The sequence below is a fragment of the Flavobacterium sp. RNTU_13 genome (assembly GCF_046614455.1).
Classification (GTDB): Bacteria; Bacteroidota; Bacteroidia; order Flavobacteriales; family Flavobacteriaceae; genus Flavobacterium.
This window is the reverse complement of sequence record NZ_JBKJHB010000007.1, coordinates 57,672-241,581: the sequence shown is the minus strand read 5'-3', so window position 1 is coordinate 241,581 and position 183,910 is coordinate 57,672. Positions and strand designations below refer to the sequence as shown.

General features: G+C 42.6%; 161 protein-coding genes, 2 tRNA genes and 1 pseudogene (1 of these 164 running past the window's edge). 74 read left to right on the top strand and 90 right to left on the bottom strand.

Features of this window, described 5'->3' with window-relative positions; translation table 11 throughout:
• Window positions 1–429 precede the first annotated feature (429 nt).
• On the top strand, window positions 430–2,421 hold the full coding sequence (locus ACLI08_RS15445; protein WP_411429404.1) for a trehalase family glycosidase: 1,992 nt from the start codon (window positions 430–432) through the stop codon (window positions 2,419–2,421).
• 35 nt (window positions 2,422–2,456) lie between these two features.
• Here the strand turns inward: ACLI08_RS15445 and ACLI08_RS15440 are convergent, their stop codons facing one another.
• The gene (locus ACLI08_RS15440) at window positions 2,457–2,690 is read right to left on the bottom strand and encodes a hypothetical protein (RefSeq protein ID WP_411429403.1); all 234 of its coding nucleotides are present in this window, start codon (window positions 2,688–2,690) and stop codon (window positions 2,457–2,459) included.
• Window position 2,691: 1 nt separating this feature from the next.
• Window positions 2,692–4,098 (bottom strand): MATE family efflux transporter, encoded by a 1,407-nt coding sequence (locus ACLI08_RS15435; protein WP_411429402.1) that lies wholly within the window; start codon window positions 4,096–4,098, stop codon window positions 2,692–2,694.
• A 207-nt stretch (window positions 4,099–4,305) separates the two neighbouring features.
• Here ACLI08_RS15435 and ACLI08_RS15430 point away from each other — a divergent pair, with 207 nt between their 5' ends.
• Window positions 4,306–4,833 (top strand): hypothetical protein, encoded by a 528-nt coding sequence (locus tag ACLI08_RS15430; protein ID WP_411429401.1) that lies wholly within the window; start codon window positions 4,306–4,308, stop codon window positions 4,831–4,833.
• Between the two features lie 98 nt (window positions 4,834–4,931).
• Window positions 4,932–5,264, top strand: coding sequence for a hypothetical protein (locus ACLI08_RS15425; protein WP_411429400.1), 333 nt, complete (start codon window positions 4,932–4,934; stop codon window positions 5,262–5,264).
• Between the two features lie 146 nt (window positions 5,265–5,410).
• Here ACLI08_RS15425 and ACLI08_RS15420 read toward each other — a convergent pair whose 3' ends face one another.
• The gene (locus tag ACLI08_RS15420; protein WP_411429399.1) at window positions 5,411–6,292 is read right to left on the bottom strand and encodes a PPK2 family polyphosphate kinase; all 882 of its coding nucleotides are present in this window, start codon (window positions 6,290–6,292) and stop codon (window positions 5,411–5,413) included.
• Window positions 6,293–6,357: 65 nt separating this feature from the next.
• On the opposite strand from ACLI08_RS15420, the gene ACLI08_RS15415 reads away from it, so the two are divergent.
• Complete coding sequence (locus tag ACLI08_RS15415) at window positions 6,358–7,203, top strand: DUF6929 family protein (RefSeq protein ID WP_411429398.1); 846 nt, start codon at window positions 6,358–6,360, stop codon at window positions 7,201–7,203.
• Window positions 7,204–7,239: 36 nt separating this feature from the next.
• On the opposite strand, the gene ACLI08_RS15410 is transcribed toward ACLI08_RS15415, so the two are convergent.
• Complete coding sequence (locus ACLI08_RS15410) at window positions 7,240–7,920, bottom strand: CPBP family intramembrane glutamic endopeptidase (protein ID WP_411429397.1); 681 nt, start codon at window positions 7,918–7,920, stop codon at window positions 7,240–7,242.
• Window positions 7,921–8,001: 81 nt separating this feature from the next.
• A complete protein-coding gene (locus tag ACLI08_RS15405) occupies window positions 8,002–8,583 on the bottom strand; it encodes a Crp/Fnr family transcriptional regulator (protein ID WP_411429396.1) in 582 nt (193 codons plus the stop codon).
• 298 nt (window positions 8,584–8,881) lie between these two features.
• Here ACLI08_RS15405 and ACLI08_RS15400 point away from each other — a divergent pair, with 298 nt between their 5' ends.
• From ACLI08_RS15400 to ACLI08_RS15385, 4 genes are all read left to right on the top strand, one after another.
• Window positions 8,882–9,400, top strand: a complete 519-nt coding sequence (locus tag ACLI08_RS15400; RefSeq protein ID WP_411429409.1) for an RNA polymerase sigma factor — start codon at window positions 8,882–8,884, stop codon at window positions 9,398–9,400.
• A gap of 1,192 nt (window positions 9,401–10,592) precedes the next feature.
• On the top strand, window positions 10,593–12,443 hold the full coding sequence (locus ACLI08_RS15395) for a YfbK domain-containing protein (RefSeq protein WP_411429408.1): 1,851 nt from the start codon (window positions 10,593–10,595) through the stop codon (window positions 12,441–12,443).
• 115 nt (window positions 12,444–12,558) lie between these two features.
• Window positions 12,559–13,542, top strand: a complete 984-nt coding sequence (locus tag ACLI08_RS15390; protein WP_411429395.1) for a hypothetical protein — start codon at window positions 12,559–12,561, stop codon at window positions 13,540–13,542.
• 131 nt (window positions 13,543–13,673) lie between these two features.
• Window positions 13,674–14,456 (top strand): SRPBCC family protein, encoded by a 783-nt coding sequence (locus ACLI08_RS15385; RefSeq protein WP_411429394.1) that lies wholly within the window; start codon window positions 13,674–13,676, stop codon window positions 14,454–14,456.
• 58 nt (window positions 14,457–14,514) lie between these two features.
• Here ACLI08_RS15385 and ACLI08_RS15380 read toward each other — a convergent pair whose 3' ends face one another.
• A complete protein-coding gene (locus ACLI08_RS15380; RefSeq protein ID WP_411429393.1) occupies window positions 14,515–15,165 on the bottom strand; it encodes a hypothetical protein in 651 nt (216 codons plus the stop codon).
• A 125-nt stretch (window positions 15,166–15,290) separates the two neighbouring features.
• On the opposite strand from ACLI08_RS15380, the gene ACLI08_RS15375 reads away from it, so the two are divergent.
• Window positions 15,291–16,178, top strand: coding sequence for an SIR2 family protein (locus tag ACLI08_RS15375; RefSeq protein WP_411429392.1), 888 nt, complete (start codon window positions 15,291–15,293; stop codon window positions 16,176–16,178).
• A 68-nt stretch (window positions 16,179–16,246) separates the two neighbouring features.
• Here ACLI08_RS15375 and ACLI08_RS15370 read toward each other — a convergent pair whose 3' ends face one another.
• Window positions 16,247–16,504, bottom strand: a complete 258-nt coding sequence (locus ACLI08_RS15370; RefSeq protein ID WP_411429391.1) for a hypothetical protein — start codon at window positions 16,502–16,504, stop codon at window positions 16,247–16,249.
• Between the two features lie 152 nt (window positions 16,505–16,656).
• Here ACLI08_RS15370 and ACLI08_RS15365 point away from each other — a divergent pair, with 152 nt between their 5' ends.
• On the top strand, window positions 16,657–16,869 hold the full coding sequence (locus ACLI08_RS15365; RefSeq protein WP_411429390.1) for a hypothetical protein: 213 nt from the start codon (window positions 16,657–16,659) through the stop codon (window positions 16,867–16,869).
• Window positions 16,870–16,935: 66 nt separating this feature from the next.
• Here the strand turns inward: ACLI08_RS15365 and ACLI08_RS15360 are convergent, their stop codons facing one another.
• Window positions 16,936–17,361, bottom strand: a complete 426-nt coding sequence (locus ACLI08_RS15360; RefSeq protein WP_411429389.1) for an Hsp20/alpha crystallin family protein — start codon at window positions 17,359–17,361, stop codon at window positions 16,936–16,938.
• A gap of 269 nt (window positions 17,362–17,630) precedes the next feature.
• On the opposite strand from ACLI08_RS15360, the gene ACLI08_RS15355 reads away from it, so the two are divergent.
• On the top strand, window positions 17,631–18,815 hold the full coding sequence (locus tag ACLI08_RS15355; RefSeq protein ID WP_411429388.1) for a DUF1624 domain-containing protein: 1,185 nt from the start codon (window positions 17,631–17,633) through the stop codon (window positions 18,813–18,815).
• A gap of 402 nt (window positions 18,816–19,217) precedes the next feature.
• Here the strand turns inward: ACLI08_RS15355 and ACLI08_RS15350 are convergent, their stop codons facing one another.
• Window positions 19,218–20,345: an AI-2E family transporter gene (locus tag ACLI08_RS15350; RefSeq protein ID WP_411429387.1), complete on the bottom strand. Its 1,128-nt coding sequence runs from the start codon at window positions 20,343–20,345 to the stop codon at window positions 19,218–19,220.
• A 285-nt stretch (window positions 20,346–20,630) separates the two neighbouring features.
• On the opposite strand from ACLI08_RS15350, the gene ACLI08_RS15345 reads away from it, so the two are divergent.
• A complete protein-coding gene (locus ACLI08_RS15345) occupies window positions 20,631–22,502 on the top strand; it encodes an ABC-F family ATP-binding cassette domain-containing protein (protein ID WP_411429386.1) in 1,872 nt (623 codons plus the stop codon).
• Between the two features lie 125 nt (window positions 22,503–22,627).
• Window positions 22,628–23,248 (top strand): hypothetical protein, encoded by a 621-nt coding sequence (locus ACLI08_RS15340; RefSeq protein ID WP_411429385.1) that lies wholly within the window; start codon window positions 22,628–22,630, stop codon window positions 23,246–23,248.
• 33 nt (window positions 23,249–23,281) lie between these two features.
• Here ACLI08_RS15340 and ACLI08_RS15335 read toward each other — a convergent pair whose 3' ends face one another.
• From ACLI08_RS15335 to ACLI08_RS15320, 4 genes are all read right to left on the bottom strand, one after another.
• Entirely contained in the window at window positions 23,282–23,536 is a 255-nt protein-coding gene (locus ACLI08_RS15335) for a Rho termination factor (RefSeq protein WP_411429384.1), read from the bottom strand.
• A 188-nt stretch (window positions 23,537–23,724) separates the two neighbouring features.
• A complete protein-coding gene (locus ACLI08_RS15330) occupies window positions 23,725–24,417 on the bottom strand; it encodes a hypothetical protein (RefSeq protein ID WP_411429383.1) in 693 nt (230 codons plus the stop codon).
• 197 nt (window positions 24,418–24,614) lie between these two features.
• A complete protein-coding gene (locus tag ACLI08_RS15325) occupies window positions 24,615–25,367 on the bottom strand; it encodes a LytR/AlgR family response regulator transcription factor (RefSeq protein ID WP_411429382.1) in 753 nt (250 codons plus the stop codon).
• A 100-nt stretch (window positions 25,368–25,467) separates the two neighbouring features.
• Window positions 25,468–28,374, bottom strand: a complete 2,907-nt coding sequence (locus ACLI08_RS15320) for a histidine kinase (protein WP_411429381.1) — start codon at window positions 28,372–28,374, stop codon at window positions 25,468–25,470.
• A 651-nt stretch (window positions 28,375–29,025) separates the two neighbouring features.
• On the opposite strand from ACLI08_RS15320, the gene ACLI08_RS15315 reads away from it, so the two are divergent.
• The 6 genes from ACLI08_RS15315 to ACLI08_RS15290 all read left to right on the top strand — a co-directional run bounded on the left by ACLI08_RS15315 (window position 29,026) and on the right by ACLI08_RS15290 (window position 36,428).
• Complete coding sequence (locus ACLI08_RS15315) at window positions 29,026–30,108, top strand: DUF4476 domain-containing protein (RefSeq protein WP_411429380.1); 1,083 nt, start codon at window positions 29,026–29,028, stop codon at window positions 30,106–30,108.
• Window positions 30,109–30,266: 158 nt separating this feature from the next.
• Window positions 30,267–30,968 carry an ABC transporter ATP-binding protein gene (locus ACLI08_RS15310; RefSeq protein ID WP_411429379.1) on the top strand — a complete coding sequence of 234 codons (702 nt, stop codon included), beginning with the start codon at window positions 30,267–30,269 and terminating at the stop codon, window positions 30,966–30,968.
• A 118-nt stretch (window positions 30,969–31,086) separates the two neighbouring features.
• The gene (locus ACLI08_RS15305) at window positions 31,087–31,659 is read left to right on the top strand and encodes a cob(I)yrinic acid a,c-diamide adenosyltransferase (protein WP_411429378.1); all 573 of its coding nucleotides are present in this window, start codon (window positions 31,087–31,089) and stop codon (window positions 31,657–31,659) included.
• A gap of 177 nt (window positions 31,660–31,836) precedes the next feature.
• A complete protein-coding gene (locus tag ACLI08_RS15300) occupies window positions 31,837–32,058 on the top strand; it encodes a DUF2795 domain-containing protein (RefSeq protein WP_002986941.1) in 222 nt (73 codons plus the stop codon).
• 102 nt (window positions 32,059–32,160) lie between these two features.
• A complete protein-coding gene (gene secA / locus ACLI08_RS15295; protein ID WP_411429377.1) occupies window positions 32,161–35,532 on the top strand; it encodes a preprotein translocase subunit SecA in 3,372 nt (1,123 codons plus the stop codon).
• A 131-nt stretch (window positions 35,533–35,663) separates the two neighbouring features.
• Entirely contained in the window at window positions 35,664–36,428 is a 765-nt protein-coding gene (locus ACLI08_RS15290) for a hypothetical protein (RefSeq protein ID WP_411429376.1), read from the top strand.
• A gap of 94 nt (window positions 36,429–36,522) precedes the next feature.
• Here the strand turns inward: ACLI08_RS15290 and ACLI08_RS15285 are convergent, their stop codons facing one another.
• Window positions 36,523–37,365, bottom strand: coding sequence for an isoaspartyl peptidase/L-asparaginase (locus ACLI08_RS15285; RefSeq protein ID WP_411429375.1), 843 nt, complete (start codon window positions 37,363–37,365; stop codon window positions 36,523–36,525).
• Between the two features lie 125 nt (window positions 37,366–37,490).
• On the bottom strand, window positions 37,491–38,432 hold the full coding sequence (locus ACLI08_RS15280) for a cyanophycinase (protein WP_411429374.1): 942 nt from the start codon (window positions 38,430–38,432) through the stop codon (window positions 37,491–37,493).
• 244 nt (window positions 38,433–38,676) lie between these two features.
• Here ACLI08_RS15280 and cphA point away from each other — a divergent pair, with 244 nt between their 5' ends.
• Window positions 38,677–41,295 (top strand): cyanophycin synthetase, encoded by a 2,619-nt coding sequence (cphA, locus tag ACLI08_RS15275; protein ID WP_411429373.1) that lies wholly within the window; start codon window positions 38,677–38,679, stop codon window positions 41,293–41,295.
• A gap of 70 nt (window positions 41,296–41,365) precedes the next feature.
• Here the strand turns inward: cphA and ACLI08_RS15270 are convergent, their stop codons facing one another.
• The 3 genes from ACLI08_RS15270 to ACLI08_RS15260 are packed head-to-tail and all read right to left on the bottom strand — an operon-like array spanning window position 41,366 to window position 44,242.
• Window positions 41,366–41,785 (bottom strand): response regulator, encoded by a 420-nt coding sequence (locus ACLI08_RS15270; RefSeq protein WP_411429372.1) that lies wholly within the window; start codon window positions 41,783–41,785, stop codon window positions 41,366–41,368.
• Window positions 41,772–43,289, bottom strand: coding sequence for a sensor histidine kinase (locus tag ACLI08_RS15265; protein ID WP_411429371.1), 1,518 nt, complete (start codon window positions 43,287–43,289; stop codon window positions 41,772–41,774). Before ACLI08_RS15265 ends, ACLI08_RS15270 begins: the two co-directional genes overlap by 14 nt.
• 53 nt (window positions 43,290–43,342) lie before the next feature.
• Window positions 43,343–44,242 (bottom strand): site-specific tyrosine recombinase, encoded by a 900-nt coding sequence (locus ACLI08_RS15260; RefSeq protein ID WP_411429370.1) that lies wholly within the window; start codon window positions 44,240–44,242, stop codon window positions 43,343–43,345.
• A 90-nt stretch (window positions 44,243–44,332) separates the two neighbouring features.
• Between ACLI08_RS15260 and ACLI08_RS15255 the strand changes: the two genes are divergently transcribed.
• The gene (locus ACLI08_RS15255) at window positions 44,333–44,965 is read left to right on the top strand and encodes a porin family protein (protein WP_411429369.1); all 633 of its coding nucleotides are present in this window, start codon (window positions 44,333–44,335) and stop codon (window positions 44,963–44,965) included.
• Window positions 44,966–45,063: 98 nt separating this feature from the next.
• Here ACLI08_RS15255 and ACLI08_RS15250 read toward each other — a convergent pair whose 3' ends face one another.
• Together ACLI08_RS15250 and ACLI08_RS15245 are read right to left on the bottom strand one after the other, a co-directional pair.
• Window positions 45,064–45,360, bottom strand: coding sequence for a DUF721 domain-containing protein (locus tag ACLI08_RS15250; protein WP_411429368.1), 297 nt, complete (start codon window positions 45,358–45,360; stop codon window positions 45,064–45,066).
• Between the two features lie 4 nt (window positions 45,361–45,364).
• Window positions 45,365–45,784 carry a hypothetical protein gene (locus tag ACLI08_RS15245; RefSeq protein WP_411429367.1) on the bottom strand — a complete coding sequence of 140 codons (420 nt, stop codon included), beginning with the start codon at window positions 45,782–45,784 and terminating at the stop codon, window positions 45,365–45,367.
• 95 nt (window positions 45,785–45,879) lie between these two features.
• Here ACLI08_RS15245 and ACLI08_RS15240 point away from each other — a divergent pair, with 95 nt between their 5' ends.
• Complete coding sequence (locus tag ACLI08_RS15240; RefSeq protein ID WP_411429366.1) at window positions 45,880–46,962, top strand: serine hydrolase domain-containing protein; 1,083 nt, start codon at window positions 45,880–45,882, stop codon at window positions 46,960–46,962.
• A 37-nt stretch (window positions 46,963–46,999) separates the two neighbouring features.
• Here ACLI08_RS15240 and ACLI08_RS15235 read toward each other — a convergent pair whose 3' ends face one another.
• From ACLI08_RS15235 to ACLI08_RS15170, 14 genes are all read right to left on the bottom strand, one after another.
• Window positions 47,000–48,229 carry a hypothetical protein gene (locus ACLI08_RS15235; protein ID WP_411429365.1) on the bottom strand — a complete coding sequence of 410 codons (1,230 nt, stop codon included), beginning with the start codon at window positions 48,227–48,229 and terminating at the stop codon, window positions 47,000–47,002.
• 65 nt (window positions 48,230–48,294) lie between these two features.
• Window positions 48,295–49,515: a hypothetical protein gene (locus ACLI08_RS15230; RefSeq protein ID WP_411429364.1), complete on the bottom strand. Its 1,221-nt coding sequence runs from the start codon at window positions 49,513–49,515 to the stop codon at window positions 48,295–48,297.
• Window positions 49,516–49,551: 36 nt separating this feature from the next.
• Window positions 49,552–50,505 carry a signal recognition particle-docking protein FtsY gene (gene ftsY / locus ACLI08_RS15225; protein ID WP_411429363.1) on the bottom strand — a complete coding sequence of 318 codons (954 nt, stop codon included), beginning with the start codon at window positions 50,503–50,505 and terminating at the stop codon, window positions 49,552–49,554.
• A 98-nt stretch (window positions 50,506–50,603) separates the two neighbouring features.
• On the bottom strand, window positions 50,604–50,756 hold the full coding sequence (locus ACLI08_RS15220; protein WP_411429362.1) for a DUF4295 domain-containing protein: 153 nt from the start codon (window positions 50,754–50,756) through the stop codon (window positions 50,604–50,606).
• Window positions 50,757–50,768: 12 nt separating this feature from the next.
• On the bottom strand, window positions 50,769–50,951 hold the full coding sequence (rpmG, locus tag ACLI08_RS15215) for a 50S ribosomal protein L33 (protein ID WP_035640032.1): 183 nt from the start codon (window positions 50,949–50,951) through the stop codon (window positions 50,769–50,771).
• Between the two features lie 34 nt (window positions 50,952–50,985).
• Window positions 50,986–51,222, bottom strand: a complete 237-nt coding sequence (rpmB, locus tag ACLI08_RS15210; protein ID WP_322624261.1) for a 50S ribosomal protein L28 — start codon at window positions 51,220–51,222, stop codon at window positions 50,986–50,988.
• A 79-nt stretch (window positions 51,223–51,301) separates the two neighbouring features.
• The gene (locus ACLI08_RS15205; RefSeq protein ID WP_411429361.1) at window positions 51,302–52,549 is read right to left on the bottom strand and encodes a CinA family nicotinamide mononucleotide deamidase-related protein; all 1,248 of its coding nucleotides are present in this window, start codon (window positions 52,547–52,549) and stop codon (window positions 51,302–51,304) included.
• Between the two features lie 3 nt (window positions 52,550–52,552).
• A complete protein-coding gene (locus ACLI08_RS15200; protein WP_411429360.1) occupies window positions 52,553–52,897 on the bottom strand; it encodes an Hpt domain-containing protein in 345 nt (114 codons plus the stop codon).
• A 10-nt stretch (window positions 52,898–52,907) separates the two neighbouring features.
• Window positions 52,908–53,519, bottom strand: a complete 612-nt coding sequence (locus tag ACLI08_RS15195) for a fumarylacetoacetate hydrolase family protein (protein WP_411429359.1) — start codon at window positions 53,517–53,519, stop codon at window positions 52,908–52,910.
• Window positions 53,520–53,540: 21 nt separating this feature from the next.
• Window positions 53,541–54,317, bottom strand: a complete 777-nt coding sequence (locus ACLI08_RS15190; RefSeq protein WP_411429358.1) for an exonuclease domain-containing protein — start codon at window positions 54,315–54,317, stop codon at window positions 53,541–53,543.
• An 89-nt stretch (window positions 54,318–54,406) separates the two neighbouring features.
• Window positions 54,407–55,027, bottom strand: coding sequence for a M15 family metallopeptidase (locus ACLI08_RS15185; RefSeq protein WP_411429357.1), 621 nt, complete (start codon window positions 55,025–55,027; stop codon window positions 54,407–54,409).
• An 84-nt stretch (window positions 55,028–55,111) separates the two neighbouring features.
• On the bottom strand, window positions 55,112–57,556 hold the full coding sequence (locus tag ACLI08_RS15180) for a T9SS sorting signal type C domain-containing protein (protein ID WP_411429356.1): 2,445 nt from the start codon (window positions 57,554–57,556) through the stop codon (window positions 55,112–55,114).
• A gap of 83 nt (window positions 57,557–57,639) precedes the next feature.
• Window positions 57,640–58,968, bottom strand: a complete 1,329-nt coding sequence (locus ACLI08_RS15175; RefSeq protein ID WP_411429355.1) for a dihydrolipoamide acetyltransferase family protein — start codon at window positions 58,966–58,968, stop codon at window positions 57,640–57,642.
• A 92-nt stretch (window positions 58,969–59,060) separates the two neighbouring features.
• Window positions 59,061–60,197, bottom strand: a complete 1,137-nt coding sequence (locus ACLI08_RS15170) for a glycosyltransferase family 2 protein (RefSeq protein WP_411429354.1) — start codon at window positions 60,195–60,197, stop codon at window positions 59,061–59,063.
• 157 nt (window positions 60,198–60,354) lie between these two features.
• On the opposite strand from ACLI08_RS15170, the gene ACLI08_RS15165 reads away from it, so the two are divergent.
• Complete coding sequence (locus tag ACLI08_RS15165; RefSeq protein ID WP_411429353.1) at window positions 60,355–62,292, top strand: patatin-like phospholipase family protein; 1,938 nt, start codon at window positions 60,355–60,357, stop codon at window positions 62,290–62,292.
• 56 nt (window positions 62,293–62,348) lie between these two features.
• Window positions 62,349–63,965: a M1 family metallopeptidase gene (locus ACLI08_RS15160; protein ID WP_411429352.1), complete on the top strand. Its 1,617-nt coding sequence runs from the start codon at window positions 62,349–62,351 to the stop codon at window positions 63,963–63,965.
• Here the strand turns inward: ACLI08_RS15160 and ACLI08_RS15155 are convergent.
• Together ACLI08_RS15155 and ACLI08_RS15150 are read right to left on the bottom strand one after the other, a co-directional pair.
• Window positions 63,946–64,998, bottom strand: a complete 1,053-nt coding sequence (locus tag ACLI08_RS15155; protein ID WP_411429351.1) for an AMP-binding protein — start codon at window positions 64,996–64,998, stop codon at window positions 63,946–63,948. The genes ACLI08_RS15160 and ACLI08_RS15155 overlap by 20 nt on opposite strands.
• A gap of 11 nt (window positions 64,999–65,009) precedes the next feature.
• On the bottom strand, window positions 65,010–65,927 hold the full coding sequence (locus ACLI08_RS15150; RefSeq protein WP_411429350.1) for a lysostaphin resistance A-like protein: 918 nt from the start codon (window positions 65,925–65,927) through the stop codon (window positions 65,010–65,012).
• A 92-nt stretch (window positions 65,928–66,019) separates the two neighbouring features.
• On the opposite strand from ACLI08_RS15150, the gene arsC reads away from it, so the two are divergent.
• On the top strand, window positions 66,020–66,361 hold the full coding sequence (arsC, locus tag ACLI08_RS15145; RefSeq protein WP_411429349.1) for an arsenate reductase (glutaredoxin): 342 nt from the start codon (window positions 66,020–66,022) through the stop codon (window positions 66,359–66,361).
• Between the two features lie 98 nt (window positions 66,362–66,459).
• Window positions 66,460–68,994 carry a TonB-dependent receptor domain-containing protein gene (locus ACLI08_RS15140; protein ID WP_411429348.1) on the top strand — a complete coding sequence of 845 codons (2,535 nt, stop codon included), beginning with the start codon at window positions 66,460–66,462 and terminating at the stop codon, window positions 68,992–68,994.
• Window positions 68,995–69,166: 172 nt separating this feature from the next.
• On the opposite strand, the gene ACLI08_RS15135 is transcribed toward ACLI08_RS15140, so the two are convergent.
• The 3 genes from ACLI08_RS15135 to ACLI08_RS15125 form a co-directional block, all read right to left on the bottom strand.
• Window positions 69,167–69,250 (bottom strand) — tRNA-Tyr (locus ACLI08_RS15135).
• Window positions 69,251–69,457: 207 nt separating this feature from the next.
• Window positions 69,458–70,621 carry a redoxin domain-containing protein gene (locus ACLI08_RS15130; protein ID WP_411429347.1) on the bottom strand — a complete coding sequence of 388 codons (1,164 nt, stop codon included), beginning with the start codon at window positions 70,619–70,621 and terminating at the stop codon, window positions 69,458–69,460.
• Between the two features lie 46 nt (window positions 70,622–70,667).
• The gene (locus ACLI08_RS15125) at window positions 70,668–72,071 is read right to left on the bottom strand and encodes an MBL fold metallo-hydrolase (RefSeq protein ID WP_411429346.1); all 1,404 of its coding nucleotides are present in this window, start codon (window positions 72,069–72,071) and stop codon (window positions 70,668–70,670) included.
• Window positions 72,072–72,421: 350 nt separating this feature from the next.
• On the opposite strand from ACLI08_RS15125, the gene ACLI08_RS15120 reads away from it, so the two are divergent.
• Together ACLI08_RS15120 and ACLI08_RS15115 are read left to right on the top strand one after the other, a co-directional pair.
• Window positions 72,422–73,693, top strand: coding sequence for a Glu/Leu/Phe/Val family dehydrogenase (locus ACLI08_RS15120; RefSeq protein WP_411429345.1), 1,272 nt, complete (start codon window positions 72,422–72,424; stop codon window positions 73,691–73,693).
• A 100-nt stretch (window positions 73,694–73,793) separates the two neighbouring features.
• A complete protein-coding gene (locus ACLI08_RS15115) occupies window positions 73,794–74,174 on the top strand; it encodes a hypothetical protein (protein ID WP_411429344.1) in 381 nt (126 codons plus the stop codon).
• A gap of 57 nt (window positions 74,175–74,231) precedes the next feature.
• On the opposite strand, the gene ACLI08_RS15110 is transcribed toward ACLI08_RS15115, so the two are convergent.
• Window positions 74,232–76,421, bottom strand: coding sequence for an alpha-galactosidase (locus ACLI08_RS15110; protein WP_411429343.1), 2,190 nt, complete (start codon window positions 76,419–76,421; stop codon window positions 74,232–74,234).
• 6 nt (window positions 76,422–76,427) lie between these two features.
• A complete protein-coding gene (locus ACLI08_RS15105; RefSeq protein ID WP_411429342.1) occupies window positions 76,428–78,392 on the bottom strand; it encodes a sialate O-acetylesterase in 1,965 nt (654 codons plus the stop codon).
• A gap of 188 nt (window positions 78,393–78,580) precedes the next feature.
• Between ACLI08_RS15105 and trhA the strand changes: the two genes are divergently transcribed.
• The gene (gene trhA, locus ACLI08_RS15100; RefSeq protein ID WP_411429341.1) at window positions 78,581–79,216 is read left to right on the top strand and encodes a PAQR family membrane homeostasis protein TrhA; all 636 of its coding nucleotides are present in this window, start codon (window positions 78,581–78,583) and stop codon (window positions 79,214–79,216) included.
• A 78-nt stretch (window positions 79,217–79,294) separates the two neighbouring features.
• Window positions 79,295–80,041, top strand: a complete 747-nt coding sequence (locus tag ACLI08_RS15095) for an alpha/beta hydrolase (protein ID WP_411429340.1) — start codon at window positions 79,295–79,297, stop codon at window positions 80,039–80,041.
• Here ACLI08_RS15095 and ACLI08_RS15090 read toward each other — a convergent pair.
• Both ACLI08_RS15090 and ACLI08_RS15085 read right to left on the bottom strand, forming a co-directional pair.
• Window positions 80,038–80,451 (bottom strand): DUF6691 family protein, encoded by a 414-nt coding sequence (locus tag ACLI08_RS15090; protein ID WP_411429339.1) that lies wholly within the window; start codon window positions 80,449–80,451, stop codon window positions 80,038–80,040. The genes ACLI08_RS15095 and ACLI08_RS15090 overlap by 4 nt on opposite strands.
• Window positions 80,452–80,455: 4 nt before the next feature.
• A complete protein-coding gene (locus tag ACLI08_RS15085; RefSeq protein ID WP_411429338.1) occupies window positions 80,456–81,016 on the bottom strand; it encodes a YeeE/YedE family protein in 561 nt (186 codons plus the stop codon).
• 115 nt (window positions 81,017–81,131) lie between these two features.
• On the opposite strand from ACLI08_RS15085, the gene ACLI08_RS15080 reads away from it, so the two are divergent.
• The 3 genes from ACLI08_RS15080 to ACLI08_RS15070 all read left to right on the top strand — a co-directional run bounded on the left by ACLI08_RS15080 (window position 81,132) and on the right by ACLI08_RS15070 (window position 83,399).
• Window positions 81,132–81,581, top strand: a complete 450-nt coding sequence (locus ACLI08_RS15080) for a 2-dehydro-3-deoxyphosphooctonate aldolase (RefSeq protein WP_411429337.1) — start codon at window positions 81,132–81,134, stop codon at window positions 81,579–81,581.
• A 90-nt stretch (window positions 81,582–81,671) separates the two neighbouring features.
• Window positions 81,672–82,490: a 3-deoxy-8-phosphooctulonate synthase gene (kdsA, locus tag ACLI08_RS15075; protein WP_411429336.1), complete on the top strand. Its 819-nt coding sequence runs from the start codon at window positions 81,672–81,674 to the stop codon at window positions 82,488–82,490.
• Between the two features lie 48 nt (window positions 82,491–82,538).
• Window positions 82,539–83,399 carry a hypothetical protein gene (locus tag ACLI08_RS15070; RefSeq protein WP_411429335.1) on the top strand — a complete coding sequence of 287 codons (861 nt, stop codon included), beginning with the start codon at window positions 82,539–82,541 and terminating at the stop codon, window positions 83,397–83,399.
• Window positions 83,400–83,447: 48 nt separating this feature from the next.
• On the opposite strand, the gene ACLI08_RS15065 is transcribed toward ACLI08_RS15070, so the two are convergent.
• Entirely contained in the window at window positions 83,448–84,422 is a 975-nt protein-coding gene (locus ACLI08_RS15065; RefSeq protein ID WP_411429334.1) for an endo alpha-1,4 polygalactosaminidase, read from the bottom strand.
• A gap of 112 nt (window positions 84,423–84,534) precedes the next feature.
• Here ACLI08_RS15065 and ligA point away from each other — a divergent pair, with 112 nt between their 5' ends.
• The 4 genes from ligA to ACLI08_RS15045 are packed head-to-tail and all read left to right on the top strand — an operon-like array spanning window position 84,535 to window position 88,194.
• A complete protein-coding gene (gene ligA / locus ACLI08_RS15060; protein WP_411429333.1) occupies window positions 84,535–86,535 on the top strand; it encodes an NAD-dependent DNA ligase LigA in 2,001 nt (666 codons plus the stop codon).
• A gap of 29 nt (window positions 86,536–86,564) precedes the next feature.
• Entirely contained in the window at window positions 86,565–87,290 is a 726-nt protein-coding gene (locus ACLI08_RS15055) for a DKNYY domain-containing protein (protein ID WP_411429332.1), read from the top strand.
• Between the two features lie 36 nt (window positions 87,291–87,326).
• A complete protein-coding gene (rlmH, locus tag ACLI08_RS15050; protein WP_411429331.1) occupies window positions 87,327–87,800 on the top strand; it encodes a 23S rRNA (pseudouridine(1915)-N(3))-methyltransferase RlmH in 474 nt (157 codons plus the stop codon).
• A gap of 46 nt (window positions 87,801–87,846) precedes the next feature.
• Window positions 87,847–88,194, top strand: coding sequence for an iron chaperone (locus ACLI08_RS15045; protein WP_411429330.1), 348 nt, complete (start codon window positions 87,847–87,849; stop codon window positions 88,192–88,194).
• A gap of 27 nt (window positions 88,195–88,221) precedes the next feature.
• On the opposite strand, the gene ACLI08_RS15040 is transcribed toward ACLI08_RS15045, so the two are convergent.
• The 10 genes from ACLI08_RS15040 to ACLI08_RS14995 form a co-directional block, all read right to left on the bottom strand.
• Window positions 88,222–89,127: an energy transducer TonB gene (locus ACLI08_RS15040; RefSeq protein WP_411429329.1), complete on the bottom strand. Its 906-nt coding sequence runs from the start codon at window positions 89,125–89,127 to the stop codon at window positions 88,222–88,224.
• A 12-nt stretch (window positions 89,128–89,139) separates the two neighbouring features.
• Window positions 89,140–89,532 (bottom strand): ExbD/TolR family protein, encoded by a 393-nt coding sequence (locus ACLI08_RS15035; RefSeq protein WP_411429328.1) that lies wholly within the window; start codon window positions 89,530–89,532, stop codon window positions 89,140–89,142.
• Window positions 89,529–90,233, bottom strand: a complete 705-nt coding sequence (locus ACLI08_RS15030; protein WP_411429327.1) for a MotA/TolQ/ExbB proton channel family protein — start codon at window positions 90,231–90,233, stop codon at window positions 89,529–89,531. Before ACLI08_RS15030 ends, ACLI08_RS15035 begins: the two co-directional genes overlap by 4 nt.
• Window positions 90,234–90,379: 146 nt before the next feature.
• Window positions 90,380–93,343 (bottom strand): protein translocase subunit SecDF, encoded by a 2,964-nt coding sequence (secDF, locus tag ACLI08_RS15025; protein WP_411429326.1) that lies wholly within the window; start codon window positions 93,341–93,343, stop codon window positions 90,380–90,382.
• Window positions 93,344–93,535: 192 nt separating this feature from the next.
• On the bottom strand, window positions 93,536–94,561 hold the full coding sequence (locus ACLI08_RS15020) for a DUF6588 family protein (RefSeq protein ID WP_411429325.1): 1,026 nt from the start codon (window positions 94,559–94,561) through the stop codon (window positions 93,536–93,538).
• The gene (gyrB, locus tag ACLI08_RS15015; protein WP_411429324.1) at window positions 94,554–96,494 is read right to left on the bottom strand and encodes a DNA topoisomerase (ATP-hydrolyzing) subunit B; all 1,941 of its coding nucleotides are present in this window, start codon (window positions 96,492–96,494) and stop codon (window positions 94,554–94,556) included. The genes ACLI08_RS15020 and gyrB overlap by 8 nt, the downstream gene beginning before the upstream one ends.
• A 226-nt stretch (window positions 96,495–96,720) precedes the next feature.
• Window positions 96,721–98,337, bottom strand: a complete 1,617-nt coding sequence (gene asnB, locus ACLI08_RS15010) for an asparagine synthase B (RefSeq protein ID WP_411429323.1) — start codon at window positions 98,335–98,337, stop codon at window positions 96,721–96,723.
• Window positions 98,338–98,557: 220 nt separating this feature from the next.
• Complete coding sequence (locus ACLI08_RS15005) at window positions 98,558–99,010, bottom strand: GreA/GreB family elongation factor (protein ID WP_411429322.1); 453 nt, start codon at window positions 99,008–99,010, stop codon at window positions 98,558–98,560.
• A gap of 138 nt (window positions 99,011–99,148) precedes the next feature.
• Window positions 99,149–100,894: a TonB-dependent receptor gene (locus ACLI08_RS15000; RefSeq protein WP_411429321.1), complete on the bottom strand. Its 1,746-nt coding sequence runs from the start codon at window positions 100,892–100,894 to the stop codon at window positions 99,149–99,151.
• Window positions 100,895–100,910: 16 nt separating this feature from the next.
• On the bottom strand, window positions 100,911–103,931 hold the full coding sequence (locus ACLI08_RS14995; RefSeq protein WP_411429320.1) for a tetratricopeptide repeat protein: 3,021 nt from the start codon (window positions 103,929–103,931) through the stop codon (window positions 100,911–100,913).
• Between the two features lie 278 nt (window positions 103,932–104,209).
• Here ACLI08_RS14995 and ACLI08_RS14990 point away from each other — a divergent pair, with 278 nt between their 5' ends.
• From ACLI08_RS14990 to ACLI08_RS14980, 3 genes are read left to right on the top strand one after another with little or no spacing between them, the layout of a single operon-like run.
• Window positions 104,210–104,893, top strand: a complete 684-nt coding sequence (locus ACLI08_RS14990; protein ID WP_411429319.1) for a cell division ATP-binding protein FtsE — start codon at window positions 104,210–104,212, stop codon at window positions 104,891–104,893.
• 23 nt (window positions 104,894–104,916) lie between these two features.
• On the top strand, window positions 104,917–105,804 hold the full coding sequence (locus ACLI08_RS14985) for a glycosyltransferase family 2 protein (RefSeq protein WP_411429318.1): 888 nt from the start codon (window positions 104,917–104,919) through the stop codon (window positions 105,802–105,804).
• A 10-nt stretch (window positions 105,805–105,814) separates the two neighbouring features.
• Window positions 105,815–106,750, top strand: coding sequence for a glycosyltransferase family 2 protein (locus ACLI08_RS14980; protein WP_411429317.1), 936 nt, complete (start codon window positions 105,815–105,817; stop codon window positions 106,748–106,750).
• Here the strand turns inward: ACLI08_RS14980 and ACLI08_RS14975 are convergent.
• Together ACLI08_RS14975 and ACLI08_RS14970 are read right to left on the bottom strand one after the other, a co-directional pair.
• Complete coding sequence (locus ACLI08_RS14975) at window positions 106,747–107,157, bottom strand: sugar 3,4-ketoisomerase (RefSeq protein ID WP_411429316.1); 411 nt, start codon at window positions 107,155–107,157, stop codon at window positions 106,747–106,749. The genes ACLI08_RS14980 and ACLI08_RS14975 overlap by 4 nt on opposite strands.
• Window positions 107,141–107,974: a glycosyltransferase gene (locus tag ACLI08_RS14970; protein ID WP_411429315.1), complete on the bottom strand. Its 834-nt coding sequence runs from the start codon at window positions 107,972–107,974 to the stop codon at window positions 107,141–107,143. The genes ACLI08_RS14975 and ACLI08_RS14970 overlap by 17 nt, the downstream gene beginning before the upstream one ends.
• Window positions 107,975–108,020: 46 nt before the next feature.
• Here ACLI08_RS14970 and ACLI08_RS14965 point away from each other — a divergent pair, with 46 nt between their 5' ends.
• On the top strand, window positions 108,021–109,157 hold the full coding sequence (locus tag ACLI08_RS14965) for a glycosyltransferase (protein WP_411429314.1): 1,137 nt from the start codon (window positions 108,021–108,023) through the stop codon (window positions 109,155–109,157).
• Here the strand turns inward: ACLI08_RS14965 and ACLI08_RS14960 are convergent.
• Together ACLI08_RS14960 and ACLI08_RS14955 are read right to left on the bottom strand one after the other, a co-directional pair.
• Window positions 109,149–110,420 (bottom strand): O-antigen translocase, encoded by a 1,272-nt coding sequence (locus ACLI08_RS14960; RefSeq protein WP_411429313.1) that lies wholly within the window; start codon window positions 110,418–110,420, stop codon window positions 109,149–109,151. The two genes, ACLI08_RS14965 and ACLI08_RS14960, sit on opposite strands and share 9 nt — an antisense overlap.
• Before the next feature lie 14 nt (window positions 110,421–110,434).
• Entirely contained in the window at window positions 110,435–111,394 is a 960-nt protein-coding gene (locus ACLI08_RS14955) for a FemAB family protein (RefSeq protein WP_411429312.1), read from the bottom strand.
• Between the two features lie 136 nt (window positions 111,395–111,530).
• On the opposite strand from ACLI08_RS14955, the gene ACLI08_RS14950 reads away from it, so the two are divergent.
• Window positions 111,531–115,214 (top strand): CARDB domain-containing protein, encoded by a 3,684-nt coding sequence (locus ACLI08_RS14950; RefSeq protein WP_411429311.1) that lies wholly within the window; start codon window positions 111,531–111,533, stop codon window positions 115,212–115,214.
• Between the two features lie 54 nt (window positions 115,215–115,268).
• Here the strand turns inward: ACLI08_RS14950 and trxB are convergent, their stop codons facing one another.
• Window positions 115,269–116,219, bottom strand: a complete 951-nt coding sequence (gene trxB / locus ACLI08_RS14945) for a thioredoxin-disulfide reductase (protein ID WP_411429310.1) — start codon at window positions 116,217–116,219, stop codon at window positions 115,269–115,271.
• A gap of 182 nt (window positions 116,220–116,401) precedes the next feature.
• Here trxB and ACLI08_RS14940 point away from each other — a divergent pair.
• From ACLI08_RS14940 to ACLI08_RS14925, 4 genes and pseudogenes are all read left to right on the top strand, one after another.
• Window positions 116,402–116,476 (top strand) — tRNA-Pro (locus ACLI08_RS14940).
• A 293-nt stretch (window positions 116,477–116,769) separates the two neighbouring features.
• Complete coding sequence (locus tag ACLI08_RS14935) at window positions 116,770–118,002, top strand: site-specific integrase (protein ID WP_411429309.1); 1,233 nt, start codon at window positions 116,770–116,772, stop codon at window positions 118,000–118,002.
• Between the two features lie 321 nt (window positions 118,003–118,323).
• A pseudogene (locus ACLI08_RS14930) lies at window positions 118,324–118,617 on the top strand (PDDEXK nuclease domain-containing protein).
• Window positions 118,618–119,038: 421 nt separating this feature from the next.
• The gene (locus tag ACLI08_RS14925) at window positions 119,039–120,529 is read left to right on the top strand and encodes an acyl-CoA dehydrogenase family protein (RefSeq protein ID WP_411429308.1); all 1,491 of its coding nucleotides are present in this window, start codon (window positions 119,039–119,041) and stop codon (window positions 120,527–120,529) included.
• A 210-nt stretch (window positions 120,530–120,739) separates the two neighbouring features.
• Here the strand turns inward: ACLI08_RS14925 and ACLI08_RS14920 are convergent, their stop codons facing one another.
• From ACLI08_RS14920 to ACLI08_RS14910, 3 genes are read right to left on the bottom strand one after another with little or no spacing between them, the layout of a single operon-like run.
• Window positions 120,740–121,897 carry a glycoside hydrolase 100 family protein gene (locus tag ACLI08_RS14920; protein ID WP_411429307.1) on the bottom strand — a complete coding sequence of 386 codons (1,158 nt, stop codon included), beginning with the start codon at window positions 121,895–121,897 and terminating at the stop codon, window positions 120,740–120,742.
• 12 nt (window positions 121,898–121,909) lie between these two features.
• Complete coding sequence (locus ACLI08_RS14915) at window positions 121,910–123,052, bottom strand: glycosyltransferase family 4 protein (protein WP_411429306.1); 1,143 nt, start codon at window positions 123,050–123,052, stop codon at window positions 121,910–121,912.
• A complete protein-coding gene (locus ACLI08_RS14910; protein WP_411429305.1) occupies window positions 123,049–123,675 on the bottom strand; it encodes a PIG-L deacetylase family protein in 627 nt (208 codons plus the stop codon). The genes ACLI08_RS14915 and ACLI08_RS14910 overlap by 4 nt, the downstream gene beginning before the upstream one ends.
• Before the next feature lie 652 nt (window positions 123,676–124,327).
• Between ACLI08_RS14910 and ACLI08_RS14905 the strand changes: the two genes are divergently transcribed.
• The 8 genes from ACLI08_RS14905 (at window position 124,328) to ACLI08_RS14870 (ending at window position 131,433) form a co-directional block, all read left to right on the top strand.
• On the top strand, window positions 124,328–124,906 hold the full coding sequence (locus ACLI08_RS14905; RefSeq protein WP_411429304.1) for a hypothetical protein: 579 nt from the start codon (window positions 124,328–124,330) through the stop codon (window positions 124,904–124,906).
• Window positions 124,907–125,202: 296 nt separating this feature from the next.
• On the top strand, window positions 125,203–125,580 hold the full coding sequence (locus ACLI08_RS14900) for a hypothetical protein (protein ID WP_411429303.1): 378 nt from the start codon (window positions 125,203–125,205) through the stop codon (window positions 125,578–125,580).
• A 213-nt stretch (window positions 125,581–125,793) separates the two neighbouring features.
• Window positions 125,794–128,571, top strand: coding sequence for an aconitate hydratase AcnA (gene acnA, locus ACLI08_RS14895; RefSeq protein ID WP_411429302.1), 2,778 nt, complete (start codon window positions 125,794–125,796; stop codon window positions 128,569–128,571).
• Between the two features lie 341 nt (window positions 128,572–128,912).
• Window positions 128,913–129,533 (top strand): porin family protein, encoded by a 621-nt coding sequence (locus ACLI08_RS14890; RefSeq protein ID WP_411429301.1) that lies wholly within the window; start codon window positions 128,913–128,915, stop codon window positions 129,531–129,533.
• Window positions 129,534–129,599: 66 nt separating this feature from the next.
• A complete protein-coding gene (locus tag ACLI08_RS14885) occupies window positions 129,600–129,791 on the top strand; it encodes a cold-shock protein (protein WP_411429300.1) in 192 nt (63 codons plus the stop codon).
• Between the two features lie 181 nt (window positions 129,792–129,972).
• Window positions 129,973–130,704, top strand: a complete 732-nt coding sequence (locus ACLI08_RS14880; protein WP_411429299.1) for a DNA-formamidopyrimidine glycosylase family protein — start codon at window positions 129,973–129,975, stop codon at window positions 130,702–130,704.
• On the top strand, window positions 130,701–130,889 hold the full coding sequence (locus tag ACLI08_RS14875) for a DUF72 domain-containing protein (protein ID WP_411429298.1): 189 nt from the start codon (window positions 130,701–130,703) through the stop codon (window positions 130,887–130,889). Before ACLI08_RS14880 ends, ACLI08_RS14875 begins: the two co-directional genes overlap by 4 nt.
• Window positions 130,873–131,433, top strand: a complete 561-nt coding sequence (locus ACLI08_RS14870; RefSeq protein ID WP_411429407.1) for a DUF72 domain-containing protein — start codon at window positions 130,873–130,875, stop codon at window positions 131,431–131,433. Before ACLI08_RS14875 ends, ACLI08_RS14870 begins: the two co-directional genes overlap by 17 nt.
• A 93-nt stretch (window positions 131,434–131,526) precedes the next feature.
• On the opposite strand, the gene ACLI08_RS14865 is transcribed toward ACLI08_RS14870, so the two are convergent.
• Entirely contained in the window at window positions 131,527–131,706 is a 180-nt protein-coding gene (locus ACLI08_RS14865) for a hypothetical protein (RefSeq protein ID WP_054406565.1), read from the bottom strand.
• A gap of 332 nt (window positions 131,707–132,038) precedes the next feature.
• On the opposite strand from ACLI08_RS14865, the gene ACLI08_RS14860 reads away from it, so the two are divergent.
• Both ACLI08_RS14860 and ACLI08_RS14855 read left to right on the top strand, forming a co-directional pair.
• Complete coding sequence (locus ACLI08_RS14860; protein ID WP_411429297.1) at window positions 132,039–133,142, top strand: fatty acid desaturase family protein; 1,104 nt, start codon at window positions 132,039–132,041, stop codon at window positions 133,140–133,142.
• Between the two features lie 15 nt (window positions 133,143–133,157).
• A complete protein-coding gene (locus ACLI08_RS14855) occupies window positions 133,158–134,390 on the top strand; it encodes a cation:proton antiporter (RefSeq protein WP_411429296.1) in 1,233 nt (410 codons plus the stop codon).
• A gap of 21 nt (window positions 134,391–134,411) precedes the next feature.
• Here the strand turns inward: ACLI08_RS14855 and ACLI08_RS14850 are convergent, their stop codons facing one another.
• From ACLI08_RS14850 to ACLI08_RS14830, 5 genes are all read right to left on the bottom strand, one after another.
• Window positions 134,412–134,663 carry a hypothetical protein gene (locus ACLI08_RS14850; RefSeq protein ID WP_411429295.1) on the bottom strand — a complete coding sequence of 84 codons (252 nt, stop codon included), beginning with the start codon at window positions 134,661–134,663 and terminating at the stop codon, window positions 134,412–134,414.
• A 367-nt stretch (window positions 134,664–135,030) separates the two neighbouring features.
• Window positions 135,031–136,173, bottom strand: coding sequence for a hypothetical protein (locus tag ACLI08_RS14845; RefSeq protein WP_411429294.1), 1,143 nt, complete (start codon window positions 136,171–136,173; stop codon window positions 135,031–135,033).
• On the bottom strand, window positions 136,170–137,309 hold the full coding sequence (gene glf, locus ACLI08_RS14840) for a UDP-galactopyranose mutase (protein WP_411429293.1): 1,140 nt from the start codon (window positions 137,307–137,309) through the stop codon (window positions 136,170–136,172). Before glf ends, ACLI08_RS14845 begins: the two co-directional genes overlap by 4 nt.
• Window positions 137,306–138,430: a glycosyltransferase gene (locus ACLI08_RS14835; protein WP_411429292.1), complete on the bottom strand. Its 1,125-nt coding sequence runs from the start codon at window positions 138,428–138,430 to the stop codon at window positions 137,306–137,308. Before ACLI08_RS14835 ends, glf begins: the two co-directional genes overlap by 4 nt.
• Window positions 138,431–138,563: 133 nt before the next feature.
• Window positions 138,564–139,175: a ferritin-like domain-containing protein gene (locus tag ACLI08_RS14830; RefSeq protein WP_411429291.1), complete on the bottom strand. Its 612-nt coding sequence runs from the start codon at window positions 139,173–139,175 to the stop codon at window positions 138,564–138,566.
• Window positions 139,176–139,331: 156 nt separating this feature from the next.
• Here ACLI08_RS14830 and ACLI08_RS14825 point away from each other — a divergent pair, with 156 nt between their 5' ends.
• The gene (locus ACLI08_RS14825; RefSeq protein ID WP_411429290.1) at window positions 139,332–141,536 is read left to right on the top strand and encodes a hypothetical protein; all 2,205 of its coding nucleotides are present in this window, start codon (window positions 139,332–139,334) and stop codon (window positions 141,534–141,536) included.
• Window positions 141,537–141,659: 123 nt separating this feature from the next.
• Here the strand turns inward: ACLI08_RS14825 and ACLI08_RS14820 are convergent, their stop codons facing one another.
• Entirely contained in the window at window positions 141,660–141,962 is a 303-nt protein-coding gene (locus ACLI08_RS14820; RefSeq protein ID WP_411429289.1) for a hypothetical protein, read from the bottom strand.
• Between the two features lie 259 nt (window positions 141,963–142,221).
• Between ACLI08_RS14820 and ACLI08_RS14815 the strand changes: the two genes are divergently transcribed.
• Genes ACLI08_RS14815 through ACLI08_RS14805 form a run of 3 tightly spaced genes read left to right on the top strand, consistent with a single transcriptional unit; the run spans window position 142,222 to window position 145,445 of the window.
• On the top strand, window positions 142,222–144,390 hold the full coding sequence (locus tag ACLI08_RS14815) for a catalase (RefSeq protein WP_411429288.1): 2,169 nt from the start codon (window positions 142,222–142,224) through the stop codon (window positions 144,388–144,390).
• A 49-nt stretch (window positions 144,391–144,439) separates the two neighbouring features.
• On the top strand, window positions 144,440–144,913 hold the full coding sequence (locus tag ACLI08_RS14810) for a hypothetical protein (RefSeq protein WP_411429287.1): 474 nt from the start codon (window positions 144,440–144,442) through the stop codon (window positions 144,911–144,913).
• Between the two features lie 46 nt (window positions 144,914–144,959).
• Entirely contained in the window at window positions 144,960–145,445 is a 486-nt protein-coding gene (locus ACLI08_RS14805) for an ankyrin repeat domain-containing protein (RefSeq protein ID WP_411429286.1), read from the top strand.
• An 11-nt stretch (window positions 145,446–145,456) separates the two neighbouring features.
• On the opposite strand, the gene ACLI08_RS14800 is transcribed toward ACLI08_RS14805, so the two are convergent.
• Genes ACLI08_RS14800 through ACLI08_RS14780 form a run of 5 tightly spaced genes read right to left on the bottom strand, consistent with a single transcriptional unit; the run spans window position 145,457 to window position 149,715 of the window.
• Window positions 145,457–147,070 carry a sensor histidine kinase gene (locus tag ACLI08_RS14800; protein ID WP_411429285.1) on the bottom strand — a complete coding sequence of 538 codons (1,614 nt, stop codon included), beginning with the start codon at window positions 147,068–147,070 and terminating at the stop codon, window positions 145,457–145,459.
• A gap of 2 nt (window positions 147,071–147,072) precedes the next feature.
• Window positions 147,073–148,089 (bottom strand): SpoIIE family protein phosphatase, encoded by a 1,017-nt coding sequence (locus ACLI08_RS14795; protein ID WP_411429284.1) that lies wholly within the window; start codon window positions 148,087–148,089, stop codon window positions 147,073–147,075.
• On the bottom strand, window positions 148,082–148,495 hold the full coding sequence (locus ACLI08_RS14790; protein ID WP_411429283.1) for an anti-sigma regulatory factor: 414 nt from the start codon (window positions 148,493–148,495) through the stop codon (window positions 148,082–148,084). The genes ACLI08_RS14795 and ACLI08_RS14790 overlap by 8 nt, the downstream gene beginning before the upstream one ends.
• Window positions 148,476–148,874 (bottom strand): STAS domain-containing protein, encoded by a 399-nt coding sequence (locus tag ACLI08_RS14785; RefSeq protein ID WP_054406579.1) that lies wholly within the window; start codon window positions 148,872–148,874, stop codon window positions 148,476–148,478. The genes ACLI08_RS14790 and ACLI08_RS14785 overlap by 20 nt, the downstream gene beginning before the upstream one ends.
• A gap of 4 nt (window positions 148,875–148,878) precedes the next feature.
• Entirely contained in the window at window positions 148,879–149,715 is an 837-nt protein-coding gene (locus ACLI08_RS14780; RefSeq protein ID WP_411429282.1) for an STAS domain-containing protein, read from the bottom strand.
• Window positions 149,716–150,523: 808 nt separating this feature from the next.
• Between ACLI08_RS14780 and ACLI08_RS14775 the strand changes: the two genes are divergently transcribed.
• Genes ACLI08_RS14775 through ACLI08_RS14740 form a run of 8 tightly spaced genes read left to right on the top strand, consistent with a single transcriptional unit; the run spans window position 150,524 to window position 155,823 of the window.
• The gene (locus ACLI08_RS14775) at window positions 150,524–151,042 is read left to right on the top strand and encodes a single-stranded DNA-binding protein (RefSeq protein ID WP_411429281.1); all 519 of its coding nucleotides are present in this window, start codon (window positions 150,524–150,526) and stop codon (window positions 151,040–151,042) included.
• A 24-nt stretch (window positions 151,043–151,066) separates the two neighbouring features.
• On the top strand, window positions 151,067–152,110 hold the full coding sequence (locus ACLI08_RS14770; protein WP_411429280.1) for a DUF932 domain-containing protein: 1,044 nt from the start codon (window positions 151,067–151,069) through the stop codon (window positions 152,108–152,110).
• 48 nt (window positions 152,111–152,158) lie between these two features.
• Entirely contained in the window at window positions 152,159–152,347 is a 189-nt protein-coding gene (locus ACLI08_RS14765) for a hypothetical protein (RefSeq protein WP_411429279.1), read from the top strand.
• 5 nt (window positions 152,348–152,352) lie between these two features.
• Window positions 152,353–153,000, top strand: a complete 648-nt coding sequence (locus ACLI08_RS14760; protein ID WP_411429278.1) for a prtrc system protein e — start codon at window positions 152,353–152,355, stop codon at window positions 152,998–153,000.
• Window positions 152,945–153,163 (top strand): PRTRC system protein C, encoded by a 219-nt coding sequence (locus tag ACLI08_RS14755; RefSeq protein WP_411429277.1) that lies wholly within the window; start codon window positions 152,945–152,947, stop codon window positions 153,161–153,163. Before ACLI08_RS14760 ends, ACLI08_RS14755 begins: the two co-directional genes overlap by 56 nt.
• 17 nt (window positions 153,164–153,180) lie before the next feature.
• Window positions 153,181–154,368, top strand: a complete 1,188-nt coding sequence (locus ACLI08_RS14750; protein ID WP_411429276.1) for a hypothetical protein — start codon at window positions 153,181–153,183, stop codon at window positions 154,366–154,368.
• Window positions 154,337–155,038 carry a PRTRC system protein B gene (locus ACLI08_RS14745; RefSeq protein ID WP_411429275.1) on the top strand — a complete coding sequence of 234 codons (702 nt, stop codon included), beginning with the start codon at window positions 154,337–154,339 and terminating at the stop codon, window positions 155,036–155,038. Before ACLI08_RS14750 ends, ACLI08_RS14745 begins: the two co-directional genes overlap by 32 nt.
• Window positions 155,038–155,823 (top strand): PRTRC system ThiF family protein, encoded by a 786-nt coding sequence (locus ACLI08_RS14740; protein WP_411429274.1) that lies wholly within the window; start codon window positions 155,038–155,040, stop codon window positions 155,821–155,823. The genes ACLI08_RS14745 and ACLI08_RS14740 overlap by 1 nt, the downstream gene beginning before the upstream one ends.
• A gap of 295 nt (window positions 155,824–156,118) precedes the next feature.
• Here ACLI08_RS14740 and ACLI08_RS14735 read toward each other — a convergent pair whose 3' ends face one another.
• The 11 genes from ACLI08_RS14735 to ACLI08_RS14685 form a co-directional block, all read right to left on the bottom strand.
• Window positions 156,119–157,099, bottom strand: coding sequence for a PorP/SprF family type IX secretion system membrane protein (locus tag ACLI08_RS14735; protein WP_411429273.1), 981 nt, complete (start codon window positions 157,097–157,099; stop codon window positions 156,119–156,121).
• Between the two features lie 16 nt (window positions 157,100–157,115).
• Window positions 157,116–165,455: a PKD-like domain-containing protein gene (locus ACLI08_RS14730; protein ID WP_411429272.1), complete on the bottom strand. Its 8,340-nt coding sequence runs from the start codon at window positions 165,453–165,455 to the stop codon at window positions 157,116–157,118.
• Window positions 165,456–166,136: 681 nt separating this feature from the next.
• Window positions 166,137–167,027 carry a conjugative transposon protein TraN gene (traN, locus tag ACLI08_RS14725; RefSeq protein WP_411429271.1) on the bottom strand — a complete coding sequence of 297 codons (891 nt, stop codon included), beginning with the start codon at window positions 167,025–167,027 and terminating at the stop codon, window positions 166,137–166,139.
• Window positions 167,028–167,044: 17 nt separating this feature from the next.
• Window positions 167,045–168,316, bottom strand: a complete 1,272-nt coding sequence (gene traM / locus ACLI08_RS14720; protein WP_411429270.1) for a conjugative transposon protein TraM — start codon at window positions 168,314–168,316, stop codon at window positions 167,045–167,047.
• 22 nt (window positions 168,317–168,338) lie between these two features.
• The gene (locus ACLI08_RS14715) at window positions 168,339–168,608 is read right to left on the bottom strand and encodes a hypothetical protein (protein WP_411429269.1); all 270 of its coding nucleotides are present in this window, start codon (window positions 168,606–168,608) and stop codon (window positions 168,339–168,341) included.
• Between the two features lie 10 nt (window positions 168,609–168,618).
• Window positions 168,619–169,242 (bottom strand): conjugative transposon protein TraK, encoded by a 624-nt coding sequence (gene traK, locus ACLI08_RS14710; protein ID WP_411429268.1) that lies wholly within the window; start codon window positions 169,240–169,242, stop codon window positions 168,619–168,621.
• Window positions 169,243–169,259: 17 nt separating this feature from the next.
• A complete protein-coding gene (gene traJ, locus ACLI08_RS14705; protein WP_411429406.1) occupies window positions 169,260–170,258 on the bottom strand; it encodes a conjugative transposon protein TraJ in 999 nt (332 codons plus the stop codon).
• Window positions 170,259–170,273: 15 nt separating this feature from the next.
• The gene (locus ACLI08_RS14700) at window positions 170,274–170,903 is read right to left on the bottom strand and encodes a DUF4141 domain-containing protein (protein ID WP_411429267.1); all 630 of its coding nucleotides are present in this window, start codon (window positions 170,901–170,903) and stop codon (window positions 170,274–170,276) included.
• A 20-nt stretch (window positions 170,904–170,923) separates the two neighbouring features.
• Entirely contained in the window at window positions 170,924–173,422 is a 2,499-nt protein-coding gene (locus tag ACLI08_RS14695) for a TraG family conjugative transposon ATPase (protein WP_411429266.1), read from the bottom strand.
• Window positions 173,419–173,751 (bottom strand): DUF4133 domain-containing protein, encoded by a 333-nt coding sequence (locus tag ACLI08_RS14690; RefSeq protein ID WP_411429265.1) that lies wholly within the window; start codon window positions 173,749–173,751, stop codon window positions 173,419–173,421. Before ACLI08_RS14690 ends, ACLI08_RS14695 begins: the two co-directional genes overlap by 4 nt.
• Before the next feature lie 11 nt (window positions 173,752–173,762).
• Window positions 173,763–174,068 (bottom strand): DUF4134 domain-containing protein, encoded by a 306-nt coding sequence (locus ACLI08_RS14685; protein ID WP_411429264.1) that lies wholly within the window; start codon window positions 174,066–174,068, stop codon window positions 173,763–173,765.
• A 233-nt stretch (window positions 174,069–174,301) separates the two neighbouring features.
• Here ACLI08_RS14685 and ACLI08_RS14680 point away from each other — a divergent pair, with 233 nt between their 5' ends.
• Window positions 174,302–174,928 carry a hypothetical protein gene (locus tag ACLI08_RS14680; RefSeq protein ID WP_411429263.1) on the top strand — a complete coding sequence of 209 codons (627 nt, stop codon included), beginning with the start codon at window positions 174,302–174,304 and terminating at the stop codon, window positions 174,926–174,928.
• On the top strand, window positions 174,915–175,760 hold the full coding sequence (locus ACLI08_RS14675) for a YecA family protein (protein ID WP_411429262.1): 846 nt from the start codon (window positions 174,915–174,917) through the stop codon (window positions 175,758–175,760). The genes ACLI08_RS14680 and ACLI08_RS14675 overlap by 14 nt, the downstream gene beginning before the upstream one ends.
• A gap of 1 nt (window position 175,761) precedes the next feature.
• On the opposite strand, the gene ACLI08_RS14670 is transcribed toward ACLI08_RS14675, so the two are convergent.
• The 3 genes from ACLI08_RS14670 to ACLI08_RS14660 form a co-directional block, all read right to left on the bottom strand.
• A complete protein-coding gene (locus tag ACLI08_RS14670) occupies window positions 175,762–176,151 on the bottom strand; it encodes a hypothetical protein (RefSeq protein ID WP_411429261.1) in 390 nt (129 codons plus the stop codon).
• Window positions 176,152–176,396: 245 nt separating this feature from the next.
• Complete coding sequence (locus ACLI08_RS14665) at window positions 176,397–176,798, bottom strand: DUF3408 domain-containing protein (RefSeq protein ID WP_411429260.1); 402 nt, start codon at window positions 176,796–176,798, stop codon at window positions 176,397–176,399.
• Window positions 176,785–177,570, bottom strand: a complete 786-nt coding sequence (locus ACLI08_RS14660; protein WP_411429259.1) for a ParA family protein — start codon at window positions 177,568–177,570, stop codon at window positions 176,785–176,787. Before ACLI08_RS14660 ends, ACLI08_RS14665 begins: the two co-directional genes overlap by 14 nt.
• Before the next feature lie 586 nt (window positions 177,571–178,156).
• On the opposite strand from ACLI08_RS14660, the gene mobA reads away from it, so the two are divergent.
• Window positions 178,157–178,600, top strand: a complete 444-nt coding sequence (gene mobA, locus ACLI08_RS14655) for a conjugal transfer protein MobA (RefSeq protein ID WP_411429405.1) — start codon at window positions 178,157–178,159, stop codon at window positions 178,598–178,600.
• The gene (gene mobB, locus ACLI08_RS14650) at window positions 178,597–179,862 is read left to right on the top strand and encodes a conjugal transfer protein MobB (RefSeq protein WP_411429258.1); all 1,266 of its coding nucleotides are present in this window, start codon (window positions 178,597–178,599) and stop codon (window positions 179,860–179,862) included. Before mobA ends, mobB begins: the two co-directional genes overlap by 4 nt.
• 35 nt (window positions 179,863–179,897) lie before the next feature.
• Here the strand turns inward: mobB and ACLI08_RS14645 are convergent, their stop codons facing one another.
• Together ACLI08_RS14645 and ACLI08_RS14640 are read right to left on the bottom strand one after the other, a co-directional pair.
• Window positions 179,898–180,812, bottom strand: a complete 915-nt coding sequence (locus tag ACLI08_RS14645) for a helix-turn-helix domain-containing protein (protein ID WP_411429257.1) — start codon at window positions 180,810–180,812, stop codon at window positions 179,898–179,900.
• Between the two features lie 19 nt (window positions 180,813–180,831).
• Window positions 180,832–181,572: an SDR family oxidoreductase gene (locus tag ACLI08_RS14640; RefSeq protein ID WP_411429256.1), complete on the bottom strand. Its 741-nt coding sequence runs from the start codon at window positions 181,570–181,572 to the stop codon at window positions 180,832–180,834.
• Window positions 181,573–181,753: 181 nt separating this feature from the next.
• Between ACLI08_RS14640 and mobC the strand changes: the two genes are divergently transcribed.
• Window positions 181,754–183,760: a conjugal transfer protein MobC gene (gene mobC / locus ACLI08_RS14635; RefSeq protein WP_411429255.1), complete on the top strand. Its 2,007-nt coding sequence runs from the start codon at window positions 181,754–181,756 to the stop codon at window positions 183,758–183,760.
• 126 nt (window positions 183,761–183,886) lie between these two features.
• Window positions 183,887–183,910: the start of a type IV toxin-antitoxin system AbiEi family antitoxin domain-containing protein gene (locus tag ACLI08_RS14630; protein ID WP_411429254.1), read on the top strand. It continues 615 nt past the right edge of the window; only the first 24 of its 639 coding nucleotides appear in the window; it begins with the start codon at window positions 183,887–183,889; its stop codon lies off the right edge, out of view.

Below are 183,910 nucleotides of genomic sequence, written 5' to 3'. Positions count from 1 at the left end.
TTTTTCAACGTTTGTTTATCTTATTAAATAAGAAAAAACCTCTTTTTAAATCTCATCAAGTTTTCTATGAACGTCGCTAACTTCTCTGTTGCGGGTGCAAAGATACCACTCTTTTACACTTAAACAACTCTTTTCTTACCCTTTTGTTTAACTTTTTTTAACAATAAACACTAACACGCTTAAACAACAAGAGTTACGGGAAGAAAAAAAAGGGAAAAAATTTTAGTATACGCGCCATATATTGGTTTAAAGCCTCAAATAGCACAGAAATTACGCTAACTCATCCTAAAAAACGCCATCACACCTACTATATAATGTAGGTTAATAGGCTAAACATCGTACTAAATATATGTTAACCCGCCTACTTTTTTTGCTCACCCCTACCCTAATCGCTAATTTTATAAGGTGCCACCTACCCTATAATAGAGTATGAACATTAATTATTTTGTAAAAAATCGCATTGTGCTGTTTGCCCTTACGGCCTTTGCGTCTGTTATTTTTATGAATTGCACCAATAAGTTTACCGAAAGCGAGATATTTTTTGACCTGCCTGTAGAAAAAACCATGCAGGAACTCCTGATTGGCTACGATACCGATGGTGATAAGCGTATAACTAAAGACGACGCGCCGGTTAACAAAGACTTTTTTTTGTACAGTACTAAAGGAGATACAGTAATATTGCGCAACACCTATTATATAAGTAACCTTTTACAGGAACTTGCCATAGCTAATGATGCACGGCAAAATAATTTACTTATAAACCTCAGCCGTATACAGGAGCCACCTGCCGAACGCATAAGCAGGCGTATACGCACACAGTTTTGGGATGACCTTACGCGCACCATTGATGCCGGCGGGCTGGACCGCATAGCGGGCGACGAAAAAATGCCCGACTCCATGCAACGTATATATGTACCTTATAATGATACTGTAGGGATAGCATATTTTAAAAACCTGGAAAAATCACGCCCAAGGCTGGAGGTAGTTATACTTCCGGAAGAAATTACGCCCGAATATGTACTGTCTATAAATGATAAGCCCGGTATACTGTCGTTAAAAATAGAGAACAATAAAGGTGTACCCTTTGTGGTGCCTGGTGGCAGGTTTAATGAAATGTATGGATGGGACAGTTACTTTGAAGGCATAGGGCTTTTGCTGGACAAACGCTACGACCTGGCAAAAGCAATGGTAGACAATTTTTGCTATCAGGTTAAATACTACGGAAAAATACTTAATGCTAACCGATCGTACTACCTAACCCGCACCCAGCCGCCCTTTTTATCATCTTTTATACGGGAAGTGTATGAAGCAAATCCCGAAAAGGATAAAAAATGGCTTGCCGAAAGCCTGGCCATGTGCATACACGAATACAATACTGTGTGGATGCAAGGCAAACGCTTTACTGCCGAGACCGGACTTAACCGCTATTATGCCGATGGTATAGGAATTCCGCCTGAAACAGAGGCAGGGCATTTTAAGGAAGTAATAGCCGCACGCGCAAAGCAGGCAGGCATGAGCGAAACCGAATTTGAGTCACGTTATAAAAAAGGTGAAATTACCGATGCTGTTTTAGACCGGTACTTTGTACACGACCGCACCGTGCGAGAAAGTGGCCATGATACAAGCTGGCGACTGGATAATGTGGCGGCCGACCTTAATTGTGTAGATGTAAATGCGCTCTTATATAAATATGAGTTGGATTTTAAATATCTTACTGAAAAATATTTTAAAAACGGATTTGTAGGAACCGATGGCAAACGCTACACAGCGGAGTTTTGGGATAACCAGGCCAAACATCGTAAGGCGCAAATGCAAAAATACCTTTGGGATGAAACGCGCGGATGTTATTTTGACTATAATATAAAGACACAGAAACGTAGCGATTTTATGTCGGCTACCAATTTCTTTCCGCTTTGGGCAGGCATTTGTAATGATGAGCAGGCGGCACGAATGGTGAAACTACTAATGCACGACCTTAAGGCGGAAGGCGGATTTTTAGGCAGCGACAAGGCGAGCCTGGATAAATATGCTACCAATAACATACAACGCCAGTGGGATTATCCTAATGGATGGGCGCCGCACCAAATGCTGTTATGGAAAGGACTACTTAATTATGGCTATGAAGCAGAGTCGCGCGAAATGGTGTACCGCTGGTTGTACATGATTACGCGTAATGCTGTAGATTACAACGGTACAATACCGGAAAAATATGATGTGGTGAGCGGCAGTCATAAGGTATACGCTGAGTATGGCAATGTGGGAACTGATTTTGCATACATAACCCGGTCTGGTTTTGGGTGGATGAATGCCTCGTACCAGTACGGCATGAGCCTGCTTCCCGAAGATTACATAAAACATTTAGACGCGCTGGAACTCCCCGACACTCTGTTTAAGGTGCCAATACAGGAAAACCATAAATAAAAAAGTCCGCAGTATGTTTACTGTGGACTTTTTTATTATTCTTGCTCGTAGCGTTCCATTTCTCTATCGTAGAACGCGTTAGCCTGGTTAATCAGGCTTTCCATTTCGGCGCTAAACTCGTTTTCGTCTATGTCTTCTTCCGGCTCCTCTAAAAATTCTACCTCATCATCTTTAAGGTTAATTATAAAACGAGGGTAATCCAGGTGAATGATAAAAATATCGTCAGGGAAATCAGTATTATCGGCCAGTACGAATTTTGGTAATTCCATATTAATTTGTTTCAAGTTTAATGTTTAAAGTTTCAGACTCCTCCCGTATATATCGGTTGGTAAGATAATTAAAACGAAGATACAAAAATATTGCTGCCACGGTAAGGCTTACGCAAAGGCCTATCCATATGCCGGTGGCACCCAATGAAGTTTTTAGCCCAAGATAAAAAGACAACGGGAAACCAATTACCCAATAGGCTATAAATGTAATAATGGTAGGCATTTTTACATCCTGCAAACCGCGCAGCGCGCCCAGTACTACAACCTGTACACCATCGGACAGCTGAAAAACCGCTGCCACAATAAGCAGGTTAGCCGCTATGGCTATTACCTCGGCTATGTCCTGTACTTGGGCAACGTGCTCTGTATTTACAAAAATATGAGGCAATACATTGTTTAAGCCCATAAACACCAAGGCAAATACGGTTTCTATCAGTATAGCCATCAGGAAAATAGAACGTGCCACCACCCTTAGTTTAATATAGTCTTTCTGGCCTTTTTGGTTACCCACACGTACCATAGCCGCTACACTAAGCCCCATGGCAAACATAAAGGTAAAGCTCGCCAGGCTAAGAGCGATTTGGTTAGCCGCCTGATTGGTTTTACCTAAAAATCCCGACAGCCAAACCGCAGAGGTAAACAGCGCCACCTCGAAAAACATTTGCATGGCAGAGGGTAATCCCAGCGACGTGATTTTTTTTATCATGGTACTTTTGATTTCAGAAAAGCTGAAACCACGGGTATATTCCTGCAGTACTTTGTCTTTAGATACGGCTATGTGCATAAATGCCAGTAACGCAAGCCTTGATATTACCGTACCTACCGCCGCTCCCAGCATGCCCATTTTTGGCAAACCGAAAACACCATATATAAGCACATAGTTAATAGGTATATGTATAACGTTGCTAAACAATACCGCAAACATGGCGTATTTGGTTTTGCTCATACCATCGGCAAACTGCTTGTATGCCTGAAAAATTATAGCGGGTATAAGCGAAAACGCCACCAGGTCTATAAAAGGTGATGCCAGTGCTATTACTTCGGGTTGCTGCCCCATGAGGTTCATAACGGGTTTACCAAAGTACACCACGCCAAACAGCAAAAGGCCCATAAGCACACACAACACCAACCCATGATGAAACGCTGCGCGTACCTGCGCGTGGTCTTTAGCGCCATCGCCTTGGGCTACAATAGGGGTTATGGCAGTAGAAAAGCCTATCCCCACACTCATGGCTATAAACACAAAACTGTTGCCCAGCGACACCGCTGCAAGTTCTGCACTGCCCAGATGCCCTACCATAATATTATCTATAAGTGCTATAAGGTTGTGCCCTATCATTCCTAAGATTACCGGATAGGCAAGCTGAAAGTTGGCACGAAACTCCTTAATGTATATACCCAACGACATTTTCTTAACATTTTTTTCAGGTTGCAAAGGTATCAGGTTTCTGCCGATTGATTACTATTGGCCGCGTAAATATTTATAAATCATCAGTTAACAATACGTTAAGAGGAATTTTATTATTTCTTTGATAGTTTTTTAACTAGTTCTTACAAATTTCCTCAAAACCCCTACACTACCTTTGCTTAACTAACGTAACAAAAAATGAAGACCATGAAAACGATGATGAATTTAAAGACGATGATGGCAGGCGCCATGATGTTGTTCGGGATGACAACATTTGCGCAAAAGATAACGGGAAGCGGCGATGCAGCAATAGACAACTATCCGCAACGTTTCCGTTTAGGTGTAGGTATAGATGGCGGTATTGCTAACAGCGATTACTTTAACTGGTCGCTTGGTGGCGACGTAAGGCTGCAATACGACCTTACCAAAAAAACATCGCTTACACTAACCACCGGTTTTACAAACCTTTTTGGTAAAGACGAAATTAAAGACCTAGGGTACATCCCTGCAAAACTTGGTTTTAAAGCCTTTGTATGGGGCGACCAGTTTTATGTAGTGGGCGAAGCAGGTGCCGGTTTTGCAGTAACTAACGGTTATGACAAAACTACGTTTTTATGGGCTCCGGGTATAGGTTATGCCCTTGACCCTATAGACATAAGCCTACGCTATGAGGGTGCTAACGATTTTAAAGCAGATCAGGTAGCACTACGTATAGCTTACGCGTTTAAGTTATAATACAATATACCTATATAACCTAAAATGAAGATGGAAGAGCCTGCACTTATGTGCAGGTTTTTTTCTTATTTTTACACCCCTAAATTTGCTAACAGATTATGAAACTGTTTGTTATAGACTGGTGCCCGGATGCTGCCTCATCTTCTTTGCTTACACTTTGTAAGCAAACGGGGCATACTGTATGCGGTTATGAACTGAAAGACGGAAACGAAGCCTACCGCAAAACCGGTATTGCTAAGCCCGAAGCCATACTTATAAACTATGCCGCAAAACCGCTGCACGGGCGTACTACTGCCGATGCCATACGCAAACGCAAAGCCACTGCCGAAGTGCCGGTATATTTTATAGATGGCGAAGAAGACGATAACGAACGCGTGGCACACATGGGCATTTGCCTCAGTAGCGAAGAACTAAATGATTTACTGGGGTAGTGTGTTGTTTGTTTATGGTTTATAGTTTATGGTTTATGGTTTGTGGTTTGTGGTTTATGGTTGCACACTCATACCTGTAAATTGGAAACCAGGAAAGAAAACTGAGACTGAAAACTGTGACTGAGACTGAAAACTGACACTGAAAACTAACCCTTCTCGTTTTGTAGTTTTTTCTTGTATTTATTAATGTTTTCCAGCACTTCCTCATTTACTTCCGGTTCATGGAAGTTATATTTTTCCAACTCCTTTAATATGGCTTTTGCCACGAGCACCCTTGCGGTACGCTTGTCATCGGCGGGTATTACGTACCAGGGCGCTTCATCTGTAGCTGTAGCATTTATAGTTTCTTCATAATATTCCTGATATTGATCCCACATTTGGCGCTCGTCAAGGTCGGCCGGGCTAAACTTCCAGTTGTGGCTGGGTAACTCCAGCCTTCGCAGTAACCGCTGGCGTTGTTCTTCCTTACTAATGTGCAGGAAAAACTTTAGCACTATGGTACCATTTTGGGTAATGTGCTTCTCAAAATGGTTAATCTGCTTGTAGCGTTGCTGCCAAATGTCTTTCGGTATATCTTTTTCAGATTCTATTCCCGGCAGGTTTTCGTTAAGCAAAATCTCGGGGTGTACGCGGCTTACCAGTACATTTTCGTAATGCGAACGGTTAAACACCGCAAACTTCCCTTTTTCGGGCAATACTATATAGTGGCGCCACAGGTAATCGTGCTCCAGCTCGGCCGATGTAGGCTGCTTAAAGCTGTACACCACTACCCCACGCGCATTAAAGTTTTTAAATACCTGTTTTACAAGGCTATCCTTACCGCTGGTATCCATACCCTGTAGCACAATTAAAACAGAGTAGCGGTTATTGGCATACATTTTATCCTGTAAATCACCCAGCTCTTTACTTATCTCACGCAGGGCTTCTTTCTTTTCATCTTCGGTGGCTTTATTCTGTATATCGGTAGGAATATCTTTTAATCGAAACGGAACCGTAATTTTAAAATCTTTCGGATGGATATGTTTCATGTATATTTGGCGTTATCTTTACTAAATATACAAAAAAAACGCCACACAACACGGCGGATATTACCATGAAAAAACTCGCATTAAAACTTTTATTCCGCATTACAGGCATAGGAGCCGCATCCGGACTCATATACAACAACGGTTACCTGCTGCTTGTTTCAGACAACAGCCATATTGTTTACGAATACAACATTGAAAAACAACACCTTGAAAAAACCGAACTGGTTAATAAAAACTATCTGGGCCCACGCGAAAACGTAGCCAAGGAAGACAAGCCTGATTATGAAGCCATAGCCATAAAGGGCGATAGCATGTACCTTGTTGGCTCGGGTTCCGCGGCTAACCGCAACCTCATAGGGCATATTAACGCAAAAGATAAAACGCTGTACCCGCATATAGATGCTGCCGACCTGTACCTTGCCATGCAAAGCTTTGCCGAAATAGCCCCCGAAGACTTTAACATAGAAGCTGTGGTAAACGATGGCGATACCTGGTATTTTCTTAACCGTGGTAATGGCCCCGGAAGAAAAAACGGAATTTTTACACTAACGGGCAGCATGAACGACACATCATTCCAAATACTATATAACCCGGTAAAACTTCCTAAAATTAAGGGGGTGCCCGCCTCCTTTACCGATGCCTGCCTTGCCGATGGCAAGCTTTATTTTACTGCCGCCGCCGAAGATACTACCTCTACCTACCAAGACGGTAAGGTAGCCGGTACACTACTGGGAAGAATGAATCTTGACAAAATGAAAGTTGAAAAAACGTTGGTCATCAGCGAAGCGAACAAGTTTGAAGGTATTACACTATTTAAAGAAAACGAAAAGGAGATTGAGTTTTTACTATGCGAAGACACTGACAGCAACGCTACCGATAGTGCTATTTATAAGCTAAGCATTAAGAAATAAGGGAACACAACAAAAGGTTGTTCCTGTTTATTAGAACTAAGCTGTAATAACCTTTTGTTGCCTTTTTTTAATCACTAACGAAACTATCCAGATTATAAGTAGTGTGGCAAGTATCAATAATTTTGTAGTATCCATGGCCGGAAAAAAATTATTCAGTGAGTGAAAAGCCGATACAGCAAGCAACGATTGTGATGCATCTGAAACTTTGCCAATACCCCAACTCCCCAATACTAAAATTGCATAAAAAAATAAGTTAGAACTTGTAAACTCAAAGTTTAAATGCCATGCAAACCATAACGTAGCTACTAAAAGTACATTTAAAAACAAAGGCAATGTTTTAAGCTGTTGCTGTAAAAAACCACGCCAGCCTATTTCTTCCATTAATCCGTAAACTAGTATAACGGCAACGGTAGCAAATGAAGCAGTTCCTTTTACAGCATATTGTACACCCGAAATTAGGACAACAGGCAATACCCAGTACAGCATAAAAGGAATTGCTACATTCTTATAGTTACCTTTTAACGAAAGTACAGGCCTAATCTTAAAAACAGTAAAGGCTACAAAAGCCCCCACAGCCGGACCAATGCCAGATAGCACTGCTTTTAAAAAACTATTGGGAACCACCTCGAGCAGTGTAGTTTTATTAGAAAGGTATCTAAGTAATACTGCAATAACGTAAAATGTAAGGATAGCTAGATAGTTGATTTTATTTTTCATGTTCTTATCGGTTTTAATTATACCCCAAAACTATGGCGTCCGTTTTTCTTAAAAATTGACGATGGGTAAGAAATGAAAACTTCAGGATATTTTTTTCCTTATACGGCTCAGGCTTTCGGCAGTAATGCCCAGATAAGAACAAATGATTTTTAAAGACGTTCTCTGGAAAATTTCAGGTCGTTCTTTGATAAGCTTCAGGTACCTATCTGTAGGTGAAAGCGTAAGCAGGTTTATCTGTTCTGATTGTTTCCTTATAAACATGGCGTCTGCAATAGCTTTTCCTATAAAAAGTCCTTTGGCTGATTTGGCATACAACTCGTTTAAATCATTATAACTCACCGACCAGACAACACAGTTTTCTAAAGCCTGCGTTTTTATGACCGTAGATGATTGTGTAAGAAACGCCAGATAATCAGAAAAGAACTGATTTTCATAAAACAGGTTTATGCATACCTCCTTATCATCCGTAAGTATAAAATGCGCCGCTGAACCCGATACGAGAATGTTTATAAACCTTTCTGCTTTATGATATTCCTTGATTATTTCGTTCTTTTCAAAAGTACGAACCTGTAAGTACTTTGTAAACTCAGTCCACAGGCTTATATCGGCCTTGTAAAATGTATCAAATATTTGTTTAACAGCTTCGGGAGTTGGTTGTTCCATGACTTTTTTATTAAATCCTGTGCAAACAGTGCACTTTGCCTGGTTGCGTTGGTAATATTAAAGTCCCAAATGTACCGAATAAACAGATTTACTTACTAGCAAATGCAAGCTTTATGCATACTCAATGGGCATTAAAACTCAGATTAAAAGTAAACCGGTTATGATTTGTTTATTTTTGTTAGCAAATATTTTTCAAAAAAAAATCACCCTCGTCCCAACCTTTTGTCCCATTTGGTGCTCTATATATAAAAACCACAACATTGTGATAGCAGAAACACTCATAGCATCTTGCAGGAAAATGCAGCGCGACGCGCAGCGGCAGGTGTACGGGCTACTGGCGCCAAAACTGTACCACACTTGCAAACGGTACCTGAAAAGCGAGGAAGCAATAGAAGAGGCAATGGCCGATGCCTTCTTTACCATTTTTACCAAGTTGGACCAACTAAAGGAAGACAAGGCGTTTGAGGCCTGGGCGCGCAAAATAGCCGTAAACCAATGCCTGCTTACGCTAAAACGTAAGGTAAATTTTAATATTTACATAGAAGACATGGGACGCAGCGAACAACCGGCCGACAGCCAACCGGCCGGGCTCGAGGAGGAAGACCTGCTGCACCTGCTTACGTACCTGCCCGAGGGCTGCCGTACCGTTTTTAACCTGTTTGCCATAGAGGGCTATTCGCATAAGGAAATAGCTGCCATGCTGCACATTAGCGAAGGCACCTCTAAGTCGCAACTAAATGCTTCGCGCAGCAAGCTAAAGGAGTTAGTAAACAATGTTTATTACCAAAACGAGAACAGCCATGGAACATCAAGATAAATTATACGAACAATTTAAAGACGCGGCCCACAAAGAGGAGCAAAAAGATTTTGCCCGCATGGAAGCCGTATGGAACCGCGTAGAGGAAAAACTAGACCGTAAGGAAGAACGCCGTGCTGCCGCCTGGTGGAAATATACCGGCATAGCCGCTGCCCTGCTCCTTTTTATGAGCCTGGGTTATATACTGATGCAAAACGAGAAACATCCGTTGCCAAATGTAAGCCCATTAAACCAGCAGGTAACTACGACTACAGCAATAGACACACAGAAAGTACAGGAAACGGTGAAGCCGCTGAAACAAGCAGTCACTTCTGCCGAGATAGACACCCAAGCGATAAAAGAGACTTTAAAACCACAAAAAGCAAGCAGTACTGTTGCTTACGAACATAGCTATTTAAAGAAAATTTCAGAAATAGAAGCAGATTCTATACACTATGACCCTAAAACAAAAAAGGGTCGCGTATGGAACTCAAGAACAGATCACGGAGAATTTAGGGTTAAAGCTGAAATTACTAAAAAAGAAGAAGCCACTCCCCTTATAAACGCTGCGCCTGCCCTAAATAACAACAGGCTTAATACCGCTGTGGGCGACCCATCGGCGCTATACAGCAACAGCCTTAACAAACCGGGAGATAAGGCGTATCCTGTCGGTAAAAAAATATATACCGGTATTGTTAAAGATAAATCAGGGCCAATGCCATTAGCTTCTGTTATTTTAAAAAGTAATAGAAAGCGTATAGAAACTGACTGGGAAGGAAAGTTTACTGTTGAAGCAGAAACAGGAGATGAACTTGAAGTTTTATACACAGGTTACAAATGGGAAAAAATTAAGCTGGGTAATAATCCTTCGTTAGAGATTACAATGACGGAAGATAATAATCAATATGTAGTTGTTGATTCTTACAGGAGCAATTTTAAAGAAAAAACTACTACCGAAACCACCACAGTAACCTCTAAAGCCATAGAAGGCAGGCCTAATGCCAGTTTTATACAGAGTTTGCAAGGACAGGTACCGGGACTTAATATAACAACTGGTAGCGGTGCGCCGGGTAACAATAACGGTGTAGCATCTAATGATTACAACAGGCAGCAGTCTCGTGCTAAAAGTGGCAACCAAAGCGCTAGTTTTAAAACGAATGCAAAGGATAAAGCAGTTGTTGATAATACCGCTAGAAACTCCCGAGATGGAGATATTAAAACCGAAGTTTCAAACTCACTACAAGGTCGTGTGGCGGGTGTAACCGTAAATACGGCAGCCGGACAGCCGGGTGGTAATACAACTGTAGTACTCAGAGGAGTAGGCTCTATAAATGGTAATCAGGAGCCTTTGTATATTATAGATGGCGTTCCGGCAAATGCCGATACTATGAAAAGCATTGACCCTGAAGACATCAACTCTGTATATGTGCTGAAAGACACCGCTGCAACCGCTATATATGGTAACCGTGGAGCAAACGGCGTTATTGTTGTTACTACTAAGGAAAGTAAAAAGATGTCTAAAAGGCAATTCCGCAAGTTGCAGAAAAAAAGATATGAGCAGTGGCAAAAAGAGAATACACCATCAGTAATAATACGTGATGCGGCAGCGCCAACGTCTGACCCAAAAGCTCAAACGGAAAAACATGAAGAAAAAATCCCTGTAGACACAGAGGAATACGAAGCGTTTGAGGAAAACAAGTTTGAAAGTCCGGCAAGCAATCCGCTGTCTACGTTTTCTATAGATGTAGATAATGCAAGCTATACTAACATTCGCAGGTTTATAAACAATGCACAGGTAGTGCCTAAAGACGCGGTACGTGTAGAGGAAATGATTAACTTCTTTAAATACAGCTATCCGCAACCGTCGTCGGTAAATCCGTTCTCTATCAATACCGAGTACAGCTACTGCCCGTGGAACCCTAAACACAAGCTATTAAAGATTGGCCTGCAGGGCAAAGAAATCCCAGCAAAGGAACTTCCGGCAAGCAACTTTGTGTTCCTTATCGATGTAAGCGGTTCGATGGATGCGCAAAACAAACTTCCATTGCTTAAGGAAAGCATGAAGATTTTGGTTAAAAACATGCGCAGGGAAGACCGCATAGCAATAGTGGTATATGCAGGTGCTGCCGGGCTTGTACTGCCTGCAACCCGTGGCGATGAAAAAGAAACCATAATCAGCGCACTGAACAAACTTAACGCAGGTGGCAGCACCGCAGGCGGCGAAGGCATTGAGTTGGCCTACAAAATAGCGCAGGAAAACTTTGTAAAAGGCGGTAACAACCGTGTTATTCTGGCTACCGATGGCGACTTTAACGTGGGGCGTACTTCAAATACTGATATGCAAACCCTGATTGAGGAAAAACGCAAAAGTGGCGTGTTCCTTACCTGCATGGGGTACGGTATGGGTAACTACAAAGAGAGCAAGCTGGAAACGCTATCGGACAAAGGCAACGGCAACTACGCCTACATAGACAACATGCAGGAAGCCGACCGTTTCCTTGACAAGGAATTTAAAGGCTCTATGTACGCGATTGCCAAGGATGTAAAAATCCAGATAGAGTTTAACCCGAGACATGTACAGGCGTACCGACTTATAGGTTATGAAAATCGCAAGCTGCGCAACGAAGATTTTGCCAACGATGCCATAGATGCAGGCGAACTGGGTAGCGGGCATACCGTTACGGCGTTGTATGAGATAATTCCGCCGGGTGTTGAGAATGATTTTGTAAAAACCCCAGAACTGAAATACAGCCAGGTACAGCAAAACGGGAACAAATACAGCAGCGAGCTTGCTACTATAAAATTCCGATACAAAAAGCCTGATGGCGACAAGAGCACCGAGATTGTACAAACCATAGCTGATACGGCGGTGCCGCTGGCGGTGGCTTCGGGCGACTTTAAGTTTGCCGCTGCGGTGGCGTGGTTTGGGCTGAAACTGAGGGACAGCAAACTGGTACCTAATAAAGATGTGGAGGCCATTAAAAAACTGGCTACCGAAGGCATCCTTACCAATCCGGAAGGGTACCGGGCAGAGTTTATACGCCTTGTAAACCGTATAGAATAGCATTTTAAACTAACTCAAATATTTTTTACGTGGAGTTGCCGGGTGCCATAAAAGGCCTCCCGGCAATTTGTTTTTTAGATATTTTAGTATATTCGCCACAAATTGACCAAGTAACATGCAAAACAGAATTATCTATCCGGGTATAGCCCTTTGTTCGGCGCTATTTTTTATTTTCAGTATTAATGTTTTTGTCTTCCACCAGTTTTTAGGGATTTTCACGTTTGCGGGCGCAGCCTGTACAACGGCATTTTTGGCTATGGCGCTTAACGCCTGGATTATAAAGGACAGGGAAATCACAACTGCCCAAATCAGGCAACGCCAGGTGTTAATGGGGGTTATTTGCGCGGTATTTGCCATAGGGTACGGGATTTTTATCAATAAGCATAACAAAGCCGAAGTGGCAAAGGAATTAGATAAGCATGGCTTATTTGCAATAGGTACCGTGGTAGACGGTAAATCAGAACTGCTTAGCGTATCTGAAGCGCGTATTTTTGTTAAGTTTTACGATGAAAACGACAAAAGTTATGAGGCGGTGGCATACATACCGAAGAGTAATTTCGATAATTTTTCTAAAGACCAGGTGGTAGGCCTGCGCTTTATGCCGAAACACCCTGAAATCATACGCCTATTACTTACCGATGATGAAATGACCAAGTATAGTGGCTTTAAAAACAGGCCAATACAACTGCACGACCTTATGGAAGTAATGAAATTGCCACGCGGAAAACGCATACAGGATTACCTAAACTCGGTAAACCTGCAGTGGTACATGAAGCCCGACGAATACGGCATAAGCTACCAGTATATCAATAAAATGAAAATACAGAGCATTGTTGTACACCAGCGTGGGGCCCAGTTTATAAATAATACTGTAGACCAAAACCTGTTTAAACGAGACATTGCAAAATACCGTTTTACCTTAATTTCTGATTCGGGGGCAAAAGAATACCAAAACGATAACTTTACGCTAACCATACAAGATATTGATATGCCCTTTTCAAGGGAAAATTCCGGGTACGGTAATTCGGTAGAAAAAGTTGAATATAAACCTGTTACAGTGTACACACTAACCCAGCGTTTTTCAGATGATGCTGAATAACGTTTACTGTGCTGATCTTGGTTTACTGAAAAAATCAATTATAATACCCTTAAGAATACTTTACCACAACATTACCACAGGTGCCCGTAAATAGGTTGTAATTTTAGGTAAAACCTTAAAAAACAACAATTATGGGAATTACAAGAGACAACAGCAAACGAAATTACAGCAGGTACGATCAATCGGGCACAGACCCTAACCGTTATGCTTCGGTAAGCAATGCAGACGAAGCTGATAACTACCTGCACAAACACAAAAAAGGCGTAATACCAGGGCTGCGTACTAACGTAAGTACTACCGAACGCATCCTTATGGTAATGGCTGGCGGCTACCTGCTGTACCGTGCACTTAAAAAAGACGACAAGGCAAAAGTAGCCGAAGGTGTTACAGGCGGTACCATGCTGTTCCGCGGCATTACGGGCTACTGCCCCGCGTACGCAGCGTTAAAAAACAGCAAAACGCTTGCAGGTAAAAATGTAAACATACGTACCCGCATTACCGTAAACAAACCTGTAGACCGTGTGTATGAAACGTGGAGAAACCTGGATAACCTTCCGCAGTTTATGACGCATTTAGAAAAAGTAGTGCCTATAGACAACTACACCTCTGAATGGACAGCAAAACTATCGGGCATACCCGGAGCCAGCGCTACATGGCGTGCCGAAATACTAATGGATGAAACCAACAAACTGCTAAGCTGGCATTCGCTTCCGGGAGCCGATGTGCACAATGCAGGTAAAGTAAGGTTTACGGAAGTAGACGAGCACACCACCGAAGTGGATGTAACCATATCGTACCACGCGCCGCTGGGCAAAGCAGGCGAAACGGTAGCCAAACTACTAAATCCGGTATTTGAAAAAATGATCCTTAAAGACATTGAAGGATTTAAAGAATACATGGAAGGAAAAAACTAAGCAGTACTACTGTTTATAAAGTTATTCCCGATAAGCAAACGTTTACCGGGAATATTTTTTATTCTTCAACCGAGTAATTAATATTTTCATCCCTAAAATACTGCTCTGCAGCTTTGCCAAAACGCGACATGGTAACGTAGTTAAACGTACCGCCCACAGCAGCACCCACCCCAAACGGAATAAGCGTACCAAGCGCTACCCCGCCGCGTTTAGAGCCGTATTTGGTTACCAGTTTCCTCCCTATTTTTTGGTTCATGCGGTTACGTATACGGTCTGTAATATGTTGGTCAAAATGCTTTACGGTAATGCGTTCGCCCGCGTTAACCAACGCTTTTTCGGGTACCACAACCCCACTCCATAAACCCAACACTACGGTAAACCGGTCGTCAAAATCCTCTTCGGTATCCTGACCGTAAATCAGCCCGGTACCATAGCACAGCGCAGCCATCCAGCGTAGCATAAGCAATACGTCTGCCGATATGGCTCCCGCCTCTATAATCACCTGGGTTACCGTGCCTAAACCCGGTATTACGCCCGGTAATGCGCTAACTACCCCTACCGATGTGTATTTGCGACGGATTTGCGCGCGGTATATCTTTGCAAGGTTATGTCCGTACACACCCGGGTTTGCTTGTTTAAGCCGTTCTATATCAGCACGTACATCTGCAAAGGCAGGCATTACTTTCTGAATAAGGGCATTAAAATCCATGGTACTATTCTTTAAATTACTACAAATAAAGGTAAAGCTTTGGCTACTAATAACGAAGCGCTTTAAGAAGCTGTTGTGAAAGTTGGGCAGAATAAATACCTTTAGCCACTATAACCAATCGAATAATGAACAAAGCACTACTGGTAGGCAACGATATAAACAATACTACGGGGAATTACTCCTGGGCCAACCTTATTAAAGGCCTTATGGAATATGCCGATGCCCACCCTCCAATAAATACAGAGAACAAGCCGTTCCCAATGCTGTATGAGGAAATTTACCTTAATGCTGTAAAGAAACAGAGTGCTCCCGAAATGCGCATTAAAACGCTCATAGCGTCGCAAACGCGCAATATGGTTCCTAACGAACTGCACAACAGTATACTGGATTTAGGCATACCGAATATACTGACCACAAACTACGATCTTTGTTTTGAAAAAACGCTGGGTTTTGAAGAAAAGAGCTGTAAAAACCAGGGCGTAGTGCAGGAAAACATTTACAGTATGTTTAGGCACCACAACATGGAAAGCCATAAAATATGGCACATTCACGGCAGCCAAACACTACCGGGCTCTATAACACTGGGTTACGAACACTACGGCGGCTATCTGCAAACCATGCGCAACTACGTGGCCACGGGAACCCAAAAAACCTATAAGTACAAAAACTTTTCGCGACTGGACTTGAGGCTGAAAAAAGGAAGCGTAGCACACTATAGCTGGGTCGATTTCTTTTTCACCCATGATTTGCACATTATGGGGCTAAACCTGGACTTTGTAGAAATGCATCTGTGGTGGCTTATAAGCTACAGGGCGCGTTTAATAGCGCGGGGTAAAATCCCGGTAACCAACAAGATATACTATTACTACCCGGCGGCGTACGAAGAACGGTCGCGCCACAAGCTGGAAATGATGCGCATAAGCGAAATAGAAACGGTAAAAATAGACGGATTTAAAGATAAGACCGACTATTATAAACGTGTTATTAACTCCCTTAAAAACAGTGGTTCGTAAACTCTCCTTACTGAAAAACAATACAATACACTTAAAACAGCGAACATATTAGCAAAAGACAACTGCTACTAAGCACTAAAATCCAGCAGGCGGTCTACCGGATATTTATCAAGGTATTTTTCCAGTAACTTACCCTGTTTAAAACTCAGCCTCCATAATACTTTGTTAGTAAGCACGTGGCACCAAAGCTCTACATAAAAGCCATCTATGGCATATAAAAGCTTGCGCACGTGCCCTTCCAGGCAGGCATCAATAAGTTCTCCGTGTGCCCACAACACACGGTACTGTTCCTCGTCATTTAACTTCTTATACTCACACAGTTTCATAATCCCTAAAATACAAAATATTTTTACCCTTGCCGTAAGGCATACATTACAAAAACATAAACGGGCTTTTAACTGTTTATTATGAAGGGGTTGGCAAAAATTAGCATTAAAAAACCGGAACTTGCACTCAGTAATTTAAAAATCAAAACATTATGAGGCTGCTTGTATTAATCCCCGTTCTGCTTATTGGCGCCATTGCAGGGTACAACCTGTACGCCGAGATAACCGCAACCCAACCCATATTTATGATTATGGCACTACACGCTGTTGTAACCGGAGTATGCCTGACAATATCTGCAATGGTTGTAAAATCAGCATTTTACATTAAATATACTGAAACAAATAGCGAGCCTTTAGTGGCTTAAACATACAAAAAGCGCCCCCGAAAAGTACCGGGAGCGCTTTTATCAAACCAAATCAACCAATCATCATTATGAAATCTGTATCAACCTTTTAGCTTTAGGTTGTGCTTCTTCTTTTTTAGGCAATGTAAGGGTAAGTATACCATCGGCATAGTTGGCGTCTATACCATCTTCATTGACGGTTTCAGGCAATGTAAATGCCCTCTTAAACGAGTTGTGGGTGTACTCCCTGCGGGTATATTTGCCTTCTTCCTGCATTTTTTCTGCTTTCGTTTCACTGGAAATGGTAAGCAACCCGTTTTCTACCTCTATGTTAAAATCTTCTTTTTTAAGTCCCGGTGCAACGAGCTCTACCGCAAAATAACCATCTGCTTCTTTGATGTTTACAGGTGGAACCGCCCTGTTTACAAGCTGGCTCCCGCCCATCCAGTCTTTAAAAAATTCGTCCATTACGTTAGGAAAAGTGTTGCTGTGGTTTCTTTTAATCAGGTTCATATGTTTTAAACTTTTATGTTGTTAGAAATCTTGTTTTACGCTTATGTAATAGACAATATGTATACCACTGCATTTTTAAATGTCAAAATGTCATTATTACAGACAAAAAGTCACAAAAACAATACAACACACTGATTAACAAGACAAAATTGCAGATTTTTAAGGATGTAATTTATAATATAAACACTGAACACACTACCCCGACTTGTAGCCGATATATAAAAACACAATTCTTTTTGCTACTTTTAGCGTTTGATAACCAATTTGTTATGACCACCGAAAACAAACGCATACAAAGCATTGATATAATGCGCGGTATTATAATGGTTTTAATGGCACTGGACCATACCCGCGATTACTTCCATATACCCGCTGCTGTGCAGGATCCTACAAACCTTGCCACCACTACCCCTATCTTGTTCTTTACCAGATTTATAACCCATTACTGCGCACCTACTTTTGTGTTCCTTTCGGGACTCAGCATTTATTTACAGGGGTTACGAAAATCAGGCCGGGAACTTTCTATATTCTTATTTACCAGAGGATTGTGGCTGGTAATCATGGAAATTACCATTGTAAATTTCGGGTGGAGTTTTAACCCCTATTTCAACTTTATGTTTTTACAGGTAATTTGGGCTATTGGTTGTAGTATGATGCTGCTTTCGGTGATAACGCGGTTTCCGTATTGGGCTGCTGTTAGTGTGGGGATTGGCATAACGTTGTTACACAACATTACCGACATTTATACACCTGAAAACGAAACACTTAAAACAGCTTCCGGTTTTCTTATAATGACTGATTTCAGCCTGCACAAAATTGCCGGGGTAAAGATTATGTGTGCCTATGCCGTGCTACCGTGGACCGGTATAATGCTCCTGGGGTATGGTGCCGGACGCTGGTACAACCAATCAGAATACAGCGCAGAAAAAAGAAGTAAACTTTTAATTTACAGCGGTATAAGCCTGATAGCGGTATTCATTATACTTCGGTTTTTTAACGGCTATGGCGACCCTAAAATGTGGCAGAGCCAATCGTCTTTTATGTATACCGTGCTGTCTTATATAAATGTTACCAAGTACCCGCCTTCGTTGCTGTACGCCTGCATTACCTTGGGCCCTGCGCTAGTAATACTGGCGTTACTTGAAAAACAACGGGTTACAAAATTTTCAGCAGTAATGAATACCTTCGGCAGGGTGCCGTTTTTCTATTACCTGCTGCATATCTATGTAATTCATTTACTGTGTGTTGCGTTGTATTTTGCGCAAGGGTTTACGTGGAACCAGCTCAATACTTTACCGCAAATGTTTGCCTTCCGTCCAGAGCAGGATTTTGGGTTTAACCTGGCGGGTGCGTACGGGGTTTGGGTGCTGGTAATTTTCATTTGCTACTTCCCGTGCCGATGGTACGACCGCTATAAATCCACTCACAAAAAATGGTGGCTGAGCTACCTGTAAAATTTAACATTTATAGCACCGAAATAGCTATAGCAATGTTGCAAAAACCTATTCTTCCGCAATTGGTATAAAAATTTTTCAGTTTTTAGTGGAAATTAAACGGTATAATACCACACCTGTTTTCGTCAAAATACTTAAAAACAACAAAATACGAAATCACAACCCTAAAAAGATATTCCGCAGGGCATGTATAGTGGTTTACAATATTACTGAAGGAGCGCGTTCAGTACACTAACTAACCCGGTGCATTAACTTTGCGGCATGGATTTCCGGAATAAGATTTAGTTCCAAAACCTGAGACACAAATTTCACCAATTTCCACTAATTCAAAAACCGGTGCACATTCATGGAATTGATGCCTTAGAAAAGTTGGAACCGAGAAAAAGTCGAAAGTAATAATTGTTAGTCCAGCGGAGGTAACTCCTCATCGGCGGGTACTTCGGGTTGGGCATTTGCCACCTCGTCTTCGCCCAGTACCATACCCCAGGGTTTAAGGCCTTCTACGCGGTCAAAAATTACCTTGGCTATGGCTATAACCGGTATGGCGAGTACCATACCCGTAATACCCCAAAGCATTTCGCCCACCACAAGGGCTAACACCGCTGTAAGGGTATTAAGTTTTACCTTACTGCCCACAATTTTTGGCATAATATAATTTCCGTCTACCAGGTGTATAACCACTATGGCCGCCAGTACAAACAATACGTGAGCCGTATCTCCGGTGGCAAAAGTTACCACCACAGACAATACCAGCGATATAAATATGCCCACATAAGGCACTACATTAAGTATACCCGTAAGCAGCCCCAGTAAAAAGGCATACTTTATACCCAGCAGCACAAAGGCCGTGCAGGTAAGTGTGGCCACAATAGCCATTTGCAGCAATAGCCCCACTATATATTTACGTATAATGTATTGCACACGTTCTACAACTTCATATACTATAGGGCTATGGCTGTCATGAAACAACGCCACTATAAAACGCAGCAGTAACCCCCTGTGCAACAGCAGGAAAAACGTGTATAAAAATATAAATACCATAAACAATAACGACGACGACAACGATACCAGTGTAGTACCTATGAGTTCTGTACCGTGCCCCAGGGCAGTTTCGGCAGTTTGGTTGATGTAGGCTGCCTGCTGGCGGTTGTTGATGTTAAAGGAGCGCGAAATCCAGTGTTGAAGCTCGTCTAAAGACAGCATAAGCTGTTTTTCAAACGCAGGGAGTTCCCGTGCGAAATCAGATAACTGGCTACCCAGCAACACCATAAGCCCTGCCACGCCGCTTACCAGCACCAGCAGTACCATAAAGGCCGCCATAGCACGGGGAAACCTCAGCTTTCGTTCAAGAAACGATGCAAAGGGCATTAACAGCAAAGCAAACAATAAGGCTATAATAAGCGGTGCCAGTATACTTTTGCCTATTACCGCTATGTAGCTATAGCCAGTATGCTTATGCTTATGTGTGCCAGCTTGGTGTAAAACGGGGTAGATTTCATAAAAATGGTTTGCGGTAAAAATACAAAACATTCTTTCTAAATGCGTGCAATTCGTGGCAAACAAAAATCCCGCAGGGATGCTATACCAATAGAAATCATGTAACTCACGGCCGAGAGCTCCGTAGGAGCGACATATATAATCAACCTCTTGGTTTTGGTTCATATATATCGCTCCTGTGAAGCTTTGAAAATCCATGCAATTTGTGCAATTCGTGTCAAACAAAATTCGGCAGCATTGTACAAAACATTCGAGCCCATTCGTGTAATTCGTGGCGAATACAATTAAAACCCTATTTTTGCACAAAACTTTGTAACTGTGAATTACCTTTCAGTAGAAAATATAGCCAAGTCTTTTGGCGAGCGTACCCTTTTCGAAAACCTTTCGTTTGGTATTAACAAAGACCAGAAGATAGCTTTTGTAGCCAAAAACGGTACCGGAAAAACCTCTATCCTTAAAATTATTACCGGCGAAGACCAGCCCGATAGCGGGCAGGTGGTTATGCGAAAAGACATTAAAATGGCGTTCCTGAGCCAGGAGCCTAAACTGCAGCCGGAACTTACCATAGAGGAAAGCATTTTTGCCAGCGACAGCGATATCCTTAAGGTTATAGAACAGTACGAAAAAGCACTGGGAAACCCCGAAAATGAGGAGGCATACCAAAAGGCGTTTGAAAAAATGGAACTGTACAACGCCTGGGACTTCGAAACCCAGTACAAGCAAATCCTGTTTAAGCTAAAGCTGGACGACCTTAAATTGAAGGTAAAAAGCCTTTCGGGCGGGCAAAAGAAACGCCTGGCACTGGCTATTATCCTGATAAACAAGCCTGATTTGCTTATCCTGGATGAGCCTACCAACCACCTTGACCTGGAAATGATTGAGTGGCTGGAGAATTATTTTGCCAAAGAAAACATGACGCTGTTTATGGTTACCCACGACCGCTTTTTCCTGGAGCGTGTGTGCAACGAAATCATAGAGCTTGAAAACGGTAAACTGTACCAGTATAAGGGTAACTACAGCTACTACCTGCAAAAGAAGGAAGAACGCATAGCCGCCGAAAACGCCAGTATAGACAAGGCGAAAAACCTGTTTGTAAAGGAGCTGGAATGGATGCGACGCCAGCCAAAGGCACGTACTACCAAAAGCAAAAGCCGCCAGGACGATTTTTATGTAATTAAGGAAAAAGCCCACAGCCGCCGTAAGGAGCAGCAAATAGAGCTGGAAATAAACATGGAGCGTATGGGCAGCAAGGTTATAGAGCTGCACAACCTTACCAAAGCATTTGGCGATAAAAAAATTGTAGATGGCTTTACCTACGGCTTTAAACGTGGCGAGCGTATAGGTATTATTGGCAAAAACGGTACGGGAAAGAGTACCTTCCTAAACCTGCTTACACAAACCATGGAGCCAGACAGCGGCAAGGTTACCATAGGCGAAACCATAAAGGTGGGCTACTATACCCAAAGTGGCATTAACCCGAAACCGGAGCAAAAGGTAATTGATATTATAAAGGAGTTTGGCGAATATATTCCGCTGGCTAAAGGCAGGATGCTATCGGCGGCGCAGTTGTTAGAGAAGTTTTTATTTGACCGTAAAAAGCAATACGACTTTGTAGAAAAACTGAGCGGTGGCGAGCTAAAACGCTTGTACCTGTGTACCGTACTGATACAAAACCCTAACTTCCTGATTTTGGATGAGCCTACAAACGACCTTGATATTGTAACGCTAAATGTGCTGGAGCAATTCCTGATAGACTACCCGGGTTGTTTGCTTGTGGTAAGCCACGACCGTTATTTTATGGATAAAATTGTAGACCACATGTTTGTGTTTAAAGGTAACGGAGAAATTGAAGATTTTCCCGGCAATTACAGTGACTGGCGTAGTTATGAGGAGAGCGCCGAACCCGCCGATAAAGAGGATAAAAAAGCAGATGCCGCCGACAAAAAGAACTGGAAACAGAACCGCGTTAAAGCCGGGCTTACCTACAATGAGCAAAAGGAATTTGACAAAATAGAAAAAGACATTAAGGAACTGGAACGCAAAAAAGCCGATATAGAAGCGCAGTTTAGTAACGGCAGCATAGCCGATAAGGATATTTCTGCCAAAGCCGAAGAACTGCAAGTTGTGCTAAATGATATTGATACAAAAACTGAGCGTTGGTTTGAACTGAGCGCGAAAATGGAGGAGTAACTTTTAGTAGGCAGTATTCAGTCGCAGTTAGCAGTGTTCCATTTGGAATAAAGCAGCGTGCCTAAAAACTAATCGCTGATAGCTCCCGAATAACCAAATAAACGAATAACCGAATAAACACAAAAATGAGTTACGTATCTTTTCTCTGGAAATCATCTAACGATCATGGCATACATTCGCCGTTTGTTTTTTCGTTTATAAGTACTACGTTTTACAACGGCAGCCCACTGCGCGAATTGAGGTCGGCCAAAATATCAGGGCCACTGCACCCGCGTACGCTGCGTGTTTTGTACAAAATTATTGTAAACCGTAAGGCCTTTAAAATTTTGGTTTTGGGCGCGCAGTCACGCGAAGTAACCGAACAGCTGCGTGCTGCTGCCGAAATAACCAAGAGCCAGTTGTGGTTTTTCTCACCGTTGGCTACTGTGCCCGGCGGTGTAGACCTGGGTATTATTACCGGAACATCAACAGCCGAAATACTTGAGCAGTGGGAGCGCATAAAAACTGAAACCAACCCAAACAGCATTATTGTGCTACCCGAAATTAACCGTAATCCCGCGGCGACACTTGCCTGGCAAACCCTGCAACAATTACCTGAAGCTACCGTAACCATAGACACCCACTTTGCAGGTATAATCGCTATGCGCAAAGGACAGGCTAAGCAGCACTTTATCATCCGCCCCGAAAAAGTATGGCTGCGCGATGTGGCACTGGGCGCACGTAAACTGTGGGGGCTTTTAGGATAACAGGCTAACAGCCAACAGGCCTAGTTATTTCCCTTAATTATTTCTAAGGGCGTGTATAAGTTGAGCTTTTGTCATAGTGCTACGTCCTGCAATACCTACTTTCTTTACCTGTTCATACAAATCCTGTTTGGTTCGGTCTTCATACTTTTCGGCATTACCACCTCGTTTTTCGGCACCCTTACTGTTTGCTATCCTTGCCGATTTTTCTTTACTATAGCCCTTGCGGCGAAGTGCCTCATATTGTTCAGGATCTTTTACCTGTGGCCCCGGAGTTTTATCATTTGGCATAACGTATTGTATTTAAAGGTTTGTCATAAACGTATTGTTCATTAAAGTTAGTGCCTGTAGTAAAATTAGAGCGTTAACCCACAGTTAATTAATACCCTATAAAATGCCAAAAGGCGCACCTTATATAAGGTACACCTCTTGGCTCAATCACATAAATCAACCTTTATAATCCGTCTGCTTTTTTGCTGTTAGTTCGCAGATTTTTTAGCTTCTTCGTTTTCTTCACCTTTAGCTGTTAAACGGTCCCATTTAAACATTGGGGCAAATTTTAGTTTAATTTCCGCTATTTTCATGTTGTCTTTAGAAGACAAACCTTCTTTCTCTACTGTGTTTTTACGTGCATCAAGTGCCTCGTACCATGCTTTTATCATATCAAGTTCTTCACGAGAGTATGAATCGCGGTTTGTTTTAAAGTTTTCGTAGAAATCCTGGTATACTTTCAGGATATTATCTTTGTTTACCCAAGCAAAGCTTTTATCATCGCCTTTTACGTTATTTGCACCGAAAAGAGCATCGGCTACCTTGTTAGCACCTGTAGCTACAGCAGCCTGAGCCTTATCTGCCTGGGCTTTAACTGTTTCTTCGGCTTGTGTTTTTATACCTTCGTATTTGGCTTTAGCCTCCTGGATTTTTTCGCTCGTTTTAGCATCGTTTTCTAAAACGGCAAGTGATGAATCTGCCTTAGCAGTCATTACTTCATATTCGTGCTGAATAGCTGCCCAGTTTGCTGCACGCTCTTCTGCTGCTACGTTATTTACAGAGTCTACAAAAGATACATACTGATCTACCTTTTGCTCTGCTTTCATTTTACTTTCGTCTTTACAAGAAGTAAGTGCAAGGGCACTAAGAGCCACAACCGCTGCAAGATTTAATTTTTTCATGGTCAAGATATTTTTTTGTTACTATGTTTAAGCCAAAATTATGCGGATTTTACACACAAATCAAAATACACCTTAATAAATTATAAATACTTTAATATTTTTAACTTTATATTTAGAATTTTATCAAAATTTTAAATTAAAAATACATCCCACTAGCAATCTTATACCGCAAAAAAAAGAGCCTCACGGCTCTCTTTTTATCGTATGCGTTTCAGCAGCTCCTCTACCCTTTCGGCAGAGATACCGGCAATGCCTCCTCCCTGCATTTTAAGGAATCCACCGTCTGACTTTACGTACTCTGCCACACAGCGCGTATTTATAAGGTACGACTTATGGCAACGCATAAAAAACGGCACATGAGCCAGTGCTTCTTCAAAATGTTTAAGGTTTCGGCTGGCCAAAAATGTAGAGCCATCGGTAAGGTAAAACTCACTGTATGCTGCTTCGCCCTTCAGCATTATAATTTCGCAGGGTTTTATAAACTTTAACGATTGTGCTATGGGTACCACTATACGTTTATTTTCCCAGTCGGCTGCGCCATTAAGGTTTTGCTGCAGCGTACGCAGCTGCCCTGCAGCTTTAACCGCCTGTTGTTTTTCAAACCTTGCCACGGCATCTGATAGTTGCTGGTGCTGTATGGGCTTCAGCAAGTAGTCTATAGCCGAAAACTTAAACGCCTGCAAGGCATACTCGTTATATGCTGTAGTAAAAATTACGCTAAAATTTATCTCATCGTCATTAAAAAAGTCCAGCAGCTCCAGGCCACTGTGCCCCGGCAGTTCTATATCCAGGAATACCAGTTGAGGCTGGTGCTTGCGTATGGCCTTAATGCCCGACGGCAGGTCTTCGCAAGAGGCCTCTACAGATAACTGCGGGCAATACTGCGCTATTATTGCCGCCAGCAGGTTACGTGCGCGGGGTTCATCGTCTATTATAATACAAGAAATCATATCGTTTTTTTAATGGTGCAAAAACAGCCGGAAATGTACCACGTACCGTGTACACATTAGCCGCTTAATTTACTAAAGGTTGTTACCGTTTTACCACACGTCACTTTTCGGGGTAAAGGTACGGAATGTGCAGCCTCACTACAGTGCCGCAGGCATTGCCGTTTTCATCATGTTTATCAGTTATGTGCAGCCATATTTTTTTTGGCAATCCGCGGTTCAGTATCTCAAGCCGTTTGTGGTTAGCATACGTAGCAAACGACTGATGGTTTTTACTACGGCGGGCATTTAACTCCCCACTGCGCCTACGGCCTATGCCGTTGTCTTCCACACAGGCTACAATGCCCGTTTGCTCTGCGCTAATGTGCAGTGCCAGCACGCGGTTATTTTTTTTGTGCAGCAGCCCGTGTTTCATGGCATTTTCTACATAGGGCTGTATGAGCATGGGTGGCACATAAATGGTTTCAGGGCTAAGGCCCGGGCTTGTAGATATGGTGTAGGTAAACGAATCTTCAAACCTTAGCTTTTCTAACTCTATGTATAGCGTAAGGGCACGCAATTCTTCGGAAAGAGGCACCAGCTCTTTACCCGAAAGGTCTAATATAAGGCGGGTAAGTTCGCTAAACTTACCCAGGTATAACGATGCCTGCTCGCGCTCATTAGTATAAATGTAAGACTGTATGGTATTTAAGGCATTAAATAAAAAGTGAGGATTCATTTGAGACCGTACCGTACTGAGTATACTTTGCTGTAGCTCGTGCTCCAGTTTTAGCTTTTGGGTTATCAGTTCGTTTTTCTGGCGTATGGCTTTTATGCGGTTACGGTAATAAAGCACCGCTGCAGTACTTGCTGCTACGGCACAAAGCATTATAAACCACCAGCGCTTGTACACGGGTGCCTGTATAGAAAACGTAAACAGTACAGGCTTTACAGATGCCACACCATCTTCGTTTATAGCGCGCAGTGCTACATTGTAGCTACCGTCAGACAAGTAAGCCAGGTTGAGCACACCGGAACGTTCGGCAAGGCTGCTCCAGCGCCCGTTATTTACCTTGTATTGTACGGTAACAGCATCTTCTCCCTTGTATGCCAGCGTGGCATAATCTATATCTACAGTATGGCTGCGGTACGAAAGTACCATGCCCGCCCTGTAATGCACCGGCCTTCCGTTTACCATAACCCGATTTATATGAATAACCGGTGCCACACTGTTAAAGGTACTAAGCTGTGTATTAAATTCCAGCAAACCTTCAGACGTGGCAGCGTACAGTGTGTTACCGCTTGGCAGTATATCGCGCAGATCGGCTCTCGAAAGGCAGTCGCTGGTAAGATAGGCGGTAAACTTATGGTTTTGTGTATCATAGCACTGTATACCATTATCCATAAGCATCCAAAGCCTGTTGCCCTGCACACGTAGGCGATATACGGCATTGCCTAAAAGTCCGTCTTTTACCGTAAGGTGCCCCTGTACTTTAGTACCGGTAACCTTGTAGACACCACTGTTAGAAGTACCCACATACAAACTACCCTGTACCACACGCGCCTGTATACCCATAATAGGCACGCCACTGTCTGTAATAAAACCCTTGCCTTTTGGCGAAAAATAGTACAAACCCTCTACGGTAGTTATATAAAGGGTTTCTGTCCGGGGTATGTATGCCACACCCTTACAGCGTAGTGGCTTATTAAACAGCATATACGTATTAGGTACCGCCATATTTCCTGCTACGGGTAACCATGCGGGTAGCTTTGGCGGTACGCCTTGTATACCAGTAATTGCCGTACCGCTTGAGTAAGCTATGGCTAATGTGGTGGGGTTTATAGCTACAGCCGACTTACCCGCAGCCTGAAAAACACTCGTATTGCCAGCAAGGCCATGAATATAGGCTTTATCGCTAAAAAAATAGATTTGGCCCGGCAATGGTTCCTGTATGTTTATAATTTCGTGCCGGGAGGTACCTCCTGTTATACTGTCAAACCTACCTTTTATCGCATTAAAACGCAGCAACTGGTTAGCATCGGTACCGGCATACAGGCTACCATCCGGAGTTTGATGTAGTGCGGTTATGTTCCGGTTTTCATAAGGGTACACCCGCGCCTGCAGGGTCATGGCCATAATTAGCCCTTTGTTAAGAGTGGCAAACCAGTAGTTACCCTCTCTATCAGTAATAACATTAGAAACGCTGGCCTCTTTAAAAAAGCAATGCCCGTTAAAGGCGGGCGTCATATCCTTGTTAAAACAATATGCGCCGGCACTGGTAGAAACCCAAATGTAACCACCTTCTATCTGTACGTTTTGTATAAAGGTATGTGCGGGCAAATCAGCTAACGGATGTAACATGCTGCCGCTTAACTCGTATACGTGGGGCGCCGTGTTCTTTGTAAAAACAAACCGCCTTCCACCACTGTTTAGTAAAAAAAACAAGTGGTTAGTAGAAGCGGTGTTTATTGGCGTTATAGTGGCTTGTCCTCCCGGGGTACACTGTAGCAGTCCGTTGTTTGTTATTGCCTCCAGGCGGTTAGAGGTATAAAAAACAGCGGAAGAAAAATACCCTTTTACAGGCGTGGCCGTATAGGCGCCGGTAGCGAGGTTAAGTGTACGCAGGGTATCTGTTACGGGCACGGTAAGCAGGTTTCCGTTTAAAATTCCTGCGGGCGCATATCCCTTTGCCTGCAGGGCTTTTATTTTTACAAGATTCTGGCCCGGCGTGGTGCGATAAAAATTTCCGCTGAAATCCTGACAATAAACCGTACCGTAATACTCCAGCAGGTTAGACAATGCTTTTCCCTGTTGTTCTTTACCCGAATAATGCACAAAACGCTTGCCATCGTAGCGGCTTAATCCCCTGTCGTGTGCTATCCAGATAAAGCCTGTTTTATCCTGCTTAAGGTAGTATACCGTATTACACGGCAGCCCGTTTAAATTGTTAATTACGCGGTGCACAGGGTCCTGGCCCCATAGCGTAAGGCTACATAAACACACTACCCACAGTATGTATAACTGCTTCATAAGTAAGGTACGGTGGCTGGCGCCTGGTTTTACAATTGCGAAAGGATTTCTTTTAACAAAACTACCTAATAATAAACATGAAATTTAATTTACTCCCAAAAAAAGATGGGAAACGCCTTACCGGAGCCATTTATCTTGTTCGGGAGAAAAAACTCCCTGTTGCTGTCAATTAAAAAAATCCACTCCCTTTCGCTGTAATGCATTACGCTACAGTTACGGCTATTTATTGTGGGGTACCATACGGGAGTGGAACAACTACTACTTAATCTTAAAAAACGCTATTACTTAAAAGGATGCCTGTTTTTATAATCCTGTAATGCAGCCTTTGCTGCACCACAGGACGTTTTATTTTCTTTTTGACAAGAAGATAGCGCAAAGTTAGGTGTACCGAAGGCAAAATTTGTTACCGGTTTTATGAAAGCAGGTTCTGGTTTTATAAAAACAATGGCTGCCTTTACAGTGGGTCACTGGTGTGAAATTACGTTTAAAACCGGAGGTTTTTAACCGTTTTATTCCTGTACCGTTATGATTTTTTACAAAAATTTCACACTATTTAATAATTTTGGCACGCCAGTTGTTTTATTGTTGTAAAGAATTAATAATTTTAGTCGCGATAAAATGAATGACCAATAACTGAAACACTTTATTACTATGAAAAAAATTACCTTATTGCTTATTATGCTGGTTGCCGGCATTTTTACAGCCCATGCCCAGCCTACTCCTTTTCCTACAGGAAACCTTACCATTTTTAGCGAAGACGGTTCGCCTTTCTTCCTTATACTAAATGGCCAACGCTATAATGACAAGGCACAAACTAATGTACGTATAGAAATGCTGCCTAACCCGTACTATGATTGTAAGATTGTTTTTGCTAACGGCCGTATACCTACCATAAGCAAAAACATACAAATTGCCGATATGGACGATACTATGCAGGATGTAACCTACCGCATTAAAAAAGACAAAAAAGGACGCCGTTTCCTTAGATTCTACTCTCAGGTGCCGGCTGCACAAAATATAGTGCGCCCAAATAACTGCGCGGTATACCACTACGGTGAGCCAAACGATATGTATGTAGGCCCGGACGGTACCATTTACCACGAAGAAACTGTAACTACTACTTATGGCGACGGCTTTGGCATGAATGTAAATGTAGGTGGTGTAGGCATGAGCGTTAACGTACCCGGCGGTATGGGATCTACCACTACAACTACTACAACTACCACTACTACAGGTGGTACCTACAGCAATGGTGGCGGTTATAATAATGGTGGTAACTATAACAATGGCGGTGGTTACAACAATAGTGGTAACTACAACAACGGTGGTGGATATAACAACGGTGGTGGTTACAACAACGGCGGTGGCTACAACAACGGCGGTGGCTACAACAATGGTGGTGGCTATAACAACGGAGGCGGATACGACAACAGCTGCCGCATGGCTATGAGCAATGCTGATTTTCAGGATGCACTTACCACTATTAAAGGCAGCAGCTTTGACGATACCCGCGAAAGCACCGCGAAGCAAATCCTTTCGTCTCACTGTATGAGTACAGATCAAATCATTACCATGATAAAACTCCTAAGCTTTGAAGACAACAAGGTAAGCCTTGCAAAATATGCCTACAACTACTGTGTAGACAGAAAAAGCTACTTTAAAGTAGCCAACAGTTTTACGTTTGACGCTTCTAAGCAGGAAATGAACGAATTTTTACAGTCGCAGCGCAACTAACGTTTGCACTACAGGTAAATACTAAATAAGCTCCCCTGCGGGAGCTTATTTATTTTATACAACAGCGTAACAAAACCCGGCACATTGCTACTAATTTTGTAAATCAATAGCAATCGTTTTTAGCAAAACGGTTAATTTTAAGCTTGCAAAACAACGCTATGGCAAAACCCATTATAGAAATAAAAGGAATTACCCGCGACTTTCCGCTGGGTAACGAAATTGTAAAGGTGCTTAAAGGGGTAAACCTTACCATAAACAAAGGCGAATACGTAGCCCTTATGGGTCCTTCGGGTTCGGGGAAAAGTACCCTTATGAACCTGCTGGGCTGCCTGGATACACCCAGTGGCGGCACTTATATATTAAACAACAAAAACGTAAGCCACATGACCGACGATGAGTTGGCCGAAATACGTAACAAGGAAATAGGCTTTGTGTTCCAAACCTTTAACCTGCTTCCGCGTACCACCGCGTTAGACAATGTGGCACTACCCATGGTGTATGCCGGCTACAAAAAACCCCAGCGTAATGCGCGCGCCACCGAAGTTTTAAAACAGGTAGGCCTGGGCGACCGTATGGACCACAAACCAAACCAGCTTTCGGGTGGGCAAAGGCAACGTGTGGCGGTAGCCAGGGCACTGGTAAATAACCCATCTATAATACTTGCCGATGAGCCTACAGGTAACCTGGACAGCAAAACATCGGTAGAAATCATGAAACTGTTTGGCGATATCCACGCTAACGGCAACACCGTAATACTGGTAACCCACGAAGAAGACATAGCTGCCTACGCACACCGCGTTATACGCCTGCGCGACGGCGTTATAGAAAGTGATAATGTAAATCCTAATCCGCATAAATAGGAATTTCAGATTTCTGATTTTAGATTTCTGATTGCCACTCAAGCTATTAAAATGCATGAGTATAAACGGCAGCGTGAAGCTCAATCTAAAATCTGAAATCAAAAATCCGAAATCAAAAATGAAAGTATACACTAAAACAGGAGATAAAGGTACCACTGCCCTTTTTGGGGGTTCACGTGTGCCGAAACACCATATACGTATAGAAAGCTACGGCACGGTAGACGAACTAAATTCGCACCTTGGGCTTATAAGGGATCAGGAGATGAACCCGCATTACAAGCAAATCCTTGAAAAAATACAGGACAGGCTCTTTACCGTAGGTGCCATATTGGCAACAGCCCCGGATAAGGCCATACTTAAAAACGGAAAGGAGCGCCTTAACATACCTAAAATTTCGGCAGCAGACATACAACTGCTTGAAGACGAAATAGACCAAATGGAAAGCCAGCTGGAGCCTATGACCCATTTTGTGCTTCCGGGCGGGCATACTACAGTGTCATATTGTCATATAGCACGCTGCGTTTGCCGCCGTGCAGAGCGCCTTTCGGTACATTTATACGAAATGGAACCCTTTGAAGACAATGTTTTGGCATACATAAACCGCCTTTCTGACTACCTTTTTGTATTGGCACGGAAGTTGTCGAAAGATTTGGGCGCCAATGAAGTGAAGTGGATACCTGAAAAGTTATAGTGCCTGATGCCGGGATAACCGGTGTGTGCAGGGTAAACGGTAACGTTTTCTATAAAGCTTTCTTACTAATACCCTCCGGCACAAAACGTTCTTTATTTTTTTAATAAATTAAGTAAAATTTTACTTGACTTTTTCAGTAATAAATTTATTTTTGCATAAACTTAAATCGTTTAGAAGATGTATTGGACACTAGAACTGGCATCTTATCTAAGTGATGCACCGTGGCCGGCTACCAAGGACGAGCTAATCGACTATGCCATAAGGACCGGAGCGCCACTTGAGGTTGTCGAAAACTTACAATCCATTGAGGATGAAGGAGAAATCTATGAATCAATGGAAGAAATATGGCCTGATTATCCTACCGACGAAGACTATCTTTGGAACGAGGATGAATATTAAAAGCACAAAATAGATTTGAAAAGAAAAAGTCTCTAATTCAGAGGCTTTTTTTATTTAAATTTGTGCGCGAAAACGCAAATACACAGTAATTTAATTTATATAATGAGTTTAGTTAACAGCATTTTAAAAGCCTTTGTAGGCGACAAGTCTCAAAAAGACGTAAAGGCGCTGCAACCCATTGTTACGAAAATAAAATCGTACGAGGGCGCCATTGCACAGCTGTCGCACGACGAGCTTAGGGCAAAAACCGTATACTTTCAGGAAAAGATACGCGAAGCCCGTGCCGACAAAGACGCTAAAATAGCCGACTACCTTAACGAGGTAGAAAAAGTACAGGATATAGATGCACGCGAAGACATATATGCATCTATAGACGCACTTGAAAAAGAGGCTTATGAAATATCGGAAAAAACCCTTATGGAACTGCTTCCTGAGGCATTTGCCGTGGTTAAGGAAACTGCACGCCGCTTTAAGGAAAACACCAGCATTACCGTTACCGCTACAGAGCGCGACAGGCAACTGGCACAAACCAGGCCGTACATAACCATAGATGGCGATAAAGCCACATGGGCCAATACATGGAACGCCGCAGGCCGCGATGTTACCTGGGATATGGTACACTATGATGTACAGCTTATGGGTGGTACCGTGCTGCACCAAGGTAAAATTGCAGAAATGCAAACCGGTGAAGGTAAAACCCTTGTGGCTACACTACCGGTATACCTTAACGCGCTTCCGGGCCTTGGGGTACACGTAGTTACCGTAAACGACTACCTTGCAAAACGAGATAGCGCATGGAAAGCTCCACTATTTGAGTTCCACGGGCTTACAGTAGACTGTATAGATAACCACCAGCCAAACAGCGAAGGCCGCCGCCGCGCTTATGCTGCAGATATTACGTATGGTACTAACAACGAGTTTGGCTTTGACTACCTTAGGGATAACATGGCACACTCGCCGGAAGACCTGGTACAGCGTAAGCATAACTTTGCTATTGTAGACGAGGTAGACTCGGTATTAGTAGACGACGCCCGTACGCCGCTTATTATTTCGGGCCCGGTACCTAATGGAGACCGCCACGAGTTTAACGAGCTTAAGCCAAAAGTAGATAACCTTGTAAACCTTCAGCGTACCCTGCTAAACGGTGTGCTGGCAGAATCTAAAAAACTGCTTAAAGAAGGTAAAACAAAAGAGGCCGGTTTCCTTTTATTAAGGGTACACCGCGGTTTGCCAAAAAACAAAGCGCTTATTAAATTCCTTAGTGAAGAAGGTGTTAAGCAACTGCTTCAAAAAACAGAAAGCCAGTACATGGCCGATAACAACCGCGATATGCACAAGGTTGACGAAGCACTGTACTTTGTTATAGAAGAAAAAAACAACCAGGTAGAGCTTACAGATAACGGTATTAAATTCCTGTCTCAGGATACAGATAACGACTTCTTTGTACTACCGGACATTGGTACGGAAATAGCCAATATTGAAAAACAAAAACTAAACAAAGAAGAAGAAACAGAGCGCAAGCAACAACTGTTTGCTGATTTCTCTGTTAAGAGCGAACGTATACACACCCTTACCCAGCTTCTTAAAGCGTACACGTTGTTTGAAAAAGACACTGAGTATGTGGTAATGGACAATAAGGTAATGATTGTAGACGAGCAAACCGGCCGTATTATGGACGGTCGCCGTTATTCAGACGGTCTTCACCAGGCAATTGAAGCTAAGGAGAATGTAAAAATTGAGGCCGCTACGCAAACCTTTGCTACCATTACGCTTCAAAATTACTTCAGGATGTATAACAAGCTTGCCGGTATGACGGGTACTGCCGTTACCGAAGCAGGTGAATTCTGGGAAATATATAAACTGGATGTGGTAGAAATACCTACAAACAGGCCTATTTCGCGTAAGGACCACCACGACCTGATTTACAAAACCATGCGTGAGAAGTTTAACGCGGTTATTGAAGATACGGTAGAACTTTCTAAAGCGGGCAGGCCGGTACTTATTGGTACCACATCAGTAGAAATCTCTGAACTTTTAAGCCGTATGCTTAAAATGAGGGGTATTAACCACAATGTACTAAACGCCAAGCTTCACAAAAAAGAGGCAGACATTGTAGCCGAAGCCGGTAAACCGGGCATAGTAACCATAGCTACCAACATGGCGGGCCGTGGTACAGATATTAAACTTACACCGGAAGTTAAAGCCGCAGGCGGACTTGCCATTATAGGTACAGAGCGCCATGATTCGCGCCGTGTAGACCGCCAGCTTCGTGGTCGTGCAGGACGCCAGGGAGACCCGGGTAGCTCTCAGTTCTACGTGTCGCTTGAAGATAACCTTATGCGTTTATTTGGCTCTGAAAGGGTAGCCAAAGTTATGGACCGCATGGGCCTTAAAGAAGGTGAGGTTATACAGCACTCTATGATGACAAAATCTATAGAGCGCGCACAGAAAAAAGTGGAAGAAAACAACTTTGGCCAGCGTAAACGCCTGCTTGAATACGACGACGTAATGAACAAGCAGCGCGAAAACGTATACAAAAAGAGGAAACACGCACTGTTTGGCGACAGGCTTAAAGTGGATATTGCCGACATGATGTACGACCTTGCTGAAACTATTGTAAGCAACAACAAGCCGGTACGCGACTTTAAAAACTTTGATTTCGACCTTATCCGTACGTTCTCTGTAAGTTCGCCGGTAAGCGAGTTTGAGTTCATTAAGCTAAACGAACAGCAGGTAACTGCCAAAGTATACAAGGCAGTAGCCGAAGCCTACAACAATAAGTGTACACAAAACGCTACCGAGGCCTTCCCGGTTATTAAAAATGTGTACGAAAACAATAACGCACAGTATGAGCGCATTGTAGTACCGTTTACTGATGGGCTTAAAATTATGAGCGTGGTTACAAACCTGGAAAAGGCATACCAAACCCAGGGTGTATCGCTTATAGATGAGTTTGAAAAGAGTATTACACTTGCCGTTGTAGATGAAGCGTGGAAAAAACACCTTCGTAAAATGGATGAGCTGAAACAATCAGTACAGCTTGCCGTTCACGAACAGAAAGACCCACTGCTTATTTATAAGGAAGAAGCATTTAAGCTGTTTAACAAAACGCTTAACGAAATTAACCGCGAGGTAATATCGTTCCTTCTTAAGGCTGAACTGCCACAGCAAAACCCGGCTAACCTGGCGCAAACCAGGATTCCTGAACCGCCAAAAGAGCAGTATATAGAATCTAAGGAAGAAGTACTTAATACTGAAGAGCAGATTGAAAGAGCAGCACACGAAGCCGCTGCAAAACAGGCACCTGAGCATACGGTTACAGAAACCATAGTAAGGGATGCCCCTAAAATTAACCGCAATGATAATGTTACCATTAAGCACATTATGAGCGGAAAAACTGAAACCATGAAATATAAGAAAGCCGAAACCCTGCTTAATACAGGAGAATGGATTCTTGTAGCTTCTGAAGAGTAATTACTTTTACTTCATAAAACAAAAGCCCGGAACATTTGTTCCGGGCTTTTGTTGTTAATATTATTTAACCACTGCAGTATAAAAATAAATGCCGCATTTTATACATTTGCAAAAATTAAAATCAACCAACAATGAAAAAATTACTAAGCCTTTTGTTTTTGCTACTTTTATCCAACGCGGTTACCGCTCAGTATTTTCCGGGAAAACATTACCGGTCTTTTTTGGGTAAAAAAGTAAAGATTGTTACCAAAGGATTATATTACTACGATGTGCATAAAAAACCTAACTCACGAAGCAAGCACTATGCAGAAGTAGACGGACATACTCCGAAGGAAGCTTTAGAAAACAAGGTATTTATGGTTATAGGCTTTGAGGGAGAAACAACCTTTGGTTTATTCTTCGTACTAAGCAACGCCGAAATAGGGAAAGTATACTATGAATACTCACTATATAGCGAGATATTATTTGACCTTGTACCGGTAGAAGATTTTGATTTTAAAGACGACGTCTGCTCTGAAGTTAATAGCTGGATAGATAAATTTACAGGCGAAATTCGTAAAACAATGAGTACTAACTACAATGTTTACTTTAGCCGTAACGGAAACGATATTTACACCATTCTAAAAACGAAATCAAAAACGCTAGTAGTAGGTAAAAAAGGGGCAACTATGTTGCTTGAGGATGGCAGTAAAATAAAGGACACTGAAACAGAAATCGACGTAAAAACAGTTGATGATGGGTATTACGAATACAGTGTAGTTATCAGGCTTACACCTGAGGACATTGAAAAGCTTAAAAAATCGTATGTAACAGACTACCGCTTATATATATTTGATGAGAGCGTAAACTCAGGTAAAATATGTAAAAAATTATTTGAATGCATACTAAGTAATTAATAAAATACCCATAATATAAAAAGTGCCGGAACACAACAGTTTCGGCACTTTTTTATTTAGTAATAAGCTTGTATCACAAGGACAAGTTATAATTCTAGCCAAATACCTCAACGTCCAGGCCGTCAAAACTGGCAAATACCATACTCGGGTGCGAATCTTTATGGCATATATTACCCTGGGCATCTATACCTATAGCTCCGGCAAAACCATCGTAAGGCTTAAGTTCCTCAAATGTTTTGGCAAAAGCATCGCATATAGGCATACCATCGGTCACCCGGGTTACTATTTTAGCGGCGGTAGCATTGCTTACAATATCTTCCCCTACCCCGGTGCAGCTAATGCCACAAAAAGCATTGGCATAATTACCGGCCACTGTAGCCGAATCAGATATACGCCCCACCATTTCAAAGCCTTTACCACCCGTAGACGTAGCTACAGCCAACTTACCATCAGCATCGAGCGCTACGCAACCTACGGTACCTGTGCCTGTTGAGGCCCGTTTCTTTTCAAACTCGGCTCTGCGCTCAGGGGTTTCTGTACTAAAAACCTCAAAACCATTCCCGTGGGCAAACGCTGTCGCGCCCGCGCCGCCAAGTACCCTATCGTCATACGGCATTAGCTTTTCAGCTACTTTAATAGGGTTTTGTACGTTTTGTATGTTAATTACACCACTCATCTTTTGGGTAGTACCATCCATAAGCGCGGCGCTCATACGTATTTGCCCATCGCTTTGTATCTGGGAGCCTATACCGGCATTAAACAGCGGATTATCCTCAAGCAGGCTCACCGCATACACTACAGTTTCGGTAGCGGTATGCGTTTTAAGGTAGTCATACGATTGTTTTACAATAGCCGTAAGCGCTTCCTGCTTGGCAGTCTTGGTTTTCAGGTCGGTAGACGATTCGCTAAAAAAACCTCCGTGAATGATTATCTTCATTTTACTGTTTTATGGTATTTCACAAAGCTACATAAAGAAGGCGTAAAGTTTCGCAAAGATTTACCCCCTTTGCAGCACTTTACGCCCCATTCATAATTTATAATTCAACATTTAAAATAATAACCTTACTCCCTGTCGTCTGCGCTAACCCTTGTGTCGGCGTGGTCGCTGTTTATTTCCGCAGTAACCGGAATAGAATATTGCGAATTACGGATTTCCATTTGGTGCGTGTTCAGGTCATACGTATCGTACATACTCATTACGTGCACCACCAGGTTGTTTATGCTTATGGGCTTACCCAGTTCTACCTGTGTAAGGTTGGTGTCTTTAATCTGACGACCGTCTACCAGTATTACAAGGCCAGACCCTATAGCTTCCATACGCCCGTTAGCCGTAATAAGCAACCCCGTATCTTCTCCCAGGCCTATGCCCAGGGTACGCGGGTTACCCACCACCGTTTGAAACAGACGCCCTATGCGGCCGCGCTGTACAAAGTGGGTATCTATAATTACGTCTTGTATCAGGCTAAGGCCACTGGTAATTTTTACCTCACCTTTAAGCAACGCCTCGCTGCTACTGCCTTGGTAAATCATATTGTTACTGGCAGCGGCGGCACCTGCACTGGTACCTGCGTATATAAAATCTTCGTTTTTAAACTTATCCAGCAGTATATCATGAAACTCGGTTCCGCCCAGTATAGAGGTAAGGCGCAGTTGGTCGCCCCCGGTAAACATAACCACATCGGCTTCGCGAAGGCGTTGCAGCACTTCCGGGTCATGGGCTTGTTCGCGTTTTTCTATATACAGCACACCTACGTTTTTAGCGTTCAGGTATTCAAAAGCCTTTATATACTCAGGCCCTACCTCGCGGGGTATTACAGATGCTGTAGTTATAATTTCAATCCGGCTTTGGGCACCATTTTTCGATTCACGAATGATGCGCTTCATTATGCCGGTTTCAAAAAAATTGAGGTTGTTGGCAACGTTCTGGTCAAAAGACACTTCGGTAAAACTGCCCTTATCTACGGCGCCACCTATTATAATTAATTTTCCCTTTACATTGTTCATAAATACAAAAGTACGTTAAAAAGCTAAAAACGCATATTGTGCGTTAATTATTTCTTTCCTAATTGTTACCGAATAAAATTGTGCTGAAAAAAATTAACCACACACCGCAAATAAGTGATTTTTTTTAACTAATTTTCTACACTACAAACACAATAAATTGTTTTTGTGTTAAATTTTCGCAAAAAATAAACCGTAAGCTATTTAATACCAAAAAATAAACACTTAATTCCCCTTACTGCCAATTATGAAAATTGAGAAGATCCAGGCCCTGAAAGGGCCAAACATTTGGAGCGTTAAACGTAAAAAACTCATCCAGATGCGCCTTAACCTTGAGGAAATGGAGGAGTTTCCTACTAACAAGATTCCCGGATTCAGGGAGCGCATAGAAGCACTTATACCTACCATGTACGGGCACCGCTGCAGCGAGGGCGCACCCGGTGGCTTTTTTGCACGTGTAGAGCGCGGCACATGGATGGGCCACGTAATAGAACACATAGCCCTTGAAATACAAACCCTTGCTGGCATGGAAACCGGTTTTGGCCGTACACGCGAAACCAAAACCCCGGGTACTTATAACGTGGTATTTAGTTACGTAGAAGAAAATGTAGGAATTTATGCCGCTGAAGCATCGGTTCGTATTGCCGAAGCACTAATAGCCGGCACCGAATATGACCTTGATGCCGATATACAGGAAATGCGCCGCATACGCGAACGCGACCGCCTGGGTCCAAGCACTGGAAGTATTGTGGAGGAAGCCGTATCACGGGACATTCCGTGGATACGCCTGGGAACCAACTCGCTGGTACAGTTAGGCTACGGTATTAACCAAATGCGCTTTCAGGCTACTATCACAAACAAAACCAGTCATATAGCGGTAGATATAGCGTGTAACAAAGAACAAACAAAGCGCATGCTGGAAGCGGCCTCTATACCCGTAGCCAGTGGTGGCATTTGCTCTACCGAAGAAGGGCTTAAGGAAATCATAGACAAAATAGGCTACCCCATAGTGCTAAAGCCGCTGGATGGTAACCACGGCAAAGGGGCTTCTATAAATGTAAAAACATTTGAAGACGCGCTTGCGGGGCTGGAGTTTGCTCAAAAATACAGCAGCCGTGTTATTGTAGAAAAGTTTATTACCGGGTTTGATTTCCGCGTGCTGGTTATAGACAATAAAGTAGTGGCTGCCGCCCAAAGGGTACCGGCGCACGTTAAAGGTAATGGTACGCACAGCATTCAGGCTTTAATAGACATAGAAAACCTGGATCCGCGCCGCGGCTACGGCCACGAAAATGTACTGACCGAAATTACCATAGACCGTGATACTACAGACCTGCTGGAAAAGAAAGGATATACTCCCGATACGGTTCCTGCAGCGGGAGAAATAGTATACCTAAAATCTACTGCTAACCTTAGTACAGGAGGTACATCTGTAGATGTTACTGACCTGATGCATCCTGAAAATATTTTCCTTGCCGAACGCATAAGCCGCGTTATAGGGCTTGATGTGTGTGGAATAGATATAATGGCCGAAAACCTTACGCAGCCGCTTAAAGAAAACGGAGGGGTAATACTAGAGGTTAACGCCGCACCGGGATTCCGTATGCACCTGGCACCAAGCGAAGGACTGCCGCGCAACGTAGCCGCGCCGGTTATAGATATGCTGTATCCGCCGGGTAAACCAAGCCGCATACCTATATTTGCCGTTACGGGTACTAACGGTAAAACTACCACTACCCGACTGTTGGCACATATTGTAAAAAACAACGGCTACAGGGTAGGCTTTACCACATCTGACGGTATATACATACAAAACCATATGCTGGAAAAAGGCGATACTACAGGCCCTTTCAGCGCAGAATACATACTGAAAGACCCTACTGTAGAGTTTGCCGTACTGGAAACCGCACGCGGTGGCATACTGCGTTCGGGACTTGGTTTTAGCCGCTGCGATATTGGTATCATTACCAATATACAGGAAGACCACCTGGGCTTAAACGACATCCATAATCTTGATGACCTGGCGCGGGTAAAACGTGTTATTCCGCGTAGTGTGAAAAAAGACGGATGGGCCGTACTAAATGGTGACGACCCTGAGTGTATTAAAATAGGCCGGGAGTTGGAGTGTAATGTGGCCTACTTTAGTATGGATGAAGATAATCCGTTTATTAAAGAGGAAGCAAAAGCCGGCCGCGTTACTGCCGTTTATGAAAATGGTTTTATTACAGTTAAAAAAGGCGAATGGAAAATACGTATAGACAAGGCATCGCACATTCCGCTTACACTAGGTGGAAAGGCTAAGTTTATGATTGCTAATGTGCTGGCGGCTACACTGGCGTCATACCTGTGGGGCTTTAAAACAGACGACATAAGCCTTTCACTTCAAACCTTTATTCCGGGTGCAGCACAAACGCCGGGCCGCATGAATATTTTTGAGTTTAAAAACTTTAAGGTACTAATCGACTTTGCCCATAACCCCGCCGGGTACATGGCGGTAGAGGATTACCTGCAAAGTGTGGAGGCTACCAAAAAAATCGGTATCATATCGGGCGTGGGCGACAGGCGCGACCAGGATATACGCGATTGCGCTACCATAGCCGCCCGTATGTTTGACCACGTTATTATACGAAACGAAAAGCACCTGCGTGGCCGTACCGAAGAAAATATAAACGCTCTTATACTGGAAGGCTTTGAAGCAAGCGGCAGGCAAATAACCTACGAGATTATACCTAAGGAAACCGAAGCCCTGAAACATACGTTGCAAAATGCAGAAGAGGGCAGCTTTATTGTAGCCCTTAGCGATGTGGTTACTAATGCCATAGAAATGGTACAGGGGTATCTTGATTTAGAAAACGAACAGGCATAATCCTTTGTTCCAAAGCATACAAAAAGCCCCGCAGTTAGACTGCGGGGCTTTTCTCTTATAAAATATTTTTTTAAATCATGCCTTCGCCTACACCTACTGCCAGGAATATTTTTTCCAGGTCTTCTTTACAAATAGGCTTTAGCAAATAGTCTCTAACCACATTGCTGTATTGCCTGGCCTTACTTAGATCGTGCTCGTCGTTAGAGGAACTGATCATAAATATGGTAGACGTTTTGCCCATATCACGCGACAGCTTTACATATTCCTCAAGGAACTGCCAGCCGTCCATAATAGGCATATTTACATCAAGCAAAATAAGTTCCGGAAAAGGATCTGTTACAGGAATCTTTTTTAAAGACTCTATAGCATCAAGGCCGTTCCCGTAAAACTTAGGATCTGCCTCAATATTATTCTGCTTAAATAAATTTTTTAATAAAAAATGATAAATCTTATCGTCGTCTATAACATACATACCCTTAACCTTCTTCATTAAAATACAATTTAAATATCGTACCCTTATTCACTTCGCTGGTTACTTCTATCCTACCTCCCATAGCCTCCACCTGGTTTTTAGTAATAAACAGCCCTATTCCGCGCGAATTATGGTGCTTATGGAACGTTTTATACATTCCAAATATGGCGTTCTTATGCCTTTTAAGATCAATACCTATACCATTGTCGCTAATATACAAAACTTTTTGTCCGCCCTCTATAGCAAAATCATAAGAAATTACAGGTTTTCTATCCGAACTAGAATATTTTATAGCATTTGTAGTAAAATTTAACAAAACGCTTTCTAAATACGCAGGATTATAATAAACCGTTACATCCAGTGGAATGTTTACTTCTACCGTTACAGCGTGCTTAGTAATTTCATTATGTAGTATGGTAAGGATATTTTTAAGGTAGTATCTTAAATTAAGGCGTTCCTTTACATTCTTTACTTCGGTTTGTATTTCTACAAGCTCTTTAAGATGGCTTATGGTTATGGTTAACCCATCTGAAATTGCCTCCAGATGCCCTAACATTTCCTCGCGTTCACCGTCTTCGGCACTCTTAAATAAATCCAGCAGCATTTTAAGGTTACTGGCGTGCGACCTAAGGTTGTGCGATACAATGTGGGCAAAGTTGCTCAGGCGGTTGTTTTGCTCTCCTACCAGCGTTATAGTTTTACCCAGCGCTATTTCTTTTTCTTTAAGTTCTGTAATATCCTTAAGTGTGCCTACGGCCCTGTAGGGCTTATTGTCCCTAAACTCTACAATTTGTCCCCGGCTCATAACCCACCTGTAACCTTCGGTAGTATGCCTTACGCGGTATATGTGTTCAAAACGTGGGGTACGCCCGGCTATGTAGTCATTTACAGCGCGTATATGGCCTTTTACATCTTCTTTTACTATGAGTGCACGCCATTGATCCTGGGTCCATACGGTTTCCTTTTCTTCCATACCGATAATTTTCATGCTCTGCGCAGAAAAATACACTTCATTAGAAGCCATATTAAAGTCCCATATACCTTCGGAAGCTGCCTCAAGGGCAAAACGAATACGTGCTTCAGACCCCCGAAGCATTATTTCCTGTTCTTTTTGCGTTGTTATATCACTCATCCTTCCGTAAAATATAACACTACCGTCTGGCTGCGCCTCTGGGTTTGCATATACTTTAAGCCAGCGGTATCCTTTTACAGGAAGCGCTACCTGGTATTCAAACTCCCAAGGCTTGTTGTGCTTGCGTGCCCTGTGCAGCGAAACATAAAAGCTCCGCAAATACATAGGAAGCAAACGGCTGTTTAACGCTTCTACAAAATCTGCTGTAAATATTTCGGGAGTTATTTCATAGATATGACCTACAGAATCGCTGCAATATTCCAGCGAATAATCATTCTTTGGTTTCCATAATAATTTAAAAATAACATCCGGTACCTGATTAAGCAATTTCTTATAAAACGCATTAAGGGGCTCAGCTTCATCGAGATCGGGGGCGTCGTAAAACTTCATTCAATAAATTTAAAACAATTTATGAATAATAATTTAAATATTCGATATAATGCTCAATTTCTCGGATGAAAGTTACGTACCACCTGCGAAAGGAAGCTTCGGTCTATATGCATGTACACCTCTGTGGTAGTAATAGACTCGTGCCCCAGCATAAGCTGTATAGAACGCAGGTCGGCTCCGTTTTCAAGCAGGTGTGTGGCAAAAGAGTGCCTAAACGTGTGCGGGCTTATAGATTTTTGCAGGTCGATTTTTTCGGCAAGGCGCTTTATAATGGTAAACACCATAGCACGCGTAAGCCCGGTACCCCTGCGGCTAAGGAACACTGTATCTTCATGTCCTTTTTTAACGGTAACATGCGTACGAAGCTCGTTTATATATATAGTAAGGTATTTTTGTGTTACAGGGCTAAGGGGTACATAACGCTGTTTACTGCCCTTACCGGTTACGCGGATAAAACCTTCATCAAAAAAAAGGTCCGACAGTTTTAGCGCAGTAAGTTCAGATACCCGAAGTCCACATCCGTACAGGGTTTCCAGCATGGCGCGGTTGCGTTCGCCATCTTCACGACTAAGGTCTATTGCAGCAATAAGGCTGTCAATTTCTTCGGTAGACAGTGTATCGGGTAGTTTTCGCCCGGTTTTAGGTACTTCAATAAGCTCTAATGGCATATCTTTCCGGTAATCTTCAAACACCAGATAGTTAAAAAAACTCTTAAGACCCGAAATAAGCCTGGCGCGCGAACGTGCACTTAATTCATTAGCCGTTTGATAAATAAACTGCTGTATTAGCTCCTCCCCTATGGTTACCGGGCTAACACTTAATTCATTTTCTTCCAAATACTTAACAAGCCGGTTTACATCAAAAAGATAATTGGTAAGGGAGTTTACAGACAAGCCCCGCTCTATTTTTAAGTAGGTTTTATAGCCGTTTATGTAAGAGGTCCATGACTGCATTGGCGGTTAAAATTCTGTGAATTAAGAAATCGTTGGTAAAACAACCAATTTTAAGTATATAATTTTGAAAAACAAAACTAAAACTAATTAATGATGAAACTATTTAAAATTTTAACAGTTGGAACCCTAATGATGGGTGCTGTTGCAACGACTCAGGCACAAGACAATAATGGCGCTACAGGCGGTAGCTCTTCACCAAGCTTTGGTATTAAAGGTGGTGTTAACTTTGCTACTATAAATGGTGGCGATTTTGACAGCCCGGATTCTCGCACAAGCTTCCACGCCGGTGTATTTGGAGAGTTCCCGGTAGCTCCTGATTTGTTCTCTGTACAGGTAGAGGCACTTTACTCTGGCCAGGGCTTTAAAACCAACATTGATGGTGGCCTGTTTGGCGGAAATGGTAAGGTAGAATACCAATTAGATTACATCAACGTACCGGTATTAGCTAAATTTTACCTTGTAAAAGGCCTAAGCATTGAAGCAGGACCACAGTTTAGCTTTAAAGTAAATGAGGAAATAGACGCAGATGCTAACAACGATGGCGGCGATCTTGACCTTAATGAGGCTAAAGACTTTGAATTTGGCGTATCTGGTGGTTTAACCTTTGAAACTCCACTTGGAATCTTCGCTACTGCGCGCTACAACCAGGGTATTACTGACATCATTGAGAATGAAAGTGCTAAAAACTCAGTATTCCAACTTGGAGTAGGATTTAAATTCTAAAAAAAAACAGCTAAGCAAAAAATTGCTGGCAGAAGAAGAAAAAAGTTTGGTTGGTTACACACGAAAAAGGGGTTGCATACGTGCGCCCCTTTTTCTATTTATCGTAAAACTACTTCGGTAATTACCTGCCTGCCTATATCGTCGTTAAGCATTTTGGCTATTTTTTGTCGGCCATAACTCAGCTCCTCACGCAGCACTGCCGATGTAAGCTCTACATACAGCACGCTACCACGCAGGCTTATACTACGGGTGTAGTTGTTTACCCCGTTACCCATAAGCTTTATCCATGCATCGCGAACGTCTATGCTGTCCATGCCCCGCTGTAGCTTGTTTTCGCCTATAAAGGCCTTTAGCACATCGGCTACAGAATTAGCATCATTAAATCTTTTTGCCATATAATTATTTCAGCGTAAACGGTTCAGGCTTTTTGTAATGATATTCTATATTATGCTGGTTGCGCACCACAAGTTCTTTATCAGTAAGTTCCAGTAGTTGCTCATCCCACTTGGCATACTGCGTATTATAGTGTAACACGGTTTTATCTTGCTCTTTACCAATAGTAAAGTTTTCAGAAAAGTCATTGGCTCGATAAGTACCATCCAGCTGTGGCATGGCTTTTTTACGGAAACCTGCTGTACCCTTTACTTCAAGATAATCAATAGTAGGGTTAATGCCGTACTCTTTCTTAGAACCGTCGGGCATTATTACTTTTTCTATTTCCCAATATCCATTAAGTTTACCGTAATCTGTACCTTCAAAATGTTTATTACACCCTGCAGCGAGTACTGCTACCGTAAAAAGTAAAAAGATTTTTTTCATTATGTAACCGTTTTTGCAGCACAAAGTTACTGCAATAAACCCATTAAAGCATATTTATAAAAGCCAATTTATTACATTTGGCAAAAGCCCTGAACATGAAACCTTTATTACTTGGAAGCCTTGCGCTGTCGCTTGCACTATCCTTTGCGCCACTTATTTTAAACGAAACACCACAGCACCAGGAGCCCCTGTACTTTCCGGCAGATGGTTATACCAAATGGCAAACTGCTACCCCGGCTTCGCTGGGATGGAATACACAGAACATACCGGGCTTAGTAAGCTACCTTAAAGAAAAGCACACCCGTGCGTTTATAGTACTCGTAAACGGTAAAATAGTAATAGAAGAATACATGAACGGCCACAAGCAGTGGAAACCGTGGTACTGGGCCAGCGCCGGCAAAACCCTTACCGCCACTACCTTTGGCATAGCACAAGACGCCGGACTGGTAAATGAAAATGACGCTTTGAGTACATACCTGGGCAAGGGCTGGACGAGTGCCCCCGCCGAAAAAGAACAGAAAATTACCTGCCGTAACCTGCTTACCATGACCAGTGGCATAGACGACAGCTACGGAAATGATGTAAGACCGGAAAATCTTAAATATAAAGCCGACGCCGGTACGCGCTGGGCGTACCACAACATTTATGTAAAACTGCAGGATGTAGTGGCAAAAGCCAGCAACCAAACCTGGGAGGCCTACTTTGATACTGCCCTGAAAGATAAAATAGGCATGAACGGCCGATGGACAAACGGTGGCCCGGGTACAATGGAACCTTTTAGCATTTACTGGAGTAATGCCCGCAGTATGGCGCGCTTTGGGCTACTGGCACTAAATAAGGGTAACTGGAACGGCACGCAGGTGGTAAGCAAAAAGTATTTTGAAAGTATGGTTACACCGTCTCAAAACATTAATAAATCCTACGGGTACCTGTGGTGGTTAAACGGAAAGGAAAGTTACCACATGCCGGCGTTACAAACGGAATTTAAAGGTAATCTAATACCCGATGCTCCGGCAGATATGTACATGGCACTGGGCAAAAATGACCAAAAGATTTATGTAATTCCTTCTAAAAACATGGTGGTAATTCGCATGGGCGATTCTGCGAATAATAAAAACTTTGCCTTATCAGGGTTTGATAACGAATTGTGGCAAAAAATAAACGGGGTTATTAAGTAACCCCGTTTATTTTTACTGTATGTGATATGCACTTCGCTTAAAATAACTTATAACGAAGGTTTACCGCCACTGTATTTAGTTTTATGGTAGATAAATCAGCTCCCTTTAATTTTGTGGAAGCATCGTAGTTAACCTCTATACCGTATTTACCGCCAAACATATAGCCCACACCCAGCGAATACAAGTACTGTTCCTTTAATGATACTTTATCTGAATACGATACTGTTCCAAGATCATTGGTTGTTATGTGTTTGTGGCTTGAAGTCCCGAAAGGCAAAAACAAACGAAAGGCAGCGTTGGCGTACACAGTATGCTGCTTACCAATATGAAAGTTATACCTTGGCCCCAAATACGCATTAACCAGCGAAGCATTTATGGTATAAATCTCTGTAGAAGCCCTGGAGGTAGACGCGTAGTTTACGGTAGATGTAGAAGACATATCCTGGTAAAGTAGTTTAAAGAAAAACGAAATCTTTTCAGACGGTAATGTAAAAGATGATTCTAAACCTCCTGTAAAAACAACTTTATTGTCCTTTGCACCGGGATACCTGGGGTTTGTAGTAGTAGTGTTTTCATTTACTACACCTGCCAATACAGTAAAGGCAAATTTAGCCCTTTGGCTCGCCGATACTTTTAGCTCGGTTGTACCTTCCTTTCCTCCCTTGCAGGTATTATAGCGGGTAAAAATCTTTTCCAGATCAGATTGATTGTACTTAAGGTTGGCAAACTTAGACACGCCGCTACCATCACAATTCACATCATTAAAAAGCTGCTGCCTAAACTGGTTATTCTCCCCTATATTACTTTGGTTAACCATATATTGTTTATAAACCAGCTGATTAACACCTGTATTTTTATCGGCTACTTCATAGAAGAATTTAGTCCCTTTATCTGACAGATATGAATAAAGTGAGGCTTCGCCTGAAACAACCACGTTTAAAAATACGGTTCGGCTAACCCACACAGGCATTTTTTTGTTGCCCACATCGGTACCCATAAGCTTAGAATCATCCAGGTTTACGGTATACTTTTTAAAAACCCCATCGTTTCCGGCACCGTACTCGGTTATTAAGGCGGGGTCTATTTTCTTATACTCTGTACCAGTATCAGACGTGCTAAAATAAAGATTGTTTTCATTAAAGAAATTTGCCGGTTTGTAGTAGCCCTCTGTACGTGTACCGTTTACGGCAACATAGTAGCCTTTTACATTTTGCCCAAAGCACACAGACACCACCAGCATAATAATAGCTGTAAAGTAAAATTTCATATAAATAAGGTTGATTGATTTAAAAAAGGCAGCATGAAAAATCCGGGCTGCCGTTGTTTTGTATGTTATTTAAGAATATATTTTAGCCCACCCACAACAGTGGTACTTCTAAAATCATTAGCCACAAAAAGCGAACGCCTTGGGGTATAGTATACGCCTAAAGCAATTTTTTTGTTTATCCACGCACCGGCACCTAAATTTAGCCAGATGTTTGATTTTGGTTTTAGTACATACGTAGATGATCCATTAAGCGTTGAACCTGTATATTGCGTGAAGGTCGCCGTCATTGTGTTAGACACCGGTGTAGCGAACTGCATACTTGCCTCAAGAAAAAACCGTTCCTTTTCGGCTACAGGAAAAGTACAACGTGCACCAAGGTTAACGTTTACCTCAGTTATATCTACACTGAGGCTGTTTTTTTCGGTATTTGGCACCAAATATCGCTGATTATTACCCTTACCGTCAAATTTTTGAAGCAATAGTTTCCCAAACAATGAAAACCTTGAGTATCGTACTTTTACAATGGCTTCTCCACCTGCAAAATACGCCATACCATTTGCCACAACACTAAAACCACCGGGTACCTCTCCGTATGTAGAAGCTATACCCACTCCGGCAATTACCCCATAACTTATGGTAGTAGGGTTATCAGATTCGGGTTCTGCAACTTTAACGTCAAAACCGTTACATTGATTAAACTCTGCAAAAGCTTTTTCCAGCGCTGACTGAGAGTAGCTTATATTTTCAAATTTAGAAGCACTGGCATTAGGGCAAAGCACATCTATAGAAAGCTGCTGCCTAAACATATTATTTGCGCCAACAGTAGTGCCGCTTACATAATATTGTTTATATACAAGTTGCTTAATAGGTTTAGCGTTGCTTTTTACTTTATAAAAAAACCGCTTATTAGACCCTTCAAGATTTACGTATAATGAAGCATAGCTATCTATAAGTACTTCAAGAAAAACCACCTTTTTCTCAAACACCGGGTCTTTTGAATTGGCCGGAAAACCTACGTTAGTACCACCGCTTTTATCTATTTGTACGGTTTCTTTAATGAATTTCCGCCCGTCTGCGCCGTATTCTGAAACGTCGTCAAAGTTAAGGTGTGCAAACTCCTTACTATCATGCGATTTAAACTTAAGTTCGTCAAACCACGCATAATTGGTTTCTTTAAAATATCCTTCTACCCGTTTTCCGTTGGTGCTAACGTAGTAGCCACTGGTTTCCTGGCATAGCGCAATACTTACACAAAAAAGCGAAAGTAACAGATAAAGATGTTTCATTTGGAGTTTTTTTGGTTGGTTGAAAAATACTACAATTTATTTAAAGAAAGAATCTACAAATTCAAATTTATTAAACACCTGAAGGTCTTCAATACCCTCTCCTACACCTATATACTTCACCGGTATTTTAAACTGGTCAGAAATACCTATTACCACACCGCCTTTGGCAGTACCGTCCAGCTTAGTTACGGCAAGGCACGTTACCTCCGTAGCAGCGGTAAATTGCTTGGCTTGTTCAAAAGCGTTTTGCCCTGTAGAGCCGTCCAGCACAAGCAGTACGTCGTGCGGGGCGTCGTCTATAACTTTTTGCATAACGCGTTTTACCTTAGTAAGCTCATTCATAAGGCCTACTTTATTATGCAGCCTGCCCGCAGTATCTATAATAACCACATCAGCACCCTGCTTTACGGCACTCTGTACCGTATCAAACGCTACCGAAGCCGGGTCGCTACCCATTTGCTGGCGTACAATAGGCACACCCACACGGTCTGCCCAAATCTGAAGCTGGTCTATAGCTGCTGCCCTAAAGGTATCTGCAGCGCCCAGCACCACATTGTGGCCTGCTTTTTTAAACTGGTACGCAAGCTTGCCTATTGTAGTAGTTTTACCCACGCCGTTTACCCCTACTACCATAAGTACGTAAGGTTTTTTATTGGCTGGTACTTCAAACTCTGCCGAATCGCCAGAATTGGTTTCGCTAAGCAAACTGGCGATTTCATCGCGCAGTATGCCGTTTAGCTCATCTGTACCCAGGTATTTATCGCGCGATACGCGCTCTTCTATACGCTCTATGATTTTAAGGGTTGTTTCTACCCCCACATCAGAGCTTACAAGTACTTCTTCAAGATTATCAAGTACCTCGTCGTCTACCTTGCTTTTTCCGGCAACAGCCTTAGAAAGCTTGCTAAAAAACGATGTTTTGGTTTTTTCGAGGCCTTTATCAAGTGTTTCCTTCTTTTCCGAAGAAAATATTTTTTTAAAGAAATTCATATTGGTTACTTCGTCTTCTAAAATTTGGGTAAAGATAGAAAATAAAAAAGCTACTTTCTTAAATTGAAAGTAGCTTTTCTATATATTGTAAGGGATAATTATTTCTTCTTAAGAAACGCATCCACTTCTTCAGGAGACATTACTGCTTCAACAAAAGTATAAGCACCAGATTTTGGTGATTTTACCATTTTGATAGCTTTAGTTAACCTCTTTGAAGCTGTCTGTAACGTTGCAACGGTTTTCTTTGCCATGATTCAATCAGATTATTTTATTTCTTTATGAACAGTTACTCTCTTCAAAATAGGATTAAACTTTTTAATCTCTAACCTGTCAGGAGTATTTTTTTTGTTTTTTGTTGTTATGTACCTTGAAGTTCCGGCCACACCAGAAGCTTTGTGCTCAGTACACTCTAGAATTACCTGGATTCTGTTACCTTTCTTTGCCATCGTATAATATATTTAGGAGGTATAGCCGGTTTTATTATTTAATAAACCCGTTAGCTTTGGCCTCTTTAAGAACCGCGGCTAGACCATTTTTGTTAATAGTTTTGATAGTAGAAGCAGCTACCCTAAGAGTGATCCACCTGTCTTCTTCAGGAAGATAAAAACGCTTCTTAACTAGGTTAACACTAAACTTACGCTTAGTTTTATTCATCGCGTGGGAAACGTTATTTCCAACCATCGCTTTTTTACCGGTAAGGGCACAAACTCGTGACATTATTTCTTGCTTTTATATCGTTATTCAAAATCAGGGTGCAAAGTAACAAAAAATAAAAGTATTAAGCAAACCCAATTTATTAGTTTTTTAAAATTTCTTTATACAAAAGTTCGAGCGCTTTCTCTGACGCCCTTGCAATTACCTTTTCACGCGGTTGCCCAAAGTCAAACTTTTCGCTAAAAACACCATTTGGTGTAGCCACTGCTATAAACACCGTTCCTACATCGGCATCGGCGTCGCCTTTTGCCGGTCCGGCATTACCGGTAGTAGCTACGGCATAGCTGGAACAAAACATTTTTTTAGCGCGCAACGCCATAGATTCTGCCACCTTTGCGCTAACGGCACTATAAATATCTATAAGCTGCTGCTCTACCCCAAGCACTTTTATTTTACTTTCTGTGGCATACGTTACGGCGCTTCCTTTAAAGTATGCAGATGAACCTGCCACGCTGGTAAGCATTTGCCCTATGCGTCCACCGGTACAGCTCTCTGCCGCCGAAACGGTTTTACCCAACTGTTTCAGTTTCCTGCCCAGTATTACTTCAATGGTTTCATCTTCGTCCATACCTACTATAATATCGCCTATTATAGCCTGTAGCTTTACAGCTTCTGCTTCTACCGCACTTTTTAGCGCAGCCTCATCAGTACCACGTGCCGTAAGCCTTAAACGCACTTTGCCGGGACTTGGCAGGTAGGCAAGCTTTATAAACGAAGGCAGGTTATTTTCCCAGTCTTCTATGCGCTCTGCCACTACACTTTCTCCCTGTCCGTAGGTCATTATGGTTTTATGTACTATATAAGGACGTTCAAATTCAGCCACCAGTTTTGGCAAAACTTCGTTATCCAGTATATGCTTCATTTCATAAGGCACACCGGGTAACGATATGTATACCGTATCTGCCTTTTTCATCCACATACCCGGGGCAGTACCCACCTCGTTGTGTAATACTACAGCCTTACTGGGCACAAGAGCCTGGTCGCGGTTCATTTGGCTTGCGGGGCGTTTTAATACTTTTTCTATAAGCGCTACCACGTGGGCTTCTACCTCGTCATTTCGCACCAGGTGATCGTCAAAGTATTCGCAAAACGTAGTCTTTGTAATGTCGTCTTTAGTAGGGCCAAGGCCTCCGGTAACAATAACCACATCTACCCTGTTTTGAAGATACGCCAGTGTGTTTAAAATATGGTGGCGGTCATCGCTTATAGATAACATTTCGAATACACCTATACCTATCCTGTCCAGCGCTTTAGCTATGTAAGCCGAATTAGTATCTACAATCTGGCCTATAAGTATTTCATCTCCTACGGTTACTACTGCAGCTTTCATATTTTACAGGTTGTATGTTTTTTTAACTTCCTTAAGGGTATTGTCTACATGCCCCCTGAGGCTTTTTACCACATCTTTAATTTCTTTACGCTTGCCTTCGGCCTTGCTCCATTTTTCTATGGTAAGCACATCTTCATATGCCAGCTCCATACCCAGCAAATCAAGGGTAGGCTTTATTTTATGTGCCGCCTGGTACACACGCTTATGGTCTTTTTCTTCAAGCCCATCGCGTATGTTTTTTATTTCCATCGGAACCTCCTCTGTAAAAAGGGTAACGATTTGCTTTGCAAAATCTTCATCGTTATCTGATATTGCAAACACTTTAGATAAATTGTAATGAAGCGCCATATCGTTTAAATTACTTTACCTGAACCTTAAACAACTTTTTATCTTCCAGGTAGCCTTCCAGCACATCGCCTTCAGCTACCGGACCTACACCTTCGGGAGTACCTGTAAACAGTACATCGCCGGTACGCAGGGTAACATATTTACTTACTTCGGCTATCAGCTCATTTATTTTCCAAATCATGTGCGATGTGTTGCTTTTTTGCACCACCACACCGTTTTTATGCAGCTCAAAGTTTACACTGTCTACCGACTCAAAGCCGGACACAGGAACAAATTCGCCTATAACCGCAGAACCGTCAAACGCTTTGGCTTTTTCCCATGGCAGGCCTTTATCTTTTAACCTGTCCTGAACATCGCGGGCGGTAAAATCTATACCCACCCCTATTTCATCATAATATTTATGGGCAAACTTAGCGTCTATGTACTTACCTACCTTGTTTATCTTTACAATAACCTCTATTTCATAATGTACATCATTAGAAAATTCAGGAATAATAAAAGGGTAACTTTTTTGCAGTACAGCCGTATCGGGCTTCATAAACACTACGGGCTCTGCCGGCCTTTCGTTTTGTAATTCGGCTATATGGTTTACATAGTTACGCCCGATGCAAATAATTTTCATAAACTGAAATAATTAGTGGGGTTACGCTAATTTATTATTTAATTTCCTGAGCTTTATGGCCGTTAGCACTTTTTTAGTATACAACGGAAAATCAGCACTCTGAAACCAGCCATAGTAGCCCGGCTCCTGCTCCAGCACCTGCTCTACCCTTACGTTTTTAAACTTCCCAAAGGTAAACACCTCGTGCCCGTTATCGTCAAGGGCTATAAAGCCTGCAAAATCTACCGCCTTTTTACGGGTTGTAAATTCAGAGAGGGTACGCATATCATTCTCCAGGTCGGTATACCTGTCCAGCTGCGCCTTTAGTATCTCATAGGTAGCATTGGTATCAGCAGCGGCACTATGGGCATTTTCAAGGGTTAAACCGCAGTAAAACTTATAGGCTGCACTTAGGGTGCGTTCTTCTTTTTTGTGGAAAATAGTTTGCACATCTACCGAAACGCGGTTTTTCATATCAAAATCAACTCCTGCGCGAAGCAATTCCTCGGCAAGCAGCGGAATATCAAAACGGTCTGAATTATATCCGGCCAAATCTGCATCTTTTATCATGGCATAAACCTGAGCCGAAAGCTGTTTAAACGTAGGCTCATTAGCCACCTTATCATCGGTAATGCCATGAAACGCAGTGGTAGCCGGCGGAATAGGCCGCTCAGGATTTACCAGCCACGTACGACTTTCTTTATTTCCGTTAGGGTATACCTTAAGTATTGAGATTTCTACAATACGATCCCGGGTTATGTCGGTACCTGTAGTTTCAAGGTCGAAAAAACAGATGGGGCGGTGCAGTTTAAGTTCCATATAACTTTAATGTTATTACAAATATAGGGCAGCAAAATTATAAAAAGAATATTCTGCACAGTTTTCTATGCGGTAAAAATGCGGAAGAATTAATAACAATCCCACACGTAGTCGGATGTATCGTAAGTACGCTGCTTATAATCAAAATGCCACCACTCGCTTTCCATAGGCGTAAAACCCGCTTCGGTCATTATGTTACGCAATCGGCGGCGGTTACGGCGGGCTTTGCGCGATATATCACTGTATGCATAATGCGAAACTTCCGAAAATTCATCAAACGCGCTACCCATATCCAGTAACGTACCGTTTTCATCGGCGAGGGAAATATCTACTGCCTGCCCCCGGTTGTGGTTACTCCCCTTACCGGGCTTAGCGACGTAAAGCGGGTTGTTGACTATTTCGTACATTTTGTATTGTATGGGGTACGGGCGATAACAATCGTACAGCACCAACCTGTAGCCTTTATCCTGCGCCAACTGGTATGCCTTGTCTAACGCCTCAGCCACCTCGGGGCGCAGCAGGCAGCGCGCGCACGGATATACCTTTTGGTGCATAAAGTTGGCCGTATCGGCATACGCCATTTTATTCAGCGGCCCCAGCGAATCAAACTGCACCTCAGCCCAGTCGTTGTTTAACTTGCGGGTTATAGTTTCGGGTTGGGCAAATGCGGAAAGGGCGATGAAAAACAATATGCAGGTTAGTAGTTTCATGTAACGGGTTTGGGTAAATATAAAGGAAAGTTCCCATAAAAAGAAATCCCGCCAAGGCAGGATTTCTTTTTATGGGAATATGTTTTACATTATCTTTTTAATCACTGTACTACCGTTTTCAAGTGTTATATTTACTATTAACACATTATTCTCGGAAACAGTACATGGTAAACTAGCCTGCAACGCCTTTATATTTTTAGCAGAGGCTACCATCTTGCCTGCTAAGTCATATACTTTTACAGCATCTATATTATCAGTAGCAGCAACAGAAACTTTATTGTCCTTTCTTAGAGCAATGATCTCCACATCTTTTTTAGTTACTTCCGGCGTTCCTAGTACGGTATTATTTACTCGCGCAACGTGGTTACGAATAATACTATTAAACGAGGTAAATTTCCCTACTAACACAAGTTTGTCCTGTGCATACAAACAATCTGTAACATAGCGCCCACTAACCATTAAAATTGGCTGAAATGAAACATCTTCAGTACCGTCATAGTTATATCGCATTAGTTTTAAATACTGAACCCCATTTTCATACATTGACGAAGTCGCCAGAAATTTCAAATCATCCTGCACAGAGACAATAGAACCATTAGTAAGGAAAGCTGGAATGAAATCAAAATCATCAAAAATGCCATTGGCATCGATACGCCTATACTTTATACCGGTTAGGCCGTATAAGTTCGTATACAGTTGCGCAACATAGAATTTTCCATTTTTATCAGATTTTATATATTCAACTCCTTCTGTTAAATAATAATTAGACACACTTAAAACAGGAAAAGAAGTATCTAAAATACCATTACTACTAAATTTTTCAACAACCATAGCGCCTCTTGTTAGCACCTGACACATAAAACTTCCGTCCGCTGCAATATCCATATCCCAAATCGGGTTGTCTGTAGGTATCAAGGTAAAATCCTGATCTAAACTACCATCTTGATTCAGCCTCAGAATTGAAACTTTTAAAATTTGATTATTAGATCGTATTTCTAAGATTCCGGCAATAACCAGCTTGCCATCTTCTTGCAATACAACTTTAGAGATATAATTATATCCGGATATATTAAAGTTTTGAGTAGCATTAAAAGAATTATCCAAAGTTCCATTAGCATTAATCCTCGTTATCCTATATCTGTCTACGTTGTTATATTTGTCAAAAGAGCCGATAAGTATAAATTTACCGTCATCCTGTTTTAAAATATCTTCCACCAAACCGTTTGGCCCGCTACCTGGATTAAAACCCGAAACTAAGGCTCCGGTTTGATCTATTAAGGCTAGCCTTGGTGCTGATGTGTTGTTGTAATTATTAAATACACCTCCTAAAAGCATATTTCCGTTTCCGGCGTCAGAAATCGCGTAAACAGGTAAATCTGCACCATTTACAATTTCTGATTCAGGAGATACCGTTCCATCATTGTTTAAATAAATCACATTATTACAACTAACACCTGCATAATCAGTTAAATCGCCTGCCGCAATGATTTTATTTACTCTAATACCCAGGCACTTCACACCTAAAGTCTCCAAAAAAAATGAACTAGAAGTAAAAAATGAATTATCGACCGAACCGTCTGCGTTTAAGCGCAGAATATCTTTAAATTCAGAACTACGGAATCCGCCGGCAATAAGTATCTTGTTGTCGGGCAACAATTTACTATCATTTACAGTTCCATAAATAGTTAGTCCAAAATTTTGATCCAACATCCCCGAAGGTAACACCTTAACAACACACCCAGTATTTGTACCGTTAACTCTTGAAAAATCTCCTGTAGTCAATAAACTTCCATCCTGCATAACTACTATATTATAGATGTAGTCATTAAAAGTAATGGAATTATATAAATTTATCGCGCTTCCGGAAGAGCTAAACTTTCTCAGTACAATTGAAGGTGGATTCATTACATATCCTCCTGCAATAATATCTCCATTTTCAAGAACAGTTAGGGCGGTGACCATAGAAAATTGTTCACCCAACAAAAAAGACTGATCTACAGACCCATCTCCATTAAGGCGTAATAAGCCGCCTGCAAAGCTACCTCCTAATAAAATTTTTCCATCTTGCTGTAACTTAATTTCTGCTACCGAGCCTGGCCGAAGACCACTGACAGCCTGAAATGTAGTATCCAATGAACCATCTTGATTAAGCCTTGCAAACCCATTAACATCAGTGTCTCCATACTGTGTAAAATACCCGGCTACCAGTATCTTTCCGTCAGGCTGAACCGCTACATTATTTAAAAATCCGTTGAAATGTGTTTGCGTATCAAAAGTATAATCAATTGTATTATCTGGATTTACTCTTACAATGTATGGCTTCTGAGCGTTTTGGTAATGGATAAAATTTCCAACATAAACTATTTTATTATCAGGAAGAACTTCCATATCTAAAACAATTTGGTCGAAACCATTTTTTAGAGAGTTATCTACACTGTTAAAGGTTAAATCAACAGAACCGTCTTGTGCATACATTACACAAGAAAATACAAAACACACAAATGCTTTTAAAAATTGATTGGTTTTCATATAATATAGTTACTTTAGTAAGCCACAAAAATAAAAAAAGCCTCGCTTCCGCGAGGCTTCCATATAATAAAAATATCTAAATCTTAAAAATCCCTGTTTACGTCAAACGCTTCAAGGTAGTCAGCAACACGTTTTACAAAAGAGCCGCCCAGTGCACCATCTACCACGCGGTGGTCGTAGCTGTGCGAAAGGAACATCTTTTGGCGGATGCCTATAAAATCACCCTCAGGGGTTTCTATAACCGCAGGCACTTTGCGTATAGCACCCAGTGCAAGGATACCCACCTGCGGCTGGTTGATGATTGGCGTACCAAACACACTACCAAACGTACCTACGTTAGTCACTGTATAAGTACCACCTTGTGTATCATCCGGTTTAAGTTTACCCGCCTTAGCACGGTTGCCCAGGTCGTTAACGGCTTTTGCCATGCCAACAAGGTTTAGCTGATCGGCATTTTTAATAACCGGCACTATAAGGTTACCGTTAGGCAGGGCTGCAGCCATACCCAGGTTTATGTTTTTCTTTTTAATGATGTACTCGCCATCTACGCTTATGTTCATCATCGGGAAGTCTTTAAGCGCTTTGGCTACCGCTTCCATAAAAATCGGAGTAAAGGTTAGCTTCTCGCCTTCGCGTTTTTCAAAGGCCGTTTTTACCTTATCGCGCCATTTTACAATATTGGTAACATCTACCTCTATAAACGATTGCACGTGCGCCGATGTTTGTACGCTCTGTACCATATAGCCTGATATAAGCTTACGCATACGGTCCATTTCCACAATTTCGTCAGCACCGTTAACCGATACAGGAGCGGCTTTTGCGGTTTGTGGTTGATTGTTTGTAGTTTGTGGTTTTGGAGCGCTGATAGCTGTTGGCTGAACGCTGACAGCTGACATTTGTCCGCTCTTCCTTTTTGCTACATACTCCAGTATATCGCTTTTAGTAACGCGTCCGTCTTTACCGGTTCCGGCTATGCTTTCCAGTTCGGCAACGGTAACGCCCTCCTCTTTTGCAATATTTTTAACCAGCGGAGAGAAAAACTTCTCTGAAGCCGAAAAATCTGTCGGGGCAGCTACGCTTTCTACTGCTGTTGCCACGGTTTTTTCAAGCGCTTCCACGTGGGCTGCTGCCGGGGCGGTTTCGGTTACTGCTGCTGCGGTAACGGTACCACCTTCGGTTTCTATATAGGCTATGGTTTGGCCTACCTGCACCACGTCATTTACATTAAATAATATTTCGGTCAGTACCCCCGAAACTTCCGAAGGCACCTCTGAGTCAACCTTATCTGTAGCAATCTCAAGTACGGCTTCGTCTGCGGCAATGGTATCGCCCACGTTTTTCAGCCAGTTAGTTATGGTTGCTTCTGCAACACTCTCTCCCATTTTGGGCAACTTAAGTTCAAACTTTGCCATATTGTTAATTAAAAGGTGAAATTCAAATTTTTGTTTGCGAATTTAATAAAAAAACATTCCAAAAACTATTCTGTTAATATTTTTTCTCAACCTTAAAAGTTAATTACAGTGCCACGGTCGTCGCTACTGTTGCTTCCTATAATAAATCGGGCACCCGAAGGGCGTATTTTATACGTTAGCCTGTTTGCATATTTTTCCATGAAGGTAATCATATCCCCATAGGATATAATATCGGCGTCAAAAATTACCTCGGTACCCCTTTGGTGTAAAAACAGGTCATCTGTACCGGCAGTTACACGATGCAGCGGCTTTTCTAAAACAAGTGCAAGCTGCTGTTCTACAGTAGCATTATTTGATATAAGCACATAACGCTGCGGTATAACCACACTACCCTTACGGTTCTTTTTTACCATCATAAACGCAAAGGCACCACAACGCATAAACAAGTCAAATACCGGGTATGCCTTAAAATGTTTTTTATAGAAAAACTGCATGGCTTCCCTGAAACGACGCATATAGGTACCATCTTTTACGGTGCTTTCGCCTTTAAAATGAATGGCTGTAGCCTGCCCGTAATAAAAATTACGATATCCTTTTTTGGTAACTATATAAGAAAGGTCCAGGTCATCGCTGTACATAAAACAGTCTTCATCAAACCCGCCCACTTCTAAGTACAAACTGCGCTTTAGGAACATAAAAGCCCCTACAAGCACATCGGTATTCCCTATGGCATCTTGCGGAAGCTCTACATTATAGTACTTATTAAACGATTTTACCCCAGGGAAAAACCTGTATAGCCCGGCAATTTTTGTAAATGCCACCCAAGGCGTAGGCACCCCACGTTTGCTTTCGGGTAAAAAACTGCCCCTGCCGTCTACCAGCTTTATACCGGTAACACCCGCATCGGGCATACTGTCGGCAAACAGTAGCAGTTTTTCAAATGTACCATCGGCCAGTACCGTGTCAGGGTTAAGTATACATACATACTCCCCTTTAGCGGCAGCCACACCTATGTTGTTCCCTTTGGGGAAACCTGTATTTTCTTTGTTCTCTATAAGGGTTACGTCAGGAAAGTATTGGCGTACCCTGGCGCAGCTGTCATCGTGCGAATTATTATCCACCACAATGATCTCAGCATCAATGTGGCGTAGTGCATGCTGTACACTCTGGAGGCACAGATGCAAAAAATTACGTACGTTGTAGTTAAGTATAACAACCGATAAGCGCATAAGGCAAAGATAACTAACTTAGCTGTGGATTAGCAAATTAGCCCGCAACAAACCTTAAAATAAACCACAAATAATTAAAAAACAAGCTCTTACAATAAGCTAAAATGTTTTTTTTAGGTATTTTTATGCCATCTACAACTCTAATACACCAACCTTAATGAACAGTAAAGATACATTTTATGCAGGCATCTGCATGGCAGGGGCCGTTTCTGCAGGAGCATATACCGCGGGAGTTATGGATTACCTCCTGGAAGCTCTGGAACACTGGGAAAAAGCTAAAAAACTACAGGATGAAGGTAAACTTACCGGGGTACCGAAACATAATTTCCTGATAGAAGTACTGGGCGGGGCATCGGCCGGGGGTATGACAGCAGCTATAACCGCAGCCGGTATACAGGAAGATTTTAAACCTGTTACCGCTAAAAATTACACCGACGAAAACATCAGTAAAAATAATCCGCTATATAACTCCTGGGTAAATCTTAAAGAGGGAACTGATTCTAAAGGGAAACATCGGGATATGATGGACCTGCTGCTGGATACCGCAGATATAGAAGCCGATGCATTTAACCCATCTAAAGAGGTTCGCGCGGGATTCAACTCTAATTTTATAAAAGACATAGCCGACTCCATGCTGGATAAGCGGGTAAGCAGCATTTATAAACGCCCTTACATAGCGCCGGGCCTGGAGGTGTTTACCACACTTACTAACCTGCGTGGATTTGCCTATAAAGTACAGTTTAAAACATCTACAGGGCTACGCGAACACCGTATGCGCATGCACCGCGACTATGCGTTTTTTAAAATTGATGAATCGGCAGATGACAGCTACCTGAGTGCAGACGGGCGTATACCGGTACATTTTAATGCGCCTGACGGGCTTAACACCGGCATACTGAAACAGGCCGCCATGAGTACGGGTGCTTTCCCTGTAGGGCTGGAAAGCCGGGAGCTTACAAGGGCACGCCATTACATAGAAAAAAGTAAATACATTAACCTGTTAGAAGCCGAAAAGGTAGAGTACCACTTTTTGCCCGAAGGCGATTTTGTGTCTTTAAATGTAGATGGCGGGGTTATTAATAACGAACCGTACGAAATTACAGAACAGCTGCTGGAAGACCGCAGGGAGGCGCGGTTGCTTAACGAATACCAACGCCTGCTCGACGCAAACGACGACGACATAAACACGCCTCCGTTTAACGTACCCGAAATAGCCCGCGATGCCACTAACTTTGAGAGTATTGTGCTTATGATAGACCCTTTCCCAAGCGATGATATAAACGAAGATGCGTTCAGGGCGCAAAAGGCATGGCGAAACGTGCTGCCCACTATACTATCGGCCATGCGAAGCCAGTTAATGATGAAGGATGAACAGATAAAACGTGCCTATTTAGACGAGGACTATACGCGTTTCCTGATTATGCCGCAGCGTACCGATGAAAATCACGAGGATCAAAAATACACTATAGCCTGTGGCTCGCTGGGTGGATTTGGTGGTTTTTTCAGCAAAGAGTTCCGCAAGCACGATTACTTTTTAGGCAGGCGTAATTGCCAGCGTTTCCTGCAACGCCATTTTACTGTAGCGGCAAATGCACACAACCCTATCTTAGATTACGGTTATGGCAACGGCGCCACTTGGGGTAAAGTAAAATTAAAAGTAAAAAGTGCGTCGGGTACCGAACGCCTGGATGATTTTTACTGTATACTGCCAGACCTAAGGGTAATGGGCAACGAAGCAGATGGCTATACCATAGTGGCGCCCGATGAGGAAATCAAAGTGCCCTACCCCTCTATTAAGCTCAGTTACATATTAGGCCTTAGGGATAAAATAATAAAACGCATTAAATGCGTTATGGATAATGTTCAGAATGCAGAACCTACCCCACCCGCACCGGAAAACCCAGTGGTGGCACGCATACGGCGTAAGGGATGGTTTGGCAGGCAAATCGACGCGCTGTTTAAACGCCCGGCTGTAAAGGCCTACATAAGCATTGCTAAAAATGCCGGTAAAGGCCAGGTGGCCGACTTTTTTATAGACAGCATTATACGCGATATGGACACCCGCGGCCTGCTTGATGATGATGTAAAGAAATAAACGATTATAGTAACAATTGGCACGGTATTGATACCAATACATTAAAAGCATTATTTATGAAAAAACTGTTCGTAGTATCGGCGCTGGTAACGGCAGCATTGGCATCGGCACAAAACTTTACAAGGAAAGACAGCCTGCAGGGCGGCCTGCGCCCCGAGCGTACCAGCTATGATGTGCAACGCTACGACCTGAACATTACCATAGACCCTGAAAAAAAATATATTAAAGGGTATAATGATATTACTTTTAAGGCTACTGCTGCTACCAACCGCATTCAGGTAGACCTTTTTTCGAATATGAATATTGATGCCATTACGCTTAATACATTTAAAACCATCTACAAGCGCGATAATGATGCAGTGTTTATATCGTTTGACAAGCCATTGGAAAAAGATAAAGAGTACACGCTTAGGTTTGCATATTCCGGTACGCCGATTATCGCAAAAAACGCTCCTTGGGATGGTGGCTTTGTATTTACAAAAGATGACAGCGGTAAACCCTGGGTAGGTGTTGCGGTACAGGGCACGGGTGCCAGCCTTTGGTATCCTGTAAAAGACCACCAGAGCGACGAGCCAGACCGTGGCGCCAGCATTAAAGTAGCGGTGCCAAACGGACTAATAGATGTAAGCAATGGGAAATTCATGGGCAGCACTGATCTTAAAAACGGCTACACCCGCTGGGACTGGGAGGTAAAAAACCCTATTAACAACTACGACATTACGGTAAACATAGCCGATTACGCGCATTTTCATGATGAGTACAAGGGCATGCCACTGGACTACTATGTGCTTAAAAACAATGTGGAAAAAGCAAAAAAACAGTTTGAGGAAGTAAAGCCGATGCTGCAATGCTTTGAAGAAAAATTTGGACAATACCCGTTTGTTGAAGACGGCTATAAGCTTGTGGAAACCCCTTACCTGGGTATGGAGCACCAAAGTGCCGTGGCCTACGGCAATAAATACCTTAAAGGCTATATGGGCAGCGATATTTCGGGTACGGGTGTAGGCATGGGATGGGACTATATTATAGTACACGAAAGCGGGCACGAATGGTTTGGCAACAGCATAACCAGTAAAGATATTGCCGATATGTGGATACATGAGGGCTTTACCACCTACAGCGAAACGGTATATGTGGAGTGCCGCGAAGGTTACGACCGCGCCATGAAATACATTAACGGGCAGCGCTACAGCGTACAAAACCGTAAGCCTGCCATAGGTATATTTGGTGTAAATAAGGAAGGTAGCGGCGATATGTACTTTAAGGGAGCACTTATGCTAAACACCATACGACACATTATTAACAATGATGCAAAATGGTGGAAACTTATTTATAACTATTCTACTGCCTTTAAAAAGCAGATCATAGATACTGAAACGGTAATAAACTTTTTTAATAAGGAAAGCGGTCTAAACCTTACCCCTGTTTTTAACCAATACCTGCGTTATGCCGCCATACCTATACTTCAGCTAAAGCTGGATGGCAGCAACCTGGAATACCGCTGGGTTACAGATGAGCCAAATTTTGCCATGCCGGTAGACGTAGCTATTAACGGAAAAACTGTACGCCTGCAAGCTACAAACAACTGGCAGCGCACTGCTACACAAGCCACATCATTAAACGACGTGCAACCCGCAGACAAAAAATTTTATATTAAGGTTGCAAAGCTTTAAGAGTTTCGGCGCGCTGAATTTTACCGGTACCGGTTTCGGCAAAAGCCGGCACAAACAACACCTCTTTAGGCTTTTCATATTTGTCTAACGCCAGGTAACAGTCCTCTTTAATATCAAAGGGTTCACCTTCTACAACCAGCACCATGCGTTCGCCCAGTGTATCATCGGGCAGGCCGTAAACAAAAAAGCGGCGTTTTATAAACAGCGACAGTTTTTCTTCTATCTGTTCAGGATATAGCTTAACGCCCCCGCTGTTTATTACGTTATCAAAGCGGCCCAGCCATACAAAATGATGTGCATCGTGCAGGCTGGCAAGATCGTTTGTTACCACTGCGGTATCTGAAACTTCGGGTGCATTAATTACCAGGCAACCGCGAGCATCGGTAGTAACACTTACCCCCGGCAGCGTGGTAAAGGCTACCTCGCCTAACGGCTTTGCGGCTATATGGGTTACAGTTTCGGTCATGGCATAGGTTTCCCATATTTCTACAGGGAGCGTTTGCAACCGTACGGAGAGCGCCGGGCTTACCTTACCACCGCCTAAAATCACCTTTTTTATACGGCGTAATTCCTCAAAAGAACGCTCTGCCTGAAGCGGCACCATGGCCGCAAAATGATAGTTTTTTGGGGTTTTGGTAAGTGGTTCGGCTACCGGAGGAACAATATCCAGCTCCCATCCCAGTATCATGGCTCTTACAAGCATCATTTTACCGGCTACATACTGCGTCGGCAGGCAATGCAACGCGCGTGTATGCGACCCTACATCAAAAAAATCACCCGTAGCCACCGCAGAGTTTACCATGTGGCGCTTTTTTAAACGGATAATTTTTGGCGTTCCGGTAGTACCACTGGTGCGCATTTCCACGTAATCTTTATCATCAAACCAGTCGAGCAGAAAGTTCCCTATAGGGCGCTCGTAGTCTTCTCCTTCTTTAATGAAATCATAAGCTACCTTCCGCAGGTTTTCCGGCGAAAGATAGAACCCGTTCAGTCTAAAATCAGGGTGAACAAACCCCGGTTCATAATAATACATAGTGTTATGGTTTAGTGGGTTATTGATGAAGCATTGGGTAGCTGGATTTTTCCGGAAAGGCGTTGTTTCCAGTCGGTCCACCTGTATATTTTGGAAAATAATAAAATAAGCAGCGGGTAAAATATAAATACCGGCGCTATAATATCTATGCCTGCAGCCGGCTCAGATATGTCTTTTAATATAGACGGCGATTGCAGGGCGGTCCAGTCTGACGTAACCAGCATGCATGCCACAAGATTATTAGCCGCATGAAAGCCCAGTGCCAGTTCCATACCGTCGTCCATAAGGGTAATAACTCCTAAAAATAATCCCGTACCTATATAGTATACAAAGGCAAGCGGGCCTATGGTAGCCACCTCAGGGTTAGCAGCATGCATTAACCCAAATGTTATAGAAGTGAATAAAAGCGCAAACAAAGTACTGCGTGTAGCAATGCCCAGCCCCTGCATAAGATACCCCCTGAACAGGTATTCTTCAAAACTGGTTTGCATAGGGATAAGTATGATTACTATAGCAAGCATTTTAAAAAAGGGCCCCGCCTTAAAGTTCAGCACAAAATCCTCCGGAGACATATAATAAGCCAGCAGGGTCGTTGCAGCACTAATACCGCCCCATAAAAAAAATGAAGTAAAAATACGGCTCCAGCTTATGCGGCTGCGGGCGGTAGTAAGGCTGGTAATGGTTTGCCGGTGTACAAACTTTACCCACACAAGTAACAGCACCAGGAAAAACGCCAGTGGAGCAAGGCTTTGTATAAGAATACTCATTTCACCCTGTTCTTTAATTGCAGCCTTAATAAGGTCGGTACTTTTATCTCCCATGACCATGGTTACGGCAAAATTCAGCAGGATGATAAGCAGGAATACTACCGGTATGGGTAGGTACAATAAAAAGTTGAATCGTTTGTTGTATGCCTGGCTTATGTACATTATTAAAGAATTGTTAGTTATGGGTTCTGTATATTAAATATACAACAACTTATGGGGATATTGGCATACCTTTGCAAAAAAATAAATAATCAATGCTTACCATTTATCATAACCCGCGCTGCAGTAAATCACGCGAGGGGCTTCAACTGCTTGAATCACTAAACATTCCGTTTGCAACCATAAAATACCTAAACGAGCCTGTTTCTGAAGCCGAGCTTACGTCAATAATAAAAAAACTGGGCGTAACACCTATTGAATTGGTACGGCAGAAAGAAATAATCTGGAAAGAAACCTACAAGGATAAAAACCTTACCGACGACCAAATCATTACCGCCATGGCCACCCACCCTACCCTAATAGAGCGCCCCATAGTGGTAAATGGGGATAAAGCCGTAATAGCCCGCCCTGCCGAAAAAGCAATGGAAATTATTTAATGCTTCATTTTAACAAACCTTTGTGATTTACACATTAAACCGTAAACTGTTTTTTGTGTCAAATTTGCACGTGTAAACTTTACTATATATCAATTTCAATGAAACAACTAAAAACATCCTTTTTATTATCCATGTTGCTGATGGCTTTTATGGCTGTAGCCCAAAGCCCGGCAGGACGCCCTGGGGGTGCTACCATAAAAGTTACCGGCAAAGTAATTGAGCAGGAATCAAAACAACCGCTGGAATTTGCCAACGTAATTATTCAAACCGCAGATAACGTTACTGTAAGTGGTGGGCTTACCGATGCCCAGGGGCAATATAGCCTGGACGTTAAACCGGGCACCTACAACATAAAATTTGATTTTATATCGTTTAAACCGGTGATAATTACCGGAAAACAGCTTACCGAAAATACTGATCTTGGCACAACGCCAATGGCTGCCGAAGCTACAGTACTGAAAGGTGTGGAAATTACTGCCGAACGCAGCACCGTAGAAATAAAACTTGACAAACGCGTATACAGCGTGGGCAGCGACATGATGGTTAAAGGCGGCACTGTAAGCGATGTGCTGGATAACGTTCCTTCGCTATCTGTAGATGCAGAGGGTAACGTGGCACTGCGCGGTAACCAAAGTGTAACCATACTTATAGATGGACGCCCAAGTAACCTTGCCGGCAGTAACGTAGCCGAAACACTGCGTCTGCTACCTGCCGATTCTGTAGATAAGGTAGAGGTTATTACAAACCCATCTGCACGTTATGATGCAGAAGGCGGTGGAGGTATTGTAAACATTATCCTTAAAAAAGGTAAGGCAGGAGGCTTTAACGGCACTGTAACCGCCAATACCGGAGACCCTGCTAACCACGGCATAAGCAGCAGCCTTAACTACAGGAGTACTAATTACAACCTGTTTAGTAACCTTGGCTACAACTACCGTAACAGCCCGGGAAGGTCGTTTACAAACAGCCGCTATTTAAGCGAAGATACTAACGAAACTACAAGCTTCACCAATGAAAGGCGCCGTAACGACAGGCTTCGTAAAGGGTACAACGCCAGCGTGGGTATGGAGTGGTTCCTGGACAAAACCATTACCTGGACAAACAGTCTTAGCTTTAGAAGAAACACAGGCGACACCCCTACTTGGACTAACTACGATAACTATTTTGCAGACGGAAGCTTTAACAATGCATCGCTGCGCTACAGCTACGAAGACGACAGCGAAAGCAACGTAAACTACGCTACAAACCTGGTTAAGAAATTTAACGACAAAGGTCATGAACTTAAGATAGACGCTTCGGTTTCTAAAAACATGGAAGACCAGCACACAGCAATATCTAACTCTATTACGGCAGGCAGCAGCAGTACACCTAACAGTAATGAAAGAACTGTTAACGACCAGAACGAAGACCGCGCGGTTATACAGGCCGACTATGTATTGCCTATAGGGGATAACAGCCGCTTTGAGGCCGGTTACCGTGGTAGCTTCTCTACCCTGGAAACCGATGCGCGTGCCGAAACACTTGACGATAGTGGCGTATGGCAAAACAACGCTAACTACACTAACTTCCTTCAGTACAAAGAAAAGATTAATGCACTGTATACACAGTATGGTTCTAAAAAAGGAAACTTTTCTTACCTTTTTGGTCTTCGCTGGGAAGACTCTAATATAGATGTTAACCTTTTAAATATAGCGGACTACCACAATAAACGTTACAACAACTTTTTCCCGAGCGCAGTACTGGGTTACGAATTTTCTAAAAGCAGTAACGTTACACTTAGCTACAGCCGCCGTATAAACCGCCCAAGAGGCAGGTTCCTTAATCCGTTTAGCGGGCTACAGAGTAACATAAACATCTTTAGGGGTAACCCGGATATCAACCCAAGTAAAACACATGCGATAGACCTGGGCTACTTAAAAAAATGGAATACCCTTACCTTAAACTCATCGGTATATGTAAACATTACAGATGACAGTTTTCAGTTTGTAAGGCAGTTTAGCGGTGATTACGTTACCGAAGTAGTAAACGGGCAAACCATAAACACTCCGGTAATACTTACTACCCCTATTAACCTGTCTAAAGAATACAGGGCTGGTTTTGAATTTAACCTTAACTACACTCCGTACAAGTGGTGGAGGCTAAACGGAAACCTTAACCTATTCCGTAACCAAACTAAGGGCGACTACACGTTTACGTACAACGACGGTGCTACGGGCGACCCGGTAACTACCTACCAAAACTTTAATTTTACAGCCTACACCTGGACGAGCCGCCTGAACTCTAAAATTACCCTTCCGGGCAAAATAGACTGGCAGCTAAACGGAAGCTATGAGGCTCCGCAGAAAAACGCACAGGGTAAACGCCTTGCTCAGGCGGGCCTTAATACAGCCTTAAGCAAAGATGTACTTAAAGATAAAGGTACCGTATCGTTAAACGTGCAGGATATATTTAACTCGCGTAAAATGAGGAACGAAACCTATATACCTAACCAGGTACAATCATACAGTTCTATGCAGTGGCGTGTAAGGCAGGTAACACTGTCATTTACGTACAGGTTTAACCGCAATAAAAACGACAAGCAGAAAGAAATTAAGCCGGATAACGGCGGAGGCGACGAATACATGGGCGGATAATAACTCCCACGTACTTTTCTATTACTATTTTAGGTTAAAAAAATGCCGGAGTTTATCCCCTCCGGCATTTTTGTACATAATCAGCAAGGGTGCTCCCCTGGCGTGTTACTACTATAAGATATGAATAAGGTATTATAAACAAAAAACCCGACCATTCCTGATCGGGTTTTATTGGTGGGGAGAGCAGGATTCGAACCTGCGAAGGTTTCCCAACGGATTTACAGTCCGTCCTCGTTGGCCGCTTGAGTATCTCCCCTCCGGCTCTTACAACACGTTTAGTACCGTATTGCGGTTGCAAATATAATGCTGTTTTTTTAGTACGCAAACAATTTTTATGGATATTTAGCAAGTATTTTTTAAACTCCTGATGTATAAACATCTACCAAAGCAACTTTTTTGGTACCGTATATTCCATAAAACAAAAACCTCCCGAAAAGGAGGTTTTATAGCGTATTTAAAGGCATTACTTTAAAAGTTTTTCCACCGTTTTTTCAAGCTCTTCGCCATAAATATCACGGGCTACTACTTTCCCTTGTGCATCCAGTACAAAAGGTGCCGGTATTTGCTCTACCCCGTATAGTTTAGCTATCGGTTCGTCCCAATACATAAGATTTGAAACCTGTGGCCATAACAAGCCGTCTTTTTGTATGGCCTGTTTCCAGCTTTCGGCCGTTTTGTCTAATGATACACCTATTATATTAAGCCCTTTATCATGATACTTTTTATAAAGCGCCACCATGTTAGGATTTTCTTTTCTGCAAGGCCCGCACCACGATGCCCAGAAGTCAATTATAGTTACCTTACTGCCTAAGCTTTGCTGTAGCGAAACCTCTTTACCCTCCGGATTTTTAGCCGCAAAAGAAGGTGCCTTATCGCCTACTTTTACACCAGCCTGTGGCGCTACCTGAGGCACGGCCTTCTGTTCATTTTGAATAGTTACAAAAAAGCGCTCCAGTTGTTTACCATCAGAACTCGCTTTTAATTTAGGATCCAGACCATCAAACAACTTTTTAAGTTCTGCCGGCTCCTTCATCTTCAGCTGGTTTAACTGCGAAAGTGCCAACAGGTTTACATACGCTTTCGGGTTCCCCTTTATAAACGCATCTATTTTGTTTTCCCAATTTTCGCGCAATTTTCTGTGGTCTTCACGCAGCCTATTTTCTGCCTGTATGTCTTTACTTCGTATAGCGGCATCCAGCTTTTGCTGGTTGTTAAGTTCAAAACGCTGCACGGCTTTTAAGCCTTTGCCAAATATCTCAGAAAACTCAGCATACTTGTCATTATTATAGGTACCTTCTGCAACAGTTTTTACAATGGTATCTTTTCGTACCAATACGTCTATTTCTCCCGGCTCTACTACTACCGTAATAGGCTCGTGCGGATGCTCCTGTATTTTTATATAGTAGATAGCAGGCTCTGAAACCGTGTCCTGAAATGTAAAGGCTGCATTTTTTACTTTAGCAGTATCTACCACTTTAGAGCCAAACATTCCTTGTTTTTCAAGAGTTATTACACGGCCTTCCCAGGCTGGGTCTACGGTTCCGTTAATTTTATATTCGTTATCCTTTAGTTTGCTGCATGCTGCGGTTACTGCGGCAAGCGATAACATTATTGCGATTTTTTTCATTTTTCAAAATACGTTTTTAGCGTTACAAATATATAAATTGCCCCGTTTACGCAACAGGCGTGTTTAACGTGGTTTTTACCGCAGTATTTTTTATGCCGCCAAAACCTTTTTCTACGTTAATCATATTATGGTAACCGCGTGCTTTTAATATAGAGGCCATAATCACAGAACGGTAGCCACCGGCACAATGCAGGTAAAAATCTCCTGTTTGTGGAACCGACTCAAACTGTTCGTTTACAAAATCAAGCGGAATATTTATGGCACCAATTACGTGTCCACCTTCAAATTCGCCCGGCTTACGAGAGTCTACTACCACGCACGCCTTCTCTGTGGCACGTTCAAACTCCTCCGGGCTTACCGAACGTATACTATCTGTTTGTAAACCTGCAGCTTTCCACACGGCAATACCGCCTTTTAGGTAACCAAGTGTGTTATCAAAGCCTACACGTGCTAAACGGGTTACAGCTTCTTCCTCCTTACCTTCGGGCGTTATTAGTACAATCGGTTGTTCTACGTTCATAAGCAAGGCACCTACCCACGGAGCAAAACCACCGTGCAGACCAATAAATATACTGCCCGGTATGTGCTCTTTAATAAAATCATCTTCATGCCTTACATCCAGCATTACCGCACCGGTTTCTGCAACCACTTCTTTAAACGCCTCAGGAGTCAGCGGCTGTACACCACGCTTTAAAACCTCATCAAGGCTGCTATAGCCTTTAATGTTCATTAAAACATTTTGCGGAAAATAAGCCGGCGGGCGGCCCAGCCCATTAAGCAGTTCTGATATAAACTCCTCTTTGGTCATATCTGCCCTAAGGGCGTAGTTGGTCGCTTTTTGATTACCTAAGGTATCGGTAGTTTCCTTACTCATGTTTTTACCACATGCACTACCCGCACCATGGCTTGGGTACACAATAAGGTCATCTGGCAAGACCATAATTTTATTACGAAGCGAGTCGTACAAGTGCGATGCCAAAACCTCCTGAGTAAGTTCTGACGTAAGTGCCTGCGCTAAATCAGGCCTGCCCACATCGCCTATAAAAAGTGTATCACCTGTAATTATGGCGTGTGGCTTTTTATTTTCATCAAACAAAAGGTAGCACGTACTTTCCAGGGTATGTCCCGGCGTGTGTATGGCTTTAATGGTATAGTCACCTACTGTAAATTCCTGCCCGTCTGCCGCTATAAGCGCGGCAAATTCGGGCTGCGCCGTAGGGCCATATACGATTTCAGCACCCGTTTTTTGAGCCAGGTCCTGGTGGCCCGAAACAAAGTCGGCATGAAAATGCGTTTCAAAAATATATTTGATTACAGCATTGTCTTTTGCCGCTTTTTGTATGTAAGGCTGCACCTCCCGAAGTGGGTCAAAAATCGCAGCCTCGCCATTACTTTCCAGATAATAAGCAGCTTGTGCAATACATCCGGTATATAGTTGTTCTATTTTCATTTAAGTAAGCTTTAACAAACAAAATTTTGTTAATAATGCAATGATGTGTTTTATTTGGGGTATTTTTGCAAATATACCAAAATTATCATTGGCACACCCCACCAAAAGGGGGATACACTTGTTAAAGCAAGGTTAACAACAATATACACCCTCCCTTGTAACTGACACCTTTTAGCGAAACCGAAATTATTATATCCTTATTAAATTGTTGTTAAAAATATATTTGATTAAAAATATCATAATTTAAAGGAATAATATTTGTTGTTTTCATAATTACTACTACATTTGTTATAAAATAACTTTGTTTTTTTAGAGTATAAACCTATATACATTAAGTCACAACATAAGGTATGGCAACAACCGCAAAGCCCAAAAGAATGGGCATGTACGAAAACGTTAAGAACCAGTTTGACAAAGCTGCCGAGGTTATGAACCTTGATTCTAGCGTAAAAAAAATCCTTTCTATTACTAATAATGAAATAGTTGTGCATTTCCCGGTGAAAATGGACAATGGCGATGTAGAGGTGTTTACAGGCTACAGGGTACAGCACAATAACGCACTGGGGCCTTACAAAGGTGGTCTTCGTTACCACGAAACCGTAGACCTTGATGCTGCACGTGCTCTTGCTACATGGATGACATGGAAAACATCGCTTGCCGGGCTTCCGTATGGCGGTGGTAAAGGCGGTATTCAGCTTGATCCTAAAAAATACAGCCAGGCAGAACTTGAGCGTATAACACGCAGGTTTACATTTGCCCTGGGCGACAACATAGGTCCTGAACACGATATTCCTGCACCAGACGTTAATACTAACGCCCAAATGATGGCATGGATAGCAGATACGTACATGAGTACTAAAAGCCCTGCTGAGCGTTCTAAAAACCAACACGTTGTTACAGGTAAGCCTGTAGGGTCTGGCGGACTTGAAGGCCGTGACCGCGCTACCGGTTTTGGCGTTGTAGTTACTATAGAAGCTTGGGCTAAACTAAGAGGCGTATCGCTTGAAGGTAAAAAATATATAGTACAGGGATTTGGTAACGTAGGTTACTGGTCTGCACATTTTATGAATAAAAACGGTGCTATACTTGTAGGTGTACAAGATGCTACCGGTACTATTTACAACGCTGAAGGTATAGATCCTGAAGCGCTACTGGAATACCAAAGCAAAAATGCTACCATTAAAGGATTTGCTGCTGACTATGACGGCGACAAGTTTTTTGGCATTGACTGTGACATCATTATTCCTGCAGCACTGGGCAACCAGCTTACCGAAGAAAATGCAGGCAGCGTAAAAGCACGCCTTATTGCTGAAGGTGCTAATGGCCCTACAGATACTGAAGGTGAAGCTATCCTTTTAGCTAACGGTGTAGAGATTATCCCTGACATTTTATGTAACTCTGGCGGTGTAATAGGCAGCTACTACGAGTGGTTACAAAACCGTAACGGAGAAATATGGACTATGGATGATGTTATTACTAAACTACGCAGGAAACTGGAAGAAGCTTTCGGCAAAGTAGTAGATAACGCTGATAAGTACAAAACTGACTGGAGAACTGCAGCTTACATAGTAGCACTTACCAGGATAGAAATGGCATACAAACAAAGGGGTATATTTCCATAAGAAACAACTTTTCCTTTATACATTATTGTTAAAGAAGGCATCCTGTTATAGGATGCCTTTATTTTTTTACTAACTTTATCAAAACCAAAGCCATTAGTTTATGAAAAAGTTAGCCAGCATACTTCTTGTCTTCTGTGCCGCCTCACTCAGTGCACAGCAATATACTCCTAGCTATAAAGTACAAAACAATTTAAAACCAAACCTACCTGATTTTACCTACTACAGTAAAAACTACAAATCGGTATTCGGTACGCATCAGTATACTTTCGACAGAGATAAGTTAAATAAATTCAGCATTTACGTAGCACCAGATGGCAACTATTACTCGCTTGGCGACGGGCGCTTTGTTCCTTCTTCGCCTATTGCAGGTAACTCAGCAGTGTTTGCCAGTTACACAGACAGTGATATTTTTTCGGGGGTTATATCAGCGTTAACCGGTAAGGATTTTTCTCTTAGTTACACCCTTTGGAAAAGGAAATAAAAAATCCGTTCGCAATATTTTTTCAGATTGCAAACGGATACTATTTTAAACGCGTAACTATACTTTTGCAAGCTTAAGCACCACACTAGTATTTGTAGTATTTACATTAGGGTTTACACCTACTTTCATTAAAAAATCTCCTGAGAAAACAGCCGTTTCAACCACGGGCTTTTTACCGGGATAAATATTTATTTCTTCTACTTTATAGCTTGCATTGGCATCAAGCCCTTTAAGTTTTATAGGTGTTTTAGTCCCTGATTCATGGCGGTTACTTACCTGATAGGCAAATACTACAGCTTCGGTAGCACCCTGGTTTACATAACTTACCGAAGCTGCATCGTTACCCCACGGGCTTTGCAGGCGGTACTGCTCTCCTTGTAGTATAAGCGGCTTAAGGCCGTTGTAAGTAGCAATAGCCTTTTGGCAAAACGCCAAATCGTTTGCAGAAAGCTGGCTCACCACAATATCAAAACCCAAGCGCCCCATCATGGCAACATCTACACGGTATTTTATAGGTTGCTTACCCCAATCGGTTACGTGTGCCGAAAGCGTATTGGCAGGATAAAAATACGAGTACTCCCATTGCAGGAATATACGCTCCAGCGGATCAGTGTTATCGCTTGGCCAAAACTCAGTAAAATACTCCAGTGTACCGTAATCTACGCGGCCTCCCCCACCCGAGCACAACATTATAGGCGTGGTAGGATATTTGGCACGTATACGCTTTAGCACCTTATATAACCCGTTTACATAATCTACATAAAAGTTTTGCTGGTTGTCTTTTAAATAAGACGAGTACGCATTAAATATAACCGCGTTGCAATCCCATTTTATATAAGCCAAATCTTTGTTTTGGGTAAATAAATCATCTACCACCCCGTACACAAAATCCTGTACCTTAGGATTAGCGAGGTCTAAAACCAACTGGTTCCTGAAATAATGTTCAGGACGCCCCGGTTGCTTTACCACCCAGTCCGGATGTTTTTTATACAGGTCGCTCGCCGGGTTTACCATTTCCGGCTCTATCCAAATGCCAAATTTTACATGGTTGTCTTTTGCAGCCTGTACCAGCGTAGCTATACCATTTGGCAATTTCTTTTTATTGGGCTGCCAGTCGCCAAGGCCTGCATTATCGCCATTACGGGGGTGGTTGTTACCAAACCAGCCGTCATCGAGCAAAAAAAGGTCTACACCCAGCTTTTTACTATCGGCAATAAGCGCTTTAAGCTTTGCTTCATCAAAATCAAAAAACGTAGCTTCCCAGTTGTTTAGCAGCGTCATACGGTCGCCTTCTCCTGTTAGCACTTTGTGCTTACGCGCCCATTGATGTATATTCCTGCTGGCAAAACCTTTCCCTTTTCCCGAAAGGGTGTACCAAAATTTCGGTGTAGTAAACACTTCGCTTTTTTTTAGCCTATATGCCGATGCCGCATTGTTTATTCCTGATATAATTTTCAGGTTATTAAACGGATCAATCTCAAAATCAGTACGGAAGTTACCGGCCCATTCCAGTCCGCCCATAAGCACGTTGCCTTCATCTTCGGTAGCCGGCTTTTGTAACGAAACCATAAACACAGGCGCCTGTAATAAATCAGCGCGGGTGCCAAGTTTAGAATCCAGGGTTTTAACTCCATGGGTAAGGCGCACTTCTTCCGGGCGCATTTCACGGGCCCATTCGCCGTAGTAATTGGTAAGCCAAAAATCATTGTTCCCTTTTATATACAGGTTTGCCGAAGCAAACTTACCCAGCACCACGTTGCCTTTTTCATTGTGCAAAATGGTAGTCCATTGTTCTATAACATCGGTATCAAAAAAAGACTTTATAAACAAATGCACCTCAAAGGCGTATACCGGGTCTTTAAGCACTATTTCCGTTTGGGTCACCCCTGCTGTAACGGCTGTAGTTGTATGCGACACATAATGTAAATCCAGCGATGTATTACCATCGGCGTGGGTTACGGCAATAGCAGGCTCCAACAGGTTTTTGCTGCCAGACGGGGTGTATGCCGCATTATAAATACCTGTATACTCGTTACCCTGATGGTATTCTTTAGCCACGCGAGCATAATCCGTATCATTTAAAAGCTTTTCGCCAAAATATACCGTATTAAGCTCCTTTTGCGCGTTTACTTGATATACCAAAGCATTTGACTTGGTAGCTATTGTAATAAACTGCTGCGCTGTAGCCGCGGGCAATACCCCCAGCAACAACAGCGCAGTATATAATCGGTATACTATCTTAGTCATATCCATTTATTTTTTGCCATCGGTTAGGCCAGGCCACGAATCGGTACGGAATGAAGAAGCGGGCAAATCCGAATCATTAGTAAGGTTACCCTGTGGGTTATCGGCCCAGTTGTAACGTACCGCTTCAGGCTTAGTAACATTTGGCGAAGACACTATTACTTTACCGTTTACCACTTTTGCCGTTGCCCAGTGGAATACCTTATCGGTACCGGCTATGGCAAAGCCTTTTAGTTCGCCTTGCTTGGCTTTGATACCCTGATTGTGTAGAAACGTAAGCTCTATAGCATTGCCGTTAACCGTAAAGTTTTTGTACAGCGGGCCGGTATATTTTTGCTTTACGCCATACAGGTTATTAAGGGCTATTAGTGCCAGCCTGTTACCTACTTCCTGCTTGTTTTTAGGGTGAATATCATCGGCAGCACCAATGTCTGTAGTTACTGCCATGCCGGTATTAGGTACAGAGAGCGTTTTAAACTGTGCCTCCCTTAGCTCCGCCCAGTCTGATTCGGCCGGTTGCGGCTTTATCTGTCTCCAGTTGGCAAGCTGTACAAAATAGAACGGCAGGTTAGGGATATTAAAATCCTTACGCCAGTTATTTATCATTAGCGGGAACAGTTTTTTGTATTGCTGCGCACGTTCGGCATTTGTTTCTCCCTGGTACCAAATTACCCCGGCAAGCCTGTATTTAAGCAATGGGTAAATCATGGCATTATATAATACGGTAGGCCTGTTTTGGTTTTGTGGTAACACCGGCATAGGCGGAAGGTTCTTGCTGTTTACCCCCACCTGATACTTCCACATACCATTTAGCGGAATAGTTTTGCCGCCTATTTTTATGGCAATATTATCCGGTGCGTAAATACCACCTCCGGCAGCCCCGTCAAAACTGCGTACGGTAAGTACATTTTTCCCTTTCCTGAACAATGATGCCGGTATAGTGTATTTACGTACCGTATTGTATCCACGGGTTTCACCGATTTTCACACCGTTAAAAAACGTGATTTCATCATCATCAACATAAAACTCTATAACACCATCCTGTGTAGCTCCTTCCGGTAAATCAAAACTTTTGCGGTACCATACCAGCCCGTCAAAATCAGGCAACACATTGTTTTCATAAAACGAAGGTACCGGCATATTACCCCAGGCAGCATCATTATAATCTACCTCGGCCCACAGCGCCTTACCGTTACTAAAGCTGCCGTCTTTTTCGGCAAGTTTATTGTTCCAAACCGCCATATCGCTTTTATACTTTTCTTCCTGCGCAGCGCGGGCTTTTGGTTCGTTAAGCGCATCTATGGCATTATTAAAATCGCCCAGTGTACGCAGCTCTTTTGCACTTGTCCATGCCTCGGCAGGAGTACCACCCCAGCTGCTGTGTATAAGACCTATGGGTACATGCTTTTCCTGCCATACTTTACGGGCAAAAAAGTACGCCGTACTACTAAAGTCGGACACCGTTTCGGGGCTGCAAACCTGCCAGCCACCGTGCTGTACCACCAGGTTTTCCTGCGGCTTTTCTGCGTTAACATGCTCTGCCTGCAGTAAACGTATCTCAGGATATTTAGCATCTTTTATTTCCTGCTGATAGTTGTTTACCTTACCCCATCCTTCTATGGGCATTTCCATGTTACTTTGACCGGAGCATAGCCATACTTCGCCTATAAGAATATTTTTAAGCTTTAAGGTATCGCCATCGGCAAGGGTTATGGTATACGGCCCGCCGTATGCAGGTGTTTGTAAAACCGCCTCCCATTTACCGTTTACCACTTTTACGGTATATGTTTTCTTATCCCACGAGGTGGTTACTTTTACTTCCTTAGCTGTACTTTTTCCAAAAAAGGGCACTTGCGTTTTTTGTTGCAGTACCATATTGTCTGTAAAAAAAGATGGCAGGGTTACCTTCGCTTCTGCCTGAGGTATGGCAAGCGTAAGGCCTGCTGCCAGCAACAGGTTTTTAAATAATTTCATTTCAAATTGAGTTTTGGTTACAGTTAAAAAATTGTGTGTGCACTAATGTATGAAGTAATTATGGCATGGGCAAAAAAATGAATCCCAGGCACAAAACCGCAGAAAAATGTAATGTAATAATGCAGATTTAAGCGTGGCAAAAACGGAAGCAAAAGTTTGTTACGTACCTTTGTAAAAACATACGCATCATGGCAAAAAAGAACCGTAAAAGCGAAGAACTGTGGAATACCGTTACCCACGGCACAGGGGCGGTATTATCTGTAGCGGCATTGGTTTGCATGCTTGTAATCAGCATTTTAAAGGGCACCCCCATGCACATAGCAGCGTCAATCGTGTTTGGGCTCAGCATGATATTGTTATACACTTCGTCAACCATATACCACGCGGTATCTACCCTGAAATGGAAACGCATTTTAAAGCAGGTAGACCACTTGTGTATTTACGTGCTCATTGCCGGCACCTACACGCCTGTAGCTTTACTAGGGCTTAAAGGAGCCTGGGGCTGGTGGATATTCGGGCTGATATGGGCGTTTGCCATAGCCGGTTTTATTTTTAAGTTTTCGCCACTTCGTTACAACCAAAAACTCTCCCTAACACTTTACGCGTTAATGGGTTGGCTTATTATTGTAGCGATAAAACCCATGATAGCCAACCTCTCTATCGGAATGCTGTTGTTTATATTAGGCGGGGGGCTTTGCTACACTATAGGGATTTACTTTTATGCCAAAGAAAAAATACCTTACAACCACGCTATATGGCACGTTTTGGTAATGGGTGGCACGGCATTGCATTTTACAGGCATTTTTATGTACCTGATTCCTTAACACACATTTAGACATTAAACTAATAGTGTTAGGCTTAGTTTAAGTTTTAAAAGTGTAGCTTTACTATAAAAGTTTTCAATGGACACAGCCGTTAGCACTAAAGGAAGTATACAGGAATTTACCATACCCGTACCACAGTTTAATACACATAAGCACATTTGGGCGTACCTGCCCGCAGGCTATGCCGAAAGTACCCGTCGATTCCCTGTGATTTATATGCACGACGGGCAAAATGTTTTTGACCAGGTAGAAAACCCAAAACGGGAATGGCATGTGGAAGAAAAACTGAATGACCTGCATAGCGAAGCCATTATCATAGGCATAGAACACGGAGTGCATCGTATAGACGAAATGACACCGTATGCCAATGACACCCACGGTGGCGGCCATGCCGATGATTATCTTGATTTTATAATAAATACCCTGAAGCCATATACAGATGAAAATTTCCGTACGCTGCCTGAGCCCGAAAACACCACCATATTTGGGAGTTCTGTAGGAGGGCTTATATCATTTTACGCCGCGTTAAAATATCCGGGGATATTTGGAAACGCCGGTGTTTTTTCGCCTTCATTTTGGTTCAGTGAAGAAATTTACGGATTTGCCGAGCAAACAGAAATTATAACCTCACGATTGTACTTTATGGCGGGAGATCGCGAAAGCAACGCTATGCTTCCGGATATGGAGCGCATGGAATGTGTGCTGCGAAAAAAAGTTAAAAACGCTTCCCAGATACAAAAAAAAATTGTGCACAACGGGCAGCACAATGAAAAACTGTGGCGTAAAGAATTTGCCGAAGCATACCGCTGGCTTATGAACGTTTAATGCGGCAATTTACTTTTAAGCAAACCGTAAAGCCATGTACCTAAAAGAGCACCAATAAGCACAATGCCCACACCCATAAAACCAGATCCTATAAGTATAAAAATTGGCCCAGGGCAGGTACCTACAAGCCCCCAGCCAAGCCCGAAGATAAGTCCGCCTGTAAAATAGTTGGTAAATCCTTTTGTTTTCTTCTGGATTTCTATAGGTTGCCCATTAGCATCCTTTATTTTAAAACGGGTAAATATCTGCATTCCCAGCAGGCCGGTACACACGGCAACGCCAATAATACCAAACATGTGGAACGACTGGAAATGAAACATTTCGTATATACGGTACCATGATACCGCCTCTGATTTGGTAAGTACTATACCAAAAAATACACCTACCAGTAAAAACCTAAGTAACTTCATTTCTCTATCCGAATATTAAAGGCAACAAAAACCACGACATTAAAAGTCCTCCTATAAAAAAACCGATTACGGCAATAAGGCTGGGCAACTGTAGGTTACTTAAGCCGGTAATGGCATGCCCGGAAGTACATCCGCCACCGTAACGCGTACCGAAACCTACTAATACCCCACCTAAAAGCAGTATGGCAATTATCTTCGGGTTACTAAATGCATCGACGCCTGCAAGGGTATCGGGCAGTAGTTTACCATTAGGTTCATCTATGTGAAGTTGTTGTAGCTCGGTTATTGTTTTCGGGTTCAGCTGCACGCCGCTACCATCGCTCATATAATGAGTGGCTATAAACCCACCCAGCATGGCCCCCACCACTACAGCGAGGTTCCAGCGTTGCGCACGCCAGTCAAATTTAAAGAAGTCGGCTGTTTTACCTGCACCAAGCATAGTGCACATGGTGCGCAGGTTACTACTCATACCAAAGGTTTTACCGAAGTAAACCAACAGGAGCATAACCACCCCTATACTAAAGCCCGAAATATACCAGGGCCAGGTACCAAAAAAGCTGTACATAAGCTGATTTTAATTGTATTGGCAAAAGTAGGATTTATTTAGTAAATATTCTACCGGCAGTTTTTATTGATGGTTTCTGAAAAAAATTATACTTTTGATGAAATTACCTGTTCATATGAAAAAACTTTTACTGCTTACAACCCTTACCGCTATGGTAGCGTGCACCAGTACAAAGAATTCCATACAAAATATAGACGACAAAGCTATAATGCCGGCACTCGCCAAGGATAAAACGTTTATTATTACAGAAATAAGCGACGACAAAAATTATGGTTATGATCAAAATTACCCTGTAAACCTGGGCTTTTTACCCTTTCAGAGTGCAGAAATTAATGTAAAACGCTTTTTTGGTGGTATTACCGGGCCCGACGGCCAAAAGGCTTCATACACAAAGGTAGATGCGTGCTGCCCTTTCCCTACCAAAAAGTACGATATGGGTGCCGGACTACTTGATGTATATGAGGTAACCTGGGAAGGCCTTGCCGAACCAAAAATACTGTACATAAACCTTTACGAAAAAGGAAAGGTTATGGCCCCTAAAGGTTTTGGATTAAAAAATAAATAATTTGCCTTAAAGGCACTATAATACAGGTAAGCCTTCCGCAATAGGAAGGCTTTTTCTTTGTATCTTTGCACCGCATTTTAAAATAAAAAAATGGACTTAAATAACATCCCAAAGATAAAAAATACCGATAGCGGAAACTTCTTCCTGCTTTCGGGTCCTTGTGCCATAGAAGGCGAAGAAATGGCACTGCGTATAGCAGAGCACATTGTTACTGTAACCGACAGGCTTAAAATACCTTACGTATTTAAAGGCTCGTTTAAAAAAGCGAACCGTAGCCGTGTAGACAGCTTTACCGGCATAGGCGATGAAAAAGCACTGAAAATACTTAGAAAAGTATCTGAAACTTTTGACATACCTACCGTTACAGACATCCACACTAACGAAGATGCTGCAATGGCAGCACAGTATGTAGATGTGCTGCAAATACCGGCATTCCTGGTAAGGCAAACTGACCTTGTGGTAGCCGCTGCCGAAACCGGCCGCACGGTAAACCTGAAAAAGGGCCAGTTTATGAGTCCGGAAAGTATGAAACACGCGGTACAAAAGGTGCTGGACAGTAATAACGAAAAAGTTATGGTTACAGACCGTGGCACCATGTTTGGCTACCAGGACATGATTGTAGATTTCCGTGGCATACCTACCATGAAACAATTTGCAACCACCGTGCTCGATGTAACCCACTCATTACAGCAACCTAACCAGGTAGCGGGTGTTACAGGAGGAAGGCCGGATATGATAGAAACCATAGCCCGCGCAGGTATTGCTACCGGTGTAGACGGTATTTTTATAGAAACACATTTTGACCCGGCTAACGCTAAAAGCGATGGCGCCAATATGCTTCACCTTGATTATTTTGAAGGGCTTATGGAAAAACTTAGCGCTATAAGGGCTACCATAAATGCTTTTTAACGAGGCATAACCAATATTGCAAACACATTTTTTTACACACATCACATAATGAAACAACCTTTATTAAAGGTTGTACTAGCTTTTTGTATTTTTTCACAGTACACCTTTGCGCAGCAAGCGCCAGCAAGTCCTGAAAAATACACCGCCCACAACAAAGGCAAATTTTATTTTTACTGGGGAGGTAACCGCGAAAGTTACTCACGCTCAGACATTAACTTTACCGGAAACGGGTATAACTTTACCCTGTATGATGTAGCAGCGCACGATAAGCCACTGGGCTGGAACCACCGCTACATTCAGCCTGCAAAAATGACCATTCCGCAAACTAATTCGCGTATTGGTTATTATATTAACGACCACTATAACGTAAGCATTGGCATAGACCACATGAAGTACGTAATGACGCAGGATCAGTATGCCAATACAAACGGTTATATAGACTTACCTGCATCAGATCCGGGTTCTGCATTTAACGGTACATACAATAACGTGCCGGTAAAAATGACCGAAGACTTCCTAACGTTTGAGCATACAGACGGGCTTAATTACGTAAATGTAGGCTTTGCACGTGTAGACGACCTTTCTAAATACATAGGCATTACTAATACTGACATCATACAAATTAACCTTACCGAAGGTGTAGACGCCGGTATGCTGTACCCTAAGACCAATGCTAAAGTTTTAGGTAAAGAAAGGCACGACGACTACCACATTTCAGGATATGGCGTGGGTGCTAAGGCAGGGCTAAACGTAACCTTCTTTAAGTATTTCTTCTGTCAGGTAGAACTTAAACAGGGTTACATAAATATGAGCGACATACGCACCACCTATCAGGGTGCCGATCGTGCTTCGCAACACTTTACTTTTACTCAACGTATTATAGCATTTGGTGGTATCTTCAGGTTATAATGATAACACCTTATAATTATAATGGCTGCCTTTTCGGGCAGCCATTTTTTATTGTTCAAAATACTCAAAGGCATCTATTATATCCAGATACACGCCATCAAATCCGGCATTTAAGATTTTATCTAAATAGGAATCATTGTTACGATAAATAATCCCCTGCCAGTCGGCATCCCAGTACTTTACCTTGTAATTACCGGGCCAGTCTGGGTTTTCCTGGGTTAACCAGGACGGGTTACCAGTATTCCAGCTGCTTTGCCAATAATACCTATAATTTTCAGCCTCACCTATAGACATATAGCAGATAACCATACGCGTACCCCCGTTAGCTTTTTGTTTCAGGCGCGCTACCTCGGTGGCGGTAAAAGATTCGTTTTCCCTGTACAAATCCATTATCAGTACATCATAATTAGTAGCCGTAACCGCAGTAATAAATTGCTCTTTCGATGTGTAATTTTCAGGGTTAATCAGATACAGGAAGTTCTTTGCCTGCGAAAGAGACGTTATATTATTACTGTTTACATTATTCGGCGCTCCGTTAGGTATCACATTCAGCGCACGTTCGGTTGCCGCAAACGACACATAACCTGCCCTTTGGCTCTTTGTGTATGAATCCTGTATTTTTGCAGGTGTACGGCAATAATCAGTAACCAGTATTGTTTTACCTGCATTTTTAGAAATATCTAAAAAATAGCGCAGGTACTGTGTTGCTGAAGCATCGGTAGCCTGATCGTCGTTATCATAGCCGTAAAACAAATCTTCCTGCCCGTTAGCATCAATCGCGTTAAGATACGCTAAATCGGCAGTTCCATCCTCATCCCCTGTTGTGCTTACCAGCTCTATACCATTTTGCGGAATTACTGCAAACCCCTGTCGGATTGTTTTTGCCTTTGCACTAATACCCATTACAAAATCACGCATTTGTTGTTTGTAATCAATACCGGAATTGTCAGTAGCCGTGCCATCATCGGCATGATTGCACCCCGATAAAAGCAGGGCTGCATATAGGTATAGTAGTTGCTTCATACGCTTACAGGTTTATTGTTTAACTTAAAATGAATACAGTTTAGTGTGGATATGCAAAAATAGTTTCCCGTTTTTTAAACTTTGGCTAAATTAGCCCTATAAACAAAACAGCATGGAAATCCTGCAGCAAATCACAGCTCTGAGAGACGAGCTGAACCAACATAATTACAACTACTACGTGCTCGATGCACCTACTATATCTGACTTTGAGTTCGACATGAAACTTAAAGAGCTTCAGGCACTTGAAGCTAAGCACCCGGAATACTTTGATGCCAGCTCGCCCACACAGCGTGTAGGTGGCGCGGTTACCAAAAACTTTAATACTGTGGTGCATGAATACCGTATGTATTCATTGGATAACGCTTACAGTATAGACGAACTACGCGAATGGGAAAAACGCGTACACAAAAACCTCGGTACTGATGACGTGCAGTATACCTGTGAACTCAAATACGATGGGGCCTCTATAAGTATTTCTTACGAAAATGGTGTGCTTACAAAAGCGGTAACCCGCGGCGATGGCTTTCAGGGCGATGAAGTTACTACCAACATAAAAACAATCCGCTCCGTGCCCTTAAAGCTAAAGGGAGATTACCCGGCTAAATTTGACATACGTGGAGAAATAGTACTGCCATTGGAAGGCTTTGCAAAGATGAATGCCGAACTGGTTGAAATTGGCGAAACCCCATACAGCAACCCTCGTAACACCGCCTCGGGCAGCCTTAAATTACAGGACAGTGCCGAGGTAGCCAAGCGCCCTTTAGATTGTTTGCTGTATTCGCTTATAGGCCCTAACCTGCCCATAGACACCCAGTTTCACGGGCTTGAAAAAGCACGCGAGTGGGGCTTTAAGGTTCCTAAAGAATCACGCCTGGCGGCAAGTATAGACGAGGTTATTGCGTTTATAGAACACTGGGACCACCACCGCCACGACCTGCCTTTTGAAACCGATGGTGTGGTTATAAAAGTAAACGACTTACATCAGCAGGAAGAATTGGGTTATACTGCTAAGAGTCCGCGCTGGGCTGTAGCCTATAAATTTAAAGCCGAACGCGTAAGCACCAGGCTAAACAGCATTAGCTACCAGGTAGGCCGCACAGGCGCCATTACCCCTGTTGCTAACCTGGAGCCGGTGCAACTTGCCGGAACCATTGTAAAACGTGCCTCACTGCATAATGCGGACCAGATAGAAAAACTTGATATTCGAGTGGGCGATGAAGTATTTGTAGAAAAGGGTGGCGAAATTATCCCGAAAATTATTCAGGTAGATTTTGAAAAACGCCCGGCAGATAGTGACCCTACGGTATATATAACGCATTGTCCCGAATGTGGCACCGAACTGGAACGCAAGGAGGGCGAAGCGCAGCATTACTGTCCTAACTTTTATGGGTGCCCACCGCAAATCATAGGGCGTGTACAGCACTACATTTCACGAAAGGCTATGGATATTGAAGGCCTTGGCGGCGAAACCGTAGCATTATTATACAATTCCGGCCTGATTGAAAACTATGCCGACCTGTATGAACTGAAAAAGGAACAGGTAACACCGCTGGAACGCATGGCAGATAAGTCGGCGCAGAACCTTGTGGATGGTATTGAGAAGTCTAAAGAAGTACCTTTTGAACGTGTGCTGTACGCACTGGGCATTCGTTACGTAGGGGAAACTGTAGCAAAGAAACTTGCCAAACACTACAAATCCATAGAAAACCTGGCACAAGCTTCGTTAATGGATTTAATACTGGTTGATGAGATTGGCGAACGCATTGCACAAAGTGTGGTCGGATTTTTTGAAAATGAAGAGAACCGTAAAATCATAGAGCGACTGCAGGGCTACGGAGTGCAACTGGAATCCAATACTGTAGAAGTTGCTCCTGCCAGTGATTTACTTGCAGGTAAAACTTTAGTAGTATCGGGTGTGTTTACAAAGTTCAGCCGAGACGAACTAAAAAATGCCATTGAAGCAAACGGTGGCAAGGTAGGCAGCTCCATCTCTAAAAAGACAGATTATGTAGTGGCCGGAGATAATATGGGCCCCTCTAAACTGGAAAAAGCTACACAGCTGGGTGTGAAGATTATTAGCGAAGATGAGTTTTTAGAGTTGCTGGGCAAATAAGCCAAATTACAACCTAAAACCAACCAACTATGAAGAATGTATTGTATATAATATCGATGACCTTTTTCTTTTTAAGCTGTAATGGACAAACAAAGAACGAAAAAAACGCAGAAGCGCCTGCACTAAGAAAGGCAGTGACTAATAAGGTGTACGATTCTATAGCTAAGGCAAGGTATACAGCGGCGAAGAAATACAATGATAGCCTGGCAATAGTAATGCAATGGCAACCTGTAAATACAGACAGTTTACTTTGGCGCAGTAAAAATGGTGATATAGGTTTTCCCACGTCATCATTTCGTATGCCGGATTATTATTTAGCATTTTATATGACGCATTTTAACGATGAAAAACACACCGAATTTAAAGACGTAATAGATGCAACTACTTACAAACTCATATCGGGCGATGGTTACGGTTACGGGGCATACTTTAAAGACAAAAAGCATATTTACAATTTTTGGGGAAATTCGGATGGGGGCGGCTTTGAAATTGTTGATGCTGATTATAAAACTTTTGAAAACCTTAGTGATTGCTATGCAAGAGACAAAAATTACATTTACGATTTGCGCTTTGGCAAGATAGAAGAAATCGATGCTAAGACCTTTGTGCTTATCGACGCAGAAAAATGTATTGGCAGGGACAAAAATGGATACTATAATGGGAATGATCTATTAACAAAAGAACGCCTTAAAGATGATCCTGAAACAAGAGCCATTATCAACAAAGACAAAAAACGTAACCACAAAAAAAGCTAAGAAACTAAGCCGCTCAGTAACTCAGAAGCTCTAAAAATGAATATAAAACTACTTGCCATAGGCAAAACCGATAATAAAGCCCTTCAAACGCTGATTGAGGATTACACTAAGCGGCTGGGCTTTTATGTAAAGTTTGATTTGGAAATCATTCCGGATATTAAGAACGTAAAAAACCTGAGTGAGGCGCAGCAAAAGGAAAAGGAAGGCGAACTGATATTGAGTAAACTCTCCCCTACCGACCAACTTATTTTATTGGACGAGAATGGCAAAACTTTTAGCAGTGTAGGCTTTAGCGAAGAAATGCAGAAGAAGATGAACAGCGGGGTTAAAACATTGGTATATGTTATAGGCGGCCCTTATGGCTTTAGTTCCGAAGTATATGCCAAGGCACAGGGCAAGGTGTCTTTATCGTCTATGACGTTTAGCCACCAAATGGTGCGTTTGTTTTTTATAGAGCAGGTGTATAGGGCCTTTACTATTTTACGTAACGAACCGTATCATCATCAATAATCATAAGACACTAATTGCCCTAATTTTTACTAAAAAGTAGGTAATAATGAAAAATGTAGACAATTATATAGCGCAATTCCCACAGGAAACACAACAGGTACTCAACCAGGTTAGGGCGGTTATTATTACTACCTGCCCCGAAGCTGTTGAAAACATTAGCTACGGTATGCCGGCGTACAAACTAAACGGGAAAGCACTGGTGTATTTTGCAGGATATAAAAATCATATTGGGTTCTACGCCACCCCTACCGGCCATGACGCATTTAAAGAAGCATTAGCCCACTATAAGCAAGGAAAAGGCTCGGTGCAGTTTCCACTGACAGCGCCTATGCCACTGGAACTGATACAGCAGATTGTTTTATTCAGAATCAAAAATATTAAAAACCCCAAATGAGCATTGTGCTCATTTGGGGTTTTATATTTACTCGGTTAACTTAAACCGATATATAATTGTACCTACCTGTTTATCGGGTGCCGAATTGCTCGCATCAAATTTGGTATTCATAGCAGCAATCTTTGCCTGATCCAGTAAACAACGGGCCGCGTTTGTTGTGCCTTTTGCACCAGGGCTTGCAGAAATTACCCTTCCGTTTTGGTCTACCGAAATGCTAACCACCACAGTACCTTCTTCATTACAGGTATAATTGGGTTGTGGTTTATTCAACACCTTACGCCCATCGAGCCTGTAGTTACCGTTGCCGGTACCGCGTCCACCGCCGTTACCGCCACCAGAGCCGCTTCCAGTTCCCGGTCCGGTTCCTGTACCTTCTCCGCTACCGTTGCCACCACCTTTACCGCCGCCGCTACCGCCGTCGCCGTAGTAGCCACTGCTGTTTTTATCGCCCCCCAGCTGCCCTTTATTACCCGACCGGTCATCATCACCATCGCCGCCCTTGTTATTACCGTTAAGCAGGCTAGATAATGCGTCGCTGGTAGATTTAGATGGCTTAGGCGTATTAACCGGTTTCGGCTTTACTTCAGGTTTTACATTCTCCTTTTTAGGCTCTTTTTTTTGAGGCTTTGTATTGGCTACAGCCGGAGCATCATCCAGGTCGCTCGCCACTACTTCGTCCTCATCGGGCGTTGCTGCCGGTGTACGTTGCGATTTTTGGCTTACATCAAGCACTTCGCTTCTAAAGTCGGCTCCTGAGCCAAACTCACTATCACCAAAATTAACGGTAACACCGCCACCTCCGCCACCGCCTTCCAGGTCTACCAAATCATCGGCAGCACTGGTTTGCTTAAATACAAACAACGCAAGTAGCAACAACATAAAAATTGCTGAAGTAATACCAAGCGATGTTTGTTCGTCCCTGTTAAAACTCATGGGGTAGCTGATTTATTTAGTAGTAGCTATTACAAATTTAAGTTTTAGCCTTACGCCAATTTCCAGGATATTTACCATATCCTGAACTTCCAAGTCGCGTGGCAACCTTACAATCACCGTCTTATCGCCGGTTTCCGCAACCTTTGCCGCAAGAGCCGGCTCAAGTTCTTCAAAACTCAGCTGCTGTTTATCTAAAAAATACTGCTTTTCGGGCGTTACAGAAATACTTGCGTGTGCCTTGTCGGTAGTATTGTTACTTTCCGCTTTTGGCAGCATCAGGTCTATAACGTTAGGGTTTGCAAGTGTAGATATAATCAGGAAGAACAACAGCAAAAAGAACATAATATCGCTAAGCGCACTCGCCGCGATCTCTGCATGGAAGCGTTTGTTTCTCCTTACTCTCATTTACCTACGGTTATAATGTTTACAAACTGAATCACGGCACGCTGTACCCTTAGGGCAAAGCCATCTATTATCATGTTAAAATAGTGGTAGCCAGAGTAGGCCACAACACCAACAATAAGCCCTAAGCCAGAGCTGATCATTTTTTCATAAAGACCACCGGAAATAGACCCTATACTTATATTCTCTGTAATGGAAATGGTATAGAAAATTTTGATAACCCCGGAGATGGTACCGATGAAACCAAGAATAGGCGCTATACCGGCTACAAGCCCCAGCCATCCCAGTTTCTTTTCCATAAGGCTAATCTCTACGTTGGTTTGTTTTTCCATCATACCTTCAATCTCACTAAGCGGACGCCCGATTAATGAAATACCACTCTCAAGTATATTACCTGTAGCGGTATTAGCTTTACTGGCTGCAAGCTGAGCTGCTTCTAGCTTACCTGAACCCAAGTGCATACGAACCTCGTTTATCAACGCGTCATTTTCTTTACCGGCACGGCTTATATACAGTGCGCGCTCTATAATTACATAAATGGTAAAGAAAAGCAGTAACAAGATTGGGATAACCATTACCCCACCCTTCATTAATAAAGAAAAATAATTTACTGATTGCGCAGCAACTGCCGGAGCAGCAGTAGCTGTAGAATCGGCTGCAGCGGCAGGTATGGTGTCCTGCAATAAGAAAATAAGGTTCATCATGTTTTTAGTTTTCGTTTTTAGTTGCACCTCTAAAACTGTGCCCTTTTTATACAATAACGGCAAGTTGAGGTATAGCGTATGCAAATAAATAAAAAACCTGCCTATTTGCATAGGCAGGTTTAAAATATTTTAACACGTTACCGTGATTAAGCTACTTCTTCAGGAGCCTCGTTGTGCCTTTTTACAATAGCATTCTTTTCGGCTTCAGATGTAGTATCTACCAGTACAGGAGTTGCAATGAACAGCGATGAGTATGTACCTACTACAATACCTACAAGCATTGCAAATACAAATCCACGCAGAGAGTCACCACCAAATATAAACATAATACCAAGTACAAGAATCATGTTTAATGAAGTGTTTAACGTACGCGACATTGTGGTGTTGATAGACGAGTTAACGATGTCTTTAAACGAACCTTTTGTAGTACCTGCAAGGAACTCACGAACCCTGTCGAATACAATTACGGTATCGTTCATAGAGTAACCGATAACGGTAAGGATAGCAGCGATAAAGTGCTGATCCATTTCCATGTGGAACGGCATAAATTTATATAGTGCCGAGTAAAGACCCAGTACAAAAATAACGTCGTGAGCCACGGCTGCAATAGCACCAAGGCTGTACTGCCACTTACGGAAACTTACCATAAGATAAATAAACACAATAGCCATAGAGCCAAGAACCGCCCAGTACGAGTTTGTCTTAATATCGTCTGCCACAGTAGCACCTACTTTAGAAGCCTGAAGGATACCTAAAGTCTTGCCCTGGCTTGTATTTACAAAGCTTTCGTAAGAAATGTTGTTGCTGTAGTACTTTTTAAGTGCAGCATATAGCTTCTCGTTTACTTCTCGATCAGAAGCTTCAGAGTTATCGTCTACTTTATATTTGGTAGTAATACGAAGCTGAGAATCGTTACCAAAAATCTTAACGTCTACGTTATCGTCAAATACCGCATCAGAACTTAGTTCTTCTTTAATCTTATCTGCAGGAACTGCTTTCTCAAATTTAACCTGGAACGTACGCCCACCCGCAAAGTCGATACCTTGGTCAAGGCCGTTCACGTAGAACGATACGCAGCTACCTATAACTACTATAGTAGAGAATATATAAGTAAACTTCTTGATTTTAAGGAAATCAAAGTGGAAGTTAGTAAACCAGTTTTTAGACAGGCTTGTAGTAAAGGTTAGTTCTTTACCTTTCTTCACATAATAGTCAAGGAACATCCTTGTAATGAAGATAGATGTAAACAATGAAGTAAAGATACCAATAAGAAGCGTAGTGGCGAAACCACGAACCGGACCTGTACCAAATATAAACAGCACTAAACCTGTAAGTACGTGGGTAACGTTAGCATCGGTAATAGATGACATAGCACCCCTCCAGCTGAACGATGTTTTTACAGCTTCCTCAAGCGACTTTCCGTGACGGAGTTCTTCCTTGGCACGCTCGTATATAATAATGTTAGCATCTACCGCAGTACCTATAGTAAGTACAATACCTGCAATACCAGGTAGCGTAAGTACAGCACCAAAGCTGGCAAGACATCCAAAAAGGAAAAGGATGTTTACAACAAGGGCAACGTTTGCAAATGTTCCTGACTTACCGTAGTAAATCCACATCCATAAACATACTACAAGAAGACCCGCTATAGACGAGTTAATACCGTTATCAATAGCTTCCTGACCTAGTGATGGACCTACGATTTCAGACTGAACGATTTCTGCACCTGCTGGTAGCTGACCTGCACGCAGTATGTTAGCTAAGTCTTTTGTCTCAGTTACATCAAAAGCACCAGAGATTTGTGAATTACCACCAGAGATAGGGCCTGTAGTTACACCCGGAGCCGAGTATACTACGTTGTCCATAGTAATAGCTATGTAACCTTGCTCACGGTACGCCTTACCGGTCATTTCTTCCCACTTCTGGGCACCTTTAGCGTTCATGGTCATAGATACAGCCGGTTTACCCATTTGGTCAAATGTATCACTTGCGCCTGTAATTACGTTACCACCAAGCGGAGCAACGTTTTCTTTGTTACCCTTAAGGGCATATAGCTGAAGAACGCCTTTAGCCTTCTTAACATCTTCTTTACCGTATGCGAAACGTGCAAAACGCGCTTCTGCAGGAAGCAGGCTGCGAATGTCCGGGCGGTTTAGGTACTCTAGTACTTTCTCAGCATCTTTAGTAGACACGATACCAAGTACCGGACCTGCAGACTGCATAGGAGTAAGTTTTTCAAACAGCGGGTTTTCACCTTTTTTGGCTGCTGTAGAATCTTTAGAACCTAAAAGTTTAGAGATAGAGTCGTTTTTAACTTCGGCAGTTTCTTTACCGGCTACTTTTTCAGTTTTTTGAAGTGCAGCGTTAGCACTTACAAGGAAGCCTTGAAGGTCTGTAGCCTTAAAGGTTTCCCAAAACTCAAGCTGAGCAGTACTTTGAAGTAGTTTTTTTACACGGTCTATATCTTTAGCACCAGGTAGTTCTACCATGATACGGCCGGTTTCACCTAGCCTTTGTATGTTTGGCTGCACTACACCAAATTTATCAATACGCTCGGCAAGTACACCAAAAGCACTATCAATAGACTTGCTTACTTTTTTAGCAATAATTTTTTGTACCTGATCGTCAGTCATGGTAGTGTTGATTTCCTCACCATTAACTTTGTTTGTAAATACTTCAGGCGACGCAAGTTTCAGGGAACCTTTAGATTCTTCTTGAAAAGCGATAAAGAAAGCATCCAGGTATGATTGGTTACCTTTCCTCTCTTTGGTAGCTCTCTCCAGTGCTTTATTAAACACTATGTTTTGAGAGTTGTTAGAAAGGCTCTTTAGGATGTCTTTCACAGAGATCTCAAGCATTACGTTGATACCTCCTTCAAGGTCAAGACCTTTATTAATTTGTTTGTCTCTTACTTCATCATATGTGTAACCAAGATACACTACTGAATCCTTCATGGAATTCAAATAGGCCACTTCCTTGTCTGCATCGCCTTTAGCAATAGCCTGGGCATCAGCCTGGATATTGTGAGACACAAACGTAAAGGAAAGCTGGTAAATACACACTAATCCTAAGAGGATAGCGAAAAATTGTACAAGTCCCTTATTCTGCATTATTACTTAAATTAATTATTCCTTTTTTAAAAAACGAGCAAATATATAATTTCAGAAAAGATTAACCAATTTATTTACAAATTATAATCATAAAAATGCAAGCTATACGCAACAGCCCGCATATTTACTACTGAAATCGATATCGCAACAAATAAAAAAATACACCACTAAACCTATATATATAAGGTACACCTACTTAATAAAATAGTGTAATGATACGTTAGCATTTACAAACTTACCAAAGGCCACAATACCCTGAAGGCCAAAGTTTCCGAAAGTATAGTTTGTACCTACTTCTCCGATGTAATTGGTTCTGGTTTTGTAGATATCATGAAGCTTTTGGTTCAAAATCTGCTGCAGAGGCACTATATCTTCTACACTGCCGCGGGAGCCACTAACTTTATAAGAAACATTACTAACGTTAGTTATAAAGCCCACAAAAAACTCCACTTTACCAAACTCTTGCGACGCAGAAAGCTGATACTGATAGGTATCTACGCTACCCGTGATGTTATTTATACCCAATGACCCAAAGGACGTTTGAATATTTAAAAAGTCAAACGTAACATCTTCCCGGCCATAACCGGCAAGCACTGCTAAGTTTATTTTTTGTTCCCTGAGCGCTTTAAAATACTGGCTAAAGTTGTACTTAAGCCCCACCCCAAAAACCTGATACTCACTTTTTTTCAGCTTTACTTTTGTAGAGTACTTTACAACAAGCTCTGTACCGAAGGGAAGCCCAACCGAAGCCTGTAGATACGGATAAGAAACCACCTGCATATCCATACCCTGAGGTGTTTTTATGTTTATCGGTTCACCCTGAAGCTCACCCGTTAACAACACCTGTGATTTATTACCTAAAGCAGTAGGAATTTGCGCAGAAGATGCGTTTTGTATCTTAAAAAATTTCAGATCGCTGTTGCTTAGCAAAAAACTAAGATCTTTATGAGGTGTCATAAACACATTAGCATGCAGGCCAAACTGCACATCCCAAAGTGCTACTTTTTTAGGGGATGTTATCCAACCCGATGAGGCCTGGTATACCGCCGCATCTGTAGCCGGGGTTACATAGCGGTCTGAAAAAAACATAGCATCGCCTAACAACAGGTTTAACTGCTTTGTAAGCGCCACCACATCAGTTTGTGCAGCAAGCGGGCCTGAACAAAAGAACAGGCCCGCCACTAACACTTTAAAATTATTTTTTAACAGCTTATGCATCAATTTTTGCATAAGCAGCATTCTTCTCAATAAACTCTCGCCTTGGTGGCACCTCATCGCCCATAAGCATCGAGAAAATCCTGTCGGCTTCCGCAAGGCTATCAATACTTACCTGACGCAGGGTACGATACTCAGGATTCATGGTAGTTTCCCATAGCTGCTCTGCGTTCATTTCACCAAGACCTTTATAACGCTGTATAGTAGCACCTCCACCCATACGTTCGTTAGCATCGTCGCGTTGGGTTTCTGTCCATGCATACTCTTTTTTATTGCCTTTTTTAACCAGGTATAACGGCGGAGTAGCTATATATACGTGTCCGTTCTCTATAAGCTCTTTCATAAACCGGAAGAAGAACGTAAGGATAAGCGTGCTAATGTGGCTACCGTCTACGTCGGCATCACACATAATCACCACTTTGTGGTAGCGTAGTTTATCCAGGTTAAGCGCTTTACTGTCTTCTGCTGTACCAATAGTTACACCCAGTGCAGTAAATATATTTCGTATCTCTTCGTTTTCAAAAACCTTGTGGTGCATGGCTTTCTCCACGTTAAGGATTTTACCCCTTAGTGGCATAATAGCCTGGAACGCCCTATCTCTACCCTGTTTTGCAGTACCACCTGCCGAGTCACCCTCTACAAGGAAGATTTCGCATTTTGCAGGATCCTGCTCAGAACAGTCGCTTAGTTTACCCGGAAGTCCACCGCCACCCATCACGGTTTTACGCTGCACCATTTCACGCGCTTTCTTAGCAGCGTGGCGGGCCTGCGCGGCCAGGATTACCTTTTGTACTATGGTACGGGCATCGTTAGGGTTTTCTTCAAGGTAGTTTTCCAGCATTTCGCTTACCACCTGGCTCACAGGAGCCACCACCTCTCGGTTACCCAGCTTGGTTTTGGTTTGGCCTTCAAACTGAGGTTCGGCAACTTTAACCGATATAATAGCCGTAAGCCCTTCACGGAAGTCGTCACCTGATATTTCAAACTTAAGTTTCTCAAGAAGCCCCGAATTATCGGCGTATTTTTTAAGCGTATTGGTAAGCCCCCTACGGAAACCCGAAAGGTGGGTACCACCTTCATGCGTATTAATATTGTTAACGTAAGAGAAGATATTTTCGCTGTAGCTGGTATTGTATATAAGCGCCACTTCTACAGGTATTTCACCCTTGTCACTCTCCATGCTTATTACATGACCAATGATAGGCTCACGGTTGCCATCCAGGAACTTAACAAACTCCTTAAGACCTTCCTGAGAATAGAATGTTTCGCCAAGGTAGGTACCGTCCTCTTTTTGCTCACGCTTGTCAGTAAGGGTTATGGTAATACCTTTATTAAGGAATGAAAGCTCGCGCATACGGGCGGCAAGCGTATCATAAGAATACTCAAGCGTTTGGGTAAAAATAGTACCATCTGGCTTAAACCATACTGTAGTACCGCGCTTTTCGGTTTCTCCTATCTGTTTTACAGGATAAATGGCTTTACCCCTTTCATATTCCTGCTCGTATATTTTACCATCGCGGAATACGGTAGCTTTTAAATGATCTGAAAGTGCGTTTACACACGACACCCCCACACCGTGAAGACCACCGGATACCTTATAAGAGTCCTTATCAAATTTACCACCGGCACCTATCTTGGTCATTACTACCTCAAGCGCCGATACGCCTTCTTTTTTATGTATATCTACAGGAATACCACGGCCGTTATCTTCTACGGTTATAGAGTTATCCTCGTTTATGCTTACAAAAATGGTATCGCAATACCCGGCAAGTGCCTCGTCTATAGAGTTATCTACAACTTCGTATACAAGGTGGTGAAGACCGCGCGGCCCTACATCACCAATATACATGGACGGACGCATCCTTACGTGTTCCATACCCTCAAGGGCCTGGATACTATCAGCCGAATAACTGCTTTTCTTTGCTTCTTCGCTCATAAATGTATGTCCTTAACTATAATTTCAGTTTAACGAACAAATATAGGTAAGTACAGGCGATTATGCTAATATACCAACCCTTTTAGCACTTGAGTTATTAACAATTTATTAAAACCACACCAGCTTTTGAGAAAAATTCAATCTTTTTCCACAAAACAAAAAGAGCGCCCCGCTATGCAGCAGGGCGCCTCCACAAACAAACAAACTAAATTCCAAAAACCTGAAATTAAACTACTATTTTTTGCTGCGCTATGGCAGTATCGGCCTTTACGTGAGCGGCATTAGCCCTGCCACTCGGGTCTGTATTTGCCTGCCATTTTGGTATCCATTTCCTTACGGTTTGTGCGGCACTTACTTGCGGGAAATGCTTATGGAATACACTCCTGTAAAAATACGCCTCTTTAGTTGCCGGTGTATTATACGGGAATCTTTCGGCGGCACTTGCCATTTGCTCATCGGTTACCTGGGCAGAACAATACTCTATAAGCGTATCAATCCAGTTATACCCTACACCATCGCTAAATTGCTCTTTTTGCCTCCAAAGTACACTATCTGGCAAGTATGGCTGCTCAGGGGTATCAAACGCCTTTCGCAAAATATATTTTTCAATACCGTTATACGTTAACGGCTGTTTTTCTTCCGGTTTAATTTGTATGGCAAGTTCCAGGAATTTCTTATCCAGGAACGGTACCCTGGCCTCTAGTCCGTGCGCCATAGTACTCTTATCTGCCCTAAGCAAATCTGCTGTAAAAAGCTTTTGCACCCTATCCATAGTTTCACGCTGGAAATCCTCTGCCGATGGCGCGTTACGGAAATAAAGGTAACCACCAAAAATTTCATCAGCCCCTTCACCGCTAAGCACTACTTTAATGCCCATATCTGTAATGGCCTTACTTAAAAAGTACATAGGCGTACTGGCACGGATTGATGTAACATCATACGTTTCTAAGTGCCAAATAAGTTTATCCAGTATTTCTATACCCTGCTCTATGGTAAAATGCACTTCATGGTGCTGGGTCCCTAAAAACTCCGCTACCGCACGTGCCGCTACAGCATCGGGGGCACTGTCATCTAGCCCTATTGAAAATGAATGCAGGGTTTTTCCCATTTTTTTCATAGCTCTTGCAGCAATGGATGACGTAAGTGACGAATCAAGCCCACCTGACAGCAGCACACCAATAGGCACATCGCTCATCAGCCTTTTTTCTACTGCCTGGGTTAGTGTTTCCCTTATGGCCTCGTAATCTACCGGTTGTACCGCTTTGGTTATATCCTCCCATTCCGGCCTGTAGTACTTCACAAAGCCTGTTTTAGGCGTGTAGTAATGCCCCGGAGGGAATGTAGAAAACGTTTGGCACTGATCTGCAATCGACTTCATTTCGCTGGAAAAGTACATCCTGCCACGGTCGTCTATACCGTAGTATAGCGGTTTAACACCCAGTGGATCCCTCCCGGCTATAAAGTCATCGCCGTCTATAACCACGAAACCAAAAATACCATCGAGCATGTGGCAAAAATCATAGCCAAACTCCTCGTACAGATGTACAATAACTTCTGAATCAGAGGTAGTGCGGAATGTATGCGAAGCAAGAACGGTAGCGCGAAGTTCCTTGTGATTGTATATTTCGCCATTGTGTACCATCCATGCATCTTTTGTACCCTGTATAGGCTGTTTACCTGTATTAAGGTCGATAATAGAAAGGCGTTCGTGGCTCAGGATGTGGCCTTTTTCTGTTACATGTAAATCGCTTTCATCCGGCCCGCGGTGCGACATCCTTTTAGACAACTGTTTTACAAGTGCTTCGTCTTTTCCTTTTCCTATGATTGCTAATATTCCGCACATACTCTTATTCTGTTTTATTTTGTATGTTAAAAACCTTTATTTGGTTTATTTCAACAAGACAAAATTGCACTTTAGGTTTAATTTTAAAAACACAAAAATCAATTCTGCTTAAAAATTAAAACCAAACACAGGATTATAAGAATAATCTATAAGTAAAGTAGGCTTTTACGGCAAGCTAAAATTACAGTTGAAAAAAAAGCCCTCCAGAAGGATGGCTTTTTTAATCTATTGAAGTGATACTATATTTTGTACCATTTACCTCAAACGAGTCGCCTACCTCCTTCCCCAACATGGCAGCACCTAAGGGCGACTGCGCAGACAAAGCGAGTATGGTAACGCCATCTACCGTGATTTTTGGCAATGCAGTGCTTACAAACAAATGATGTCCATTTGCTGTCACCAAGCTCCCCAGTACCACCCTGGTATTTACGGTATCGGGATTGATTTTATCTAATACAGCCTGTTGTTCTAAAAACTCAGCTACTTTATGATTTAGTTTTTCCTGCTCTAAATGCATCATGCTAAGTGCCGTTTCGTGCTTATCGCCGGCAGATCCTTTGGCATCGTTCTGAGCGCCTTCGGTCAGGGCAGTTATCATGTCATGAAAAGCATCAAGCTTATCTTCCACCTGCTGTTTATAGTAAGCAAGTACTTTATGTTTTAAAGAATCCATTTGAAGATTGAAGGATTTAAAAATTAAAATATTTTTGGACGGGAGTAAAAATAAAAAGATTCTTCACTCTAACCTATGGCCGAAATGAAGAATCTTATATGTGAGGACTGAATGTTTAAAACATTCAACCGTGAAATTTTACAAATTAAACTTGTACGTAGCCCCTAGCAGGAACTGGAATCCCTGTACCGGATAGTTTACCCATTTCTGGTAGCTTTGATTGGCTATGTTATTAAGCTTTATAAAGCCGGTTAAACGGTCGTTGTATTTGTAATTAACGTGAGCATTTACGTCAAAGTAACTTTTAAGGGTTACAATGTTTCGGTCAAAGCCATCTGCACCATTTTCGGTTAGTATAACATCTTTACGGTCGCCTACAAAAAACACGTTTGTACCTGCATGCCACTTTTCGGTGATATCTATATCAAGGTTTGCCCCTACTTTCATAGAAGGCATGTTCCATGGTTCCTGCTGGTCTGTTGTATAACCGTAATAGGTACCGTTTATCCCCGCTTTTACGGTGTTAGAAAAATCAGCCTTCAACTCCCCAAAGAAACTCATGGTTTTAAGGTTATCATACACTAAACCAAATGAGTTGCCATACACGTAAGCATTACTATTACCATCAGGTACAAAGCCTATTCCATTTGAATTATGTAAAAAGAACGCATGGTCGTCTTCAGACAGGTAACCTGCCCTTAAATTATAACTCACCGGGTTAGCCAACTTACCTTTTAAGCCTACATACAAATCAAATTGCTGGTTAGTAGGCGTTATGGGTGTAAGTGTAGGCGATACAAACGGGTTTACACCCACAAAATCAGCGTACGAATTTTGCTTCAGTCCGCCCTCTGCACCGGCGTATACCACCATAAGGTCGCCCACCAGTTTATGCGACGCTTTTATTTGAGGGTAGATAAAGAACTTATTATCACTTACACCGTTTTGGCTGCTTATGTTGTAAAATACACCTGCCCCAAACTGTACCGAAGTGTCTTTGCGCTGGAAAAGTATGCTGGGCTGCACTCCTATATTAAAGTTGCTGTAGCTAATGCCATTATTTACAAAAAAACTGCGGTTAAAATCACCACCTACATAATCTGCTACCACACCAAACTTAACCTTTTCCTTTCCAATTTTTACATCAAAATCAGGGGTTATAAAAAATCGGTTTTCTGATGAGGAAAATCCATCCGAAAAATGCTTGTACTGCGCCTGCGCCTCATGAAAGAAACTATTACGCGCTGAAATTTTACCACCTATGTAAAAGGTATTGTAGGTTTGCTTACTGTCAAACGCATTAAAGTCCATGTCGTTATAGGCCGTATAGTCTAAGCCATACCAGTTATATACCTGACGCTGGTACCCAAGGTCTGTACTCCAGGTATACTCTTTTTGTCGGTTACCGTAGGTAAGGTCTATAGCGTTTGTACTAAAGTTATCGTCTGCTTTTACGTTCTTGATTCCGCCCTGCGACGACTGATGCCTTAATAACGCCCCTACGTACTGGGTATCGTCTATGTTGTGCGATACAAAAGCCTCGCCGTTTACGGTACCGTAATTACCTAAACCAAGGGTAAGGTAATTGCTGTAATATTTTTCGCGTGCTTCCTGGTCTACGGTCGCAGCCTTGCCCTTTGCCGGCGAAAACGTAGAGGCTACCGGGTAAGAAAATATGTTATACTTTATTTCCTCCTTTTTGGTATTGGTTTCATCTTCAATTACCGGAGTTTCCTTTACTTTAAATGCATCTGAAACCGTGGGTGTATATGGCTTTACTACGTTTACCACCTCTGTACCCAGGTTCTCATCCCGTTTTTGTGCGTGTGCCTGTTGTAAACCAGCCACCGCTGCAATAATCGCTATTTTATATGTTATCTTCATGGCGTTTACGTGTCTGTTAGTTTTGAACTGATGAGTTCCTTTGGGCTTCTTTACCTTTTATGGTACTTAACTCTGTCTTGGCTTCCTCCACAACATCCGGATAGGCGGTAAAGTTTTTAATTACGCTTTCCAGTATGTATGTAGCCTGGTAACTGTCTTTTAGCCCGTAAAAATTCTTAGCCATAACCACAAGCCCCTTTGACCCGAAATATTTATAACCCGAATAGTCTTTGCTTAGTTTCTGTACTATTTTGTTACTATCCTCATACTTTCCGTCTTTATTTTTAAAGTAAGCATCGTAGTATAGCGCCTCTGCTGCCAGTTCGCCTTTAGCAATGGTAAGGAGTTTTGCATACGCCGCACGCGCTTTAGGCTCGTCGTTATTTTTAATGGCAGAACGCGCTACAATAATCTGGGCATCGCTTTTTACGCGGTCTTCCGTTTTTGCATTAGCCAAAACCTTATCAGCATATACCACTGCATTTGCATAATCCTTGCTATCGTAGTAACACTTCATAAGGTTGCTTTGCGCAAAGGTTACGTTTTGCGGATAATCTGCCTCAGCCTCCAGCCTTTTTAATACCGGGATGGCCTTTTCGCAGTTAGATGACTTTAGGTGTACCTGAGATAAACGTGCCAACGCCTGTTCTGTAAACTCATTTCGTGGAGCCGCAATAACATATTCATAATGCGGTACGGAGTTGCTTTCCAGCCCATCATTAAAATACGATTGTGCCAGGTAGAAGTTAGCCTTTAACGCAGAAATACCATTAGGAAACTTGCTTACATAGCTGCTCAGCGCAGTAATGGCTCCTTTGGTATTATTCTGCATATACTGCTTTTCGGCAGCTTCCCATGCGGTATTATCAAGATCGGCATCAGTAACATCTACAAAAGAAAGGGTTTTAACCCATGCGGCATACTCATCGGTACGGCCGTTATCTACATAAATGTTACGCGATGTTTGCACTGCCTCTACCGCTTCGGGCGTGTTTGGGAATTTAGCTACCACCTCTTTAAACTTGGTGAGTGCTTTCTCGTCCTGTTCAGAGTTATAGTAAACCAAAGCCTCGCGCATCATGGCCTTGCTTATGTAGCTGCTGGTTTTATATTCGGCAATAAGCCTTTCGTATGCGGCAATAGCTTCTTCGCCCTGCTTTTGTGCCACATAGGTGTTTCCTAGTTCATAAAGGGCATCATCGGCGTATTTCGACTTAGGGAAACGCTTTATAAAACTGGTAAGATCTTCTATCTTCTTTTCATTCCGCTGCACAAAACCATAACTTATAGCTTTTTGAAACAAAGCATAATCGGCATCTATACCGTTCATTTCTATGGCTTTGTTGTACGCTTCCATAGCAGGCCAGTACTTAGCACTAACAAACTGGCTGTCGCCCAGGCGAAGGTAAGCATCATTAAGGCGTTGCTTGTCTTCTTTAGCGAAACCTGTAGCTACATAATCGCCAAAGGCCTTAGCAGCCTTCTCATATTCTTTTTGCTTAAAGTAAGCGTAACCTATATTGTAATTCAGGTTTTTAAACTCTGGCGTGGTAGCCGCATCGCTATAACCCTGAAACTGCCTGTAGCTTATAAGTGCGTCTGCAAACTGATCCAGCACATACTGGCTCTCTCCCTGCCAGTAAGTAGCACGGGCGGTAATACGGGCATCTCGCGCTTCGGCAACTGATTTTTTAAACAAGCCTAACGCCTGCTGGTATTTACCATCAGTATAAAGTTCAAGCCCGCGATAAAACGTAACCTTTTGATACGCTGCACGATTTTCAGGCGACTTATTTTTTTCAAGCAACGCCAGGGCTTCGGTATAATTTTTAGAAGTTATGTACGAGTCTATTTGCAGCTCCTGCACCTCCTTTTTAAATGGCGATGCCGGATACTTCTCCAGGAAACCACCCAGCACTTCGGGCACACTTTGATACGGGTTACCTATATCATAACTCAACTTTGCATAGTTAAGCGCCGCATCTTCCTGTATTTTTGGCTCAAAGGTCATTTCGCTGGCGTTCTTAAACGCGTTTAGCGCCTGCTGCTTTTTACCTGTTTTAAGGTAACTCTCCCCTAAGTGATAGTAGGCGTTTTGTGCCACAGCATCGTTACCGCCTATAATTTTATTAAATTCGGTAATTGCCTTTTCATAATCTCCCTGTTTATAATAAGCGTAACCTAACTGATAAAAATCAGTGTTTGTCCACTTCCCTTTTTTACCGTGATAGTCTTTCAGGTAAGGTATAGCCTTATCGTATTGGGCAAGGTTGAAATAACTCTCTCCAATAATTTTATTCAGTTCGCTTTTTTCCAGCGCATCACTCTTAGGAAGTTGCGGAACCCCAAGCTCTATTGCCTTTTTGAAGTTACCCTCCTTAAAGGCCATATCAGCTTGGAAGTAGCTCATCTTTTCGCTGTACTTCTGCTTGTCTTCTACCTGTTCAAAATAAGCGTTTGCCTTTTTGTAATCGTCTCCCTCATACGCCAGGAAGCCCAGGTAATATTTGGCCTGCGAGCCATACTTTTTAGACTCCTTTACTTTTTGTAGGTATTTTTCAGCATCTTTTTTGTTGCCCTGTGTAAAATAACTGTACCCTTTCTGGAAATTGTAACGTTCCCTATCTGCCTGCGCCAGGTTACTTTCGTCTACTTTTTCGTAGTAGCCTAATGCCTGCTGGTAGCTGCCTTGGCTAAACTGGTAGTTTGCCATGTCTACATTTGCCTGGTTTTGGCGCGGGCTTACCGGATATGCCTCCATGTAATCCTGCATAAGCACATCGGCATTCCTTTGGTTAAGCTTAATCGCACATTCGGCAAGGTAGTAGGCACAATCCGCCTGTACATCGGTGTCGTTATTTTCGATTTTAGTTTTTTCGAATAATATCTGTGCCGCCTGGTACTGTTTATCGTCGTACAGGGTTACGGCTTTGTCAAAATCCTTTAACGGATGCGTGTATACGGCAGACTGCTGTGCCGAAAGGCTCATAGCCGAAAATGGCACGGAAAGCAGTAAAAACCTGTTGATTTTGCGCATGTGTGTTCAGTTTTATGTAATGTTCCAAATATACCAATTCTTATATTAACAAACGGAGGCCTTACGACTTTTAGTATAGCTGCTGACCTGCCACTAATTTGTTAAAAAAATATTTAAGTGCAGCGTTTACAATGCGTAAGCACTGCTCCTTATAACAAAAAGCGTGCAAATTTTAACCCAAAATTAACCACCCTGCCCCGTACGGTATCTTAAAATAAATTTTGTTTACGGTAGTTTATTATTACTTTTACATTTCTAAAAAACGGATTTCGCAGCTTATGTCGCAATTAATATTATCACTCAGGAATGCTACCATATACCAGGAAAACAACGCTATACTAAAGGATATAGACCTGGACGTAAACCGCGGTGACTTTATTTACATTATAGGCAAAAGCGGCACTGGTAAAAGTTCGCTTATAAAAACGCTTTATGGCGACCTTAAACTGCAACGTGGTGAGGGAGAGTTTGTAGGATATAACCTGGGCAACCTTAAAGAACGCGATATACCCTACCTTCGTAGGAAAATAGGTATTGTTTTTCAAGACTTTAAACTACTCCCGGACAGAAACGTACACGAAAACCTGATCTTTGTACTTAAAGCCACCGGCTGGAAAGACAAAGAAGAAATGCTTGTTAAGGTAAATGAGGTGCTGGACAAAGTAGGCATGAAACATACGGCCCTTAAAATGCCGCATCAGCTTTCGGGTGGTGAGCAACAGCGTATAGCTGTGGCACGCGCCCTGCTTAACGACGCAGAGGTTATCCTGGCCGACGAACCTACGGGTAACCTGGACCCACAGACCAGTGTGGAAACCATGCAGCTACTACGCGAAATAAACCAACAGGGTAAAACCATTATCATGGCCACACACGACTATGCTCTTATAATGAAGTTCCCTGCCAAAACACTTAAATGCGACGAGGGTACATTATTTGAGGTAGTGCAACGTACCGTATAACCTCTGTACCAATACTTTACCAAATGTTATCGGTACTTATACCTACATACAACTACAATATAGTACCGCTGGTTACTGCCGTGCAGCAACAATGCAGCGATGCGGGCATACCCTACGAAATTATAACGCTTGACGATGCATCGGCAAATACGGCAATACATACTGATAACAAAGCAATAAATCAGTTACCAAATTGCAGTTATAATATACTGCCCGTTAATATAGGCCGTAGTGCGATAAGAAACTTACTGGCAAAAAAGGCGCAAAACAGTTGGATGCTTTTCCTGGATGCTGATACCCTGCCTACAGACAATAATCTGGTAAAAAATTATCTTCCCTATCTTAAAGAAGAACCTAAAGTTATCTACGGTGGTATACTATATCAACCTGAAAAACCGGCAGCAACCGAAATACTACGATGGGTATATGGCAAGGAGCGCGAAGCATTACCTGCTGATAAGCGCACCGAAAATCCGTACATAAGCCTGCTAACCCTTAACTTTTGCATTCATAAAGACGTGTTCAATACTGTTCATTTTAATGAAAGCATACCCAACCTAAGGCATGAGGATACCTTGTTTTCTTACGACCTCAGCAGGGCAAAAATCCCTGTTACCCATATAAATAACCCGGTGTATCATCTGGGGCTTGAAAGTAGTGAGGTGTTCCTTAAAAAATCAGAAGATGCCGTTGTAGGACTTAAGTATCTTACAGACCACAACCTTCTGCCGGCTGATTATGTACGTATTGCAAAAGCGTATAATTCACTGAAAAAAAACCATCTGCTTGGCGCGGCACGCTTGTGGCATAAGGTAACGGCGGGAATATTTAAAAAAAACATAGTAGGAAAACATCCTAATCTCCTTATTTTTGACCTATACCGATTAGGATACTTTTGCAGCTTAAAATAATTAAAAGCCTATGCCTGTATTTTCTGTAGTTATTCCGCTATACAACAAGGAACAATACATTAAGGAAACGCTGCAAAGTGCCCTTAACCAAACGTTTACCGATTTCGAAATAATCATCGTAAACGACGGATCTACAGACAACAGTGCAGGGGTAGTAAAATTGTTTACCGATACACGTATTCATTACATAGAAATAAAAAACAGTGGCGTATCTGCCGCAAGAAATAACGCGATAAAGGCAGCAAAAGGGAGTATCATTGCTTTTCTGGATGCCGATGATTTATGGCAGCCAAACCACCTGGAGGCGTTACATGAGCTTTATCTTGAAAATCCGACAGCCGGTATGCTGTGTTCCCGTTACATTACACGCATAGGAAACGGCGTATTGCAAAAACCTGTTTTTTTAGGTATTGATGAAAATTTTTCGGGCATTATAGCCGATGCTTTTTATTCCAGTACTGTAAACCGCGTGGCACTCACTGCAGCATTAGCAGTACCAAAAAACGTATTTGATGTAACCGGTATGTTTAATGAAAACACCACACACCCTGAAGATACAGAACTGTGGATAAAGATAATGATAAAGTTTCCGGTAGCAATTACAAATCAATATACTGTAATATATAATTTTGACCAACCCCAAAGCTGGTCACGCGCCTCTATGAAATCCCGTAAAATAATGGATTTCAACCAGTTTAAACAACACGAAAAAACAAACAAAAGCCTTAAAGCGTTTGTAGATATTTACAGAATTGAGTACGCCCTGAAGTACAGGATTGAAGGCGATGTTATTAATTCCCGCAGGCTATTAGCTGATGCCGACACTACAAATTTGTCCTTTAAAACAAAATTGCTGTTTCTTACACCACCATTTATATTGCAGCTCCTTTTAGCGGTAAAACACTGGCTTCACCGTAAGGGTGTAAGCTTTTCGGTATATAACTAACCTTTTTTATAGCTCAAAAACTCTTGGTAATCCCTTATATAATCCGCTTCGTTATACACATCTTCGGCAATAACCAGGCATATCGCCCCAGATGAAAAGTTAGTAAGTTCCCTCCAAATACCATCTACTATATGCAAGCCCGTAGCTGGCCTGTTAAGCGTGTACTTCTTTTTAGATTCGCCATCGTCCAGCACTACATCAAAGCTGCCACTAAGTGCAATAAGGATTTCGTTTTGCTCTATATGAGCATGTCCTCCACGTTCTGCCCCACTGGGTACATCAAACAGGTAATAAATCCTTTTAAAATTGTACGGAATAGCTCCTTCCTGTATAAAAGCCAGGTTACCCCGATAGTCTTTAACTACCGGAAAATCTATGTATTGTATGTTATTAAGCGTTGTTTTCATAAATCTTTAATAGTTGTTTTTTTCCTGCGTAGGCCCATTGTATACATTTTATAATCTGCCAGGGCTTTACCACACCTGATTTTAGGTTATACAACAACTGTAGCCCCAGCCAAAACGGAAATTTCTTCCTGAAAATCTGGTACAGGTATGCCCCCCTTATACGGTAATTTTCCGGCAAGGATATATTATCGCTGTCTTTAAAGCTTTTGTGCGACACTATCGTTTCAGGATAATGGCACACATCATAGCCGGCATTGTACAGCGCGTGCAGCAGTACAGGTTCTTCGCCGAGCGGAAACGCACTACCTAATCCAAAGTGTACATTAAACGGAATATTTGCCTCTTTATACTTTTTAATATTAAAAGCGATTTCTATAGACGAGCTATTTAACCGTTGTAAATCGGTCAGTTCCTTTACAGGAACGTTTGGGTACTTGCGAAAAGGAACTCCCTCAAAATTAACCGTTATAAACTTAATTGCTGCAGCTTTAGGGAAATGATTAAATCCTTTCGCTATTTTTTCATCAAATCCTTTCAGGAAGACCAAATCATCGTCTGCAATAAGTCCTATTGCTTGTTGCGCATGGCTTATAGCTAGGTTTCTGCTCCGCGAAAGCCCCTTTTCGTAGGCATTTATAACCCGTACATTAGCGTAAGGCGATTGCAAATCTTTTCCGGGAACGGTTTGGTTTACAATAAGGATATTAAAATCGGTAAAATGGGCAAACGGAAACATTGGCTCCAAAAAATCAAGGCTGTCCCGGTTCATGGTAGACAGCAAAATTTCGACATCTGATTTTTTAAAAGCTCCTGCCAATTATCCTATATTTACAATCACAAATATAAAAATTTAAGGCTGCCAAATGAAAATACTTTTGCTGGGCGAATACAGCAGGCTGCATAACTCACTGCGCGAAGGGCTTACACAACTGGGTCACCAAGTAGTTATTGTAAGTACCGGCGATGGCTTTAAGGGGTATGATGCTGATTATAAAGTAACTCCGAAAGTATTTAGTAGCCCACTACTACGAAAACTGCGCAGCCTGGTGTTCCGAATTACTAAAGTGGACCTAGAACGCACAGAACTTGGACTACTTTTTTGGAGGCTGATACCTGAACTTAAAGGATTTGACCATGTACAGCTTATAAATAGCGATGCGCTGGAAACACATGGTTGGCTAGCACGCAGGATAGTAGATAAAATTTGTAAGCAAAACGGTTCACTATCATTACTGATTTGTGGCGATGAGCCGCCTGTAGTAAGTTACTCATTAACTAACAGTTTAAAATACAGCATACTCACCCCCTATTTAAATAACAAAAGCTTAAAAAATCTATTTTACTATACGCTAAAATATAACTGTGCTACACACTGGGATTTGTTTCGTTTTATAATTCAGAGAGCGCGGTGTATCATTACATCTGACCTTGATTATGAAATTCCCATGAAGGCGCAGGGGTACTCAACTACTTTTATACCCAATCCCATTAATACAGATGCCATACATTATATCACTAACCCGTTGATCGATAAGGTAATAGTTTTTTTAGGTATTAACCGTAATTCTTATTATAAAAAAGGTATCAATTATTTTGAGGATGCTCTTGAAATTGTAAAGAAAACACATGCCCATAAGGTAGAAATTCTGGTTACCGAAAACATACCCTACAAGGAATACATTACCCTATACGACAAAGCGCATATACTGCTTGATCAGGTATATGCCTATGACCAGGGATACAATGCCTTGGAAGCTATGACAAAGGGGAAAGTGGTTTTTACTGGAGCCGAAACGGAATTTACTGAACACTACAACATAACAGAACCGGTAAACATTAATGCTTTGCCTGATGCCGAGGCTATAGCGCGGGAACTTATTTTTTTAATAGATAATCCTGAGGAGATTGACGCAATGGGCAAAAGGGCCAGGGCATTTATTGAGCAGCATCATCACTACGTTAAAGTGGCGGAACAGTATCTTGACTCTTGGCTAAAATAACTTTTTACGAAAGTACCAAACCATACCTGCAAAATACAAAACATAGGTTACAAGATGAGCCATTGTAGCTCCTTCTGCGCCGAATTTGTTTATTAACAGTGTACCAGCGGTATATAGCACAGCGAAAGAAGCTATTTCTGATATTATAAATGCGGCAACCATTTTCCGGGCAAAAAATTCCTGTGCCAATATTTGCGAACTAACCTTAAAGAGATCACCTAAAAGTTGCCATACAAATAAGGCTTCCATAGGTAAAAAAGCGTCAGATAATGTTATAACTATTACCTGCCTTCGTAGTAAGTAAATAAGGACAAGCCCAATGAAAAATACCGGCACTACCACTTTATAATAAGAATGCCATGTCTTTTTGACTTCATAATTTGTACGGGCTTTAGCCAGCATTGGCAAAAAATACACACTTTGCAGCGTGGTGGCAAACATCATGTAAAAAGATGATATGCGATTAATTCCCTCCCAGTAGCCCAGCGCATTGATACCGGCCACTTGTATAATATGATTGCGAAGGATGATAAATATTGCCGGCCCGAGCAGTGCCGTGAATAAAGACATAAGGCTGTAAGAGCAAAGGTTTTTAAACATTGGCTCACTGAAATACGCTAGATTAAAGAAAAAAAAATCTCCTAAAGCCTTATAAAGCGGATATACAGAAAGGAAAAACACCAAAACAGGCGTAATAATAAGTCCCGCTAGCGCCCCTTCGGTTTTAAAGGAAAAGATTAAAACAGCCGAGACTATTACCCCAAGTATATTGCCTATAATGTTTATATAAATAACCCGGTTGTATTTACCAAGGCCGTTAAGTAAGCCTACCAATACCATACCTCCGGCATAAAAAGGCAATACACATCCCAGCACAATAAAAACCCAGGCATACGCTGTGCTGCCGTTAAACACAACAGAACTCCAAAATTGAGCAGGGAGCCCTAATACCAACCCAAGGATAACGACACCTGTAATTATAGCAGTGAATACCGTAGAGACTACCGCTTTTAGTTGCTCTTTGTCATCAGTGTACTGGGCCGTATATTTTATTATACCGTTTTGCATGCCTAGGGTAGCAAAAGTATCTACAAAAACAAGTGCGTTCCTTAGATTTCCTACAATAGCCATACCGGCAGGCCCTAAAAAAGCAATCATTTTACCCGAGATAAAGCCGCCCATTATGCGCGTAATTACGCTTACCCCGTTTAGGGAAGTAAGCCTTACTACAGGATTTTTAGATATTTTTTTAAGGATGCCCAAGGCTCGTAAATAAATCAGGGGTTAATAATACATTTTTCCGAAAGCTGTAACTCTATAATATCCTGTGTGTACGTACTACAAGCCAGTTCCTCTTTTTGGGTTACCAGCCCGTAGTTAATACTCCCGTCGCGTTCCATAACTGTACCCATGTCAAAATAGCGCATATTTGGCCTGTATTTTTCCAAAACAGAAATGAATAGATAATCAAGCGCTCTTAACTCCTCGCCGGCTTCGGTAGTAGCTCCATACTGTGATTTTACTACATTATCAGATATAAAAAGGGTAAGCCCTGCCAGCAATACATTTTCCTTATAAATATTGTACTGTATTATATTATCAGGAAATCGTTTGGCGAGCATAGTTATTTCATCAACATTATGTACCGGCACTGCATTGTGCTTATTTTTTAGTCTTGGCACAAGTACTTGTTGCCAAAACGCCTCAAAACTTTGTTCCTTCTTTATTTCAAAACCTATATCAGCCCTACGCCTGTAGTGTTTCAGCTTACTTTTAGATATCCATTTTTCTGCGCTGTAGTCTACGGCAAGGTTTAAGTCTTTCCTTTTAATAGATCCCCCTGCTTTGTACAACAAAAAGTCCACCTCAAATGATGGCATTTTATGGTACATCTGCGGAATTTGTTTTATAATCAGCGTTAAAACACCTTCACTAAGCATAAACCTTACCAAGCTGTTAAAAACTAAACGGGCTTTGTCAAAACTTACCTGCTTAGCAAATAGTATTCCGCCGTAAGTAAGCCCCTGATGCGAATGCACAACACTACCCACAATATTTGCCGGCAACAGTGCCACAAGTTTATTGCCATCATAAACCATTAAAGAGTAATCAGTAAACCTGTCGGCATGATATTCCATAAAATCACGATGAAACAAAAATGTACCGTTTTTAGAGGCTGCAACAAAGGCATTCCATTCCTCAAAATAATGCGATGTGTAAGGTTGTATGCGGTACATATAAGGCAGTGCTGTAGTGTAAAATGTATTTTGGTAAAAGTATTAAATATTCCTTACATAATGCACTACACAGAATTTAGCTAATCATTAGGTACTTAGCATATTTTTTATAATTTTAGGAAAAAATATCCCGCTTGTGAAGAAACTACTACCCATACTTTTATTACTACTTATCATATGCCCTGTGTATGGGCAGGATGTAAGTTTGTTTGAACAGTTTAACGGCCGTTACGACTTTACATTTGTGGGGAATACACTTAACCCTGCTGAAAATAACACCTCAGGAAATTGCGATATACTTACCACCTCGTCGGCCACAATGAACCTGGGCGCTTCAGACACCGTATTAAAAGCATACCTGTACTGGGCGGGTTCAGGATCGGGAGATACCGATATAAAACTAAACGGACAAGACATTCAGGCTCAGCGGGTAATGCCACTAAATGCCATTAACATAGATAATACCACCCGAATGTATTTTAGCGCATGGGCAGATGTTACCGCTATTGTATCTTCTACAGGGAACGGTACATATACCGTATCTGACTTTGACCTTACTGAAGTTGTAGCACTAGACACCTACTGCGGCAATGCCACTAACTTTGGCGGATGGGCTATTATAGTGGTATACAGCAACCCTACGTTACCGCTTAACCAGCTTAACCTGTACGACGGTATGTCTTACGTACCGAATGAGGTAACCATCAACCTTCCAAGCCTTAACGTAATAGATAACAACGGGGCAAAAATAGGCTTCCTGGCATGGGAAGGCGATTCATCTTTAGCTATTAATGAAACGCTGCGTATTAACGGCAACATATTATCTAACCCGCCCCTGAACCCTACAACAAACGCCTTTAACGGTACTAACTCTATTACAAATAGCAGTACACTGTATAATATGGATCTGGATGTGTATAACATTCAGAACTATATAAACATAGGCGATCAAAACGCGCAAATACAACTTACCTCAGGGAGGGATTTTGTGATTATAAATGCTATAGTAACCAAACTAAACAGCCAGTTGCCCGATGCTACTGTAGCAGTTAACAATGTGGTACACACGTGTAATTCGCGCACGCTGCAACTTAACTACACCGTTAAAAATGAGAACAGTACTGATGTGCTTCCCGCAGGCACACAGGTAGGAGTATATGTAAACGGCGACCTCATCACCACATTTGCAACTAACACAGCCATACCCATAGGCGGGAGCGAAACCGGAGTGCTTAACCTTACCATTCCGGCAGGATATCCTGAGGATTTCCAAATATTGCTGATTGCAGATTATAACTTTGCAATAACCGAAACAGATGAAACAAACAACAGCTACACGCTTAATGAATCATTGTGGTTATTGCCTCCGCTACCTTCCAGTAGCCTTACTGCCTGCGAAACTGCTCCCGGCGCAAATACAGGCTCCTTTAATCTTGATAATTATGCCACGACTGTACGTACAGCCACATCGGATATTATAACATTTTACCTTACCCAGCAAGATGCGCAAACACCGCAAAATGCCATAACAAACACCGCAGCATATACTTCCGGGCCTGGTACACTATATGTAAGGATTGAAGATGAACACGGATGCGTAAACTATGGCACACTTACCCTAAGACTGGATGATTGCCTTTACCCCGATGCGGTTATTCTTAACGCTACCATTAACCAAAGCTGCAACAGCCGAACAATGGCTGTTACCTTTACCATCGGCAACCCTAACAGCCAAGATGTGCTGCCCGCTGGTACACCTGTAGCTATATTTACAAATAATTTACTCGTTACCACAATACCTACAACAGCAGATCTTCCTGTTAATGGTACAGAAACACATACGGTTACCGTTACTGCCCCGCAAGGTGCAGGATTATCGTTTAATATTTTTATCCGTGCAGACTACGGTAACACAGTCCAGGAAATTAATGAGGTAAACAACAGCTTTGCACTTCCGGTAAGCATATGGACACCGCCTATACTACCATCAACTATCCCTGATCTTACAGTATGTGAAACCTTTAACAACAGTAACCGCGGTCTGTTTGACTTCTCAGCCTATATTACCTCGTTAAAAGATGAACCTACCGACGTGGTTACCTTCCACGAAACACTGGCCGATGCGCAAGCCGGTACAGCTGCCATAACAAACCCGGGGAGTTATACTTCTAACGGAACTAATCCGCAAACCATATATGTGCGTTTGCAGGACATTAACGGCTGTTTTGTTACGGGGGAATTCAGGTTGATTTCTAAAGACTGTCTTTTCCCGGATGCTGTGGTTACCATAAATACTATTACACAGCAGTGTGATTCGCGCCAACTGGTTATTGATTATACCGTAAGCAACCCTGACAGTTTTGACGTATTACCAGCCAACACTCCTGTAGCGTTTTATATAAATGGCATTTCCTTTGGCATTACACAAACCATTGCCACACTACCTGTAGATGGTTCTGAAACAAAGCAATATACTATTACCGCACCCGAATCATTTGGTTCTACCGTAAGCGTAATACTTGCAGCAGACGACACAGGGAACGGAGCAGGTACTATTACCGAAACAAACGAGCTGAATAACCTTAGCAATACCATAAACATTATTTTTTGGATTTCACCTGTATTGACGCAGCCGGCAGATGTATACGGATGTGAAACCTTTAACCACTCCGGCATAGGAAGTTTTGATTTTTCATCCTATGAAACATCGTTAAGAAACCTACCCACAGATAACGTTAGTTTCTACAGTTCGCTTACAAATGCACAATCGGCACAATCGCCTATAACTAATTTAACTACCTATAACGCCGCACCAGACGCTATTGTTTACGTACGCCTGCAAGACGTGAACGGATGCTATGATGTACAGCAATTTACCCTGAAAATAAAAGACTGCTATTTCCCGGATGCTACCGTTACTATAGACGACATATACAAACAATGTAACTCGCGGGTGTTACACGTACACTATACGGTAAAAAATCTTTTAGGTACCGATGTACTTCCGGCAGGCACACCTGTAAGCATATACGCAAATGGACAGTTTATAGACTATACTGAAACCATTGAAGACATAGCTATAGGGGGTATAGAACAGGGATATATTACAATTACAATACCCGTAGGGATTCCGCTAAACTTTGATTTACAATTTGTAGCAGACGACCGTGGAGATGGCACGGGTACAGGCATTGTTATTGAAACCGATGAAACCAATAACAGTTTTACAATGCCTGCAGAATTGGTTTTATCGCCCGTACTGCAACAACCGGATGACATAACAAATTGCGATCAAGGCTTTGGACTGGCCGGGTTTGATTTCTCTGCCTATGCAACTTCGTTAAAAAATTACCCTAATGAAACCGTAACATTTTATACCTCGCAACAAAATGCAGACCAGGATCTTGACCGTATTTACAATACGGCCGATTTCAGGACACAACAAAATCCGCAACGAATTTATGTAAGGCTGGATAACGGAACGTGTTTTGCCACTGCATCGTTCCTGCTGCGCACTAAAAAATGTAAACCTATTACCTACAATTACATTACTCCAAACAACGATGGGTATAACGACACCTTTGTTATTGATGGCTTACGCAATATTTTCTTTAACTTTAAGCTGAAGATATACAACCGCTGGGGTAATCTTGTATGGACCGGGGATCATAGTACTGCCGACTGGAACAGTATAGCCACAGAACAAAAAGTGGGTAATGAAGATACCACTGTACCAAACAGTACCTATTATTTTGTACTGGAACTTAATGACCCTGACTACCCGGAGCCTATTACCGACTGGATATATGTAACCAAATAAAAAAACAGCGACCAAAAAGGTCGCTGTTTTTGTGTTGTTTTATATGTATTACACTTAGTGCTCTATAGCGGCTAAGTAACGTTCCGCGTCCAGCGCCGCCATACAGCCTGTACCGGCTGCGGTAATGGCCTGGCGGTAAACATTATCCTGAACGTCTCCTGCGGCAAACACCCCGGGAACATTAGTACGGGTGCTTCCCGGTTCTGTAATAAGGTAACCGGTTTCATCCATAGTTAACTGGCCTGCAAATATTTCTGTATTAGGCTTATGCCCTATAGCTATGAAAAGACCTGTTATGGCTATGTCGTGCTTTTCACCCGTTACATTATTTACAACCCGTAAACCTTCTACCACATTATCACCCAGTACTTCATCTACTTCACTATTGTAAAGCACCGTAATGTTTGGTGTATTGTTTACCCTGTGCTGCATGGCTTTACTGGCGCGCATAACATCTTTACGTACCAGCATGGTTACATTTTTACAAATGTTAGCCAGGTACGTGGCCTCCTCGGCAGCGGTATCTCCCGCGCCCACTATAGCTACATCCTGCCCGCGGTAAAAGAAACCGTCGCATACGGCACAAGCCGATACACCTCCGCCACGCAGGCGTTGCTCACTAGGCAGTCCAAGATATTTAGCAGTAGCACCTGTACTGATTATAACGGTATGGGCCAGGATTTCCTTGCTGTTATCTACCGTTACCTTATGCCATCCGCCTTCGTCTTTGTTAAATTCCACAGCCGTAACCATACCTATACGAACCTGCGTACCAAAGCGCTCTGCCTGTTGTTGCAACTGTACCATCATTGTAGGGCCATCTATACCTTCGGGGTAACCAGGAAAATTATCTACTTCTGTAGTCGTTGTAAGCTGGCCGCCAGGTTCCATACCGGTGTACATAACGGGGTTCATATCAGCTCTTGCTGCATATATGGCTGCAGTGTAACCCGCAGGGCCTGAGCCTATAATAAGGCATTTTATTTTTTCAATATTTTCAGACATAATCTTTATGCTCCTATGTTAATAGTGAACACAAATGTAACGCAATAAAGCAATAAAATCTAATGTAAAACATCAGTTTTAGTTATCAGAAAATAAATTTGCATTATAGTGTTGCATAATTAAATTTAAGCCTTATATTTGCAACCGCTTTCCGACAGCACGAGGGCTTTAGGAAATGCAATCGGGGTGTAGCGTAGCCCGGTCATCGCGCCTGGTTTGGGACCAGGAGGTCGCAGGTTCGAATCCTGCCACCCCGACAAGTACAAATCCCAAAATGTACTAAAAGCCGTAAATATCAAGTATTTACGGCTTTTTTATTTTGTGTCAGATACCAAAATAAACCATATTAAATCAATATAAATGTGAGTTATTAGGTGAGTACTTTTTACTTTTCAAAAAAGTGCTCACAAAAAAGGGGTTAAAAAATTGTAATTCAGTAAATTACAACGATTTTTTAACATTTGTAGCCAAACTGTACCTGATTGTGCCACCTTTTAATGAACAACTGAATTCTTGCGGTACTTAATGTCTAATTTTTAAAACATTTGGTATGAAAAGCACAAACACATTTGGCATCCATTTTATTATCAGGTTACCGGGAAAAACAAGAAATACAGATGCTGGCATTTACGCAAGGGTAACTGTAAACGGTCGCAGGACAGAAATATCATTAAAAAGAAAAATTGACCCAAAGTACTGGGACGATATTAAAGGCCGCGCAAAAGGCAAGCGCGATGAGATTGTAAAACTCAATAACCATTTAGAGCGCGTACGCTCAATGATTGCAGAAGGATACCATAACTTGGTGCAGCAACGCAAAACAATTACTGTAGATGCAGTAAAACGGCTTTTTATGGGTGAAGAGAATGAAACCATTACATTACAATACCTGATGGACTATCATAATGAAGTAGCTGCCCATAGGCTGGCACCCGGGACGATGAAAAACTACGGTACCACACAAAGCTATCTTTCTAAATTCCTAAAAGAGAAATATTACAGGAATGATATACTGCTCTGCGAGTTAAACTATAAGTTCCTTATAGACTTTGAAAGTTTCTTAATTGCCCATGAACCGAAGGACCATCAAAGGCCACTAAGTAATAATGGCATCATGAAACATATCGAAAGGTTCAGGAAAATGGTAAACATGGCCATTACCCTCGAATGGCTTTCGAAAGACCCATTTGCAAGCTTTAAAAAGCATTTCGATAAAGTCGAACGCCAGGCTCTTAATCCTAAAGAACTGGAGCATATTTCGAAAAAGGAGTTCAAGATAGAACGCTTAAGAAATGTCAGGGATATGTTTCTTTTCAGTTGTTATACCGGGCTTTCCTATATTGACTTAGCTGAGCTGCAACCCGACAATGTCGTGACCGGTATTGATGGTGAGGCGTGGTTAAAAACAAGCAGGACTAAAACCAATACATCCGTAAATGTGCCACTTCTTCCCGCAGCGTATGAATTGATTGAGCTTTATCGTGACCATCCAAAATCTGTTGAAAATGGCACTATCTTTCCTGTTATCTCCAACCAGCGGATGAATGGCTACCTTAAGGAAATTGCCGACGTATGCGGCATAACAAAGCGATTGACGTTCCATATTGCCCGCCACACCTTTGCAACCACCATCACCCTGAGCAATGGTGTGCCCATTGAAAGTGTATCCAAAATGCTGGGACACACGACAATCCGTACGACCCAAATTTATGCTAAAGTAATCGAAAATAAACTTAGCGAAGATATGGGACGATTGAAACAAAAGCTATCTGCGGCAATATAATCCTAAAGCTAAGGAAATAGAAGAAATCAACTTAAATTCTTATTTGAATTCCGCAGACAGTGTCTGCGGAATTCAAAAATTCTGATCGTTCTAATGATAGATTTTAGCCAAGCCACTCAATATCAAATAATCTAATAAACCAAATTCGAAATATCGGTATTTGACAAGATTTCGCGCTCAAATGATGAGTTACAGGTTCGAAGGCTACAAAAAACGCGAATTTTGGGACAAATTACACGATGTCATCAAAGATCTGTACCTCCTTGAATTTGTTCGTTTGCCTGAAAAGCATACTTTTCAGAAAGTGAGCTGGAACAAAAATTGATTGAAAAACTGGAATCGTTTATATTGGAACTCAGCACAGGTTTTACATTTGTGGCAAAGCCGGAGCGAATTAGTTTTGATGAGAAACACTTCAGGGTTGACCTGGTATTCTTTAATCGCTTGTTAAGATGTTTTGTGCTGATTGATTTAAAAATTGGTGAGCTTAAACATTAGGATATAGGTCAAATGCAGATGTATGTAAATTATTACGACCGGAAGATCAAGCTCGAAGGAGAAGGCAAGACAATAGGAACCATACTCTGCCAAAACAAAAGTGAGGCCGTGGTGTAATTTTAACGAATTGTCGCCCGAAAACGCATAGTCAAAAGCGGTTATATAAATTTTAGAAAAAATACATTGAAAATATAATTATCTTATTGCCGAATTTTTATTTTAAAAGTTTTTTGCTGAACAGGGTCTTGCTTAATATAGTATGCTTACCTTTAAGCAATGGCTGGTTCTCTGCCAATGCTCATTCTGATCGGCAAATTTGTTCATCTTGTAAAAAATTTGTTCCCGCTTACTCTTCAGTTTAGGTATTTCAGTTTTTGGTTAGTAATAGTTTGAAAAGCTTTTTTTCTTGGATAAACGAAAAAAATTTCCTGATACCCGCTTTTAATTGATTGAGTTAATGGCTCAAATAAAGAGTTATTCAAGATTGATAACTAAAGACATTTTATTATCCGAACCGGTTTCGGTTATCTGAAAATTTATGAAAGAAGATTTTGAAAATTTTGAAAGACGGTTCAAAGAACGTCTTCATACATTGTTTTATAATGAAGGTAATATTAATTCACTCAGCCTGGAACGGGGGCTACCGGGAAATATTTGGGAAGGCATAATGGAAACCATACCGTTATCTGTTGCCATACCAGAAAAATTTGGAGGGCGTGGATTATCAGTCAAAGAGTGCCTTTCGGTATTATCAGCAGCTTCTTATGAATCATTACCATTGTCCTTAACTTTTGGGATTAATATAGCCCTTTTTTTGGAACCCCTGGCTAAATATGGGCACCCGAAAATTCAGGAGAGAATTTTTAAAAGGTTCCTTAAAGAAAAAGCTATGGGAGGGCTGATGATTACTGAGCCTGATTATGGCAGTGATGCACTAAATATGCGGACATCATTTAATAGCAGAGAGGATGGTTTTGCTATTAATGGCAAGAAACATTGGCAAGGTCTTACAGGTATGGCCGATTTTTGGATTGTTGCCGCCCGTGAACAATTAAAGGATGGAGATTTGGGGCGCGATATAGCATTCTTCATAACCGAACAGTCCAGTCCCGGTCAACAAATAGAAGTTGAATACTATTTTAATAATCTCGGGCTTTACATGATACCATATGGCATGAATGCTATTGATATTTTTGTGCCTGAGAATCAAAAACTACAATCAGAATCTACCGGAATAAAAATGATGCTTGATATTCTCCATCGTAGCCGTATGCAGTTTCCAGGAATGGGCTTAGGTTTTATCCGGCGTATGCTTGATGAGGCACTTGCATATTGCAATCAAAGAAAAGTAGCAGGCCAATCTTTATTTTTTTTAGACAGTGTTAAATATCAACTTTCACGTATCGAATCTTCCTACGCAATATGTTCCGGAATGTGTGCCCGAAGCGCAGTTATAAGTAGCATTAATGCGGATCTTTCTTCTTGTGGGCTTGAAGCGAATATTATGAAAGCCCTTGTGACAGACCTGATGCAGGAATCTTCACAGATAGCATTACAATTGCAAGGTTCCTCTGGCTACAAGATTGATAACATTGCAGGAAGAGGTATTGTGGATAGCAGGCCATTCCAAATTTTTGAAGGCTCTAATGAAATGCTTTACACTCAAATTGCAGAAATAATGATTAAGAAAATGAAGAAAATGCAACAGGAGACATTTTTCCAGTTTCTTTCAGGTTTTCCATTAACTGAAAAAATAGCAGGCCAATTTAAAGAACTGCTTGATTTTTCCATAAAAGATACGCTATTGCAACGTCAGCTTATCACATTGGGAAAAATTATTGCCCGCGTGGTTAGCCTACAATATGTTTATAATATGACGCTAAAAGGATTTCGAAATGATCTCTACGATAATTGTTGTAAACACATGATGATGGACATTAAGTCTTTGCTATCAAATTTGACCGATTTCAATAATTCGATGCCTGTAGAGGATTACACTAGTCAATCTGCTTGGTCCGATTTTATCTAATGAGTATTTCTTAGCTCTGAAACATTGATGAACTGAGCAATTGCATGGGAAAAGGCATTCGCTACCGGTATTTTCGAAAATTATTTAAATAACTCCAGAATCATTGATATGGCATCATTTATTTATTCTTTTATAAAAACCAAGGGCTTACCAAAGTTTAATAGCTATTTAAGAATTCCTTACCCTGTTATGATAAATCCGCTATTTCTATCAATGAAAGAAATGCGTTGCTTTGTCTTCCACACATTTTACAGCATATAAATATAATGCCGCTGACCATGTCTGCCAGTCCTGCCCCATGGGTTTGCCATCCTGTGCTTTATACCATTCATTAAAACCATATTCAAGGGATGTATCACGTGATTGTTTAACCAGGTCAGTGAGTAAGTACAATTTTTTCTCTGCCAGTTGGTATTTTCCTGTTGCTATTAATGCTGCAATATGAAATGAAGAAATAAAGGGCCAGATCCCTCCATTATGGTAGTTGCCCGGCCGGTTATATTCTTCATACCTTGTGAGCCAATCGTTATCATTCGGCATAATAAAAGGAAATAAATTGGGTGCTAAGGGAACCGCTAAATCGCCTTTTTTCAGCATATGCTCACATTCATCCTCTATCCAGGCCAGCATATGCTCTGACATTTCGGCTGAGGCAAGGCCAGATAACACTGCCAGGCTGTTACCTAAAAGGTCAAATCGTTCACTGCTGTATATTTTATACGACCACAAGGCATAGTAGGGCTTTTTATTTACTAAGAGCCCTTCATGAATATGTTCAGGATTTGAAGGGCTGGTAATGGTGAAATGTTCCATTGCAATTTGAAGCTTTTGGGCACGGTCTTCATATCCAAGTATTCGAAGATAACTATACACCAAAGTATTTACATACAAACCATATCCTAAAACCCACTGTTCATCACGCCAGTCGCTAGTGGGTTGTTGTGCAATCAAGAATTCGTCTGAAGGGCTCTGGTATTCCATCCAGGTAAGTGCCTTTTGTAAAGCTTCTTCTAAAAAGTCTATTTTACCTGTAAATTTCCTGAAAACAGCTACTGCCAGCAAAAAAAGAGGCGTAGTATCGCTTGCTCCCCGATTATCAGGATCGTGTATCAAGGAGGGTATATGGCCCCTCACGGACTGATTTTTTGACAATGCTTCCAGGGTTTTCTCCATTGCTGTGATTAGTTCTTCGTTTCCTGAAACTGCTACCCCAAATATGGATAGCATCAAATCCCGTGTGTAAGGCTCGGGATATCCCCACGCTGCAGTCCTTGGGAGTCCCCCGTACGGTCCCTTGGCATTGTGTAATAGTACCTGTATCGCAGCCTTTTTCGCTTTTTCTATCTCTTCCCATTTCCTATTATCCATAATATATTAGTGTTAATAGATACCTAATCGCTCATTGATTATCTGTATGAATTTTGCAGCTACGATGCGATAATCAAAATGTTCAACAACCCTTTCACGCCCGGCCAGTCCCATTTCCCGGCGTGTTTCTTTGTCATTCATGAGTTTTATAAGAGCTTCTTTTATATCGTTTACATTAGCCCGGTAATCCACGGTCCGCGGCTCATTAAAGACGATGCGCCTGTTCTCCTCATAGCCGGATTCACTGCCCAGTGTAACTTCGTTAACTACAATTTTCTGGCCTATCCCTGCAAGAAATGCCGTTTTTCCATGTTCAAGCGTATCCAGCATCCCCATAGCATTAATACCTATGACCGGTTTGCCACAGGCACCAGCCTCTACCTGAGGCATACCAAAGCCTTCCAAACGCGATGGAGCGGCATAAATATCGCAGGCCCCAATCAGGTAAGGTATGAAATTCCTGGATATTATACTGGTTTGAAAAACAACATTGCGGCTGATACCGAGTTGATCGGCAAGCTGGAGGTCTAAATTGCTTTGAAGCGCAGTCCTTGGCTGTGGCCATACTTTACAGATATATTTCCAATCTGGCAATTCCTTGGCTGCAATTGATAAAGCTTCCATAACTTCCCTCGCCCCTTTAGAGGCGGCGTCACCCCCTATGGTCAAGATCATCTGCTCCTCCGGTTTTATCCCTAAAGCCTTTCGGACAGCGAGTACTTTTTCATCATTATCAGGAAAGGGCATGAAAGTGTCTGTGTCGCAGCCTACGGGAAGCACTTCAATATTAGCAGCACTAATTCCATCCCTTATATACATTTCTTTTACCCAATTTGAGGTAACAAGGATCAGCGGAAGTTCATTCAATACACTTTGATAATTCGCAATATAGCCATCAGCAACCAGCCAGGGGACACCCCGGAGTCCATACTTTTGCGGATGCAGTACGAGCTGCGGGGTATGGCCCCAATAACCGGTGCCTACTACAATGTCGGGTTTAAACCAATTGTAATACCATTCTTTTTCAAGAGCCGATTCAATATGAACTGCGTAAGCATCTACGCCATTTGCCAATAGCCCTTTGTACAACAGGTCGCCTTGTGTAGCAAGGCCTCCCGGGGTTGGTGGATAATCATATAATACAAGGACTTTCATAATTTTGTTTTTTCTTTAAGCCATTTTACTGCTTCAGTTTTGTTTTTAAATACCCAAAAAGCTTCTGCTTTTGGGGTTGTTTCAGCCTCCCATGTATTTGGATCGAAGCCATATACATTGACAATGATGTGATATTTTTTCTGCCAGGTATCCTTATGTAAAACATAATATAGATTGGCCGATGAGATAGGTTTTGGATAGTACTGCTTATTACCGTCTTCATAAGCGAAGAGGAAAAGTTGCTTGCACGATATTTTATCCTGGCACCACAGGTCTACAACAGCAGCACCAATTTCCTCGTGGCGTAAGTGCCTGGTGTACTCTCCAAAAGGGCTGTGTGTTATTACTAGGTCGTATTGGAATACGGGAAGCAAAGTAAGCAGCATACTCTGGATTTCATGTACATCCTGGGGAACCTGTTCCGGTCCATCGTCAAGGTCGCCCATTGCCCCCCGGGCATGTAATAAATAAAGCACCTTATCAAATTTTGGAGCTCTGTCAGGATCATTTTTCCTGCACATAGATATAATAAAACAGTTCCAGTCAGGGTGCTCTAATAGAGTTCCGCCCACCCATAATATTTCGTCATCCGGATGGGCTACTATGATAAGGACTTCTTTCATTTTTATTGATACTTATATTACCTGGCAGAAAGTGTATTGGTCCTTCTTCATAAAGCCGTTTTAGTCGAAATAATCGACATTAAAAGTACCTATTTAACATTGGGTGATGTTATTGATTAAGAAAACTTTAGCAGAGAATAAGGAATGTCTTTTTTGGCACTCAGCCTGCTTTTCCTATGGCAATATACTTTCCTGAATCAAAAATAGCTGCCACCATCTAAACAACCGGCAATCTATTTCACTTACAGTGTAAACGTAAATGTTCTAATTACAAATGCCTCTCCGTCTTGATCCGGAGTTAAAACAATCGCTGAAAATTACTAAAAGCATTATTTAACAGGAATTTAGCCAGTACAAACAATAATAGTATCTTAATGAAATTTTATTTGTGATAATGTTGGCTATAACTAATTACTGAAAGGTGACTTTTGATTAATAATCTTTAAATCAAAAAGTTATATAAAATTACTTCAATAAAGCAGCACAGAATAAAAGAATTTGAAGCCGTATTTACAGGGACAATAAAATCAATACTACGAGCCGGCGTTAAAGCCGACAACTGCTTAGAGGTAAAATACTACCGTGAATTTGATTAAGGGCCTGCCCCCGCCTTGGCGGAAATTTGAAATACTATAACATAAATAATATTGTAATGAAAAACACTAAATTTTTACTGCTCATTGCATGTGTTGCAATGGGTTTCAGCACTTCAGCCCAAATTCAAAAAGGCAACTTATTGGTTGGCGGAAATATTGCCAACCTGAATTTGGGACTGAATGACCCCAAGATATTCAGCGTGGACTTAACTCCAAAAATAGCCTGGTTCGTGCGAGATAATGTTGCTTTGGGTGGCTACGCCGAATTCGGTCTTGAAACCGCAAAAAGCTCAAGTACTTCCACAAGCTATGGTGTGGGTGCTTTAGGCAGGTATTATGCCGGCCCGGAAGGAGAAATACTCAGGCATGGACGCTTCTTCGCTGAGGCTACGGCAGGCTTTGGCGGTGTAAATGTCAGCGGGGCCGATGACACGAACGGCTTAAACCTGAGCGTAGGGCCGGGATTTGCTTATTTCATAACCCAAAACATCGGACTGGAAGTACTCGCAAAATACAATGGCCTTGTAGGACTGGGGAGTACAAACTACCAGAGTAACATAAACCTTTCATTCGGTTTCCAGATTTACCTGCCGGGCCGCAGCACAGCAAAAAAAGTAGAAAATGATTTCAAATAACTCGGTACTAAACGACATCTCAGTAAGATCAACTGAACCGCACAGTAGTGGGTTGAGCAAGCAATATAGAAAGCCCCATACACTTGGCAATAGCTTATTCTTTATTCAGAAAGAATTACACACTAGCACATTTATTATAAGATCCTTTGTAAGTGCAATACTTGAAGTACTCAAACAACCTGCTCTGGAAGCCCACACGAAAGTGCTCCTGTTTGTGCCAACAACTGTAACAAAGAATTAGCCATTCTGCTCAATATGCAGGATAGGTTCTTAATTCTTAAAATCAAAATCAGCATATGAAAAACTATAAAAAAATAGGCGTATGGATGGATTACTCGCAGGCGCATATCATAGAATTTGTGGCAAGTGGCAAAATGCCTGAGATTATCGTTTCGGAGGTTAACACGAACATTCAAAAGGCCCTGAACCATAATAAAGACTTCATTCTCCGCCAGAGACTCCAAAAACAACATAGGTATTATAAAAGCATCGCCTCAGCTATAACGGAAAGTGACGAAGTGCTCCTCTTTGGTCCAACTGATGCCAAAAAAGAGTTGCTCGGTATGCTGAGGAAAGACCATGCATTTGATGAAGTAACGATTGAACTATATGATTCATTGAAGGTTATCGACCCTCGTGATTATAATTATTTCAGTGGGCAAGGCGTCAAATGATAACGGTACCATTATTGTAAACAGGCTGCCTACCCTGCCCTTTCCTTCAAGGAACATTTCTGCAAATATGAAAAATGAAATTACTAAACACGGGTATAATTCAGTATGCGGCATGAATATCATAACAAAAACGTTGTTTAGGCTAATACTATGTGTTACAGGATGCATTAGCATCATGTCAGGTAGCTTATTTTATAATTAAATACACATTACATGTCGAACGATATTTATAATATAAAGAAATTACTTAATACAAAGAATGGCAGTTTTACCTACTACAGCCTTACCGAAATGCAGGCACAGGGATTTAATATCGAAAGGATGCCATTCTGTATCCGTATCTTATTAGAAAACGCATTGCGAAACTTTGATGATTTTACCATTACAAAAGAAAATATACAAACCATACTCAACTGGCAGCCCGAAGCATCAGGTAAAGACATCCCTTTTAAGCCGGCACGTGTCTTAATGCAGGATTTTACCGGTGTACCTGCCGTAGTAGATATAGCATCGCTGCGGGCTGAAGTAGCCCGTAGAGGCAAAAATCCGGATACGATAAATCCTCTTATACCTGTAGACCTGATTATAGACCATTCAGCCCAGGTAGATTACTTTGGGACTGATTATGCCTATGAGCGTAATATGGGCGTCGAATACGAGCGCAATCAGGAACGTTACCAGTTTTTGAAATGGGCCCAAAAATCATTCAGTAATTTTAGCGTCGTTCCCCCTGGAATGGGCATTTGCCATCAGGTAAATTTGGAATATCTTTCTAAAGGAATTATAGAGCGCAACGGGGAGGTATTCCCAGATACTCTTGTGGGCACTGACAGCCATACACCAATGGTTAATGGTATAGGTGTCCTTGGCTGGGGAGTGGGGGGTATAGAGGCGGAAGCTGCAATTTTAGGACAGCCTGTTTACTTTATTATGCCCGAAGTAATTGGACTCAAGCTAAGTGGTAAAATTCCGCCAGGATCTACCGCTACAGATATGGTGCTTACTATTACCGAAATACTTAGAAAATATGGAGTTGTAGGTAAATTTGTCGAGGTTTTTGGAGATGGGCTAGATAATCTTTCGGTACCTGACAGGGCAACTATTGGTAATATGTCGCCGGAGTTTGGCAGTACAATTACCTACTTCCCCATCGATAATAAAACACTGGACTACATGTGTGCCACCAACAGGTCTGAAGATCAGGTAAAACTGGTTGAAGATTATTGTAAGAATAATATGTTGTGGCGAACCAATAATGAAACCATTACTTATACTGATGTTTTAGAGTTAGATCTTTCTGCAATTGAACCTACTATATCAGGCCCAAAAAGACCACAGGATAAAATATTACTTAAAAATTTTAAGGAAAAATTTATAGACGTACTGCATACTTCATTCGGGCGCATGTATGTCAAGCCTCAGGAGCAGCTTACGCGTTGGTATTCCGAAGGTGGAAGTGTGCTTCCTATTGTTGCCGCAGCCCCAATACCGCCTAACACTAAAATTGAAGATAAGATTGAAGATGGTATGAAAATAGTTGCTGTAACTGTTGGGCAGGAACAATTTATATTGTCCGATGGTTCAGTGGTTATTGCAGCCATTACATCATGTACGAATACCTCTAACCCATTCGTCATGATAGGTGCCGGGCTTGTTGCCCGAAAAGCCCGTGAGCGTGGTCTTGATGTTAGGCCATGGGTTAAAACATCTTTAGCACCGGGATCTAAAGTTGTAACCGATTACCTTATGAAAGCCGATTTATTGGATGATTTAGAAGCTTTGAGATTTCACGTAGTGGGATATGGCTGTACCACATGTATTGGTAACTCCGGTCCGCTGCCTCCGCATATTGCAAAGGCAATTGAAGATCACGACCTCGTTGCAGCATCTGTACTATCCGGTAATCGTAATTTTGAAGCCAGGATACACCCTCAAATTCAAATGAACTTTTTAATGTCGCCTATGCTTGTAGTGGCATATGCCATTGCAGGCCGTGTAGACATAGACCTGATTAACGAACCTATCAGTTACGACCCCAATCAACAGCCGGTTTTCTTAAAAGACATCTGGCCAAGCAACGATGAGATAAGCACCATAATCCACAATGTACTTTCGCCCGCACAGTTTGCCAAGGGCTATGATACTATTTTTGCCGGTAATGAAATATGGCAAAACCTAAAGGTACCCGATGAAAAAAATTATGTTTGGAATGAAGCGTCAACTTACATTAAAGAAGCTCCGTTCTTTAAAGATTTATCCGAAAAGCCAGAGCCATTAAGGGATATTGAGAATGCTAGTGTACTATTGGCGCTTGGCGACAGCATTACAACTGACCATATTTCACCCGCAGGATCATATGGAGAGGCAACGTCTGCCGGTAAATATCTATTAAGCCGTGGCATAGAAAAGGCCGATTTTAATTCTTATGGGTCGCGACGTGGGCATGATGAAGTTATGGTGCGTGGTACGTTTGCAAATGTCCGTATTAAAAACAAACTTGCCTGCAAAGAAGGCGGATATACTATTTTTTTGCCTACTGGTGAAGAAATGAGTGTGTATGAAGCATCTGTTAAATATAAAGAAGCTAAAATACCGCTTATAGTACTTGCCGGTAAAGAGTACGGTAGCGGGTCGTCCCGTGACTGGGCCGCTAAAGGAACTTTTTTACTGGGCGTTAAGGCAGTATTGGCTGAAAGTTACGAACGCATACATCGTAGCAATTTAGTTGGCATGGGTGTTTTGCCGATGCAGTACATGAAGGGGCAAAGTGCCCAAAGCCTGGGCCTTACTGGCAGGGAACAGTTTAGCATTTATGGCATTGCTAAAGACATAAGCCCACTGATGGAACTTGAAATTGAGGCAACAGAACCTAATGGGCAAACTAAAAAATTTCGTGTTATAGCCAGGCTGGATTCCCAAATAGAAATAGTATACTACAGGAACGAAGGTATTTTACAATATGTATTAAGGCAGTTTTTAAGTAACGCATAACGCTACTCAAATCTGATAGGCAACAAGATTAACTATAAATAGTAATCTTGTTGCCTATCAGCCTTTTTACCGTCTCACGGACAGTGTATCCACTGTACGAGAAGTTTAGCATATATGAAATTTGACAAAAGCACCCGTACCCAAAATATTTAGTTCTGTATTATACTGCTAAATTGTTTGATCGCCAAAGATAGCATTTGTATATAAAATTACGGTAGTGAGGTTGCTATTGAAAACTCAAAGCATCATGGATAATATTGCCGGTTAAAGTTGTGTGAATTGTGACCGACTTGGCAGGTAAGCAATGCTAAAAGCCTAGCTTTGATATAAATAATAAAAAAATGAGAAATAATAAACTATTTGCAGTTATTGCAATAATGCTCGGTATATCCGGACTCATGAACGCGCAGGACAATGGCAGCAACACTCAATCTATGGCTATCAGTTTCGGTATCAAAGGTGGTCTAAATTTAGCAACTGTTAATGGCGATATAGATAGCCCTAATTATAGAACCAGCTTTTATGCAGGCTTGTCTGTTGAATTCCCTGTGGCTGAAATTTTTTCCTTACAGCTTGAAGCACTTTATTCCGGTCAGGGGGCAGAGTTTGAGCATGAAGGGAGTGATGGTGATAAAGCTGAGTTACAGTTGGATTACATAAACGTGCCCTTACTTACCAAGTTTTACCTGTTCAAAGGCTTTAGTGTCGAGGCGGGACCGCAATTCAGCTTCTTACTGAATGATGAAATTGATAGCAACCCCAATTCAAACAGTGGGGATTCTCCCACCCCTTTCAGAGACAGACTCAAAACTTTTGAATTTGGTGTTGCAGGAGGTCTTACATTCCAGACGGACCTTGGCCTGTTTGCTACAGCAAGATACATACAGGGGGTTACAGATATTGCGGACGATATGAATGTACAAAATGCTGTTTTCCAGGTAGGACTAGGTTATAAATTTTGATTAAAATATTATTAATCAATAAGTTTAAAATTAAAGACTGTCTTTATACAAATTAATTTATTTAAAATGCAAGAAGGTAAAGTAAAATTCTTCAATGAAGAAAAAGGTTTCGGGTTTATTACTCCTAACAACGGAGATAAAGAAATCTTTGTTCATGTTTCAGGTCTGACGGAAAACATTCGCGAGAATGATGAAGTTCGTTACGATGTGGAAGAAGGCCGTAAAGGTTTGAACGCAACAAACGTAGTTATAGCTTAATACACTATATACATTTTATTTAAAGCCCTTGCATAGCAGGGGCTTTTTTTGTTACTACCCTTATACTGTATGTCAATCAAAAATTACCACAGCTTTAACAGGGAATTATAACAATTGCCACCGCACGTTCAGTAACTTTAATCAGATAATCAAAACAGGAATATTCAAAAACTCATAAAACATGCCTGAAGGCCCAAGTATAGTAATTGCTAGAGAGAAAATGGCCGAATTTATCGGCCAAAAAATTATTGCTGCGGGTGGCAATGCTAAAATAGACATACAAAGGCTTGAAAATAAGAAGCTCGTAGATATTAAAACCTGGGGTAAGCACTTGTTATTATGCTTCGAAGGACTTACCATACGCATCCATTTTTTGCTCTTTGGCACATACCGGATCAATGAAACCAAAGAAGCCAAACTGCGGTTAGGTCTTGTATTTAACAACGGTGAAATCAATTTTTATACTGCCTCAGTCAAAATAATTGAGGGCGATATCAATTCACATTACGACTGGTCTGCCGATGTAATCCAGGAGCAATGGGACGAAAACGCTGCTCTTGAAAAACTTGACCATAAGCCAAATATGCTAATATGCGATGCCCTTTTGGAGCAGGATATATTTTCAGGTGTCGGAAATATCATCAAAAATGAAGTGCTGTATAGGGTTTATGTACACCCGGAATCACTTACAGGAAAAATACCTTTAAGTAAGCTCAAAGAAATTGCAAATCAGGCGAGAGTATACAGCTTTGATTTCCTGAAGTGGAAAAATGAAGGAACGCTAAAAGCGCACTGGCTTGCACACTCTAAAAAGATATGCAAACGCTGCAACCTGCCCATGCATAAAAAATATACAGGAACCAAAAAACGCCGAAGCTTCTTTTGCACCAACTGCCAGGAACTTTATGCATGAGAAAGGAATTTATAAATATTGGATGCTCAAGTTATGCTACACCTTCATGGCAGCCCCTTTTCTACCCTGAAGGCCTGCCAAAGAAGCAGCGGTTTAACTTTTACTGTAAGCATTTTAACACTTACGAGCTAAATGCAACTTTTTACAGGTTCCCTACCGTAAAAAAGCCTGCAATCCTGGTATGAAAAAACACCTGATAAATTTAAATTCAGTGTCAAAGCCCCAAAAACAATTACACATATTAAAAGGCTTGAGGATTGTAAGGAAGAAATTGAAAGGTTCTACTCCGTAATCCGTGAAGGCCTTAAAGAGAAATTAGCCAGTGTACTTTTTCAGTTGCCCCCGAGTTTTAGCTATAGCCTAGAAAGGCTTGAAGCAATTATAACTGCTGTTAACCGCGATTTTAATAATGTAATAGAGTTCAGGCATGAAAGCTGGTGGAAGCAAGAGGTTCTTGAAATCTTATCAGACAATAAGATTGTATTTTGTAATGTGAATTATCCTAACCTGCCGACCTCCGTTATTAAGACTACCCAAATAGGCTACGTAAGGATACACGGAAATCCGAAACTGTTTTATTCTGAATATACCCATGAAGATATTGAAGCTTTATATAAAAATGTAAAGAGTCAAAATTTCGAAACGGCATATATCTATTTTAACAACACGGCTTCCACCGCAGGCATAACCAATGCGTTGCAGGCAAAAAAGATGAACCAGGAATTATAACTGTAAGCAAAAGCACATCTGGCAATTCTAATAATAATGGGATTATTTAACCATGACTTATTACTTTTATCTTTGCAGAAAGTAGCTGAAACGCTAATATGGCGAAGCATTGGCTATCAGAACTTTTACTTTTTCAAGTGATAATTGTGTTACAATCTCCCTGTTGTTTAAATGTATAGTGGCTATACTTTTGTTTTCAGATACACTTACAATAAAATCTATATTGATGCTGTGTGTGGTATCATTTTCTTTAATGTCAATGAATTTGCTCATAATGAATATTATTAATGTTACTAATTTCATCAATGATACGCATTCATTTTAAGCAGTATAGTTAAGTTAGTCACAATCTTTTTGTTTATTGATAGCTTATTGTCAATAGCTGGAAACTATTTTTTCTCTGGACAGAGAACAGAGTTAGTCTCATAATTGGATGTTAAATAATATAAAAACGTAACTTTAGGTGTAATTTTTGCCTTATATTTAGCATACTTCAACAAAGGTCTTTTCCGAAAAAATTCCGGCATTCCGGTAATATAGAATATCCTATACATTATTGCATCATACGATTAAATAGTGATTAAAAGTTGTAGCTATTTAATACCATGAATAAGCGTTTAAAATTTCATGCAAAATCCCCGTTTTTTTCAACTGTAAAATTACGGGTAGACCAGTATTTTGAGCAAACCGATAAACATAGGCACGCCAGCAGTGCCATGTGGCTTAAGGCTGCGTTCTTTCTTTTTGGCTTCCTGGGCTGTTACGCAATAATCATTTCAAATACCCTTCCGGCTTTAGCCATGCTGGGGCTTGCTGTTTTGTTAGGTGTATTCAGTGCTTTCGTAGGCTTTAACATCTGCCACGATGCCATCCACGGCTCATTCTCCGGCAACAGGCATATTAATAAAGCCCTTAGTATGGTTTTTAATCTTTTAGGGGCCAGCCCTTATATATGGAATATTTCGCACAACGGCGTACACCATACCTTTACCAATATACCCGGCCATGACGAAGACCTTGTTGTAGCCCCCGGGCTGATACGGATTGAGCAGGACGACCCTAAACGAAAAATACAGCGTTACCAGCATTGGTATGCTTTCCCTCTGTATGGCCTGGCGAGCCTGTCCTGGGTTTTCCGTAAGGATTTTATGAAAATCTTCCAGCATAAAATTGGGCAGGTGGCCCTGAGACATCCTAAGAAAGAATATTTTAATCTTTTTGCTTCAAAGGCCTTATACTATTTCCTGTTTATTGCATTACCTTTTATAATACTGGATATTACCTGGTGGCAGTTCTTAATAGGTTTCCTTGCAATGCACCTTGCGCAGGGATTTACCATGGGGCTGGTTTTCCAGCTGGCGCACGTAGTAGAGGGAACCGATTTCCCCGCTGCAAACCCAACAGGGACTATGGAGGAAGCGTGGGCAGAGCACCAGATGCGCACTACAGCCAATTTTTGTTCCCAAAACCGTACTGCAGCGTTCTTCCTCGGAGGGCTTAACAGCCAGATCGAGCACCATCTCTTCCCTAAAATTTGCCACGTACATTACCGTGCTATAGGGAAAATCGTAAAGCAGGCCGCAAAAGAATACGGCCTCCCTTATATTGAAAGCCAAACTTTTGGGGATGCATTACAATCGCATTATCGGGTGCTTAAAAAGTTTGCATTGGAAGCGAAAAGTGCAAAAGTACAGTACCAAGCATCTTAAACATACAAATAACCTATGGATTTACTACAACTTATCACCCTGCTTTTACTTGTAAGTGCGGGGATTTCCTATATTAACCAGCGCTTTATAAAGCTGCCGGGGACGATAGGCGTTGTAGCAATCTCTGTGGTAGTTTCTGTTGTTATAGTAATTATCGGAAAGACAAATAACGATCTCGCAGCTAAAATAAAAGAAGCTTCCGACAGTATGGATTTTTCCAGGATACTGCTTGATGTAATGCTTGGTTTCCTGCTTTTTGCCAGCGCATTACACTTCGATTACCAAAAACTACGCAAACAACGCTGGCCTGTTTTTGCATTAAGCACCTTAGGGGTACTGCTTTCCACACTCCTGTTCGGCCTATTGCTTTACTACTTTACAGGCCTTTTTAATATTAATATCCCGCTGATGTACTGTTTCATTTTTGGTGCATTGATATCACCAACAGACCCAATAGCCGTGGGGTCTATTTTAAAACACTCTAAAATATCGGAAAAGCTTTCCACCGTTATTGCAGGGGAATCGTTGTTCAATGATGCCGTTGGATTACTTGTATTTGTGCTCCTGCTGGAGCTTGTGCAACAACCTGATATTGCTATCAGTTTTAGCACTGTCGCGGGCCTGCTCCTACATGAGGTACTTGGAGGGATACTTATTGGCCTTGCCACTGGATACGTAGGATATAAACTGATTAAATCCATCAAGGATTTTCAGACCATACTGCTTATATCCATAGCGTTGGTTTTGGGCATTTCACTTTTGGCAGGTTATTTTCATGCTTCCGTACCGCTTGCAGCAGTAACGGCAGGCCTCATTATAGGCAATAACAGTTTTCATGAAGACAAGGTTTCAGATGATTTCCTGCTCAGGATATGGAAACTTATAGATGAAGTGCTCAACACCATTCTTTTTGCCATGATAGGGCTACAAATGGTTGCCATGCCTTTTTTACGGGAATACTGGCTGCTAGGCTTATCTGCAATTGTAATAATACTTGTAGCAAGGATTATAAGCATATCATTGCCCGCATTATTTTTACTCGGAAAAATCAATTTCAACAATTTATTTATACTCAGCTGGGCCGGATTGCGCGGTGGTATTTCCATAGCAATGGCGTTATCATTACCCGATTCGCCTTATAAAGAAGGCATACTCTCAGGTTGTTACTTTATAGTATTGTTTTCGATAATTATACAAGGGTTATCTCTAAACAGGCTGATAGGCGTTTTAAAAAGCCGTGAAGACTGAGTTGCACTCTCACCAGTGTTTTTAATTGCCTAATAAAGAATTGTCTACATTCTGAATCATCTTGTCAAAATCTGACAATACCTTCAACCGGGCATTGTCATCTTTTATGTTTTTAATGTATTTGTCGCTGTTATAATTCCAAAGGTACATATCGTCTTCTAAGGCATATTTATCATTTGGCAACATAGGAAGGCGACATATCTCATTATAGATATTGTTTCGCAATTTCGTTAAAACAACAGGGTCTTTAGCCTGAAAAAAATCACAGATCATTTTTTTCAACTGCTCCCTCTTTTCCGATTTTCTCATGGTAATGTAGATTAAACTTCTTACGGGTAACTATTTAGTGAACTTCGACAAACCGTACATTAACGATTGTTTAAAAAGGTATAGTATCCATTTTTACTTTAAAAATGGATACTATACCTTTGCTTTAATTCTTTAGGGCCATAGCTAATGGGTTAGTCCACATTTCTGGCACTTTTCTTATCCCTTTTGGCTTCTTTCTTTTCCTTGGCCGTTTTCAGCGGTGCTTTTTTAGCGCCCTTTTTGGAATCTTGACTTTTTGACATAATATTGATAATTAATATTTTAAAGATGAAAGGTCGCCTTTAAAAAATGTAATGTTGCCAATATTGTGCTAAATTAAGTCATGTACTTCATTTAATTTATGGTCTATGATTATTGCACGCGCCCTGAGCAGCGCTATTACAGAGTCAAGATGTCTTGTGCGGTTCTTATCTTCATCTACATCCCAAATACCACAATCGTGGTATACCGTAAGATCATCCCAATCAGGCCTGTCAATAACCGGATAAATGCAGGCACCCAGCAATAGGACTCCTTTATTTAACGCTTTACAGCATGCAATAGCTATTTCATCTATCCAAAGCGCACGGCCTATACCAAAATGCCCGGTTTCAGATATAAACAACGGTTTTTCATAGCGCAAATAAGCCATCTCTAAAAGTTCCGCAATACAGGTACGGCGGGGAATTTCGCTTTCCTCGGGCCATTGTAATGAACCGATACCATGATCCCACTGGCTGTTCCAGTAATAATTAAAGCCAAGGATGTCAAGATACTCTTCTTTCCCACCCAGTTCAGGGCACATCCTTCCTGCAATAATATCCATAGCCTGGAACTGGTTTGCATTGAGGTTATTTATATGCTCAAGGTCAGTTTCAAAGCCGGCGTGTATTTTAATGAGTGGTTCCACTAAAACAATCCTGCACTCAGGGTCAATATATTTAAGCATGCCAATACCTGAAATGGCCGCTTTACATAAATGGTATTTAATATCCCAACCGCTCTTTACGGCAAAAGGCACAGTACCCCGTACGTCGCCCGAATGCCACGACAGGAAGCTTATCTCGTTAATGGGGACCACAAAAAGCGGTTGGTCTGTAGCCGATTTATGGAATAGTGCAAAGGCCTCGCACAATGAAATAAACCTAAGGCAAAAGTGCGGGTGCGTGGGATAAATACCATCAGGATAACCAAAGTGGCATAAATCCCAAATGATCTGTATACCCAGTGCATCAGCTGCCTGTATCCTGTTTTTTACCTCGGTAAAATCAAACAGGTAAGGCTGTGTTTCAACAGCACTCCAGCAAACGCCTTCCCGCACTGTTTTTATGTCCAACAAAAGAAGGTTACTGTAATCTTCTCGTACGCGGATGTCGTGCTGGGTTTCTTTCAGCAAATTTACCCTTTCGCCAGAACGGTTAATATGGTCGGCACATTCAAAGCCGCCCATAAAGAATGAGTTGAAAGTACTCATACTGCTTTTTTAAACGCAGGTTCGGGTGATGATTCCAAAATGCCAAATAAATCCAATGCATTTTTAAATGCCTGGTCCATATTAAAATACTTGTAGTTGGCCAGCCTCCCAACAAAATATACGTCAATGAGTGCGTCGGCATCTACTTTGTATTTTTCATAAATCTGCTGATTTTTAGCGTTAGGCACCGGATAATATGGGTCGCCCTCCCCGGTGGTATATTCTTTTACAACGGTTGTCCTTTCAGATTTTTGGTTGCCAAAATGCTTATATTCGATTATTCGCGTAAAGTCAACTTCATTCCCGGGATAGTTCACCACTGAATTTTCCTGAAAATATTCGGTATCAACCGTTTCTGATACAAAATTTATCGACCTGTATTCCAGTTTGTCTTCAAGGCTGTGCTTAAATTCAAAGAAACGGTCAATAGGCCCGGTGTAGAAAAGCTTTTCATAACCGGTTATTTCGTCCTTTATATCAAAAAAATCTGTTTCCAGCTGCACTTCAATATTAGGGTGTCCGAGTATTGCCTCAAATAATTGGGTATATCCACCTACAGGTAAAGCCTGGTAAGTATCTGAAAAGTAACGGACATCATAATTCATGCGGACCGGTATGCGGTCGAGTACCGAAGCGTCAAGCTCTTCGGGGTATTTATCCCATTGCTTTTTAGTGTAATGGCGGAACATTTTTTCGTACCGCACTGCCCCCACCTTATTTAAAGCAGCTTCTTTACCATTTGCGGGGTTAAGATAGGTCTCACGGTTTTGATCAAGCCACTTTTTCATTTCAATTTCAGAAGAAATAGTAAGGCCGAATATTGTATTGACCGTAGTAATGTTTACAGGTATAGGCAGCAGGCTTTCATCTACTTTTGCCAATACCTTATGTTCCCAGTGGTACCACTTGCTATGGCGGTTTACATAATCCCATACCTGCTCATCGTTGGTATGGAAAAGGTGAGCCCCGTATTTAGATACGAGTATTCCATTTCCGTCCATATAGTCATAGCAGTTGCCTGCAATGTGGTTGCGTTTTTCTATGACCAGTACTTTTTTACCAATTTCAGCATATTGCTGCGCCAGTACTGCGCCCGATATGCCTGCCCCTATAATTATTATATCTGCTTTTCTCATTGCTGAACGGTGTTTTTTAGTATTTCCTGCATTTTCTCTACGGTTGTATCCCAGGAAGTTTTTTTAAGGATATCATTATAATCCGTAGGGGAAAGTATATTGCTGCGTTTTAAAAGCGCAGCATCTATGGCCATAGCAAATTTTTGCGGCGTATCAATTATGTCTACATTTTTACTGTAATCACGCACTACATCATAAATAGCCGTAGAGATAATAGGCTTGCCTGCCGCCATATATTCCAGTGTTTTTGTAGGGCTTATGTACTTGGTCGCATCATTTAAGGCAAAAGGCATCATGGCAACGCTAAAGGCTTTAAGGTAGCCCGGCAGCTCATTATAACCTTTCATTCCTAAATAATGGATGTTGTGCTGCCTAGGCAGGTCGTGCTCACTTATTTTTGCTAGCGGCCCTATCATCACAAAGCTTATTTGGGGTTTAAGGAGGGCTGTTTCATTTAAAAGCGTAAGGTCTATACGCTCATCTATCACCCCAAAATAACCTACTATGGGGCCTTTTATAGTGTCAATATCTGCCGGAAGTGCAAGTCCGTTTAATGCCTTAGCAAAATGGTCACGGTCTACAGAACTTGGGAAACAATACACATTATCATGATGTTGCACCTTAGATTCATACAACGATTTGCCCCCGGTAAAAACAACAGTTGCTTTTTCCATGAGGTCGCGTTCCTGCTGTACCAGTTTTTCGGGTGCGCCTTTAAATAAAGAAAGCTCATCCATACAGTCATACACTATGGTATCAAAACTAAAATACCCTAAAAGCGGTAGGAATGAAGCCGAATAGAACCAGCCGGTATTAATGTTTTTGGCAGTGTATTGGGGCAGTATAGCGGTTATTTCTTCTATATGCTGTACATTGGGCTGCAGTAGATGCAGGTTTGGCGTTATTACTATAAGCCGGCTGCCTTGCTCTTCAGGGCGGTGCCAGGGTTCTTCTATAAACAATATTTTTCGGCCTTTCGCCAGGCGGTTGATAATGTGCTGGGGACGCTGGTACACAAAGTCCCAACGCAGGTGGCAAAAGACCACCATATCATAATCATTGCTGTGTTTCCCTCCCGGTAAATCCGGAGCGTAACTATCATTTTTATAGGCTATATGCATTGTATAAGTAGTATTAAGTTCATATAAGGCAAAACATTTCTTTAGGGTAACTGTAAAAAGCACCTCCGGTAAAGGAAGTGCTTCTACAATAACCACTCAGCAGTATTATCTACAGTAATTATTTTGGGGAGTATTATTCAGTATCCTGTTCTCCACCTTCTTCACCCGCAGCATCAAAATTGATAGAATTGTACGCGGCTTCGGTAAGGGTTTCGTCAGCTTCTTTTTCTTCCGCCAGTGTTTCAGCCAAAATGTCTGCAACTTCATCCTCGCCAAGGGTTTTGGCAAAAGCTACAAGTGTACCGTAAGTGGCAATTTCATAGTGCTCTACTTTTTGTGACGCGGCTATGATACCGGCATCACGAACCGGACCCTGCTCGGTGCTCTCCATTATATCCTGGGCTTCTTTAATAAGGCCATCCATAGCCTCGCATTTTTTGGCAACCGCTTTTTCGTCTATAAGTTCAAATACCCTTTCAAGGCGCTGCACCTGCTGCTCTGTTACCGCAGTATGTTCTTCAATGGCCTGTACCAAAACTTCGGTAGTAGCATTTTTGGCCATTTTAGGCAATGCTTTAGTAAGGGCTTTCTCTGCCCAGTAAATGTCTTTAAGGCTGTCAACAAACAATTCGCGCAGGCCTTCGGCAGCATTAGATTTTGCTTTAACCGTTCCCCTGGTGCTGTTCTTTGAAAGAGCCGGTTTTGAAGCAGTAGCTGCTTTAGTTGTATCAGATGATGTTTTCATAAAGTATTGATATTATTTTAATTAAAGCAAATGTCATCTATCCATTGCAGCTTATTGCCAATACTCTCACAAATAAAAATACTTTAAGAAAACATTGTACTTTGGTGATTGCTAATGGTGCAATTTTACAGTTGTTATTTAAATCCACATACTATTATGAGTATCATTACCCCATGGGGCCTTACGGCCGGCCAGGATATCAGTGCCAGTAAAATCCTTGCCACATTGCAATTCAATCACTATGCATTTACCTTACACAACACCGGCGATTCGCTATGGATAGTGGCAAACTGGCCTACAGGGCAACGGATGGCTTTCAGGGCAGCATTTGCCGTGAATGACGATTTTGAAATTGTGACATTATCTAATAATGGCAGCAGTTTAGAGATACAGCTAAGAACACGCCTTGGGCACTATAAGGTCAGCCTTTTATTTCCTGACTTGGAAGAGCACATGTTCAGGTACACCACAATTTTTACCCCTTCTGCTGATATAATGATACCGTACTGGCCACGTGATATAATGCCACTTACAAAAGAAGGTGACGTGCTTAACACTTCAGCTACTATACACATGCACCAGGTGGGTACGCGTAGTGGCGCACTGTATTTCAGTACCACAAAGCCCCGGTATGGCTCGGTGTTCTATTTCCAGAACCTTACCGATATTTCTGCGTTTTGCGAAGCCACAGAAACATCTTTAAGTGAAACCGTCGGCGGAAACTGGCCCGAACTTGGCTTCCAGATTCCCTGTGCCGTTAAAAAGCCGCTACCAGGTGGTAAAGAATATATTATATCGGATGCTTTTGTACTGTTAAGCGAAGAAATACCGGAAACGGCAACTGCAATTACCCAAGGTTACCTCAATGCATTATCTGTAGTGTATAAAGCACTCCCGAAACCGGAACCGGTATATCATGACTGGTTGAATACCGTTCGCAGGGGCCTGCACGACCTGTGCAACAACAAAGGTTGCTGGACACATTCTAAAGGTGTCTCGTACCTTAATGCCTATGTATGCGATTACCAGACACCGGCTGAACTTATGGTACAGCTTGCGGTACTGTTGCCCCTTACGGAATACCTGGAATGGGAAGGGGAAAAAAATATTGTAAGCGAAGAACTGCGCAGAGGCCTGCCTGCATTTTATGATGATAAAATAAACACTATGGTGCGCTGGCTACCCACACTGGTGGACAGGCTTGACAGATCTGAAGAACAGAAAAAAGAGATGGTCATGGACTCCTGGTACCTGCACCACCCGCTTATGAACCTGTGCCGCCTTGCCCTGAAAAAAGATGCGCTGGCAGAAGAACTACTTATGAAATCAATAGATTATGCCATTAAAATTGCACATCACTTTAATTATGACTGGCCGGTGTTCTACCGTATGGATACCCTTGAGGTCATAAAAAAAGAAACCGTTCCCGGCCATAGGGGTGAAACTGATGTGCCGGGTTCTTATGCGCACCTTATGTTACAGGTGTGGAAACTTACAGGCGATAAGAAATACTTTACAGAAGCAAAAAACGCTTTTAAAAAGCTTGACAGCTGCGGCTTTGATATATTTTACCAGGCCAATAATACCGCATTTGCCGCCGGGGCATTGCTTGAAATGTTTAAGGAAACGAAAGATGAGTTTTACCTTAACTTAAGCTATTGCTGTATTGCAGGTGTCTTTAAAAATGCACATATATGGGATTGCAATTATGGCAACGCTGTACATTATCCTAATTTTTTCGCGATATTCCCGCTGAATAACGCGCCTTATACGGCGGCCTACGAAGAACTGGAAGTGTATGCAGCTTTTCATCATTATCTTCTTATCGCAGGCGACGTAGATATATTGCCTTCGGTACGTATGCTACTCTCGGAGTTTATGAAATATGCCCTGAGCCGCCTGGCATATTACTACCCGTCACTTCTGCCAAAAGACATCATATCTGACATCGTTAAGACAGGCGAGGTGAACCCCAATTTATGGATGCCGTTGGAGGATTTACAGGACGGATGGCTAAAAAGCGGAATTGTGGGGCAGGAAGTATATGGTGCCGGCCTTGCCTTTGGTATTGTACCGCGGCAATACCACAAAGTTAAAGGCGAAGCTTTCTTTATATTTTCCGATTACCCTATCCTTAAATTCAATAACCACAAAGGTAAGCCCATCAGTGTCAGGCTGGGTGGTGATGCTGCACTTACCTGCAATGTAAGGATACTATTAAAGGGGACGCCCAAAGAAATATTTAAAGCATTTATTGGAAAGGATGAATTGCAACCTAAACAGGCTAATAAGGAATTCATTAATTATCAGGTGCCCGGAAATGCTACTGTAACTATTGCGCACGCACTGCTTAAGGATTAACTTTCTGAACTATCCACTAAACTGGTAGTAGCAGGTATAACAAAGCCCGGGCTATTACTAACCCGGGCTTTTTGAAACGTTAAATGCCTTTTTAAGAAGCTACTTTTTTCTGGCCTGGCTGGATTACAGCTCGCCGCCTTTTTCAGGCTCTGCATAGTCGCTTACAGGGTGTTCCTCAAATTCAAACCCTGAATCCTGATTTTTATCCTTTTTGTCGCTACCCTCAAGTTTTACGATTTTATTGTAAAGCCCAAGCAGTAAAAATGGAGCTGCCCACTGGCCTACAAACAAAGCGGTTTTTTCTTTGCCCAGGATTTTCAGGGTAGCTGATGCCCCTATTGAGCCTAATGCTGCCCATAAAAAACAGGTCTGACGCAAGTTTTGAAGTCTGTTTTTCGATAGCTTTAGCGACAGGGCCTTCAGCATGGTCGCTTTTAATTACTGACATATAAATTAGATTTTGTTTTTTATAAAGTTATCCTCCCTGCATATACCCACCTGTTAATATCCCGTAAGCTTGTGTTAAGCTTTTACTTTGCTTATTGGCAGGACTTTACTGACTTTAAAAAGTAATTATCCATAACCATTATTTATAGCCGCTTAAATCGTCAAAGTTTTCTTAATCAAAACAATCGGGTGTTATCAAATAGGTAATTTTAATGTCACATCCTAAACAAAATTACTGATGAAGAAAAATAACATACCTCCTGATTCCAATGAAAACGCCAAGTTGGCCGACCTGGAAAAAAACAGGGAATACAGCGATGGCGAGCTTATAACAACCGACCAAGGCGTTAAAATAAACAACGACCATAACAGCCTGAAAGCCGGCGAACGCGGCCCGTCGCTCTTGGAAGATTTTATAATGCGTGAAAAGATTACGCATTTTGACCACGAGCGTATCCCGGAACGCATTGTGCATGCTCGCGGCTCTGGCGCACACGGTTACTTTGAAGCCTTTGGCAATGTAGGCGAATACACCAAGGCAGGCTTCCTTAATGATACGACTACAAAAACTCCTGTTTTTGTGCGCTTTTCTACGGTGGCAGGCTTTCGCGGGTCTACCGATTTGGCCCGCGATGTGCGTGGGTTTGCCATAAAATTCTACACCCAGGAAGGCATTTTTGATATGGTGGGCAACAATATACCCGTATTTTTTATACAGGATGCCATGAAATTTCCCGACTTGATACATGCAGTAAAGCCTGAGCCACATAGCGAAATACCACAGGCAGCATCAGCGCACGATACCTTTTGGGATTTTATTTCCCTGATGCCCGAAACCATGCACATGATAATGTGGGCCATGAGCGACAGGGCTATACCACGCTCGTATCGCATGATGGAAGGCTTCGGTATCCATACTTTCCGCTTTATAAATGCGGAAGGTAAATCTACCTTCGTGAAATTTCACCTGAAACCAAAACTGGGTACCCACGCAGTGGTATGGGACGAAGCGCTGAAGATATCGGGCAACGACCCTGATTTCCATCGCCGTGACCTTTGGGAAAACATAGAGAAGGGTAACTTCCCGGAATGGGAATTTGGCGTGCAATTAGTAGCCGAAGAAGATGAACACAAATTTAACTTCGACCTGCTGGATCCTACCAAAATCATTCCCGAAGAATTGGTGCCGGTGACAAAAATAGGCAGGCTTGTGCTGAACCGCAACCCAGATAACTTTTTTGCAGAGACGGAGCAGGTGGCTTTTCACCCTGGGCATTTAGTGCCGGGCATTGACTTTAGCAACGACCCGCTGCTTCAGGGCAGATTGTTCTCCTACACCGATACGCAACTCTCAAGGCTGGGAAGCCCTAATTTTCATGAAATACCCATTAACCGCACTATTGCGCCTATGCACAACAACCAACGCGACGGCCATATGAGGCAGGAAATAAATGTAGGCCGTGTAAGTTACAGCCCAAACACTTTAAATAACGGCTACCCAGCCCAGGCCAAAGAAGCCGAAAGCGGTTTTGTAAGCCATTATGAGCGCATAGAAGCACACAAGGTGCGCGAGCGCAGTGAAAGCTTTGCCGACCATTTTAGTCAGGCTGCATTGTTCTTCAAAAGCCAGACGGAAACGGAACAGAACCATATCATTAAAGCATTGCGCTTTGAGCTAAGTAAAGTAGAAACTGTCGCCATACGTGAACGCATACTGGGGCTGCTGAACCAGGTAGATAAAACCCTTGCGAAAAAAGTGGCTACAGGCCTGGGTATTGCCGTACCCGAACAGCCTCAAAAACCAATGAACCATGGTATAGGCGCTGATGCTGACCCAGATAAGTATGAGCCGAAACCGCTCGATAAAAACTACGCACCTAGCAATGCACTGAGTATGATAAAAAATCCTACTACTACAGATAGTATAGAAACCCGCCAGGTGGCGTTTTTATGTGGTGAAGGATTTAGCGAAAAATCAGTCAATGCCCTTAAAAAGGCATTGGAAGCCAAAGGTGCAGCGGCTAAGATTGTTGGCCCGCATGCAGGAACTATTAAAAGCGATTCGGGCACTGAAATCAAAGTGGATTTTGCGTTTTTCTCGTCATCTTCCGTATTATTTGACGCAGTATATGTGCCCACCTCGCAAAGCAATGCAGCCCTGTCCGCTAACGATAATGTAATTGAATTTATCAATGATGCCTATAGGCACTGCAAAGTGATAGGGTTTGACAGCGGGTTAAATGAGCTGATAGAAAAAACCACCATAGGCAATAAGCTGAATGATGGCAAAGACAAAAATCTTCCGGGCATTGTTATAAACAGCCAGGCAAAAACATTTACGGATGATTTTACAACCCAGATGGGCAGGCATCGAATTTGGGAACGGGAACCAAAAATTTCTGAATAACATAATCAGGGAAGCAGTTTTTTGCTTCCCTTTTTTAAAGTACTGAACTATGAAAACAATAGAAAAGATAATAATAGCTGGTGTTGTAGGTACAACCTTCATGACTTTATACAGTTATTTAAAAGCCAGGAAAGAAAACCAGGAATATGTTGAGCCGATAATGATTAACAAGCTTATTGATAATTCTGAAGACCTGCCACAGATTCATGATGAAGAAAGCCATCCTTCCGGCTATATATTACATTATGCTACAGGTATCGGCTTTATGGCAGTATATTACATGGCATGGGAAAAAGCACTGTCTAAGCCAACACTCTCTAAAATACTGCTTATAGGTGTGCTGAGCGGGGTAACAGGTATTGCCGTATGGAAATTATTGTTTGCCCAACACAGCAGGCCTCCACAAAATTATAGGCACGGTTATTACAGGCAGCTTTTTATAGCTCACATAATTTTTACGCTTTTTGCCATTTCAACTTATAAAGTGTTGGACAGCAATAAACATCGTGAATACCTTAATTAACCGGCAAACTACATTTCGTAAATTCAAACAATAAAAATAACAAACCATGAATGATATTACCAATGCTTTATTCTCTGCTTCCCGTAAGGGAAATGTATCGGTGTTAAACGAGATTTTTAAGCTTATAGAAAATGTAGATGTAACAGATGAGCGCGGCTATACGCCCCTTATAATCGCAGCCTACAACAACCAGCCCGAAGCAGTAAAGGCACTGATTTATGCCGGTGCCGATAGTAATGCTACAGATGGCAGCGGCAATACAGCCCTGATGGGCGCGTGCTTTAAGGGTTATCCTGAAATAGCACAATTGCTTATTGATAATGGCGCCAATGTAAATGCAAAGCATGGAAACGGCGGTACGGCATTAATGTTTGCTGTGATGTTTGGGCGTAACGAAATGATTGATATACTACTCAATAACGGCGCTGACATTTCAATTAAAGACCAGCGCGGTTTAAATGTACTTGATATAGCGTATCAGCAGCATAACAACACAGCGGTTGAGCTGCTGGAGAAGATAAGGGCATACTAAAGAACGTACTATTACACGGGAAGATAGACAGAAATAGTAGTGCCTGAACCCGGCTCGCTTTCAATTTCCATATAGCCATTATGATTTTCAGCAATCTTCTTACAAAGTGCTAAACCTATGCCGGTGCCTTCATATTCATTTTGTGGGTGCAGCCTTTTAAAAATAATAAAAATCTTGCTGATGTGCTGGGCATCTATTCCAATACCGTTATCCGAAACCGAGATTTTATTATAATCACCCTCTTTGTGACTGCCATTGGCAACAGTTACATATTGCGATGTTATTATAATTAAAGGCTTTTTCTCGGTAAATTTTAGCGAATTGCCTATCACATTATAAAACAACTGGCTTATCTGTACGGGTATGCCATTAATTACCGGAAGGCTGCCTATAGTAAATTCAGCCTGCTTTTCTTTTATCAGGAACTCAAAGTCATTAACCACATCCTTTATTACTTCATCCAGGCTTATGGTAGCAAACTTTCCGGACTCTACTCCCAGTTTGGAATAATTAAGCACATCTTTAATGAGCCGTGACATACGTTCGGCTGAGGCATTTATTTTAGGGAAGTACAGTTTTTCCCGCTCTTCGGTTGTAAGGCCACGTTCTGCCAATGACGTGAAATTGCGGATTTTCCGTAGGGGTTCCTGCAAATCATGGCTTGCAATGTAGGCAAACTGTTCCAGTTCACGATTCTTGGCCGACAGTTCGTTATTAATTGTTTTAAGGCTTTGCTGTGTTTCCTTAAGTTCTTTATTATCTTTAAGTGTTTCTTCTATCAGTTTTTGGGCATTAATATCTACCATAGATATTATATAGCCAAATACTTCATCATTTTCATCCTTATTAGGCATTATGGAAATCATGTGCCACACATAGGCACTATTAAGGTGCAGGCGGGCCTGGCCTGTAAATGGTAATTTCGTCTTTCGGGCAATGTCCCAACCCTTACTTATTGCAGGGCTATCTTCGATATGCAACATTATATCTAATGAAACCGCGGGAAAAGTAGTAAACTGGTTTTCGAACAGTTCTAATAATCTTCTGTTTGCAAGCGTAATTTTACCAGAGTTAGCTACCGAAAAAATAATCATGGGTAAAGTATCCGTAAGCTGCCTGTAATTATGCTCGCTCTCGCTGAGTTTTTCAGACAACTCTATAAGCTGTATATTTTTTTTTCGCAATTCATCGTACGGTGACAGGGGTTGTTCCTTCTGAAAATATTCAATAAACGAGGTTATGCGCAAGGGTGAAATAATACCTGAATAAGGAATGAGTAACGTAAGTTTTATTTCATACACACCATTACTAAATTGCAAGGCGATACTTTTAGAAATGCGCCCGGCATAAGCATAGGCTTCCGGATTACATTCTGCAAGGTTTATGTCATCATAAATAATGGCATTTATTTCTTTTTTACCTCCGCTTAAAGACCCAATGCCCAGTACAAGCTGGGAATTCCGACCATAGGTTATAGCACAACGCGCAATTTCTGACAAAGCAGTGGCAAACCGGGTTTGCGCCGATACTATTAATCCGCAAAGTTCGGCCAGCTTCATGGCCCTTTTATGCGCCAGGATCAGGTCCATCTCATTATCAAGGCGTATGCGGATGATTTCTTTCATAACTATAAATTTATTTTTGCGGCAAACACGGTCATATCATCATTATGGCGGGCATTATCTTTATAAAGCGCTGCCGAAATTACATTAGGCTCGTATTTTAATATACCAGGTAATTCTGAAAGGTTCCACCGTGCCCTGAGCCCATCAGAATGCATAATAAGCGTCTGGTATTTTTCAAACTCCATAACAGAATCATTTAATGTGCGCGGAATATTATGCCCTACAATACCGTTATATGGCATATAGTTTTTAGGGACAAGCCCTGTATACAGGCTGGTAGAAATGTTTCCTATCCCACACATATACCATTTTTGGGCAGTATATTCAAGATAGGCAATTGTTACTACAAGCCCTCTTGTTTTTTTTACGTTTTCATGTATGTACCTGAGCACCTCAACAGGGCTGGTTGCCCTGCATGATGTAAAAGACGCTATGGCTTCAGTAACTGCTTCGTGGGCATTAATACCATGGCCAAGGCCATCGCCCATAAAAAATTGTATTCCGTTACCAAGCTTTTTCATGCTATAGCCATCGCCGCAAACCGTTTCTCCCGGTGCGCAAACCTGCACAGCCCCAAAATTGATATTACTTTGTCTTATTACAGCATCCGGTTCTTTTTGATAGATTTTACTGTACACAACGGTACCAGAGTCCGGTACGGTAAAAATTGAAGAGCGACTGCTCAAACGCTCTATAGCCCCAAGCCCCTGTCCCAAAGTATCTGAAGACGAGATGCCGTCCTGCATCATCCTTGAAAGGTTGTGTATACCTTTGCCTTTATCCAAACAATAGATTTCGAGAAAAACACCTTTATCATCGTTTGCCAGGCGGTACAGCAATTCACCCGTTTCGGCAAATTTTATAAGGTTAGAAGTAAGCTCTGAAACTACAATGTCTATTTCCCCTACTTTTTGCGGGCTAAATCCGGCAGTAGTAACCAGGTTATGTATTTCACGTTTTATAAAAGAGACATAGCTTCTGTCATCTATTTTATAAGAGAAGAGAACGGCATTATCCATTTTTCCATTTTATTATGGTAACCGTCGTTCCCACGCCAACCGTAGATTGTATATCGAATTCATTTACCAGCCTTTTTGTTCCGGGCAGGCCAAGCCCCAAACTTTTACCGGTACTATAACCGTCTTTCATTGCAAGGGATAGGTCTGGAATGCCAGGCCCTTTATCTGAAAAAACAAGGCGTATGCCATTCTCCCTGCCATTGTTTACAGCCTCAATAATTACAATACCACCGCCGCCATACTTAAGCAGGTTACGCACAAGTTCGCTTGCCGCGGTAATAAGCTTGGTTTGGTTCAATATGCCCATACCTATCTTTACCGCAGCATCTTTTACCTTGTTGCGGAACGGGACTACGTCCTGCTCTTTGACTATAACAAAGTCTTCTTTACTCAGTATCGTTGTCATAGTCATCGCTTTGGCCCTCACTTAATAAAATTTTAGAACGTAAAAGTTCCATTCCTTTTTCAACATTAAGTGCAGTAGAAACCCCGGTAAGTGTAAGGCCGAGTTCAACCAAAGTCATGGCAACTGCAGGCTGCATACCCACAATTACTGACTGGGCCCCCATAATCCTGGACATTATACCAATGTTACCCAAGATCCGGCCCATAAATGAATCTATAATAGAAACCGACGAAATATCGATTAATACTCCTTTAGAATTATGTTTTTTTACAGAATTTACAAGATCAGTTTCAAGGTTCTCTGCAAGCTGATCGTATAAATCTACCTGAATGGTGACCAAAAGAAAATCACCCATCTTTAAAATAGGAATCCTTTCCATTAACTTAGCTGTTTGTATAAGTAACCTTTTTTTTGTTCACTTCAAGTTTCAGCATATTAAATGCCGTTTGCAGTGCGCTAGCCAACGTTGATTTTGTTATGATATTGGAAAGGTCTATACCTAAGTGTACTACAATCTGGGCAATTTCCGGCCTTATGCCGCTTATGATGCATTCGGCACCCAAAAGCCTTGTAGCGCTTACCGTTTTTATTAAATGCTGGGCAACAAGCGAGTCTACTGCCGGTACTCCCGAAATATCTAGTATAGCAATGGTACTGCCGGTTTCAACAATTTGCTGTAAAAGGTTTTCCATAACTACCTGTGTGCGTGCACTATCTAAAGTTCCTATAATAGGTAGCGCCACTACACCATCCCATACGCGGATAACAGGGGTAGAAATTTCTGTAATTTCATCGGTTTGTCTGGCTATTACATCTTCACGCCCTTTGATATAGCCTTCAAAGGTAAGTATGGCCATGTTATCGATAATCTTGCTGATTTTGAGGCTTTCACTATAAAGTGTGGCAGAATCTTGAATTTCATCAGAAAGTACTTCTAAAAGGGCTTCCTTAAAACTGAATAAATAGCTTCCGGTTTCTCTTGGAGAAAATCCCCTTTTTGCCCGTGATACCGATATCCCCATAAGTACTTCATGCACTTTATCATATCCCTTTGAATCCTGGTCTTCTATAGTGGCATCGCTTAACGCATCTAAGAACGATGTCGCAAAGTCTTCAGAATCCTCTTTCTGGTCGTCTGTATTAAAGTAACTGTCTTCAGCCTTCTGCTTGGTAGTCCAAAGTTCAAGGATGGTGTCTTTTTTTTCTTTTAAGATTTTCACTGTTTTGTTTGTGTTCATTACTACTGGAAGTTTCTAAATTAGCTAACGATAATACAATTAGGGTCACCTGCATTAGGGATGCGTATTGCTATCAAATATAGTGTTTTAAAGTGTGCAATTTTTATTTTAATTTACTTCTAAATTTTGTACCGCACCTTCCAATAATTATTAAACAAAGCTAACTTCATAATATAAACCGTAATGTTCCGTGTAGCACTTGAAAACAAAATCTCTCCCTAATACGCTAAGTCGTTGTGTTGAGAAGGTGTGATTTTAAATAACCTGGAGTTCTCGGCTTTTAAGCGGGTCTTTTATTTGTCTTTGTTTTTCTTTTAAATGCCTTGAACGGATCCGCCGGCTCCACTTTGACGTTTTAAGCGTCTTTGAAATATCCAGTGGAAAACCACGGGAAATAATTTAAAAAAACTACCACTACATACAGCAATCCGTTAATACCATAACTGGCTTTGCATCCTCAATCTCTGTACTATATTACCATCTGAAAATTATTATTTGAACTTTTCCCAAGATAACCGGCAAAAGGCAGCTAATGTATTGCGGGTAAAGCACGCTGGTAAAAGCAAAAGACTACGGCATAATGGCTTTGCTCGCATACTCACAAACCCACCCCTTGGGACTTATTCCGTTTCCTTTTGTTTTCCCGCTTTACCCGCACTGTTTACCTGCTTTCTTTTTCCGGTTTTCTTTTGGGAAAAAGTTATGCGGAGCGCAAGCGAGGCAGGACTGTAACAGATTAGAGGACTGGCGGAAGATACAAAACGAATGTATCATTTAAACAAGGACGATTATGACAATTATCGGAAGAGTGACAAGGGATGCGGAAGTGCGCAACCTGTCAAACAACAAAAGTGTAGTGAGTTTTTCAATAGCCGTAAACCACGACTACAAAGACAAAAACGGGACTAAAGTAACCCAAACGGAATTTTTTGACTGTGCCTATTGGTTTTCTACAGGGGTGGCACAATACCTGACCACGGGCAGCCTTGTAGAACTCGCAGGGCGTGTGTCTGCCCGTGCGTGGATGGGCAACGATGGGCAACCTAAAGCAGGGCTGAACTTCAACACCACAGACATTAAACTGCACGGGGGCGGTAAAAACGAAGCCGAACCGCAGGCAACACAGCAACCCCAACAACAGGCGCAGCAACAACAGCGGGCGCAGCAACAAATAAACCAAGCAGCAGCGAACGCAGCCCCTGTGTACAATGCTGAACCGCTACAGCCTGCCAATGCAACAGCAGCACCCGTGTACGAAGCCGAAATACTCCCTAATGGCGCAGCCGATAACGACGACCTCCCATTTTAATTAGTAACCTTAAAATCTAAAATCATGGCACATAATATAAATTTCAACGAAGCAACAGGGCAACACGCCTTTATGAGTGTAAAACAAACCGCTTGGCACGGGCTTGGGCAGGTTGTAGAAAACTACCCGACTTCCCGTGAAGCCATAGCTTTTGCAGGCTTGGACTATGAAGTAGCCAAAGCCCCGATTTTCGCACGCGGTACAGGGCTATTCGACAGTTACCCAATACCCGACCAGTACGCCACCATGCGCACCGATACCAAAGCTGTTTTTGGCGTGGTGGGCAAAGACTATCAAATTGTACAGAACAGTGATGCGTTCGCCTTTTTCGATGCTATTGTAGGCGGTGGCGAGGGCATACTATATGAAACCGCAGGCGCACTCGGCAATGGGGAACGCATATTTATTACCGCAAAACTGCCCGGCTATATTCGTGTGGGCAACGGGGACGATGTAACACAAAAATATATTTTCCTGACCACCTCCCACGATGGCAGCGGTTCCATTACCGCAGCCTTTACACCCGTGCGTATCGTCTGCCAAAATACCCTTAACGCCGCCCTGAAAACTGCTACCAATGTGGTACGCATACGCCACACCGCAGGGGCTAAGGAACGTTTGGAGCAAGCGCACAAAGTAATGGGCGTTGCCGATAACCTGTCTTTACAATTAGAGGGCATCTTTAACGAGTGGGCTAATGTGCGCATTGAAGATAAACAGGTAAAGCAGCTTATACAGTTGGCACTTTGCCCGAACAAAGAAACCTATAACCTACTCAAAAAAGGGGCTACTGAGGAACTTTCAACGATGTATAAAAATGCCTGTGATGCAGCATTCGAGTACGCTATGGCAGACGATACCCAAAGCCTTGTTACCACCAAAGGCACGTTGTTTGGCGCATACAATGCCGTTACGGGCTACTACCAAAATGTACGCAGCTTCAAAACGGGCGAGGACAAACTAAAATCCATTTGTTTGGGCGGTACGGCACAGGCACGGGGACAAAAAGCCTTTGACCTGTGCGGGGGCTTTGCCAAAGATGGGGCGGTTGCCCTGCAATTCAACTGATAATTAACCGCAGCCCTGTTTTGCGGGGCTGCTTAAAATTGTATTGTTATGACCCTATTAGCACCCACCACAGAACGCAAGGCAGTAACCACATTAAAAAAAGTACTGCCTATTATGGAAAGGCTTGACCACGTGGCAATGACCGCAGCCGATGCCTTTGACACTACAACCGCCCTGAACCTTATCAGGCGTGTAATAGAAAGCAACCCCGAACCGCAACGCAAACCCAAAAAATAAACGCCATGCCCGTTACAAATTTTTTCGCCCATATCGCAGCCATCCCGTTTGAGGGCTGCCTGAACATTACCGTTAAAAAGGACGGGGAACAACTGACCACCTCCGTACTGCTGCAAAATGACGGTTGCGGGGATGCCGCAAAAAACCATATACCGCCCCTGATTTTAAGGGGTAGCGCAAAGGAATTGTGTGAGGGCTTTTTTGATGCTGTCAGCGCACCCGTTGCCGAAACCTCCAAACTGCTCGTGAATATGGAAGCCTACCTTAAAGGACAAGAAGCTGCCAAGAAAAATGCAGCAATGGAAAAGAAGAAAACCGAAAAAACGGATAAAGCCGATACATCGGACAAGCCCACCACGCCCGAGGAAATCAAGGAAATGAAATACAAAGGCATTATGGCGGAAGTGGATAAACTCGAAGCAGCAGGCAAATATAGGGAAGCGTGGTTAAAAGTTCCAAAAACTTCCGAGTTCCCCGACAAAACTGAGGAAATGCAAAAACGCCGCTCGAGCCTGTCGGCTCAATTCAGCCCTGACCTTTTCGGGGCTGAACAGCCTGCCACAGCAGTAACGAATGTTGAACCTAAAACTAAGCAAGATGCTACAGACCTTAATACTGCCGAGGGTATTCCTGATGAAAGACAAGGGGAATGAGGTTGAACTGACCGACCCTGACCCGAAATGGAGCGTGGAAGCCGTGATGCATTTCTATGCCAACACGTACCCTACCCTGACCACCGCCAAAACGGTCGGCCCTGAAATTACAAACGATACCGTACAGTACCGTTTTGAAACCACTATGGGGACTAAAGGATAAGTATAAAACCTAACGTTATGGATTATGCAAAAGATAATAGCGGGGCAGTTACGGCTGCCCCAAAACACAAGGCAAAAGCTGCTGCACAAAAACGCAGGCGAATTCCTGATGGGCTTGCAGCGCAGGAAAGACACCGCCGAAGTGCTTGCCGACCGACCGAGGTCAGCCCCTGCGGGGCTGCTGCCTATGGTTTTCTGAAAACCCGTTTCCTGCCCCACTACACAGGGCTGGCAATCACTGGCAGCAGTGAAAAAAAGGATTTTTACCGCAGTTTTAAACTGCTGTGCGACCATTACGGCATCAGCCCTGTAGATACTACAGGGTTTGCCTATCCCTACGGCAGGGAGGTTGCCTTGCACGAAGCAGGCAGGCTGCTCAATGAGAAGTACCCGCAGCATATCGGTTTGGAACTCTTAGAGGATAACGGCAGCTTTGCGGTTCAGACAACGGAAACCTGCCATACCGGTAACACGCTGTTTTATATTCCTGTGCTGCCCCTTCATTATATGATGCAGGACAAAAAGCACCGTAAAGGCGCACGGCTCTTGCTCTGCGTGTTCAGCTACCTGTTCCATACCGTGAATATTCCGTATTACACTGAGGACTGTTTTTTGTATTGGCAGTATGAAATGGTTACCGAATGGGTAACCAATGACCCCGATGATTGGGAACAAAAAGATTACAATGACCATGTAAGCCAACTAAGGGCTGCACAGCATTACGGGGAAAAAATGCTGCGTAGGATGTGGAACAGGGTGCATTTTGACCATTTTGGGGTATGGCTCAAAGCCTTTACGCCCTGTGATGATTTGGATAGACAATGCCATAGCATAGCCCAAAAGTTTTACAGCCTGTGGCAGGATTATCCTAAAACTTCCATATACCGTCATGCCGATACCGACTGCCTGCCCGACTATGAAAACGATGATTATGACGATTACGAATGCATTACGATGGAAAAATACATCGGGTTTGTGGCGTCCACCGATGGGTGGCTGTATGAAAATGTGCAACAATCCGTTAACGCCTTTTTCAGCGAAAGCCTTTCAAAACAAGAACCTGTTTTAAAACGCTTTTTTGATGGGCAAGCGCAGGAAAACGATACTCTTGATTTTGAATGCCGTTTGTTCCCACTCCTGAATGAATTGTGTTACCTCTTAAACAACTACGATTATGACACCAAACGTCCCTCTATACCAGCCTAAAGCCGCCCTTGTAGTTTTTACTGCAAGCGGTTTTACCTCCCCATACATTGAGTATTACGATATGGACGAAAGCGGAAGCCCTGTAAACCCACACCCGTTAACGGTCAGGGAAGCGCAAAGCCTTGCCAAAGCCCTTGATACCCGAGAGCAGTCAGGAAAGGCATTCCTGCGCCCCGAGGGCGTACTGCCTGCCAATGTATTGCACCTTAACCCATCCGACAATGGCAGCGTGGTATGGTACACCAAGCCCCAACGCCAAAAGTTATACTTTGCCGATAGCCTGGGATTGGATAACGGTAAAGTTTCATTGCCTGCGCTCGTTTGGAAAGCCAACAGGAAACAGTTACAAATCTTTGCGCTTAATAGCAAAACCAAACCCATAGCAGAAACCCCGTTATTCCACGCCCCCTTTTTTAACCTCTACCAAAAAGGCAATGTGTGTATGGGTAATGTAGATGTATCCATTAAATCCGCTGCCACCTTAGAGGAATTTATTGCCGCATGGCAGGGGTATTTTTTCGGGAGTTATTTTTCCCATCATATAAACGAACACAACCCCGTAGGCGTAAACCTCTTTAACCTTTATAAGGAACTGATGGCAGACGCTAAAAAGCCATTCCCTACCGATACCCTTAGAACCACACCGCTAACCCTTAAAAACCTACTGTAATGGAAACGAAAACAAAAGCACACTTTACCGCACCCGAATTATTGAACCCTACCAATCCCATAAATGTGTGCCTTATTGGTGCAGGCGGTACAGGCTCACAGGTGCTGACAGGCTTGGCACGAATGTCCCACAGCCTGCAACAGTTGGGACACGCAGGCTTTCAGGTCAGCCTGTGGGATGATGATGTAATTACCGATGCCAACCGTGGCAGGCAGTTATTTGCAGAATGCGAAGTCGGCTTATCCAAAGCAGCCGCCCTCATTACCCGCACCAACCGATTTTTTGGAACGGCTTGGAAAGCCATAGAAAAACCATTTACTGTTGATACGGCTACGGGCAGGAATGCCCTTTACATATCCTGTGTAGATACCGCAGTAGCCCGTTTCGGGATAGCCGAAGTGTTGGACGATTTGGATTTGAGTGCGCACCGTGCCGACACGCCCCGTTATTGGATGGACTTCGGCAACAGCAAGGACACAGGACAGGTTATCCTCTCTACCATTGGCAATATCAAACAGCCTGCTTCGGAAAAGTTTACACCTGTGGGCAGCCTGCCACAGGTTACCCGTGAATTTACCGAACTCCTTAAAGCAAGCGATACCGAAGACCTGCCGAGCTGCTCCCTCGCCGAAGCACTCGAAAAACAGGACTTGTTCATCAATTCCGTCTTGGCACAAATGGGTTGCAGCCTTTTGTGGCAGCTGCTCAGGCAGGGATTGACCACCGAGAGGGGGTTCTTTCTGAACTTGGGGAATTTTCGCAGCCAACCGTTAGCGGTTGGCTGATTAGCCCGGATTTTCGGAGCAAAAAGGCAATCCCTCCCTGTGGTCGGGAACGCCTTTTTGCGGTTTGAAAGCGGATGCGCCCGCACGGAAACAGCATCGGGGAAACCCCTGCTGCATTTACCGTGCGGGCGCGTGTTGTTTGGTCCTTGTACTGCTCGGATTTTATTTTTAATATACAATCTAAAAATTTATCTGAGGTCTATAGACTTATACAAAAATGCCCCTTCTTTAGGAAGAGGCATTTTAAACCAACCAATGATAATTCGTTTTAATTATCATTATAAATATACTCATTTTAAAAATACTCCGGACAGCCCTGGCATTTTTTCTCCCAATCAAACTGGTATAATATTGAAAACTCATGCACGCCGCCATTACGGCCCATGCCATTGGTCAAAGCGTCGTAGGAATAACCAAATTTAAGGTGTTCATATTGGATGCCCAAATAAGGATTTATAGAAGTTACCAATGGAGCATTGGAGTTATTCCTCGCGGGGTTAGTGGCTACATTTGCCCCAAAGAAAATCCTTTCAAAAACAAAACCGGCACCAGCATCCAAACGGTTAAACTTCGATTGCTGCATATAATTCGCTGTAATCAACAGTTTTGCATCGGATGTAAAATAAAAATTAGAGAACAAAAATTCGTAACCGCCACTTACCGAAAAAAACATGTCTAATGGTAAATTACCTGCTTGGGTAAATGAAATATTCGGTTTGGTAATATGCTTTAAAGAGGCACCGATCCAGGCATATTCATTATTAAACATCATACCCACCCCGGCATCAAAATATCCCGCTTTATTGTTAAGCGCTAGTGGATCGCTGCTCACCGGATCAATGGTTCCTGAACCAATGTTTATCTGGTCTTCCAACACAAGATTCTGGAAGCCGTATGACTTGCTGCCATAACCCACTTCAAGAGCCGGGTGGAAATACCAATAATCTGATAATTGGACACGATAGGTATAGCTACCGTTTACCTGAGAGAGGCTGTAATTTGTAAATGATTCACGCTGGCTAAGCACACTTACTCCAAAGCCACTGTTTATACTTTCAGCCCAGGTATTTAGGAATGCATAATCACTGCTTATTTTTAGCTTGGCATCAGGCCACTGGCTGCGGTGTATTACTCCCACACTAGTATTTTCCATAAAAGCCGTAAAAGCGGGATTTATGGTCTGTGGCACCATGAAGTATTGGGTAAAAATTGGGTCTTGTGCATGAGCAATTGCACAAAAAAGGAGGAACAGTATTGAGGTAATAGTATTTTTCATTTTGCTTCCGGTTGGTTTATTTAATCAGTACGAATGGACCTTCTAATTCTATAATTTGTCCATAAAATGTTTCGGCTTTAATACGGTAATAGAAATTTCCGTTTTCAGACGGATTATCTTTTACATAGCCGTTCCAGCCGGTAATTACTTCCCCTTTTTCCGAGTAGATAAGCGCACCCCACGTATCAAATACATGTAATTCAATTGATTTTAGCCCTCTGTGTACTGCATTGAAGGTGTCGTTATGCCCGTCGGCATTCGGTGTGAAGGCATTCGGCACCATGACATCATATCCCTTTGTTACAACAATAGTCATTGTATACGTATCAGTACAGCCATAAGGATAAATCACGTGTAGCCTTACCGTGTATGTCCCTTCGCGCAGGTAGGTGTGATCCGGGCTTATTTCCTGTGAGCTGGCGCCGTCACCAAAATCCCAACCCACTTCAATATAATCTCCGGTAGATAGGTTATCAAAATGTATCGGATCTGATATTGAATACTCCTGATACGTCGTAAACGCATAAGAACCGGCAGTGAAGTTCGCTTCGCCAAGTTGCTGTGTGTCTACCTCAAATGTGGTTGTCGCAGTACATCCTGATGAATCTGTGGCTGTAACGATGACCGTGCCGTTTTGATTGGTATTCATATTCTGCCCGTATACCCCGGAAACCGTTCCGCTACTCCAGGTGTATTGAAACGGAGGGACACCTCCCGCAGCCTGAGCTATATTGGTCTGGCTCACATACTGTGTATCACAATTGTGTACCACATTACGGGTTACATTTAGGGTAATAGGATCCGGACGGGTTATATTGTAGGTGCCCGAAACGTAACATCCGCTGGCATCGGTAACGGTTACAGAATACGTTCCCGAAGTGATATTGTTTAAGTCTTCTACGGTCTGTCCGTTAGACCAAGTATATGTATAGGGAGGTGTACCGCCACCTACCACAAGGTCTATCGCACCGCTTAATGCATTGTTACAGTCAAGTGCGTGGGTAAGATTAGCTGAAATACTCATTGCAGCAGGCTCAACAATGGTAAATGTCCTCACTATTTGGCATGGCGTGCCGTCTGTAATGGTTGCAGTATAAGTCCCGGCACCGAGGTTGTTTCGGGTAGTCCCCTGATTTGAACCATCACTCCATACCAGCGTGACAGGAGCAATACCGCCAACAAGGTTCAGCGCTATGCTGCCGTTGTGCGCACCGTGACAGGTAATCTGGTTCACTACAGGCGTTACCATAAACACCGGTGCTTCCGGAATTACAACGGTAATTTGCTTGATACAGTTGCTGGCATCGGTTACGGTAATCACATAATTTCCGGCAGCTAAATTGTCCTGATACGTACCTGTGGCAAGGTTGCTCCACTGGGCGACATATGGCGCATCCCCACCGGTTATCGCAAGGGAAATGCTGGCGTTGTTTGCCCCGTAACAGGTAATGGGTGTAGTTGTAGGGGTAATAATGATTTCGGGTTGCTCAGTAACCGTTACGCTGAGCGGAATGGTACATCCATTGGCATCGGTAGCAATTAGGTTATAGGTGCCTGCTGCAATATTCGTGAGGTCTTCCATATTAGAGGAAAATCCGTTGGGACCCGTCCACGCATAGGTGTATACCCCCGAAGTATTTTGTACACCGCCTGTAACCGTTACATCAATCGAGCCGGTAGCTAAACCAAAACACAATACATTTACATGGGTTTCTGTAATAGCCAATGCAGTTGGCTGGGTAAGTGTAAAACGTTGTGATGGTGCGCTACAGCCGTTACTATCAGTCACAATGAGCTGATAGCTACCGATGCCCAGGCTACTAAGGTTTTGGGTAGCTGCGGTAAAGCCGTTTGGCCCTGTCCAGGCATAGGTATATATACCTGTACCTCCAGCAGGTGCTATATTGATGCTACCGTTGTTGCCTCCAAAACAGCTTATTTCAAAACCATTATACACTGGCACGGCACCTGTAAATGCTACAGGTTGCGGCTCGGTAATAGTAAAGCTTTGTGTAACAGGGCAGGCATTGGTGGTGTCTAAAATGGTTACCGTATATACCCCCGGATTAAGACTTGTCAGGTCTTCCGTTGTAGCAGTAAATCCATTAGGCCCCGTCCAGCCATAAGTGTATCCCGGATAGCCTCCACTTACAGTAAGGTCGATACTGCCATTCCTGGCACCAGTACAACTGATACTGAACCCGTTGAAATTCGAAACCAAACTTCCCGTTATGGCAAGGCCACTGGCCGGCTGTGTGATTTGTATGCCGTTAATAAACTTTAATGTACCGTTAGCATCCGTAACCTTGATGTTATAGGCCCCTGCCGGCAGGTTACTAAACGTATGGTTAAGTGCCGTAAGGTTATCGGCACTTTGTACTACTGTGCCATTCTGTAAGAGGATCGCATAGTCAAACGGTGCAATCGACACGGTTGTTACTGCCACTTCAATTACCCCAGTCGACTGTCCAAAACAATCCACATTTACATGGCTTGCCGTAACTTCTGCGATAACCAAAGGTAAGGGTTCTGTAATGGTAAAGGTTTGTATAATTCCTGAACAAAGCCCATCACTTACGGTTACAGTATATACGCCCGGAGCAAGACCGGTTATATTTTGGCTTGAAGCAGTAAAACCGTTAGGTCCTGTCCATGAGTAGGTATACGATCCGCTGCCTCCTGATGGTGTCAGGTTTATAAAGCCGTCGCTGGCTCCTGCCGAGCTTATCTGGAAGCCACTGTAATTAGACACGGTTGCATTTACCGTAAAGGCAGGATTCACATTGACGGTAAGCGTAAATATACTGCCGCTGCAGTTGCCTTGCGGGGATACAGGGGTAATAGTATAAACGGCAGCCTGCACAGCTGTAGTTGTATTGGTAAGTGTTCCGGTTATGGTGCCTTGCGCTGCACCTGATGCGCCCCCGGTTACGCTGCCTGTTGGCACTGCCCAGTTGAATGTTGTGCCTGCCGGGAGCACTGTTGCGAGGGTAGCCGGATCAAAAGTAAAGGATGTGCCGCTACATAATGTAAGTGAAGCATTGGGTACGGTTGCTGTAGGGTTAATCGTAACTTCTACGGTAAAGGGTACACCATCGCATCCGCTATAATGGGGCGTTACAGTATAGGTGGCGGTAACGGGCGCATTGGTCGTATTTACCAGTGTCTGGTTAAGGCTTGCCTGAGGGCTGTTTTGTGCTGAGCCTCCTGTAAAACCGTTCCCTGTTGGTGCACTCCATGTAAATGTTACCCCTGCAGGCATGTTGTTGCCACCTGTATTTGCAGGGATAAAGTTTAGCGCCGTGCCACTACAGGTACTTATCTGTTGGGTACCGTTTACAAAAGGAACCGGGGTTACGGTTATGGTATAAACTGTTGTGGCACCCGGACATGTGGAAGCACCCGAAGTAGTGGCCGTTGCCTCATACGTAACCGTTATGGGTGCGCTAGTGGTGTTCACCAACGTTTGCGCCGGGATGCTTGTAGTACCACTTGTAGCGACACCCGTGATTCCAGATGGTTGTGTGGCGGTCCAACTGATGGTAGTGTTCGGAGTAGCACTGCTTAGGTTTACCACCGTGCTGGTACTTCCGGAACAAAGGGTCTGATTGGTTTGCGAAAATACTACCGAAGATGCAGGATTTACCGTGATGGTAAAAGTTTGTGGTGCGCCAAAACAACCGTTTATTTCTGGGGTCACCGTTATGGTAGCCGTTACGGGGTTTGCCCCGGTATTAATCGCTGTAAAAGAGGTAATATCACCCGAACCGGAAGCAGCAAGCCCTATCGAAGGTGTATTGTTGGTCCAGTTAAATACTGTATTGGGGACATTACCTGTAAAAGTAATGGCTGTGGTATTCGACTGGTTGCATACCGTTTGGTTACTAAGGGCTGCCACTGTAGGAGTCGGTGCGACCGTAAGGGTAACATTAAATGGTGTACCGGTACAGCCGTTGACTACAGGGGTTACGGCATAGGTTACTGTTGCAGGGACAGCGTTCGTGTTGCTTAGGGTGCCTGAAATACCTGAGCTATTAGTACCTGCCGCTAATCCTGATATACCCGGTTGGGGTGCAGGCGCTGACCAACTATATACAGTGCCTGCCGGAACAGTGCCGTCGGTACCATTTACCGGTGAAATGCTAAAGGCAACACCACTACAGGCAGATTGTGATAGATTATTTACAGCGGGTTGCGGGTTTACCGTAACAGTAACCGTAAAAGCAGCTCCCGTACAGATTTCGGTACCCGAAACCCATTTTGGAATTACGGTATAGGTGGCTGTTTGTACGGCATTGGTTGTATTGCTCAGGGTTCCGCTGATCTCAGTCGCCCCAGTACCGGATTGGCCGCCCATAGCCGCATCGGTCATCGCCGGCGTTCCCCATGTATACATCGTACCTGAAGGGATATTGTTCCCCGAGCCGTTTACAGGCAATACGCTAAATGATTGTCCATTACATATCGTAACCACCTGCGGGCTTATAAAAGGTCTGGGGTTTACCGTAACGCTTACTGTAAAAGCAGCACCGCTACATCCGTTTGCTATCGGTGTTACGGTATAGGTTACTGTAACAGGTGCATTGCTTACGTTGGTCAATGTCTGAGTGATACTATTCTGTGGTGTAGCCTCGTTTGTCTCACCGCTGATGCTGTTATTGGAAGCTACTGTCCAGGTATATTGTGTTCCTGCAGGTACGGTGTTGCCGCTTCCATTTACAGGCGTAACACTGAATGTGTCGCCACTGCAAATTGTAGCTGTTTGCGTGCCGGCAATCACCGGAATTGGATTTACGGTAATTGCTACTGCATTGGATGTAAGCACGCTGCATCCCCCTGATGGGAAGGTAATGATTACATAGTGGTATTGGGTACCTAAAACGCCGCCGGGCTGGTAGGTATTGGCAGTAGCCCCTGATATTGCAGTGCCGCCTGTGTTGCTGTTGGTACTATTACTATACCATTGGTATGTAGGGATCCCGGTACCGTTTTGGTACGTAACGGTTAGTGGTGCGGGCGTTTGTCCCTCACACAAGGTTTGCGGTTGGGGCTGGGCATTGATAACCGGAGCTGCGATTACAGTAACTTGAGCCGTAGCACTAGTGTCATTACAGCCAGCTGCCGTGCCCGAAACCACACAGTAATAATATTTTGTACCTACTGTTGCAGCAGGTGGCACATACGTGTCCTGCGTAGCCGACGGTAGTATAGTGCCGCCGGTTGTGCTGTTTGTAGTATTGCTATACCACTGGTAAGTCAATGCCGCACCACCTGTAGCTGTAACAGCTAGCACCTGGGCTGTCCCGCCTGCACAAAGGGTTTGTGTGCTAAGAGGTTCCTGGGCGATTGTGGGAGGTGTAGTGAGTGTTATCGTAAGCACGTTGCTATAATCACTGCATGGAACACCATTAAGTGTACTTATGCTGATGCGCCTGTACCAGGTGTTTTGCGAAAGTACCGGAGGGTTATACATAGCCGAGGTAGCTCCACTAATGTTGCTATAAGTACTACCGTCTGTTGAGCTTTGCCATTGGTAGCTTATCGTGCCCGTACCACTTGCGGCAGTATCTGTTGTAAAGGCTGCCGGGTCGCCGCCTGCACATATCGTTTGAGAGCCCAGGACACTTCCCGGGGTTATAGCGTTTACGGTAACCGAAACAACATTGCTTGTTGCGGTACAGGTCACACTATTAAGGGTACTGGTTACTTTACGACGGTACCATGTATCCTGGGTAAGTACCGGAGGGTCATACGTGGCTGATGTAGCACCACTAATATCGGCATAGGCACCTCCTGCACCCGTGGTACTGCTTTCCCATTGATAGGTAAGTGTCCCTGCCCCGGTGGCAGCTACTGTTTCAGTAAAACCAGCCGGGTCAGTACCGGAACATAATATTTGGTCAGTTCCTATGGTTCCCGGGGTAATAGTATTTATAAATACGGTTACTGTATCTGTAGTATTACAGCTTCCGTTTGTAACTTTTAATGTATATGTTGTGGTGGCGGTAGGTGTAACCGTATAGTTTTGATTGTTGCTCAAAACGGTATTTGCAGACGAAAGCCACTGGTATGTATAACCAGATCCGCTTCCACCGCTACCCAGTCCCGATAGCGTTGCAGCCCCCCCGGAACACAGGGTTACATCGTTTCCCGCATTAGCTATAACCTCCGGGGTTACGGTAAAGGTTTCTGTATCTGTAGTGGTGCCGCATTCATTAGTAACCTGTAGTGTTACTGTATGATTACCCGATGTTGTATAACTTATAGTACCAGGGTTTGCGTTTGTTGATGTGCTTGGTGTACCGCCGGGGAAACTCCATGAATAAGTAAGTGTATTGCTTCCGCAATTTGTTACCGTAGCAGTAGGGCTAATTACAGCCGAACTACCACCGCATACGTTAGAAATAGTCCCTATATTTACCGCAGGCGGAGCTTTTACGGTAACGGTTTGTGTGGCAGATTGGTTGCCACAAGAATTGTGAGCAGTTAATGTAACGGTATACGTACCCGGATTAGGAAAACTAAACGAAGGATTAGCCGATGTTGCCGTGGTGCCGTTTGTAAAGTAATTATACCCACTTGCCGGAGCCGTACCGCAATTACTGGCGCTATAGCTAACCGACCAGTTATAGGTAACGTTACAGGAATTTGTAGTTGGTGTTGTATTGGTAGCCTGCGCCGTTACCGAACCACACCCAGTGGTATTGTTTAATGTAAATGAAGCAGATGTAAGCGCGGGTTCTATACAAATGATTTTGGTAGCCGATGATGTTCCGGAACATCCATTCCTTTTGTACAACTTTACAGTATAAGTCCCTGCAGCCGAAAATTGAATGTTTAAATTCTGTGATCCATAGTTCCAACCTTCATAGTCGTCAGGAAACCCTCCGTTATTTCCTAAGTTGCTCCCGGTCAATGACCATCCTGTTGAAGGAGTAATTTCCCAGTATCGCCCAGCATCGACGTTACAAGTATTAGCCGTAACGATTGACCCATTTACTGAAGCATCAATTATAGTTACTGTTTGATTTATACATCCAGTCGTTGGTCCAGTCACTATAGCTGTTGGAGGCGTTGATGTTCTAATAGGACCAGCTGAAGAACTTGCAGATCCGCAAGGGTTTATAGCCTGCATTGAAACACCAAATGCATTGTTTTCAATTGTACTTCCGTTAGTAAAAGTGTTTGAACAAGATGAGGTACTGAATTGATGAGTAATTGATGAGGGTATGTTACTTTGATTATAATAATGAGGATTGGCCGGGTCGTCGGAGAAAGTTATTATATATGTTGTTCCTGGGGTATTGGCAGAAACTCCAGAGATTGGAAAAGTCAATTCAAAAGGAACACATCCTTGAGCATTTATTGGTAGTTGTATCTGAGGTGAAGCAGGTTGATTTCCAATAAAAACTGTATAGTTTTTATTAATTGTGCAATTTAATGTTGTTGTTATAGTAATTGTTAGTGTATAAAGCCCGATATTATAAGTGTGGTTTATATTATTTCCATTATTCCAGTTTCCAGTATTAGAAGTAAAAGATGTGGATCCATCCCCCCAATTAACAGTATATCCGGTCACAAGGCTTTGTAAGTTACTCGCTAAACCATTATTAATAAATATGTTTCCCGTTGTGGCACCTGGGTTTGTACATTTTACAAGCCAATCGGAGCCTTGATACTCTTGTAAATTGGCGCTCGCTACAGTTGGCTCAAGGACGGTCACATACATTGTATCTGTTTTATGGCATTGTCCCTTAGATGCTGTTACCGTATATGTACCTGTCATAGCAGCAGTAGCATTGTTAATAGTTGGCGATTGTGATGTACTGTTGTAATTGTTTGGACCCGACCAAGAGTATGTAACTCCTGAAGGTGCACCTGTGCTTAAACTAGATGAAAGGTTTATTGCATTTCCTTTACAGACAGTTATATTGTTACCGGCAATGACACTAAAATCAGGAACTATTACGATAGTTGCTGTACCTGATTCTGCCACAGGTGTTGCGCCTTCTGAAGAATCTAACACACTTAAAAGCTCATATGAAAAAGTTCCTGTAATATCTGTAGGAGCATTTACCGCCACAGTATTTCCCGTACCCGATGATACTGTAAGTGTACTCCCTCCGTTAATTGTATATGTAAACGTATAAGGAGCAGTACCTCCGCTACCAGTAAAAGTAATTTGTGGTTGAGTGGCATTTATGCATACCGAAGTGCTGCCGGAAATAGTTGCACCAATATCTATTCTTTCGTAGTCCAAATAAGGAGCATTAAGAAGAGGATGGGTTGGTTTTGCAGATGATGAGAAAATTGAGAGGAGTACAAAAAGTACTACAAGCATGTAGCTTTGTTTCATACGTTAAATTGTTGGTTGCCGCAAAGATAGTATTAAAAAAACGGACTGTTAAAATTTTGTTAGGGCGCGTGAAGATATGCCCAAACTTCAAATGCAGCAATACCTATTAATAGGGATTTTAATAGGTGCCAATTTTAAAAATTTATGCTTTTTCTTCTGGGAACAAGTGCCTGATTGATTCAAATGATATAAAGCAATAAAGTTCCTCCTGACAGACCCTTTTAAATCCTCTGAAGCACGTAAACTTTGAAAGTGGGATGCTGGTTAAATCCTTTACAGTATGAATTTCAGCCATTTGAAAGAAATTTAGCATTCGTTTACTAAACTGAAATTTACTATCGGAAAGTTTCATTTGGAGTTTAGAAGTTGAATCAATCATATTACGTAATTCTGACGATGACTTAAATAGTGATTGTAAATGGAGCGGGATATTCCTTTTCAACTGCACAAAAAAATAGGCGCAGGCCACTACACTTACCGGCACTGGGGCACTGGTATACCCGACTCCGAATAAGCGAGCGCCCACGCCATGGCGTGAGCATCTCTACTTAGTCTCGAAGTCTTTAAAAATTACCAGTTTTCAGTGCCGAGACTTAAAGCAAAAACACTTTAAGATTTTTTCGATATGTTCCCACAAAGATAGAAAAGGATTGCATAGAAATACAATCCTTTTTCAGCTGTTTATAATTTGAGCCTGAGTTTCTCCAGCGGCTGTGCCTTGACGAGGTCCGAATTCTTGACTTTTAAAACCTGCGACCTGCCTCCATTTTTCTCGAATGCTTCGATGAGCAGCACCTGTCCCTCCGATAATGTAAACACATCCAAAAGGTAAATATTACGTTCGGTTGCCTGTCCTTCGACGGGGATTACAGGCCTGTAGGTACGTAGCGGCTCCAATATTTTCTCCTGCATCACTGTTCTTTTCGCTACCTTACGGTCGGATATTTTAAACGTAATAAAGTCAACTGCAAAAGGGACAAATGTTTCATTTTCGATTTCTGTATGGAAGTAGTACTTACCATTATGTACATAAATTCCTTTCAGGCGAAACGTAATGCCATAGCTGTCTGACCTGATATTTTTGATGGCTTTTTTATTGTTCTTATACAGCGTTTCCATTAGCAGCCCGGTTAACGAGGCCGGTGTGGTTCCCAAATCTTCGAATTGCACGTCCGCAGCATTATTTCGCCGAACCTGGCGTTCGCCTTTACTCAGGTTGTAGCTCATTTCTGCCGGAGCAATGCTGTAGCATACGTCAAAACCGTAAAAGCTGCCATCCTCCGTAATCACTGAAAAATTGGTTTGGTCTGCAAATCCCTGTACCGATGCTTTTACCCGAACGACATTCTCTGCGTCTGCCGCCTTGTCCGCAATGATGTAATCACTCCCCAAATCCACATAACGGATACCCGACGGAAATATAATATGGGAGGTTTTATCATAGGTTACCTCTATACTGTAGGGCGGAATAGCCCCAAGGGCTAATGCGTCTGCCTGCTTTGCCTGGGCAAATGTTATAAAGGAATTAGTAGCTGCAATTATTACTAATAGGTATTTTATGAACTGTTTCATAATCTTACATTTTAATCTTATTTCTTTTTTGATACCAAATACACCTGATGCCCTGCCTTGAGGGTTACTTTTTGCGCGCGTACCTTTTTTGAAAAGTAACCCGAAACGCCCTGTATCACCCCACGGCTCGCATCCGCTACCAACTGTTGGCCAGCCGATCGGTTGATGGTAAAACTGCTCCCGGCGGTATTTCCCATATTCGCCAGCGTACCGTTCACTGCCGACACTTCGGGAGCGTAAGGGACATTAAGCCCCTGCTGTCCATCCAGGTCGTACACCGTAAGGTTGACCGGTAGTATACTGCCGTTTACCTCTATAGATACGACCTGTAATTGCAGCCTGTTCTGCTGGAATTTAGCCACCGCGCTTAGTATAAATCCACTCGGCAGGGTTGTTTCCCCGATACGGGCATCCTGTACCAGCCGCAATTGCACATTACTATCGGCGGTTATTTTACCGGTTTGGTAGACACAGGCTTTAATACTGTTGGCCACTATTCCGGTCGCTTCATGCGTTGTGGGCGTCTGGAATCCGTTCAATTCAACATTGGCAAGACCCGCCCGTGTTATAGAATCCGGAACCTGCCGCTGCAATTGGGAAACGACCGACTTCCTTCCCGGCTGTACCGCCACAAAGTTTTCATCGTCCTGCTTTTTTGTTGCCAAAGGTGCTTTCTCCTGATCCACTGGCGCAGTCCCACCCGGAAAGTATTTCGCCGCCATCTTAAAGGACTGCTCCATCAGTGCGAGGCGGTCTTCATTATTGCGCTGCTGTGGTGTCTCCTTGGCTTCCAGCTTTTCTTTCAGGGCTTCGTTTTCCTTACGCAGTGCCTCCTGTCCTGCCTGTGGCTGATAGAAGGTATTCAGGGAACGCTGCATGTTACGATAGCTGTTTAGTGCCGGGCTTTCTTTTTGGCTTTCCTGTCTTTCCTCGGATACTTTAGATCCTGTAGTCTTTGTTGTAATGCTATCTCCATCATCGGCGGACTGCCAATAATCCGAAAGGCTCATCATGGCTTCTTTCTTTTGCTGTTCGCGCTGTCGCTGCATTTCCTGCTCATAGGCTTTACCTTTGTCAGTGGGCAGCCCGTCTTCCGAGGCCTGGGGTACGACCTCATTAATACCTATTTTTATTTGGTCCTTCGTGTTACTGCCGGTATCCCTGCCAAAAATAAAGTACAGGCAGGCGGCAAAAATTAACCCCATCACGCCAAATAGTATCGGCTTCTTTAAACGCTCTTTATTAAATTGGGGGTTGTCTGCATTTGCAGGTACGGTACCTTCCGTCACCTGCACGCTCGTTTTCTTCTTATCATTTTCCATGTTGCGCTGCTGTTTTAGGTTCACTATTCATTTTAGGGTCTTGTTGCACTCTAATGGGGTTCTCAATATGCTCTACCTTCAGTACATCAGGCGTACTTCCAAAAGCTACTATTACTTGGATGACCACAATCAGGGTCAATACACAGTAACCACTAAATGCATACAGTACCAGTTTTCGTCGTTGCTTTTCGGAAAGCTGTTTCCATTGGTGTTCCAATGCTGCTTTGTGGGCATTTATACGTTCTACAAGGGTTTGCATACAATCAATATTAACGTTCTACGACCTCAACGTCCTTGTTCTCCAGTACCCGGAATTGCTCAATATTGAACCCTTGGGGATTAACATCCGAACGTACGGAATTGACCAAAAGACAGGATGTTATCAGGCTCCTGCGTGTGACGTTGCTGGCACGGATAATATATTCTCGTGCATACGTGCGTACGCTATAGGGATACTTTTCAAAGTCGCATTGTACGCTGTCCACCTCAACACGCTGCTGTACATTACCGGATATAATACGGTTGTAGTATCCTTTTTCAGAAAGGTCTTTGTAATAGTCAAAGGCACTTTTATCCGCAAGGCTAAAGGCCCGTTTCATATTGTTCTCAATTGCAGCCTTGTCCGGTGCGAGGGTAAAAAAGAGTTCGTGGAAACGCCTTACGTGTTCGCGCGCCTCTACCGGCCGGTTGACCGCGGCATCCTGAGACAAGGCGAGCATTAGCGACTTGCCCTGATCCAATACGTACACCTTCTCGCGTTGTTCCCTGGCAAAACGGTAGGACTCAAAGACGGCGTAGCCGGAAATCCCAAGGCACAATACCGTAAATGCAATGGCATACAACCTGATCTGCCTGAAGCTGTTCTCAATATTCCTTAATGTTTTAAATTCCATAATCAGGATTTTTATAGTTATTGTTTGTGCATCAGCCTGCCACCGATGTTTCCGGTTACCGCACCGGTTCCGGCGCCTAACACGTTTCCTGCTTTCTGTGTGGCCTGGTTCACATTACGGGTATAATTGCCCGCGCCGCCGGCCTGTATGATCCAGCCCGTCACCGTAGGTATCGTAAAATATCCGATGATGCCAATGATCATAAAAATGATGTAGACCGCATTGGAAGTATCGGGGATATACGTTGGGTCGGAAAGCATCTCGATATCACGCTCCAGTATCAATGATTGTATCTTGGCCAGCATCGAACTGAATAAATCAGATACCGGCAACCACAGGTACACGCTGATGTACCGGGTAAACCACTGCGTCAGCGTGGATTGGAATCCATCCCAAACCGATATGGCAAAAGCAATCGGCCCCAATATCGACAGGACAATCAGGAAAAAAGTCCGCAGGGTATCAATGACCAATGCTGCGGCATTGAACAGGATTTCCAAAAGCTCCCTAAAGGCATTCTTTATCTCCTGCTCCAGCTGGTACATGCCGCGTTCCAGGTACATACCCGACATAGTGGCAAGATCCGAGGGCGACCAGCCCAGTTCGTCCAGTTGGCGGTCAAACTCTTCATCCGATACCAGGTAGGCGGTCTCCGGGTTACGCAGCATCGCTTCATGCTCCAACTGGTCTTTTTGTGCCTGCAAGGCATTCAGGTCTAAAACCTGGCCTTCCAGTATGCCGTGGGTTCCCGTGACTATCGGGCTGAGCACGGCGTTTATGGTACCCAATACCATCGTCGGAAAAAACATGATGCAAAGCCCCAGGGCAAAAGGCCTGAGCAGCGGGAACAGGTCAATCGGCTCGGCGCGGCTGAGCGCCCGCCAGACGTTAAGGGCGACATAAAATAATGCCCCAAGCCCGGCAAGCCCCTTGGCCACAGCCGCCATCTCTGCCGAGAGCGGCATCATCTCGTCATATAGCGATCGCAGCACCTCGTGCAGGTTATCAAATTCAATATCAAGCGCGATCATTTACCAGTATTTTTGGTTGACACTGCCGTACAATTCCAAAACACGCTGGGTATCGTTGTGCTTCTTGGCCCTGACGATACTTACCGAAATGTTCTTCTTGGTATAGTAACGCACCAGGTTGGAATAATGCAGCACATCTTTGTAGACACGCTCAATCACGTCCATACGCTCCTTGTCACTGAGCGACATGGAAGTTACACTCACAATCTGGCTCAGGTCATCCAGCAGCCCCGCCGTTTCGTTCAGCAGTTTGCTGTAGCCAAAAGCAATGGCATTGAGTTCTTCCGGTGTGAAATTCGGGTCGTTCATCATCAGGCCGAAACTCGTCACATACATATCGGATATATCGCCTACCAGCAACACGGTCTGTTGTACCCTGCGGGCATCCTGTATCAGGTTGTTGACGGATTTCAGGGCATCATAATATTCCTTTCCCTGGTTGTATACGTCCTTGATCTTGTTAAAGCTGTCCAGCGTATTGGTAGCCGTAGCCGAAGCCTCGGCAATCTGGTTTACCGTATTGATAATTCCCTGCGCCAGGTTGGTAGGGTCACTCACCACCCATTGCGCCCTCACTGGTGCTACAGCCAACAACAGGGCTGCCCACACCGCATACATCATTCTTTTCATCGTTTTGGATTTTATGGTTATTACAGTTGACTTTCACGGCGCTGTGCCGCGATACGCCGAATGGCGAGTTCCACATTGCCGCCCAATGCTTTGGCCAGCTCCATGACTTCCATCTTTTCGCTTTCTTCCGTAGTATAGGCTAAGTATTCCTCAAGGCTTACTTCGGTAGCATACACCGCGGAATGCGTACCACCAAGGCCAATCCAGACTTCCTTATACAGCCGTGATGGGTCGTTGTTCATGTTGATGGAGAGTACCTGCGCTTTTTCCTTATCCGTGAGCCCCAACATAGCCTGGATATCGTCGAACTTGTTCATGTACTTGCGCTGGTCAAGCAGTATCTTGCAATCGGAATTGTTGATGATGCTTTCCTTGACAATGGGCGACTGGATGATGTCGTCCACTTCCTGGGTCACTACAATAGCTTCCCCAAAAAACTTACGTACCGTCTTGAACAGGTACTTGATATACTCGGCCATGCCTTCCTTGGCAATGGCTTTCCAGGCTTCTTCAATCAGTATCAGTTTACGCACGCCTTTGAGCCTGCGCATTTTGTTGATGAACACCTCCATGATGATGATGGTGACAATCGGGAACAGGATTTTATGGTCCTTTATCGCATCGATCTCAAAGACAATAAAGCGTTTGGATAAAAGGTCCAGTTGCTTGTCCGAATTAAGCAAATAGTCATACTCACCGCCCTTATAGTACGGCTCCAGAACGTTCAGGAAATTCGCAAGGTCAAAGTCCTTTTCCCGGACTTTCTTTTGCTCCAGTACCTTTTTATAATCACCCTGAACGTATTCATAAAAGCCATTAAACGATGGGACTACTCCTCCCCTAACCTGTTCAATATAACCGCTTACCGCATTGGACAATGCTACTTCTTCCGCCCGGGTGGGCGGCTCGTCATCACGTTTCCAAAGTGTCAGGATCAGTGTTTTGATACTCTCACGCTTTTCGATGTCATAAATGCCATCATCCGTGTAGAACGGATTGAAAGCAATCGGGTTGTCTTCCGTATAGGTAAAATACACTCCGTCATTTTCTTTGGTCTTGCCGTGGATCAGCTCGCATAAACCCTGGTAGCTGTTACCGGTATCCACCAACAACACATGGGCGCCCTGTTCATAATACTGCCGTACCATGTGGTTCGTAAAGAACGACTTGCCACTGCCCGAAGGCCCCAGTATGAATTTGTTACGGTTGGTAATAACACCTCGTTTCATAGGCAGGTCGGAAATATCCAGGTGGATGGGATTCCCCGTCAGCCGGTCCGCCATCTTCAGCCCGAAGGGCGATGGCGAATCCCTATAGTTTGTTTCCTCACTGAAAAAGCACAATGCCGGTTCAATGAAGGTGTAGAAACTCTCCTCACTCGGGAAATCCCCGGCGTTCCCGGGCATGCCTGCCCAATACAAGGTGGCTACATCCGTGGTGTTGTGCCTGGGCTTGCATTCCATTAGTGCCAAGGCACTCCCCGTATCATTCTTTACCTGCTTCAGCTCCTGCGGATCGTCCGACCATGCGATCACGTTGAAGTGTGCCCTGATGGATGACAGCCCGTACGAGTGGGCTTCGTTCAAATAGCGCTCGATCCATTCCTTGTTGATCTGGTTGCTGCGGCTGTACTTCGCCAGCGAATGCATGTTCCGGGCCGACTTCTCGAACTTTTGCAGGTTAGCCTCGCTGTTGTCCAGGAACAAATACTGGTTGTAGATGTGGTTGCAGGATAGTAGCAACCCAACAGGTGCTGCAAACGACAACCTGCAATCACTGCGGTCGGTCGACAGTTTCTCATATCGCGTATCGGCAGATACCGTACCCGGCAAATCGTCCGTATCGGAGAGCGTGTGCAAACACAACCGCTTGTTTCCGATACGCACCTCTTCACCGCCTAGGGCAATGTCCTGCATGGGCTCTTTACCGCTACGTGACAAAGTAAGATACTGTTCCAGCAGCCCCGGTGCTTCATCGTTTCCGATGATGGCTTCCTCGGTCAGCCGTTCCAGCTGCACCAGGCCGGAATCGTTGACTATACGTTCAAACTGCGCCACGGCTTCCATAAACTGGTGTACGGCTTCCTTGTCCCTGGCTTCCTTGGGTACCAGCCTGCCACGGCAAAGCGACGAAAAGTTGCTTTGCATGCGCATCCGCTCCTTGGTCATTTTGGTTAGGAACAGGTAACAGTAATGGTTCAGGAACGGGCGTTCGTTAAAATGCTGTTTGTACGACCTGCCCAGAAAACTCAGGCCTTCTTCATTCAGCTCGGGGGTGTAGTTTTCCTTGATGTACCAGTCCTGTTTGTGTACGACCGTGTAGTCCGGCAGGGTTTTGACGGCCTTATGCCAGGCGGCATGAATGGCTTCGTACTCGGCCGAGGCTACCGTAAAGAGTTCCGGCAGGTGCACGGCAAAGCAGGCGGTAATGTCCGCATCCTTGCTCAGGATACAGTTTTCTTCGACGGCCAGTAGCGGGAACTTACGTTCCAGTGTGGTGGCTTTGGCTGTACTTCTCATACCGTTTCCTTTTTAGGGTTCGACCGGATGTACCTTCGGATTTGCCTGCGGCACATAATGTATCTCGGGTGGCGTTTTTTCGCCCCCAGCTTCATCAGCCCATGCTCGCCATGCTTTTTGTTCAGCGCGAACGTCTGCCAAATAATAAGCCCCGCGCCACCGCCGCCAATGCCAATACAACCATAAGAGCCTACACCGGCGATATAAAGCACCATCACCACGATCAGTACAGCCAATAGCCCGCCTGCGAAAATGAACAGGTACTGCGCCTTAAGCCCCTTGAACTCCACAGTCCTGCCAATGCCTTTGTTGATGTTATAACTGTTCATAACATGTGGTTTTACAGGAAGAACGATTGCAGGATGGTAGCCGCCACGATTAAAAAGATACACGCGCCAAACCAGCTGGCTGCCGTTTTACTCGTATCCGGGTCACCGCTACTGAACTTGTTATATACCTTTACACCGCCAATCAGCCCGACCACAGCCCCAATGGCATAGATAAGCTGTACCGCCGGTGCGAAATACGATGTGACCATCTGGGTAGCTTCCGTGATACCGGCAGAGCCATCTCCCTGGGCGAATGCCCCCGATACTGCCAGCAGCAACGCTGCCGTGAACAGTAATTTTCTGTGTTGATTCCTCATAACATTTACCGAATTAATGGTTATTAATTGCCTGCTGGGTGCAGGGTTACGGGCAAATGTCGATTTATACTATTCAATTAGGGTGGATCGTCGTTATCACGATCTATTTGGCAGCAATTGGAATAGAAAAATTCAAACTAAAGTCATGGTTAGATAAATTTTCAGCTATTTAGCTTTGAAACTTATACATTTTTAAGGTAGCTTTATTGTGAATTATAAATAGTATTTGAATAATGAATTTTACAATAAAAGATAGCGATGAAAACTTCAATACTTGGATAAGTAGAGATTACATTGATGACAAACTAAAAAAAGAAATGGTGAAAGCTGCTATTCTCTTAATTCCCTTTGAAGAATTGCGCGAAAATACCCCTCCCGTATTTCCCATAGGAACAGAGGGACTTTTAGATTACTTTAAAAAGAATTTGCCTCAAAATATTATAGTTGATATATGTATAGGAAATGATGACTACTTGGAATTCGCATTCTACAACAATTACAAGAGATTGGGAAAGTTTGTAGTTCTAGCAGTTGCAATCCCTGTATTTGTTACCGTACTTTCGTCGTACATTTACGATAATTTCATTAAGGAAGACGAAAGCAAACCCAATATTATTATTACAGATAATTCTACAACTGTTGTCAACAATACAACTGTTGTCAACAACATACCTACACAGTCTAAAAGCTTAAAAACTCCAAGTGAAATTACTCAAAAGAAATTTCTTCAGCCAACGCATATAAAATTTTCTGTGACTGTAGTAGACAGTACTGGAACATCCAAAGAAATAGATTATGAAGGTCCTGCAAGTGATGTTGGAACAGCATTAAATGCATTGAAAGAGTATGAAAAAAAATAGTATTGCCCAACTTTTAATAAATCTTCATGAGAATATCGAACTTGATAAGTTACATGATTATATAGAATTACAAAAGAAAGCAGCCGTCATAGTTAATGATCAAGATACCGCCAAAGAGTGTTGGATTGCGCAGACGATTATTCGCATACACGCTCAACACCGACAGGCATTCAATCTTATTGCACAAAAAGAATATTACAATGCCTGGTGTCAGCTTGAGCGTATTGAAATTGATTTACATAATTTGAAAAGACATTTTAATACTGCGACGAATAACTATCATTTATTTCAAATTGAAAAAATTCTTAGAAATCTGCAAATACTATTTCCTTACAAACTCTTTGGGAGTGTTGAGCTGTTAAAAAAAAAGAAATTATGCAGCGTGTGTAATCAAGAAATATCAATAAGAAAGCCTTGCGGCCATCATGTTGGAGAGATATATAATGGCGAAATGTGTCATAGAATTGTAACTGATGCGGAAGTTCTGGGGATGGCAGTTGTAGAAGATCCTGGTAATAAGTTTTCAGTAATGTTTATAAAAGATCAGAGTACCGGTGAACAAAAGGATCACTACAACTATTATCCGCTTGAATACTTATTTAGTATTATTGAAGACCCTTACACAGATTGGAATCTGGAAGTATCAGAACTTTCCGTGAAAAAAAGTGATTTTTCATGCGGACGTAATGATAAGTGTGAATGTGGATCCGGGATAAAATTCAAGAAGTGCTGCTTAAAAACAGTAGGAAATACTTATCCACATTATGAATTCATTTTTCCTAATAATATTTTTTCAGAATCTATTAGCAATATAAAGCATAAAAAAAACTAGGTCAAACATAATCCCCTATATTAAAACTGCCATCATTATCATTCCGCAGAGAGGAAGAGCCTGAATCCGATTCATAGTCGTCAGCCCGGTCAAGTAGTTTTGCTATCTTTTTCGAGGCATCTCCTACGGCGGTTTCCAGCATATACATGAGTTCGGTCCCGTCAATTTTTGAAGCTACACTTACCGTGCTCTTTTTTTCAGAAGCCTTAAGCGACTTGCGCTGAAGCAACTGCCCCACGGCAGCAAGCTCATCATAGGTAACCCCGGTAGCTAAACCGTCCTCAATACGATGTGCTGTATTTGCTGCATACCCTTTCATTTCCTCTTCTTCATCATCCCAATCGGGTAGGCTTTCGTCATCCGGCTCTTCCTGCGGAATCGCGGGTTTCACTGCCCGCTTATTTTCATTATCAAAAGTAGAAGTTGCGGGTGTGTTATCGCTGTTTTGGGTTGCTGTGGCCTGTATTGGCTCCGCCGGACGTCCACCCAGCTTTGGCCTGCCTACAATATCGGGTACCCTCGGTAAGGGATCGTTCTGCGTTTTGTTCGGTTGATTGCTATTTTTGGCCTTTGTCCGTAAGTAAAGTAAGATGGCTATTACCGCCAGAAGCGAGACTATTATTATCTTTTCCATAACTATAATATTGGTTTATATTTATCATTAAAACTTTGGGTGATCTCGTTACCAAATTCATTGAAATGGTGTTCCAGTAGATTATCCATATACTCATAAATGCTCACCTTGTCCTGACCAATCACCTGAACGATACGCGACAACCTTTCGTGAAATTCAGAGCGTATGTATACGACCTTACCACTGCGGGCACTGCCGCCTTTATTTCTTAAAAACTGCTCTTCATAATTGGAAGTGCCCTTCGTTTTAGCTTTTGGTTTTGATTTTGGCCCCTGTTTCTGTCCGGTATCCGTCGGTTGCTTTGAATCATGGGCAAGCCCTTCCTTCCGCACACCACCAGCCATCATAGAGATCAGGTATCGCTCATCAATTTCAGGGTCTTTGTCTTTGTTATCCTTTTCCATCGTTATCCTCATTTAGTATTTCTAAAAACTCGTTGATAAAACTGTCAAGGTTACAGCCCTGAAGCAGTTTTTCATCTGCTGGCAATAAAGTCGAACGGAAAATACCCCGGCCCTCGGCATCATTTTCTTTTCTGAAGCGTACGCTGGCGGCCACTGAAACATCCATGAGTTTCAGTGTAAGGGTTTGGATAACGGAACTGTAATACGCATAAAGCGGATTGCGTTCGCGTCCGTCTACCTGGTTCCAGAATAAATAAATTTGCCTGATGGCCACTTGTTTTTGTTTCATCAGGACATCCGTGACCAATTGAGTAAAAACCAGGGTACTTTCCATTACCACACGGTCGGCCACAAGGGGTGTAAAAATATAGTCCATGCCTGCCAACGCCTTGATAATACCCGGGGCATTTACGGTACCCGGTAAGTCGAAGAACACAATATCAAGGTCGTGTTGTGTTTCCCTTACCAATCGCTCAGCAGCCTCTAATGCGGTATCCGGCTGTTGTTGTACAACAGCATAGGCTTTTTTGCCCAGCGACTGAAACTGTCGGTGCGCCAGCTTTTTCATCCCATCATTTTCCATGACCATTTTCATATCCCGCTCGCGCATCTGTACCAGGCTGTATTGTGGGTAGTCACAGTCTATTACCGCCACGTTAAAGCCCAACCTGTAATGAAGTACACTTGCAACAAGGCTGGTAAAAGTCGTTTTGCCGACACCTCCCTTTTGGGAAGCAAAAGCAACAAATAGTGTTTTGCTAAATCGTTCCATATTTATATCGGTATATAGTTATTTACATAGTGAGGTACGTAGGTACATATCTATACAGGTACACGGGTATACACATACATAAGTACATGCTCGCATATACATGTGTGTATGCTGGTAACTATATAGATATAGGAATACCTCTATATGTACATCAATACACATGTGTGCATCTACCGGCACAGGTAGCTATGTGTGCAGGTATGTATTTACGTAGATACGTATGTACGTATATACCTCCCGCAGGCACAAAGTAAATCCATCATCATTAGTGGTTTTCATCACAAGGATTGTTTGGCATTTGCTGTCAGGCTTTGGCTCGGCTGCCCATACTGCCTTAGCCAGTTAGGTTGCTTTACTTTGTCAGTACAGGACTGACCTGTGGGGATTCTAAATAAACGGCCGGATGCCGTTTCGTCCTGGCTCACTGCAATCCGCCGGATGAGGCGGATTTTCCTTTCGCAGGAAAGGAGCAAGTTATATTTTGAGGCACCCGAAACCTAATCGGTGCCTCAAAACGACTTGCCCTGGCAGGGGGCTGGAAACACCCTCCAAAGTCGGCTGTTTTTAATTTTAAAATGGATGTATGATGAATGAAAAGGATAACTTAAAGAGAAACAAAGGGGGGCGCAAGCCCAAGCTGAACCCCAGCACACACCGCCATGTGTTTCGCCTGAACGACGAAGAAAATGCTAAACTGCTATCGCTTTTTGAAAGCTCGGGTATGCACAACAAGGCTAAATTTATCGTTTCGCTACTGCTGGAAAGGGAAATTAAAACGGTTAAAATTGACCTGCAGGCGATGGAATACCATACACAACTGACTAAATTTTTCAATCTTTTTCGCTCAATCGGTGTGAATTATAACCAGGTGGTGAAGATATTATACCGGAATTTTTCAGAGAAGAAAGCGGCTGCTTACCTCTACAAATTGGAAAAACAAACCATTGAAATGGCTGCTTTGTGCAAAAATATTATCGAACTGACGCAGGCATTTGAATCAAAATACCTGCTTAATAACTCGGAAAAATGATTGCCAAAATTGGAAAAGGGATGAATATTTTTGGGGCTGTTTCTTACAATCAACTCAAAGTGGATAAGGAAAATGGAAAGGTATTGCTTGCCCATAAAATACCCGATCCCGTTGATGGTAACTTCACCGTGGCGCAAATCTGCCGTGCTTTTGAACCGTACCTGTTAGCCAATAATAAAACCGAGAAACCCGTCCGGCATATATCACTGAACCCAGATCCTTCCGATAAGGTAAGTGACGACCGTTTTATGCAAATGGCGGAGCAGTACATGAAGGAAATGGGCTATACCAACCAACCCTATATCGTGTACAAACATACCGATATAGAACGTACCCACATCCATATCGTAACCACCTGCGTACAACTCGACGGAAGTAAAATTCCCGACAATTACGACCACCACCGATCCATGGCCGCCTGCCGAAACCTGGAAAAAACATTCAATCTTATACCTGCTGATGAAAAAACGCAACGAAATGAAAAACCCATTTTCAAGCCGGTGGAGTATTCAAAAGGTGATGTTAAAAGCCAGATGGCAGCAGTCATACGGTATCTCCCTAAATACTACAGTTTTCCCAATCTGGGCACTTATAATGCGTTGCTATCCCTGTTCAACAGTACTGCCGAACCGATAAGCGGTGAAGCCAATGGGGTTGCCAAAAAGGGGCTGGTGTACTTTGCGCTTGATGCTAAAGGTGAAAAAACAGGTAAGCCTTTTAAATCTTCCTTATTCGGGAAACATGCCGGGCTGGAGTCTCTGGAAATGCACTTTGAAAAGTCAAAAACAATAATGGCTAAACATCCCTCAAAGACCATCCTTAAAAACAGTATTGAAGCAGCCCAGCATATAGCAAATGGTGAAAGCAATTTTAAAAGGCAATTGCTTGAACAGGGTATAAATGTTGTGGTACGCCGCAATAATGAAGGACGGGTATACGGGATTACGTTCATCGACCATGAATCCCGGAGTGTGTGGAATGGTTCACAACTGGGTAAAAACCTTTCTGCTAACGTCTTTAACGACTGGTGGAATAACGGTATTAAAATCGATTCGGATACCGTACAGTCCAATAAAGTATCTCCTTCACCGGTCAATACTGATGGAAAAGACCCTTTTGGGTTTTTGACTCCCACCAAGAATGACGGTACACTTGAGGCTTTGGGAAGTTTATTACCCAATCGTCAGGGTGAGGATTATGAAGAACGCGATTTTGAAAACCGGATGAAAAAAAAGAGAAAATACCGCCGGGGACAGTCTTAATTATGCTGAAATGCAAAGCGAATACTATTGCATGCTCAATTAAAAGATTGCCTAAACTCCAGCGGGGAAAGCTTTGTTTTTGTCTTAAACAGTTTGCTGAATGACTGCGAATGTTCAAATCCTAATTCGTAAGCAATTTCACTAACCGATAAATTGGTGGCGGATAGTTTCTCTTTGGCTTTTTCAATGATTGCATTCTGAATATACTGTTGAGTATTCAGTCCAGTTAGCGAACGTAACATATCACTCAAATAACGTTGAGATATTTTTAATTCTGTACAAATATACTTGACAGACGGTAAGCCGTCTTTTAAACTATTTTCTCTTTCAAAGTGTCTATTCAATATTTTATCCAGTGAAGTTATAATATCGTGATTGATTGCCGTTCTTGTAATAAACTGCCGATTATAGAAACGATTACTGTAATTCAAGAGTAACTCTATTTGAGAAACCAAAACATCCTGGCTGAATTTATCAATATTATTTTTCAATTCCTGTGAAATTGCCATAAACAAATTGTTGATTACTTCTTTTTCTTTTGCAGATAGGCAAAGGGCTTCTGAAACATCATAAGAAAAAAAACCGTAATGAATTATTGAAACCCCTAATGGATAAGCCCTAATAAAATCCGGGTGAAAATACAGTACCAACCCTTCGTAATTTCCAGCGTCTTCCGGCGAAAAAACAATTTGTTTAGGTTTCAGAAATGCTAATCCTCCTTCTTCAAAATCGTAATATCCTTGCCCATATTTTGTTCTTCCACTGAAGGTAGGTTTAAATGAAATCTTGTAAAAATCAATACTAACTTTCTTTCCTTTAGGAAACATTGCGGTTGAAACGTCATTGTAATCAACTATCGTAATTAAAGGATGCATTGGAGCAGGAAGCCCTAATTCCCGCACCAATTGTGATATGCTGTTAATATGATATATATTAGATTTTCGTTGCATTTTTTGTTCACTAATTTAATCAATTTTGTTTACTGGGACGGATAACAATATCGCCAATCTCAACGTCGCTTGGCTGACTTATTGCATAAATTACTGAATCAGCGATGGCTATTGGATCAATCGCCAATACTTCAACGGCCTTGGCAGCAGCATCTTTCATGTCCTCTGTTTTTACACTTTTAACCGCGAAATCTGTTTTGATGTACCCCGGTGAAATGCCTGTTATACGTGTGCTTCCATCCGATTCTTGCCGAAAGGCTTCCGAAATGGTACGCACAGCATTTTTAGTTCCTGCATAAACCCCTTGAGTTGGTACCGTTTTTATTCCAGCAGTTGAGATGATATTTATGATATGCCCTGATTGTTGTTCTTTAAAAATGGGAATTGCAGCTGCCATACCATATAAGGTTCCTTTGATGTTAACGTCTATCATCTTATCCCAACTGTCAATATCTAAATCGTCAATTCGGCTGATACCGGCAACACCTGCATTATTTACTATAACATCCAACTTACCAAATTGGGAAACAGCTAAATTTACCAAGTTAATCAAATCTCCTTTATCGCTGACATCCGTTTTCACAAACACGGCTTTACCTCCGTTATTCTTAATTTCAGCAACAATACACTCTAATTTCTCGATATTTCTTGCACCTAAAACTACGCTCACCCCATGTTCAGCCAGCTTTATAGCAACAGCTTTTCCAATTCCTGAGCTTGCTCCTGTAATAGCAACAACTTTGTCTTTTATGTTTTGCATTTTCCTGAATTAATTATTTATGCAAAATTCCTGATTGCTACCCGGTAAAAAGTAGTCAAATTGGTATTTGATGAAGTTGAAAAAACAAAAAGCCAAACAAGGCTACTAACTGCCATATAAACTCATCTCTCACTTATCATACCCTCACAGCCTTAAATTCATAAATTATATAACGATAGATATGCAAGGAGAAGACGACATCAGAGGGCTTGCCAAAATAATGGCTTTTATGCGCGCGGTCAGCATTCTTATTTTGCTGATGCACTTTTACTGGTTTTGCTATGGCTGGTTTTTGGATAAGGGCTGGACACTAAACCTGGTTAATAAGATACTGTCCAATTTCCAGCGTACAGCGGGACTATTCTCCTATGGGCTGTATACCAAGGTTTTTACGGTACTACTTTTAGCGTTAAGCTGCCTTGGTACCAAAGGGGTCAAAAATAAAAAGGTAACCTGGACCAAAATCAATGGGATATTGCTCACAGGCTTCCTGCTTTTCTTCTGTAGCGGGTGGATGCTTTCTTTGAGTAGCGAGTGGACTGTAACGGCATACATGGCAATTGTCGCAACCGGTTACATCTGCCTGATGGTTGGAGGTGTCTGGTTGTCAAGGTTATTACGGACTAACCTGATGGACGATGTGTTCAATACGGAAAATGAAAGTTTCCAGCAAGAAACCCAGCTCATGGAAAACGAGTATTCGGTGAACCTGCCGACCAAATTCTACTACAACAAAAAGTGGCACAACGGCTGGATCAATATCGTCAACCCCTTCAGGGCAACTATAGTATTGGGTACACCCGGCTCGGGTAAGTCCTTTGCAGTAGTAAACAATTACATCCGCCAGCATATCGAAAAAGGGTTTTCCATGTATATCTACGACTTTAAGTTTGATGACCTTTCAACCATAGCCTATAACCACTTATTAAAATATGCGGATAATTATAAGGTCAAACCCAAATTCTATGTCATCAACTTTGACGACCCGCGCCGCAGCCACCGCTGCAACCCCATCAATCCGGATTTTATGACCGATATCTCTGATGCCTACGAGTCGGCCTATACCATTATGCTCAACCTGAACCGCAGCTGGATACAAAAACAGGGCGACTTCTTTGTGGAATCGCCAATTATACTGCTTGCTGCCATCATTTGGTTCCTAAAAATCTACGACAACGGACGCTACTGCACTTTCCCGCACGCCATAGAGCTGCTGAATAAGAAGTATGCCGATGTGTTTACGATATTGACATCTTATCAGGAGCTGGAAAATTACCTGTCGCCTTTTATGGATGCCTGGCAGGGCGGGGCGCAGGATCAGCTTCAGGGACAGATTGCCTCTGCGAAAATCCCATTATCACGTATGATTTCACCACAGCTGTATTGGGTAATGACGGGAGATGATTTTTCGCTGGATATCAACAACCCTAAGGAGCCTAAGATTCTTTGCGTGGGCAACAACCCCGACCGCCAGAATATTTATTCTGCTGCCTTGGGGCTATATAATTCCCGCATCGTGAAGCTAATCAACAAGAAAGGGCAATTAAAAAGTTCCGTCATCATCGACGAGCTGCCCACCATCTACTTTCGTGGGCTGGACAATCTTATTGCGACTGCGCGTAGTAACAAAGTCGCGGTCTGCCTCGGTTTTCAGGATTACTCACAGCTTACCCGTGACTATGGCGACAAGGAAAGTAAAGTGATCCAGAATACGGTGGGTAATATCTTTAGCGGTCAGGTCGTCGGGGAAACCGCTAAAAGCCTCTCAGAACGTTTCGGAAAAGTGCTGCAAAAACGCCAGAGCATGACCATCAACCGTAACGATAAATCAACCTCCATTTCCACCCAGCTCGACAGCCTTATACCGGCAAGTAAAATAGCGACGCTCACACAGGGAATGTTTGTAGGGGCTGTATCGGACAATTTTGATGAGCGTATAGAACAGAAGATATTCCATGCTGAAATTGTCGTAGACGCCTCGAAAATAGCAGATGAGGAAAAAAGCTATCAGAAGATACCCAACATACGTTCCTTTGTAGATAAGCAAGGGCGAGACCGTATGGGCCGGGATATCGATGATAACTACCGTCAGATCAAACTGGATATTGTAAATATCATAGATTTAGAATTAAACAGAATCAAGAATGACCCGGATTTACAGCATTTGACGCCAAGTAAGAAAACATAATTTGATAAATATTGAGTAGATAATCGGAAATATTCCGATTATCTACTCAATATGGGACATAAATAAATGTTTAAAAATTTGCGCTAAATCGGAATTTTTCCGATTTTAGCAGTAAAATTAGACATTATGGATTTTTCTAAAAAAGCCAAA

Coding starts and splice junctions, on each gene's coding strand:
- ACLI08_RS15445 (WP_411429404.1), top strand. CDS start 430: ATGAACATTAATTATTTTGTAAAAAATCGCATTGTGCTGTTTGCCCTT.
- ACLI08_RS15440 (WP_411429403.1), bottom strand. CDS start 2,690: ATGGAATTACCAAAATTCGTACTGGCCGATAATACTGATTTCCCTGAC.
- ACLI08_RS15435 (WP_411429402.1), bottom strand. CDS start 4,098: ATGTCGTTGGGTATATACATTAAGGAGTTTCGTGCCAACTTTCAGCTT.
- ACLI08_RS15430 (WP_411429401.1), top strand. CDS start 4,306: ATGAAAACGATGATGAATTTAAAGACGATGATGGCAGGCGCCATGATG.
- ACLI08_RS15425 (WP_411429400.1), top strand. CDS start 4,932: ATGAAACTGTTTGTTATAGACTGGTGCCCGGATGCTGCCTCATCTTCT.
- ACLI08_RS15420 (WP_411429399.1), bottom strand. CDS start 6,292: ATGAAACATATCCATCCGAAAGATTTTAAAATTACGGTTCCGTTTCGA.
- ACLI08_RS15415 (WP_411429398.1), top strand. CDS start 6,358: ATGAAAAAACTCGCATTAAAACTTTTATTCCGCATTACAGGCATAGGA.
- ACLI08_RS15410 (WP_411429397.1), bottom strand. CDS start 7,920: ATGAAAAATAAAATCAACTATCTAGCTATCCTTACATTTTACGTTATT.
- ACLI08_RS15405 (WP_411429396.1), bottom strand. CDS start 8,583: ATGGAACAACCAACTCCCGAAGCTGTTAAACAAATATTTGATACATTT.
- ACLI08_RS15400 (WP_411429409.1), top strand. CDS start 8,882: ATGCAGCGCGACGCGCAGCGGCAGGTGTACGGGCTACTGGCGCCAAAA.
- ACLI08_RS15390 (WP_411429395.1), top strand. CDS start 12,559: ATGCAAAACAGAATTATCTATCCGGGTATAGCCCTTTGTTCGGCGCTA.
- ACLI08_RS15385 (WP_411429394.1), top strand. CDS start 13,674: ATGGGAATTACAAGAGACAACAGCAAACGAAATTACAGCAGGTACGAT.
- ACLI08_RS15380 (WP_411429393.1), bottom strand. CDS start 15,165: ATGGATTTTAATGCCCTTATTCAGAAAGTAATGCCTGCCTTTGCAGAT.
- ACLI08_RS15375 (WP_411429392.1), top strand. CDS start 15,291: ATGAACAAAGCACTACTGGTAGGCAACGATATAAACAATACTACGGGG.
- ACLI08_RS15370 (WP_411429391.1), bottom strand. CDS start 16,504: ATGAAACTGTGTGAGTATAAGAAGTTAAATGACGAGGAACAGTACCGT.
- ACLI08_RS15365 (WP_411429390.1), top strand. CDS start 16,657: ATGAGGCTGCTTGTATTAATCCCCGTTCTGCTTATTGGCGCCATTGCA.
- ACLI08_RS15360 (WP_411429389.1), bottom strand. CDS start 17,361: ATGAACCTGATTAAAAGAAACCACAGCAACACTTTTCCTAACGTAATG.
- ACLI08_RS15355 (WP_411429388.1), top strand. CDS start 17,631: ATGACCACCGAAAACAAACGCATACAAAGCATTGATATAATGCGCGGT.
- ACLI08_RS15350 (WP_411429387.1), bottom strand. CDS start 20,345: ATGTTTTGTATTTTTACCGCAAACCATTTTTATGAAATCTACCCCGTT.
- ACLI08_RS15340 (WP_411429385.1), top strand. CDS start 22,628: ATGAGTTACGTATCTTTTCTCTGGAAATCATCTAACGATCATGGCATA.
- ACLI08_RS15335 (WP_411429384.1), bottom strand. CDS start 23,536: ATGCCAAATGATAAAACTCCGGGGCCACAGGTAAAAGATCCTGAACAA.
- ACLI08_RS15330 (WP_411429383.1), bottom strand. CDS start 24,417: ATGAAAAAATTAAATCTTGCAGCGGTTGTGGCTCTTAGTGCCCTTGCA.
- ACLI08_RS15325 (WP_411429382.1), bottom strand. CDS start 25,367: ATGATTTCTTGTATTATAATAGACGATGAACCCCGCGCACGTAACCTG.
- ACLI08_RS15320 (WP_411429381.1), bottom strand. CDS start 28,374: ATGAAGCAGTTATACATACTGTGGGTAGTGTGTTTATGTAGCCTTACG.
- ACLI08_RS15315 (WP_411429380.1), top strand. CDS start 29,026: ATGAAAAAAATTACCTTATTGCTTATTATGCTGGTTGCCGGCATTTTT.
- ACLI08_RS15310 (WP_411429379.1), top strand. CDS start 30,267: ATGGCAAAACCCATTATAGAAATAAAAGGAATTACCCGCGACTTTCCG.
- ACLI08_RS15305 (WP_411429378.1), top strand. CDS start 31,087: ATGAAAGTATACACTAAAACAGGAGATAAAGGTACCACTGCCCTTTTT.
- ACLI08_RS15300 (WP_002986941.1), top strand. CDS start 31,837: ATGTATTGGACACTAGAACTGGCATCTTATCTAAGTGATGCACCGTGG.
- secA (WP_411429377.1), top strand. CDS start 32,161: ATGAGTTTAGTTAACAGCATTTTAAAAGCCTTTGTAGGCGACAAGTCT.
- ACLI08_RS15290 (WP_411429376.1), top strand. CDS start 35,664: ATGAAAAAATTACTAAGCCTTTTGTTTTTGCTACTTTTATCCAACGCG.
- ACLI08_RS15285 (WP_411429375.1), bottom strand. CDS start 37,365: ATGAAGATAATCATTCACGGAGGTTTTTTTAGCGAATCGTCTACCGAC.
- ACLI08_RS15280 (WP_411429374.1), bottom strand. CDS start 38,432: ATGAACAATGTAAAGGGAAAATTAATTATAATAGGTGGCGCCGTAGAT.
- cphA (WP_411429373.1), top strand. CDS start 38,677: ATGAAAATTGAGAAGATCCAGGCCCTGAAAGGGCCAAACATTTGGAGC.
- ACLI08_RS15270 (WP_411429372.1), bottom strand. CDS start 41,785: ATGAAGAAGGTTAAGGGTATGTATGTTATAGACGACGATAAGATTTAT.
- ACLI08_RS15265 (WP_411429371.1), bottom strand. CDS start 43,289: ATGAAGTTTTACGACGCCCCCGATCTCGATGAAGCTGAGCCCCTTAAT.
- ACLI08_RS15260 (WP_411429370.1), bottom strand. CDS start 44,242: ATGCAGTCATGGACCTCTTACATAAACGGCTATAAAACCTACTTAAAA.
- ACLI08_RS15255 (WP_411429369.1), top strand. CDS start 44,333: ATGATGAAACTATTTAAAATTTTAACAGTTGGAACCCTAATGATGGGT.
- ACLI08_RS15250 (WP_411429368.1), bottom strand. CDS start 45,360: ATGGCAAAAAGATTTAATGATGCTAATTCTGTAGCCGATGTGCTAAAG.
- ACLI08_RS15245 (WP_411429367.1), bottom strand. CDS start 45,784: ATGAAAAAAATCTTTTTACTTTTTACGGTAGCAGTACTCGCTGCAGGG.
- ACLI08_RS15240 (WP_411429366.1), top strand. CDS start 45,880: ATGAAACCTTTATTACTTGGAAGCCTTGCGCTGTCGCTTGCACTATCC.
- ACLI08_RS15235 (WP_411429365.1), bottom strand. CDS start 48,229: ATGAAATTTTACTTTACAGCTATTATTATGCTGGTGGTGTCTGTGTGC.
- ACLI08_RS15230 (WP_411429364.1), bottom strand. CDS start 49,515: ATGAAACATCTTTATCTGTTACTTTCGCTTTTTTGTGTAAGTATTGCG.
- ftsY (WP_411429363.1), bottom strand. CDS start 50,505: ATGAATTTCTTTAAAAAAATATTTTCTTCGGAAAAGAAGGAAACACTT.
- ACLI08_RS15220 (WP_411429362.1), bottom strand. CDS start 50,756: ATGGCAAAGAAAACCGTTGCAACGTTACAGACAGCTTCAAAGAGGTTA.
- rpmG (WP_035640032.1), bottom strand. CDS start 50,951: ATGGCAAAGAAAGGTAACAGAATCCAGGTAATTCTAGAGTGTACTGAG.
- rpmB (WP_322624261.1), bottom strand. CDS start 51,222: ATGTCACGAGTTTGTGCCCTTACCGGTAAAAAAGCGATGGTTGGAAAT.
- ACLI08_RS15205 (WP_411429361.1), bottom strand. CDS start 52,549: ATGAAAGCTGCAGTAGTAACCGTAGGAGATGAAATACTTATAGGCCAG.
- ACLI08_RS15200 (WP_411429360.1), bottom strand. CDS start 52,897: ATGGCGCTTCATTACAATTTATCTAAAGTGTTTGCAATATCAGATAAC.
- ACLI08_RS15195 (WP_411429359.1), bottom strand. CDS start 53,519: ATGAAAATTATTTGCATCGGGCGTAACTATGTAAACCATATAGCCGAA.
- ACLI08_RS15190 (WP_411429358.1), bottom strand. CDS start 54,317: ATGGAACTTAAACTGCACCGCCCCATCTGTTTTTTCGACCTTGAAACT.
- ACLI08_RS15185 (WP_411429357.1), bottom strand. CDS start 55,027: ATGAAACTACTAACCTGCATATTGTTTTTCATCGCCCTTTCCGCATTT.
- ACLI08_RS15180 (WP_411429356.1), bottom strand. CDS start 57,556: ATGAAAACCAATCAATTTTTAAAAGCATTTGTGTGTTTTGTATTTTCT.
- ACLI08_RS15175 (WP_411429355.1), bottom strand. CDS start 58,968: ATGGCAAAGTTTGAACTTAAGTTGCCCAAAATGGGAGAGAGTGTTGCA.
- ACLI08_RS15170 (WP_411429354.1), bottom strand. CDS start 60,197: ATGCGCTTATCGGTTGTTATACTTAACTACAACGTACGTAATTTTTTG.
- ACLI08_RS15165 (WP_411429353.1), top strand. CDS start 60,355: ATGAACAGTAAAGATACATTTTATGCAGGCATCTGCATGGCAGGGGCC.
- ACLI08_RS15160 (WP_411429352.1), top strand. CDS start 62,349: ATGAAAAAACTGTTCGTAGTATCGGCGCTGGTAACGGCAGCATTGGCA.
- ACLI08_RS15155 (WP_411429351.1), bottom strand. CDS start 64,998: ATGTATTATTATGAACCGGGGTTTGTTCACCCTGATTTTAGACTGAAC.
- ACLI08_RS15150 (WP_411429350.1), bottom strand. CDS start 65,927: ATGTACATAAGCCAGGCATACAACAAACGATTCAACTTTTTATTGTAC.
- arsC (WP_411429349.1), top strand. CDS start 66,020: ATGCTTACCATTTATCATAACCCGCGCTGCAGTAAATCACGCGAGGGG.
- ACLI08_RS15140 (WP_411429348.1), top strand. CDS start 66,460: ATGAAACAACTAAAAACATCCTTTTTATTATCCATGTTGCTGATGGCT.
- ACLI08_RS15130 (WP_411429347.1), bottom strand. CDS start 70,621: ATGAAAAAAATCGCAATAATGTTATCGCTTGCCGCAGTAACCGCAGCA.
- ACLI08_RS15125 (WP_411429346.1), bottom strand. CDS start 72,071: ATGAAAATAGAACAACTATATACCGGATGTATTGCACAAGCTGCTTAT.
- ACLI08_RS15120 (WP_411429345.1), top strand. CDS start 72,422: ATGGCAACAACCGCAAAGCCCAAAAGAATGGGCATGTACGAAAACGTT.
- ACLI08_RS15115 (WP_411429344.1), top strand. CDS start 73,794: ATGAAAAAGTTAGCCAGCATACTTCTTGTCTTCTGTGCCGCCTCACTC.
- ACLI08_RS15110 (WP_411429343.1), bottom strand. CDS start 76,421: ATGACTAAGATAGTATACCGATTATATACTGCGCTGTTGTTGCTGGGG.
- ACLI08_RS15105 (WP_411429342.1), bottom strand. CDS start 78,392: ATGAAATTATTTAAAAACCTGTTGCTGGCAGCAGGCCTTACGCTTGCC.
- trhA (WP_411429341.1), top strand. CDS start 78,581: ATGGCAAAAAAGAACCGTAAAAGCGAAGAACTGTGGAATACCGTTACC.
- ACLI08_RS15095 (WP_411429340.1), top strand. CDS start 79,295: ATGGACACAGCCGTTAGCACTAAAGGAAGTATACAGGAATTTACCATA.
- ACLI08_RS15090 (WP_411429339.1), bottom strand. CDS start 80,451: ATGAAGTTACTTAGGTTTTTACTGGTAGGTGTATTTTTTGGTATAGTA.
- ACLI08_RS15085 (WP_411429338.1), bottom strand. CDS start 81,016: ATGTACAGCTTTTTTGGTACCTGGCCCTGGTATATTTCGGGCTTTAGT.
- ACLI08_RS15080 (WP_411429337.1), top strand. CDS start 81,132: ATGAAAAAACTTTTACTGCTTACAACCCTTACCGCTATGGTAGCGTGC.
- kdsA (WP_411429336.1), top strand. CDS start 81,672: ATGGACTTAAATAACATCCCAAAGATAAAAAATACCGATAGCGGAAAC.
- ACLI08_RS15070 (WP_411429335.1), top strand. CDS start 82,539: ATGAAACAACCTTTATTAAAGGTTGTACTAGCTTTTTGTATTTTTTCA.
- ACLI08_RS15065 (WP_411429334.1), bottom strand. CDS start 84,422: ATGAAGCAACTACTATACCTATATGCAGCCCTGCTTTTATCGGGGTGC.
- ligA (WP_411429333.1), top strand. CDS start 84,535: ATGGAAATCCTGCAGCAAATCACAGCTCTGAGAGACGAGCTGAACCAA.
- ACLI08_RS15055 (WP_411429332.1), top strand. CDS start 86,565: ATGAAGAATGTATTGTATATAATATCGATGACCTTTTTCTTTTTAAGC.
- rlmH (WP_411429331.1), top strand. CDS start 87,327: ATGAATATAAAACTACTTGCCATAGGCAAAACCGATAATAAAGCCCTT.
- ACLI08_RS15045 (WP_411429330.1), top strand. CDS start 87,847: ATGAAAAATGTAGACAATTATATAGCGCAATTCCCACAGGAAACACAA.
- ACLI08_RS15040 (WP_411429329.1), bottom strand. CDS start 89,127: ATGAGTTTTAACAGGGACGAACAAACATCGCTTGGTATTACTTCAGCA.
- ACLI08_RS15035 (WP_411429328.1), bottom strand. CDS start 89,532: ATGAGAGTAAGGAGAAACAAACGCTTCCATGCAGAGATCGCGGCGAGT.
- ACLI08_RS15030 (WP_411429327.1), bottom strand. CDS start 90,233: ATGATGAACCTTATTTTCTTATTGCAGGACACCATACCTGCCGCTGCA.
- secDF (WP_411429326.1), bottom strand. CDS start 93,343: ATGCAGAATAAGGGACTTGTACAATTTTTCGCTATCCTCTTAGGATTA.
- ACLI08_RS15020 (WP_411429325.1), bottom strand. CDS start 94,561: ATGCATAAGCTGTTAAAAAATAATTTTAAAGTGTTAGTGGCGGGCCTG.
- gyrB (WP_411429324.1), bottom strand. CDS start 96,494: ATGAGCGAAGAAGCAAAGAAAAGCAGTTATTCGGCTGATAGTATCCAG.
- asnB (WP_411429323.1), bottom strand. CDS start 98,337: ATGTGCGGAATATTAGCAATCATAGGAAAAGGAAAAGACGAAGCACTT.
- ACLI08_RS15005 (WP_411429322.1), bottom strand. CDS start 99,010: ATGGATTCTTTAAAACATAAAGTACTTGCTTACTATAAACAGCAGGTG.
- ACLI08_RS15000 (WP_411429321.1), bottom strand. CDS start 100,894: ATGAAGATAACATATAAAATAGCGATTATTGCAGCGGTGGCTGGTTTA.
- ACLI08_RS14995 (WP_411429320.1), bottom strand. CDS start 103,931: ATGCGCAAAATCAACAGGTTTTTACTGCTTTCCGTGCCATTTTCGGCT.
- ACLI08_RS14990 (WP_411429319.1), top strand. CDS start 104,210: ATGTCGCAATTAATATTATCACTCAGGAATGCTACCATATACCAGGAA.
- ACLI08_RS14985 (WP_411429318.1), top strand. CDS start 104,917: ATGTTATCGGTACTTATACCTACATACAACTACAATATAGTACCGCTG.
- ACLI08_RS14980 (WP_411429317.1), top strand. CDS start 105,815: ATGCCTGTATTTTCTGTAGTTATTCCGCTATACAACAAGGAACAATAC.
- ACLI08_RS14975 (WP_411429316.1), bottom strand. CDS start 107,157: ATGAAAACAACGCTTAATAACATACAATACATAGATTTTCCGGTAGTT.
- ACLI08_RS14965 (WP_411429314.1), top strand. CDS start 108,021: ATGAAAATACTTTTGCTGGGCGAATACAGCAGGCTGCATAACTCACTG.
- ACLI08_RS14955 (WP_411429312.1), bottom strand. CDS start 111,394: ATGTACCGCATACAACCTTACACATCGCATTATTTTGAGGAATGGAAT.
- trxB (WP_411429310.1), bottom strand. CDS start 116,219: ATGTCTGAAAATATTGAAAAAATAAAATGCCTTATTATAGGCTCAGGC.
- ACLI08_RS14935 (WP_411429309.1), top strand. CDS start 116,770: ATGAAAAGCACAAACACATTTGGCATCCATTTTATTATCAGGTTACCG.
- ACLI08_RS14925 (WP_411429308.1), top strand. CDS start 119,039: ATGAAAGAAGATTTTGAAAATTTTGAAAGACGGTTCAAAGAACGTCTT.
- ACLI08_RS14920 (WP_411429307.1), bottom strand. CDS start 121,897: ATGGATAATAGGAAATGGGAAGAGATAGAAAAAGCGAAAAAGGCTGCG.
- ACLI08_RS14915 (WP_411429306.1), bottom strand. CDS start 123,052: ATGAAAGTCCTTGTATTATATGATTATCCACCAACCCCGGGAGGCCTT.
- ACLI08_RS14910 (WP_411429305.1), bottom strand. CDS start 123,675: ATGAAAGAAGTCCTTATCATAGTAGCCCATCCGGATGACGAAATATTA.
- ACLI08_RS14905 (WP_411429304.1), top strand. CDS start 124,328: ATGAAAAACACTAAATTTTTACTGCTCATTGCATGTGTTGCAATGGGT.
- ACLI08_RS14900 (WP_411429303.1), top strand. CDS start 125,203: ATGAAAAACTATAAAAAAATAGGCGTATGGATGGATTACTCGCAGGCG.
- acnA (WP_411429302.1), top strand. CDS start 125,794: ATGTCGAACGATATTTATAATATAAAGAAATTACTTAATACAAAGAAT.
- ACLI08_RS14890 (WP_411429301.1), top strand. CDS start 128,913: ATGAGAAATAATAAACTATTTGCAGTTATTGCAATAATGCTCGGTATA.
- ACLI08_RS14885 (WP_411429300.1), top strand. CDS start 129,600: ATGCAAGAAGGTAAAGTAAAATTCTTCAATGAAGAAAAAGGTTTCGGG.
- ACLI08_RS14880 (WP_411429299.1), top strand. CDS start 129,973: ATGCCTGAAGGCCCAAGTATAGTAATTGCTAGAGAGAAAATGGCCGAA.
- ACLI08_RS14875 (WP_411429298.1), top strand. CDS start 130,701: ATGAGAAAGGAATTTATAAATATTGGATGCTCAAGTTATGCTACACCT.
- ACLI08_RS14865 (WP_054406565.1), bottom strand. CDS start 131,706: ATGAGCAAATTCATTGACATTAAAGAAAATGATACCACACACAGCATC.
- ACLI08_RS14860 (WP_411429297.1), top strand. CDS start 132,039: ATGAATAAGCGTTTAAAATTTCATGCAAAATCCCCGTTTTTTTCAACT.
- ACLI08_RS14855 (WP_411429296.1), top strand. CDS start 133,158: ATGGATTTACTACAACTTATCACCCTGCTTTTACTTGTAAGTGCGGGG.
- ACLI08_RS14850 (WP_411429295.1), bottom strand. CDS start 134,663: ATGATCTGTGATTTTTTTCAGGCTAAAGACCCTGTTGTTTTAACGAAA.
- ACLI08_RS14845 (WP_411429294.1), bottom strand. CDS start 136,173: ATGAGTACTTTCAACTCATTCTTTATGGGCGGCTTTGAATGTGCCGAC.
- glf (WP_411429293.1), bottom strand. CDS start 137,309: ATGAGAAAAGCAGATATAATAATTATAGGGGCAGGCATATCGGGCGCA.
- ACLI08_RS14835 (WP_411429292.1), bottom strand. CDS start 138,430: ATGCATATAGCCTATAAAAATGATAGTTACGCTCCGGATTTACCGGGA.
- ACLI08_RS14830 (WP_411429291.1), bottom strand. CDS start 139,175: ATGAAAACATCATCTGATACAACTAAAGCAGCTACTGCTTCAAAACCG.
- ACLI08_RS14825 (WP_411429290.1), top strand. CDS start 139,332: ATGAGTATCATTACCCCATGGGGCCTTACGGCCGGCCAGGATATCAGT.
- ACLI08_RS14820 (WP_411429289.1), bottom strand. CDS start 141,962: ATGCTGAAGGCCCTGTCGCTAAAGCTATCGAAAAACAGACTTCAAAAC.
- ACLI08_RS14815 (WP_411429288.1), top strand. CDS start 142,222: ATGAAGAAAAATAACATACCTCCTGATTCCAATGAAAACGCCAAGTTG.
- ACLI08_RS14810 (WP_411429287.1), top strand. CDS start 144,440: ATGAAAACAATAGAAAAGATAATAATAGCTGGTGTTGTAGGTACAACC.
- ACLI08_RS14805 (WP_411429286.1), top strand. CDS start 144,960: ATGAATGATATTACCAATGCTTTATTCTCTGCTTCCCGTAAGGGAAAT.
- ACLI08_RS14800 (WP_411429285.1), bottom strand. CDS start 147,070: ATGAAAGAAATCATCCGCATACGCCTTGATAATGAGATGGACCTGATC.
- ACLI08_RS14795 (WP_411429284.1), bottom strand. CDS start 148,089: ATGGATAATGCCGTTCTCTTCTCTTATAAAATAGATGACAGAAGCTAT.
- ACLI08_RS14790 (WP_411429283.1), bottom strand. CDS start 148,495: ATGACAACGATACTGAGTAAAGAAGACTTTGTTATAGTCAAAGAGCAG.
- ACLI08_RS14785 (WP_054406579.1), bottom strand. CDS start 148,874: ATGGAAAGGATTCCTATTTTAAAGATGGGTGATTTTCTTTTGGTCACC.
- ACLI08_RS14775 (WP_411429281.1), top strand. CDS start 150,524: ATGACAATTATCGGAAGAGTGACAAGGGATGCGGAAGTGCGCAACCTG.
- ACLI08_RS14770 (WP_411429280.1), top strand. CDS start 151,067: ATGGCACATAATATAAATTTCAACGAAGCAACAGGGCAACACGCCTTT.
- ACLI08_RS14765 (WP_411429279.1), top strand. CDS start 152,159: ATGACCCTATTAGCACCCACCACAGAACGCAAGGCAGTAACCACATTA.
- ACLI08_RS14760 (WP_411429278.1), top strand. CDS start 152,353: ATGCCCGTTACAAATTTTTTCGCCCATATCGCAGCCATCCCGTTTGAG.
- ACLI08_RS14755 (WP_411429277.1), top strand. CDS start 152,945: ATGCTACAGACCTTAATACTGCCGAGGGTATTCCTGATGAAAGACAAG.
- ACLI08_RS14750 (WP_411429276.1), top strand. CDS start 153,181: ATGGATTATGCAAAAGATAATAGCGGGGCAGTTACGGCTGCCCCAAAA.
- ACLI08_RS14745 (WP_411429275.1), top strand. CDS start 154,337: ATGACACCAAACGTCCCTCTATACCAGCCTAAAGCCGCCCTTGTAGTT.
- ACLI08_RS14740 (WP_411429274.1), top strand. CDS start 155,038: ATGGAAACGAAAACAAAAGCACACTTTACCGCACCCGAATTATTGAAC.
- ACLI08_RS14735 (WP_411429273.1), bottom strand. CDS start 157,099: ATGAAAAATACTATTACCTCAATACTGTTCCTCCTTTTTTGTGCAATT.
- ACLI08_RS14730 (WP_411429272.1), bottom strand. CDS start 165,455: ATGAAACAAAGCTACATGCTTGTAGTACTTTTTGTACTCCTCTCAATT.
- traN (WP_411429271.1), bottom strand. CDS start 167,027: ATGAAACAGTTCATAAAATACCTATTAGTAATAATTGCAGCTACTAAT.
- ACLI08_RS14715 (WP_411429269.1), bottom strand. CDS start 168,608: ATGCAAACCCTTGTAGAACGTATAAATGCCCACAAAGCAGCATTGGAA.
- traK (WP_411429268.1), bottom strand. CDS start 169,242: ATGGAATTTAAAACATTAAGGAATATTGAGAACAGCTTCAGGCAGATC.
- ACLI08_RS14700 (WP_411429267.1), bottom strand. CDS start 170,903: ATGAAAAGAATGATGTATGCGGTGTGGGCAGCCCTGTTGTTGGCTGTA.
- ACLI08_RS14695 (WP_411429266.1), bottom strand. CDS start 173,422: ATGAGAAGTACAGCCAAAGCCACCACACTGGAACGTAAGTTCCCGCTA.
- ACLI08_RS14690 (WP_411429265.1), bottom strand. CDS start 173,751: ATGAACAGTTATAACATCAACAAAGGCATTGGCAGGACTGTGGAGTTC.
- ACLI08_RS14685 (WP_411429264.1), bottom strand. CDS start 174,068: ATGAGGAATCAACACAGAAAATTACTGTTCACGGCAGCGTTGCTGCTG.
- ACLI08_RS14680 (WP_411429263.1), top strand. CDS start 174,302: ATGAATTTTACAATAAAAGATAGCGATGAAAACTTCAATACTTGGATA.
- ACLI08_RS14675 (WP_411429262.1), top strand. CDS start 174,915: ATGAAAAAAAATAGTATTGCCCAACTTTTAATAAATCTTCATGAGAAT.
- ACLI08_RS14665 (WP_411429260.1), bottom strand. CDS start 176,798: ATGGAAAAGGATAACAAAGACAAAGACCCTGAAATTGATGAGCGATAC.
- ACLI08_RS14660 (WP_411429259.1), bottom strand. CDS start 177,570: ATGGAACGATTTAGCAAAACACTATTTGTTGCTTTTGCTTCCCAAAAG.
- mobA (WP_411429405.1), top strand. CDS start 178,157: ATGAATGAAAAGGATAACTTAAAGAGAAACAAAGGGGGGCGCAAGCCC.
- mobB (WP_411429258.1), top strand. CDS start 178,597: ATGATTGCCAAAATTGGAAAAGGGATGAATATTTTTGGGGCTGTTTCT.
- ACLI08_RS14645 (WP_411429257.1), bottom strand. CDS start 180,812: ATGCAACGAAAATCTAATATATATCATATTAACAGCATATCACAATTG.
- ACLI08_RS14640 (WP_411429256.1), bottom strand. CDS start 181,572: ATGCAAAACATAAAAGACAAAGTTGTTGCTATTACAGGAGCAAGCTCA.
- mobC (WP_411429255.1), top strand. CDS start 181,754: ATGCAAGGAGAAGACGACATCAGAGGGCTTGCCAAAATAATGGCTTTT.